Source organism: Rummeliibacillus sp. G93, assembly GCF_023515935.1.
GTDB lineage: Bacteria > Bacillota > Bacilli > Bacillales_A > Planococcaceae > Rummeliibacillus > Rummeliibacillus stabekisii.
This window is the reverse complement of record NZ_CP097314.1, coordinates 632,629-863,314: the sequence shown is the minus strand read 5'-3', so window position 1 is coordinate 863,314 and position 230,686 is coordinate 632,629. Positions and strand designations below refer to the sequence as shown.

248 protein-coding genes, 1 pseudogene, 1 riboswitch and 1 other annotated feature (2 of these 251 running past the window's edge) are annotated in these 230,686 nt (G+C 38.4%); of the genes and pseudogenes, 50 read left to right on the top strand and 199 right to left on the bottom strand.

Annotated elements, in window-relative coordinates; genetic code table 11:
- A protein-coding gene (gene aceA, locus M2M59_RS04270) for an isocitrate lyase (RefSeq protein WP_147194383.1) crosses the window boundary here: on the bottom strand, positions 1 to 750 show its 5' portion. The gene continues 540 nt to the left of window position 1, outside the view; the window shows 750 of its 1,290 coding nt (coding positions 1-750); it begins with the start codon at positions 748 to 750; its stop codon lies off the left edge, out of view.
- 166 nt (positions 751 to 916) lie between these two features.
- On the opposite strand from aceA, the gene M2M59_RS04265 reads away from it, so the two are divergent.
- Positions 917 to 1,588, top strand: a complete 672-nt coding sequence (locus M2M59_RS04265) for a LytR/AlgR family response regulator transcription factor (protein WP_249775621.1) — start codon at positions 917 to 919, stop codon at positions 1,586 to 1,588.
- A gap of 52 nt (positions 1,589 to 1,640) precedes the next feature.
- Here M2M59_RS04265 and M2M59_RS04260 read toward each other — a convergent pair whose 3' ends face one another.
- Positions 1,641 to 3,782 carry a M28 family peptidase gene (locus M2M59_RS04260; protein WP_249775620.1) on the bottom strand — a complete coding sequence of 714 codons (2,142 nt, stop codon included), beginning with the start codon at positions 3,780 to 3,782 and terminating at the stop codon, positions 1,641 to 1,643.
- Between the two features lie 473 nt (positions 3,783 to 4,255).
- Between M2M59_RS04260 and M2M59_RS04255 the strand changes: the two genes are divergently transcribed.
- The 6 genes from M2M59_RS04255 to M2M59_RS04230 all read left to right on the top strand — a co-directional run bounded on the left by M2M59_RS04255 (position 4,256) and on the right by M2M59_RS04230 (position 10,196).
- Complete coding sequence (locus M2M59_RS04255) at positions 4,256 to 4,798, top strand: helix-turn-helix domain-containing protein (protein WP_066784997.1); 543 nt, start codon at positions 4,256 to 4,258, stop codon at positions 4,796 to 4,798.
- A 16-nt stretch (positions 4,799 to 4,814) separates the two neighbouring features.
- Complete coding sequence (locus tag M2M59_RS04250; protein ID WP_249775619.1) at positions 4,815 to 5,918, top strand: ABC transporter ATP-binding protein; 1,104 nt, start codon at positions 4,815 to 4,817, stop codon at positions 5,916 to 5,918.
- Positions 5,911 to 6,732, top strand: coding sequence for an ABC transporter permease (locus M2M59_RS04245; RefSeq protein ID WP_147194394.1), 822 nt, complete (start codon positions 5,911 to 5,913; stop codon positions 6,730 to 6,732). The genes M2M59_RS04250 and M2M59_RS04245 overlap by 8 nt, the downstream gene beginning before the upstream one ends.
- Complete coding sequence (locus M2M59_RS04240) at positions 6,716 to 7,510, top strand: ABC transporter permease (RefSeq protein WP_066784988.1); 795 nt, start codon at positions 6,716 to 6,718, stop codon at positions 7,508 to 7,510. Before M2M59_RS04245 ends, M2M59_RS04240 begins: the two co-directional genes overlap by 17 nt.
- Positions 7,507 to 8,580 (top strand): ABC transporter substrate-binding protein, encoded by a 1,074-nt coding sequence (locus M2M59_RS04235; protein WP_147194398.1) that lies wholly within the window; start codon positions 7,507 to 7,509, stop codon positions 8,578 to 8,580. The genes M2M59_RS04240 and M2M59_RS04235 overlap by 4 nt, the downstream gene beginning before the upstream one ends.
- A 443-nt stretch (positions 8,581 to 9,023) precedes the next feature.
- Complete coding sequence (locus M2M59_RS04230; RefSeq protein WP_147194401.1) at positions 9,024 to 10,196, top strand: MFS transporter; 1,173 nt, start codon at positions 9,024 to 9,026, stop codon at positions 10,194 to 10,196.
- Between the two features lie 92 nt (positions 10,197 to 10,288).
- Here M2M59_RS04230 and M2M59_RS04225 read toward each other — a convergent pair whose 3' ends face one another.
- The 6 genes from M2M59_RS04225 to M2M59_RS04200 all read right to left on the bottom strand — a co-directional run bounded on the left by M2M59_RS04225 (position 10,289) and on the right by M2M59_RS04200 (position 16,077).
- Positions 10,289 to 11,416, bottom strand: coding sequence for an N-acetyldiaminopimelate deacetylase (locus M2M59_RS04225; RefSeq protein ID WP_147194403.1), 1,128 nt, complete (start codon positions 11,414 to 11,416; stop codon positions 10,289 to 10,291).
- Between the two features lie 14 nt (positions 11,417 to 11,430).
- A complete protein-coding gene (dapD, locus tag M2M59_RS04220; protein WP_147194407.1) occupies positions 11,431 to 12,144 on the bottom strand; it encodes a 2,3,4,5-tetrahydropyridine-2,6-dicarboxylate N-acetyltransferase in 714 nt (237 codons plus the stop codon).
- A gap of 51 nt (positions 12,145 to 12,195) precedes the next feature.
- Positions 12,196 to 13,089 carry a transcriptional regulator CcpC gene (locus M2M59_RS04215; RefSeq protein ID WP_066791831.1) on the bottom strand — a complete coding sequence of 298 codons (894 nt, stop codon included), beginning with the start codon at positions 13,087 to 13,089 and terminating at the stop codon, positions 12,196 to 12,198.
- Positions 13,090 to 13,175: 86 nt separating this feature from the next.
- A complete protein-coding gene (gene cbpB / locus M2M59_RS04210; protein ID WP_147194410.1) occupies positions 13,176 to 13,619 on the bottom strand; it encodes a cyclic-di-AMP-binding protein CbpB in 444 nt (147 codons plus the stop codon).
- A 133-nt stretch (positions 13,620 to 13,752) separates the two neighbouring features.
- Positions 13,753 to 14,022, bottom strand: a complete 270-nt coding sequence (locus M2M59_RS04205) for a hypothetical protein (RefSeq protein ID WP_066784968.1) — start codon at positions 14,020 to 14,022, stop codon at positions 13,753 to 13,755.
- A gap of 57 nt (positions 14,023 to 14,079) precedes the next feature.
- Complete coding sequence (locus M2M59_RS04200; RefSeq protein WP_147194415.1) at positions 14,080 to 16,077, bottom strand: sensor domain-containing protein; 1,998 nt, start codon at positions 16,075 to 16,077, stop codon at positions 14,080 to 14,082.
- Between the two features lie 492 nt (positions 16,078 to 16,569).
- Between M2M59_RS04200 and M2M59_RS04195 the strand changes: the two genes are divergently transcribed.
- Positions 16,570 to 17,043, top strand: a complete 474-nt coding sequence (locus tag M2M59_RS04195) for a YkyB family protein (RefSeq protein WP_147194418.1) — start codon at positions 16,570 to 16,572, stop codon at positions 17,041 to 17,043.
- Between the two features lie 26 nt (positions 17,044 to 17,069).
- Here the strand turns inward: M2M59_RS04195 and M2M59_RS04190 are convergent, their stop codons facing one another.
- The 4 genes from M2M59_RS04190 to M2M59_RS04175 all read right to left on the bottom strand — a co-directional run bounded on the left by M2M59_RS04190 (position 17,070) and on the right by M2M59_RS04175 (position 19,746).
- Entirely contained in the window at positions 17,070 to 17,975 is a 906-nt protein-coding gene (locus tag M2M59_RS04190) for a chemotaxis protein (protein WP_147194421.1), read from the bottom strand.
- A 134-nt stretch (positions 17,976 to 18,109) separates the two neighbouring features.
- Entirely contained in the window at positions 18,110 to 18,979 is an 870-nt protein-coding gene (locus tag M2M59_RS04185; RefSeq protein WP_249775618.1) for an NAD(P)-dependent oxidoreductase, read from the bottom strand.
- A gap of 311 nt (positions 18,980 to 19,290) precedes the next feature.
- Positions 19,291 to 19,482 carry an aspartyl-phosphate phosphatase Spo0E family protein gene (locus tag M2M59_RS04180; RefSeq protein ID WP_147194427.1) on the bottom strand — a complete coding sequence of 64 codons (192 nt, stop codon included), beginning with the start codon at positions 19,480 to 19,482 and terminating at the stop codon, positions 19,291 to 19,293.
- Between the two features lie 75 nt (positions 19,483 to 19,557).
- Positions 19,558 to 19,746: a hypothetical protein gene (locus tag M2M59_RS04175; protein WP_147194430.1), complete on the bottom strand. Its 189-nt coding sequence runs from the start codon at positions 19,744 to 19,746 to the stop codon at positions 19,558 to 19,560.
- Between the two features lie 116 nt (positions 19,747 to 19,862).
- Here M2M59_RS04175 and M2M59_RS04170 point away from each other — a divergent pair, with 116 nt between their 5' ends.
- Complete coding sequence (locus M2M59_RS04170) at positions 19,863 to 20,054, top strand: YkvS family protein (protein ID WP_066784945.1); 192 nt, start codon at positions 19,863 to 19,865, stop codon at positions 20,052 to 20,054.
- Positions 20,055 to 20,282: 228 nt separating this feature from the next.
- Here M2M59_RS04170 and M2M59_RS04165 read toward each other — a convergent pair whose 3' ends face one another.
- Positions 20,283 to 20,732 (bottom strand): MarR family winged helix-turn-helix transcriptional regulator, encoded by a 450-nt coding sequence (locus tag M2M59_RS04165; protein WP_147194433.1) that lies wholly within the window; start codon positions 20,730 to 20,732, stop codon positions 20,283 to 20,285.
- Between the two features lie 78 nt (positions 20,733 to 20,810).
- On the bottom strand, positions 20,811 to 22,286 hold the full coding sequence (locus M2M59_RS04160; protein ID WP_147194437.1) for a PAS domain-containing sensor histidine kinase: 1,476 nt from the start codon (positions 22,284 to 22,286) through the stop codon (positions 20,811 to 20,813).
- A 298-nt stretch (positions 22,287 to 22,584) separates the two neighbouring features.
- Between M2M59_RS04160 and M2M59_RS04155 the strand changes: the two genes are divergently transcribed.
- Both M2M59_RS04155 and M2M59_RS04150 read left to right on the top strand, forming a co-directional pair.
- Positions 22,585 to 24,345 carry a B12-binding domain-containing radical SAM protein gene (locus M2M59_RS04155; RefSeq protein ID WP_249775617.1) on the top strand — a complete coding sequence of 587 codons (1,761 nt, stop codon included), beginning with the start codon at positions 22,585 to 22,587 and terminating at the stop codon, positions 24,343 to 24,345.
- A 329-nt stretch (positions 24,346 to 24,674) separates the two neighbouring features.
- Positions 24,675 to 25,244, top strand: a complete 570-nt coding sequence (locus M2M59_RS04150; RefSeq protein WP_249775616.1) for a hypothetical protein — start codon at positions 24,675 to 24,677, stop codon at positions 25,242 to 25,244.
- 39 nt (positions 25,245 to 25,283) lie between these two features.
- On the opposite strand, the gene M2M59_RS04145 is transcribed toward M2M59_RS04150, so the two are convergent.
- The 5 genes from M2M59_RS04145 to M2M59_RS04125 form a co-directional block, all read right to left on the bottom strand.
- Entirely contained in the window at positions 25,284 to 25,559 is a 276-nt protein-coding gene (locus tag M2M59_RS04145; protein WP_249775615.1) for a YolD-like family protein, read from the bottom strand.
- Positions 25,560 to 25,574: 15 nt separating this feature from the next.
- A complete protein-coding gene (locus M2M59_RS04140; protein ID WP_249775614.1) occupies positions 25,575 to 25,958 on the bottom strand; it encodes a YhjD family protein in 384 nt (127 codons plus the stop codon).
- Entirely contained in the window at positions 25,955 to 26,176 is a 222-nt protein-coding gene (locus tag M2M59_RS04135; protein WP_249775613.1) for a transcriptional regulator, read from the bottom strand. Before M2M59_RS04135 ends, M2M59_RS04140 begins: the two co-directional genes overlap by 4 nt.
- A 105-nt stretch (positions 26,177 to 26,281) precedes the next feature.
- Complete coding sequence (locus tag M2M59_RS04130) at positions 26,282 to 27,250, bottom strand: hypothetical protein (protein ID WP_249775612.1); 969 nt, start codon at positions 27,248 to 27,250, stop codon at positions 26,282 to 26,284.
- A 16-nt stretch (positions 27,251 to 27,266) separates the two neighbouring features.
- Complete coding sequence (locus M2M59_RS04125) at positions 27,267 to 27,773, bottom strand: Panacea domain-containing protein (RefSeq protein ID WP_249775611.1); 507 nt, start codon at positions 27,771 to 27,773, stop codon at positions 27,267 to 27,269.
- 306 nt (positions 27,774 to 28,079) lie between these two features.
- Between M2M59_RS04125 and M2M59_RS04120 the strand changes: the two genes are divergently transcribed.
- Both M2M59_RS04120 and M2M59_RS04115 read left to right on the top strand, forming a co-directional pair.
- A complete protein-coding gene (locus M2M59_RS04120) occupies positions 28,080 to 28,223 on the top strand; it encodes a hypothetical protein (protein ID WP_249775610.1) in 144 nt (47 codons plus the stop codon).
- A gap of 237 nt (positions 28,224 to 28,460) precedes the next feature.
- On the top strand, positions 28,461 to 28,646 hold the full coding sequence (locus M2M59_RS04115; RefSeq protein WP_066790733.1) for a hypothetical protein: 186 nt from the start codon (positions 28,461 to 28,463) through the stop codon (positions 28,644 to 28,646).
- A gap of 69 nt (positions 28,647 to 28,715) precedes the next feature.
- Here M2M59_RS04115 and M2M59_RS04110 read toward each other — a convergent pair whose 3' ends face one another.
- The 37 genes from M2M59_RS04110 to M2M59_RS03930 all read right to left on the bottom strand — a co-directional run bounded on the left by M2M59_RS04110 (position 28,716) and on the right by M2M59_RS03930 (position 52,705).
- Positions 28,716 to 29,561 (bottom strand): GH25 family lysozyme, encoded by an 846-nt coding sequence (locus M2M59_RS04110; RefSeq protein ID WP_249775609.1) that lies wholly within the window; start codon positions 29,559 to 29,561, stop codon positions 28,716 to 28,718.
- A 2-nt stretch (positions 29,562 to 29,563) separates the two neighbouring features.
- Positions 29,564 to 29,959, bottom strand: coding sequence for a phage holin family protein (locus tag M2M59_RS04105; RefSeq protein ID WP_150283807.1), 396 nt, complete (start codon positions 29,957 to 29,959; stop codon positions 29,564 to 29,566).
- Positions 29,960 to 30,049: 90 nt separating this feature from the next.
- The gene (locus M2M59_RS04100) at positions 30,050 to 30,244 is read right to left on the bottom strand and encodes a hypothetical protein (protein WP_249775608.1); all 195 of its coding nucleotides are present in this window, start codon (positions 30,242 to 30,244) and stop codon (positions 30,050 to 30,052) included.
- A 137-nt stretch (positions 30,245 to 30,381) separates the two neighbouring features.
- Positions 30,382 to 30,657, bottom strand: a complete 276-nt coding sequence (locus tag M2M59_RS04095) for a hypothetical protein (RefSeq protein WP_249775607.1) — start codon at positions 30,655 to 30,657, stop codon at positions 30,382 to 30,384.
- 218 nt (positions 30,658 to 30,875) lie between these two features.
- Positions 30,876 to 31,166, bottom strand: coding sequence for a hypothetical protein (locus tag M2M59_RS04090; RefSeq protein ID WP_249775606.1), 291 nt, complete (start codon positions 31,164 to 31,166; stop codon positions 30,876 to 30,878).
- A 137-nt stretch (positions 31,167 to 31,303) separates the two neighbouring features.
- The gene (locus tag M2M59_RS04085; protein WP_249775605.1) at positions 31,304 to 31,441 is read right to left on the bottom strand and encodes an XkdX family protein; all 138 of its coding nucleotides are present in this window, start codon (positions 31,439 to 31,441) and stop codon (positions 31,304 to 31,306) included.
- Between the two features lies 1 nt (position 31,442).
- A complete protein-coding gene (locus M2M59_RS04080; protein WP_249775604.1) occupies positions 31,443 to 31,736 on the bottom strand; it encodes a hypothetical protein in 294 nt (97 codons plus the stop codon).
- Positions 31,737 to 31,751: 15 nt separating this feature from the next.
- Positions 31,752 to 32,870: a hypothetical protein gene (locus M2M59_RS04075; RefSeq protein WP_249775603.1), complete on the bottom strand. Its 1,119-nt coding sequence runs from the start codon at positions 32,868 to 32,870 to the stop codon at positions 31,752 to 31,754.
- A 2-nt stretch (positions 32,871 to 32,872) separates the two neighbouring features.
- Complete coding sequence (locus M2M59_RS04070; protein WP_249775602.1) at positions 32,873 to 33,625, bottom strand: hypothetical protein; 753 nt, start codon at positions 33,623 to 33,625, stop codon at positions 32,873 to 32,875.
- A 12-nt stretch (positions 33,626 to 33,637) separates the two neighbouring features.
- Positions 33,638 to 34,276, bottom strand: a complete 639-nt coding sequence (locus tag M2M59_RS04065) for a DUF2612 domain-containing protein (protein ID WP_249775601.1) — start codon at positions 34,274 to 34,276, stop codon at positions 33,638 to 33,640.
- The gene (locus tag M2M59_RS04060; RefSeq protein ID WP_249775600.1) at positions 34,276 to 35,448 is read right to left on the bottom strand and encodes a baseplate J/gp47 family protein; all 1,173 of its coding nucleotides are present in this window, start codon (positions 35,446 to 35,448) and stop codon (positions 34,276 to 34,278) included. The genes M2M59_RS04065 and M2M59_RS04060 overlap by 1 nt, the downstream gene beginning before the upstream one ends.
- On the bottom strand, positions 35,432 to 35,788 hold the full coding sequence (locus M2M59_RS04055) for a contractile injection system sheath initiator (RefSeq protein WP_249775599.1): 357 nt from the start codon (positions 35,786 to 35,788) through the stop codon (positions 35,432 to 35,434). The genes M2M59_RS04060 and M2M59_RS04055 overlap by 17 nt, the downstream gene beginning before the upstream one ends.
- Positions 35,785 to 36,165, bottom strand: coding sequence for a Gp138 family membrane-puncturing spike protein (locus tag M2M59_RS04050; protein WP_249775598.1), 381 nt, complete (start codon positions 36,163 to 36,165; stop codon positions 35,785 to 35,787). The genes M2M59_RS04055 and M2M59_RS04050 overlap by 4 nt, the downstream gene beginning before the upstream one ends.
- Positions 36,166 to 36,173: 8 nt before the next feature.
- On the bottom strand, positions 36,174 to 36,980 hold the full coding sequence (locus tag M2M59_RS04045) for a phage protein (RefSeq protein ID WP_249775597.1): 807 nt from the start codon (positions 36,978 to 36,980) through the stop codon (positions 36,174 to 36,176).
- Complete coding sequence (locus M2M59_RS04040; RefSeq protein WP_150283796.1) at positions 36,973 to 37,302, bottom strand: phage baseplate plug family protein; 330 nt, start codon at positions 37,300 to 37,302, stop codon at positions 36,973 to 36,975. The genes M2M59_RS04045 and M2M59_RS04040 overlap by 8 nt, the downstream gene beginning before the upstream one ends.
- Entirely contained in the window at positions 37,302 to 37,883 is a 582-nt protein-coding gene (locus tag M2M59_RS04035) for a LysM peptidoglycan-binding domain-containing protein (protein ID WP_249775596.1), read from the bottom strand. The genes M2M59_RS04040 and M2M59_RS04035 overlap by 1 nt, the downstream gene beginning before the upstream one ends.
- A 1-nt stretch (position 37,884) precedes the next feature.
- Positions 37,885 to 40,287, bottom strand: coding sequence for a hypothetical protein (locus M2M59_RS04030; protein WP_249775595.1), 2,403 nt, complete (start codon positions 40,285 to 40,287; stop codon positions 37,885 to 37,887).
- Positions 40,288 to 40,487: 200 nt separating this feature from the next.
- Entirely contained in the window at positions 40,488 to 40,778 is a 291-nt protein-coding gene (locus M2M59_RS04025) for a hypothetical protein (protein ID WP_150283793.1), read from the bottom strand.
- Positions 40,779 to 40,873: 95 nt separating this feature from the next.
- A complete protein-coding gene (locus tag M2M59_RS04020; RefSeq protein WP_150283792.1) occupies positions 40,874 to 41,272 on the bottom strand; it encodes a phage structural protein in 399 nt (132 codons plus the stop codon).
- Positions 41,273 to 41,325: 53 nt separating this feature from the next.
- Positions 41,326 to 42,336 carry a DUF3383 family protein gene (locus tag M2M59_RS04015; RefSeq protein WP_249775594.1) on the bottom strand — a complete coding sequence of 337 codons (1,011 nt, stop codon included), beginning with the start codon at positions 42,334 to 42,336 and terminating at the stop codon, positions 41,326 to 41,328.
- A gap of 10 nt (positions 42,337 to 42,346) precedes the next feature.
- A complete protein-coding gene (locus tag M2M59_RS04010; protein ID WP_249775593.1) occupies positions 42,347 to 42,817 on the bottom strand; it encodes a phage neck terminator protein in 471 nt (156 codons plus the stop codon).
- Positions 42,810 to 43,151 (bottom strand): hypothetical protein, encoded by a 342-nt coding sequence (locus tag M2M59_RS04005; protein ID WP_249775592.1) that lies wholly within the window; start codon positions 43,149 to 43,151, stop codon positions 42,810 to 42,812. The genes M2M59_RS04010 and M2M59_RS04005 overlap by 8 nt, the downstream gene beginning before the upstream one ends.
- Positions 43,148 to 43,675, bottom strand: a complete 528-nt coding sequence (locus M2M59_RS04000; protein ID WP_249775591.1) for a hypothetical protein — start codon at positions 43,673 to 43,675, stop codon at positions 43,148 to 43,150. The genes M2M59_RS04005 and M2M59_RS04000 overlap by 4 nt, the downstream gene beginning before the upstream one ends.
- Positions 43,668 to 43,991, bottom strand: a complete 324-nt coding sequence (locus M2M59_RS03995) for a phage head-tail connector protein (protein WP_249775590.1) — start codon at positions 43,989 to 43,991, stop codon at positions 43,668 to 43,670. The genes M2M59_RS04000 and M2M59_RS03995 overlap by 8 nt, the downstream gene beginning before the upstream one ends.
- Positions 43,975 to 44,202: a hypothetical protein gene (locus M2M59_RS03990; RefSeq protein WP_066790773.1), complete on the bottom strand. Its 228-nt coding sequence runs from the start codon at positions 44,200 to 44,202 to the stop codon at positions 43,975 to 43,977. Before M2M59_RS03990 ends, M2M59_RS03995 begins: the two co-directional genes overlap by 17 nt.
- 41 nt (positions 44,203 to 44,243) lie before the next feature.
- On the bottom strand, positions 44,244 to 45,218 hold the full coding sequence (locus tag M2M59_RS03985) for a major capsid protein (protein WP_249775589.1): 975 nt from the start codon (positions 45,216 to 45,218) through the stop codon (positions 44,244 to 44,246).
- A gap of 13 nt (positions 45,219 to 45,231) precedes the next feature.
- The gene (locus tag M2M59_RS03980) at positions 45,232 to 45,843 is read right to left on the bottom strand and encodes a phage scaffolding protein (RefSeq protein WP_249775588.1); all 612 of its coding nucleotides are present in this window, start codon (positions 45,841 to 45,843) and stop codon (positions 45,232 to 45,234) included.
- Between the two features lie 122 nt (positions 45,844 to 45,965).
- Positions 45,966 to 46,241, bottom strand: coding sequence for a hypothetical protein (locus M2M59_RS03975; protein WP_249775587.1), 276 nt, complete (start codon positions 46,239 to 46,241; stop codon positions 45,966 to 45,968).
- A 2-nt stretch (positions 46,242 to 46,243) separates the two neighbouring features.
- Entirely contained in the window at positions 46,244 to 46,390 is a 147-nt protein-coding gene (locus M2M59_RS03970; RefSeq protein ID WP_249775586.1) for a hypothetical protein, read from the bottom strand.
- Entirely contained in the window at positions 46,387 to 47,298 is a 912-nt protein-coding gene (locus M2M59_RS03965; protein WP_249775585.1) for a phage minor head protein, read from the bottom strand. Before M2M59_RS03965 ends, M2M59_RS03970 begins: the two co-directional genes overlap by 4 nt.
- On the bottom strand, positions 47,299 to 48,705 hold the full coding sequence (locus tag M2M59_RS03960; RefSeq protein WP_249775584.1) for a phage portal protein: 1,407 nt from the start codon (positions 48,703 to 48,705) through the stop codon (positions 47,299 to 47,301). It lies immediately after the preceding gene.
- 14 nt (positions 48,706 to 48,719) lie between these two features.
- Positions 48,720 to 50,045 carry a PBSX family phage terminase large subunit gene (locus M2M59_RS03955; RefSeq protein WP_249775975.1) on the bottom strand — a complete coding sequence of 442 codons (1,326 nt, stop codon included), beginning with the start codon at positions 50,043 to 50,045 and terminating at the stop codon, positions 48,720 to 48,722.
- Positions 49,993 to 50,805, bottom strand: a complete 813-nt coding sequence (locus tag M2M59_RS03950) for a terminase small subunit (protein ID WP_249775583.1) — start codon at positions 50,803 to 50,805, stop codon at positions 49,993 to 49,995. Before M2M59_RS03950 ends, M2M59_RS03955 begins: the two co-directional genes overlap by 53 nt.
- Complete coding sequence (locus tag M2M59_RS03945) at positions 50,789 to 51,256, bottom strand: DUF1064 domain-containing protein (protein WP_249775582.1); 468 nt, start codon at positions 51,254 to 51,256, stop codon at positions 50,789 to 50,791. The genes M2M59_RS03950 and M2M59_RS03945 overlap by 17 nt, the downstream gene beginning before the upstream one ends.
- 102 nt (positions 51,257 to 51,358) lie before the next feature.
- Positions 51,359 to 51,625: a hypothetical protein gene (locus tag M2M59_RS03940; protein WP_249775581.1), complete on the bottom strand. Its 267-nt coding sequence runs from the start codon at positions 51,623 to 51,625 to the stop codon at positions 51,359 to 51,361.
- Positions 51,626 to 52,079: 454 nt separating this feature from the next.
- Entirely contained in the window at positions 52,080 to 52,508 is a 429-nt protein-coding gene (locus tag M2M59_RS03935) for a hypothetical protein (protein ID WP_249775580.1), read from the bottom strand.
- 20 nt (positions 52,509 to 52,528) lie between these two features.
- Complete coding sequence (locus M2M59_RS03930) at positions 52,529 to 52,705, bottom strand: hypothetical protein (RefSeq protein WP_158512608.1); 177 nt, start codon at positions 52,703 to 52,705, stop codon at positions 52,529 to 52,531.
- 310 nt (positions 52,706 to 53,015) lie between these two features.
- On the opposite strand from M2M59_RS03930, the gene M2M59_RS03925 reads away from it, so the two are divergent.
- The gene (locus M2M59_RS03925) at positions 53,016 to 54,125 is read left to right on the top strand and encodes a Ger(x)C family spore germination protein (protein ID WP_371923812.1); all 1,110 of its coding nucleotides are present in this window, start codon (positions 53,016 to 53,018) and stop codon (positions 54,123 to 54,125) included.
- A 77-nt stretch (positions 54,126 to 54,202) separates the two neighbouring features.
- On the opposite strand, the gene M2M59_RS03920 is transcribed toward M2M59_RS03925, so the two are convergent.
- The 19 genes from M2M59_RS03920 to M2M59_RS03830 all read right to left on the bottom strand — a co-directional run bounded on the left by M2M59_RS03920 (position 54,203) and on the right by M2M59_RS03830 (position 63,724).
- On the bottom strand, positions 54,203 to 54,394 hold the full coding sequence (locus M2M59_RS03920; protein ID WP_249775578.1) for a DUF3954 domain-containing protein: 192 nt from the start codon (positions 54,392 to 54,394) through the stop codon (positions 54,203 to 54,205).
- Between the two features lie 145 nt (positions 54,395 to 54,539).
- On the bottom strand, positions 54,540 to 54,722 hold the full coding sequence (locus tag M2M59_RS03915) for a hypothetical protein (RefSeq protein WP_249775577.1): 183 nt from the start codon (positions 54,720 to 54,722) through the stop codon (positions 54,540 to 54,542).
- A 19-nt stretch (positions 54,723 to 54,741) separates the two neighbouring features.
- Positions 54,742 to 54,918: a DUF6877 family protein gene (locus tag M2M59_RS03910; protein ID WP_249775576.1), complete on the bottom strand. Its 177-nt coding sequence runs from the start codon at positions 54,916 to 54,918 to the stop codon at positions 54,742 to 54,744.
- The gene (locus M2M59_RS03905; protein ID WP_149032030.1) at positions 54,881 to 55,081 is read right to left on the bottom strand and encodes a DUF6011 domain-containing protein; all 201 of its coding nucleotides are present in this window, start codon (positions 55,079 to 55,081) and stop codon (positions 54,881 to 54,883) included. The genes M2M59_RS03910 and M2M59_RS03905 overlap by 38 nt, the downstream gene beginning before the upstream one ends.
- Before the next feature lie 156 nt (positions 55,082 to 55,237).
- On the bottom strand, positions 55,238 to 56,677 hold the full coding sequence (locus M2M59_RS03900; protein ID WP_249775575.1) for a DNA cytosine methyltransferase: 1,440 nt from the start codon (positions 56,675 to 56,677) through the stop codon (positions 55,238 to 55,240).
- On the bottom strand, positions 56,677 to 56,886 hold the full coding sequence (locus M2M59_RS03895) for a hypothetical protein (RefSeq protein WP_249775574.1): 210 nt from the start codon (positions 56,884 to 56,886) through the stop codon (positions 56,677 to 56,679). The genes M2M59_RS03900 and M2M59_RS03895 overlap by 1 nt, the downstream gene beginning before the upstream one ends.
- The gene (locus M2M59_RS03890) at positions 56,883 to 57,242 is read right to left on the bottom strand and encodes a YopX family protein (protein ID WP_249775573.1); all 360 of its coding nucleotides are present in this window, start codon (positions 57,240 to 57,242) and stop codon (positions 56,883 to 56,885) included. The genes M2M59_RS03895 and M2M59_RS03890 overlap by 4 nt, the downstream gene beginning before the upstream one ends.
- Positions 57,242 to 57,433, bottom strand: coding sequence for a hypothetical protein (locus tag M2M59_RS03885; RefSeq protein WP_371923805.1), 192 nt, complete (start codon positions 57,431 to 57,433; stop codon positions 57,242 to 57,244). Before M2M59_RS03885 ends, M2M59_RS03890 begins: the two co-directional genes overlap by 1 nt.
- Before the next feature lie 12 nt (positions 57,434 to 57,445).
- The gene (locus M2M59_RS03880; protein ID WP_249775571.1) at positions 57,446 to 58,312 is read right to left on the bottom strand and encodes a P-loop NTPase family protein; all 867 of its coding nucleotides are present in this window, start codon (positions 58,310 to 58,312) and stop codon (positions 57,446 to 57,448) included.
- Positions 58,254 to 59,057 (bottom strand): DnaD domain-containing protein, encoded by an 804-nt coding sequence (locus M2M59_RS03875; RefSeq protein ID WP_249775570.1) that lies wholly within the window; start codon positions 59,055 to 59,057, stop codon positions 58,254 to 58,256. Before M2M59_RS03875 ends, M2M59_RS03880 begins: the two co-directional genes overlap by 59 nt.
- Positions 59,058 to 59,076: 19 nt before the next feature.
- A complete protein-coding gene (locus M2M59_RS03870; protein ID WP_249775569.1) occupies positions 59,077 to 59,244 on the bottom strand; it encodes a hypothetical protein in 168 nt (55 codons plus the stop codon).
- A 3-nt stretch (positions 59,245 to 59,247) separates the two neighbouring features.
- A complete protein-coding gene (recT, locus tag M2M59_RS03865) occupies positions 59,248 to 60,054 on the bottom strand; it encodes a recombination protein RecT (RefSeq protein WP_249775568.1) in 807 nt (268 codons plus the stop codon).
- A 2-nt stretch (positions 60,055 to 60,056) separates the two neighbouring features.
- On the bottom strand, positions 60,057 to 60,992 hold the full coding sequence (locus M2M59_RS03860; protein ID WP_249775567.1) for a YqaJ viral recombinase family nuclease: 936 nt from the start codon (positions 60,990 to 60,992) through the stop codon (positions 60,057 to 60,059).
- Positions 60,993 to 61,067: 75 nt separating this feature from the next.
- Entirely contained in the window at positions 61,068 to 61,259 is a 192-nt protein-coding gene (locus M2M59_RS03855; protein ID WP_150283764.1) for a hypothetical protein, read from the bottom strand.
- Between the two features lie 299 nt (positions 61,260 to 61,558).
- Entirely contained in the window at positions 61,559 to 61,825 is a 267-nt protein-coding gene (locus tag M2M59_RS03850) for a hypothetical protein (protein WP_249775566.1), read from the bottom strand.
- Positions 61,822 to 62,346 (bottom strand): XRE family transcriptional regulator, encoded by a 525-nt coding sequence (locus M2M59_RS03845; RefSeq protein ID WP_249775565.1) that lies wholly within the window; start codon positions 62,344 to 62,346, stop codon positions 61,822 to 61,824. Before M2M59_RS03845 ends, M2M59_RS03850 begins: the two co-directional genes overlap by 4 nt.
- Before the next feature lie 74 nt (positions 62,347 to 62,420).
- Positions 62,421 to 62,690 carry a group-specific protein gene (locus M2M59_RS03840; RefSeq protein ID WP_150283761.1) on the bottom strand — a complete coding sequence of 90 codons (270 nt, stop codon included), beginning with the start codon at positions 62,688 to 62,690 and terminating at the stop codon, positions 62,421 to 62,423.
- On the bottom strand, positions 62,690 to 63,472 hold the full coding sequence (locus M2M59_RS03835; protein WP_249775564.1) for a phage antirepressor: 783 nt from the start codon (positions 63,470 to 63,472) through the stop codon (positions 62,690 to 62,692). Before M2M59_RS03835 ends, M2M59_RS03840 begins: the two co-directional genes overlap by 1 nt.
- A 12-nt stretch (positions 63,473 to 63,484) precedes the next feature.
- Positions 63,485 to 63,724, bottom strand: coding sequence for a helix-turn-helix transcriptional regulator (locus M2M59_RS03830; protein ID WP_249775563.1), 240 nt, complete (start codon positions 63,722 to 63,724; stop codon positions 63,485 to 63,487).
- A gap of 244 nt (positions 63,725 to 63,968) precedes the next feature.
- Between M2M59_RS03830 and M2M59_RS03825 the strand changes: the two genes are divergently transcribed.
- Genes M2M59_RS03825 through M2M59_RS03815 form a run of 3 tightly spaced genes read left to right on the top strand, consistent with a single transcriptional unit; the run spans position 63,969 to position 65,988 of the window.
- Entirely contained in the window at positions 63,969 to 64,391 is a 423-nt protein-coding gene (locus M2M59_RS03825) for a helix-turn-helix domain-containing protein (RefSeq protein ID WP_223823513.1), read from the top strand.
- Positions 64,392 to 64,408: 17 nt separating this feature from the next.
- A complete protein-coding gene (locus M2M59_RS03820) occupies positions 64,409 to 64,840 on the top strand; it encodes an ImmA/IrrE family metallo-endopeptidase (RefSeq protein WP_150283758.1) in 432 nt (143 codons plus the stop codon).
- Between the two features lie 44 nt (positions 64,841 to 64,884).
- Positions 64,885 to 65,988: a site-specific integrase gene (locus M2M59_RS03815; RefSeq protein WP_150283757.1), complete on the top strand. Its 1,104-nt coding sequence runs from the start codon at positions 64,885 to 64,887 to the stop codon at positions 65,986 to 65,988.
- Positions 65,989 to 66,062: 74 nt separating this feature from the next.
- On the opposite strand, the gene M2M59_RS03810 is transcribed toward M2M59_RS03815, so the two are convergent.
- From M2M59_RS03810 to M2M59_RS03790, 5 genes are all read right to left on the bottom strand, one after another.
- Positions 66,063 to 67,412: a TrkH family potassium uptake protein gene (locus M2M59_RS03810; RefSeq protein ID WP_147194443.1), complete on the bottom strand. Its 1,350-nt coding sequence runs from the start codon at positions 67,410 to 67,412 to the stop codon at positions 66,063 to 66,065.
- A gap of 164 nt (positions 67,413 to 67,576) precedes the next feature.
- Positions 67,577 to 68,350 carry a TerC family protein gene (locus tag M2M59_RS03805; RefSeq protein ID WP_147194445.1) on the bottom strand — a complete coding sequence of 258 codons (774 nt, stop codon included), beginning with the start codon at positions 68,348 to 68,350 and terminating at the stop codon, positions 67,577 to 67,579.
- A 258-nt stretch (positions 68,351 to 68,608) separates the two neighbouring features.
- Positions 68,609 to 70,183: a peptide chain release factor 3 gene (locus M2M59_RS03800; RefSeq protein ID WP_147194448.1), complete on the bottom strand. Its 1,575-nt coding sequence runs from the start codon at positions 70,181 to 70,183 to the stop codon at positions 68,609 to 68,611.
- Positions 70,184 to 70,451: 268 nt separating this feature from the next.
- Positions 70,452 to 71,933 (bottom strand): UDP-N-acetylmuramoyl-L-alanyl-D-glutamate--2,6-diaminopimelate ligase, encoded by a 1,482-nt coding sequence (locus M2M59_RS03795; RefSeq protein ID WP_147194451.1) that lies wholly within the window; start codon positions 71,931 to 71,933, stop codon positions 70,452 to 70,454.
- 16 nt (positions 71,934 to 71,949) lie between these two features.
- Positions 71,950 to 73,005: a M42 family metallopeptidase gene (locus tag M2M59_RS03790; RefSeq protein WP_249775562.1), complete on the bottom strand. Its 1,056-nt coding sequence runs from the start codon at positions 73,003 to 73,005 to the stop codon at positions 71,950 to 71,952.
- 111 nt (positions 73,006 to 73,116) lie between these two features.
- Here M2M59_RS03790 and M2M59_RS03785 point away from each other — a divergent pair, with 111 nt between their 5' ends.
- Positions 73,117 to 74,697 (top strand): two-component system sensor histidine kinase NtrB, encoded by a 1,581-nt coding sequence (locus M2M59_RS03785; protein ID WP_249775561.1) that lies wholly within the window; start codon positions 73,117 to 73,119, stop codon positions 74,695 to 74,697.
- A 267-nt stretch (positions 74,698 to 74,964) separates the two neighbouring features.
- On the opposite strand, the pseudogene M2M59_RS03780 reads toward M2M59_RS03785, so the two are convergent.
- From M2M59_RS03780 to M2M59_RS03770, 3 genes and pseudogenes are all read right to left on the bottom strand, one after another.
- Positions 74,965 to 75,422, bottom strand: a pseudogene (locus M2M59_RS03780) (NUDIX hydrolase).
- Between the two features lie 32 nt (positions 75,423 to 75,454).
- Positions 75,455 to 76,054 carry an NDxxF motif lipoprotein gene (locus M2M59_RS03775; RefSeq protein WP_147194462.1) on the bottom strand — a complete coding sequence of 200 codons (600 nt, stop codon included), beginning with the start codon at positions 76,052 to 76,054 and terminating at the stop codon, positions 75,455 to 75,457.
- Between the two features lie 47 nt (positions 76,055 to 76,101).
- On the bottom strand, positions 76,102 to 77,493 hold the full coding sequence (locus M2M59_RS03770; RefSeq protein WP_249775560.1) for an aldehyde dehydrogenase: 1,392 nt from the start codon (positions 77,491 to 77,493) through the stop codon (positions 76,102 to 76,104).
- Positions 77,494 to 77,641: 148 nt separating this feature from the next.
- On the opposite strand from M2M59_RS03770, the gene M2M59_RS03765 reads away from it, so the two are divergent.
- Both M2M59_RS03765 and M2M59_RS03760 read left to right on the top strand, forming a co-directional pair.
- Positions 77,642 to 77,794 carry a hypothetical protein gene (locus M2M59_RS03765; RefSeq protein ID WP_173668467.1) on the top strand — a complete coding sequence of 51 codons (153 nt, stop codon included), beginning with the start codon at positions 77,642 to 77,644 and terminating at the stop codon, positions 77,792 to 77,794.
- An 86-nt stretch (positions 77,795 to 77,880) separates the two neighbouring features.
- Positions 77,881 to 80,034 carry a YhgE/Pip domain-containing protein gene (locus tag M2M59_RS03760; RefSeq protein WP_249775559.1) on the top strand — a complete coding sequence of 718 codons (2,154 nt, stop codon included), beginning with the start codon at positions 77,881 to 77,883 and terminating at the stop codon, positions 80,032 to 80,034.
- 240 nt (positions 80,035 to 80,274) lie between these two features.
- On the opposite strand, the gene M2M59_RS03755 is transcribed toward M2M59_RS03760, so the two are convergent.
- The 14 genes from M2M59_RS03755 to purE form a co-directional block, all read right to left on the bottom strand.
- The gene (locus M2M59_RS03755; protein ID WP_249775558.1) at positions 80,275 to 80,463 is read right to left on the bottom strand and encodes a hypothetical protein; all 189 of its coding nucleotides are present in this window, start codon (positions 80,461 to 80,463) and stop codon (positions 80,275 to 80,277) included.
- A gap of 29 nt (positions 80,464 to 80,492) precedes the next feature.
- Positions 80,493 to 81,491 carry an inorganic phosphate transporter gene (locus M2M59_RS03750; protein WP_147194472.1) on the bottom strand — a complete coding sequence of 333 codons (999 nt, stop codon included), beginning with the start codon at positions 81,489 to 81,491 and terminating at the stop codon, positions 80,493 to 80,495.
- 14 nt (positions 81,492 to 81,505) lie between these two features.
- Entirely contained in the window at positions 81,506 to 82,126 is a 621-nt protein-coding gene (locus M2M59_RS03745; protein WP_066784901.1) for a DUF47 domain-containing protein, read from the bottom strand.
- 204 nt (positions 82,127 to 82,330) lie between these two features.
- Complete coding sequence (gene purD / locus M2M59_RS03740; protein ID WP_147194474.1) at positions 82,331 to 83,584, bottom strand: phosphoribosylamine--glycine ligase; 1,254 nt, start codon at positions 83,582 to 83,584, stop codon at positions 82,331 to 82,333.
- Positions 83,585 to 83,599: 15 nt separating this feature from the next.
- Entirely contained in the window at positions 83,600 to 85,135 is a 1,536-nt protein-coding gene (gene purH / locus M2M59_RS03735; RefSeq protein ID WP_249775557.1) for a bifunctional phosphoribosylaminoimidazolecarboxamide formyltransferase/IMP cyclohydrolase, read from the bottom strand.
- An 11-nt stretch (positions 85,136 to 85,146) separates the two neighbouring features.
- On the bottom strand, positions 85,147 to 85,731 hold the full coding sequence (purN, locus tag M2M59_RS03730; protein ID WP_249775556.1) for a phosphoribosylglycinamide formyltransferase: 585 nt from the start codon (positions 85,729 to 85,731) through the stop codon (positions 85,147 to 85,149).
- Positions 85,731 to 86,747: a phosphoribosylformylglycinamidine cyclo-ligase gene (purM, locus tag M2M59_RS03725; protein WP_249775555.1), complete on the bottom strand. Its 1,017-nt coding sequence runs from the start codon at positions 86,745 to 86,747 to the stop codon at positions 85,731 to 85,733. Before purM ends, purN begins: the two co-directional genes overlap by 1 nt.
- 54 nt (positions 86,748 to 86,801) lie before the next feature.
- The gene (gene purF, locus M2M59_RS03720; protein ID WP_249775554.1) at positions 86,802 to 88,238 is read right to left on the bottom strand and encodes an amidophosphoribosyltransferase; all 1,437 of its coding nucleotides are present in this window, start codon (positions 88,236 to 88,238) and stop codon (positions 86,802 to 86,804) included.
- Positions 88,223 to 90,445 carry a phosphoribosylformylglycinamidine synthase subunit PurL gene (purL, locus tag M2M59_RS03715; RefSeq protein ID WP_249775553.1) on the bottom strand — a complete coding sequence of 741 codons (2,223 nt, stop codon included), beginning with the start codon at positions 90,443 to 90,445 and terminating at the stop codon, positions 88,223 to 88,225. The genes purF and purL overlap by 16 nt, the downstream gene beginning before the upstream one ends.
- A complete protein-coding gene (gene purQ / locus M2M59_RS03710; RefSeq protein WP_249775552.1) occupies positions 90,429 to 91,115 on the bottom strand; it encodes a phosphoribosylformylglycinamidine synthase subunit PurQ in 687 nt (228 codons plus the stop codon). Before purQ ends, purL begins: the two co-directional genes overlap by 17 nt.
- Positions 91,112 to 91,366 carry a phosphoribosylformylglycinamidine synthase subunit PurS gene (gene purS, locus M2M59_RS03705; RefSeq protein WP_249775551.1) on the bottom strand — a complete coding sequence of 85 codons (255 nt, stop codon included), beginning with the start codon at positions 91,364 to 91,366 and terminating at the stop codon, positions 91,112 to 91,114. Before purS ends, purQ begins: the two co-directional genes overlap by 4 nt.
- On the bottom strand, positions 91,359 to 92,078 hold the full coding sequence (gene purC / locus M2M59_RS03700; protein ID WP_147194497.1) for a phosphoribosylaminoimidazolesuccinocarboxamide synthase: 720 nt from the start codon (positions 92,076 to 92,078) through the stop codon (positions 91,359 to 91,361). Before purC ends, purS begins: the two co-directional genes overlap by 8 nt.
- Before the next feature lie 94 nt (positions 92,079 to 92,172).
- Positions 92,173 to 93,321, bottom strand: a complete 1,149-nt coding sequence (purK, locus tag M2M59_RS03695; RefSeq protein ID WP_249775550.1) for a 5-(carboxyamino)imidazole ribonucleotide synthase — start codon at positions 93,319 to 93,321, stop codon at positions 92,173 to 92,175.
- Entirely contained in the window at positions 93,305 to 93,790 is a 486-nt protein-coding gene (gene purE / locus M2M59_RS03690; RefSeq protein WP_147194502.1) for a 5-(carboxyamino)imidazole ribonucleotide mutase, read from the bottom strand. The genes purK and purE overlap by 17 nt, the downstream gene beginning before the upstream one ends.
- A 149-nt stretch (positions 93,791 to 93,939) precedes the next feature.
- Positions 93,940 to 94,041, bottom strand: a riboswitch (purine riboswitch).
- Positions 94,042 to 94,399: 358 nt separating this feature from the next.
- On the opposite strand from purE, the gene M2M59_RS03685 reads away from it, so the two are divergent.
- Positions 94,400 to 94,624, top strand: a complete 225-nt coding sequence (locus M2M59_RS03685; protein WP_249775549.1) for a hypothetical protein — start codon at positions 94,400 to 94,402, stop codon at positions 94,622 to 94,624.
- Positions 94,625 to 94,728: 104 nt separating this feature from the next.
- Positions 94,729 to 95,028 carry a DUF3784 domain-containing protein gene (locus tag M2M59_RS03680; protein WP_249775548.1) on the top strand — a complete coding sequence of 100 codons (300 nt, stop codon included), beginning with the start codon at positions 94,729 to 94,731 and terminating at the stop codon, positions 95,026 to 95,028.
- Between the two features lie 122 nt (positions 95,029 to 95,150).
- Here M2M59_RS03680 and M2M59_RS03675 read toward each other — a convergent pair whose 3' ends face one another.
- From M2M59_RS03675 to M2M59_RS03665, 3 genes are all read right to left on the bottom strand, one after another.
- Complete coding sequence (locus tag M2M59_RS03675; protein ID WP_249775547.1) at positions 95,151 to 95,741, bottom strand: histidine phosphatase family protein; 591 nt, start codon at positions 95,739 to 95,741, stop codon at positions 95,151 to 95,153.
- A gap of 8 nt (positions 95,742 to 95,749) precedes the next feature.
- On the bottom strand, positions 95,750 to 96,511 hold the full coding sequence (locus M2M59_RS16490; RefSeq protein ID WP_305882100.1) for a thermonuclease family protein: 762 nt from the start codon (positions 96,509 to 96,511) through the stop codon (positions 95,750 to 95,752).
- Positions 96,512 to 96,585: 74 nt separating this feature from the next.
- Positions 96,586 to 97,131, bottom strand: coding sequence for a phosphatidylglycerophosphatase A family protein (locus M2M59_RS03665; RefSeq protein WP_249775546.1), 546 nt, complete (start codon positions 97,129 to 97,131; stop codon positions 96,586 to 96,588).
- A 94-nt stretch (positions 97,132 to 97,225) separates the two neighbouring features.
- Here M2M59_RS03665 and M2M59_RS03660 point away from each other — a divergent pair, with 94 nt between their 5' ends.
- From M2M59_RS03660 to M2M59_RS03650, 3 genes are all read left to right on the top strand, one after another.
- Complete coding sequence (locus M2M59_RS03660) at positions 97,226 to 97,951, top strand: alpha/beta hydrolase (protein WP_150283737.1); 726 nt, start codon at positions 97,226 to 97,228, stop codon at positions 97,949 to 97,951.
- 84 nt (positions 97,952 to 98,035) lie between these two features.
- On the top strand, positions 98,036 to 98,551 hold the full coding sequence (locus M2M59_RS03655) for a YjcG family protein (protein WP_249775545.1): 516 nt from the start codon (positions 98,036 to 98,038) through the stop codon (positions 98,549 to 98,551).
- Positions 98,552 to 98,554: 3 nt separating this feature from the next.
- Positions 98,555 to 98,983, top strand: coding sequence for a GNAT family N-acetyltransferase (locus M2M59_RS03650; RefSeq protein ID WP_147194521.1), 429 nt, complete (start codon positions 98,555 to 98,557; stop codon positions 98,981 to 98,983).
- 103 nt (positions 98,984 to 99,086) lie between these two features.
- Here the strand turns inward: M2M59_RS03650 and M2M59_RS03645 are convergent, their stop codons facing one another.
- From M2M59_RS03645 to M2M59_RS03615, 7 genes are all read right to left on the bottom strand, one after another.
- Positions 99,087 to 99,389 carry a hypothetical protein gene (locus M2M59_RS03645; RefSeq protein ID WP_249775544.1) on the bottom strand — a complete coding sequence of 101 codons (303 nt, stop codon included), beginning with the start codon at positions 99,387 to 99,389 and terminating at the stop codon, positions 99,087 to 99,089.
- A gap of 79 nt (positions 99,390 to 99,468) precedes the next feature.
- Complete coding sequence (locus M2M59_RS03640; RefSeq protein WP_147194527.1) at positions 99,469 to 99,714, bottom strand: stage VI sporulation protein F; 246 nt, start codon at positions 99,712 to 99,714, stop codon at positions 99,469 to 99,471.
- Between the two features lie 13 nt (positions 99,715 to 99,727).
- A complete protein-coding gene (locus M2M59_RS03635; protein ID WP_147194530.1) occupies positions 99,728 to 99,895 on the bottom strand; it encodes a YjcZ family sporulation protein in 168 nt (55 codons plus the stop codon).
- A 65-nt stretch (positions 99,896 to 99,960) separates the two neighbouring features.
- Positions 99,961 to 100,326: a stage V sporulation protein AE gene (spoVAE, locus tag M2M59_RS03630; RefSeq protein ID WP_147194533.1), complete on the bottom strand. Its 366-nt coding sequence runs from the start codon at positions 100,324 to 100,326 to the stop codon at positions 99,961 to 99,963.
- 10 nt (positions 100,327 to 100,336) lie between these two features.
- Positions 100,337 to 101,341, bottom strand: a complete 1,005-nt coding sequence (locus M2M59_RS03625; protein ID WP_249775543.1) for a stage V sporulation protein AD — start codon at positions 101,339 to 101,341, stop codon at positions 100,337 to 100,339.
- On the bottom strand, positions 101,341 to 101,796 hold the full coding sequence (spoVAC, locus tag M2M59_RS03620) for a stage V sporulation protein AC (RefSeq protein ID WP_066784830.1): 456 nt from the start codon (positions 101,794 to 101,796) through the stop codon (positions 101,341 to 101,343). The genes M2M59_RS03625 and spoVAC overlap by 1 nt, the downstream gene beginning before the upstream one ends.
- The gene (locus M2M59_RS03615) at positions 101,796 to 102,209 is read right to left on the bottom strand and encodes a YhcN/YlaJ family sporulation lipoprotein (RefSeq protein ID WP_150283734.1); all 414 of its coding nucleotides are present in this window, start codon (positions 102,207 to 102,209) and stop codon (positions 101,796 to 101,798) included. The genes spoVAC and M2M59_RS03615 overlap by 1 nt, the downstream gene beginning before the upstream one ends.
- Before the next feature lie 139 nt (positions 102,210 to 102,348).
- On the opposite strand from M2M59_RS03615, the gene M2M59_RS03610 reads away from it, so the two are divergent.
- Positions 102,349 to 102,936 (top strand): CotY/CotZ family spore coat protein, encoded by a 588-nt coding sequence (locus tag M2M59_RS03610; RefSeq protein ID WP_147194538.1) that lies wholly within the window; start codon positions 102,349 to 102,351, stop codon positions 102,934 to 102,936.
- A gap of 139 nt (positions 102,937 to 103,075) precedes the next feature.
- A complete protein-coding gene (locus M2M59_RS03605) occupies positions 103,076 to 103,627 on the top strand; it encodes a CotY/CotZ family spore coat protein (RefSeq protein ID WP_150283733.1) in 552 nt (183 codons plus the stop codon).
- Between the two features lie 161 nt (positions 103,628 to 103,788).
- Here the strand turns inward: M2M59_RS03605 and M2M59_RS03600 are convergent, their stop codons facing one another.
- The 6 genes from M2M59_RS03600 to M2M59_RS03575 form a co-directional block, all read right to left on the bottom strand.
- On the bottom strand, positions 103,789 to 104,229 hold the full coding sequence (locus M2M59_RS03600; RefSeq protein WP_249775542.1) for a hypothetical protein: 441 nt from the start codon (positions 104,227 to 104,229) through the stop codon (positions 103,789 to 103,791).
- 50 nt (positions 104,230 to 104,279) lie between these two features.
- Positions 104,280 to 105,656 (bottom strand): magnesium transporter, encoded by a 1,377-nt coding sequence (mgtE, locus tag M2M59_RS03595; protein WP_249775541.1) that lies wholly within the window; start codon positions 105,654 to 105,656, stop codon positions 104,280 to 104,282.
- Positions 105,657 to 106,209: 553 nt separating this feature from the next.
- Positions 106,210 to 107,133, bottom strand: a complete 924-nt coding sequence (locus M2M59_RS03590; RefSeq protein ID WP_147194550.1) for an RluA family pseudouridine synthase — start codon at positions 107,131 to 107,133, stop codon at positions 106,210 to 106,212.
- Positions 107,133 to 107,939 carry an NAD kinase gene (locus M2M59_RS03585; RefSeq protein ID WP_066784812.1) on the bottom strand — a complete coding sequence of 269 codons (807 nt, stop codon included), beginning with the start codon at positions 107,937 to 107,939 and terminating at the stop codon, positions 107,133 to 107,135. Before M2M59_RS03585 ends, M2M59_RS03590 begins: the two co-directional genes overlap by 1 nt.
- Positions 107,936 to 108,616 carry a GTP diphosphokinase gene (locus tag M2M59_RS03580; protein ID WP_066784810.1) on the bottom strand — a complete coding sequence of 227 codons (681 nt, stop codon included), beginning with the start codon at positions 108,614 to 108,616 and terminating at the stop codon, positions 107,936 to 107,938. Before M2M59_RS03580 ends, M2M59_RS03585 begins: the two co-directional genes overlap by 4 nt.
- A 20-nt stretch (positions 108,617 to 108,636) precedes the next feature.
- On the bottom strand, positions 108,637 to 109,023 hold the full coding sequence (locus M2M59_RS03575; RefSeq protein ID WP_147194553.1) for a UPF0738 family protein: 387 nt from the start codon (positions 109,021 to 109,023) through the stop codon (positions 108,637 to 108,639).
- A 213-nt stretch (positions 109,024 to 109,236) separates the two neighbouring features.
- Here M2M59_RS03575 and M2M59_RS03570 point away from each other — a divergent pair, with 213 nt between their 5' ends.
- The 4 genes from M2M59_RS03570 (at position 109,237) to M2M59_RS03555 (ending at position 112,086) form a co-directional block, all read left to right on the top strand.
- Positions 109,237 to 109,815 carry a CYTH domain-containing protein gene (locus M2M59_RS03570; protein WP_147194555.1) on the top strand — a complete coding sequence of 193 codons (579 nt, stop codon included), beginning with the start codon at positions 109,237 to 109,239 and terminating at the stop codon, positions 109,813 to 109,815.
- 74 nt (positions 109,816 to 109,889) lie between these two features.
- On the top strand, positions 109,890 to 110,684 hold the full coding sequence (locus M2M59_RS03565) for a lytic transglycosylase domain-containing protein (RefSeq protein WP_249775540.1): 795 nt from the start codon (positions 109,890 to 109,892) through the stop codon (positions 110,682 to 110,684).
- A 191-nt stretch (positions 110,685 to 110,875) separates the two neighbouring features.
- Positions 110,876 to 111,277, top strand: coding sequence for a globin domain-containing protein (locus M2M59_RS03560; protein ID WP_249775539.1), 402 nt, complete (start codon positions 110,876 to 110,878; stop codon positions 111,275 to 111,277).
- Positions 111,274 to 112,086 (top strand): DsbA family protein, encoded by an 813-nt coding sequence (locus M2M59_RS03555; RefSeq protein WP_147194558.1) that lies wholly within the window; start codon positions 111,274 to 111,276, stop codon positions 112,084 to 112,086. Before M2M59_RS03560 ends, M2M59_RS03555 begins: the two co-directional genes overlap by 4 nt.
- Positions 112,087 to 112,543: 457 nt before the next feature.
- On the opposite strand, the gene pepF is transcribed toward M2M59_RS03555, so the two are convergent.
- The 4 genes from pepF to spxA form a co-directional block, all read right to left on the bottom strand.
- Positions 112,544 to 114,358 (bottom strand): oligoendopeptidase F, encoded by a 1,815-nt coding sequence (gene pepF, locus M2M59_RS03550; protein WP_147194561.1) that lies wholly within the window; start codon positions 114,356 to 114,358, stop codon positions 112,544 to 112,546.
- Positions 114,359 to 114,418: 60 nt separating this feature from the next.
- The gene (locus tag M2M59_RS03545) at positions 114,419 to 115,534 is read right to left on the bottom strand and encodes a competence protein CoiA (RefSeq protein ID WP_249775538.1); all 1,116 of its coding nucleotides are present in this window, start codon (positions 115,532 to 115,534) and stop codon (positions 114,419 to 114,421) included.
- Between the two features lie 97 nt (positions 115,535 to 115,631).
- The gene (gene mecA / locus M2M59_RS03540) at positions 115,632 to 116,291 is read right to left on the bottom strand and encodes an adaptor protein MecA (protein ID WP_147194567.1); all 660 of its coding nucleotides are present in this window, start codon (positions 116,289 to 116,291) and stop codon (positions 115,632 to 115,634) included.
- Positions 116,292 to 116,705: 414 nt separating this feature from the next.
- Entirely contained in the window at positions 116,706 to 117,101 is a 396-nt protein-coding gene (gene spxA / locus M2M59_RS03535; protein ID WP_066791827.1) for a transcriptional regulator SpxA, read from the bottom strand.
- A 507-nt stretch (positions 117,102 to 117,608) separates the two neighbouring features.
- Positions 117,609 to 117,824: a binding site (T-box leader), on the top strand.
- 56 nt (positions 117,825 to 117,880) lie between these two features.
- Here spxA and trpS point away from each other — a divergent pair.
- A complete protein-coding gene (trpS, locus tag M2M59_RS03530; protein ID WP_147194570.1) occupies positions 117,881 to 118,870 on the top strand; it encodes a tryptophan--tRNA ligase in 990 nt (329 codons plus the stop codon).
- Positions 118,871 to 119,194: 324 nt separating this feature from the next.
- Here trpS and fabF read toward each other — a convergent pair whose 3' ends face one another.
- Positions 119,195 to 120,430: a beta-ketoacyl-ACP synthase II gene (fabF, locus tag M2M59_RS03525; protein WP_249775537.1), complete on the bottom strand. Its 1,236-nt coding sequence runs from the start codon at positions 120,428 to 120,430 to the stop codon at positions 119,195 to 119,197.
- Positions 120,431 to 120,458: 28 nt separating this feature from the next.
- On the bottom strand, positions 120,459 to 121,397 hold the full coding sequence (locus M2M59_RS03520; protein WP_066784782.1) for a beta-ketoacyl-ACP synthase III: 939 nt from the start codon (positions 121,395 to 121,397) through the stop codon (positions 120,459 to 120,461).
- A 326-nt stretch (positions 121,398 to 121,723) separates the two neighbouring features.
- On the opposite strand from M2M59_RS03520, the gene M2M59_RS03515 reads away from it, so the two are divergent.
- Positions 121,724 to 121,927, top strand: coding sequence for a YjzD family protein (locus tag M2M59_RS03515; RefSeq protein ID WP_066784779.1), 204 nt, complete (start codon positions 121,724 to 121,726; stop codon positions 121,925 to 121,927).
- A gap of 53 nt (positions 121,928 to 121,980) precedes the next feature.
- On the opposite strand, the gene M2M59_RS03510 is transcribed toward M2M59_RS03515, so the two are convergent.
- Positions 121,981 to 124,128, bottom strand: coding sequence for an ATP-dependent Clp protease ATP-binding subunit (locus tag M2M59_RS03510; protein WP_147194573.1), 2,148 nt, complete (start codon positions 124,126 to 124,128; stop codon positions 121,981 to 121,983).
- A gap of 198 nt (positions 124,129 to 124,326) precedes the next feature.
- On the opposite strand from M2M59_RS03510, the gene M2M59_RS03505 reads away from it, so the two are divergent.
- Positions 124,327 to 125,031, top strand: a complete 705-nt coding sequence (locus M2M59_RS03505; protein ID WP_244946639.1) for a Crp/Fnr family transcriptional regulator — start codon at positions 124,327 to 124,329, stop codon at positions 125,029 to 125,031.
- A 97-nt stretch (positions 125,032 to 125,128) separates the two neighbouring features.
- Here the strand turns inward: M2M59_RS03505 and M2M59_RS03500 are convergent, their stop codons facing one another.
- The 3 genes from M2M59_RS03500 to M2M59_RS03490 form a co-directional block, all read right to left on the bottom strand.
- Complete coding sequence (locus M2M59_RS03500; protein ID WP_066784777.1) at positions 125,129 to 125,437, bottom strand: metal-sulfur cluster assembly factor; 309 nt, start codon at positions 125,435 to 125,437, stop codon at positions 125,129 to 125,131.
- A gap of 52 nt (positions 125,438 to 125,489) precedes the next feature.
- Positions 125,490 to 126,260 carry a prolyl oligopeptidase family serine peptidase gene (locus M2M59_RS03495; protein ID WP_147194576.1) on the bottom strand — a complete coding sequence of 257 codons (771 nt, stop codon included), beginning with the start codon at positions 126,258 to 126,260 and terminating at the stop codon, positions 125,490 to 125,492.
- Between the two features lie 74 nt (positions 126,261 to 126,334).
- A complete protein-coding gene (locus M2M59_RS03490; protein WP_249775536.1) occupies positions 126,335 to 126,964 on the bottom strand; it encodes an HAD family hydrolase in 630 nt (209 codons plus the stop codon).
- A gap of 411 nt (positions 126,965 to 127,375) precedes the next feature.
- Between M2M59_RS03490 and M2M59_RS03485 the strand changes: the two genes are divergently transcribed.
- Both M2M59_RS03485 and M2M59_RS03480 read left to right on the top strand, forming a co-directional pair.
- A complete protein-coding gene (locus tag M2M59_RS03485; protein WP_147194582.1) occupies positions 127,376 to 128,185 on the top strand; it encodes a Cof-type HAD-IIB family hydrolase in 810 nt (269 codons plus the stop codon).
- A gap of 25 nt (positions 128,186 to 128,210) precedes the next feature.
- The gene (locus M2M59_RS03480; protein WP_147194585.1) at positions 128,211 to 129,068 is read left to right on the top strand and encodes a DegV family protein; all 858 of its coding nucleotides are present in this window, start codon (positions 128,211 to 128,213) and stop codon (positions 129,066 to 129,068) included.
- A 52-nt stretch (positions 129,069 to 129,120) separates the two neighbouring features.
- Here M2M59_RS03480 and M2M59_RS03475 read toward each other — a convergent pair whose 3' ends face one another.
- The 16 genes from M2M59_RS03475 to uvrB all read right to left on the bottom strand — a co-directional run bounded on the left by M2M59_RS03475 (position 129,121) and on the right by uvrB (position 154,562).
- The gene (locus M2M59_RS03475; RefSeq protein WP_184117513.1) at positions 129,121 to 130,587 is read right to left on the bottom strand and encodes an alpha-amylase family glycosyl hydrolase; all 1,467 of its coding nucleotides are present in this window, start codon (positions 130,585 to 130,587) and stop codon (positions 129,121 to 129,123) included.
- Between the two features lie 176 nt (positions 130,588 to 130,763).
- Entirely contained in the window at positions 130,764 to 131,120 is a 357-nt protein-coding gene (locus M2M59_RS03470) for a YisL family protein (protein WP_147194591.1), read from the bottom strand.
- A 165-nt stretch (positions 131,121 to 131,285) separates the two neighbouring features.
- Positions 131,286 to 132,188 carry a fumarylacetoacetate hydrolase family protein gene (locus tag M2M59_RS03465; RefSeq protein WP_147194594.1) on the bottom strand — a complete coding sequence of 301 codons (903 nt, stop codon included), beginning with the start codon at positions 132,186 to 132,188 and terminating at the stop codon, positions 131,286 to 131,288.
- A gap of 41 nt (positions 132,189 to 132,229) precedes the next feature.
- Entirely contained in the window at positions 132,230 to 133,414 is a 1,185-nt protein-coding gene (locus M2M59_RS03460) for a DUF418 domain-containing protein (RefSeq protein ID WP_249775535.1), read from the bottom strand.
- An 11-nt stretch (positions 133,415 to 133,425) separates the two neighbouring features.
- Positions 133,426 to 137,091, bottom strand: a complete 3,666-nt coding sequence (addA, locus tag M2M59_RS03455; RefSeq protein WP_249775534.1) for a helicase-exonuclease AddAB subunit AddA — start codon at positions 137,089 to 137,091, stop codon at positions 133,426 to 133,428.
- Positions 137,072 to 140,581 (bottom strand): helicase-exonuclease AddAB subunit AddB, encoded by a 3,510-nt coding sequence (gene addB / locus M2M59_RS03450; protein WP_249775533.1) that lies wholly within the window; start codon positions 140,579 to 140,581, stop codon positions 137,072 to 137,074. Before addB ends, addA begins: the two co-directional genes overlap by 20 nt.
- A gap of 52 nt (positions 140,582 to 140,633) precedes the next feature.
- Positions 140,634 to 141,260, bottom strand: coding sequence for a TVP38/TMEM64 family protein (locus M2M59_RS03445; RefSeq protein ID WP_371923803.1), 627 nt, complete (start codon positions 141,258 to 141,260; stop codon positions 140,634 to 140,636).
- A 329-nt stretch (positions 141,261 to 141,589) separates the two neighbouring features.
- Positions 141,590 to 142,759 (bottom strand): PDZ domain-containing protein, encoded by a 1,170-nt coding sequence (locus M2M59_RS03440; protein WP_249775531.1) that lies wholly within the window; start codon positions 142,757 to 142,759, stop codon positions 141,590 to 141,592.
- A 236-nt stretch (positions 142,760 to 142,995) separates the two neighbouring features.
- The gene (locus M2M59_RS03435; protein WP_249775530.1) at positions 142,996 to 144,426 is read right to left on the bottom strand and encodes a S41 family peptidase; all 1,431 of its coding nucleotides are present in this window, start codon (positions 144,424 to 144,426) and stop codon (positions 142,996 to 142,998) included.
- A gap of 81 nt (positions 144,427 to 144,507) precedes the next feature.
- Positions 144,508 to 145,083: a peroxiredoxin family protein gene (locus M2M59_RS03430; RefSeq protein WP_249775529.1), complete on the bottom strand. Its 576-nt coding sequence runs from the start codon at positions 145,081 to 145,083 to the stop codon at positions 144,508 to 144,510.
- Positions 145,084 to 145,244: 161 nt separating this feature from the next.
- Positions 145,245 to 146,522, bottom strand: a complete 1,278-nt coding sequence (locus M2M59_RS03425; RefSeq protein ID WP_249775974.1) for a murein hydrolase activator EnvC family protein — start codon at positions 146,520 to 146,522, stop codon at positions 145,245 to 145,247.
- Between the two features lie 61 nt (positions 146,523 to 146,583).
- A complete protein-coding gene (gene ftsX / locus M2M59_RS03420; RefSeq protein ID WP_066784732.1) occupies positions 146,584 to 147,468 on the bottom strand; it encodes a permease-like cell division protein FtsX in 885 nt (294 codons plus the stop codon).
- A complete protein-coding gene (gene ftsE / locus M2M59_RS03415) occupies positions 147,458 to 148,144 on the bottom strand; it encodes a cell division ATP-binding protein FtsE (RefSeq protein ID WP_066784729.1) in 687 nt (228 codons plus the stop codon). The genes ftsX and ftsE overlap by 11 nt, the downstream gene beginning before the upstream one ends.
- A 211-nt stretch (positions 148,145 to 148,355) precedes the next feature.
- Positions 148,356 to 149,552 (bottom strand): DUF4097 family beta strand repeat-containing protein, encoded by a 1,197-nt coding sequence (locus tag M2M59_RS03410; protein WP_249775528.1) that lies wholly within the window; start codon positions 149,550 to 149,552, stop codon positions 148,356 to 148,358.
- 157 nt (positions 149,553 to 149,709) lie between these two features.
- Complete coding sequence (uvrA, locus tag M2M59_RS03405) at positions 149,710 to 152,574, bottom strand: excinuclease ABC subunit UvrA (protein ID WP_249775527.1); 2,865 nt, start codon at positions 152,572 to 152,574, stop codon at positions 149,710 to 149,712.
- A 5-nt stretch (positions 152,575 to 152,579) separates the two neighbouring features.
- The gene (uvrB, locus tag M2M59_RS03400) at positions 152,580 to 154,562 is read right to left on the bottom strand and encodes an excinuclease ABC subunit UvrB (protein ID WP_147194624.1); all 1,983 of its coding nucleotides are present in this window, start codon (positions 154,560 to 154,562) and stop codon (positions 152,580 to 152,582) included.
- A 446-nt stretch (positions 154,563 to 155,008) separates the two neighbouring features.
- On the opposite strand from uvrB, the gene M2M59_RS03395 reads away from it, so the two are divergent.
- The gene (locus M2M59_RS03395; protein ID WP_249775526.1) at positions 155,009 to 155,569 is read left to right on the top strand and encodes a competence protein ComK; all 561 of its coding nucleotides are present in this window, start codon (positions 155,009 to 155,011) and stop codon (positions 155,567 to 155,569) included.
- Here the strand turns inward: M2M59_RS03395 and M2M59_RS03390 are convergent.
- From M2M59_RS03390 to M2M59_RS03340, 11 genes are all read right to left on the bottom strand, one after another.
- Complete coding sequence (locus tag M2M59_RS03390) at positions 155,559 to 155,912, bottom strand: YhjD family protein (protein ID WP_066784719.1); 354 nt, start codon at positions 155,910 to 155,912, stop codon at positions 155,559 to 155,561. The genes M2M59_RS03395 and M2M59_RS03390 overlap by 11 nt on opposite strands.
- Positions 155,913 to 156,131: 219 nt before the next feature.
- Positions 156,132 to 157,230, bottom strand: a protein-coding gene (gene prfB / locus M2M59_RS03385) for a peptide chain release factor 2 (protein ID WP_147195101.1) whose coding sequence is annotated in 2 segments (ribosomal slippage) — positions 156,132 to 157,157 and positions 157,159 to 157,230 — 1,098 coding nt in all. Because the reading frame shifts where the segments join, the coding sequence is not laid out codon by codon here.
- Between the two features lie 264 nt (positions 157,231 to 157,494).
- Positions 157,495 to 160,002 carry a preprotein translocase subunit SecA gene (gene secA / locus M2M59_RS03380; protein WP_249775525.1) on the bottom strand — a complete coding sequence of 836 codons (2,508 nt, stop codon included), beginning with the start codon at positions 160,000 to 160,002 and terminating at the stop codon, positions 157,495 to 157,497.
- 390 nt (positions 160,003 to 160,392) lie between these two features.
- On the bottom strand, positions 160,393 to 160,962 hold the full coding sequence (hpf, locus tag M2M59_RS03375) for a ribosome hibernation-promoting factor, HPF/YfiA family (protein WP_249775524.1): 570 nt from the start codon (positions 160,960 to 160,962) through the stop codon (positions 160,393 to 160,395).
- Positions 160,963 to 161,202: 240 nt separating this feature from the next.
- On the bottom strand, positions 161,203 to 165,780 hold the full coding sequence (locus M2M59_RS03370; RefSeq protein WP_249775523.1) for a hypothetical protein: 4,578 nt from the start codon (positions 165,778 to 165,780) through the stop codon (positions 161,203 to 161,205).
- Positions 165,781 to 165,923: 143 nt separating this feature from the next.
- Positions 165,924 to 166,310 (bottom strand): PilZ domain-containing protein, encoded by a 387-nt coding sequence (locus M2M59_RS03365; RefSeq protein WP_149031980.1) that lies wholly within the window; start codon positions 166,308 to 166,310, stop codon positions 165,924 to 165,926.
- Positions 166,311 to 166,428: 118 nt separating this feature from the next.
- Positions 166,429 to 166,788: a flagellar protein FliT gene (locus M2M59_RS03360; RefSeq protein ID WP_147194642.1), complete on the bottom strand. Its 360-nt coding sequence runs from the start codon at positions 166,786 to 166,788 to the stop codon at positions 166,429 to 166,431.
- Positions 166,788 to 167,186, bottom strand: coding sequence for a flagellar export chaperone FliS (fliS, locus tag M2M59_RS03355; protein ID WP_249775522.1), 399 nt, complete (start codon positions 167,184 to 167,186; stop codon positions 166,788 to 166,790). Before fliS ends, M2M59_RS03360 begins: the two co-directional genes overlap by 1 nt.
- Before the next feature lie 41 nt (positions 167,187 to 167,227).
- Positions 167,228 to 168,781: a flagellar filament capping protein FliD gene (fliD, locus tag M2M59_RS03350; RefSeq protein WP_249775521.1), complete on the bottom strand. Its 1,554-nt coding sequence runs from the start codon at positions 168,779 to 168,781 to the stop codon at positions 167,228 to 167,230.
- A gap of 12 nt (positions 168,782 to 168,793) precedes the next feature.
- Entirely contained in the window at positions 168,794 to 169,135 is a 342-nt protein-coding gene (locus M2M59_RS03345; RefSeq protein ID WP_066784695.1) for a flagellar protein FlaG, read from the bottom strand.
- A 138-nt stretch (positions 169,136 to 169,273) separates the two neighbouring features.
- Positions 169,274 to 171,370, bottom strand: coding sequence for a methyl-accepting chemotaxis protein (locus M2M59_RS03340; protein WP_249775520.1), 2,097 nt, complete (start codon positions 171,368 to 171,370; stop codon positions 169,274 to 169,276).
- 407 nt (positions 171,371 to 171,777) lie between these two features.
- On the opposite strand from M2M59_RS03340, the gene M2M59_RS03335 reads away from it, so the two are divergent.
- Positions 171,778 to 173,469: a methyl-accepting chemotaxis protein gene (locus M2M59_RS03335; RefSeq protein WP_249775519.1), complete on the top strand. Its 1,692-nt coding sequence runs from the start codon at positions 171,778 to 171,780 to the stop codon at positions 173,467 to 173,469.
- Between the two features lie 367 nt (positions 173,470 to 173,836).
- On the opposite strand, the gene M2M59_RS03330 is transcribed toward M2M59_RS03335, so the two are convergent.
- From M2M59_RS03330 to M2M59_RS03290, 9 genes are all read right to left on the bottom strand, one after another.
- Positions 173,837 to 175,402: a Vga family ABC-F type ribosomal protection protein gene (locus M2M59_RS03330; protein WP_249775518.1), complete on the bottom strand. Its 1,566-nt coding sequence runs from the start codon at positions 175,400 to 175,402 to the stop codon at positions 173,837 to 173,839.
- A 321-nt stretch (positions 175,403 to 175,723) separates the two neighbouring features.
- Positions 175,724 to 177,175 carry a dihydrolipoyl dehydrogenase gene (lpdA, locus tag M2M59_RS03325; RefSeq protein ID WP_249775517.1) on the bottom strand — a complete coding sequence of 484 codons (1,452 nt, stop codon included), beginning with the start codon at positions 177,173 to 177,175 and terminating at the stop codon, positions 175,724 to 175,726.
- Positions 177,176 to 178,396, bottom strand: a complete 1,221-nt coding sequence (locus tag M2M59_RS03320) for a dihydrolipoamide acetyltransferase family protein (RefSeq protein WP_249775516.1) — start codon at positions 178,394 to 178,396, stop codon at positions 177,176 to 177,178.
- Positions 178,397 to 178,486: 90 nt separating this feature from the next.
- Complete coding sequence (locus M2M59_RS03315) at positions 178,487 to 179,500, bottom strand: alpha-ketoacid dehydrogenase subunit beta (protein WP_249775973.1); 1,014 nt, start codon at positions 179,498 to 179,500, stop codon at positions 178,487 to 178,489.
- 12 nt (positions 179,501 to 179,512) lie between these two features.
- Positions 179,513 to 180,568, bottom strand: coding sequence for a pyruvate dehydrogenase (acetyl-transferring) E1 component subunit alpha (gene pdhA, locus M2M59_RS03310; protein ID WP_249775515.1), 1,056 nt, complete (start codon positions 180,566 to 180,568; stop codon positions 179,513 to 179,515).
- Between the two features lie 20 nt (positions 180,569 to 180,588).
- Positions 180,589 to 181,731 carry a Leu/Phe/Val dehydrogenase gene (locus tag M2M59_RS03305; RefSeq protein ID WP_249775514.1) on the bottom strand — a complete coding sequence of 381 codons (1,143 nt, stop codon included), beginning with the start codon at positions 181,729 to 181,731 and terminating at the stop codon, positions 180,589 to 180,591.
- A 280-nt stretch (positions 181,732 to 182,011) separates the two neighbouring features.
- Positions 182,012 to 182,467, bottom strand: a complete 456-nt coding sequence (locus tag M2M59_RS03300; protein WP_066784673.1) for an Lrp/AsnC family transcriptional regulator — start codon at positions 182,465 to 182,467, stop codon at positions 182,012 to 182,014.
- 49 nt (positions 182,468 to 182,516) lie between these two features.
- A complete protein-coding gene (locus M2M59_RS03295) occupies positions 182,517 to 183,872 on the bottom strand; it encodes a sodium-dependent transporter (RefSeq protein ID WP_147194671.1) in 1,356 nt (451 codons plus the stop codon).
- 204 nt (positions 183,873 to 184,076) lie between these two features.
- Positions 184,077 to 185,087, bottom strand: a complete 1,011-nt coding sequence (locus tag M2M59_RS03290; RefSeq protein ID WP_249775513.1) for an NAD(P)H-dependent flavin oxidoreductase — start codon at positions 185,085 to 185,087, stop codon at positions 184,077 to 184,079.
- An 80-nt stretch (positions 185,088 to 185,167) separates the two neighbouring features.
- On the opposite strand from M2M59_RS03290, the gene M2M59_RS03285 reads away from it, so the two are divergent.
- The gene (locus M2M59_RS03285; protein ID WP_147194676.1) at positions 185,168 to 185,686 is read left to right on the top strand and encodes a gamma carbonic anhydrase family protein; all 519 of its coding nucleotides are present in this window, start codon (positions 185,168 to 185,170) and stop codon (positions 185,684 to 185,686) included.
- Between the two features lie 135 nt (positions 185,687 to 185,821).
- On the opposite strand, the gene paaX is transcribed toward M2M59_RS03285, so the two are convergent.
- From paaX to M2M59_RS03210, 15 genes are all read right to left on the bottom strand, one after another.
- Entirely contained in the window at positions 185,822 to 186,712 is an 891-nt protein-coding gene (gene paaX / locus M2M59_RS03280; RefSeq protein WP_147194679.1) for a phenylacetic acid degradation operon negative regulatory protein PaaX, read from the bottom strand.
- A gap of 71 nt (positions 186,713 to 186,783) precedes the next feature.
- Positions 186,784 to 187,560 carry an enoyl-CoA hydratase-related protein gene (locus tag M2M59_RS03275; RefSeq protein ID WP_249775512.1) on the bottom strand — a complete coding sequence of 259 codons (777 nt, stop codon included), beginning with the start codon at positions 187,558 to 187,560 and terminating at the stop codon, positions 186,784 to 186,786.
- A gap of 349 nt (positions 187,561 to 187,909) precedes the next feature.
- On the bottom strand, positions 187,910 to 189,115 hold the full coding sequence (locus tag M2M59_RS03270) for a thiolase family protein (RefSeq protein ID WP_249775511.1): 1,206 nt from the start codon (positions 189,113 to 189,115) through the stop codon (positions 187,910 to 187,912).
- Positions 189,112 to 189,984, bottom strand: a complete 873-nt coding sequence (locus M2M59_RS03265) for a 3-hydroxyacyl-CoA dehydrogenase (RefSeq protein ID WP_249775510.1) — start codon at positions 189,982 to 189,984, stop codon at positions 189,112 to 189,114. The genes M2M59_RS03270 and M2M59_RS03265 overlap by 4 nt, the downstream gene beginning before the upstream one ends.
- 70 nt (positions 189,985 to 190,054) lie before the next feature.
- Positions 190,055 to 191,572 (bottom strand): aldehyde dehydrogenase family protein, encoded by a 1,518-nt coding sequence (locus tag M2M59_RS03260; RefSeq protein WP_249775509.1) that lies wholly within the window; start codon positions 191,570 to 191,572, stop codon positions 190,055 to 190,057.
- Between the two features lie 14 nt (positions 191,573 to 191,586).
- On the bottom strand, positions 191,587 to 192,360 hold the full coding sequence (locus tag M2M59_RS03255) for an enoyl-CoA hydratase-related protein (RefSeq protein WP_249775508.1): 774 nt from the start codon (positions 192,358 to 192,360) through the stop codon (positions 191,587 to 191,589).
- Positions 192,361 to 192,372: 12 nt separating this feature from the next.
- Positions 192,373 to 193,149 (bottom strand): enoyl-CoA hydratase/isomerase family protein, encoded by a 777-nt coding sequence (locus tag M2M59_RS03250; RefSeq protein WP_147194697.1) that lies wholly within the window; start codon positions 193,147 to 193,149, stop codon positions 192,373 to 192,375.
- Positions 193,146 to 193,454, bottom strand: a complete 309-nt coding sequence (locus M2M59_RS03245; RefSeq protein ID WP_249775507.1) for an EthD family reductase — start codon at positions 193,452 to 193,454, stop codon at positions 193,146 to 193,148. The genes M2M59_RS03250 and M2M59_RS03245 overlap by 4 nt, the downstream gene beginning before the upstream one ends.
- A gap of 19 nt (positions 193,455 to 193,473) precedes the next feature.
- Positions 193,474 to 193,974: a 1,2-phenylacetyl-CoA epoxidase subunit PaaD gene (paaD, locus tag M2M59_RS03240; protein ID WP_256467907.1), complete on the bottom strand. Its 501-nt coding sequence runs from the start codon at positions 193,972 to 193,974 to the stop codon at positions 193,474 to 193,476.
- A gap of 26 nt (positions 193,975 to 194,000) precedes the next feature.
- Positions 194,001 to 194,813, bottom strand: a complete 813-nt coding sequence (gene paaC / locus M2M59_RS03235) for a 1,2-phenylacetyl-CoA epoxidase subunit PaaC (RefSeq protein ID WP_147194703.1) — start codon at positions 194,811 to 194,813, stop codon at positions 194,001 to 194,003.
- The gene (gene paaB / locus M2M59_RS03230) at positions 194,810 to 195,154 is read right to left on the bottom strand and encodes a 1,2-phenylacetyl-CoA epoxidase subunit PaaB (RefSeq protein ID WP_147194705.1); all 345 of its coding nucleotides are present in this window, start codon (positions 195,152 to 195,154) and stop codon (positions 194,810 to 194,812) included. Before paaB ends, paaC begins: the two co-directional genes overlap by 4 nt.
- Positions 195,155 to 195,178: 24 nt before the next feature.
- Entirely contained in the window at positions 195,179 to 196,117 is a 939-nt protein-coding gene (paaA, locus tag M2M59_RS03225) for a 1,2-phenylacetyl-CoA epoxidase subunit PaaA (RefSeq protein WP_249775972.1), read from the bottom strand.
- A gap of 159 nt (positions 196,118 to 196,276) precedes the next feature.
- Positions 196,277 to 196,516, bottom strand: a complete 240-nt coding sequence (locus M2M59_RS03220; protein ID WP_147194708.1) for a ferredoxin — start codon at positions 196,514 to 196,516, stop codon at positions 196,277 to 196,279.
- A gap of 37 nt (positions 196,517 to 196,553) precedes the next feature.
- Positions 196,554 to 197,576 carry an NAD(P)/FAD-dependent oxidoreductase gene (locus M2M59_RS03215; RefSeq protein WP_249775506.1) on the bottom strand — a complete coding sequence of 341 codons (1,023 nt, stop codon included), beginning with the start codon at positions 197,574 to 197,576 and terminating at the stop codon, positions 196,554 to 196,556.
- A 25-nt stretch (positions 197,577 to 197,601) separates the two neighbouring features.
- Positions 197,602 to 198,930, bottom strand: coding sequence for a phenylacetate--CoA ligase family protein (locus M2M59_RS03210; protein WP_249775505.1), 1,329 nt, complete (start codon positions 198,928 to 198,930; stop codon positions 197,602 to 197,604).
- Positions 198,931 to 199,197: 267 nt separating this feature from the next.
- Between M2M59_RS03210 and M2M59_RS03205 the strand changes: the two genes are divergently transcribed.
- From M2M59_RS03205 to M2M59_RS03185, 5 genes are all read left to right on the top strand, one after another.
- Positions 199,198 to 199,875, top strand: coding sequence for a TrkA C-terminal domain-containing protein (locus M2M59_RS03205; protein ID WP_249775504.1), 678 nt, complete (start codon positions 199,198 to 199,200; stop codon positions 199,873 to 199,875).
- 89 nt (positions 199,876 to 199,964) lie between these two features.
- The gene (locus tag M2M59_RS03200; protein ID WP_066784624.1) at positions 199,965 to 200,168 is read left to right on the top strand and encodes a zinc ribbon domain-containing protein; all 204 of its coding nucleotides are present in this window, start codon (positions 199,965 to 199,967) and stop codon (positions 200,166 to 200,168) included.
- Between the two features lie 270 nt (positions 200,169 to 200,438).
- Positions 200,439 to 202,088: a peptide ABC transporter substrate-binding protein gene (locus tag M2M59_RS03195; RefSeq protein WP_249775503.1), complete on the top strand. Its 1,650-nt coding sequence runs from the start codon at positions 200,439 to 200,441 to the stop codon at positions 202,086 to 202,088.
- Between the two features lie 314 nt (positions 202,089 to 202,402).
- Positions 202,403 to 202,588 (top strand): hypothetical protein, encoded by a 186-nt coding sequence (locus tag M2M59_RS03190; RefSeq protein ID WP_249775502.1) that lies wholly within the window; start codon positions 202,403 to 202,405, stop codon positions 202,586 to 202,588.
- Positions 202,589 to 202,653: 65 nt separating this feature from the next.
- Positions 202,654 to 202,926 carry a hypothetical protein gene (locus M2M59_RS03185; RefSeq protein ID WP_249775501.1) on the top strand — a complete coding sequence of 91 codons (273 nt, stop codon included), beginning with the start codon at positions 202,654 to 202,656 and terminating at the stop codon, positions 202,924 to 202,926.
- 260 nt (positions 202,927 to 203,186) lie between these two features.
- Here M2M59_RS03185 and M2M59_RS03180 read toward each other — a convergent pair whose 3' ends face one another.
- Genes M2M59_RS03180 through M2M59_RS03145 form a run of 8 tightly spaced genes read right to left on the bottom strand, consistent with a single transcriptional unit; the run spans position 203,187 to position 210,434 of the window.
- Positions 203,187 to 203,897: a hypothetical protein gene (locus M2M59_RS03180; RefSeq protein ID WP_249775500.1), complete on the bottom strand. Its 711-nt coding sequence runs from the start codon at positions 203,895 to 203,897 to the stop codon at positions 203,187 to 203,189.
- Positions 203,898 to 203,933: 36 nt separating this feature from the next.
- Positions 203,934 to 207,578 (bottom strand): cupredoxin domain-containing protein, encoded by a 3,645-nt coding sequence (locus M2M59_RS03175; protein WP_249775499.1) that lies wholly within the window; start codon positions 207,576 to 207,578, stop codon positions 203,934 to 203,936.
- Between the two features lie 18 nt (positions 207,579 to 207,596).
- Positions 207,597 to 207,881, bottom strand: a complete 285-nt coding sequence (locus tag M2M59_RS03170; RefSeq protein ID WP_147194735.1) for a hypothetical protein — start codon at positions 207,879 to 207,881, stop codon at positions 207,597 to 207,599.
- 17 nt (positions 207,882 to 207,898) lie between these two features.
- Positions 207,899 to 208,189, bottom strand: a complete 291-nt coding sequence (locus M2M59_RS03165; RefSeq protein WP_249775498.1) for a hypothetical protein — start codon at positions 208,187 to 208,189, stop codon at positions 207,899 to 207,901.
- A gap of 18 nt (positions 208,190 to 208,207) precedes the next feature.
- Positions 208,208 to 208,909 carry a hypothetical protein gene (locus M2M59_RS03160; protein WP_249775497.1) on the bottom strand — a complete coding sequence of 234 codons (702 nt, stop codon included), beginning with the start codon at positions 208,907 to 208,909 and terminating at the stop codon, positions 208,208 to 208,210.
- A gap of 44 nt (positions 208,910 to 208,953) precedes the next feature.
- Positions 208,954 to 209,544 carry an SCO family protein gene (locus M2M59_RS03155; RefSeq protein ID WP_249775496.1) on the bottom strand — a complete coding sequence of 197 codons (591 nt, stop codon included), beginning with the start codon at positions 209,542 to 209,544 and terminating at the stop codon, positions 208,954 to 208,956.
- 13 nt (positions 209,545 to 209,557) lie between these two features.
- The gene (locus M2M59_RS03150; RefSeq protein WP_249775495.1) at positions 209,558 to 210,019 is read right to left on the bottom strand and encodes a hypothetical protein; all 462 of its coding nucleotides are present in this window, start codon (positions 210,017 to 210,019) and stop codon (positions 209,558 to 209,560) included.
- Positions 210,020 to 210,029: 10 nt separating this feature from the next.
- Positions 210,030 to 210,434 (bottom strand): hypothetical protein, encoded by a 405-nt coding sequence (locus tag M2M59_RS03145; protein WP_249775494.1) that lies wholly within the window; start codon positions 210,432 to 210,434, stop codon positions 210,030 to 210,032.
- Positions 210,435 to 210,713: 279 nt separating this feature from the next.
- On the opposite strand from M2M59_RS03145, the gene M2M59_RS03140 reads away from it, so the two are divergent.
- Together M2M59_RS03140 and M2M59_RS03135 are read left to right on the top strand one after the other, a co-directional pair.
- On the top strand, positions 210,714 to 212,162 hold the full coding sequence (locus M2M59_RS03140; RefSeq protein WP_249775493.1) for a MocR-like pyridoxine biosynthesis transcription factor PdxR: 1,449 nt from the start codon (positions 210,714 to 210,716) through the stop codon (positions 212,160 to 212,162).
- Positions 212,163 to 212,166: 4 nt separating this feature from the next.
- On the top strand, positions 212,167 to 213,078 hold the full coding sequence (locus tag M2M59_RS03135; protein ID WP_249775492.1) for a D-alanine--D-alanine ligase: 912 nt from the start codon (positions 212,167 to 212,169) through the stop codon (positions 213,076 to 213,078).
- 345 nt (positions 213,079 to 213,423) lie between these two features.
- Here M2M59_RS03135 and M2M59_RS03130 read toward each other — a convergent pair whose 3' ends face one another.
- Together M2M59_RS03130 and M2M59_RS03125 are read right to left on the bottom strand one after the other, a co-directional pair.
- Positions 213,424 to 213,702 carry a hypothetical protein gene (locus M2M59_RS03130; RefSeq protein WP_249775491.1) on the bottom strand — a complete coding sequence of 93 codons (279 nt, stop codon included), beginning with the start codon at positions 213,700 to 213,702 and terminating at the stop codon, positions 213,424 to 213,426.
- Between the two features lie 11 nt (positions 213,703 to 213,713).
- Complete coding sequence (locus M2M59_RS03125) at positions 213,714 to 215,336, bottom strand: pre-toxin TG domain-containing protein (RefSeq protein WP_249775490.1); 1,623 nt, start codon at positions 215,334 to 215,336, stop codon at positions 213,714 to 213,716.
- 682 nt (positions 215,337 to 216,018) lie between these two features.
- Here M2M59_RS03125 and M2M59_RS03120 point away from each other — a divergent pair.
- Genes M2M59_RS03120 through M2M59_RS03105 form a run of 4 tightly spaced genes read left to right on the top strand, consistent with a single transcriptional unit; the run spans position 216,019 to position 219,211 of the window.
- A complete protein-coding gene (locus M2M59_RS03120) occupies positions 216,019 to 216,663 on the top strand; it encodes a class I SAM-dependent DNA methyltransferase (RefSeq protein ID WP_249775489.1) in 645 nt (214 codons plus the stop codon).
- Positions 216,664 to 216,665: 2 nt separating this feature from the next.
- Positions 216,666 to 217,136, top strand: coding sequence for an S-ribosylhomocysteine lyase (locus M2M59_RS03115; protein ID WP_249775488.1), 471 nt, complete (start codon positions 216,666 to 216,668; stop codon positions 217,134 to 217,136).
- A gap of 15 nt (positions 217,137 to 217,151) precedes the next feature.
- Positions 217,152 to 218,075, top strand: a complete 924-nt coding sequence (locus M2M59_RS03110) for a PLP-dependent cysteine synthase family protein (protein WP_249775487.1) — start codon at positions 217,152 to 217,154, stop codon at positions 218,073 to 218,075.
- 2 nt (positions 218,076 to 218,077) lie between these two features.
- Positions 218,078 to 219,211 carry a bifunctional cystathionine gamma-lyase/homocysteine desulfhydrase gene (locus M2M59_RS03105; RefSeq protein ID WP_249775486.1) on the top strand — a complete coding sequence of 378 codons (1,134 nt, stop codon included), beginning with the start codon at positions 218,078 to 218,080 and terminating at the stop codon, positions 219,209 to 219,211.
- A 431-nt stretch (positions 219,212 to 219,642) separates the two neighbouring features.
- On the opposite strand, the gene fliB is transcribed toward M2M59_RS03105, so the two are convergent.
- From fliB to M2M59_RS03035, 15 genes are all read right to left on the bottom strand, one after another.
- Entirely contained in the window at positions 219,643 to 220,875 is a 1,233-nt protein-coding gene (gene fliB, locus M2M59_RS03100) for a flagellin lysine-N-methylase (protein ID WP_249775485.1), read from the bottom strand.
- 65 nt (positions 220,876 to 220,940) lie between these two features.
- Entirely contained in the window at positions 220,941 to 221,765 is an 825-nt protein-coding gene (gene hag, locus M2M59_RS03095) for a flagellin Hag (RefSeq protein ID WP_249775484.1), read from the bottom strand.
- 145 nt (positions 221,766 to 221,910) lie between these two features.
- The gene (csrA, locus tag M2M59_RS03090) at positions 221,911 to 222,123 is read right to left on the bottom strand and encodes a carbon storage regulator CsrA (protein ID WP_249775483.1); all 213 of its coding nucleotides are present in this window, start codon (positions 222,121 to 222,123) and stop codon (positions 221,911 to 221,913) included.
- A 4-nt stretch (positions 222,124 to 222,127) separates the two neighbouring features.
- Positions 222,128 to 222,565, bottom strand: coding sequence for a flagellar assembly protein FliW (fliW, locus tag M2M59_RS03085; protein ID WP_249775482.1), 438 nt, complete (start codon positions 222,563 to 222,565; stop codon positions 222,128 to 222,130).
- A 13-nt stretch (positions 222,566 to 222,578) separates the two neighbouring features.
- On the bottom strand, positions 222,579 to 223,133 hold the full coding sequence (locus M2M59_RS03080) for a DUF6470 family protein (RefSeq protein WP_249775481.1): 555 nt from the start codon (positions 223,131 to 223,133) through the stop codon (positions 222,579 to 222,581).
- A 54-nt stretch (positions 223,134 to 223,187) separates the two neighbouring features.
- Positions 223,188 to 224,057, bottom strand: a complete 870-nt coding sequence (gene flgL / locus M2M59_RS03075; protein ID WP_249775480.1) for a flagellar hook-associated protein FlgL — start codon at positions 224,055 to 224,057, stop codon at positions 223,188 to 223,190.
- A gap of 17 nt (positions 224,058 to 224,074) precedes the next feature.
- Entirely contained in the window at positions 224,075 to 225,670 is a 1,596-nt protein-coding gene (gene flgK / locus M2M59_RS03070; RefSeq protein WP_249775479.1) for a flagellar hook-associated protein FlgK, read from the bottom strand.
- 29 nt (positions 225,671 to 225,699) lie between these two features.
- A complete protein-coding gene (locus tag M2M59_RS03065; protein ID WP_249775478.1) occupies positions 225,700 to 226,194 on the bottom strand; it encodes a flagellar protein FlgN in 495 nt (164 codons plus the stop codon).
- A 12-nt stretch (positions 226,195 to 226,206) separates the two neighbouring features.
- The gene (gene flgM, locus M2M59_RS03060; protein WP_066784580.1) at positions 226,207 to 226,470 is read right to left on the bottom strand and encodes a flagellar biosynthesis anti-sigma factor FlgM; all 264 of its coding nucleotides are present in this window, start codon (positions 226,468 to 226,470) and stop codon (positions 226,207 to 226,209) included.
- A 169-nt stretch (positions 226,471 to 226,639) separates the two neighbouring features.
- On the bottom strand, positions 226,640 to 227,056 hold the full coding sequence (locus M2M59_RS03055; protein ID WP_066784569.1) for a TIGR03826 family flagellar region protein: 417 nt from the start codon (positions 227,054 to 227,056) through the stop codon (positions 226,640 to 226,642).
- A 128-nt stretch (positions 227,057 to 227,184) separates the two neighbouring features.
- Positions 227,185 to 227,685 (bottom strand): ComF family protein, encoded by a 501-nt coding sequence (locus M2M59_RS03050; protein WP_249775477.1) that lies wholly within the window; start codon positions 227,683 to 227,685, stop codon positions 227,185 to 227,187.
- Positions 227,686 to 227,780: 95 nt separating this feature from the next.
- On the bottom strand, positions 227,781 to 228,257 hold the full coding sequence (locus M2M59_RS16515; protein ID WP_371923802.1) for a helicase-related protein: 477 nt from the start codon (positions 228,255 to 228,257) through the stop codon (positions 227,781 to 227,783).
- Positions 228,233 to 229,222, bottom strand: a complete 990-nt coding sequence (locus M2M59_RS16510) for a DEAD/DEAH box helicase family protein (protein ID WP_371923801.1) — start codon at positions 229,220 to 229,222, stop codon at positions 228,233 to 228,235. The genes M2M59_RS16515 and M2M59_RS16510 overlap by 25 nt, the downstream gene beginning before the upstream one ends.
- Before the next feature lie 124 nt (positions 229,223 to 229,346).
- Positions 229,347 to 230,189, bottom strand: a complete 843-nt coding sequence (locus M2M59_RS03040) for a DegV family protein (RefSeq protein ID WP_249775476.1) — start codon at positions 230,187 to 230,189, stop codon at positions 229,347 to 229,349.
- 131 nt (positions 230,190 to 230,320) lie between these two features.
- Positions 230,321 to 230,686, bottom strand: partial view of a nuclear transport factor 2 family protein gene (locus M2M59_RS03035; RefSeq protein WP_249775475.1) — the 3' portion only. 264 nt of this gene lie beyond the right edge of the window; 366 of the gene's 630 nt are visible here — the last part of the coding sequence; the start codon falls outside the window, past its right edge — the gene reads right to left on this strand; the stop codon is at positions 230,321 to 230,323.

The following is a 230,686-nucleotide window of genomic DNA, read 5'->3' as shown; positions in this document are numbered from 1 at the left end:
CTCGCCTGTTAAAAATTTAGCATCTCGCGGATCAATATCACTCGTGACCATATCCGCAGCATCTGCATCTGTCCGGGCGATTAGGATAGTCGGTACTCCGCATACATCCGCAGCTAATCGTGCAGCGACTAAATTTCGTATAGCATTTTGTGTGGGAAGCAATACTTTACCGCCTAAATGGCCACATTTCTTTTCAGATGCTAATTGGTCCTCTAAATGCACACCTGCTGCCCCTGCTTCAATCATCCCTTTTATTAACTCAAAAACATTTAGTGGTCCTCCAAATCCTGCTTCTGCGTCGGCAATAATCGGAGCAAACCAATCAAAGCTGTCTTCTCGTCCTTCAACTCCATCAATTTGGTCTGCTCTTTGCAATGCTTGATTGATACGTTTGACCACTTGCGGCACTGAATTAGCGGGATACAAGGATTGATCAGGATACATTTGCCCAGATAAATTGGCATCTGCTGCTACTTGCCAACCACTAAGATAGATAGCTTGTAAACCAGCTTTTACTTGTTGTACTGCCTGATTGCCGGTCAATGCACCTAGCGCATTAATATAGTCTTCTTGCTGCAGTGTGTCCCACAAACGTTTTGCGCCTTTTTCAGCTAACGTATGCTGAATGTCTACTGAACCCCGAAGCTTGATTACCTCTTCCGCACTATACGGACGTTTAATGTCTTGCCATCTTTCATCGTTTGCCCAGCTCTTTTCAAGTTTCTCAATTTGTTTTTGCCTTGTTGTCATTTGAATCACACCTTCCGACTTTTTATTATTTTACTGTTGCACAACAGATTAAGTTGTTATAATGTAATATATAACAGTAATGCTTTTTTGTATTATTTTTTGGATAAAATGCAACTATTTAGCGATGAAACATTGTTTTTGCATGACAAACAAGGGGGCTTTGGATGTGAGAGATAATGACATCTCGTTTTTATCAAAAAATGTAGCGGAACAGTATTATAATCTGATGAGTGATTGGTTGCCTGAGGAATCTTCAGTAGCAATAGCAGTAGGCGATACGTACGTTTATTTTAATGGCTGCCAAAAACTTCAATTATTTAATGGCAAAAAAGTAGAGTCTGGAAGTATAGTAGAACGCGTCATGAAAGAAAAAAGAAAAATTGAGGAGTTAATGAACGAAGCTTTTTTAGAAAAACCTTTTTATGGGATTGGTTACCCAATTACTTTAATGGGTGAAGCTGCTGTGTTATTGGTAATATTATCTCCCCTTTATCAAGAGATAAAAAATGATCCAATCCGTTTTATAACAGGCAAACAACAAGATGAATGGGTGTTAGTTCCAATTGAAAAAATTACACATTTCGAGAGCTTAAATAAAAAGAATTGGTGTTACACAGATGGTAAGCAGTATACAGTAAGCACAACATTGAAGAACCTTCAGAAAAAGCTGCCGAAAGATTTTCTTCGTATCCACAGATCTTATATAATCAATATCCACGCGATCGATCGTATCACCCGTGATTTTTCCTCCAATTTAATAATCCATATGGAAGATGGAACTGGACTTCCAGTTAGTCAAACCTACTTAAATGAAGTAAAACGCTTACTGGATATATAACTCATAAAAACCCCGCAAAAATAGTTTCTGCTTTTGCGGGGTCTTGTGTTCATTATTTGATTTTTTCCAACTCAGCTTTCAATTGCTGTACATCATGATTTTCTTCTTTTACTGTCTTTTTCAGCAACGAAACTTCATTTTCTAATGCTTTTTGTAATTCTTTTGTTTCTGCATCTAAATTAGCTTTTGGCTTCTTGCTTTTTTCTTGAAGTGCTGAAATGACATCATATAAGTCTTCATGGCCCATCACTCTGCCCGCTCCCCACATTAAACGGTCTGCAGGCTGGTTCATTACATAATCTGTAAAGTAATGATATGTTTCTTTATCAAAGTCGTAGGCATACCAGTTATTATCAACGGCAAACAAGTAGTCATCAAGGGCTTTTTGAGCTTTCCCCTTCTCTATTGCTTTAATGGCAGCAGATAAGTTTTCAATATTATTTTGCGCATGTTCGTGAGGGAAAATAGGTTCATCCTCCCATGTTAAACGAACAAATTGATCTTGCGCCAATTTAAATGTGTGAAGTAACTTACTGTTTACATCACGACTTTCTTTATATAATTTCGCAGCTTTTTTATCTTCGCCTGCTTGTAGCGCTTTTGCATACGCACTATTTATTTCGTTTACCTTTTTATTTGCCTGTTTTGCAGTGCTAATGGCTTCATCAATCGTACTAATGAGTGTGTCGCTTGAAACATTCGAGTCTTTTAATACATCCTGCTTCAATGTCTTCTTCATTTCTTCTAAACGTGTTGTGAAATTTAACGGCGATACAGCTGTTTGATCATATTGCATAGTCAATAATCCATATAAATTCATATTAAATTGGAGTGCTTTAATATTATTTGTTTTTTCATTATCGAATTGTGAGTGGTAATGTGTATGCATAAACTCACTATCCTGAAAATCATTACGCAATGCTGGAACACCAGCTAACGAGAATGAAAAATCATCAGACCACGTACGGAGTGGCGCCACTACAGAAATCCCTTTTTTATAAACACCTTTGACTGTCGGTACAGTTTTAGCAAATTTCGTAAGGAAGTCTTTGTATTCATATACTGCTCGGATTTCATTTGTCTTGGTATGTTCATATGCAGGTAACTCAAAATTCAAATTGGCAATCGCCTTGCCTACCCATTCAGGATGAACACGGAAGATTTGATTGTAGGCACCTGTAGACCAGTCGTATCTTGTATTGCTTACTCCCCATTCTTCCGCAGCTAATGCATTAAAAATGATAGTTTTTTGGGGTTTATAGCCACTATCTACTAATCCTTTTGCAATCCCCATCAATAATCCTATGGACGCATTATCATCTTGGAATCCATCAAAATAGGAATCATAGTGTCCTGATAAAATTACATATGAATCCGGGTCTTTCCCTTCAATTTTCCCGTAGTAATTATATGTCTTCTGATCTTTTTTCACTGTGGATTTGGCATCAAAATCAACCTGTAATTTATTGTGTTGTTTTTTTAATGCTGCTTTTAATAATGCAGCGTCATTTTGCGACATAGAAAATGCAGGAGCATCATCAGGCCCACAAATATCCTGTGCATTTAAGGCATTTCCATCTACTTCTGCATATCCCTTGCTTTGTACTGCAATGACAGCAGCAGCTCCTTTTAAATGTGCTTGATATGTTGGATAATTAATCCACCAATCCTCGCGCTGATTAATATCTATAAGAACTAGCTTACCTTTAACATCAAGATTCTCTAAATCAGCCGCTGTCCCTCTGTTGGCATACACAACATCAAAAGTTTTAGGTCCTTTCGTATCAAAGTTCGTTTGATATCCGCCAAGAACAGCCAAATGTGTTTTTCCTTTGGCATCTGTAAACTTCAGATCTGCTTTTTTAAAGGTCCAGCTATCGACTGTAATCTCATCTTTCGAAACATCCGTAAGCCCGATTTTTTTCATTTCATTTGCTATTTTCTTACCTGTTTGCAATTCAGCAGTTGATCCAGCTGTTCGATAGCCTAGCTTCTCATTTGTTTTAAATTGCTCTAAACTTTTCGCAAATTCATACGAATAATTTGCGTCTGCTAGCTTTACATAGCTCTTCGAATCTGTTGTTTCCACTGCTTTCTTTTGTTTTTCCTCTGTACTATTTTTCTCCGGCGTACATGCCACCAATGTAGTTGCGATCAGCGAAATCGCCAATGCACCACCTAAAAATCTTTTCATCAACCACATTCCTTTCCACTAAATTTACTTTGTTCATAGGAATCTTTATTCCCTAATTGCGAGAAAATTCAATCACACTTTTGCTAATCTAGCGTAATCAATTTTTTTCACAAAAATTATTAAATGATAACTTTCAACAAATAGCAATTACTTTTTTTATCAAAAACTTTTATTCTTTCCTTTTATTTCTTATGTAAATGCAATAATTGATACAGTAAAAAAATGTTAGTGTTAAATGCTTGAGGGTAAAGGATTAGTGTCAGTCTATTAAATTATTTGATAAAGAATATTATTTTAGAAAAAAAGGTTGAAAAATATGTCCTATTTTGTATAATAGAATACGTTTCACTAAACTAAAAGTTTTGTCTTAGTAAACTTGTGTTACTTAAAGTTCACCATAAGTAAACTTCCAATAAATGAAAATATAACTCTTTACTAAAGAAAATACTGAAAATAGAGGAGGAATGCATTTGATGCAGATAGGCAAAAAAATCAAACGCCTGCGACTGAAAAAAGGTTTGACGCAAGAAGAACTAGGCGAAAGAACCGATTTGAGCAAGGGCTATATATCCCAGGTAGAAAGGGATTTAAACTCCCCCTCTATTGAAACGCTATTTGACTTACTAGAAGTATTGGGTTCTACCCCAAAAGAATTTTTTGATGATGAAATTGAAGACCAAAATGTTGTCTATACAGACGAAGAGCATACGACTTTTACAGATGACAAGAAGGGGTATTATTTAAAATGGTTAATCCCCACTTCAAATGAAAAAGAAATCGAGCCAGTGATGATTGTTTTTGAAGAGAATGGCGAATTCAAAAAGTTTGAGCCTTCCTTGTCTGAAACATTTATCTATGTACTATCTGGTCGGGTAAAACTGGTTTTAGGCAAACAAGAATTCGTTGCTTCACAAGGCAGCTCTATTTACTTCGATGCTTCTAACCACCATCAGTTGTTCAACGACTTTGCAGGTAAAACGGAAATTTTACTCGTTGCAACAGAATCTTATTTATAGCTTAGGGGGACCCCAGATGTCGGAAAATGCAATTATCCGCTTTGAAAATGTTTCAAAATCATTCAGTGATGGCACTGTAGTGCTAAAAGATATAAGCTTTGAAATGGAACGAGGCAAGTTCTATACACTCTTAGGGCCATCTGGCTGTGGGAAAACAACAATTCTCCGTCTCATCGCAGGTTTTATGGAACCTACCAATGGTGCAATCTATTTCAATGGTAAAACAATCAATAATGTGCCAGCCAATGAACGCCAAGTCAATACCGTTTTCCAAGACTACGCACTATTCCCTCACCTTAATGTGTTTGAAAATGTGGCGTTTGGTTTGCGTATTAAGAAAGTAAAAAATGAAGAAATCACCAGAAGAGTAGAAGAAGCATTAAGGTTTGTCAATTTAGCAGGTTATAGCCAACGTGAAATCTACGAAATGTCTGGTGGCCAAAGACAACGTGTTGCCATAGCACGCGCTATCGTAAATGATCCAGAAATCATTTTATTAGATGAGCCTTTATCTGCCCTAGATTTAAAACTGCGCACAGAAATGCAATATGAATTGCGCGAATTACAGCAGCGTTTAGGCAAGACCTTTGTATTTGTCACTCATGACCAAGAAGAAGCACTAGCCATGTCAGACGAAATCTTTGTCTTACATGAAGGCCAAATCGAGCAAAGTGGATCACCTGTGGATATCTACGATGAACCAATCAATCGTTTTGTCGCTGATTTCGTCGGCGAATCAAACATCGTGCCAGGTACAATGATTCGAGATTTTGAGGTTACGTTTGCAGGTAAGACTTTTGAATGTGTAGACCAAGGCTTGAACGCCAACGAAAATGTAGATATCGTCATTCGACCTGAAGATTTAGAGATCACAGATGTAGAGCGTGGAAAGCTTGTTGTAACAGTTGATACCCAATTATTCCGCGGCGTTCATTATGAGCTCTCTACCTATGACCAAGATGGGAATGAGTGGCTTGTACATTCATTGAAAAAAGCTGATGTTGGTGCAAAAATCGGCTTAGATTTCGACCCTGAAGCTATTCACGTTATGCGTTTAAATGAATCAGAAGAAGACTTCGATAAAAGACTTGAATCTTACGGAGAAGAAAATAATGCGTAGAAAAGGGAATTTATTATCACTAATCCCCTACTATATTTGGATTCTATTTTTCGTTATTGCACCGATCCTTTTAATTGTTTATTATTCGCTTCTTGATCTACATGGCCATTTCACAATCAACAACTATCGAAATTTCTTGACTAGCGTTTATTTGAAAATGACCTTGAGTTCGTTCTGGTATGCATTTCTCATCACGCTGTTCTCCTTAATTATTTCTTATCCAGCTGCTTATTTAATTACAAAGTTAAAATATAAGCAGTTATGGCTTATCCTGATTATTATTCCTTCTTGGATTAATCTTCTATTGAAAACCTATGCCTTTATTGGCATCTTTGGCAACAAAGGTCCAATCAACGCTTTCGTTAAAGCAATTGGACTTCCAAATCAGCAAATTCTTTTTACTGATTTTGCCTTTGTTTTTGTATCTGTGTATATTTTTATACCGTTCATGATTCTGCCGATCTTTAATGCATTAGATAAGTTAAATCCTGCATTAATTGACGCATCACGAGATTTAGGCGCTTCGAAAATCACTACTTTCAGAAGAGTTATCATTCCGTTGACCATGAACGGCGTTAAAGCAGGTGTACAGGCTGTCTTTATACCGGCACTTTCATTGTTCATGATTACAAGACTGATTGCAGGTAACCGTGTGATTACGCTTGGTACAGCAATCGAAGAGCAATTCTTAACAACACAAAACTGGGGTATGGGTTCAACCATCTCAGTATTCTTGATACTCTTTATGTTTATTATTATGTTGCTGACAGGTGAACGGAAGAAAGGAGTGGCGCGTAATGGAAAAGCTAAATAAACGATCGAAATTGTATTTGGCGCTTGTCTTTGTCATTCTATATGCGCCTATCCTTTTTCTTGTCTTCTATTCGTTCAATAGCGGCGATTCAATGACCAACTTTAAATCATTCACCTTTGCCCATTACAAAGAAGTTTTCCAAGATTCTAGGTTAATCGTTATTTTAATCAATACAGTAGTTATTGCTTTGTTATCTGCATTGATTGCTACGATCATTGGAACTCTCGGATCTATTGGCATTGTTTCTATTAAAAATAGAAAAATGCGCAATACCGTTCTTTCATTGAATAATATCCTGATTGTGAGCCCTGATGTTATTATTGGTGCTTCATTCTTGATCCTCTTTACAATGGCTGGGATTAAACTTGGCTTTATGTCCGTCTTATTATCACATGCAGCATTTAGTATCCCGATCGTTGTGCTAATGGTATTACCAAAATTGCATGAAATGAGTTCATCTTTAATTGATGCAGCGCTTGATTTAGGTGCAAGCCGACGCGATATTTTAACCCGTGTTATATTGCCTTATGTTAAGCCGGGTATCTTTGCTGGATTCTTTATGGCTTTAACCTATTCCTTAGATGATTTTGCTGTCACATTCTTTGTTACAGGAAATGGCTTCAGCACACTCTCTGTTGAGATTTATTCAATGGCTCGTGCAGGCGTTTCGTTAACTGTCAACGCACTCTCAGGTTTAGTATTCTTTGTCACATTGCTCCTTGTATTAGGTTATTACTTTATTACAAAACGCCAAACAAGATCGGGGGCTCATAAATGAAATCTTTGATACGAGCATCGATTGGCATTTTACTTGTATGCGGAATATTAATGTATACTTCACATGCAATGGATGCTACTTCCGGAAAATCCGGGAAAGATATTTTAACTATCTACAACTGGGGAGAATATATTGACCCTGCTTTAATTAAGAAATTTGAAAAGCAAACAGGCATCAATGTTATTTATGAAACGTTTGATTCAAATGAAGCCATGATGACGAAAATCGAACAAGGCGGAACGAATTATGATATTGCCGTTCCTTCTGAATATACGGTTGAACAAATGAGAGAACGCCACTTGCTTAAAAAAATTGATCACAAGCAAATCCCTAATTTAAAATATATTGAACCAGATTTTCTACATCTGGCTTTTGATAAAAAGAATCAATATTCGATTCCTTATTTTTGGGGTACTGTAGGGGTTGTTTATAATAAGAAACTTTTAAAAGACAAGAAATTTGATAGCTGGGATGACCTTTGGGATCCATCACTAAAAGGCAAGGTTATTTTAGTAGATAGCGCCAGAGAAGTAATTGGTGTTGGTCTAAATAGTATCGGTCAATCACTGAATACAACAGATTCTACTGTTTTGCAGAAAGCGACTAATAAACTAATTCGCATGGCGCCAAACGTGAAAGCGGTCATCGGTGATGAGGTAACTCAATTAATGATCAATGGGGACGCGGAAGTAGCCCTCACTTGGTCTGGTCAAGCGGCTGATATGATGTCTGAAAATGAAGATTTGACATACAGCGTGCCAAAAGAAGGCTCCAATCTATGGTTTGATAATATGGTCATTCCTAAAACATCGAAAAATATAGAGGGTGCCCATAAATTCATCAACTTTATGCTAGATCCAAAAGTAGCTGCTCAAAACTCTGAGTATGTAGGCTATACAACTCCTAATAAAGCCGCATTAAAATTGATGGATCCTGAAATCGTCAATGATACACGCTATTACGTATCAAAAGACGTTCGTGAAAAATTAGAAGTTTATAAAAACCTAGGAAAAGAAAAGATCGGCGAATATAATGAACTTTTCCTACGCTTCAAAATGTCTATACGTTAATGTATTGAAGAAAGAAGCTGAATCAAAAAAGTTTTAGCTAATGAAAAGACCGAACACCTGTGAAATTTAATTTCACGTGTGTTCGGTTCTTCTTTTGTGAAATTTCGTAATGTGTTCCTTGCTGCAGACTTAGCTTTAATCTCCTCATCACTACGATCTACTAAGATTCACAGGACTCGCCGTACGCTCTCTATAGCTCTTAATTTATGTTTCTGAAATTGATTGGCTTATAAGGAGTTATTAATTTTCCCCCTTCTTGTTTCTTAGATGGCATTGGTTAAGTCAGATAAAAAGTAGTCTCCCTAAAATTTTTCCTCCTTCTACTTTTTCTACAGATTACTCTGTTATAAAACAGCTTTCTTGAACACCCTATAGACAAAAGGTATAATTTTGATTAGTATTGTTTTATATTTAGCATCACGAAATAATTAAGGAGAAACTAGATGAATAAAAAAAATAGAATAGCTTTAATTCTTTTAATGGTTAATATGTTTGTCACTATGAGTGCAATTGGTTTAATTATACCTATAATGCCCAACTACTTGAAGGAGTTCGGCGCTAAAGGAGCAGTACTCGGCTTTTTGATTTCTACTATAGCTTTTGCGCAATTTATCTTCTCTCCCATTGCCGGCAGTTTATCAGACAGGCTTGGCAGGAAGAAGCTAATCATCTTCGGCCTATTATTAAATGGGACATGCCAGATTTTATTTGGCCTATCTAATCACTTATGGGAACTATTTGTTTTGCGTTTTCTAATCGGTGTTGGGTCCGCCTTTATCACACCGCCTATCATGGCTTATGCTGCGGATATTACTACACTAGAAGAACGCGGAAAGGCAATGGGGCTTATCGGGGCTGCTATTTCTTTCGGCTTTATGGTCGGACCAGGGATTGGCGGCGCTCTTTCAAATGTAAGCTTACACTTCCCATTCTTTATAGCTGGTATCGCAGCTCTTATCGCAGGAATACTTTCTATCATTTTATTACCCAAAACGACGCCTGCTGTTGAAGCACAACGAAGCGGAAATAATATTTTAAAAGAGATGGCAAATTCCTTTAAAAAGCCATACTTCATATTATTGCTTGTTGTATTTGTCTTCTCATTTGGTATTGCTAATTTCCAAGCTACATTATCAATGTTTTTGACATATAAATTTTCTTTCACTCCTAATGACATCGCCATCATTATGACTGTCGGTGGTTTTGTAGGTGTAATTGTTCAAGGCGTTCTGATCAACAAACTATTTAAACGCTTCGGTGAAATGAAGATCATATTAGTGAGCTTAATTGTAGCTGCTCTTGCTATGCTCGGAATGGTCTTTGTGAGTTTCTACTTCTCTATCTTGCTCGTAGCGACACTTTTCCAAACCGCAACAACCTTAATCAGACCTTCTGTTAATACAATGATTTCGAAGGTAGCGGGTAATGAACAAGGCTATGCGGCAGGTATGAACAATGCATATATGAGTCTTGGAAACATGATTGGTCCTGCACTTGCAGGTACTCTATTGGACATCCATTTGAATACGCCATTTATTTTAGGCGCAATTATTCTAAGTATTTGTTATATCATTACCTTCACATGGAACCGTAAAAAGTTCTCCACTATGATGTAAAAAACGGCACGCAGTTCACTCACTGCGTGCCGTTTTCTAATTTAAAGGCTGTAATTCTATTCTATGCATTTCGTTTACATCCTATAAAATATCTATCTCTTTTTAAAATCTCTTAAAAATTGTTCTACAAAACGGACATTGATGTCCAATAACATTTCATCCGGCTGCAATGATGCATGATGCAGACCATATGGTGAATTTGCGCCAGTCCAAAACATCGCACCAGGAATCTCCTTTAAAAAGAAGCCGAAATCCTCTCCAGTCATGGCAGGCGGACATTCATACGGTGTGGTGCCGGCAACCTTTTCTGCTGTCTCTAGCAATTGCTTTGCACAATAGTCCTCATTGTATACTTGATAGTATGACGACCCATAATCTATGCTTACTTCGCAATCATACGCTATTTCAATTGATTTACAGAGTGCTTCAATACGCTCTTTCATCAAAAGCATCGATTCGGCAGACATGGTACGAATTGTTCCTTCTAATCGAGCATCTTCTGCAATACTATTTTGGACATATCCTGAAACCATTTTACCGATGGTAATAACACCGCTATCTAATGGATTTAAATTTCGACTTACGATGGTTTGTAGCTGCATGATTAAATTAGCTGCTGCTACAGTCATATCCTTTGTATGCTGTGGAAAAGCTGCATGCCCTCCTACACCATGCAAATCAATAAACAGTTCTGATGTATTAGCAAATAACAAGCCTGCTCTTGTCGCAATTGTTCCTACAGGATATTCAGGTGCGATATGAAGCGCAAATAGATAGTCAGGTAATAAATCCTTACGCTCCCTTTCCATCCATTCAAGCATCGGTTTAGCGCCACCCGGTCCTTCCTCTGCAGGCTGGAAATAGATAATGGTCGTATTTATAGGCTGTTGCTCTGAAAAAGCTTTTATAAGCCCTATAGCAATGGCCATATGAAAATCATGACCGCATGCATGCATAAAACCCTGGTGTGTTGATTCATATGGCAAGCCTGTATTCTCTTCGATTGGCAAACCATCTATATCTGCTCGCCAACCTATTTTGAATGAAGGCCTCGTACCCTGGATTGTGAGAATAATACCTGTCTTCCATAGGTCTACTTGAAAATAACTCTTTTTTAACTCTTCTATAATAGCTAATAAGTATTTTTGCGTTTTGTCTTCTTGAAATCCAATTTCAGGAATTCTATGTAAATCCCTTCTTATCTCCACTAAAGACTTCATCGAAATGGCACCTCTTATATTTGTCGAAGATCCTGCATGATTTCAGATTTTGATTTCGTTTTTTCATCGATCTCTTTGATGACACGAGCCGGTGCACCAACTACTACTGTATACGGCGGCACGTCTTTTGTCACGATAGCACCTGCTGCTACTACAGCGCCTTCGCCGATTCGGCATCCCTCTAAAACAACAGCGTTCGCACCTATTAATACATTGTCTTCGACAACTACCGGATCTGCACTAGGTGGTTCAATAACCCCTGCAAGCACCGCTCCAGCTCCTATGTGGCAGTCCTTTCCAACAGTCGCACGACCGCCTAATACGGCATTCATATCAATCATCGTACGGTCGCCGATTTCAGCTCCAATATTAATGACACTGCCCATCATAATAACGACGTTTTGGCCAATTGTCACTTGATCTCTAATGATTGCTCCTGGTTCGATTCGTGCATGGATATCTAACAACTCTAGTGTTGGTACAGCTGAATTTCTTCGGTCATGCTCTACCACATAATCTTCTATCGTCTCTTTATTCTCTTCTAAGGCTTTTTTGATATCTTGCCATTCACCGAAGACAACCGCAGCATCTTTTTCACCAAAGACTTTGCTGTTTTCTCCGAAAGGAATGGAAGTGATATCTTTACCCTTCACATATACTTTTACAGGTGTAGCTTTTTTGGCATTGGCTAAATAAGAGATAATTTGTTCTGCATTCAACTTTTCCATTAGAAACCCCCCTATCAATTTCTACTATTGTACATGATAAAAAGGATAATTTCATTTATTTTTTGAATAATCATACAAACATTCCGCTTGTTTCTTCGCTACCTCCACAAAAGCGGCAACTTGGCGCAATTCGAAAGCAGAATCATATCCGATCAGCCAGGTATCCCTTGTAATATTGAATGCTTCTTCCTGATTTGTGAGAGGAATCCTGTTAACATCCTCTTGTCCCGTGAGTGTAATGGATGGAAGTATGGCATATCCGATACCGTTTAATGCCATTTGCTTGCATGTTTCGATCTGATCGACAATAATCTCATGCTTTGGATTAGATGAAAAATGCCGCTGCCACCATTGCTGTATTTCTTGATAATAATTCGAGTCACTTTTAAATTGTATGAATGGCCGAGTGGTTTTAAATACATCATCCAGCGTTTTTATTTCTGTATCGACTAAATAAAGAGTATCTCGAAATAGATGCTGCTTTTCTCCTTTCCAGTCTGTTTGTCCTCTGACAATGCCGACATGTGCCTCCCCATCATACAGCGCTTTGACAATCTCTGAGCTCCAACCAGTCATTAAGGAAATCTTGGCGTCAGGATATTCGGTCACAAAATCCTTTAATACTTTTGGGAGCCAGGTATGCCCAACGATGGAGGCACAAGCAATTTTTAATGTGCCGTGGACTTTAGAATTTAAGGCTTGTATGGATTCAAAAATTTCTTCTCTCTTTGTAATCATCTCTTCCGCATATTGAATAACTAGCTCGCCTGATGCAGTGGCTGTCAGTCCTTTTTGTGACCGAATAAAAAGCTGGGTACCCCAATCTTTCTCAATCGATTGCAGCCGTTGTGAAAGGGCTGGCTGTGATAAGAATAATCGCTCTGCGGCTTTGCGCATATTGCGCTCCTCTGCTAATACCTTAATAATTTGGGCATCATTGGTCATAGTCATAAATACCACTACTCCTTTTAAAATTCGTCATAATAGTTGTGGATAAAAAAAAGGCCCATGAAATGAGCCTTTCTATTACTCTAGCTATTCGGTTGATAGATATGTTTTTTTAATTGTTTTAAAATAACACGTCTTGTCATAATACCAACAAATGTTGAGTCATCATCTACAACACATAAAAAAGCATGGTTAATGACTAAATCTAATGCTTTTTGGAATTTATCATTAATATTTAACATGGCAACATCAGCATCCATGATGTCATTTACTTTTATTGTATCTAATTTTTCAAATTCAATGTGATCGAGACCTAAAATAGATTCAGTAATCATGCGCATACTAAGCAACCCCTGTAAACGATAATCCATATCCAGTACAGGGATAGAAGAATATCCTGTCTTTGTCAACACGAGTAAAGCATGCTCTGCGCTATTGCCTAATTGGACATGGGCAACTTTATCAGAAGGTATAATTAAATCTGCAATCGGCGCTTCAAGGAATTCTCTGCTACTTGTCGAAATCATAGTATTCTACTCCTTACTTGTTCATAAAGTGAACAATTAAAACTACAATTTCATCTTACCATATATTATTCAAAGATTTCCATTAATGACCGAAAAAGCGTATACATTTTTCAAAAGTTACCCTGCCCCTATTTTAACGATATGCCAAGATATTATAAAAGACAACAAAGGTAATAAATATCCCCGCGATCAAATAGCACCAAATAATGGGATTCAACATTGTCGGGTGATTTTCCACCGTCTCAGAATAATTTTGATCCTCTACAGTTGATTGAGCTGCTTGTTTTTTTGCAATGCCCATAGTCCAAAATAATGCTATACCTGCAATAAGAACGCAAACAATAATTAATGGCCATGTCAGTTCACCCGTGAAATTCAAGAAAAAACCTTCTTTCTTTTTCATGTAGTATGAAACATCTCCGATTAATTAATGCATGGAATATGACTTAAAAATTCCTTATCACTTTTTTAAAGGAATTTCCTTCATTAGCTCATAAATCGGCAACGGTTTGCTGAAGAGAAATCCTTGAGCCTTTTTACATTGCTGCTTTTTTAAGAAACCAACGTGTTCTTCTTTTTCTACACCTTCTGCTATGACATCTAAGCCTAGATTATGAGCGAGATGGATAATGGTTTGAGCAATAGCCTTGTCTTTTTCATCTGTATCCATATCACGGATAAAAGATTGATCAATTTTTATAATATCAATTGGGTACCTTTTAATATAGCTTAATGAGGAATAGCCTGTTCCAAAATCGTCAACTGAAATAATCAGCCCCATACTCTTTAGTTGTTTTAGAATCTTCATCGTATCTTCTGCATCCGTCATAGAGCTCTCTGTGATTTCGAGTTCTAACAGAGATGGTTCAATTTCATACTTTTCTAAAAAATAAAGAATCTTGGATGCTAACTGATCTTCGCGAAATTGTTTTGGCGAAATGTTGACTGCAATTCGGATATTAGAGATACCTTGTACTTTCCATTCATATAATTGCTTACATGCTTCCTCCAGTACCCAATTACCTATATCTACGATAAGCTCTGACTCTTCTGCGAGTGGTATAAAAACACCAGGTGAAACAAAACCAAATTTCGGATTTTGCCAGCGCAACAATGCCTCGAAACTTGTAATGGTTTCTGTTTCTAAATCTATTTGCGGTTGGTAATACACCATTAATTCATTTTTTTCAATGGCTCTGCGCAGATGAGCTTCCATGAGAGCTGTGTTTTCGAGTTGATTTTTCATTTTGCTTTGGTAAAAACGATATGAAGATCGTCCTTTTTCTTTAGCATATAATAAAGCTTGATTTGCTTTTTGCAAGAGCTCCTCAATAGAAGCCCCATCATCAGGAAAATAGGTTATACCAATAGAAGCTGTTGTAGCTAATTCAGAATCCTCGATAAGAAACGGTTTTTTCATACTGTAGATGATATCCGCAGCCACTTGCTGTACTTGCTCTTTTTGAACATTTTGCAGGACAGCAACAAAATTATCGCCATTCAACCGATAAATTGATCCTATACTCTTGGTTATCTGAGAAACACGTTCAATAGCTGCGTTGATTATCATATCGCCTGCAGCAGTCCCATACGTTTTATTGACCCTTTTAAAGCGGTCGAGATCAATGGACAATATGGCTGATTTTTGATTCGTTCTCATCGAGTCTTTTATAATTTCCTTAAAATGTACGCTTAGCGCCTTACGATTCCATGAACCTGTCAGTTGGTCATGATAGGTAAAATAACTCGTGTCGCTTTCACATTCACGAGAAGGCGTTATATCACGCAATATTAGAAGGATTTTAGAGACTTTTTGCTCTGTTAGCATTGGAATACTTTTTATAAAAACAATAACAGATTTTCCTTCTATTGTTTTAAGGCCTATATCCGCTAACTCAATACTCTTTTGAGAAGAGATTGTTTCATCTATAAGCTTTTGTATCTCTTCCCTTGCAAATAGACTCACATATTTGTCTATTTGCAGGTTTGCCCCAACAAATCCAAATTTGCCATTTGCCGCAGCATTGCTATGAAGAATATTGCCTTCTTTATCCACTACTAAAATAGGGTCGAAATTTTGTTCAAGTAATTCAAGAAACGCTGGATCTTGTGGATGCTTATGTATTGTACAGTAATAGAATTGATCTTCGGAAACCGTCTCTTCCGTAACAGTTAATAAGTGTTCTAGATTCTCAAAAGCTGCCGTCTCATTAGCGCACACTGTTAGAATCATTGTTTTCAAATGTTGCCAAATTACGCTTGGCAAATAACGGTGAGCTAACTCTGTTTTGGGAAAGTGGAGCACTCCAAATTCATTTTGTGCCATGTCATTAGCATACATTATAGAGTACTGTTCGTTAGATTTACGAATAAGGACAGAAAGACCACTCTGTTCTATACTGCTATATTGATTTACTATATATTGCAAAGACTTTTGGTCTAAAGTTGTTTTTTTCATTTAGCGCCTCCACAAAAAGGTGTACTTTAGACTATCATAATAGATTTCAAAAGAATTATATAGATTAAAAACAAAAATTTTTTGAATTTAATGAACCCTTTTTACCTATTTTCCATAAAAAGTCGCATTCAAAAAATAATTAATAATCCCTACTATGCGTTTAGTCCCATTTCGCTTCCTTCATTTATTATTTTCACTCTGTTTTTTGTTAAGAGGTTTATAGCATGCTTATTTGGGATAAAAGAGATAATTAGAAAGTATATTCTTCTGTATATACAGATATAATTGATTGGTATTATAATAGAAAAAGTAAGACCTCATCATGTTGTTTTAAGGTTTTGGAGGCAGTTATATTTCCGCTCGGGGCTATCTTGCACCCGTGTAATATGCGCCAAATCATTCTATTATCTTGTATGAGAAGTGTTTTTTCTTTTGTTTCCATACTATTCCTTTATATTGAAATTATTTTTTTAGCAGAAAGGTAGGAATACGATGAGCAATCGCCCCCACAATGGAGATATAGCTACAGCGATTTATATAGTTAATAAACATGCAAAAACTGCCCCTGATAATAAAACTCTTTATACATTAAAGCGATTAGCCCTCGATAAGATGATTAAGATGGGATGCGCAAAAAAAATAGGACTTCAATTCGTCAAAAGACCACGGTTTAGCCAACAGCAGTCCGCTGTGGTCATTCAATGTTCTGATTACTATTTCCACTCATTGCCGAAGAAAGAAGACTTCAAGGAATTGCCTCATTTAGGTCACTTAGATGAGAATTATCGAAACCCTAGACGTAGTATGAGTCTAAGCAAGGCAAAACAAATATTGACTAACTTCCTTGAGCCGGAAGCTTCTCCATCTTCTATCCCTAAACGAAAAAAAAGAACTCCTCGAAGCATTTACGAGGAGAACAGAAAAAAAGGACTTTACCAAATGAACAGCTATTTTTATGGCCATTAAAAAAACCGGAGAATTCTCTCCGGTTTTTATAATACATATTGATCGATTTTTAAAATTAAATCAGCTATTTCTGGCTTGCTGATTTGGTCTTCAGCTCCCACTTTTTCTCCTTTATGTCTCAAATCATCTGTTATAAGGCTTGAAAAAATGATGACAGGCAATTTGCTTAATACAGGATGAGATTTCACCTGTTTTGTTAAATGATGCCCATCCATTTGCGGCATTTCAATATCTGTTACCATCAATTGGACATATTCGCTAATATCATCTGTTTTTTCCGCAATGCTTAACAAATATTCTAATGCATCTTTTCCATTCTCAAAAAATTCGACATTCGCATAGCCAGCCTCTTCCATCGTATCGTGCAGGAGTTTACGTAAAAGTGGTGAATCTTCTGCAATCACGATTTTCTTTTCAGAGCGGCTTCGTTGTCCTAACTTTTTAATGGAAGACACATTAATACCGGAGTCAGGATTGATATCTACCATAATCTTTTCAAAATCAAGCAATAATAGCATTACATCATTTTGCTTGATGACACCGATGACTTGTGAATTTCCCCCTTGATACATATCTGACGGCTTTTCTATAAGATCCCATGAGATACGGTGGATTTGCGTTACATTATCTACATGAAAGACAACTCGTTGTCTATTAAACTCAGCTACAATATACTTATGCTGTTCGCTATAAGGCGTATTGGACAATCCCAAAACCTTTTTCATATCAACAACCGGCAAAACCTCACCGCGCAATTGGATAATGCCTTCTACATGTGGGTGTGCATGCGGAATAAAAGTAACAGGTATAGGTTGAATTATCTCTTTTACTTTAATAACATTAATACCGAATTTGTTTGTCCCCATTTGGAACTCAACTATTTCAAGCTCATTTGTACCGCTCTCAAGCAAAATACCTTTATTTTCATTCATCTGAGCTAATACCTCCTACAATTCTCCCATAATTACCCCAATTGTATCATATTACATCATTTGCATATAGAAGAATTATTGACAATAAGTAGTCAATTTTTGCATTAACATCAAACCACGTAGCTCAAAAGTAACTAACTTTTATAATAATCAACTAATGCTTGAGTACCTAAATCATCATATCCCTTTTGCGATAACTCCTCGTACATTCCTTTTGCAAGAGATAGACCCGGCAATTGGAGTCCCATCATTTCTGCTTCTTTTAAGGCAATGCCCATATCCTTGATGAAGTGTTTAATATAAAATCCTGGTTCTAGGTCTCCCTTAACAATACGTGGAGCTAAATTGCTTAAAGACCAAGATCCAGCTGCACCGGTTGATATGGATTGAAGTACTGTATTAATGTCGAGCCCTGCTTTTTTGCCATAAACGATTGCTTCACATACACCAATCATATTGCTCGCAATGGCAACTTGGTTGCACATTTTTGTATGCTGTCCCGCTCCAGCCTCTCCTTGATAAATAATATGTTCACCAAATAATTCAAATACAGGTAGTACTTCTTCAAATACATCCTTTTTGCCGCCTACCATGATGGAAAGTGTCCCATTTTTCGCGCCAATGTCTCCACCTGAAACAGGAGCATCCAATGCTTCCATCCCTATAGTCTCAGCATGTTTAGCAATTTTTTTAGCTAGGGTTGGCTGAGATGTAGTCATATCAACTAATCTTGTTCCCTCTTTGCTCATTTTAAAAATACCGTTTTCTCCAAAATAAACTTCTTCCACATCCTGCGGATAGCCTACCATCGTGAAAACAATTTCGGTATTTTCCGCTGCTTCGCCTGGACTTTCAAACCAGCTTGCCCCTAGTTCGATTAAAGCTTCCGCTTTTGCTTTTGTTCGCGTATAAATATGTACTGTATGTCCTGCTTTTAATAAATGCATGGCGATACTTGATCCCATTACACCAGTTCCAATAAAGCCAATGGTCCATTTTTTCATATTATGACTCCCCCTTATTATTGTTGTGTTCATTATATCAGAATTTTCATTCCTCTTTATTATACAAGAACTTTCTTAGTACAAAAAAAGAGCAGATACGTAAAGTACCTGCTAAAGAAAGGGGGAAATGAGATTGTTGCTGTGTTCTTTATTATTATTCCACGCTACAACAAATTCTAAACCACCTTGTGTAAATTTTTTTATATAGTGTAAGTAGATAGCCAAAAGTATTACCAAGGCTTATTGTGTCTTTCATTTGCTGGAAGTAAATAAATCTACAAAAAAAGATAACTCCTAATAGGAGTTATCCTTTAAAATTTCACTAAATCTTCATCCTTAGGATAATCTTGTTCATGCTCTTGTTCTTGCTGATAAGTGTTTAGTAAATGATCTAACTTTTTACTTAAGCGGATGGTTTCAATATTAGAAAATCCCTTCTCGATACCTGATTGAATCATTTTTTCACGTGTATTTTCTAATTTTTTTAAAATGGACTCAGACATCCACCATCCTCCTCTCAGTAAAGTATTGTTTTTCTTATCCTATTGCAGATGTAGCTTGTCTTATGAAATTCTATTTTAACTTCGTGGTTCTTTCAAGTAAACATAGATTATATCTCCACCTTGTTTGGCGATCCCTTGAAAATGCTTAAAGTCTTCTCTTTTAATTAATTCTTCTCTCAGTTGATAAAATTCATGTTTATCTACTTTTAATTCTTGAATGTTTCCATTTTTTAAATCGTCTAACTTTTGTATGTAATTGTTCATATTCGCAACTCCCTTTACGTATAATATCAAAAATCTACATAAAATGGTTTTCACTTTACGAAATAACTATTTTAAGGCAAACTGTAAAGTAACTAAAGTTAAAGGGGCTGGTACTTATGAAAATAGCTGAAATTGGTAATGTCATTGAATTCGGAAATGGACTACAGGGAATTGTCGAGAAAGTGAATGAGAATTCTGTGATCGTGAATCTAACGTATATGGAGAATTTCAATTCACTTGAGATTGAAGAAAAAACTGTTGTTAACCATAAACGCTATAAAATATTAGCAGCTGCTAATAACAATTAATATAACGCATTACATATTCTTCAACCATGTTGTCTCTACGAATACCAAACATTTTGTGCTGCTCTATAAGAGCGGCATTTTTTATTAAACAACCTATAAATACTTCTATTGTCTGTTTGTCTTTTTACGTTTAGCATTTTCCCTAGATCCTCTTTATACTGTAATGCCCTCTATTATTATGACAAAAAGAGCGATGTATGTGTCTTACATCACACCACTCTTTTGATCTTAATAAGACAAATCTTTAATTGAGAGCCCTAGTTTTTTTAATAAATCAATCGCTAGGTCTTTTTCTTCCCCAGTCAATACACTTGTAATTTCATGCAATTGTTGTTCATGCTTAGGAAACAGCTCGTCCATAAACTCAGTACCTAGGGGTGTAATTTCAGCATATGTTATGCGCCGATCAGATGGACATGATACGCGCGTTAAGTAACCTCTTTTTTCTAATTTATCAACAACATAAGTGATTGACCCACTAGCCAGTAAAATCTTATTTCCTATTTTTTGAAGGGGCTGTCTTCCTTTATGGTAAAGTAATTCCAACACAGCGAATTCTGTAGGATTTAATCCATTCTCCTGGAAGAATTGGTTTGTGCACTCATTTATAGCTTTTGTTGCCCTCGAAAGTACAATAAAGAGTTTCAATGACTGCTTTATTTCATCTTGTGTTGCCATTCTTGTTCATCCCTTATAATAAATCTTGATTTTAAGATATTATACCGCTGTGGTTAATACTTTGTCAAAAGGGTGATGTTATACAGAATAAAAGCAATCGCTCTGTTCTGTAAGATCAGCGAAGTCTATTTCCAAGCTTTTTTCTGCCACCATCTCTCTTTGTTTTTGGATTACAAGTGGAAAATCAATACTGAATATCGTGCCCTCTCCTACTTTGCTTGTGGCTGTGATTTTACCATTATGTTCTTCAACAGTTTTCGCCACAAAAGCAAGGCCTAATCCAGTACCTTCTGATTTAGTAGTGTAGAAGGGAGTAAAGATATTTTCCAAATCGTTTTCAGACATACCTGTACCACTATCTTCAATCGAGATGGTCACTTTATCGTAATACTTGATTTGTTGTCGAATGACAATCTTGCCACCTGAAGGCATAACCTCAAAAGCATTCTTTAATAAATTGATTAGCACCTGCTTCAGTTTGTGGCTATTCCCTAAAATTAAATCTTCTTGATAAAGGTTTTTCTCATATTCTATCTCTACATGCTGCATAATTGATTGGGGCTGCATCAGCTCAATCGTCTCTTCCATTAACTCGCTAAATGAGAAAATATTCATCTCATAGCCACCTGGCTTGGATAAATCTAAGAATTCATTTACAATATTTTCGATACGCTCGATTTCTCTGTCCAAAACAGATAAATAACGCTTATTTTCACCTGTGGCTGTCATTTTCATTAAATCTGTAAAACCCTTTAATGTTGTCATAGGGTTTTTAATTTCATGTGCGATACTTGCTGCCATCTCACCGACCATTTGAAGTGTTTGCTGGTGTTCCAGCCGATTCATCATCATAATTCTTTCCGTTTCATCGCGAATAATTGTTAAATGAATATCATCCTGGCTGTCATAATTGCTCAATAACTGTATATAGCGCGTGCCCTCTTTCATTGGCACTTGAACGGTTAATTCTCCCTTGCCCGTTTCTTTTAAAGAACAGAAGAATTTATGGATATTATACCCTTCATTAGGGAATAACTTCCACAAAATAGAGATATCTTGTCCAATGATACTATGCAGGGAAACATTTAATAATTTGGCGGCCATTTCATTCATCTCAACAATTCGCTTATCAGCATCAGTTAAGAGAAGACCACTCTCAGATTGGTCAAAAACACGTCGGAACTTTTTCTCAACGGCGAGATGCTTATCAACTTTACTAGTAACCTCCGAGTAGTGGAAGCATAGTAAAATCCAATCGTATACATCTGAATAGCAGCTCGTTACTTTCATATCCTCTATTTTAGAGTTTAAGGTGTTAATAGACATCTTCTCAGTTGTATACGAACGAGTTTTAGTATTTTCAACAATCTTCTTCCATACATCGTAGGAATCTTCGCTTAGCCAATTTTTTATATCAATATCTTCTTCTACTTGTAAGTGTTCTTTGGCCAATTCATTAGCAAATAAAATATGGAATCTGTGGTCAACAATTATAATTGGTTCTTCACATTCTTGAAATGTAAAATCAAAATTACTGAAAAATCGTTGCGGCATTAACTAATCACCAATCCCTTCTTTTTATCATTCTATGAATTTCGCCAATAAATTATGACATCAAATTAGCACTAAATAAGATGAAACTCTACTAAATAGGAGTTTTAATGTCCTAAATTACCTCCGTCCGAAATTAAATTATTAATATTCAGATTATTTCATATAAATCAAATTCTATAAATAGGACTTTTTACTTTAAATTTTTTTGTATAATTACGCTAGTATCTTTATCTTAAAACAACTCTGTTAAATATACAAGATATTTCCACTCGACAAATTAGCTAAAAGGAGATTCCCTATGAATATTGTTCTTGCAACACTAAATGCCAAATATATCCACACTAATCTCGCTATCAGATATTTAAAAGCTTATGCCCAGCCTGACTTCAACCCAGTTCTTGCAGAGTATACGATTAAAGACCCTACTTTTAATATCGTATCTGATCTCTATCGAAAATCTCCAGATATCCTCGGATTCAGTTGTTATATCTGGAATATTGAAGAAACAATCAAAGTAATACAAATGGTGAAGAAAGTCAGCCCTCATACGAAAATTGTCCTAGGAGGCCCAGAAGTAAGTTATGATGTCCATGTTTGGCTCAAGCGTTTAAAAGAGGATGTTGACTGCATTATTATGGGCGAAGGTGAGCATTCTTTTAAACAACTACTTCATTATTACCATGGACAAATTCCTCTTTCTGAAGTGCCAGGCATCGCTTTTTTAAAAGAGGATAAGGTTGAAATACATCAAGCGGCACAAAAAGTTGATTTGCGTGAAATGCCTAGCCCTTATCGTTTTGAAGAAGATCTTCCCCATCTATCAAAGCGTATTGCCTATATTGAGACTAGTCGTGGCTGTCCTTTTAACTGCCAATTTTGCCTTTCTTCTATAGAAGTTGGTGTTCGCTACTTTAACCGCGAAAAAATAAAAGAAGATATACGATATTTGATGAATAACGGCGTCCGGACGATAAAGTTTGTCGATCGTACTTTCAACATTAGCAGAAGCTATGCAATGGAAATGTTCCAGTTTTTAATAGATGAACATCAAGAAGGTGTCGTATTCCAATTTGAAATTACAGCAGATATCATGCGTCCAGAAGTTATTCAATTTTTGAATGACAATGCACCCAAGGGCTTATTCCGCTTTGAAATTGGCGTACAATCGACAAATGACTTAACCAATGACCTAGTGAAGCGAAGACAAAACTTCTCCAAATTAACTCGTACAGTGACAATGGTAAAAGAAGGAGGCAAAATTGATCAACATTTAGATTTAATAGCAGGCCTTCCAGAAGAAGATTATCACAGTTTCCGCCAAACATTTAATGACGTATTTGCTCTACGCCCAGAGGAATTACAGCTAGGTTTCTTAAAGTTATTGCGTGGCACAGGTCTGCGCCTACAAGCGAAACAATACGGCTACGATTATGTGGATGTAGCTCCATATGAAATTGTCGCAAATAATGTGCTAAGCTTTGATGATATGCTTCGGATTAAACAAACCGAGGATATATTAGAGAAATATTGGAATGATCACCGAATTGATTATACGATAGATTATTTGGTCAGTAGCGTCTTTGAAACACCATTTGATTTCTTCCAAGAATTCGGAACCTATTGGGACAACCAAGGCTGGTCACGTATAGGCCACCAGCTTGAAGATTTATTCTTACGCTTGATAGCATTTCTAGAACAGCGCGGAAACGTAAATATGAATATCATTGTAAGTTTGCTGCAGCTAGACTATTTAAAAGCACAGCGTTTCCAGCCTCGTAAACCTTGGTGGAAAAATCAGCTACCTGAAATTAAATCAAAAGATATACTGAAAGAAATACGCTTACACCCTGAAATGGCCGGCAGTGCATTTGCCCAATTCAATGTAGGAGAAAAAGAACTGTATAAGCATACACTGCTTCTGCCTTTCTATATCGATTTAGATTTACTGAATAATAATAATGAGGTCAAAGAGTGCAATGGTTATCTAATGACCTATTTCCGCAAAGATGGAGCTCCGTACTTTGCTTTTATCCGTGAAGAACAAATGGCTTACAGTTAATCATGTATGCAAAAAAAGGGCTCCTCTAAGGAGCCCTTTTTAAAATACTCAAGCTTAATTTATCCATTTACAAACTATCCAATAATAACCCGTATTATAGCTACTCATTTTTACCTGTTCATACATGTTTTTTCTACTTCATATATTAACACTTTTAAATTTTATCCTTCTATTAATATATATAAATTGAATTACTATAGGGGTCAAATAAGGGGTCTAGGTACTTATATAATAGGATTGGCATTTTCTATATTTATTGATTTTATAAAAATTGCTTTTTAGGGATGATATACTTAATTTTACATTAAAGAGATTGGAGGGATATACATATGAAAAAATTCTTGATAGCAACATTGAGCGTTTCATTATTGCTAAGTGCTTGTGGTGTGTCTGTAGAAAATAAAAAAGAAACTACAATAGACGTTAAAGATAATAACATTCTTTCTAAGTATGGCGATGTAAAGGAATATTATAACAAACAGGATTTAAGTTATAAAATTGTTACTGGCCCAATGAAATTAGAAATCACAGGCATTAATGTTGCTGATTTAGCTCCTAATAAAGAGAGTGAATTTATATTTGATAATCTAAAAAAGGCTCATGTTCTTATCTTAAACCTTAATACAAGAAACACTTCTAATAAAGAGGTTTGGTTTAGCGCTGATCACCCTACCCTGGTTACTAATACAGGAGAACAAGTAGATGTTCGAGCTCATGAGATTTCTAAAACTGTAGGTGAAGATTTTAAAGGCAAAGTTTCTAAAGAGGGGCGTGTCGTTTTCTTTTTAGAAAAAGATTTAAAAGATATAAAGAAACTTACTCTTTACTTTGATTCTCCAGTGGATAAAAATAAAGAACCAATCGGTGAAAAGACTAAGATTGTGATCTCTCTGAAATGAAGAAAAAGAGTTACCTTTTATGGTAGCTCTTTTTCAATACTATCCTTCATATGAGTTTACTTTTAAAATATCCAAGAAATGAGCCTTAAATATCTCTCCATACCTTTGAATAGTAATTAACTTTGTATTCGGATCCATCTTAGTAACCTTTCCAACAATCGGTTCATCTTTATTAAATACTGCAAAGCTATACGTTTTGTTTGTATTTAAAGCTTCGTTCAATGTCATTGCTAATTCTTCTAAATCGAATTCGTCACGGTCAGGATGTTTAGCGGATTTTTTAACTCTTTTTGGTTTCGGGAATCCTACAGACATGGTTATCTCTCCTTTTTATTTGTGATAAACCTTCCTATTAACTTCTGCTACTGTTTTATACTCCATATTTAGTAGGCGTTTTATTTCTTCGTTAGTCCAGTTTCTTAACGCCACGTTAAAATACCTATGGTACTCTGTTGCACCACGATATAACACTTCGTAAACGGTTATGAAATCATCTTCTCTTACTTCTTTTTCTATTCTTATTCCCAAAGCACCTAGTTGTCTTTTGACATTCAGTTTTTCTTGTTTTACTTCTTGTATCTTATTTTCAAACCACATATTAAAAGCTCCATGCGATTTAAAACTATCTAAAAACTTACGATCACGCTCTAGTGTCCGTATTGTTAAATCTAGAATGATTTGTTTATGCACTAGATCGCTGTGTTCCCTACTCATACGACTTCTCGTTCTTTTCTAAGGACTGGCATCACTGCAAGAACATTATCGGTAATAAAAGTACGTTTAGCATGCTTAGTGAAGCAAAACGCCTGAAATCTGTCACCAGCAATTTTTATTAGTTTTACTCGACGCTTCGTAATCTCTCCTGTTTGAGAAATGTACATTAAATCAACAAATTGATTATGCTGCATGGCTTTTATTAGCTGCTCTTTCATTTTGACTCCCCCTTAAATTAGAACGTTTGTTTGTTTAATTATAAGGAACGTTTGTTCTTTTTTCAAGCAAATAAAAAAAGACCCTAATGCTCTGGTTGTAATGGCCTAAGAATGCTTGGGTCTTTTTCTTGTGTCATGAAAATATACAAAACTACAAATAGCTATCAAAAAAGCAATTGAAATCACAATAATAAATGCTGTTACATCACCCATTTTACTGAATAACCTGTGATAATCAATAATATAATCAGAAGCGCCTAAAAATGCCACTATAATTAGGAATACAGATAAGAGATATAAGGTAGGATGTTTTCTAGCAATTCCACATTCACATATATCATCTGGACCACATCCGCAACTTTTAAGAGTAAGCGCAGATAATTTAGATATCCCATTTAATAATAAAAATATAATCATAAGAATGGCTAAAACTAAAAAAGCTCCGAAAAATAATAGTTTACCAGTAGAAACATGATTTATATTATTAAAAATACTAGTCAATGCTGACAGTCCACCGAATGCAGCCACTAAGATTGAAGCAAAAACACCTAATATAGCAATAAAGTCTTTTTGAATATTTTTTGCCACATTTGCTTGTTTTTCTGTTTTTTTCTTTAAAATTTTATACTTAGAATCCTGTTCTTCATTAATAAGCTCTAACGATCTTTGAAATATATCTACAGAACCTTCGGCTATCCGAACACTTTCATAAATTTTATATACTTGTACACGTACAAGTTCAATATGGTCGTCAATTTTAAATAAAAAACTCTCCCAGTCATCCTTTTGCTCTTCTGGGTGAAATTGAACAGTTCTTAACAACATAATATTCCTTTGGATAGTTGTCAGATTTTCATCGTGTTGATCTATTTCAAGAAAATTCGTATTAAATAACTCTTGACTTATAACTGAGTAAATTCTAGTTTTACTTAAGAAAACAGTCTTCCAAACTTCAAATATTTCCATTAAGTCCTCATTAATCTCATCGTTATAAATTATCATTTTACTTAATGACTCTTTGAAGTTATTTTTAATTAAACCATTTATCTCTTCCCCTTGTTCTAACGGCAGCATTAGTTATAACCTTCTTTTATAGTTCATTTAAGACTTCTTTGAAATCATCATAGGAATATTCCAATAAATTACCATTATTTTTATTTATGGTTCTTTCTTCTTTTAACCATGGGGTGTGAGAATGGGTTAAATCCACCAATTCAAATGAATTTCTTTTACCATACTCAAAAAGTACTTGATCGACCAAGTCTTTTTCCTTTTCATTAAATTTTGCCAGTTTAGCTTCTTCAAGTGTGATTTTCCCATTTTCCATGCGAAGGGTTGTTGCAGGTTTAGTTATACTTCCTGAACCATTCGAACGGTACTCTCCATATATAGCTCTAATTACTGGACCTAATTTCCATTTCTCGGTTGGTTGTACGTATGGGTATACGCCAAACTCACCGATCCACTTCACTGCAACAAAATACAATAATTTTTGTAGTTTCAGGTGATCTAAGGTTTCTCTCTTTTCGTTAAAAGAACTAATAATATAAGCTGCAACATTTGAAGCGCTATATTTACCATCTTTATTTTTCTTCACAAGAGGTACCCCCTTCTTAAATATGTATTTAAATCCTCAGTAATACAAAATTACATGTACTATTGTATTACTTCTACCCATTATACGAAAAAACATAAAAAAAAGAAATGAAAAGAAATAATATGAAATAATAAGAAACGGTATGAAAATATAAGAAATTATAGTAATACTAAAAAGTCCTTTTTCCATGTAGAAAAAAGGTTTTAATATTTTTAAATATGTTAGAAAATAAAATAATTTGAATTGAGGTATTGATTTATTATATACCATGGTATACAATAAAATTATAGAAAGGAGGTGAACAAAGTGGATTATGATAAGATTTTAGCTTACTTAGTAGCTATCGCAACAATCCTAAACTTGCTTACAAGTTCAGCGAAAAATATAAGCGATATGAAAAGTAAAAAAAAACAAAAGCGACGCCCCTCTCGCAAAGGAAAACGTCGCTAACAATCTACAGAAGGAGGTTAGCCCCTCCTTCTCCCTAATCTTATCATATCCCTTTCATTATGAAAAATATAGGATATGTCGTAGCTTTAGCGTTTGCTTATTACATCTTAACTGATATGGTTAACTGGAAAAATCCAAGTGCTTTTGATTACTCAATGATTATTATTTATTCAATATGTTTAATATTAGTGATTGTAAATATTGTTCTTTATTTCATGAAAAAGAGGTGATTAAATAATGTCTGAAAATAAAACATCGGAAGCACAAAAGCGTGCTACCCAAGCGTACCGTGAAAAGAATCGAGAAAAAACACGTAAACAATCCGCAAAGAGTGCTGCTAAAACATATATCAATAAGTATTGTAGTTTAGAGGATTTAAACGAAGTAAAAACGTGGATTGAAGCACGTGAAAAGGAATTGTAAGATGAATAAAAAAAGACCAGGTGTTCATAAATTAATCGAACCCTGGTCTTGTTTATAATAAATTTGGTATTACTTAACGGTATAGGCTTTTACATACTCACGGTTTGCAGTGACGTAGCCACCGCAAGTAATAAATCTAGGTGTACCATTCTTTGAATGAGCAATGTCGATAATATCTAGTTTAGTGCCTTTCTTATGACGTTTCAGCTCTTTCTTAAACTCTTTATCTTCATACACGCCGACGTCTGTTAGAGAAACTAATCTGTCATATTTCTTTTTGTAATAACCTTGGTTAACTGGCTTTGAAACTGCCTTCACATCTTCTTTGCCAAGAAACCAATCTAAAGATTTTGTGCCATTTAAACGGTTTAAATCAACATTACCAGTAATGCCTGCAATTTTTCCTTTATCCGTATATTGGTGTAAATCACAAGGATAATTAGGTTTAATTACAGAAACACCATCATTTGCATAGCGAGGAATCCATACAAAATCAGCTTTAGAATAGTCTAAGTTGAATGTATTATATAGATGATGAGCTACGTAAATACCCACCTTTTTGGCTCCAAGGCGGCGCAATTCTGCAATAAAAGCATTAGTTCCTGCTCTCATGTCGCCCATTGTTTTAACCTCAACATCAGCAACAAAAAACAACGGTTTTCGTCCGCCAACTGTAGCACGACTATAAAAGTCTCTTGCTTCTACCTTGGCATCTTCAACTGATGTAAAGCGTGTGAAGGCATACACACCGTATGGAACTTTATATTGTTCACATCCTGCGGTATGTGTTTGATATACCATATCTTTTATTGTTGATCCATCTTGCACTCGTAAGATAGCCAAGTCCGTCTCTGTCGCAAATGCTTTGTAATCTACTTTATCTTGCCATTTTGAAATGTCTACAATTTTACCCATAATTATTTATCCCCTTTCATAACTGCAAGTGCTTTTTGGATTGGTTCTGGTACATTGATACCTAACTTAATGCTATTTTCTCCTAGGCTTGTAATTTCGTTCAGAATGAATAGAATAACTACCCCATCTGGAATAACTTCGGACAGGTTAAATCCCTCTTGTCCTAAAACCATATATAAGAGGTTGGCTACCACAATCCAAACCCACATAACGCCCTTTTTTATAATTCCTTGATAACCACGTTTACTAGATAATTGTCCCCAATTGGCAGCCATTCCAGTAATATAGTCGAATACATTTAGTAACAATAAAGTTGTAAGTAACACGCTCCACCCTCCTAAAAAATAGGAAGTAACACCACCAACAATTGAAAGAACTGTTTTTAGAATTTGTTCCATTTCTTCTCCTCATTTCCCCAAAATAAAAGAACCGTAAAAAGGCTCAATTTTCGTATAATAAAAGCCCTCCACTATTGTGGAGGGCTTACTCTACTTCATATTCGCTTGAATATAAATCGAAAAGTCGTCACGTCTAATCAAAGTTCCTATGTTTGCTTCTCCCTCATCTTTCAGCTTTTCTGCTGATTGATAAGTTAAATCAGCTTTACTTTTGGTGCAAAATTGAATTAAAAGTGAGTTTCCTTTCACTTTCTTCAACCGTTTAGATAGTTCTAATTTATTCATAAAAAACGCCCCCTATTTACCTAAATTCGACAAATCGAAGAATTAACCTTTAATATTTTTTTGTTAATTTAGATAAAACCTACATATCCTCTATGCGGGTTGGAGGAAGTATAAAAAAAAATTCAACAGAATGTGTTTTAATTAATTAAAATAACCAAATTTTCAATAATTACCTCTACTTTTCTCACTTGTGAAATATAAAATTCATCACCTTTTGAAACCATTATACATATAAATTCTCTACTATTTCTATAAGCATCTATAAACCATTCTATTGCTGCATCCTTAAAATAAAAATCCAATTCAAGGTCAGTTAAATTGCTTTTTACTTTTTCTTCAACTATTCCTTTAGATTGAAATTCAAAAGAATTATTTTTTGTAAAGATTTTTATTTTATCAAATTCCCTTAACACGGCTCACTCCCTCTCTATACTGATAAAATTCAAAAGAAATGGATATTACCCTTTAACAATTATCCCCTCTTTCATCAAAAATAACGCTTGACTGCGTTTATGTCGTATCATCTTCCTCTAATGTCTTAAACATGGAATTAGCCCCTTCTGACATTTTATCTTTCGGCAATAAAAATACCCTCCACAATGATTGTGGAAGGTATTGAAACAGCAATCTCCTATTGAACTTGCTGTTTTATTAACATAACCTTTTTATCCGAGTCTGTAATAAAAATAGTTTTATAATTTTCCATGTCACTGGTTTCATCACCTTTTGATATTAGCAAACTTGTAATAATATAGTGATTCATATGCAATTTTATGAAATGTTTATATGCGTCATCTCGTTTACTAAAGTTAATTTCAATTGAATTTTCTCTAACGCCAAAATTTCCTTGAGTCTTAAATATACGTTTTTCACCTTGAGCAAGAATATCTATCTTATCAAATTCTTTTAACATATCATCCATATCATCCACTCCCATCTATCTACTTAATTCGACAAAAAAGGAGAAAGTACCTTTATTATATTTGTGGTTGTTTTTGGCAATAAAAATAACGCTAGTCGTTTAACAGCGTTTATGTCGTATCATCTTCCAATTGTTCATTAAGCTGCATATGTTTGATTAGTTATTTGTTGAAACTGTTCTGTTGTAATTTTCCCTTTAACAACAAATACTTTAACTTGATTATCAGTATAAAAACCTGATTTATAAAAGTCTGAAATTGTTTTGAACCAATCCATATTACATCAAACCTCCTTCAACTAGTGCTAATAGCATTTGAGCATTTTGTGCTTTGAGTGATTCAACTTCTTCATTTGTTGTGAGTGGTGCATCATGATACTCATAAAATACATTAGTACCATCAAATTTCATTATAAAATCTTGACCTGCTTGAGGTGTTGCATCTGGAATACTGTCTAACAAGAATCCGGTTTCTTCCAACTCCTCTTTTGTTTTACCAAGTCCGTTTTGTTTGTCGAAAGGTATATTATGAACAAATGTTACAACCCCATTATTAATTTCAATATAAACCATTATTTATTCCTCCAATTATTGTATTTGTACTCCTGTTATTAAGGTTTGTATTGCCCCCATAGTTGTTCCTAAATCTGGATTACCATACACTTTAGAATATGAATTAATCGGTTTAGCATTAGTCATATTAGGAGCATTAGTTGTGCTAACAACAGTATTAGTTTGGAAATTATAAACCGACATTTTATAAGTTCTTGTATAATCGGCATTCTGAATGTATGAATAAAGAATACATGTTGATGAATTTATTGGTTCTATTTTGTATATATACCCTATCCCTGGATCATTTGAGCTCGTTAAAGTTGCCCCATCGATTCTTATTAATTTTGTACCAGAAGGAGCGTATATAGAACCGTTTAAATTTGCAGCTAAATCCAATCTCGTATTACTAAAATCTTGTCTACTAGCGGTATCTTCATATAATCTATGAGATATTTTAGTTAATGTATCGCCTGCAGCATTTAGTTGCCAATATGATAAATAGTAAGATATCATTTGACCATCAGATTCGATAGCATATACCAACCCATTAGTGTCTGCGAAAGCCGTTTTTGGACCAAATTGAACGAACATATTACTCATTTGTTTAGTTACATTGGTCGATAAGTTTATAGTTGTAACATTTTGTAAAGCCGCACCAACTACAAAATTACCCCATTTAGTTAACTGTATGATACCCTGGTTATTATCCCATAGCATAGTACCATTAGCGACGGCATTTAAAGTATCTCGAGCACGTATATACCATTTACCACCTACAAAGAATAATATGTTACCATTTTGCAAATCCATAAGAGAACTATTAGAAAATGAATTTGAAGTGTCTGTATAACTACCTTGCATATCTGAGTCTTTAAGAATATTAGAATTAGCCGAAGCATTAGCCAATGTGTATGTTCTTAATAGGAAGTATGTCCCGCTAGTATATGTTTTCCAACACACAATTAATCTTTTAATAGATGGTATATATATAAAATCATATAACCAGTTATTTAAATGCCCAGGATTGTATGGAACTGTATAAATGTTATACGATGGGGGGTCCGCTATTCCTAATTCAGCTATTGGAATAACACTCCCTTTTCGGTATTTACCTGATCCATATGGACCTCCATGATCTCTAATATCAAACATAATTACACCTCACCTACTAAATCGCCATCTGTATCATAAGACAACGTTTTAGTAACCGTACTTTCAACAGTTGTTCCATCGATACCATAATAAGTTACTGTGCGAGTTGTATATTTTGGAGTTGTGCCACCGCTTAAAACAGATTTTACGGCTAATGTATTATTTGATTTACGTGTGTATTGAACTGTGGTAAAAATTCCATTTGAGTCCTTACCACTTTTATTAATTTTATATTCTGTCTGTTCTACCTTTTTGCGAACAGCATTTTGAGAAGGTACTAAAGATGTTGAATTACCATTAACATCATCAACTAACTGCACATGCCCCTTCTTTTCGTTAGTCGCATCTTCCGCCTGATGTTCACTAACTTTTTTGTCTAAAGCTTCAAAATCTGTTTGTTTAGCTGAACCATCGGCCTTACTTAAAGAAGTTTGAACACCACTAGCTAAGTCACTTTTAGGAATACCGGTTGTTGGTTTAGAATATTTGACCTTAAGCTCTTCTTTTGTTGCCAAGTATGTTGTATCTACACTTATCGTTATATTTCCTTTTTCATCTGGTGACTGGCCGTTAATTGTTTTTACTTCTCCGGCTTTTAATTGCAGCTCTTCTATTGCTCTAAAAGCTTTGTTTTGTAGCCAGTTGAAATAATCAGCAGGGGGCTTTACACCTGCTTTCCAACCACCTTCTTTTAAACTTTGAGGCGGCTCAACACCAAGCGCATGCCATTCTGGTAACTGTCTCGTAAATGCCACTTATACTCCTCCTTATATAGGTAGATCCTGTTGCTTCTCTGGATTGAATGTAGCGCCAAAATAACCCCCTATATCACTTTCAATATCTGCAAAGCCCTTTGAATTATCAATGGATAAAGATGTATCGCCAAATTCAAATGTTCCATTTAACTCGATGCTTTGAACTTTTACACCAGCTGCAACAGTCTTTTGAATAATACGCACGAAGTTTGCGGGATCTAGCCCAGCTCTATTAATTGCTTCTAAAGGCATCTCAATTAATTTAATTGATGCCTGTATAGGATTATCTTCATCTGTCCAACCTTCCACTATTTTGATGTTCTTTTTATCAGTTGAAAGGGCAATAGCAATTACTTTGATAATTGTATTGATTGTGCCATCAGATAGGTTTCTAGCAATCTTCGACTTTAATAGAATCCGATATACTTCATCAGTCGCTACACCACGACTTTGATTGATGTTTTCGCCAATTAAATCGAGTGCCTTTCCTTGGGCCTTGTCGATGTCTCGCCATTCTAATATCAATCTATTTGTTTCTTTGATTCTTCCTAACTCACCTGAAAACAAAGAAATAAGCTTATATAAATTGGAATCTTCATTTTTCTTAAAGTAATCGGTGAAAAGAGAAATGATTTCCTTTGTGCTATACATTAGATCACCTCAATGTTAGCAGCTGTTATTTGAGCGACTTGCTGCAGTTGGATTTCAACATTACTCGCATTGAATTGCGAACCATCAACTGATAATTGCACATCTACATCATCAATACCATTCACGCCATAAAGCTTTGCTATAAGCTTAGATAAGATAACATCTTCGCCCATATTCAAGCCAATATAGGTATTGCTTTCTGCATCTGTTCCGCCAATATATTGAACAATTGCTTTGATTACTTGGTTTTGACCGTCTGATTCAAAGCTATTATTTGTTTTAAGAGTGACCTTTGCATATATTTGAACCGTTTGAGCGCGCGTTAATCCCACTTGGTGAGGCTGTTCTGCGTCATCTAATATCGTTACAAAAGTCTGACCGAATGGCTTAATGCCGCCTGCCTTCTTTTTGAATACAGCTTGGGCCACATCTTCATCACTTCCCCCCAACACAAACGCTTGAATTGCCCTAGATGGCGTACCATATATATTCGCTTCATCATTATAGTTCTCATCAACATAAGCAGCGCGTACCCCTGAAACTTCCAGAAGCTCCGTCCTAATAGATGCCGTGGTACCGCTCCCCAATCCTTCAACTGTTGTGTCAGCACGTTCTCTTACTTCTTGATCTGTCTCTTGTTCTTTACCGTTTGTAAAGGCAATTGGGTTGGTAACCCCCTCTAGTCCATCAATAGGATTTATAATTTGATTGATTTGGCCGGCATCGGCATTACCAATAGCTCCGCTTACTTGGCATATAACATCTACTGAAACCATCCCATCTGGACCTATTACTGCATCTTCTAAAGTGTAATAAAGCGTTTCATTTTCCTTGCCAACCGTGAAACCCATCTCTATAGGTGTACCTGGCGCACCGCTGAAAACTACAGGTCCATCTGCATATGTAGCTGGGTTCCTCGTTATCCCTGCATATGGCAATAATGCATCGAGCTGCCTCCCCTCCGCTGTCTTTCGAAATCCAGAATAATAAACATTTTCATTGTCTTGCCATACAAGTGCTAATACAAATGCCATTATTCTTAATAAAATACCTAACGCTGATCGTGCACCTGTATTGGCATCTTGCCCGAATAACTCTTTTGCTTTTACATCTAAGCGTTCAAGAATATCTTCATATGATTCTCGTTTATAGCCCTTACTCGTCAGTGCCACCTAGACTCACATCCAATTCTAGTTCTTCATTTGTTTCTTTTAGTTGTACTTTAAATTGCACATAAGCAACTCGCTCTTTACGGTCTTGATTGACTAATACTTCACCAACAAGTTCAACACGTTCTTCATTGGCAATGACCCTACCTACTTCTGCAATAATTTCATCATCATCTGGTTTATCCTGTAGCACTGACATATCAAAGCCATAATCTTCATCAAGGAATAACTCTTCCAGTTGTGAACCCAATTCAATTACGATGGATTGAGAAACTTCCTCTGAACCTGTGACAAACCCTTTTTCAAAAGAGATATCCCCGTTTACGATTGCTATATCTCTCACCGTAGCACCCCCACGATTACAGCATCTTGTATGTCCAAAATACGTGATTTACCGGCATAGTATGGTTTACCTTCAAATGCATCATCTAAAGAACGTTGAGCACATACACAAAGGACAATCTTTCCAACTTTTAAAACCGGATCGTATGATTGAACAGGACCACCTTCCACACTAAATTCATGTTTTAAGGCGGGCACTCCCTCGATTACTGGAACCGTCTCTGGTTCTTCTCCAACTTCCTTCACTTTAAATAAAGGCTGTATTTTCGCTTCTAAAGACGATTCATCGAATGCTAATACCTTTGCCGGAAAAGCTGTATTAATGCTGAATAAAATCTGATTCCGAAAGTTTTTAAAGAAGTTCGTATCTGCTGCCATTACTTCACCTACTTACTTGAAATACAATCAAATTGCGTTTGAAAATCACTTTTATTTGCCACATGCTTACCGCTAATTACTCGAAATTTACCGACTACAGTCTGGCATTTTAGTGTGAGGATTGATGCAGTAGAGACTTTATGTTGCAGCAAGGCATCTACTCTAAATCCTTTTACCGTTTTTCCGTGATAACTTTTCTCGAATATGTCAGGCGAACCAATAAGACCAGTAGACGATGTTAGCGTGAATTTTGTGTTATCACCTTTTCGGATATCACGGATATATAAGTAACCTTTTGAAAAATAAAAAGAAGCGCCGCAATCGTCAGCTAGTCTCTCGATTGCGTCGAGAACGTTGCCAGTGACGTTGTAACCCTTCTTTTGAACTTTATCTCTTGGTAGGTCTAACACTTTTAGTTTAAGCCCAATTGCATGTGCTAGATCACGAATGATTGTAGATGTATTTGTCTTTTGTTTGTATGTTTTCTTGATTGTTTTTTTGCTAGTAATCCCATGAGTATCTAGTACCTTGATGATAGTTGCCCTATCCGGGCCGACTTTTTCACTTCTCACTCTAGTGATTTCACCATCCAATATAACGCCTACATCGCCTTCATAGCCTGCATTTAATACCAATCTATTACCTCTCTTAAACTTAGCGCGTGAGTCGTGTGAGAGGTTATATATTCGAATCGTACTTCGATTGGGTTCATGGTCATCATCAAAAGGTACTTCAAACTCAATGTGAAGCTTGTCATTTGTCCATGTGGTATTGTGTGTTCTAACTTTAATGACCCTTTTAAAGTATTCACTCATCTTCTTCACCTTGGTTATCTAGAATAAGAAAAACTGTTGTATTTAAGTTATCCCAAGAAACGCGCTTTTCCTTCCCACTTGGATCAAGAGGAATAATGGTAGGTGCAGGGAAATCGCTCGTCGTTATGTCTTCCCATAAGGGAACACCATAGACTAACTTTTCCCCTGCGCATATTAATTCTTCGTCTTTATATAAATCAATCGTAAAAAAATCATGATTTTCATTGTAACGAACATCAAAGGTGAATATTTCTTCTTCAAGCTCTATTTCGAATTCATAAGGGATAAGATCTTTCTCAATCTCAATATATTCCTTGTCCATTATCTCACCTTCAATTTAACGCCTATTGGTATTCGCTTTGGCGGATATTTGTTCCATTTGTAGAGTTGTTGCCAAGTTGTTCCGTATTTTCTTGCTAACACCCAATAAGTATCTCCGCTTCTGGTAGTATGATATTTTTTACTCTTACTATTATTCGTTTGCTTACGTCCACCGTTTGATTTGCCTTTAGCGGTTTTCTTTTTGGATTTTTTGTATTTCTTAGCAATCCGAACCTCTTGCAAAGATAAAGAAAAGCTATGACCATTTGCGATTGAAACTTCGCTGTCATAGCTAAACTTTCTAATTAAGAAGTTTGTACCTGTTCGTCTTCCCACATAAGTAAGCCGTATACCATTATTCTTGTACTTCTTAAGGCCTTTTATCTTTTCGGCGATTGTATGTTTATTATCCGAGTAAATGATTCCGGTAAGAGTAACCTCGTTTGGTCTATCTTCAATATGATCTGAAATATCAATTCCATATTCTACGGCATAGGTAGGGATATTAGCTTCGTCCAACCAAGATTCTTTTTCGATAAACAAGTACATTTTACCGAGCTTGCACTTTTTAGCTTTAGCCATACTATCCCTCCAATACAACCGTGAATATGTCTTGTAAATCCTCGAAGTATTCTTCTAATTGATCTTTGACGTTCTTCGCTGTGCTTTCTCCGTCTTTTCCACCTTCAACACGAATAGTCACAGGTGCTTCGATAACAACAGTTTTACTTGATGTAGTGCTAGTTGTCGTAGTGTTTGATGAAGTCGCTGCTAAAGGCTCATAATTGCTAACTGCGTTCATATCAAGCGTTGGGTATGCCCCATCACCTTGAAGCATTCCTGCAGAACGAAGTGTATCTGATTGTTGAGCAGTCAGTACAGCTTCGTTCTTGTGAAGTTCTGCTGTATATCCATCGAAAGGAACGCGGCCTAATCCATTAGCGTGAGAACCATCACGAGATCCTCCTATGAGAGATTTTATTCCGCCTACAAAGCTGCCCCAAGATAATTTAGGAATAAACGAAGCCCAAGTTAACCCTTTAACAAAACCTCCCCAAGTAAGACTCTTTATAAAACCAGACCAATTTAAATGTTTAATAAATGATCCCCAACCGAGATTTTTAATGAAACTAGCCCAACTAAGTATCTTGACAAAAGATGACCAAGATAGCCCCTTCACAAAGGTAGACCAAGTTAACGATTTTATAAAGTCCACCCAACTAAGATGTTTAACAAAACTAGACCAATCAATATTTTTCACAAACCCTAGCCAACTAAGCCCAGGAATAAAACTAGCCCAATTTATAGAACTAATATAGCTAGACCAATCAATATTTGAAATAGCGCCTGTGATATCAATATCGCCAAGCAGATTTTTTGTCATCTCTCCAATTGATCCATAAACTCCTTTTAAATCAAAAGTCATTAGACTTTTGACTAAGTCAGTGAAACCATTATCTTCTAACTTAAGGACGAAATCACTTAGATCTGATAAAAAGCCTAACTTATTGCCACCATCCTTAGATAGCGAGCCTACTAAATTACTTATAGACTCCGAAACATTACCGATAATATTAGCAATTTCCGGACCATTTCCTTTGATGTAATCCAAAAACTTTTGGAAGTCCTTATTCTCGTCTAATCCGCTAGCCCACTTCGAGAAATCTTTCATTTTATCGACCAGCCAATCAAGGCCATCCGCTGCAGTTGTATCAAAGGCAGCAAAAAACTTTGCTACACCTACTGATCCATCACCAAGAATTGAACCGAGTTTAGGTAAATTGTCTTTAATATAGTCAATAAACGTCTTCATACCTTCTGAACCTTTTAAGCCTGCTGTCCAATCTGAGAATTTAGACATCATACCTTCAAAGCCATCTGCCATCCATGACGTCAAAGGACCAAGAGCTACTATGGTATTTGCTACACCTTTCAAGGCATACCCTAACCCACCGCCAAGACTTTCTGTTAAAGGACCTATAGAACTGTCAACATACTTAAAGAAGCTTTTAACTTCGTTTGTTTTTAAAGATTTATCGAAACTACCTAATAACTTAGCAACTGAATCGCCTGCATGTTCTAAGATTGGAGTAGACATATCCAAAAGCTTATTTAAGGACTTAACCCCTCTAGATGCTACATCGAATACCTCATCACTTAACGATTCTTTTAAGTCTCCCCATGAGCCGACTAGCTTATCAGTCTCCTGTTTTAACTGCTTTTGTTCGGTTGTTAATTTGGCATCTTCTTCGTATAAGTCGCTAATAGAGGAGATCGCAAGGCTACTAAACGCAAGAAGTCCTCCACCTGCTATTACAGCTGCACTTGCTATGCCTAATAAGCCGCCTGCCAAAACCCCTATCGCTACCCCTAGCGTTCCTACAGCACCGATTAAGGTAGCAACAATAGGAAGTAAAACAGGTAGGGCTACGATAATACCGGCGGCTTTAGCCAATCCAACAAGATTAAAATTCGATAGTAAGTCCATCCCCATACTTGGCAGGGATATCGAATTTGTGGCTTTAAAAGCGTTTAGCTGTGCCCTTAAGATACCTAATTCTTTTAAGGCTCCATTAACGTCAACATTAATATCGATATCTTTGCCATCAATCATCTTCATTTGGGTATAGAGCTTTGTTAGTTCACTTGCAGCGTTTCTGATGTCGATATCCACATTGATATCTTCTCGGTCAAGTGCTTCAATTTGCATTTGTAGTCGTTTAATATCGGCCAAGGGATCTTCCATATCAACATCTACATTGATATCCGATAAGGTTTCAACTTGCCGATTTAATTGCCGAACATCTTGGGTAGCGTTGTCTACTTGACGCCCCATCCGTCTAAACTCACGTGTAAGATCAATGATATTATCATCGTCAATACCTTTCAACAACCGTAATGTCTCATCGATTTCCTCATTAAGATAGGTGAGTTCTCCATAATCGACATCAAGCTCAATATCAACGTCTATATCACGCAATGCCATTTATATCACCTCACTTTTTCTTGTTCTTAGCCGCTTGATTTTTTAACTCAATTTTATAATTGAGAGCTGCGTTAGCTTCCATGATTTCATCGAGGGACATTGTCATTGCGGTTTTATAATCTACAACATTCTCAACTATTATTCGCCAAAAAAGCCAACGTCTTTTCGCCAGCTTTTTATAAAACATATTTGATTTAGGCTTATTGAAATATGAACTTTGTTGCTTCCTTTACGACTTCTTTTAGCATTGTTGAACCAAAATCTTGTTCTTCAAACCAATCATAACTTACTTGTTCATTGTCCTCTGTGCGGATAACGTGTTCGAATAGCTCACTATGCATGGCAGTGATACTTGTATTGCCATTTGCATCCTTCGTCCGGTCGAGAATTTCGAATGATCCTTGTAAACCAACATGTTGAAGATTGAATTTAGTCTCTTTGCCTTTTTTATCTTTAAAAGTGATTACTTTCTTTTCTCCGTATTTAGCCATTTTAATAGCCTCCTGTTTTTTCATTTTTTGTTTGAGTAGTAAATGTCTTTTCACTGTTTTATGCATAAGAAAAGGGGCATATAGCCCCTCACCGCCTATTCTACTGTGTAGTCGGTCACTCGAATTTCGAATTGTCGTTCATCTACCTCAGCACCGAAAGATTTATCTGCAGGCTTTGTGACGAAAGCTTTAGTTCCGCCAACAACCTCTTTAATTTCGTTGTTTGACGTTACCCAAATAGGGAAAATTTTTCGGCTTTTCGCTAGCTTATCTAGGTAATTGACCGATGGAGATGTTTGCATTAAAGTGACTTTAATTGTTCCCATCGTTTTGTTATTGATTGTGATACCTACATTCCCTTTAGCGTCGTTCTTGGCGGACATTGTATCGTCATCTTGCGAACATTCAACCATTGTATCTTCACCGAAACCAGTTAGCGAAATTCCACCTACATCAACATTCACTTTTCTCGCATCATAAGTTTTAATATCCATTTAATGCCCTCTTTTCTCTCCAAAATAAAAATCATTCAAATGAATGTCTTTAACTAGATCATAATTTCGCCCGCAATATTTGCTTCGTGAATGGCTCCGGCTAATTCAAAGTTAAAGGATAAGCCATTATATACACGTGATTCACGATCACTGGATGGTGTATCAACGCGTGAAACCGTTGCGACACTATATAAAGGGCTGCCCTCTGAATCCTCAGCAATCATACCCATATCAAAGGCTGCCTTTAGAATTGATTTAACTGCATTTGCCAATAGCGTGATACCATCGTCTGTGTATGAAATCTTGCCGTTTTTCACAAAGACTTGCTGCACTGCTTCTTCAATATTGATTTTAATCCAGTCTTTCGAATGAATAACATCGATATATTCACCGCTCAACACTTTTCCCTCTGATGTTTGAGGGATGCCAGATTTCGTTACGTAGGCAAAACCATTTAATGCGTGTATATCTTTCAATTCATCCTCTGTCACTTGCTGTGGCGTTAATCCGTTGATTGATTTAAACTTCCACGTAATTGAGCCAACATCTCTGGAACCAACCGATCCAATCAAACCTTCTGCAGCATACTCATTGACTGTTGTATGCAACATAGCAAAGGTACGATCATAGTTATAACCTTTCAATGTTGTGAGTGCTTCAAGAGCTGTTACAGTTGTTCCATGTAACTTGACCCCTTTACCTTCCACTACATCAGCAATAGCCTTCACTTCTGTTTCTACCTGAGTATCAGAAACAACAAAGTACCAATCCTCATCATAGAATTTTCTAAGTGCATCGGCTGCAGTCATAGCGGGTTCGGCTGCAGGATTATAAGTGGCAATAGCAATCTTGGATGGCGCTGTGTTTCCTTGGTTGATTAGTGCTTTAGCTAACTTATGAACCACCGTATCAGCGCCGAAGTCCTTCGCAACATCTAATGGATCAGCATAATTTTTATAGGTTGAATCGCCAGTGAACTTCGCTAATATTAACGGCTTACCTAAGCCTGTTAACTTAGATGATTTTTGAATATTAATCGTGACGGTAACATCTTTTAAAGGCATGTTCTTCCTCCTAATTATTGATATTTATTGTATCGATGGAATCGAATTCTTTTATCGAGTGAGCCCTAGTTCTAATTCGAACATCAAACCCTGTTCTACGCTCATATTCGATGGAGATAAACGTATCTCTATTTGATATTTCTGTTGTCTTTACGACGGCAATATTAGCTTCTTGCAACGTTTGAATGCCATCTACTTCGAAAAATTGAAATGCTGCATAAGCATTATTGATTGATTCATCCATTTCCTCACTAAAAGAAGAAACAGACAAGACCATTTCGATATCTCTCTCAGTATGCTGTCCATCCTCTTTCATGTACTGTGTCGCTCTCCCCACCTGTTTTCCAAGTGTAGTGAACTTAATAGCAATGAACGGATAAGCCGGTTGTTCATTCGATTGTTCAGCAATGATTGTGAAGATTCCTGTAGTTACCGCTAGGTTTCTAACGATGGCCAAACGAATAGGCTCAATATCAAGCAAAGCTATCCACCGCCTTTAGCACATAATAAAAGAAGCCACCAAAGCGTTCATACGACTTTTCATCTTGTACAGTGTACATATGATTATCGTATGTTATCTTCGTGCCTTCCTTAAGCCGAGTTTTCATATAAAGCTTTGCATCCGACGTAGTGTATTTACCACCGCTGGCATAAACGGATTTCGCTGTCATTGGCATTACCGCGCCTGTATAAGGAACCTCTTTCGTTTCGCCTTTATGGTACTTACCACCATCATCATAATAGCCCTCTGTTGTAATCTTAGCCGTGAAAGTAGAACTATACTTTGCTATCAATCTATCAAAATTGAACATCATTTCACTTCAACCTCCATAGCCCCAATCATATTACCTGTAGCAACAAGAGGATTTGACGAGCCTTTATTTTCAACAGTCCAAGGATGATTGGCTGGATTCTGTAAATCAATAGCATGTTCACGGATTTCTGCTCTCATTTCTTCCCCAATCATTTCATAGAGCAACCCAACAGGTATGTTCCCAGTAATGGCATCCCTAATAAGTTCTTCTGTCTTTTGAACAACTGCAAACCTAGACTGATCCGCTCCGGTTCGTACAAAGCTTCGTTCTGGAATCGTGATATGGGTTGTAGAATCTTTCAAGTGCAGTCCTTTATGATGCAAGAAGGATCTCATTTTCGGTGTAACCTGAATCTGAACACCAAACTCATGAACTGCCGCTAAACCTTTCACAGTAAGCTCACCATTACCATCGTAAAAATCACCTGTAAAATAGCCGACCTTTACCTTTTTGCGATTGATTTTTTCAATCGTTTTAATGGCCTGTGGTATTTTGTTGTTGTCTTTGATTTTGATTCTAGCCACGATACCACGCAAACTTTCTTAAGCCAGTAGAACGTAGTTCAGCTTTTATGGCGTTTTCACGTTCACTTTTGCTTTCAAACGTCTGTGATAAACCGTCTATGCTTTCAGATTTTATTCCATCTGTGAGCGTCAATTCAGACTGTACATACTTTGCTACAATCCTTTTTACTTTCAAGGGCATTGGCTTTTCATCGTTGAATGTACGATGTAGATAACCACAGACAAAGTCAATTGCATCATCAAGCTTTGTTTGCAATACAAGATCATCAGCAGTGGCATTAATACGTATCTTCAATTCATCAAGAGTCATCGCCATCATTATCACTCACTTCGCTACCTGGTTGCTCTTCTGGAATCTCTACCAAATAAGATATTAACTCTTTTTTAGTGCCGTTAGATTTGTAATCAATCTGTTTTGAATCTAAGATTCCTTTAATTTGAGAAATCTTCATGGCATTCAATTGCTCATATGAATGGTTTTTAGCCGCTAACCGCTCACGAGCACGTCGAAATGTATAAGCTCCCATACAATCACCCTTTCATAACAAAAGAGCGCCTAAGCGCCCTCTTATTTAATTTTGAACTTGAAATCAACCATACGAACTGCTTTAGGTTCATAAACTAATTCCCAGTTGGAGCCAGTTGCTAATTCTGTGTTTGTTGGGAAATCGCCTGCAACTGCTGATTCAGTCCATTTCACCCCACGTGGATGGAGCATAAAGATATTACGATTGATTAAGAAATCTTCACCTGATGAAGCCATTGTGTCACGATCTGTTTCAGTCTCAATAATATTCGGGTGCTTACCATTACCCCAAGCCAATGCGCCTTGACCAAAGATATACGTTTCTGCCACGCCTGTTGCAGTATCATAAGGCATGCCATCATCCACAATGACACGTTTACCCATAAAGTAAGGGATTCTTACTGGTTGGCCTGCAGGTTGTACATACTCAATTAATTGAAGTTTAGCAAGATATGTTTCAACGGCTGAGTGCATTGTAATAGCTGCTAAAGAGTCTTTTGCATCCCCCATGATTTGTACTGCATCTAAGAAACTATTAGCGGTGAATAGTGCACCTGCATCCGTTTCACCAGAAATATCATGAATTTTCTTAGCCATTGATGAGGAAGAAAATACGCCTTTTAGTGTTGAAAGTAATACTTTTTGACGATCACGAGCCCAATAGTTTGTCACAAGATTTCCGATTGCTCCCATAGGATCAGCACCTGAAAGCAATGCTGATAGGCCGTTTGCTCCCCACGCTTTTGCACGCCCTTGTTTACGAGCAACATCTTTGCTTGTGCCGATTTTCCCTGGAGTTAAAGAACCGTCATCCGACATTACTTCTGAATCACCTGTAAGATCATTGAAGTAAGGCATGTTGACAAGTGTGTTTGGACCACTTGCTAATGCGTTGAATTCCGCGTCATTTGTTGCAATTCCGCTGTTTAATACATTTGATAATTCCATTGTTCGTTGAGTGACATAGTTTGTGAAAATCTCTGGTTGAATGATATCTCCAATACGTGTAATTGGCATAAATTAATTCCTCCTATTGCCCAGTTTGGGCTTTCAATTGATTGTATAAGTCGGGATTGTCACGTAGCAAAATCCCTTGTTCTGTTAAATTAAATGTATCTTTCGCAAACGGATTTGGTTTATTGTAGCCACCTGGTAAATGTTGACCGCCTGCTGGTGGTGTTTTGCCCTTCAAACTATCGGATTCAAATAAATAAGCATCTGATTCTTTCAAAGCCTTCAGTTGATCTTCAAGGCCTAAAAGCGTTTGTCCATCTTGCTTGATGCCTTCCACGTCTAATAGAGCTTTAACTGCTTTCGGGTTCTTAGCTTTTGCATTACGTAATGCTTCTGACAATGTAAAATCGAAGTCTTTTTGCTTTAACTTTTCTTCATAGTCAGCAACCGTCGTTTGGTTCTGCTCTTGTAATGTTTGAATTTGCTTCTGTAATTCTTCATTGCCAGCTGCTTTCTTGCTTAAATCGTCAAGCTGATTATCACGATCTGTAATTTGGCCTTGTAAGTCCTTAACCTCTTGAATTTTGTCATCAAGACGGCTTTTAGGAACCATTTGACCAAAACCTGTTACAACCTTATCTGCTTGCTCTTCTGTTAAACCTAATTCAAGTAATGCTTCTTTGTTCATTTCATTTTCCTCCTATACGTTTTTTACGCCCAACGCGGCGATAGGTTAGACTTTGTTCTTTAACGTCTACAAAGCTAAAAGACGATGAAGGCATAATAAAAAAGCCTGTTTAATGTCTGTGCTTAAAGACCGTTATTTTTCAAGAATACAATATTCATTTCCTCTTTGAGATCATTGATCATTTTACTTATATCTTTTATTCGTTCTGTGTCGATATTGACCCTAAAACTCATCATTGATTTCCCAAGTGGTACGCTTGATTTTGCTTTTTTAACTTGCGAAGCCATTTCTAAAGCAATCGAGTAAATTTGCTCAGCTGTAAGGTTTTTTAACTCCGGGTTAGTCGTTAACGAAAAAATGTAAGGCTCTAATTCTTTTTCTTCTACAGTAGTTATCACAGTTACTTCACCTTCACTTTCTTATGAATATCTTTAGTTACTTCTTTCAACTTCTTAATAACGATCAATTTTTCATATGCACTTAATATACCAGTCACCGTATAAGCAACAATACCAATGTAAATTAAAACTAAAAATGCAGTCATCATTTTATAGCCCTCCTATATTCTTCATATGTCCTCTTGGCAACATCCTTCTGATTCTGCTTTTCAATTCGTTCAATGCTGTACCCTGTTAAGCATCGACAATTAATATCGTGATGAGGATAGCCTGTCATACCTGGAGCTTGGCCCTTTTCCCCTCCACCTAAATCAAATAGCTCATTAACTGGAACACTTTGACCACCTAATGAGACATGGTTAGCCTTTGGAGTTCGTCGGACTCTTTCATCTTTCATGTTCATCCATCGTTTAACCATGATGATACCTTGGCTATTCGCTTCTTGTGCAGACTCTAAAGAAGCTTGCTCACGTACTCTATGTGTCTCTGTCCGAGCAACTCGAACCGATTTAACATAATCCCCTTCAAACGTCTTTGTAAGCCTGCTAGCGGTTTGCTTGTAGGTACTTCCTTGAACAAGTGATTGAGTAACTTCTCGTTTTACTTTGATGATGATGTCTCGTCGGTTTTTCTCCAAAGTTTCATCAAGCGTGAGTCCACTAATAGGATTCTGCATGGACTTCTCAACTTGATCTAGCTTTGTCCTCATGTTTTTCAAACGAATATCAGCTTCATTTTCGATAGCCCACGCCATCCAATCCCAACTATACTCATAGTGTTCATCTAACAAGTCTAGCAGGCTGTCTCGTTGCTTTTTGGACATGGTATTGATTAAGACATTCATTTGAGTATGAAAGCTGTCTAATCGCTTGTATTTCATCATTTCAGTATAGGTAAGCTTGCCGTCTTTCTCGTAGCTGTTAAATATGTTGCCTAGAAGAGCGAGAGCCGCTTTAATTAACTCGCTGTACATACTGTTTAACTCATTTTCATACTTCTTAGTGACTTTATCCGACCATTCAGCGAGTAATTTAGCGTACTTATCTAAATCAATCATCTATTCACCTTCTTTATAAGCAAGAGGTGCAATATCGTCTTTTTCCTTATCCAGACGTTCTTGCTCCAACTGAACATCTTTAACCCAAGGGTGATTTTCAAGAATAGTAGTTTGAGATATGATCCCCATACTTTGTTGAGCCATCCCGACTATCTCTGTTTCATTGGTCAAAATCATTTTATTGAAGGAGAAAGTAATATCACGATAATTAAATTCACCTTTTTTGCTCAACTTAGCGTACTCAGCAACAAACCACATGAATCTTCTTAAAGCTTTGGTGAATTTTCGTTCGAGCATAGAAGCTTTAATATCTAGTAATGAATAAAGGTTTTGCAATGCAACGCCACTTGGAGCATTTCCAATAATATCCGGTGATGGATTCACACCTTGACCGAAAGAATAAATATCAGTGGTATAAGTGTCTCGTTGTGTTTTGTAGGCTTCAACCGGAACCTCGGCGCTTAATGTATCAACGCCAGAACCTTCTTCAGCTTCCATGGTGATAGCTCGATAGCGTTTGAGCATCGTTTTAAATTCTTCTAAATTCTCACCCTCGTAGCCTTTCAACACATAGACCATTGCTTGAATATCCTCTAGCACGTCTTGGGTAGTACTTACTAATGAGTCGTAGCCATCAATTTGCCTTTTATAAAATGTAAGGTCTGATACACCAAACTCGTTATTCTTAAACTCAACGAAAGGTACATCACCCCAGCTCATGGCTTTATCACCTTGGTAGAAATGCGGTGCCGGGTTAACTTCTTCGGTCACATCGATAAAGATTTCGCTGTTAATCATTTCATAGTAGGTTACATCTTCTGGCGTCCATAACTCTAGCTTCACTTTATTATCTGCGACATTATAAAAACGAATGCCTGCTAGAAGCTTATCCTTTCGCTTTGTATCGTAGATAGGGATAAATTCTTCTGCCGGTATGATGATGTGTTGAAACTCGCCATCCTCATCGACATAAGGATGAAGCCACTCTTTGCCTTTGTTAGAAGCATTCAAAATTAACTCCGGCAGCGTATCTTCAAACTCTTCTCCGATTAATTCTTCAATGAGTTCAAGCGCCTTTTTATCATCGCTTTTTGAACCAAAAGAAAGAGGCTCCCCAGCAAGATAGCCGACTTTTTGGTCAACTAATATCTTGTGGTAGCCCGATGGTATCTTGGATGCTTCACTTGTTGCGTCCCCATCAACTAATTTGGCGCCATTTGCATCATAGATATATACTTTCTTATTCAGAATGTCGTTTTCGGTAAAGTAATACCTGACGCCTTCTAAAAATTTCGATGGATTGAATGTCGTGTACAGTTCCTTAACTGTATCGATCGCTTTCGGCTTGTTGTTTTCTATAATTTCTATGAACTCATCTGTTTGAGTCCTTCCAAGTAGCCAGTGCAACTGTTATCGCCCCCTTATTTCAAAATTGTGATACCACGTTTCTTCATGACAACTGTGTTCACAAAGTATCTGTCACCATCCATTTGGTGGTCATTCTGCTTTACTGGTTTATCTTCTCCACGATCTGCAGCTTTCTCATCCCAAATGTAAGATGAAAACTCACGGAAGGTTTCTTTGCAGCAATCATTGTACTGAATCAATTGCTTTTCTAGAGCAGTTGCTACGTTACGAATACCGTCTAGCACATCGTTTTTTGCTTTAATTACACGCAAACCGCGCTTCTTTAATACAGCAATGAAAGATGCTGCCGATGGATCCACGATAATACCTTTAAAGTGAGAAACATCACCAATGAATTGTTCTAAATCATTTGCATACTCCTCATCAGTCTTCTGTTTTGACTTCTTACGACCATCATAGTGATATTCCTTTATCTTGTACCAAACACCATTAAAAAGACCCCACAAGCCAAATGTTGTAGGGTTTTGAGTACCATAGTCGATACTGACATAGTATTTTTCATATTCACGTTCAACAGTTTCAACAACATGCTTTTCCTTATCGAACATGTCATAGATAACGCCCTCGGCAAGTACCCATAAACCAAGAATAAATCGTTTGAAGAACACGCCGCTATACATGCGCTTATAACGTTCTTTAACGCGTTCGGACAATGAAGGGTTATCATCCATCAAGAAATGAATCTGGAATAGATTCTTCTCTTCCATCTTGTCGATAAATTCTGTTTTGAACCAATGATAAGGGCCTGCTGGGTTGCAGTTGAACCAGAACTTTGCACCTTCAACAGAACAACGCGCCGTTGCTTGGTCAACGAATGACTTAGGCATAAGCGCTACCTCATCAAAGAACATCCCAGCGAGTGTAATCCCTTGGATAAGATCTTGTGAAGCTTCATCTTTACCACCAAAGTAGTAGAAATGATTTGTCTTACCATTCTTCGTGACGGTAAACATATTTTCTGTGCGATGCTCTTTGACTTGATACTTACGGCTACGTAACATCTTTTGTAAAGGCTTGAAAACGTTACGTCTAAATGAACCAATTGTTTTACCGGCCATGCCTAAGTTTTCATCGTCAAAGCTTTCCATTGCCCACATGATGTATGAGAGGGACATCACAACCGTTTTACCGGCTCGTACTGATCCGTCGCAAATGATACCATCTTTATCCTTGTATGGCGACTTACCATGAACCCACCAAGTGAGGACTTTCTTTTGCTTCATACTAAACGGCGCGAACTTGAAGAGAGCGGGCTTTTTCTTTCGTTTAATCATCCCAATCAACTTCTGTACCTGCGAGGGCTTCGATGAATCCATCATCTTCATATTCTTCCTCCTCCCCATTTTCTTTACGAACTGCAATACGCTCACGCTCAACTTTAAGCTGTTTCAGCTCTTTTTCACCGAGGAGATCAGTGTATTTAGTTAGGAAATCAAGGGCCTTCATCTTATCAGCTAGTTTGAGTTTTACACCGTCTTCCGTGTTACTAACCTCGGTTAACAATGAGGTATCTACTTCCGTTAAATCCTTGATAGTAACTGAATACTTTTCAAATGAAATGTAATCCCCGATATCCGCAAATGCAATATCAATGTACTTCTGTAGCACTACTCTAGCGTCAATCATTATGCCACTTGAAATGTTTGCTTTCATACGTTCAATTTCGGCTTTTATACCATGATTGACCATAAGCAAATATGCATTTTTGTTTGCTACCATATAGCTGCACTCGTATGCCTTTTGATAAGCCTTAGTCGCATTCCAATACTTTGTATAGTACATACAAAAAAGCCACTGTTTTTCGGTAAGCTCGCCATTTTCATTCATTGGCACTTCCTCGATTTCAGCAGCTTCTTTCTTTACTATCTTTTTAGTTTTATTTTTATTCGGAGTACTCCGCTCATCTGTTTGGAGTACTCCGTTCAATTTCTTATTCCATTTGTCCTTTGATTTCCAACCACCAATACTCTTTTCAGGACAATTCAACATCTCAGCAATTTTACGATTTGCAATATCGCCGCCATGCTCTTTAAATATCTCAAATGCTTTATCCCGGTTTGGATCACGTGCTCTTGGCATTAGTCATTTCACCACCTCGTTTCTTAGCAGGTTCTTTGTTCTTCTTCCTCAACCTACGAGCTTTCTTTAAAGCCTCATATTCAATCCAACCGCCATCTATTGAGGACCACATAACGACATCTAGCGGCATTTGATAGCGACATTCGAACATCTTCTTTCGCAATGGGAAATCTCTTGATATTGCCATTTCACTGCCTTTTACATCAATAACTCTTGTGGTGTCATCTGCATAGTGGACAATAAAATCTGGTGTGAACTTAATCGACTGTCGTTTCTTCCCTTCAATCGAATAGCCTTCAAGCAGTAAATACGTCTTTTGCATTTCAAACGATTTCACGACGCCTTGTTCCTGCAATTGTTTCAGATGCAAATAATATTGACTTTCTAAAGCAGAATCGAAAATAATTCCATCAACTTCAACTTGTTTGTTCTTGTATTTACTACGAGCCATTTCAACACCTCATTTCTGCAAAATAAAAAACACCCCGAGGGATGCTAATTATCGATCTATATATAACATTAAGTAGCTTGATTCACTTTGTGTGCTTCTACTTTAAATTAAAAACCCAAATCGATTAGCCCCTTTAATGACATTTATCCATTCAGTTAAACCAGATATCAATTGCTGATGTTCCTTATTAATTACATCTGATGGTTTAAAGTTTTTAATTAATTCTAATGTATGGTCAAAGCCCGCTATTGCCAATTGAAATTCTATACTTTGACTCTTAGTTTGATTGTTTACTAAATAATTAATTCTTTTAATAAACTCACCAATGAGTTTTAAATGGACAGTATATTCCATATACCTTCTCTTCATTCCCTCACCCCCCTACACTAACTATATAGGTTAATAACTAGGAAGTATATGAAAAAAGGCTACCGCAAGCAACGATAGCCTTTCTATAAGGAGTTTTCAATTCATGTTGAGATATACATATCATTTTGATTTTGCATCTCATATAAACGAACAATACAGCCGAGCCTATAATACCTAGTCCAGTAGCCTGCATTTAATTATTTGATGCTCCGTATTATTCGCTTATATCAGACGTATTCCATTTTAGCGGAATATAGCCAACGCCAATTGTCTTCTTGGGTTGGTTGGTTGATTTTTCAATCCTATTAATAACTCTTTTAAAAGAATAATCATATACCGAAGGTATTCGGACGACCGGGGAATCCGCCTCCCCGGTACCTGCCTTCCAGTGTACAATACAATTTTTCTTTTAAAAAACTTCATAAAAAGTATAAAAACTATAAAATATATAAAATTAACATTCTTCGAATATATATTCTGCAATTTTACATTGACGGTACTGAATTGCAGGTTGTGAGCACATTAGCAACTTAGCAATTTTGGTTTGTTTCATCCCATTAAGTGTATGTTGAAGAATCATTTTATTTTTTTCTTCCATCTTTTCAAACGCACTTGATGTAAGAAATTCCTGCATAAAAAATACTTTGTCTCCTGTTTCACCATAATCTGAAATACACCTTTCAATTCGTGTAATCTCATTCCATATGGGATCGCTTTTCCCGCCTTTAGCGTGTGGCATGCCATCGTATTTTGCAACAGGGGCATAAATAGCATTGAATTCTTCTCTCATATTGGCGATATAGTTAATCATCCAATTGTAACTAGTCATAATAGACAAAATTTCAGCCGCTGAATACTTCTTCTTAGTTAAAGTTTGTGTCATCTTCATTTCCCCTTTTGTCTCTATCTCTGTTTAAAAGCTCCTCCACTTTTTCTATAGCGTGGTCTACGAACACCCATCAATTCTTCTATATCTCTTTGCGTAAACTGCTCTTTTCTCTCTTTATGACTATTTGTGCCTTTTCTCTTTATCTCTTCTTCTGGAGCACGTGACACCCATTTTATTTGAACACCATTCATACCCACATCCCCTTTTTGGCTAATAAAAAAGGAGCACCAAATAAACGCAGTAATTGCGTAAATTCGATGCTCCCGGTTGTTCCAATAAGCAAGTTATTAAGCTAAAAATATTTTAGCATATTTGAAATTTTTATGTATAAAGCTTTCAACACATTTGTCCAACTTTTAAAATCCATTTCAAATAGTTAAAGACAAGGAAAAATTAATAATGGCTGTTCTTTGTCTGAAATTTAATAAACTGTTCCATACTGAAAAATAAGAAATGTAATGTACTTTCTAGATTCGATTAGTGTAATTGTGATTCGGAAAGATAAAGGAGGGACACAAAATTCGTAAAGCAATTATTTTCTTTCTTACAAGTTCTTTGTTCCTTAGCGGGTGTTCGGATCAACGACTATACAAAGAACTCTCCGTGATTTCCGTAGTTGGCATAGGTGGACACATTGGAGAACTTAAAGCCTACTACGCTTACCCTAGCTCAGGTACTGACCCTACTCAATATATAGTACTTGAGGGCGAGGGCAAAACAGCGAGAGAAGTAAGGATTGATGCCAATAAAAAAACAGAGCAAACTATGGACATAGCTGAATTGACGACAATTTTAGTTAGTGAAGAAACAGCTAAAGGTGATTTATATGCTTTGTTGGATGTTTATTATCGGTCGGCTCAAAGTCCCACGACAGCAAAGATTGTGGTTACAGAGGGCACATCAAGAAGGTTTTTAGAATTAAAAGAAACGATACCAAAGGAAATTGGCGAGTATTATTTAGATTTTGTACAGAGTTTTGAGGATGCAACTATAGTTCCTGAAATAAATTTGGAGACGGCAGCTGATCTCATGTTTAGCGAAGGAAGAGACCTTGCTTTACCATACTTAAAAACGAGTAGTGACAAGGCGCTTCCTCAATTAGAAGGATTAGCTTTATTTAATGGAAAAAAATATACGGGTGAATACCTTACACTTAGAGAATCCACATTTGCTACATTATTAGGCTATAGAAAAGCAAGAATTGTTGAATTAGCTTATTTGTGGGATAAGCAAGGGAAAAATATACCTGTTGCATTTGACGTCATCCGTTTTAAGAAAAAGAAAAAAGTAATACAGGAAGGAGATAACATAAAAATCCAGTATAATATTAATATGCCAATAACAGTGACAGAATACCCACCAGATCATTTAGATAGAAAGCAAGTAAGGAAACCATTAGAGGAATTTATTGAAGATAGCGTAGAAAAAGACATCGCTAGAATGTTTAAAAAAATCCAAGAGGCTTCTTCCGATATACTCGGGATTGGTGAATATATCCGGGCTTATTATCCGCAATTATGGAGAGAGGGAAAATGGAAGGATATATATAAAGACATCAAAATTGAAGCAAAAGTAAACGTGGATATCGTCCGTAGTGGAAGTATAAGATAATTTAAAGAAGGAGTTGCCATCATTCTGATGGAACTCCCTTCGTGTTTTAATATATAAACATCCTACCTAAAATCTTTTCAAAACTTCTGCGTATATTTAATCTCAGAATGTGTCGGCTCACCCTTATGCCAACTAATCTCCTGCTTGCCATAACCACTTGGCGGCGGGTCTACTGAAATAATCCTACCTCCGGCAACAACATATACAGCATTATCATGTAAATCAATTTCGGCAATCATATCGGAATCTTGTTGAATGTTTTTGACCATATTACGCCTCCGCTCTGATGATTTTTATAATAAACGAATCTTTATGGATTCTTATCCGTATAATTAATATCCGATTGATAATAATAAAGGTGGACGGTCTCCTAACCGTCTGCTCCTAATAGGCTCTTGCACGCTTGAACTTGTTTCAAGCGTGTTTTCTTTTGTTCAATTCCATTAGCACCGCATAAGCGCCACCGTTTTTATTTTCAGTTTGGATCTTGCTAATTTGCTTCCAACCGCGAGTTTCATAGTCATCAATCCTTTTTTGCAAGTCCATTGCTGTATAGCCACGAAGAATCTTTCTTCCAGCATCTCTTCCCCAAGCCATCTAATCACCTCATCCTTTTTTATTTTTGCTCTAATACACGTTCGACATTTCTCATGTATCTTAATTGCTGTTCAATGTACGGCCCTTCCGGTTTTCCACCACTTGCTAGATAATCTGCAATACGCTTGTCCACATCTTGCAGTACTTCAATTGGCATCTTAGGAGCAAGCTGCGCTATTTGTTCCGCTAATGACATCATTTTCACCGCCTAAAATATCGAAAATTGTTACTTGGTTCTTCAAAAAGTCTTCTTCTGCTTTTCGTACCCGACAAGTTGGACCAATACCAAACTTTATGGATCGCTTGGATTTTAAAGGCCGGTTACACCGTGCGCAAAGGCATATACTTTCATCATTCATTTTCTTTACGCCTCCATTGCCATCTTGATAGCAAGGCACATCCATGCAACCGTGACTGTTACAATTATTAATTCAAACACTGACAATGCTCTTACCTCACTTTCTGATTTCAAAATCTTGCGAACTTTTATAGCCTTTCTTCTTCATAAACACAATCTAATGTGCCATTGAATATCTTGTTTCTTGAACACAGTATTCTGGTAAATTTGCTCTTACTAAAGCTTCAGCAAATGGTGGAGGTACTGCATTACCGCAACGTGCCACTTGAGCTGTCTTAGGATAAGTTTTTCCTTCAAAATCTCTGTCAATTACATAATCTTTAGGAAACCCTTGAGCTGCAAATAGTTCGTGAGGTTGAAGCATTCTCATACCGATATCAACAATTTTGTAATCTTGTCCATGAATTGTTACTAATCCAAATCGATCTCTGGTAGTAATGGTATGCAACGGTTCATCTATCTGTTGACCAGTGTCGGACCCATAATATTTAGTTAAAAATGCATTCACTAAACCAAATCGATTTGCAGTTGGAATTGTCGCAATAGGCTCTTTTAATGTCTGTCCCCGTACACCGTTTTTAGTTGTTTCAGTATAGTAAGTGGCCAAAAATGGAGTTACTATCGCATGATGTCCTCCGGTAGTTATTGTCTTGATGGGTTCGTCTAATTTACTCCCAGTATGACCTGTTGTATTTACTAGAAGTGTAGGCGTTACTAAACAATGCTCTGCTTTTGTTGTAATAGTAGTTAATGGTTTATTAATTTGATATTGGAGTCTATCTCCACCAAAACCAGTTTGGCCAATACGAACTATAAATGGAGAAGGGTTATTGACTACAAATCTTTCTATACCTCTTGCAATTCTTCTCATAGTATTTTCTGCTAGTGGCCTTTTCCTATCAAAAATTGACGGCGTTCCAATCGACCAATCAATAATCTCGCTTGCAGTTCTCCATGGCTTTAATTTACCTGCCTGTACTTCTAAGCTAACTGGATCTCCATGGGTAGGCTTTGGCCACACTATTGGACATCCGTCGCAACGGGCAATCATAAAAAATCTTTTTCGAATTGTTGGCGCTCCATAATCGCATGCTCTTAATTCTTTAAACTCTACTTGGTATCCTAGTGATTCTAAAGCTTTAACAAATGATTCAAATGTCTTTCCTTTTTTATTTGCATCTGGATAACCATCTTTGGTTAAAGGTCCCCAAGTCTTAAACTCTTCTACATTCTCTAACATTATTACTCTAGGTTTTACTGCAATAGCCCACCTGACTGCAATCCACGCAAGCCCTCTTATTTTTTTCTCAACTGGCTTGCCACCTTTTGCCTTACTGAAATGTTTACAATCTGGTGAAAACCATGCGAGCCCTACTTTTCTGCCCTTGACGGCTTTTATTGGGTCTACATCCCAAACAGATTCACAATAATGCTCTGTGTCCGGGTGATTAACTTTATGCATTTTTATAGCTGCTGGATCATGATTAATTGCAATATCTACAGATAGACCTGTTGCCATCTCTATTCCGGTACTTGCACCCCCACCTCCAGCAAAATTATCGACTATGATTTCTCTAAATAAGTCGAGTTGTTTCATCACGCTACCCCCTTAACCTTGCTTTCACCAGCTAAAAAACTGACTGCATATTCTAAAGCACTATCACGATCTAGCCCTGTGATTTGCATTAACTGCGCTGTGTATTTTTCAAAGTTGTCACCGAATGTCTTATCACCAAACTTTTCATACTGGCAATAAGCGATAACAATCTGATCAATAATGTATTGGATGCTGTTTGTTGGTTTCATCCTACATTCACTCCTTCCAATAGCTCTGGATTTTGGTATACATTGCCGATGACTACGGAATTGTAAATTCTGTATTCGTCATATAAGAAGGTGTATTCATCACCGTTTTTTAACCAATAGACACAATCCGAATATACGACTTCACCTACGAACGCTTGGTTTTGGTTATATACATCTTTGTAATTTTGTTGAACAATATCCCCTTCAAAAATCTCACGTCCGTTACTGTCTTTAAGACCAGTGTATTGACTAAGAATGCACCTTTCCGCTTCACTATCCAGAATGCTATCCATTGTGAAATTGTAGATAAATTCTTTTCGTTCTTTTAACCAACTACGAAACTTAATTTCCCTCATCATTTAGCCTCCTCTTTCAATTCCAATAGAGCATGAAAGCAATTCTGCCCTGTATAACGTGCGATTTGTAATGCTTCATGTGGTGTAAAGCCTTCATCTTCTACCAAGTGTGCAAGCCCTGTCGCAATAAGCTGTACTCCGAAACTTGTATCAATTAGTTCTGCAGCTACTTTTGTTGTGATTTGTGACATCATTTAGCCTCCTTAAAATTCAACTTTCGATGGCCGTTTATCCACCGATTCTTTAAAAACAATTGATTCAATATTCACCATCGCTCGGCTAATCATCTTCTTGTCATACATGCCGGCATGATGTTTTCCTTCTTTATCTACATAGCCAGTTAATCGCTTACCTGAAAGGTTTGTAGTGACGATGGTAGATTTATCTTGCCTAGCATTAAAAATGCTTCTTAGTACATTACTGGTGTATTCTGATGCACGTTTATTTGAGTAAATATCGCCTGTTTCAGCTCCTAAATCGTCTAGGACTAACAGATCCACTTCTCCGCAAAGGGTAGTGAAATACTCTACTGTGTAAATACTTTCGTTATTATCGAAAGAATCTTTTATAAGTTCCATCATTCTAGCTACATCAATGAATAGGCATGATGTTTCTTGATTACCAAATTGATTGACCGTCTTAACAATGCTCATTGCTAAGTGGGATTTCCCAACCCCTGTTTCTGCTGATTGGATCCATGTGTTAAATACGTCACCCTCGCAATACCTTCTGGCTACATTCCTAGCGTGTTCCTTATTTCTTTTTTCTTCTGCATTCGTAGGCTGGAATTTATCAAATGTCGCAAACTTTATCGTGTTGTCCTGGATAATCGATTTTTTAACAAGCGTGTTATGCTTCTTTGCACGATCCGCATCTAAGATTTGGCGAGAAAATGATTCTGATAGCTTTTTGGTTTCCGCATCTCTCCAACAGATTGGGCAATAGCTTTCGCCAGTTTCTTGACCACCTGGCATGTACAAATAATTCATCTTGTGAATCTCACAATGTTTACTAGAATCCCACATCAACATTTCCGACTTTAGCAGTTCCGGTTGGTTGATTGTTTTCATTGTTGCCACCTCGTTTATTAGATTCATAGATTTCAGCTTGTTGACGAGTAGTTACTAAGTTCTTTTGCCAACCATTTAATATCGATGTGGCGTATCTCATTGGATTTGATACTTTCGGATTTAAAGCTGTGATTTCAAAAGCATATAAAACTAAATCCGTATCGAAATCATCAACCAACCCGCCAAGCATTTCTCCAATGATTGGACTTACTAGAGAAAAATTGCTTTCATAAAAGTCTTTTATCTTAACAAACTCTGAATCTATGGTTGGTTGAAGTTTAGTATTACTTAAAGGTTTAGTATTACTTAAAGGTTTAGTATTACTTAAAGATTTAGTATTACTATTGTCCGTTTTTCCTACGTAGGGTTTTCCTATGTTGGGATTCCCTACGTTGGAATTTCGGATGTAGGACTTTCCATCGTAGTTATCGTATAAGTAAGGTTCAACTGTATAGATATAACCTTTCAAATGGCCTTTATCATCCCGAGTGCGTTCTCCTCGAATTAAGTAACCTGAATCTAAGAGTTCTTTTATTATTGCTTTAACACTTGCTTTTCCGTTTGTTCCTCGGTTCACGATGTCAGCTTCGTAAAACTTCCAATCATCCGGTTTACTTAGCAAATACGCCATTAATCCTTTAGCTTGCCAAGAAAGATTTTCATTATTGATAATTTCATTGTCAATCTGTGTAAAGGCACGTTGCTTCCGACTTTTCCGTAATATATTTTCATTAAGTTGATCCATTTCGCACCTTCTTTTTTGTTTAAATTCTATTAGTCTCGCAAATTGCTAATCTTTTGCTAACTTTAATCACTCGATAACCGTCATAGCGCTTCATATATTCGAGTACAAGTCTTTTAATTTCATCTTTATCGCCTTGAGCCTGCTCGAAAATCCATGCAGGCAGGACGACTTTTGTTTGTGTATTCATCGTTTATGCTTCTGTTGCTTCGGCTTCTAAAATCTCATCAGGCGCCTGCACAAAAACATCTTCTTCTGGTGTTACATCTTTAATGCTTCGACCGACTCCTTCGTCATAAGCTACTTGCTCTTGCATTTCTACACTTATCGGAAGGTACTTCCACATATGACGGACCACTGTTTTCTTAGCCATTTCTTCATAATCTGTAGACCAAGGAGAATAATTTGAGTTTGCAGCCTTAGAACGACCTTTACGCTTTTCAATATCTGCCTTACTCATAAACTCAAATTGATGACCCCCATCTTTGAAATGTGCTACTGCATAGGCTCCTATGAAAGCCCCTTTATCTGTTGACATTGTTGGTGTATGTTTAAGCTTTGGTTCCAGACCTAGTTCATAATCAAATTCATCATTTTCATAGACTGCATGGGAATAGATGGATTGGATGTGTCCACTTCGTCTAGCAAGATCAATCATTCCTTTATAACCAATGATAAATTGAACTTCTGTGATTCCTTTTTTACTGTTTTTGAAGGGCAGTAAGTAGCATTGGCCAAGTAAGCCAGGTTCTAATCCTAGTTGGGCCGCTTGCATGACAGCCCCAAGTAAACTTGAAACATCGGCTTCACGTAGTGCAGGGGTTGTCCTAATTGTTGTCATGGCTAAACGTGTTAAACGGTCAACACTCATATGCTTTGGTAATGCTTCTGCCATAGCAGGAGCCATTTGTTTCATATAATCCTCAATAGTCTTTGGTTTTTTCGTTTGAGCTGGTGCCTGCTGCTTCATTTGTTCTTTCAATTCAGTTGTAGTTGCCATAATTAATTAGCCTCCTTAATTTTCAATACACGTGCATTTGATTCTTTTGTATATTTCTCGTAAACATCCGGCGCTTCTGCCTTCAATCGTTTGCTATCAATTGTTTTTCGTGTTTGTGATTTATAAGTAACTTTAAACCGTTCTGAGTAGCCTTCTGATGCACTTTCTAGTTGCATCTTAAGTTTGTTCTCGTACTCTTTTAATTGGCTTTCTAGGCTCTTCTTTTCTGATTTGAGTGACTCTATTGCTTCAATTAATGTGTTAGCTTGTTCATCCAATACAATTGCTGATCCATCGTCTTCTGGATAGAGCTTTTGCAATAACTCAGCTGCCGATGGACTACCGTCAATTTCTGGAGGGTTTTCTGGAAGTACGTGATTTTCCCAGAAATTCTTTTCGTGATTAATGAGCAAATCTATAAATTCGTCATCACGCTCAATCTCTTTCCAAACAAATTGATTTCCTCCGATTAATACAGCTATATAGGCTTTTTCATAGCCAGTGACAGCTAGATAGTGCTGTACTTGGCAAATATAAGCCGCAGGCACACTATCTCCATCCCAAACATCTTTGTTATAAGTCGAGGTTGTTTTACATTCGAGTAATGCTTTTTCACCGACCACAACACGATCTAGGTTTGCTTGAATAAATGGGTAATCTTTATGCTTAAGCATTTTGTTCATTCGGCGCACCTTTTTGCCAGTTCGCACTTCAAACTCTTTTGCTACAATGTCTTCTAAAACGTTCCCCCAATAAATAAATTCATTGTCGATTTCTTCAACATGCTCCCCTGTTTTTTCAAGATAAAGTTGGAATGGTGATTTCCATTTGTTAAATCCTAAAATGACGGAGCTATCACTACCGCCAATCCCTTTCTGGCGTTGTTTCAACCAATCATGTCGAGACATATCAACTGTTGAAATAAAATTTTGAACCATGCATTTTCTCTCCTTTCGTGATATAATCACGTAAATATTGTTTGTAATGGAGACCACTCTCGCGAAGTGGTCTTTTTATATTTCTTGCAAAGCCCCAACCTTCTTAAGATGACTTTCGAGACACGTTGTGCAGCAAAATAAATCATCCTCAAACAACACACCTTCAAACCCTTGAAATACAAGATCTCTACATTCAACACAACGCCCAACCGGGGTTGCATACGATTCTTCAAAACCTCGCCCGGTAACCATTGGGTTTTCTAACATAGTTTCTCCTCTCCTTTCGTTTTTTTGATGCCATTAACTCGCATCATGAAACACATGAGTTGATAAACAAATTGGAGGCTTTTTCACCTCTTTATATGGATTTTGTCTCATGTGCTTCATGACAGGAGCTATCCTGTCGTGTTATAATGAATTAACAAAAGATTTATCACGTGTAGCTGGTTAACTCCCTTAAGTTAGCCGGCTATTTTTCATTTTCATGCCTGTATGAGAAAATCATTGATGTAAGAACGACAGCAACCGCAACTGCTAAACTTACGATGATTAACATATCTAAGCGATCATACATATCTCGCCACCACCTTTAAGTTAATCCCTTGTTGAACCATCATCTTCGCTGTTTCCTCGAACCTGTCATACTCCCGTTTCTTGCGTCTCAATTTGCAAAGCTGCTTTATTAAAAGATTCATACGCTCCGTAGTTATTTCTGCTGCTCCATATTTTCCTTGTTGCAGTTGTATTAATAATTCGTTCTGTACTAAATCAATCTTTTCATGTAGTTTTTCTGCCATTCTCCAATCTTCCGGTTGAAAATTTAATCTGTTCATTGTAACCATCCTCTCGCCTTCCATCTTGGTGTCATTGCTTTCATACGTTTTTTAATCGAAATACCATAATCCTCTTGCAACTGGGTTAACCAATTTTCTAAGGACAATCGAGCATCCAATATTTCATCAAAGGCTTTTACCATGAGCTCTCTTTCGTGTTTCTCCATTGCTTGTGGTGGTTTGGTGAAATCCACCTCTTTCAAGGCTTCAAGTGCTTCTTCAAACTGCTTTTTCAACATAGCTAGCAAAGATAATCGATGCCAATCGACTGCTTTTCCATCCATCATCGGAACAGCGAAGCCATCACTAAACTTATGAAGAATTTCCATTGTGTAACGCGGGTTATCATACATAGCGACTGACTCCCGCGCAATGTCCTGCTGCATAACTCTTCTGTCGTTTTTCATATGACTGACCATTTGAGGACTTAGGTTTAAATCAAAAGCTAGTTGATCGTTTGTAAGTTCCTCGTCTTTCTCTAATACTCTGATTGCATTACCTACATTTGCTGATTTTTTCATCTCTATCTCCCCCTTATTTGTATTGCTTGAAGTTACATAGATACTAGTAAACTTGTTAAGATGCAGTTAGTTAATTAGTTAGTTGATTGTTTTTTTAGCCATTGAAGTAAAAATTCCGTTGCTTCTTTTGCTGGTATCAACCATTTAGTCCCGACTTTGTATTTTGGGAAATCCGGTAAGAAAAAGAATGTCTCTAAAATAAAACCTCTCGACATACACGTCTTTTCACAAAGTGTTTTCACGTCCCAGAAGACAAATTCGCTTTCAATTTTTCTTACTGCAAGTTGAATTTCTTCTCGAGCAATGTCTAGCACTTGTTGTTCATCAATTTGGACTTGTAGCATTATATAGCACGCTCCTTACTTGCTAATTTATTCAAGAAATAAAGTTGTCCCTTACCTGTTACTTTTGGAGTTTTACTAATAGTAGTAAGTCCATTCGAACGAGGAACTGGCGTTTCTTTTATTTCAAATAATCCGAGATCCATACTTCTCTGCGTTGGCATGTTGTAATCAGTACCGAGGCGTTTAATTAAGTAGCCTTTTTCACGAAGCCATGCGAATAGGCGTTTTTCTCCGAAATCAATGCCGTTTTGTTTAAGGAGTTTTGCTAATTCACGAACTAAAATTGATGTTTGGCTCGTTTCTATTAATTCAGCAAATAATACTTTTGGACGTTGCTGTTGAATAATTTCTTGAGCTTCTTGGTTTGCTAACTCTGCAGCACGACGTTTTTCTTGTTCTTCTTTTAATCCATTGAGTATGCCAATTAAGAAGTCAGGATCTTGCATTGTTTGTTCCAATGTCTCCGGCGTTAGGTATGCGCCATGCTTTCGAATAGTTGGTATTACTTCGTGTGTTATCCAACGTTTAAATTGTTTTGCTTCTGGCTTACGACTTGCTAGGACTAAAGAATATAAACCATATTCACTGACCACATTGGTAAATCCTTGGCGACCTAAGTTGAACTTAGTCCGTTCATCATCGTCTAATCGGGACAGCACAACGGTTGGATTTGTGAGATCCAGCACTTTGCAAATGTCTATCGCGACAAACCATGGTTCTCCATTTTGTTGGATAACTCTTACATTTTGATTTTCAAAATTAAACATTTGTAGTTCATTCATTCGATTCACTCCTTAAATAGCTTGTTTATTTTTGATACATTTTGTATCAATATCTATAAAAAAAATATCCGGAAATAAGTCTTTCATTGATTCGTTAAATAATTTTTCGTATTTAACCATTAATGTTACAGAAGGATTTCTATCTCCACTTTCAATTTTTCTAACGTGGATTTCCGAGATACCAAGTTTTTCTGCCAACTCCGCTTGGGTTAATGTTGAGCCCTTTCGAAGTTCAATTAACTTTGTACGCAATTTTATCACCTCTTTTTTGATACGTTTTGTATCTGTAATTAGAATATATCAGATACATTTCGTATCGTCAACTGTTTTTGATACATTTTGTATCTTTTTATATTTTCGATACTTTTTGTATCTGTAAGAATATATAATGGGTATATAAAAAGTGTATACATTTTGTATACATAAAGTGTACAAAGTTTATAAGAAATTTATAAATTCTTTTACACTTTTCTATATAAATTTGAGGTGGATAATAGTGCTATCTGAAAACTTAAAGAAATTTAGAGGCAAACGAACACAAGAGGAAATTGCTAAGAAGTTAGGAATTTCAAGAGCAAGATATTCTCACTATGAGAACGGGCTTAGAGAACCGGATACCAATTTGCTTGAAACGATGGCAGATTTATTTGGAGTGACGATTGATGATTTACTAGGAAGAAAAAACAATACAGCAACAACAAATACTAGACAAACACCTAACAAGGAAGAAAAAGATATCGCAAAACGACTGGAAGCTTTTAAAAATGAAATTGAAAATTCAGATGGCCTTGCATTTGATGGCGAACCAATCTCTGATGAAGCAAAAGAATCGTTAATCGAATCAATGGAACATATTTTCCGCCAAACACAAAGGATAAATAAGAAATACATACCTAATAAATTTAAAGACAACGATTAGGATTGTGGGGCGAGTTTATGTTAAAAAGCATTGTAATGGATTTAAAGAAAAAATACAAAACTGAAAATCCTTATGAGATAGCTGCTTGTAAAAAAATCAATGTGATTGGATGGAATCTTCATGATGATATTAGAGGATTTTATAAATACGATCGTCGTAATAAATACATTGTAATTAATGATAACCTATCTCAAGAAGCACAAAGAGTGGTTTGTGCGCATGAATTAGGCCATGCAATTTTGCATGCTAGGCATAATACACCATTAATGCGAAAAAACACGTTCCTATCAATTTCTAAAATTGAAATTGAAGCAAATACATTTGCTGCAGAACTATTAATTTCTGATGAATCAATAAGAGAATGTGAAAATTTATCTATTAAACAAATAGCCGCTTTACATAACGTGCCAGTGGAGCTTGTTGAACTAAAATGTAAACGGTTATTTTAATACTCATAAAAAGAACATACGTTTCAAAAATAGGTGGTGTTAACATGGCATATTTCAGAAAGCGAAGTAATTCATGGGAGTATCGAATAAAATATACGGAAAGTGGTAAACAAAAAACACTCTCTAAGAGTGGATTTAAAACCAAAATGGAAGCGAAGAAGGCTGCTACACTTATAGAAGAAAAATTATTCAAAGGTGGTATATCTGCTGTAAAGAGAGGCGATATCCTTTTCGAAGATTGGTTAGAAAAATATATTGAAATTAAAAATGTACATCGAAGAGAATCAAGCAATGTATCAGCGCGTAATGGTCAAGAAAAACTGTTACAGCAGTATAAAGGATATAAACTAAATCAAATTAAAAGAACGGACTATCAAATTTTTATAAACGATTTACTTTTTGTTAAAGGCTATTCTAAGAATACTGTCTCTCGCATTCATGGAGAAATGATGGGAATTTTAAATAGTGCTGTAGAAAATGATGAATTGGATAGAAACATTTTAAGTGGTGTAGAAATTAAAAAAGAAGAGAAAGAAAAAGTGGTATACCTACGGAAAGAAGAAGTAAAACAATTACTAGAAGCTATTCAGGAAGAAAAGATTTTTAAAAGAGTGATGGTTTCTATATTATTGCGTACCGGCTTACGAAGTGGGGAGTTATTAGGATTAACATGGTCGCATCTCGATTTGGATAAAGGTTTCTTAACAGTAGATCAGCAACGTTTACGAAATGGTTTGGGACCACCAAAAACAAAAAATGCTTATCGCACAATAGCAATTGATGAAACTTTGAGAAATGAACTGCGAGAGTATAAATGCTGGCAAGAAGAAAATCAGAAAGCTAACCCTCACTACATTGAAAGTGAATATGTAATGGTAGATGAGAGCGGTAAACCTTTTTATCATACAAAGCCTCAGGACCTCATGATTAACTTACTAAGAAAAGCAAAATTGAATGAACGAAAGTCCGCCCATCTATTACGACACACACATGCTGTTATGCTCCTTGAAGCTGGTGTTGATATAAAAACAGTAAGTGAGCGACTTGGACATTCTGATATTCAAATGACAGGTAATACTTATTTGCATATCTCTGAAAATCATGAGAGAAAATCTGTAGATTTATTCGATTCCTATCTAAAAAAATAACAAAAGGGGTCAAAAAGGGGTCAAAACCAATGACTACACCTTCTGAACCCTTTTGTATCAAGGCTTTTTATTGATTATCCAATAATAACCCGTTCCTTCGGATAATGATATTTCGTCTGTTTCGCTTTTCCGCCAAGAGAGTAAAGGAATGAAATCATTCCTACCCTGCCTATAAACATTAAGAAAATCATAACAACTTTCCCAATGCTAGAAAGGTGCTCAGTTAACCCTAATGACATACCACATGTACCGAACGCTGATGTGATTTCAAAGAGAATTTCAATCAACGATGCATGCGATTCAGTTAATGATAAGATCATTGTTGCTAATACTACTAAGCATGTAGACAAAATAATCACCACATAGGATCGAAAAACATCCAGGACATGGATTTCACGATGAAAAATTTGAATATCCTGCTTATTTCGTGCAAAGTTGATTAAAAATAAAATAGCAATCGCTAAAGTGGTTGTACGAATACCTCCACCAACAGAACTTGGAGACGCACCAATAAACATTAATAGGCTTAAAAAGATATCTGTCGCTTGATGGAACTGCGTTACATCAATAGTCGTTAATCCTGCTGAACGTGCAGAGACTGAATGAAACATAGCTGTAAAGAATGCTTGATGCCAGCTCATCCCTTTAAATGCATTGAATGCCTCAAGTAACAGGATAACTGCTGTCCCCACTATGAATAAAATAGCGTAGGTAGACGTGGTAATTTTTGTAAAAAGAGAAAATTTAAAGTTTGGCGTCTTATTTGACAAAAAGGCCTTCACTTCAATTAATACAGGAAAACCAATAGCACCAAGCGCGATCATAATCATATTGATAACTTGAACAAAATAATCATGTCGGAATAGATACATAGAATTGCCTGTAATATCAAATCCTCCATTAGTAGTCGCTGATATAGCTGCAAAGAAACCATTATAGAGCGCTTCTAAAAATGTATCAAAATACTGAGTGAAATATAGTGTTAAAATCGCAGTGCCTATTAATTCAATCATTAGAAGAAGCTTGATGATTTCTTTAATCAAATGGACAACACCTGATAAATTATATTGATTATGATCCACCATGATTAATTGCCTTTCACGCAGCCCAATCTTCTTTCCAAAAATAAGCCAAGTAAAGGTACCTAATGACATAATACCAATTGCGCCGAGCTGCATAATAACCGACAACATAATAACCCCAAAAACAGAGTATGTTTCAGAAATATTATTTACAGTCAGCCCAGTAACGCTAACAGCACTCACAGCAGTAAATAAACTGTCTAGCAAAGATACATGGACATTTTCCTTATGCACACCAGGTAAAATTAATAAGATGAATGAAATAGCGATCGCTATAAAATAGTAAGTCACGATTGCTTGGAACGGCGTTAACCGCTTTTTAAAACCTTTTGCTGAAGCCATTATTTCGGTCCTTTCATTGTTAACCAAGATACATACACACTATTGTATTGAATAATGAACGAAAAAGGAAGGGTATTAGGGAAAAGATTTACTCTTTGCTATCTTTCCCTTTTTAAGCAAAAAAAAATCCCATTCCCTACTACAGGGAATAGGATTTCCTATCTTTATTTTTCAGGTTCATTTAAGGATTTTGTTTTATGACTTACACTCAATATATAACCACCCGCAAGGATAAGAAGAAGAACAACCCAAAATATCACTTTCCAAGCAATTGAATGTGGGAAATCCTCGTCTAAAATACCAACCTGTGGATGTGCAAGAGTCATCACGCCTAGTTTTACACCAACCCAGCCTACAATCATAAATGCTGCTGTTTCAAATGAAGGATATTTCTGTAATAACGAAACAAACCATTGTGCAGCGAATCTCATAATAATCAAACCGATAATCCCGCCTAAGAACATGACCGCAAATTGTCCTGCATTAATGCCTCCGATAGAAAAATCTCCCATGTGAGGCAAGGTAACAGCAAGTGCAACAGCTGCCAACATTGAATCTATCGCAAACGCTAAATCTGCCATTTCTACTTTCACTACTGTTGCCCAAAATCCTGAAGCTTTCTTTTGTTTAACAGAATCTGAAGAACCTGTTTGATGCTTTTTCATATCATACAGATGCTTTCCTGAAACAAAGAGAAGATAGATTGCACCTATTGCTTGTATCCACCACCACTTTACTAAAAAAGTGATTAAAAAAAGTGCTGCAAAGCGCAATACAAACGCACCAATCAAACCATAAAAGAGCGCCTTTTTTTGTTGAAGTGGCGGTAGATGTTTCACCATTACAGCCATGACCACCGCATTATCTGCCGCAAGCAGACCTTCTAATACTATTAATATTAATAGTACCCATCCGTACTCTAGTAAAATTGTTTCCATAAAAGTTATTTCCTCCCTTAAATTTGAAAATAAAAAGACCTCTGCCTATAAAAGGCAAAGGTCTCGCTTAGCATTCGTCATTTTTGGATGCTTCTCATAACCGATGGCGTTGCTGCCATGTAATGACGATTATGAGGTAGGTTTCCCTATAGCTACTCCCCTTTGACATGTGTCAAAAGAAGTTATACAGTTTGTTAACTCAGTATAGCAAAAAGTATTCAAAATGTAAATGCATTTTTGTAGATGGAAACATTTGAATTACAATAAGCTATATAAGCGAATATCCGGATTTTTATCATTAAACCAACGCATAGCAAATTCATTTTCGAATAAGAATACGTAGTTGTTAAAACGGTCATGCACTAGCATGCTGCGCGGGCCGGACATTGATTCTTTGACATCTTCTTCGTTTTCAATCCAACGGGCAATTTTACTGCCAATTGGCTCCATATGAACATCTACATTGTATTCATTTTTCATACGGTTTTCGAAAACTTCAAATTGAAGCTGCCCAACAGCACCCAAGATCACATCTTCTGTGTGTAGAGTTTTATAGTATTGAATGGCCCCTTCTTGCACCAACTGCTCAATACCTTTATGGAAATGCTTAGACTTCATAACGTTTTTAGCTGTTACACGAACAAACAGTTCAGGTGTAAACTGCGGAAGCTTTTCGAATTGGAATGTTTTCTTTCCGCCGACAATCGTATCACCGATTTGATATGTTCCAGTATCATAGAGACCAATAATATCGCCTGCTACCGCTACATCAACAGTCTCGCGGTCATCAGCCAAAAATTGAGTAGATTGTGTCACTTTAAAGGATTTTTTCGTACGAGATAAAGTGATGTTCATACCGCGTTCAAACATACCTGATACAATCCGGACAAACGCAATACGGTCCCTATGCGCTGGGTTCATATTTGCTTGAATTTTAAAGATAAAACCTGAGAATTCTTGATCCAACGGCTCTACAATTGTTTCCTCTTCTGTTAAACGAGGCTGAGGCGTAGGTGCGAATTCTAAATATGTTTCTAAAAATGTTTGAACACCAAAATTTGTTAAAGCAGAACCAAAGAATACAGGTGTTAATTCCCCTCTTTTGATACGCTCTTTTGAAAAGCTATTTCCCGCTTCATTCAACAGCATAATATCATCCATTGCTTGCGTATAGTAGGATGTTTTTTTCATCTCATGGTCAACAGCAAGCTCGCCGTTTTCATCTAACGGTAAAAAGCGTTCATCTTCTTCTGTACGGAATTGTTCAATTCGGCTATTGTAACGGTCATAAATGCCAAGGAATTCTTTCCCCATACCGATTGGCCAGTTCATCGCATACGATTCAATGCCCAATACTTCTTCTAGTTCTTCCATTAATTCTAAAGGCTCTTTACCTTGACGGTCTAATTTATTGATGAATGTAAAGATCGGAATACCTCGCATACGGCAAACCTTAAATAACTTCAACGTTTGGGCTTCAATCCCTTTCGCTGCATCAATAATCATGACAGCACTGTCAACAGCCATTAACGTACGGTACGTATCTTCTGAGAAGTCTTGGTGTCCAGGTGTATCCAAAATGTTTACACGGCAATCATTATAGTCAAATTGCATAACAGAGGAAGTAACAGAAATCCCCCGTTGTTTTTCAATCTCCATCCAGTCAGATGTCGCAAATTTGCCAGATTTCTTTGCTTTGACAGTACCCGCATCACGAATAGCACCACCAAAGTATAATAATTTTTCGGTCATCGTTGTTTTACCAGCATCCGGGTGAGAGATAATGGCGAATGTACGACGGGCTAATATATCTTGTTCAAGCTTAGCACTCATATTGTAATCTCCTTTATTTCTTTAAATAGTGATTTTTATCTGGGATCTATAGTTAGTCTACATCGGATTCATCCTTTAATATTTTTCACTAAGTGAATTTTTATATTTTAATTTTAATGAAAGATTTGGAATACCTTCACAATCAGTTATCCCATTTTCTTGTAGAATTATAACTTCGCCGTTTTTTAATTAAAACTTAACCTTGCAATTATATCAAAAAAAGTGAGGGTATTCATACCCTCACTTTTCTTAAATGATGTAATTTTAATTATCGATTAGGTAAGTTGAATTTTTCCCTTGCAGCTGCTAGAGCAATCTCTGCATCGCTGTGCGGGTATTTTTCATTGCCAATGATTTGATAATCCTCATGACCTTTCCCTGCAAACAAAATAACATCGCCGGGTTCAGCCACTTCGATTGCATGGCGTACAGCTTCTGCACGATCACCGATACAACGATATTGATCATGCTGCATCCCTTTTTCTAAACCACTTAGAATGCTGCCATATTCTTCATAGCGCGGATCATCTGTCGTTAATATAACATAATCAGCTGCAGAGGCTTTTTTAGCCATATCCGGACGTTTTAATTGGTCACGGTTGCCGCCTGTGCCTATTAGAAAAATGAGCTTATTTTTCTTATATGGCATTGCAGCAGTAATAGCTTTTTCAATTGCATCAGGTGTATGAGCATAATCAACGAAGATTTGTATAGGGAAATTCTTTGGCGATACTTGTTCCATACGGCCTTTTACAGGTTTTAATTGTTCTAGCTGTTCAATAATTTCTTGTACTTTATATCCTTTGCAATATAATGCGGCTGTAGCAGCTAAAGCATTATAAATATTAAATTCGCCAAGCAATTGCAATTCAACGCTAAATGTTCCTTCTGGCGTTACCATGTCAAAATAGGTGTGATGGTCATGATACTCACAGTTAATGGCTCTAAACAATGCGTCTTCATTGTGCAGACCATAAGTCCATATTGGATATGGGGTAAGACCCGCATATTTTTCAGACCACTTATCATCTGCATTTAATACAGCATGTTTATCTTTCTCAAGATCTTGGCCAAGCTGAGAGAATAACAAACCTTTTGCATTTCCGTATTCCTCCATCGATCCATGGAAGTCAAGATGGTCATGTGTTAGGTTTGTAAAAATAGCAACATCAAAGTCTACGCCCGCAACACGGCCTAAAACAAGACCGTGAGAGGAAACTTCCATTACCATTGTTTCACAGCTCTCCGCTTTGGCGCGGAATATCATTTGTTGTGTAGATAATGCATCACTTGTTGTGTTGCCTGATTCGTATAAAATTCCGTTCAAATTAAAGCCAATAGTTCCTTTTAATGCAGAACGAACGCCAAGCCCCAATAAAATATTTTCGATCATTGTAGCGACACTTGTTTTGCCGTTTGTTCCCGTCACTCCGAACATTATCAAGTCTGTTGATGGATAGTCAAAAAACCGTGCTGACAAAAGGCCAAGCGCTCGATTTGTATCGCTAACGATGACTTGCGTTACATCTCCTGACAAATCAAGTTGCTTTTCAGTAACGATAATAGTAGCACCTTGGTCAACCGCATTCTGGGCAAAGTCGTGCCCATCGACTGTATAACCTTTAATGCATATAAATATACTTTTGGGTTCTACACCACGAGAATCAATCGCAATGTTTTTTATTTGATCTGGCAATGTTCCAATGACTTTTTTACTCGGTAAACATTGTAATAACTGTGTTGCTTGCATTCTTTATTTCCTCCTATTACTCGTCACACATGGTTGACGCCACATACGCAGATACAAGTTGAGCTGTATTCTTAATTGAATCAATATGTGTCCGTTCATACGCGTGAGATGACTCAATCCCTGCACCAAATAATGCATGCCGTATATCAAAACCAGCGCGAATGGCGGCAGAAGCATCTGAACCATAGTAAGGATAAATATCTAGTTTGTAATCTATGTTGCTTTCTTTTGCGAGCTTGACTAAATGCTGTGTCAGCTCATAGTGATAAGGACCGCTTGAATCCTTCACACAAATGGAAACAGTATATTCATCAGATGATTGGCCGTCACCAATCGCTCCCATATCTACAGCTATATATTCAACAACCTCAGAAGGTATGCTTGCATTGCCGCCATAGCCAATTTCCTCGTTGTTTGAAATATAAAAATGCGTTGTATACGGCAATTCAATCTTTTCAGCAACGATTGTTTTCACGAATTGAAGCAGTATAGCTGCACTTGCTTTATCATCCAGATGTCTAGATTTAATGAAACCTGTTTCAGTTGCTTCATAACGGGCATCAAAAGAAACAAAGTCGCCTACTTCTATACCGATTGATCGGCTGTCCTTTTCATTAAACACCTTTTCATCAACTCGAACTTCGATATGTTCCTCATTGCGGGGCAGCTCGCCTGCTTTCTTGTATACGTGAACAGATGTTTCGTGCATGAGAATGGTACCTCGGATTTTTTTGCCGGAAGCCGTATGGATGGTACAGGACTCACCCTCTACAGCATTCCATCTGAAACCGCCCACCATCGTCAGTGCCAGGCGACCGTTTGATTTGATTTCTTTTACCATAGCGCCCAATGTATCAACATGAGCTGTCAGCAAGCGATGGCGTTGCGTATTCTTGCCTTCAAGTGTAGCAATGACAGCGCCCTTATTTGTTTTGATGAATGGAACATTACTATCTTCTAAATATTCACTGATAAAATTCATAATTTTTGTTGTATAGCCTGATGGACTTGCAATATTCACTAATTTTTCTAGCAATTCAACTGTTTCTTCTTCGTTAAATCTATTTTTCAATGCAATTCCCCCTACTTGTTCTCTCATCATATCAAAATAGGACATTTTACGACAACGTAAAATCATGTATGATGGAAGTATGAAAATATTTAGTACTTCCGAGGTGTCTTAATGAAGCACTCTACCATATTAAGAAAAAAGAATCGCTTCGTACTGTTAATTTTAGTAGCGGCGACCATTTTTCATACATTGATTAATTTACTTGGATTAATAGATGATGGCCAACTCTTAACGCTTTCGTCTATTCTATTTTGTATCTGTATTGGTATATTAACCTATTTTAAAATTGATGAACGACTGATTTGTATTCTGTTGGCAATAGGACTCAATTCATTTGTTGTACTGATTAATCTATATTTTAATTATACACATCATTTGGTCCTCTTTATATTATTACTTTTTATCTTAGCTATCTATCATTCTTTTTGGCTGAATTTTGCTATGATGTCTATCTCATTGATTGAATTTTATTTTCTATTAAAATTTCATTATGAGCCCTTTTCTAAATTCTATAATTCAACAGATATGACGATATTCTTTTTAATTTTTATATTCTTAGCAGTAATTGGAATTATTCAAAGCAACTATTTGAATTATAGATGGAAAAAGGTTGAACAAGTAGCTGAAGAGAAACAGCAAGAATTATTGTCAAAAGAAGGCTACCTGCACCTATTTTTTGAAAATGCGAAAGATAGTATTGCCGTTTTTGATTTGGAAGGACGTGTGGTAGCAGTAAACCCTGCTTTTGAAAAATTGTATGGATGGCGTAAAGAAGAATGTATTGGAAACGAGATTCCGCTTGTTCCACCAGAAAATTTAGCGTATGCAAATGAGCGTTTACGCCATTTGTTAAATGGAGAAAGCTTCCACCTATTTGAGACAAAGGATATGAAAAAAGACGGTACTTACTTTGATGCACAAGTAACTCTTTCACCAATACTTGACGATGAAGGCAAGGTTATTGCCACATCTGTCATTACTAGAGATATATCCTATAAAAAAGAAGCAGAACAAATGCGAATCCAGTCAGAAAAGTTAAAAGTTGCAGGTGAAATTGCTGCTGGGGTGGCTCATGAAATTCGTAATCCTTTAACGGTGATTTCTGGTTTTGTTCAAATGATGAATAATGAGCAAAATTCGCCTTACACCTACTATACAAATCTAATTAACGCAGAGATTGACCGTATAAATTTAATCATTAGCGAGTTCTTAGTTCTGTCGAAACCTCATTCAAAACAAGTGAGAGATTTTGATGTTAAACATGTGGTATCTGATATCTTATTATTGTTCAAACCAGAGTTACAAATGAAAAATATTTGTCTACTAGAGGATATTCCGGATAACAATATTGTATTAAGAGGTGACTCTAATCAAATCAAACAGGTCTTAATTAATTTGATAAAAAACGCAATCGAAGCGATTGAAACTGATGGCACCATTACGATTTCGATTAAAGAAGCAGAAGAAGGTTATTGTGCGATTCGAGTGGCAGATAACGGGCAGGGAATGTCTGAGGAAGTCATTCAACATATTTTCGAGCCATTTTATACAACAAAAGATGCAGGGACAGGGCTTGGTATGATGATCTCTGAAAAAATTATTCAAGAGCATAAAGGTTGGATAGAAATCAACAGCAGCGTTGGAGAAGGAACTGAAATATCCATTTTCCTAGAAATGCTGTCTGAATCGTAAGAAGTTACAATAAAGCTATTTTGTATTTAGATAAAATTTTGATACGAGGACTGAAAAGTCTCCCTTTTAGACAACTGCGAGTATGGAATGTGAAATCGTTCTCATACTCGCTTTTTTTATAGAAGGCGTTGCCACTGTTCAAGACAGGCTGTACCATTGCTCAACAACATAGCTAATTTAAACATATGAAAAGAGGCAATTTCTATCCAAAAACAGAATAGCTATTGCCTCTTTTTATAATAATTACTTGATCTAAAAGGGTTGAGCCTATTCTTGCATTTGGCTCCGAATATATTCACGGATTATCGGCAAATCTGGTGGGCTTATGTTAGAAGGGATACTATTTATATGAAAGAATTTTAAGTCCGCAACCTCGTTTTCTTCTGCCTTATGATTCCTTTATAATCTTTACATATATAAGCTGCTACTACATTATATACCTCATCACCATGAGGATATTGATAGTAAAGATCTTGGCCAGAAAAAACCTCTAATAGCATTAAATTGTTTGCAGTTAATCCTGTTTCTTCAAATAACTCTCTTTTGGCAACTTGTTCTAATGTTTCCCCTATCTCCATAGAACCACCGGATAACCCCCAACAATGATTATCCTTGCGAAGTTGCAACAATAGCTCATTTTTGTTATTAATAAGAATTACACATGCACCTACCATGATTAAAGGTCGACTGCCCACTATATTTCTTAATTCCTTAATATATCCCATACCAACCTCCGATAGCCTAAAAACTAATCTCTCTATTTAGTACCTTCACGTCCAAATGCTATTGTTTGAATATTTTCCTTATCAAGGAATGCTTCTATTTTTTTCTGTTCTTTGCCATTGACTACCCCATTTTTCTCAATGAGTGAACCAATGTTTAATTTAGAAAAATCCCCATCACTAACCTTATCAATTATTGTGTTTAATTCATGAATATATTCGTTTGAAGCCGTTATATAACGACTGATTCTTTCAGATTCTTCTTGATACCCTTCCGGTAAGGTATTATTCGAGATATATTGTGAGAAGGATTCATCATTTTCTTTTATAAGCTTGTTAATCCTGTTCAGCTTTTTTGATTCACTTTTAGATAATTTCTCACCGTCATAAATATTGTCCTCAAATGGTTCACTAGCACGTTCTAATTTTTCATCACTATCTAGGTAGGTTTGTATGCTACGTTTCATTTCCTCTTTGTTAAGAGTTTGATTTTTTTTGGTTGAATTGAAAACAGTACGCGGAATTTTCACATCTGCAATAAGTGGTGTATCGTCTTCCGCATCATCGATATATTCTTTCTGAGAACAACCACTCAGTGCACATACAATTAAGAAGCCATAAACAATTTTCCTCATTTATTTATTCTTCTCCCCCTTAAGGCTAGAGATTTCTCATTTATCCTTTATCGCAAAACTGTGCGAATTAACTTTGCCTTTTGCTTATAAGGTGGATACAATAAATTATTCGCTAGTTTACTAGATCGTTTAAGAATAGATTTTGGATGTGTAAAGCATTCAAAACTAGCCTTACCGTGATAATTGCCGATACCTGACGGACCAACTCCCCCAAATGGCAGGTGGGTATTCCCGACATGTGCCATCGTATCATTAATGCACCCTCCGCCAAACGGCAATTCATCTAAAAAGTATTGAATGGCTTTTTCGGTCTCTGAAAAGAAATAAGCCGCAAGCGGTTTTGGCTTCTGCTTGATCCGATATATAGCCTCAGGCAAATCATCATACACTAGTAAAGGAAGGATCGGACCAAAAATCTCATCTTCCATCACAGGATTATCCCACCTGATATCTTGTAAAACAGTTGGTTCAATATACAAATCTTCTCTGTCTACATTCCCGCCAAACAAGAGATGTTCCTTTTCCTTTGTGAGCAGTTGATTCAGCCGATCGAACTGCTTGGTATTGATAATACGTCCAAAGTCCGGACTCTCTTGTGGATTGGAGCCATAAAACTTTTGCAGCGTTTTTTTTAAATGGCGGATGAATGTTACTTTCACTGATTCGTGGACAAGCACATAATCCGGTGCCACACATGTTTGGCCTGCATTTAAAAATTTCCCCCACACAATCCGTTTTACTGCTACTTCAATATTAGCTGTTTGATCTACAATGACCGGGCTTTTACCACCTAGCTCAAGCACGTGTGGTGTTAATCGTTCGGCACATGCTTTGGCTACGATTTTCCCTACTCCTACACTACCTGTGAAAAACACAAAATCAAAAGGTGCATGGATAAGTATGGATGTTTCCTCCACTTCGCCCTCTACCATACGTACATAACGTTCTTCAAATGTTTCTTCAACTATTTTTTGTATGACAGCTGCTGTGTGTGGAGCAGACTCTGATGGCTTCACAATTGCTGTATTCCCACCAATAATGGCGCCAATCAACGGCTCCATAACAAGCTGGAATGGATAATTAAATGGGCCAATGATTAATGAAACACCATATGGCTCTCGAACCACCATACTTTTGGCAGGTTGGAAATAGATCGGAGTAGGAACAGCTATAGGATGCATCCATTCTTCTAAATACTTCAGCATAAAACCGATGCTTTCTAATACAATACCGACTTCTGTCGAGTAAGCCTCAAACTCACTCTTATGTAAATCTTGATTTAAAGCGCTCATTATTTCTTTTTCGTTTCGTTGAATGGATCCCTTTAATTTCTTTAACTGTTCCCTACGGAATTCCAGTGTTTTTGTTGCACCCGACATATAATATTCTCGTTGCAAAGCGATCATGTTTTCAATATCTTGTACAGTAAAATTCGCCATAAAATCCCTCCTACAAAGTATAAAAAAAACCAACTTATCCATACTAATTTCAGCTAAATAGAATGTTGATTTTGCCAGTACGCACTGTCTTTTTTCAAATTGTACCATTTGTGAAAAATGAATACTAGTCGCGAAGGGAGTCATTAATATGATAAAAACAGACACTTGGTGGGAATCTTTATTTTCAGGGGATTTATCAATTGGACTATCACTGGAACGTCAACAGGAGCTAGAAGATGAAGGATTTTTGTATTTGCAAAATACAGAACGTTTTGAACGACAAGATGAGTTAACGATCTAACATATACCTTCATCTTACTTCAAGCATGTATACGCAACTATCCGTATACATGCTTTTTTCACTTTCAAAAAAAGGTGGAGACAGGAATGAACAAAAGCATCCAAATTTATAAAAGAGATATAAAAAATATTGTTATAAACGGTAGTTCAGCCATTATCATATTGGGGCTAATTATTCTACCCTCTCTTTATGCTTGGCTTAATATCGCTGCTTCTTGGGATCCTTACGGAAAAACCAATCAGATCCCCGTTGCCATTGTTAATGAAGATCAAGGAGCAACAGCTGGGAACCGCTCGTTTAATGCAGGGAAGGAATTAGTAGAGCAACTAAAAGGCAATCATGATATGGATTGGAAGTTTACAACAAGGACTAAGGCGTTGGATCGTTTGAATAATGGAGACTATTTCTCTGTCATCATCATTCCTAAAGGGTTTTCTAAGGAACTAGCGACTGTCACAAGCGGGCAGCCCCAACGCGCCAAGATGGATTACTTTGTAAACGAAAAGATTAATTCTATTGCTCCGAAAATCACCAGCAAAGGTGCTAGTGTTTTAGTCGAATCAATGAGCAGCAAATTTATTGGAACAGTGAATGGTATTATCTTTGATATTATGAACAGGCTTGGCGTAACGATGCAGGAGGAATTGCCTGATATCGAAAACTTTAAAAATTTGGTTTTCACTCTAGAAAGAGATTTACCGTCTATTTTCAACAAGCTTCAACGAGCGCAAAAGGACCTCAATAGCGCTGGTCAAATTCTTCAAAAAGCCAAAAAGGATTTGCCAGAAGCAAAGGCTTTAACACAAGATGGTCTTTCCATGATCAATCAGACATTAACTTTCATCAATAATGCAGAAACAAAAATAAATTCGCTCAAACCCCAAGTAAGAAATGATGTTGAAAAAATCCAGCATATTGCTACATCTGCCCAAGATCTCATTACAGCCTTAAACAACGATAACTTCACGCCTGCCACTTTGACTGATATGCATAATAAACTGAACCAGCAAGCGAGTACTGCACTTGAAAGATTGACCGCTATTCACACTGCCCTGACAACACTGCAACAAAACAGCAATAATCAACAAACAACGGAGGACCGTCAAGCTTTAGACAAAGCTTTACAGCAAACAGCCAATGCTCAACAAGCCATGGAAACCCTGCAGCAAAATATACAATCAAACACAGACCAAGTACAAGGGCTTTCTCAAAGGATTGGAAAGCTACGGGAGTTTTCAGATACCGCCCTCACTGGCCTAAAGAATTTCACGAATGAGTTCGACAATGTTATTCAACCTACAATCGATTCACATATCAATCATATAAAAGAGATGCTAACAGGAACGAAAGGTATATTGACAGATATCCAGTCTACTTTCCCTGAAATAACACGCTTATTAAATGTATCTGATAGTACATTAGCTAGCACCAACCAAGGATTGCAAAAAGCAATTGCTGATTATCCGCTTATTCATAGTCGTGTACAAAAGCTCGCCAATCAAATACGCAGTTTCGAGAAAGAAACAAATCTTAACAGTGTCATCCAATTGCTCATCAATAATCCGACCGCTGAAAAGACCTTTTTTGAAGAACCTATTAAGATGAAAGAACATCGCGTATTCCCTATCCCTAATTATGGCACTGGCATGGCTCCGTTTTATTCTGTCTTGGCCATTTGGGTTGGCGGACTACTGCTTGTTTCATTATTGGCGACAGACGTAGAGGATAAGCAATATACTGTTCGAGAAGTATACTTTGGTAAGCTGCTGACATTTTGGACGATTGGCCTTTTGCAAGCGCTAATTATTGTATTAGGCGACCTTTTCCTCTTAAAAGTCTCCGTACAAGCACCGCTTCCTTTTTTACTCTTTAGCTTATTTATCAGCATTGTATTCATGACCATTGTTTACACGCTCGTTTCAGTCTTCGGAAATATCGGAAAAGCCTTATCCATTGTCCTGCTTGTATTGCAGCTGGCAGGTTCAGGAGGGACATATCCTGTCGTTTTGCTACCCAAGTTTTTCCAGATCATTAATCCTTACCTTCCCTTTACCTACGCGATTTCCTTGGCTAGAGAATCTATTGGCGGAATCATTTGGCAGAAAGTCATTTTAGACTTATCCTTCCTAGGTGGCGTCTTGCTATTTATCCTGTTATTTGGAAGTATTTTTAAAAAGCAAATGCAAACCATGACTTTAAAAATGACCGAGAAATCCAGAAAATCTGGTTTATTCCACTAAATCTACGTATTTCACATCAAAACGATACAACGTATTGACATTTGTTGTTTTGAAAATTATGATAGATGGAGATTCTTACACAAGTAAGACTCAATAATCTCAAATAAGAGCCTTGCACAATTGCTGTGCAAGGCTTTTGTTTGCACTTTATCCTACAAATGATTCATTTCAGTAAAAATAGCTTGTCTTTTTTAAAAACCGTACTATAATATACAATTAGGTGCCAAACCTACGTGAGATTTATTCGTAAATCATCACAAAAAGGAACTCCATAACAGCACGGATTGCTGGGAGTTCTTTTCTATTAGCAGGCAGATGAGCGCCTGCTTTTTTATTTTGATTTAAAATTCCATACCATCTTTTTTCTTCTGAGAAAACCTCCAAAGTTACTCTACATACAAACAATGCATACACAATAAAAACTGCCAACCCCAAAAGAGGTTGACAGCCTAATTCTATTAAAATATTAAGTTCAGTATAAAATAACAAATGGCAGCTAAGGCAGCCGACGTTGGCATCGTAATAATCCATGTCATAACAATTTTGCGGGCTACTCCCCATTTAACGGCTTTTACTCGTTGTGCCGCGCCTACACCCATAATAGATGAAGAAATAACATGAGTTGTACTTACAGGCAAATGGATCAGCGTCGCACCGAAGATAATGGATGCGGATGCTAAGTCTGCAGCAGCACCATTAATTGGGCGAAGCTTCATAATTTTGCCGCCTACGGTTTTGATAATTTTATAGCCTCCGATAGACGTACCTAACCCCATCGCTGTGGCTGCTGCAATCCGCACCCATGTTTGAATTTCATCGCCTGTTTGCCAGCCTGCAGCAATTAACGCCATTGTCATAATACCCATAGCTTTTTGGGCATCATTGGTGCCGTGTGTAAATGATTGAATCGCTGCTGTACAAATTTGCAAGTAGCGGATCCCTTTATTGGTCTTATAAAGATGTGCCTTTTTAAAGATGACTTTGAAAAGAGACATCACAATGAATCCCATGGCAATCGCAATGAACGGCGAAAGAAGTAATGCTTCCAAAATTTTAAGGAAACCACCGTAATTCAAGATGCTAAAGCCTGCAGCTGCAATGGCTGCACCTGCAATCGATCCAATGATGGCATGCGAGGAACTAGATGGAATACCGAAATACCATGTCACTAAATTCCATATAATCGCTGCTATTAATGCTGCAAGAATTACCACTGACCCATTCTCTAAGGCGAAAGGATCGACAATATCCTTGGTAATGGCTTTCGCAACTCCTGTAAAAGTGATAGCTCCAATAAAGTTCATTACAGCAGCCATCATAACAGCTACTTTTGGCGATAATGCTCTTGTGGATACTGAAGTGGCAATCGCATTAGCTGTATCGTGGAACCCATTGATAAAATCAAATGCTAAAGCGAAAATAACAACGAGAACTGTTAATAGTATGATTGAATCCATGCTGCACTCACTTTCTATGCATTACGCATAATGATGGTTTCCATTGTATTTGCTACTTTTTGACATTCATCCGCAATATCTTCTAGTTGCTCGTAAATATCTTTAAATTGAATAATGCGGATTGGGTCTTTTTCATGTAAGAATAACTGTTTAATGGATACACGCAGTACTTCATCACATTTACTTTCGTAATCTTTTATTAAAATTGCATTTTCACGCATGCTTGTTAGATTTTTATTTTGCAATTTCTCCATTGCTTTCACAATTTCATCTGTACTCTTCACAATATATTCGATAAATGTATTCATAGATTCATCAATATCTGTTAACGCAAACATATCAAAATGTGCAATACATTCTTCCATGCCGTCCAGTACATCATCCATGCTGTTGGCTAGTGCCAAAATATCTTCACGTTCAATTGGAGTCATAAACGATTTATTCAACATCACAATTAACTCATGAATCAACGTGTCACCGTCAGTTTCATACTTTTTCATTTTTGTGCTAATTTCCTGTAGATCCTCAAAATTTTTAATTCGAAAATCATTGGCAAAATGCAAGGCTTCTTGTACATTCACTGATATTTTAACTAAGGCATCAAAAAATGGATCTACTTTCTTTCGACTAAACATAAAATCCCCCTGAAAAAGTTAGTATATACTATGTGCTGTTTGCAAAAATAGCATATCAGTAATTAAAATAAATTGCTTGTAAATTTACACTACTTAATAGAACATTTACAATCCTGTAACATTACTTACTAACTTTTTCAATAATTTCGATTTTATTCTCTTATAAACCTGAATATAAACTTCAACAACAAAAAAACCAGCCGCTTAGAGTGCGGGCTGGTTCAGTTTCAATGCTCGGTTGCCGATATCATTTCGCCAATGCAAGCCATCGTTCTTTATTTTTTTAATTTCTTCATACACTGTTTTATGTGCATCCTCCAAATCAGTTCCTTCAGCTGCAACAACTAGAATTCTTCCGCCATCTGAAATCCATTTACCGTCTTTAGATTGAGCTGTTCCAGCATGATAGATATGTACATCAGAAGATATTGTTTCCATTCCATCAAGTGAAATTCCTTTTGTATAATCTCTTGGATAGCCTTCAGCTGCAAGAACTACGCCTAGCACTGCCTCTTCTTTCCATTCTAGCTCCATGTCTCGTCCATCTAAAACAGCTTCGATGGCCTCTGCTAAATCAGAACCAAGACGTGGCAAGACCACTTGTGTTTCCGGATCACCAAACCGAGCATTAAATTCAATCACTTTAGGACCAGCATCGGTTAAAATTAGCCCGGCATACAGTACACCAGTAAATGGGCGTCCTTCTGTAGCCATCGCTTTTGCGGTCGGCATCAAAATATGATCAAGCGCTTCCTGCACGATCTCTTTTGAAATTTGTGGAACAGGCGAGTATGCCCCCATACCTCCCGTATTAGGGCCCGCATCTCCATCAAAAGCTCGTTTGTGGTCCTGTGCAATAGCCAATGGGTACACTTTTTCTCCATTTACAAAAGCCATGAAGGAAAACTCCTCTCCTTCTAAAAATTCTTCGATCACCAATTTTTCGCATGTTAATTCTGACAATGCCTGCAGCGCCTCTTCTTCTGTCATAGCCACTACTACACCTTTACCAGCAGCTAGGCCATCTGCTTTCAATACAATTGGTGCCCCTTTTTCCATAATGTAAGATTTAGCAAGAGCGAAGTCAGTAAAAGTTTTATAATGTGCTGTGGGGATGCTGTATTTTTTCATTAGATCCTTTGCATATGATTTGCTTCCTTCAATCTCTGCCGCTAGCTTTGAAGGTCCAAACGCACGCAGTCCAGCCGCCTCAAAATCGTCTACTAGACCCTCCATTAAAGGTATTTCAGGACCTACAATAGTGAAGGTAATTTGATTTTCTTTTGCAAATGCGATAAGTCCGATATGGTCATTTTCATGGACGTTACATAGTTCAGCAACATCGGCCATTCCTGGATTTCCTGGTGCTACAAAAACTCTATCAACATGCTCGCTCTCCGCAAGTTTTCTTGCAATAGCGTGTTCTCTGCCACCACGTCCTACTACAAGTACCTTCATCCAATCACCTCATTGTTAATGTTTAAAATGTCGAACACCTGTGAATACCATGGCAATTCCATATTCATCCGCTTTTTGTATAGAATCCATATCTCTAATAGAACCTCCAGGCTGAATAATGGCCGTAATGCCCGCTTTAGCAGCAGCTTCTACTGTGTCCTCCATTGGGAAAAAGGCATCTGAAGCCATAATACTGCCTGCTGCTTTTTCTCCTGCCTGTTCTAAGGCGATGCTAGCTGCTCCTATTCGGTTCATTTGACCTGCTCCCACACCAAGTGTCATTTGATCGTTGGAGACAACAATTGCATTGGATTTAACATGTTTCACAACCTTCCAGCCAAATTTCAACGCCTGCCACTCTGTTTCAGTCGGCTTCCGTTTTGTAGGCACTGTAGTTGTCGTTTCATCCAGCTTGGCATTATCACTATCTTGTACCAACAGCCCGCCTTCAATGGAAGAGATTCTTCTTTCTACATTTGAACTAGCCTCAAATGGGATGGTTAACAGACGAATATTCTTCTTCGCTTTTAAGAGATTGAGCGCTTCTGGTGTAAATGAAGGAGCGATAATAATTTCCAAGAAAATGCCGCTGAGTTTCTCAGCTGTTTTCACATCAACGGTTCGATTTAAAGCCACTATTCCTCCGAAAATAGAAGTTTCATCTGCTTCAAACGCCTTAGCAAAAGCTTCGGCTATTGTGTCACCTGTACCTACACCACAAGGATTACTATGCTTCACAGCAACCGCCGCGGGTTCTGCAAATTCCTTGGCAATTTGAATGGCCGCGTCTGCATCATTGATATTGTTGTAGGAAAGTGCTTTTCCATGAAGCTGTTTTGCTTTAGCGATTGAGAAAAGAGAGCCTAGTGGCTTTTCATAGAATGCAGCTTTCTGATGTGGATTCTCTCCGTAACGCAAGTTTTGTTTTAATTGGTAAGTCACTGTTAGACTTTCCGGATTTTCCTCCCCTGATAGCTCTGTCATATATTGGGCAATCATCGTGTCATAGGCTGCTGTATGGCGAAAAACCTTCGCAGCTAGCTTCCGATTTGTTTCAAATGAAACACTTCCTGTATCAGCTAATTCTAAAAGGATGCCTTCATAATCTGCTGGGTCAACAACCGCCGTAACATATTGATGGTTTTTAGCACTTGATCGAAGCATCGATGGTCCTCCGATGTCAATATTCTCGATGGCTTCTTCCCAAGTTACATCTGGTTTTTCAATGGTTTGTTGGAATGGATATAAATTGACGCAAACAAGCTGAATGGGTGCGATGCCATGCTCTTCTATCTGACGAAGATGGCTTTCTTCACCATGCTTTGCTAACAGTGCTCCATGAACCATTGGGTGGAGTGTCTTTACTCGTCCTTCCAAAATTTCAGGAAAACCGGTCACTTCACTGATGCCTGTCACTTCAATGCCCTCGTCCAATAGTGCCTTTTTTGTACCGCCTGTTGAAATAATTTCAAATCCAGCATTCTTTAAACCCTTCGCAAAATCAATAATCCCTTTTTTATCTGATACACTCAGCAATGCTCGTTTAGACATATGATTCCTCCTCAACCTATGTTTAAATGCTCTTGTTGAAATAGTTCTTTTAAAACAGATGGATAAAGACGATGTTCTACTATTTGAATACGTTTCTTCAACGACTCTTCCGTGTCATTCTCATAAATTCGCACGGACTCCTGTGCAATGACAGGTCCTGTATCCATGCCTTCGTCCACATAATGGACGGTGACGCCTGTCTCCTTTGCCTTTGCATCAAGTGCCTGCCCTATTGCATCTTTACCAGGAAAAGCTGGTAGTAGTGAAGGATGGATATTAATGATTCGTCCTTCGTATTCCCGTAGAATGGTCGGTCCAATAAGGCGCATATAGCCAGCTAAAATGAGATAGTCCACTCCTTCTACAAGTAGATGCTCTAGGATTACTTCCTCATATGCCTTTTTATCTTCGTATTCCTTTGGATTAAAGCAAAAAATAGGAAGTCCCAAGCCTTGTGCACGTTGTACAACATAAGCCTCGTGATGATCACAGACAAGAAGGGATGTTTTTATTTTTAGTTCTTTCTTTGCTTCAGCTTCCATGATGGATTGAAAGTTTGAGCCGTTACCTGATGCAAAAATAGCAATCTTTTTCATTAGGCAAACGACACTCCTTCCCCTGCAACTGTTTCGCCAATAATATAGGCTTCTTCACCTGATTTTTTAAATTGAGCTACAGCACGTTCGGCGTCTTCACCCTTCACGATCACAGCCAAACCAATGCCCATATTAAAGATTTGGTACATTTCATGCGTTGAGATTTGCCCTTTTTTCTGCAATAAAGAAAATATTGGGTGAACCTTCCAGGTGTCGAGTTTCACAGCTGCTCCTACTCCGGCAGGCAGCATGCGAGGGAGATTTTCTACAAAACCTCCACCTGTAATATGGGCCATTCCTTTGATTTCAAATTCTTGCATCGCAGCCTGAATAGCTCTTACGTAAATTCTCGTAGGTGTAAGCAGCACATCGCCTAGTACCCCATCAATCTCCTCAACATACTGATCCAAAGGCATATCTTCAACAACTTTTCGTACTAACGAAAACCCATTACTATGAATGCCGTTTGAAGCAAGTCCAATAATCACATCGCCAGGCTGGATGGATGCTCCTGTGATTAATTGAGATTTCTCACACGCCCCTACAGCGAAACCAGCCACATCATATTCATCCGCATCATACATGCCAGGCATTTCAGCTGTTTCGCCACCGATCAATGCACAGCCTGCTTGCTCACAGCCCTCAGCAATTCCTTTCACGATGTCTTCAATACGTTCCGGCACAGCTTTACCCAGCGCGATATAATCAAGAAAATAAAGCGGCTGTGCCCCCTGTACGGCAATATCGTTTACACACATTGCGACACAGTCAATGCCGATTGTGTTATGGCGTCCCATCTTCATCGCTAGAAGAAGCTTTGTCCCAACGCCATCTGTCCCAGATACTAAGACAGGCTCCTTTAAACCTAGTGTGGAAAGGTCAAATAGTCCGCCGAAGCCGCCAAGTCCACTCATCACTTCTGGCCTCATCGTTCTTGCCACATGTTTTTTCATGCGTTCTACGGATTCATAGCCGGCTTCAATATCTACACCAGCTTGTTTGTATGCATTTGCCATGGAATGACTCCTTTTCAGCATTTCTATTTTTTACCAAGATTAATTGTTTGAGCGTCAGTTAGCTCCCAATTTTACTTCTTCTACTGTTAGATTTTCTGATACAGATTCTGATGCCGGATAAATTTCCGTTGGGTATTGGCCTGTAAAACATGCTAAGCATTGCCCTCCATCTGCATAAGGCCTACCAATTCCCTTGACCATGCCCTCTACACTTAAGAAAGTAAGCGAGTCTGCTCCAATCAATTCACGAAGCTCCTCGACTGACAGTTTCGATGCGATCAGTTCGTCTTGCGTCGATGTATCGATACCATAAAAGCAAGGATTTTTAATAGGCGGTGAGCTGATACAAACATGCACTTCTTTCGCCCCCGCTTCTTTCAGCATGGCTACAATTCGTTTGCTTGTTGTTCCTCGTACTATCGAATCATCGACCATGACTACACGTTTACCTTCTACAACCCCTCTCACAGGTGACAGCTTCATTTTCACCCCTTGCTCCCGGAGAGACTGTGATGGCTGGATAAATGTTCGTCCGACATAACGGTTTTTTATGAGGCCCATCTCGTATGGAATACCAGATGCTTCCGCATAGCCAATCGCTACTGAAACGCCAGAATCGGGCACCCCTGTCACGACATCTGCATGGATCACAGATTCTAGCGCCAGCTGTTTTCCCAAATTTTTACGCGCTGTATGAACATTAATTCCATCTACATTGCTGTCAGGACGAGAGAAATAAACATATTCCATTGAACACATCGAGCGCTGTGTCGCATGTGCGAATCTCTCAGAATGAATGCCTTCCTCATTAATGATCACAAGCTCACCCGGTTCAATATCCCGTATAAATTGAGCGCCGACGATGTCTAAGGCGCATGTTTCAGAAGCTACAACAACCGCATCGCCAATCTTTCCTAAAGACAATGGCCTAAGACCATGTGGATCAAGAGCTACCATCATTTCCGTCTCGGTCATGATTAAAAAAGCATATGCTCCCTTTAACATCCCAAGCGCATTTTTAACACGCGTCTTCAAATCAGCAAAACCACCGCGTTTAATTAGATGAGCAAGAACTTCCGTGTCTGAAGTGGTCTGAAAAATGCTTCCCTGTGCTTCCAGCTGATCTTTTAACTGTGCCGCATTCACCAGATTTCCATTGTGTGCCAGTGCAAGCCCACCGCTTTGTGAGTTAAAGAGGAATGGCTGGACATTTTCATATCCGCCACCTCCTGCTGTTGCATAACGTACATGCCCAATCGCCGCATGCCCTGAAAGGCCTTGCATTTTTTCTGGTGTGAATATTTCTGTGACAAGCCCTTCGCCTTTTGCACCGGTTAGATTTTTTCCATCTGTTAAAACCATTCCGCAGCCTTCTTGCCCTCTGTGCTGGAGACTATGGAGTCCGTAATATGTAATATTTGCTGCATCCTGATGGCCCCATATCCCAAATACGCCGCATTCTTCATTTAAACCCTTTAATTCAGCAAGCATGGGATTGCTCCTTTCCACACATCCTGCAATTCTTGGACAGCCGCATCTATTAGTAGTTCTCCCTTTTCGTTATGAACGATAAGCGTTGGTGTGGACGTCACTTTACCGAGACATACAGCATCATCCATCACTGCTTCAAATGCAGCTTGATTCTCTTCCTTAATCGATAGAAGGAAACGAGATTGTGTTTCACCGAAGAGTGCTGCTGTTTCAATACCTTTTATAGATACTTTTGCTCCCAATTGATTTTGACCAAATAATGATTCAGCCAGTGCGATAGATAGTCCACCTTCAGAAATATCATGAGCTGATGCAACAAGTCCTGATCGAATCGTTTGAAGCAATTGGGATTGGCGCTTTTGTTCGATTTCTAAATCAATAGCTGGGGCACTCCCAAAGATCTTTCCTTCTACCATCTTTTGGAGTTCACTTCCACCAAACTCTTCCTTTGCCTCGCCGATGATATAAATCAAATCACCCGCATCTTTAAACGTTTGTGTTGTGATATGTGCTGTATCTTCAATAAGCCCTACCATGCCTACTACAGGGGTTGGGTATACTGCTTCACCATTTGTTTCATTGTAGAGCGAAACATTACCGCCAATTACCGGCGTTTTCAGCGTTCTGCAAGCTTCGCTCATTCCGTCAGCCGCTTGCTCAAGCTGCCAGAAAATCTCTGGCTTTTCCGGGTTGCCGAAATTCAAGCAATCTGTAATAGCAAGTGGCTCTCCGCCGGAACATACAATATTTCTAGCTGCTTCGGCTACAGCGATTTTCCCTCCGTTTTCAGGGTCTAAGTATAAGTAACGCGAATTGCAGTCTGTTGTCATTGCAAGAGCCTTTTTCGTTCCTCGAATGCGGACAACTGCGGCATCAGAGCCCGGCGCTACGACTGTATTTGTTCTCACCATATAATCATATTGGTTGTACACCCACTCTTTGCTGGCAATAGTAGGCTGTGCCAAAAGATTCAAAAGAGTCTCTTTATAATCTGTAACCACTGGAACTTTTACGTTCATTGCTTGGAAATCGCTGAAAAACTGCGGCTCTTTTGATGGTTTATGATAGACTGGTGCATCCTCGGCAAGTGCATCCACCGGCACCTGTGCTACTTTTTCGCCCTGATGGAATAGTGTCAATTGGTGATCATCTGTTACTCTTCCAATCGATACGGCTTCAAGGCCATATTTCGAAAACAATTCGACGATTTCGTTTTCACGACCCTTTTTAACAACAAGTAGCATGCGCTCCTGTGACTCGGAAAGCATCATTTCATAGGCGGTCATATTTGTTTCGCGTTGTGGAACATGATCGAGATGCATTTCAATGCCAGAACCAGCTTTGCTTGCCATTTCGGCAGAAGAACTGGTTAAACCTGCTGCACCCATATCTTGTATGCCAACAAGCGCATCTGATTGAACAAGCTCAAGACATGCCTCAAGCAATAGTTTTTCCATAAACGGATCACCGACTTGAACGGCAGGGCGTTTTTCTTCGGATGCTTGGGAAAGCTCCTCTGAAGCAAATGTAGCTCCATGAATTCCATCGCGTCCTGTTTTTGCACCTACATACATGACAGTATTCCCTATGCCATGCGCTTGGCCTTTTTTGATATCCTTATGTGCAATTAAACCGACGCACATCGCATTGACAAGAGGATTGCCTTCATAGGAAGAATCAAACTGGATTTCTCCTCCTACTGTTGGAATGCCAATGCAATTTCCATATCCTGCAATACCTGCAACTACTTCTTTGAACAGGTATTTCACACGAGGATTTTGCAGTTCTCCAAAACGAAGCGAATTTAATAAAGCAATAGGGCGTGCTCCCATCGAAAAGACATCACGGATAATACCCCCTACACCTGTGGCAGCTCCTTGATAGGGTTCGATAGCCGATGGATGATTGTGGCTTTCGATTTTAAATACAACGGCTAAATCGTCACCGATATCGACAATCCCTGCTCCTTCACCTGGTCCCTGTAATACTTTTTCGCCTGTTACAGGAAACTTCTTTAAAATGGGCTTTGAATTTTTATAGGAGCAATGTTCTGACCACATGACAGAAAAAAGACCTGTTTCCGTGTAGTTAGGCGTGCGTCCCAGAATTTTTTCAACCAATGCAAATTCTTCATCAGATAATCCCATTTCAGCATACAAACGATTTTCTTTAATGGATTCAACAGTAGGTTCAAGTAGTAACGACATGTGATTCCCTCCAGCTCTTAACGATTGATTGGAACAGCTTCAGCCCGTCCTCTGATCCTAAAAGCGCATCTACAGCTCGTTCAGGATGTGGCATCATACCCAGCACATTGCCTCTCGCATTCATAATGCCGGCAATATTCTCGAGGCTTCCATTCGGGTTTTCTTCATGATAGGTAAACAGGATTCTATTTTCTTTTTTTAATTCTTCTAGTGTTTGATCATCGCAATAGTAATTTCCTTCACCATGTGCAATCGGAATGGAAAGCACTTCACCAGTTGTATATAGATTCGTGAAAGGAGTCTGACTGTTTTCTACTTTTAGTTTCACATTTCGGCAAATAAATGAAAGCTGTTCATTTCTTCTCATCGCGCCAGGTAAAAGGCCTGCTTCCAATAAAATTTGAAATCCATTGCAGATGCCAAGCACAGGCTTCCCTTCCTCAGCTGCCTTAACTACCTGCTCCATGATAGTTGAAAAACGCGCAAGCGCCCCACTTCGAAGGTAGTCTCCATAAGAAAATCCTCCAGGAAGCAAAATGCCATCGTAGCGTTCTAGATTATCTTCAGTATGCCAAACATAATCCACCTCTTCACCAAGCTCATCCTTGATGGCATGGTACATATCAGCATCACAGTTCGAACCAGGAAATACAATGACAGCAAACTTCATAGCGCGGCAACCTCCTTGATATCGTAGCGATAGTCTTCAATCACCGTGTTTGCCAGGAGTTTCTGGCAAACTTCATTAACCAAACCATCTATATCTTGTTCTTTTTGATCAATGGTAAGTTCAAGATATTTACCAATTCGTAATTCTTCAACTCCTTTATAGCCAAGGCTATGCAAGGATTGTTTTACAGCCGAACCTTGAGGGTCTAATACACTTTCACGCAATGTAATATATACTTGTACCTTATACATGGATTTCTTCCTCCAATTTCATGAGAATCGTTTGGTAAGCTTCTGTTAAACTGCCTAAGTCCCGGCGAAAGACATCTTTATCTAGCTTTTTATTTGTAGCTGTTTCCCACAGTCGACAAGTATCCGGCGATATTTCATCCGCAAGTAAAATTTCACCATCAGCTGTTTTGCCGAACTCCAATTTAAAATCTATAAGCGTAATGCCAAGCTCTTGAAAGAACGCACTCAACACCGCATTCACCCGCTGTGCATATTGTTTTAACACAATCACATCAGTTGGATCAGCAATCGCCAGTTCTTCAATATGATCTTCATTGAGCAGTGGATCGCCCAATGCATCATCTTTATAGTAAAATTCAACAAGTGGTTTAGAGAATGGCGTTCCCTCTGCTATACCGAGCCTTTTGGACAGACTACCGGCAGCTTTGTTTCGCACTACTACTTCCAATGGAATAATGGATACTTTCTTTGCAAGGTGCTCTCGTTCGGAAAGTTTCTGGATGAAATGAGATTGAATGTTTTCGCTATGAAGTTTTGAAAACAGCAAACTTGTAATCGAATTATTTAAAACCCCTTTGCCTGCAATCTCTGCTTTTTTCTCCCCATTAAAAGCAGTGGCTTCATCCTTATATTGTATTAGGACTACATCTTCCTGATCTGTTGCGTATATCTTTTTTGCTTTCCCTTCATATAACATCTCTCTCTTTTCCATTCCTGCCCCTCCATTTTCCGAATAGTATGACTAAATAATTGATAAAATACGCCATAAAGATAGTCAAACACCCATTTCAATATATGTGCATGATTTATGTGTTTAAGGGTGTTTTCCATAATCCGCTTTTTTCAATTTGCACAAGAGCTTCTTCTGTATTCCGGTGAAGAATATTAATATGGCCCATTTTCCGATTAAACGCCGCTTCTTTTTTTCCATAAATGTGATACTTCCACCCATGACTATGTGATATGGTTGTAATCGCGTTCTCCATATGCTGTCCCAGCAAATTCATCATGACAACGGGCTTTAGCAATTCGGTACTTCCTAGTGGCCAATTACAGATTGCCCGAATATGCTGTTCAAATTGTGAGGTTTCGCAGGCATCCAGCGTGAAGTGTCCTGAATTGTGCGGTCGTGGTGCGAGTTCATTCATAATCACTTTATCTTCTTCTGTCAAAAACATCTCGACCGCAAGCGTGCCGACAACTTCTAGATTTTCTGCGAGCATCATTGCCTGTTTGGTAGCCTCTTCGACTGCTTTTTCACTGATGCGGGCAGGTACAATGGTCTGTGCTAAAATATTGTCTTGATGAATATTTTCAGCAATTGGGAAGCACGTGCATTCACCGTCTGCTTTTCTAGTCAAAATGACAGATATTTCTTTCACGTAGGGCACCCAAGCTTCTAATACACAGATACCGCTTTGTATAAGATCGCTTGCGCGAGATAAATCTATACGGCTCTTTATTACAAGCTGCCCTTTACCGTCATAACCGCCGCGAGCTGTTTTTAACACGCACGGAAATCCTATTTTTTCTACCCCGATTGCAAGTTCCTCCAAGGTTTGAATGACACAATATGGAGCGACCTCAACACCGCTGGACTTTAGAGCCGTTTTTTCAGCAATACGGTTTTGGCTGATTCTTAATAATGCAGAGCCTTGAGGCAAATACGCATAATCACTAAGCCAATTCAATGCTGGAGAGCTAATATTTTCGAATTCAAATGTAATGACATCACTTACACCTGCAAGTTCTTTTAATTTTTCTGTATCATCATAAGCGCCAATAATTTCAATATCTGCTACCTGTGCACATGGCCCATTTGGAGTTGAATCTAATACCGCAACACGAAACCCCATCGCTTTCGCAGCAATGGCCATCATTCTCCCAAGCTGTCCTCCGCCGATAATGCCAATCGTTTGCCCCGGTACAATCACAGGGCTATGTAAGTTGTTCACTGCTGTTTAGCACCTTCTCCCTTGTCTCATTGCGCATTCTTTCTAACTTTTCCGCTAACATTTCATCTGATGTCGCCAAAATTTGAGCAGCCAGCAGGCCAGCGTTTGTTGCACCTGCTTTCCCGATTGCTACTGTTGCGACTGGCACACCGCCAGGCATTTGCACAATCGATAAAAGAGAATCTAACCCATTGAGCGCCTTTGTTTGTACTGGAACGCCAATAACGGGAACCGTTGTCTTAGCAGCTGTCATACCTGGTAAGTGGGCCGCTCCTCCTGCACCAGCGATTATTACTTTTATGCCGTGTTCCTTTGCCCCTTCGGCATATTGGAATAATAATTCTGGCGTTCGGTGAGCTGATACTACTCGTTTTTCAAAGTCGATTTTCAGTTCCTCTAAAATGGCACATGTATGCTTCATTGTTTCCCAATCAGATGTGCTTCCCATAATTACCCCAACTTGTGGCATCTCTTTCCCTCCATCTAACATAAAGATTAAGTAAGACATCACTCTACTCTGCATTCTTTTGAAATAAAAAAACGGACAGATTACTTTCAAAGAGAAAGTAGTCTGTCCGGAAAGTGAAAATGGGTACACTGGTCCCATTCTATCCAGCAAACGGTTCTACTTTCTCTCATAGTCCAATAATTTACGGTTATTGGGTAGAAACTTTCGGGCCATATTCCCGGGGATATATGAGAGAATTGCTTATTACACCCTGATAATACTACAGGATTATCCAGCTGTCAAACCAATAATCGAACATTATATAATTTTATTTATATAATGTTCGCTTTTTAAATAACTAATTATAAACCGCACCGCTCCAGACGGCGCTTTCCGCTGGCTTGGCTTCAATCTCCTCATCACTTCGTTCTTGCGGGGCTTTCAGCTCAAGCTTTTCCCGCAGGATACGCCGTCTTCCGCTACGCTATAGGATAAAGATTGTTCTATCTTTTTGTGCATGATACGATGAATTAAGGGATTTACATTTTTAGGTTTTTTGTAGTTTAATACATAGTTTGATGAATTCCATTATAAAATTGAGGACTAATTAAATTGGAAGCAGGGGAAACGATGAAATATAGAAAATTAGCTTATATGTCACTAATATTAAATTTACTGTTTACTTCTACTGTGATTATGTTTGCTGTTTTAAGTATGTATGTTGATCAATTATCTGATGATTATTTTGAGCATTGGATTTATTATATTCCAGTGTATGTATATATTTTATTAGGAATTTCTGTACTTATTACAGTTTATCTATTCTTTAAAAGAGATAGTAAAGCAACACTATAAAAATATATTGACCCGAAAATTATTCTGGAAGAAAAACGATGAATTATATATCTTGTTGTTTTTATTGGACAGTTTATTAAATTGTGAAGGACGGAAGAGCGGATATGAATCTTAACGGGTTTATTTTAACTTTAATTGTGGGATTCATCTTAATCTTATTAGGTTATTTAATTTGGTATAAGAAGATGCTTTTTCTAATTGCGGGTTATAATGAAACAACTTTTGAAGGGGATAAAGAAAAGTTAGCAAAGGGCACGGGCATCGTTCTTATCTTATTAGGTATAGTTTTGATAGTTTTGCCTTATTTTCTATACTGGTTTGGAAAAACTCTAGTCTATTGTTTACTCGCTATTATAGGAATAGCTGGAATAATAGTAGTTATTATGATGAAGAGTAAACCATAGTTTAAATCGTCTATTTTTCATTCTTCTAATAGAATCACATAAAAAAGGATAAATAGAGCTGTTTCAATCGTCTCTATCTATCCTTTTTAAGCATTTAAAGTTGTAATGACAACGTACTGTTTCTACTTGCCCTCTGATTTTAAATCCGTCATATAGCTTGTATCATTATATGTTTCTAATAACCATTTCTCTTTTTCATATGATATTGTGCTAATTCCACCGTTTGATAAGCGAGGGACTTCTGGAAAAACTGTCATCCTTTCAACCATATCAAAGATTGTATGGATGACTGCACCATGTGTGACTAAGATAACCTCATCGTGGGGATAGCTTTGCTGAATCTTTTGCAAACCCTTTGCTAACCTTTGGCAGAGACTTTCCATAGATTCTTGGTTCGGATATTGCTTGCTTGGATATAATTTCAAACGTTCTTCTAGTGTTAGTCCTTCTGCCTTGCCAAAGTTTCGTTCTTTAAACTCGTCTATCAAAATTAATGGCAGGTGCAGCGTTTCATTCATTATAGTAGCAGTTTGCCGTGCTCTTTGAAGTGTGCTACTAAAAATAGCTTGGCAATTTTTATCTTGAAAGTAATTCCTACAACCAATCGCCTGCCGCTTCCCATTTTCATTCAGTACAGTATCTGTCCCACCTTGAATTTTCCCCGCTAAATTCCAATCTGTTTCCCCATGGCGAAGCATATAGATTTTTGTCATTGATACACCTACCTTGCCGCTTTTGTAAAACCTGCCTTTTTGGCTTCCTCTTCTGTACAAAATGTTTTTTCCGGTTTTACATTATTGTACTGAGCCATTCCTGGCATGTGGTATAGTTTATTTCCTTTGCTGTTGATATTGCCTTTAATCGTACAAGCACTTTTTTCGTTATCTTTTTGTCGGTAAGTCCCGTTTGAATTTTTCGTATGTTGTTGCTTTTCAACGACAGATTTGACAAATCCTCGATCCGTCACATATCCGTCATATCTCCATATCCCTATCTTCTTTTTCTTAGCTTGTTCTTGAATATCTTTAAATTCATTTACATACTTTGTATTCGGCTGATAGATATAGCCAACACGTGCTAGTCCCTCAGCCACTAATTGTTCTTGCACACTTTTTCCATCTGCATAGACATAAGCTAGCAGGCGGCCATACTTGTCCTCCTTATCGCCAACATCAAACTCTAAGGAAACGTTTTTAGCATGATTCAATATCTCTCTATTTTTAGACTGTGCCTCGCGCCCGTATGGCTGCTCCCCAAGTTGTTTATGATACATCTCGGGTGTATCAATCAATAAGTAGCGAACTTTTTTTAGTTCACCATTATATTTTACCTTAATTGTATCGCCATCCATCACGCTTATTACCTTTACAGATACCTTTTCTGATGTTTCAGTTTCTTGTTCATTGCTAGAAGAATTGTCCAATGTACAGCCGGCAAGTACTACAAGGACCAAGCTGCATAGTAGGATGATCCACCATTTCATACTATCACCATATTTTCTTTATAAATTTGCATAACGCGACGAAACAGCGCCAAGTATGACGCTGCCCAAAGACGCTATACTCTGTCTCTTCCTGCAATGGATTCACCTGTTTCTTCGACGTCGCGAATACGGTGTGCTAGTCGAGAAGAAGCAGATGCAGCAATGCTTGCAATCAAATCATCTAAAAAAGTGTGGACGCCTGTTCCGTCTCTAGTATCCAATTTCTTGATGATGCCGATTTTTTGCTTATCCAAATGTCCATACGTTGTCATTGCTATACTTCCATATGTGAGGACAGAGCCTATCGCAAGTGTTTCATCAATGCCAAAAAGGCTCTCATCTGACTCGATTAATTGCTGCAACGGCTGGGATAGCATTCCCTTTTCTGCTAGTTCATCTAATTCAACTCCGACGAGAATAGCATGCTGTACCTCTCTCTTATTGAGAACCCGTTCGACTGATTGAATGCAATGTGCTAGTGTCAAGCCGTTGCTATAGGGATATTGCATCTCAAATACAATTTCGGCGATATCGCTAATCAACACGCCACGTCGCGCAATTGCTTCTTTAGCTGCATTTCGGACGCTTTCGGAGGATATATTCACTTTTTCATTATACATAATAATGACCTCATTTCTCCCTATATTTCTTATTATACCTTTGCAAATTCATATGTTACAATTTCCCTACAGAATGTTGAAGGGTGTGTTTGGTATGGGACAAGGAACTATTAACGATATAGCATTTTTTAGCGAAGCACTACAAGAAGAATTACATTTGTTGATTTATCTACCAGAAAATTATTCACCGCTTTACAAATATACTATTTTAATCGCTTCTGACGGGCGCGACTATTTTCAGTTAGGACGCATTTCTAGAATTGCCGATGAATATTTGGCAAATGAAGAGATTGAAAATTTAATTATTGTGGGCGTTCCATATAAAAATGTGGAAGATCGTAGACGCAAGTACTTGCCAAATGGCGACTTACATACCGCTTATTTGCGTTTCTTAGCACATGAGCTTGTGCCCTATTTAGACAAAAATTATTCCACTTATCATATGGGCATGGCCCGGGCACTCATTGGTGATTCTCAAGCAGCCACAGTATCTTTGCTTGCCGCTGTTGCCTATCCTAATACTTTTGGAAAGGTACTTCTTCAATCCCCGCAAGTGAATGAAGAGGTGCTTCAGAAAGTCCAAGAAATGAAAGATCCTCATGCTTTTTCGGTATATCATGTTATCGGTTCTTTAGAAACGGAAGTTGTGACGATGGATAAAAAAGTAAAAGACTTTTTGACACCAAACCGAAAACTTCACCAACTGCTTAAGGAACTAGGTGTTGATACGTTTTACGATGAATTTGAGGGCAAACATACGTGGAAATTTTGGCAAGCTGACTTAAAAAGAGCTATCCGACAAAATTTCGGTCAAAAATAAATAGTTAGGTAATAACCTTTACAGTAATTTCTGCTATACTGAAAATTAAGTTAATTATTTTTCTATTAAGGAGGTTTTCATAATATGAAATATGGAATTGTTGCATTCCCATCAAAAGAAATCCAAGATTTTGCCAACTCTTATCGTAAAAGATATGATACCCATTACGCAAAAATTACTCCGCATATTACATTAAAAGGAGAAACAGAAATCCAATCTTCTGAAATTGAGGAAATCTCAGCATCTATTAAGAAGGTGTGCGAACAATTTAATCCGCTAACTATTTCTATTTCAAAGATTAGCTCTTTTGCACCTGTTAATAATGCCATTTATTTAAAAGTGGAGCCGACAGAACAACTTATGCACTTACACGAGGCATTAGAAAATGATGTTGCAGGCGGCGAAGCAAAATATAAATTTGTACCTCATATTACGATTGCCCAAGATATGAGCGCTGGAGAACATGATGATGTCTTTGGCCAATTGCGCATGACAAAGGTTGATTTCAACGAAACAATTAATCGTATTCATTTGCTTTATCAGTTAGAGGATGGTTCTTGGACAGTGTTTGAAACTTACCGACTTAGAGGAGAAAAGTAATTATTGGTTTTCGCTAAGATTGTTGAAACAGAAAAAGAATTGCAGGATGCTTTTTTTGTTCGAAGAGAAGTGTTTGTGAAAGAACAAGGAATTCCTCAACCTTTAGAAATAGATGAATATGATGAGAGTGCTACACACTTTGTCGCATACTTTGATAATCGACCGATTGCCGCTGGGCGTGTAAGATTTACAGATGAACTAGTAGCTGTTGTAGAACGCGTATGCGTTTTACCAGATTTCCGGCGAAAGCAGATTGGTATTCTCATGATGAATTGCCTAGAAGATTTTATTCATGGCTCAGAGATTCGTAAAGTAAAGTTGAATGCCCAAACGCATGCTATTCCTTTTTACGAGAAACAGAATTATATCATCACTTCTCCAGAATTTCTCGATGCCGGAATACCTTACCGCGCTATGGAAAAAATAATATAACAGCAAAAAAGCTACGATGTCTATGAATCTCAAGTACATCGTAGCTTTTTATATGGAAGAAGTATGGAAGGGTTTAGGTTGATCCATTGATGAAATGAGCATATTAGACATATAAGTTGCAAATCAATCCCTTATCCGTTTTATTCACAATTTCGTGATCATAAGAATCAGCTGTATGGCGTTTAGGCCTGTGTATGATTGGTTGGTGTACAGGTGTAGATCTTTTTTTCTCTACATAGAAAGATTGCTTCATCGTTTGCCTTTTTTGCTCTAACTCCTGCTGAAACTTTGATGAATTTTTCACTTTCTCAACACGTTCCACGTATGAATAGGATTCTCTTGTTTGTGCAGAGCGATTGATATATTGAGCAGCTTGATAGTCATTGATTGGTAAAATATAACTCATTATAAGCACCCCCGACAGTTTTTTATCCTTTATACCCTATATGTTTAAAAGATAAACATCATGCCAGGGGAAACTTATATTAAAGCATATCTTGGATTTTACTTATGTCCAAATTCTTGCCATTCTTCATAATAGAATTGACAATTTGCTCTTCTAGATCTTTTGAAACGGGCTTATTTGCAAGCTTCGCTACTTTTTTTACGATTTTACGTACTTGACGTTCATCTTGAAAGTCGGCGTTTTGAATGGCATTTGCTAGTGCGAAGACTTCTTCCATTGGAACCCCAGTCTTTTGTTCGATTTTACGAAAGAAAGGTGAATTCATTCAATATCCTCCTCTAGCAAATGAAACTTGCGCCAACAATAATCAACAAGATGAATAAAACAACGATTAAAATGAAAGTAGATCCACCGTAAGAAGATCCACCACCATCATAACCATAGCAGCCTCCGCCGAAGCCGCCTCCGTATCCGTAACCGCCTCCGCATCCGTATCCCCATGACATTTACATCCCCTCCTCTCTTTTCTCTATATCCTATGCCTTTTGGAAAAGAGAGACCGGGCGTATGTCTATGGATGCTGACCTTTTGAGTGGAAAATAAGCGCACCAATCATACCAAAAACAATTGCTGCACTGATACCCGAACTTGTCACTTCGAACATTCCTGTCAGAACGCCAATCCATCCATGCTTTTCTGCTTCCGCTAGAGCACCGTGTGTCAAGGAGTTACCAAAGGAGGTAATCGGAATAGTTGCACCAGCTCCAGCAAAGTCAATTAACGGTTCATACAAATTAAAGCCGTCTAAAACTGAACCAAGAACAACCAGAATACTTAAAGTATGTGCTGGGGTCAGTTTTCCTAAATCCATAATCAGTTGCCCTACAACGCAAATAAGGCCACCTACAATAAAAGCAATCAACAATGTTGCAAACATATTTATATCCTCATTTCATTGAAATTTCGATGGCGTGTGCCGTGCAAGGAATAGACTCATTTTGCTGAACAGTAAGCGGCGAAAGCAATGCTCCTGTTGCGACTGCTAAGACCCTTTCATACTTCTTCTCATTCAATCCCTTTAGAATAGTACTGAAAAAGACAGATGCAGAGCACCCCGCGCCACTTGCTCCGGCAAGAAAGGTTTGATCATCTCCATAGAATTCTGCTCCGGCATCACGGATTTTCATAACATCTTGCTGAGCCATTCCTTCCTTAATTAAACATTCCTGTAATATTGGAAGACCAACCTTCGCCAAATCTCCCGTAATGATTAAATCGTAGTCGCTTAATGATTGTCCTCTTCCTTTTAAATGCCTTGTAATTGTGTCGCAAGCTGCAGGTGCCATAGCTGCCCCCATATGGAAAGGATCAGTTTGCTGTAAGTCGATGGATTTTCCGACAGTTGCGGCCTCTATTACAGGACTATTCATCTGCCCTTTCGCAATTAATGCATAGCCTGCTGCTGTAACGGTCCATTGTGCTGTACCAGGTTTTTGACCGCCATATTCCACTGGATATCGAAATTGCCTTTCAATGGAGTTATGCTGGCTTGCAGCACCAGCCAACGCATATTTACTTGCCCCTAATTCTGTTAGTAATGCTGCCACAATAGCTCCGGATATGGAAGTAGCACAGGCAGAATAAAGTCCAAGATATGGAATACCTAACGTAGACGCTAGAAAGTTGGAGGGAGTCATTTGATTAACTAAATCTCCACTCATAAGGAAGTCAACATCACGTTCTTTAATGTTCGCTTTTTCTAATGCAATTTTGCATGCTTGAAGAGCCATCTGCTTATGGCCCTTTTCATTGGATTTCTCTTCTGCTCTTTCATCATCTAAAAGAAGGTCAAAATCAGCAGCAAATACACTTTTTTTCTCTAAAGGGCCACCTACTACTCCAGAAGCAATAATGGAAGGCTTTGACGGAAAATAAATTACTCCTTGATCCATTACCAATTCGTCACCCCCACTGTTACTAAAAGAAGTTTTACTAGTGCTACAACAAAGGCTGATACAACGCCGAATACAATAACAGATCCTGCTAATTTAAAAATATTGCCTCCAACACCCAATACATATCCTTCTGATTTATGTTCAATGGCTGATGAGATAACAGCATTACCGAACCCTGTAACCGGTACGGCGCTACCTGCTCCTGCAAACTGTGCAAGTTTCTTATAAAGCCCGAATCCAGTAAATAGCATAGCAAGGAAAATCATTGTAGCGACTGTCGGGTTTCCCGCTGTTCTTTCTGTAAAATTAAAATAAGCCATATAAAAGAACGTAATCAGCTGGCCAATTGTACAAATGATGCCGCCTACGAGAAAAGCCTTTAAACAATTTTTTATAATGGAAGGTTTTGGCGACAGAGATTGTTGTAAAGTATCATATTGTTTTGCATCCATTAAGTTTGCTCCTCCGCTAATTCTTTTAAATTTTTAATTTTTTCTTTTACCTTCTTCTCGCTCATTTTCTTTTCGTTTAAACGATCTGTTTCCATTATTATCTTTTGATCTGTACTAACTAGCACATCGCGATCAGGAAGCGCACGCTTAATTTCTTTTTTCCACTTCTTTTCATATTTCTTTTTATTCCATTTTGAAAACGGCTTTACCTCAACACCTACAATTGCCTCTTTTTTTGTAAATAAGACAGATACCTTTTGGACATGTTTGTCATGGCCTAAAACTTTTTCTACCGATTGCCGTTCTTCCTGATATTTGTGGTCATCATTGACTGAGATAGCTGCACTATTTGATTTTCCACATCCAGCAAGCACAGTTAATAGAGCAATAAACATCAACAGGCTTTTTTTCATATCTTCTTCCCCATCCTTTTTATTGATAGTATGCGAATTTTAAATTCAAATTATTCAAAAGCAATAATGATAATAGCCTGCGCCATCCCACTAAATAGCCATATAGTATAAAGAATTGGAAATAAGGAGGTGAATTTGAATGGGTTGTGGAAGAGAAAGTACAAGTGTGAGCCCAATTATGGGAGGAAATTGCGTATGTGACGTATTACAGACAATTTTAGACCTCCAAGTTCAACGTGAAAATAACGAATGCGGTACTTGTCCTACTAGCTGTTTCCTAGAACCTCTAGGCGGTTTAGTAAGTCCATCAAGATCCAATGCTGATACTCGTGTATTTATGCTAGTGACTAAAGATGGCACGCCGTTTAAAGCTTTCTTCAAAAACTCTCGTCACCATCATCGTAATTCTTTAGAGAGTACGTCACTAGGCGGAATGAACATGAACAATCATCATAATCAACAGCACCATAATCAACAACATCATAATCATAATCAATCTTGCTTCTCTGTATTTTTCCGTGTAGAAGATATTTTTGATGACTGCTGTGCAACATTACGGGTATTAAAACCGAATCGAAACATCCTAAAAGAATGCGGCTCCATCGACTTCAATAAAATTTGTGAAGTAACTGACTTCGAACTTACAGATAGTTGCATTACCGTAGATCTAAATTGCTTCTGCGGCGTACAATGTGTGCAAGATGTCTTCTTAGACGTTTGCCGATAAAAAGCTCGCTCAAGGTGAAACAGCGTCGTAATATGGCAAAGGGCCCTAATCTATGATTAGGGCCCTTTGTTCTTTTAGCCCAGTCTCTTTTTTTAATAAGGCATATGCTATAGAGAATCTGAATAAGGATGTGATATTAATGGGTTGTGGAAAAGAAAGCTCAAGCAGTTCAAGCTCAAGTTCGAGCTCAAGCGTTAGACCAATCACTTCAGCTAATTGTGTGTGTGATGTGGTGCAAGCAATCTTAGACATTCAGACACAGGACATCACTAATGATTGCCAGTGCCCTTCTAACTGTTTCTTAGAACCGCTGGGTGGCTTGGTAAGTCCATCTAGATCAAATGCAGACACACGTGTGTTTATGTTATTAACAAAAGACGGCACACCATTTAAAGCATTTTTCAAACCGCGTCATCACGGTTCGCATAATAACAGTACAACACATCATAACGGATGTTTTTCTGTATTTTTCCGTGTAGAAGATGTATTTGATGGCTGTTGTGCAACATTGCGTGTACTAAAACCAAACAAAAACATTCATAAAGATTGCGATTGCGGCTCAATCGATTTAAATGCAATTTGTGATGTAACTGATTTTGAACTTACAGATAGTTGCATTACTGTAGATTTAAATTGCTTCTGCGGCGTGCAATGCATCCAGGACGTCTTCTTAAATGTTTGTCCTGATTAACAAAAATACCTAAACCAGAAAACGAATAGACGCTAAAAAGCGGGATTCTCCTTTACTATGGTGAATCTCGCTTTTTTCATACAAATTTTTTATGGAAGTGGTATATTATTTTGCAATAAAAAAAGCCTAGAAAATATCTAGGCAAGTTTTAAAAATTGATTTTAAGATTCAGCATCGATTTTGTCTTTTTCAACATGTTGGACCTGTGGTTTAAAGAATGAGCTTCCTCTCCACACCAAATCAGAGATTTCCCAAACCTTATACGTTAACACTGTTTCAGAGGTACGAATAAAGACATCCTCTGTCTCACTATCAAATTTCTTTACTACTCCAGTGATCTCCTGCCCATCATGCAGTACAAATACAAGCGGCTGATATGCCCTTTGCTGAAATGGCTTTGACAGGAAATGAAGCCTCTCTTTTCTTTTTACTAATTCACTGTTATCTAAATTATGTGTACTTGGCTTTTGAGCACTCTCAAAATGCTCTGTTTGGTCCTCGATTACAATACTTTCAATTAGCTCCGCACCTGTTTCCACAGGGACTGTTTCTCTGAAAAAAGCAGGGGGCGTTTTGATAAAAAGGAGTGGGTCTTTTCCCACAATCACACATCCTTTTTATTTTTATCATATGCCTAATATGCCATATGGGTTCACATGAGATGATTAATGAAAGCTGTAGCAATTCCTAAGTAAATCAGAATACTGGTAATGTCATTTAATGTTGTGATAAAAGGACCTGAAGCAACTGCAGGGTCAATATTCATGCGGTGCATCACTAATGGAATCACTGCACCAGCCAACGTTGCCACGACGATTGAACAACAGATGGCCACACCTACCAACAATCCTAGAAGGAATGTATGTTGCCAGAAGTATACAATGCCGAGCGCGATAATACCGCAAACAACCCCCATGATTATGCCGGTGACCATCTCTCTAAGCATTAGTGCCCATTTGTTATCTTCTTCTGAATTCCCTGTCGCAATCCCCCGGACCGCAACCGCAAGCGCCTGTGTACCACTATTCCCTGAAGTCCCGCCAATTAACGGTATAAATGCTGCCAACAACGCTACTTTTTCAAGCGTATCAGTAAATAGATCAACTAAATTAGCCGTAATCATACCAAGGAACAACAGTATGACAAGCCAAGGTAATCTTTTTTTGGCAGCCAAAAAAGGATTCTTGTCAAATGTATCCATATCTGAAACACCTGCTAGCTTGGAATAGTCCTCAGATGCTTCTTCATCAATAACATCAATAATATCATCAACTGTGATAATACCGAGCATTTCATTTTTTGAATTAATAACGGGGACCGCTAGGAAGTTATAGTCCTTCATAATCTGAGCTACATCTTCCTGGTCATCCGCTACCTTCACGCTTACGACACGATCGTTCATAATTTCATGGATTAGCGTATCTTCATCCGCAATAATTAAATCACGCAATGAAATGACACCTGCCAAATGTTCTGCATCATCCACCACAAAGATATAATAGATGGTTTCAGCATTCGGCGCCTCATTCCGCAGTATCGTCATAGCAGACCTTACAGTGGAATTTTCAGGGATTGCCACATATTCCGTGGTCATAATAGAACCCGCAGTATATTCCTCATAATGAAGAAGCTCCCGAATTTCCTGGGCATCTTCATTGCTCATTAATTTTAAAAAATGGCTAATTTGGTCTTTGTCTAATTCATTTAATACATCGACCGCATCATCCGTGTACATTTCTGAAATCATTTGCGCCGCATAAATAGGCGTCATTTCTTCAAGAAACCGAGTATATCCATTATCGTCAAGTTCTAGAGCTTCGAAGATTTCCGCCAACTCTTTCGGGGACAAGTATTGATAGATCACCTGTCGTATATCTGGTTCCACCTTCTCATAAAACTGTGCCTGATCATATGGATGAAGCGATAAATACTCTTCTCTGAATGCAAGTGTATCGCCTTGGTGAATTAACGAGCATAAATGCTCTTCATCAAATTGTACTTCATCATTTTCTGTTGTGTTATCCATCATGCATGTCCCCTCCTCTCGATTTGGATCTTTTTTAATACCTTACTATAATAGTTCGAAGTTTCGACAAGGGTCAATTCTTTTTTAGTGTTTCTATCGAATCAATTTCATAAATCCGTTTTCATAAAAGAACGTTTTAACCTTTTATTTATTCATAATAGTTCTGGCTAGACACACTTTGCAGTGGGAGACTTAATCAATTCATTCTTGCAAGTATTCAGCTCAAGCTCTACCTGCAGTGATCACTATATCTACTGCACTATACCCCAAAAATATCATATAAAAAAAAGCCTGGGACATAACTAAAGTAGTCCGTTCCCTGTGCTCCAAAAGATCGCTTTCCGCGGGGCGCACCTTGAGCCTCCTCGTCGCTTACGCTCCTGCGGGGTCTCAAAATTGCACTAAATCCCGCAGGAGTCGACCTTTTTCCGCTCCGGTTCACTCCCAAAACTGAATAGGGGTTTGGGATATTTAAAGGCAGTCATATAGAAAAAATGCATGAAGGCGTATTGTCCTTCATGCATTTTTATTTTTGAAATTATGGCCCAGCCTCTTGTTAATTTACACCACTATTTGAATGGCTGAGCAAAATATGCTCCATATCTTCCGGAAGATTGCTATACCATATCATTTCCTCTTGGGAGAGAGGATGTTGAAGCTTTAGCGAAACACAGTGCAGCGCCTGCCGTCTAATCAATGTGCACTTTCCTCCATATAAGTCATCACCCAACAATGGATGTCCAAGCGAAGATAGGTGTACACGAATCTGATGTGTTCTGCCTGTATGCAAAGTCAAACGAACATGGCTTACTTCTTCTCCATTTACATTAAAACGGTTTAAGACAGTGACATCCGTATGGGCGTATTGTCCATCCTCTGTTACTTCACGTTCAATAATGCTTCCTGCTTTTCTGCCAATCGGTGCGATGATTTGCTGAAAGTCTTCTTTCACGTGGCCATGTACAAGAGCTTCATATGTTCGGTAAATGGTATGCGATTTTTGTGCTTCGCTGAGCAAATGATGTATATGGCGGTGCTTTGCTATACACATCAACCCTGATGTATCGCGGTCTAATCTTGTGACGATATGAACAGTGGATGCCACATCCTGCTCTTGCAAATGCCCCGCAATCTTATTCGCAATACTGCCTGTCGGATGGTCATGTGAGGGTATAGAACTTTGACCATCCGGCTTTTCGACAATCAATAACGCTTGATCTTCATAACAGATAGTTAAACGTCCTTTTTCAGGTATTAAGCCAGCACTCATCTCTTCTTTAGGAAAAATAACCTTAATTTCATCGCCTTCTGTTAAGGGATGACGCACATTCTGTTCTTCTCCATTGACCAACAGTGCGCCACCGCGAAATTTGATCGCTGTTAATGTTCTCTTCGAAATGCCAAATTGAGCTAGTGCATCTCTAAGTAATTGTCTATCTAGAGATGCATGAAACGTTAAATGGTATCGTAAATCTTTCATTAGTCCCTCAAATCGCTATCAATAAAGGAGTCATGTACACGTTGCCAGAAAGGAAATGCTCTAAAACGCGCAAATCTCACTTTATCTTTTGCCACACGATATTGAATGGTTTTCACGTTTTTATGCAAAAGCTGAATATGATCAATCGTTACCATAAAATCATCCACCTTCACTGGCTTTAATACACAGTTGTGATGTGCAGGTAACACGAGCGAAGAGCCAACTGTACGGAATACGCGATTATTAATAGAAGCCATTTCCGTTAGTTGAATTGTCTCTAATGATGGATGAATAATGGCTCCTCCTAGTGCCTTGTTATAGGCTGTGCTGCCGGAAGGAGTAGAGACACATAGACCGTCGCCGCGGAAACGTTCAAATAGCTTACCGTTTAACTCTATATCCATTACTAGTGTGACCTCTGGCGACTTCACAGTAGATTCGTTTAGCGCTAAATAGGTAAAACAATCCGTATTGTCTTGATAATTAATCGTCATTTCTAATAATGGGTACTCAATTACATCAAACTCATTTTTAGCAATTGAAATGACCAATTTTTCAATTTCAGCTGGCTTCCAATCTGCATAGAAACCGAGATGACCTGTGTGGATTCCTACAAAAGCCACTTCTGATAGCATATGTGTATATCTATGGAAAGCCTGTAATAGTGTACCGTCACCGCCGATAGATAAGACTATTTCCGGCTTTTCTTCGTCTAATTCCAACCCGAAATGTGTTAAATAGTTGATAGCTCGTTCCATCAGTTCATTAGACTGGGGATCATTCCGTGACTGAACTGCGAATCTCATCGTTTTCCTTCATCTCCTTTCCCTTGGCTTTGGCGCACTTCTGGATTGTTTGCTTCTTTATATTCTGTGAAATATGCCTGCGCTTCTCGAATTTCCTCGCGAATCTCAGACATCTCCTCATCAAGCATGAATGCCGCTTCGGCTGCGCTTTGAAGACGCTTTTTTATCTCGTCAGGAAATAACCCTTTATATTTATAGTTTAACGAATGTTCAATTGAAGCCCAGAAATTCATAGCGAGCGTTCGTATTTGGATTTCTGCCAATATCTTTTTTTCGCCCTGAATGGTTCCGACAGGATATTCGATTATCATATGATAAGAACGATATCCACTTTTTTTCACATTCGTAATATAATCTTTTTCTTCTATGATATGTAAATCATTTCTTTGCCGCAAAAGGTCAATCACAACTGGTATATCATCGACAAATTGGCACATAATTCGCACGCCTGCGATATCTTGCAATTCATGTGCAAGTGTATCGGAAGGTTCAAAGACCAAACCTTTTTCCAATGTCTTATCATATATACTTGCAAGCGGTTTTACTCTGCCTGTGACAAATTCAATCGGCGATGTCCTATTTGATTTCTCAAATTGAGCACGTATTCCTTTTAACTTTATTTTCAATTCATCAACGGCTTGCTTATATGGCTGCAAAAAGCGATCCCATTGTCCCATGATAAGTCCCCCTAACACATTTAGGCTTCACTCAAAAGTTGTGCAAACACTTCCTCAACCGCTGTTGTAAAAGCTTCGCCGTAATTAGAGTTGCCTTCAATATTATATATTAGCGATCTTAATTCATCCCATAGATGAACTAATTCCACTTTACCCGCATCCCATTTTAACACAGGTACTGCATTTATCTGCATAGCAGCAGCTAAATTCGGCCAAATAGCTTGCGGGAATTCCACATAGCTATATCCCTCTTCCTCGTCCATCATATATACAAAAGTCATGGCATCCGAGTCTGTAATAAGCTTGCCGGACGGCGTTCCCATTATATTCTCCTCTTGGTTTTCAAGTAGAAAATTAATATGTGTGTTTTCTAAAGTACTACTGCCAATCGTATATGTTTTTCTCACTATTCTTCTCCCCTTTTGTGAAGTGTTTCTCTTGTTTTGTATTATGGATTTCACGATCAAATTGTTCGCTCTTTACTTAGTTGTAGAACTCCATATTATTTTATCATAAAGACGTTCTTTTCTAACCATATTCTTCATTTTTACATCTGTACACCTTTGTTGTCATTTTAGCCTATATTCCGCTATAATTCAGGATAAGAAAGGGTGAAAAGAATGCCCCAAGAATTAGAAATTGAATTCAAAAATATGCTGACAAAAGATGAGTTTATCAAACTCGCCAACTATTTCAACCTAAAACAAGATGACTTTCGTGAACAAACCAATTATTACTTTGATACAAGGGACTTCTTACTGAAACAGCTGCGTGCAGGTCTCCGTATACGAAAAAAAGGCTCTTCCTTTGAATGTACATTAAAAGAACCGTTCACCGGTATAGGGCTCATGGAAACAACGGACAGGCTAACTGCAAGCGAAGCAGACTCTTTTCTAAAAGGAGAAGGCCCACTTGCTGCCTCAGAAGTAAACCAACGGCTTGAAGCATTAAAAATTAATATAAAAGACTTAAATAATATAGGTACACTTATCACCAAACGTGCCGAAATAAAGTACGAGGGTGGTCTTCTAGTTTTAGACCATTCAAATTATGGACGTACGGAAGACTATGAACTAGAATATGAAGTATCAAATGAGGAAAAAGGAAAAGCAACATTCCTTGAATTTCTTGCTAGCCATTCGATTCCCATCCGTCCTGCAGAGAAAAAAATTGCCCGCTTGATGAATGCGAAAAAATAAGATCTTTCTCTTATTACATCATGTGTAAGGGGTATTTTTTACAATCTCTGTTTGATAAAAAGTGAGGTCTATTCATGAACATTCAATCTATTCTTCCATATATACAATCACTTAATACGAGTACGGCAGATATAAATGGAAATAACACAACAAATTCTTTTGCTAACATGATGGGGCATTATGCTGGCTTATCAACAGAATCATCCGATACTTCGCAAATGCTTGGTATGTCTAATGCTTTGTCGAATACAGGAACACAATTATTGCAATTATTATCTTCTAGCGGTATGCAGAATAGTAATTTAGCCAACGCCTTCAATCCGACCCAACTGTTGGGCAGCTTAGGCTCCTTATCCAACAGTGCCAACTCGCTTTATTACAACGGGACATCTCCCGTTTACAGTCCAGCTACGATGAACTTTACAAATGGTTCCGCGTCTGTGTTAAATACAAAACAGCAGCCCGTGAGTGCCGCGACAGGGTCTGGGCCACAAACGGGTTTTGATGAGTTAATCACGAAGGCTTCCAATATGTATGGGATTCCGGAAAAAATGATAAAATCGGTAATTAAACAAGAATCTGGCTTCAATCCAAGTGCTACTAGCTCCGCTGGTGCAGGAGGTTTAATGCAATTAATGCCGAGTACCGCTAAATTCTTGGGTGTTTCCAATGTGTATGATGCCGAACAAAATATCATGGGCGGTACTAAATATTTAAAACAATTATTTGATAAATTTGGGGGCAATTACGATTTAATGCTCGCTGGATACAATGCAGGACCTGGAGCAGTTGCAAAATATGGCGGCGTTCCTCCTTATAAAGAAACGATGAACTATGTGCAATCTATTATGAATACATTTAATGCTTAAGTCTCTTATATTACTGGCCAATCTTAGCTAACTGTCATCTTTTTACGTTTAATTATGTATGATTTTAGCACGTAGATTGGCTTTTTACTTTGTACTCTATGAAATTTGAAATAGATAACGTATCATTTGTTTGAGAAAATAGAAAGAGGTTGATAAAATAGGATTACAGCTAAAGCAAAGGAGATACATCTATGATGCAAAAACCTATTATCCCATTTGAGGAAATTGGTGAGGAAAGACTCTATAAATTAATTGATATTTTCTATTCAAAAGTTGCCAACAATCCGAAGCTAAAGCCTATATTCCCTGATGATTTAACTGAGACCGCCCGCAAACAAAAGCAATTTCAAACACAATATTTAGGCGGTCCCAACATTTATACACAAGAGCACGGCCATCCCATGATGAAAGCTAGGCATATGCCATTTAAGATTACTCCTGAAAGAGCTCAAGCTTGGTTGGAGTGCATGTCCGAAGCTATGGATGAAGTCGGCTTAGACGGCAAATTTAGACACGTGTACTATCAACGTCTTGTCCAAACTGCACATCACATGATCAACACACCGGACGAAGACGAGGAGGTTTTAGAGTGAACAATATTCAGTATTTAAGCGAAAAACCTGCTGTCTCCCCATCTCTAAGCAAACCGATTGAACTTTATGTGTTCATTGATTTGCTTTCTCCGGGGAGCTTTGAACTTCAAGCGCTAATCCGACAATTACAAATAAACTATGGCCATTATTTTTCAATGCGCTTTGTCCTGAGCACAGAATTAAATTCTTTAAACAGTGCTTGTCAGCGTATTAATAGTTGCCAAACACAAGAAGAGCTAGTGGACCTATCACATCCTGTCCTGCCTTCCATCGCCGTAAAGGCTGCGGAACTGCAAGGAAAAAAAGCAGGTTATCGCTATTTAACTAAGCTCCAGGAATACACCTATTTAAACACAAAAAATGTATGCCAATGCAGTACATTACAAGAAATCGCTTATGAAACAAATCTAGATGTAGAAGAATTCCAAACAGACTTTTTATCCGTGGAAGCTTCCCGCTCTTTCCAAAATGATTTATGCATCGCACGAGAAATGGAAGTAGATGAAGTGCCAAGCTTTGTATTCTTCAATGAAAATATTGAGGATGAGGGATTAAAAGTTTCAGGCAGCTACTCCTATGAAGTCTATGAAAAAATATTAGAAGAATTACTCGGTGAAAAGCTAGTTTGCCAGCAACCGCCATCAGTAGAAGATTTATTCCATCGCTTTCATACATTTACAACAAAAGAATTAGCAGCAATTTATCAAATTTCCCCTTCTACTTGTGAACGTGAGCTAAAGAAAAAAATGTTGCAACAAAAAGTAGACCGAGTGAGTTATGAAAACTTATCGCTCTGGCGTTTAAAATAAATAACAAAAAAGCCCTAACTGTTGATAACAGTTAGGGCTTTTTATATTGAGATATAACATTCTAAAATTGGCAAAAAAATAAAGAAGCATCTCTACGGGAGATGCTTCTTTTCACAAAGGGGATGGGAGAAATGTTCACGTTCAAACAAAGGGGTGTATGTTTGTTTGTGATTTATTTCACATCTATTACTTTAGCACGGAAAATCGCATATATCAACGCTTTGAACATCTTTTCACAAAGTTGTCAAATAGAAAGCGTTATCATTGAATATTATCCATTTATTCACAGGGCTTTCTTATATATGCGTACTAATTTGATATGTGGATGAAGTGGGGATAGCTACACTTTCCTGGGGTCAGACTTCTCTAATACTTTCTATTAGCAATATCCCCCGTCTGTACCCAAAGCAAAAAAGATTGAACTCTTCAACTAGAGAGTCCAATCTTTTTCATTCGTTTATTGTTCTGACAAAAGCTTTTCTAATTCTTCTAAGTTTCGCTCGAACACTTTACATGCTTCTTCAATTGGGGATGCAGATTCCATATCAACACCAGCAGCTTTTAACACATTGATAGGATAATCTGAGCAGCCTGCTTTTAGGAACTCATTGATATAGCGCTCTACAGCTGGTTTGCCCTCTGATAAAATTTGAGAACTTAATGCAATTGCAGCACTTTTACCTGTTGCATATTGATACACATAATAGTTGTAGTAGAAGTGTGGAATGCGAGCCCATTCCAAGCCGATCTCTTCATCTACGACCATGTCGTCACCAAAATATTTCTTATTTAACTCATAGTATACTTCAGTCATACGATCAGCAGTTAGAGCTTCACCTTTTTGGTCCATTTGATGAATAATATGCTCAAATTCTGCGAACATTGTTTGACGAATAATGGTGCCACGGAAGCCTTCAAGCCAATGGTTTAAGATATAAATTCTTGTTTTCGGATCATCAATTGTTTTCAGCAGGTAGTCATTTAACAATTCTTCATTACATGTGGATGCTACCTCTGCCACAAAAATTGAATAATCACCGTACACGAACGGTTGATTGTTGCGTGTGAAATAACTGTGGACACTATGTCCAAATTCATGCACAAGTGTGAACAAGTTATCCAGATTGTTTTGCCAGTTCATCAGAATGTATGGATTTGTTCCGTAAGAACCTGATGAATAAGCCCCGCTGCGTTTGCCTTTGCTTTCTAAAACATCCACCCAGCGATCTTTTAAAGCTTGCTCAACGATACCTACATACTCATCACCCATCACACTTAAGGATTTGAGCATATGTTCCTTGGCTTCGTCATATGTCATATCAATTTTTGATTCAGCGACAAGTGGTGTATAGACATCCCACATATGCAATTCATCTACTTGAAGCATTTTTTTGCGCAATGCAATGTAGCGGTGCATCAACGGTAAATACTTGTGGATAGTTTCAAGCAATTGATCGTATACTTTTTCTGGAATATGATTTGCGCTCATAGCAGCTTGGCGGGCAGAATCATAATGGCGAATTTCAGCATTCACATTATGAGCTTTCACATTGCCTGATAACGTTGCGGCAAATGTATTTTTAAAATCTCCATACGTTTTGTACATCGCACGGAATGCAGCCTCACGGACTGAGCGATCTTTGCTTTCCAAGAAATGAACATAGTTGCCATGAGTTAATTGAACTTCATTACCTTCTTCATCACGTACAGTTGGGAATTCCAGGTCTGCATTGTTCAGCATGCTAAAGGTATTAGAAGAAGCACCCGTTACCTCAGACATTTGCGAAAGCAATGCCTCTTGCTCTGCAGGCAAAATATGAGGGCGTTCATTATTAATTTCTTCTAATTCATGTGTATATAATTGGAGATCCTTATTTTCTTTCAAATATTCTTTAATTACCGCTTCATCCAACGCTAAAATTTCCGGCGTCAAGAAAGACAGGCTTGTAGAAACCTTTGCATATAATGTTTTAGCGCGACTGTCCATAGCTTGGTATGTGGAATTCGTTGTATCTTGGTCATTGCGCATATGAGAATATGCATAAAGCTTTCCAAGCTTAGTATAAACTTCATCGCGGAAACGAAGGACTTTAAGCAATGCATCCGATCCTTCAGCAATAGTACCTTGATATTGCGAAGCCTGTTTCGCCAATTCTGCTAATTCTTGATAAGAAGTTTCCCAATCAGCATTTGACTGAAAAATATCTTCCAATTTCCATGTTAATTCCTCTGGTACTTCTTCTCTTGTAAGTACTTTCGTTTTTTCTGTCATTACTTAAACCTCCTACTTTCAACTCCAAAAATGGACTGCTCTATTATTTTCTCAATTTTCTTAAGTTTTTGCAAGAAATTGGCTATAAATATAGTGAAATATCTTTTCTTCCTCATAATGGCTAAATATATCTTCAATATCTAAATGATTTAATATTTCGCTATAAAAACGAATTGATTCTGTATCTACACATATGCCATGTGAGTCAGTGAAATCCTTTGCTAATTTTAGACTATAAGCCATACAATTTTGATGCTGTGTATATAAAAAATATAGCCATAACAGCTGCCATTCAACTGCTTCTATTGAATGCGGCTTTTTATTTATTGGAATGCCAACAAATAAGGGCAACTTCTCAGGGATGACTCGTAAATAATAGCAAGCACGTAAAAAGGGATCCTTTACTCCCCTCTTGCTTATATGTAGTCTTCCTCTAAGAACTCGTTCTCGTTCCCTTTTCCAAAGCTGCCAATATTTCAAGCATTCATTCTTTGTGAGTGCACTTGCACGCAAAAAAGGAAAGTGCTGTTGGTCAATGGCAAGTGTTTGTACCTTTGCAATGAAGCGATACCCGCCAATAGGAAGCAGATAATTAAAGTACACGAATAGTTTTAAAGTGGGGTTGTAGGTGATGAGATGGGCATGTTGATTACTATATGTGATGAACTGCTGTTTAAATGGGGATAAACGTATTTGTTGAATTCCATCTTTATGAGGATTTTTGGCCGTAGGGGTATGTAAAATCCATAGTGGAATCATTTTTTCCTTGTGATAGCCAGTTGTACGTTTTACCATTTGGGGTTTGGAAATCGTACTGTATTGAAATTCAATAGCATATTGCTGTTCTTCTACTTTGATAAGAAGATCGGGACGTTGCATTAAACTTTTTAGATAAGGCTCTAGCTTTGCCTCTATCTGCAGTCTTTGAAACATTTCATATAAATGCCGTTTTCCAAGCAGGTGTGTAGCTGTCTCGCCTTCTGAAAAATACTGGCAAGACCCTTTCTTTCTGTGTGCAAAATGCGGAATCATCACTTGTCCAATTTTTAAATGCACGGCTTTTTGGCATTGCGGACAAAAAAATTGTTCTTTTTCTCTCAAACGACTTAACCCATTTTTATCCTCATTTCCAGACAACAAAATGAGCTTGTTCGAGGAATCAAGTGCCGTCAACATTCAATCACCTCCACAAACCAAGTGTAAGAATATTCAACACTGAATGCAAACAAAAAACCCTCTCTACTTGGAAATAGAGAAGGTTTCAAAGAAACTGTTAGAAGTATTTTCGTACTGTTTCTAAACAGTTTTTATCCATAATTAATTTTCCGTATTCTTCTAAAAGGTGAATGGTTGTATCTGCTTCTTCTGCACATTCGGAGATAACGCTTAGATAGTCTTCTAAATCATCCATCGTCATTTCCTCGTCAAAGTCAGCATGCAAGAAATACTTGCCTTTCATCTCGAAAAGTGATGTTTCAAAGTTTGCACTTTGCGGCATTCTTTCTGCTATATCAATTATGTCGTCAAAGTCTTTTAGGATAAACGTATATCCATCTATATCATCCTCAACTTCGCCGAAAATTGTATCAAAGTTAGAGGAACCCGCCTTCGCATCAAGCCCACTAAACGCATTTTCAAAAAACTTTCTTTTTTCTTCAATACTGGAAGGGAGATCCATCAAACCATCAGGAGATAACTTTGTAGATGTTACCGTCAATTCGAGACCTTTGTCAGTTGCCACAACTTGGATCCATAACGGGCCATCCATTTCAAAATCTATATCATCATTAATTTCTTCCATCATAACCCAGAAGAGTTCTTCGCCTTTATCACGGTCATACCAAATTTCATCTTTGGTGAATCCTCGTTCTTCAATATCAACGTAAGAAATGAAGAGTTTTAGTGTATTCTCATTAATGCGTTCCATATCCATTTTACACAACCCCCTTCGGTCCATAATTATAATATTCTTCAACGATCATGTAGCCAGATTTTCAAGGTGTATTACTTTAACAGCGTCTATTACTATTGTATGACGAGATGGTGAAAAATGAAAAGGATAAATCTTAGGAAATATCAATAGTATATGAATTATAATAGTTTTAAGTTCCATTTGCCAATAAGAAGCAATAGATTATGGCAATGTGAATAGAATGTATTCACCGCAATTGTTTTAACATTATATTCTGATGCCTTGCCATTGTTGACACATCGCTGTTCTTTAATATCCTCATGTCTTTACCTTCTTCTTTACCCACAAATGGCTTTTAAAAAACGAAAAAAGCTAAAACCCATCAGACGATGGATTCTAGCTTAGCTTGTACACCTGTACTTGATCTATACAGAGTTAGTTCACCATTTTTTGCGCTTCTTGCAATTGGTAAGCACGAACTTTACGTGGTAGGAAACGACGAATTTCATCTTCGTTGTACCCCACTTGCAGACGCTTTTCGTCTAAAATGATTGGACGTCTTAATAAGCCAGGATTTTCTTGGATTAACTCATATAATCGTTGTAAAGGTAATGATTCAACGTCTACTTTTAATTTTTGGAAAATCTTTGAGCGTGTAGAGATAATCTCATCTGTGCCATCTTCCGTCATTCGTAGTATTTCTTTAATTTCGCTTATGCTTAACGGCTCCGCGAAGATATTTCTTTCTTTATATGAAATCTCATGTTCTTCTAACCATGCTTTTGCTTTTCTACATGAAGTACAACTCGGTGATGTAAAAAGAGTGACCATCATCTCAAAAACACATCCTTTCGAAAATGTGAGTTAATGTATATAGGAATTGCTGTATTGTTAAATTAGAATTACTCTAATAAAGAAGTCTAACATCATTATACACCATAAATTCTCATTTGAATATACACAAAATAGAAATTACATCAATTGATTGACGACTAAATATGACGAATTATTCTATTATGTTCAGTTTCACTATTATTCGTCATAGAGCAATTCTCAGTTATATCTGTATTATCCCCATTTTCAGGAACAACTAAACATAAAAATCCAGAATAATTTTCTCAATTAATACCTTTACACTGAAAATGAGTTGCTATACTATTATTTACGTTTAATTGCCAAAAAGGTTCCAAAACTTTTTGAAAAGATGAAAAATAAAGAAGATATTTTTTAGATATTCTCTAACTGACTTGCAGTAGACAAATAAAAGCTTTCTCTATAATTGGAAGTTATGCAACAGTTGCTTTTTCAAAAACGCTATATTATAATTTTCACCATATTGATAAAACGTTGAAGAAGAAGAGTACTTATAGTTCGTTTGTAAAGAGAGTCTGTGGCTGGTGGAAACAGATCATACGCTATAGGGAATGGGCTTCTGAGTAGCTTTATGAAAACATAGTAGTAAGGCTCGGGTTTGTCCTACGTTACAGGATTAGAGTGGCCGGATTCGGCAAACTTGGGTGGTACCGCGGATACATAACATTATTCGTCCCTTTTCAGAGGGATGAATAATGTTTTTTGTTTTTATAAGAAATTTTTAGGAGGAAAAAGAAATGAAAAGAATTTTTTCAGGTGTACAACCAACAGGTGTCATTACATTAGGAAACTATATTGGGGCCTTTCGTCAGTTCGTGGCTATGCAGGAGGATTATGATTGCATCTTTTGTATCGCTGATGAACATGCAATTACTGTACCGCAAGACAGCGATTCACTAAGAAACAGCATACGAGCTCTTGCCGCTACTTATATTGCAGCAGGCATTGACCCACATAAATCAACATTATTCATTCAATCTGAAGTTCCTGCACATGCACAAGCGGGCTGGATGTTAACTTGTACAGCTTATATCGGAGAATTGGAACGCATGACTCAATTTAAAGATAAGTCGAAAGGAAAAGATGCCGTTTCAGCAGGCCTTTTAACTTACCCTCCATTAATGGCAGCAGATATCTTGCTTTATAATACAGACATCGTTCCTGTTGGAGAGGATCAAAAACAACATCTTGAAATCACACGTGATCTAGCAGAGCGATTCAACAAACGCTATGGCGAAGTATTTACTATTCCAGAAATTCAACTCCCTAAGAACGGCGCTCGCATCAAATCACTTCAAGATCCATTGAAGAAGATGAGCAAATCAGATGAGAACAAAAAAGCAACAATCCGTTTGCTGGATACGCCAAAAGAAATCGAGAAAAAGATCAAATCAGCCGTTACTGATTCGGAAGGTATCGTGAAATTCGATATGGAAAATAAGCCAGGCGTTTCTAATCTTTTAACTATTGAAGCAGCGTTGAGCAATATGTCGATAGACGATTTAGTCTCAAAATATGATGGACTTGGCTATGGTGCTTTTAAAGCTGGCGTAGCGGAAAGTGTTATTCAACACCTAACACCAATTCAAGAAAGATACAATGAATTAATTGATTCACCTGAATTGGATGAAATTCTGAATGTTGGTGCTGAGAAAGCCAACAAGATTGCAAGTGAAACTGTTACGAAAATGGAGTCCGCGATGGGCTTGGGAAGAAAAAGACGGTAATCAGTCCAAGACATGCTCCTAAAAAGATTTTAAAATCCACTGTCTTCAAGATGAAAATAAATACATCAGACCATGGATAACCGAGAGCATGATAGTTTAAATACAAAATCATATGAGTGGCGGTCAATACAACTAGTCCATAACAAATTAAAAAAAATAAGAATCGCATATCATTATCCTTTTCTTGTTTTTTTATTTCAGTGATTGAAAGAGATTTGTTGTGTGAAATTTCGCTTTGTCGTTTAAAGAATCTATTATAAGCTATGAAAAAAAGCCTTTCTCTATTCATGAGAAAGGCTTTTCTACTAGTTTTAACTTTTTGTATTACATTTTTTTAAACAGTAGTGAAGCATTATGTCCACCAAAACCAAGCGAATTGCTCATCACGTATGAGATTTCTTGCTCTCTTGCTTTATTTGGCACATAATCCAAATCACATTCTTCATCTGGTGTTTCAAGATTCATTGTTGGTGGCAAAATATTTTCTTGCAACGCCAACACAGAGAAGATTGCCTCAATGCCACCTGCTGCACCAAGTAAATGGCCGGTCATTGATTTAGTTGAACTGATCGCTAATTTATAAGCGTGCTCTCCGAAAACTGTTTTGACCGCTTTCGTTTCGAATAAATCATTATAGACCGTACTTGTTCCGTGAGCATTAATGTAATCCACTTGCTCAGGAGATACTTCTGCATCATTAAGTGCCTGTTGCATAGCACGTGCTGCTCCTTCACCTTCTGGAGCAGGAGCCGTGATATGGTGTGCATCACCTGTTGAGCCGTAGCCAATAACTTCTGCGTAAATTTTTGCACCACGGTTAACCGCATGTTCATATTCTTCCAGGATCACAATACCAGCACCTTCGCCAATGACGAAACCATCACGATTTTTATCGAATGGACGTGAAGCTGTTTTTGGATCTGGATTTAATGTTAGTGCAGTATTTGAACAGAAACCAGCTACTGCCATGTTAGTAATCGGGGCTTCTGCTCCACCTGAAATCATGACGTCAGCATCACCACGTTCAATTACCTTGAAGGCGTCACCGATTGAGTTTGTACCTGATGCACAAGCTGTTACTGAACATGAATTAATCGCTTTTGCTCCGAAATGGATGGATACTTGACCCGCAGCCATATCGGGAATCATCATTGGTACGAAAAATGGACTCACACGACGTTGCCCTTTTTCAAGGAAATTATTATATTGCTGTTCAAATGTCTCCATTCCACCAATTCCTGAACCAATCCATACACCCGTGCGCAATCCGACCTCAGGCGTAATTTCTAGGTTTGAATCTTCAACAGCCATAATAGATGCAGCTAATGCATATTGAGTAAAACGGTCCATTTTTCTCGCATCTTTTTTAGAAATATATTTTTCAATATCAAAGTCTTTTACTTCAGCAGCAATTTTAGCCGGAAATTTTTCTGGATCCAATCTTGTTAATGGTCCAATTCCAACATGGCCTGCTTTAATATTTTCCCAAGTTGTTGAAATATCGTTTCCTAGCGGTGTTACTGCTCCAATACCAGTCACTACTACTCGACGTTTTGCCATGGTTATAATTCCTCACTTTTCCTTTGTGTTATTTTCCCCATCTCATTGCAACAGCGCCCCAAGTTAATCCAGCTCCGAAACCTACTAAAACAAGTAGATCATCATCTTTAATGCGGCCGTTCTCCAACTCTTCTACTAACGCATTACCAATTGAAGCAGCTGAAGTGTTACCGTATTTGTGGATAACTGACGACATTTTTTCAGGCGGTAATTCCAACCGTTGTCTAGAAGCTTCCATGATACGGATATTAGCTTGATGCGGAATCAAAAAGTCTACATCATTTTTTGTTAAGCCTGCTTTATCAATTACATTTAGTGCAGATTGTCCCATTTGACGAACTGCAAATTTAAATACTTCGCGGCCATTCATTGAAAGATAGTTTTCTTTCGTTTGATATAGATGATTTCCACCTGAACCGTCTGAACCCAATTCAAATGAAAGTATACCTCTTCCTTCAGAAACTTTACCTACCACTGCTGCAGCTGCACCGTCTCCAAAAAGAACGGCTGTATTACGATCAGACCAGTCAACAATTTTTGTTAGTTTTTCAACTCCAACAACCAAAACATAATCGTAAACACCTGACTCAATAAACTGCTTAGCTGTGACTAAACCATAAATATAGCCAGCACATGCTGCAGAAAGATCCATCGCTGCTGCATTAACTGCACCAAGCTGGTCTTGTATCATGCAGGCTACACTCGGAAACGGCTGATCCGGCGTAACAGTAGCTACTAGAATTAATCCAATTTGTTCTGGTTTTATGCCAGCGTCTTTGATCGCTTTATCTGCTGCTTCAAATGCCATATGGGATGTATCTTGGTCATCTGCAGCGATATGACGTTCTTGTATGCCAGTACGTGTGCGAATCCATTCATCTGACGTATCCATCATTTTTTCTAAATCAAAATTTGTTAATACCTTCTCTGGAACACATCTTCCTACTCCAACAATCCCAGCATTCATGAGGTAGCGCCTCTTTTCTTATTATCAATTATTAGTATCTGGTCTTAATTATAGCGAATAATTCTCTTTTTATCAATATGAATCAATTTTGTTCTTATCAGATTGCAAAAGTTTCTTCCAAAAAAATAAAACGTTATGGTATGATAGAGTTGATAAAAAGTGAAACGAACACTCAGATTTCATGAGGTTTAATCCTCAATTAGTGCGCGTTGAACCAATCGGGCATTTATGGTCAGTAACTCTTCTAACCATTCGTTATCACTCAAGTGTTGAGTTGAGGTCTTGCTGCCCCATAATGCGGATAAAAGTGAGCTAGAGGTGATTATATGAAATACATTATGTTAGTGATTTGGTCAGCATTATTGGTTTCCACATTAAACTATGTTGTGAGCTCAATCAATAATGTGCCATTAGATGGACCAGCATTCACAAAAGGATTATGGATATCACTTATCATTTCAGTATTAATCTTAATAATGGATGCAGTGATTCCAAAAGATTCACCAAAAGAAATCGGTCAACACGAATAATGACTAAAAAACCTGTCCCAAATAATGGACAGGTTTTTTATTTTGAAGAATGATTATTTACTTTCTTTATGAATGGTTACTTTACCATCCTCCAAGGCTACTACTAATCGGTCTCCGGCGCTTGCTTCGCCTTTTAATAATTCTTGCGCTACCAAAGTTTCAATATAGCGTTGAACAAAGCGGCGTAGTGGACGTGCGCCAAATGCAGGGTCAATGCCTTCTTTAACTACCCATTCTAGTACATCTTCATTTACGATTAGCTCAATATCTTGTTCTGCCACCCGTTTTTGAAGGAGTGCTACATATTTTTTAGCAATTTCGTAATATTGTTTTTCTGATAAGGAATGGAACATCACGATATCATCAAGTCGGTTAAGCAATTCAGGTTTAAAATGTTGTTTCAATTCTGCCATTACTAGATCTTCGATTGCATGATCGCTATCTTGCCCTTTTAACTCCAACAAATAGTGTGAGCCAATATTGGAAGTTAAGATAATGACTGTATTAGTAAAGTTGACTGTACGCCCTTGACTATCGGTTATGCGACCATCATCCAATATTTGTAACAAGATATTCGCTACATCAGGATGAGCTTTTTCAATTTCATCGAGCAACACAACAGAATAAGGATTTCTGCGAACGGCTTCTGTCAATTGACCGCCTTCTTCGTATCCAATATATCCTGGAGGTGCACCCACTAATCTTGAAACACTGTGTTTTTCCATGTATTCGGACATATCTATACGAATGAAATGATCTTCTGAATCAAATAGCTGAGCAGCCAATGCTTTAGCTAATTCTGTTTTGCCGACACCTGTTGGACCTAAAAATAGGAATGAACCAATAGGCTTGTTCGGATCTTGAATGCCAGCTCTTGCACGCCATACTGCTTCCGTCACCAAACGTACCGCATCGTCTTGCCCAACTACACGTTCATGCAATGTGTCTTTCAGGTGCAATAGCTTTTCGCGTTCACCTTCTACTAATTTAGTCACAGGAATACCCGTCCATCTTGAAACGATTGATGCAATCTCTTCCGCTGTTACATCTTCTCGTAACAAACGGCTCTCATCATCAGTTTGCAAAGATTTTTCAAGCGATTGCAGTTCTTTTTCTAATTCTGGAATTTTGCCATGGCGCAAAACGGCAGCTTTGTTAAGATCATATTGATTCTCTGCATCCTCTAATTCTCTACGATAGCGGTTTAATGTTTCCCGTTTTTCTTGGATAGCTTGCAGTGCATTTTTTTCTGATTCCCACTGCTCTTTCATATTTTTAGATGATGCTTTTAATTGATCTAACTCTTCGCGTAAAGCTATAAGCCGTTTTTTGCTTGCTTCGTCTTTTTCCTTTTGTAACGCTTGTTCTTCAATCTCCAGCTGCATTTGGCGACGTGTTACTTCATCTAGCTCTTGTGGCATTGAATCGATTTCAGTACGAATCATCGCACAAGCTTCATCGACTAAATCAATCGCTTTATCTGGTAAGAAGCGCTCTGTTAAATAACGATTAGACAATTCTGCTGCCGCTACAATCGCTCTATCATGAATTTTTACGGCATGATGCAATTCAAAGCTTTCCTTTAAACCACGTAAAATGGAAATAGTATCTTCTACTGATGGCTCTCGCACGAGTACTTGTTGGAAGCGACGTTCAAGCGCCGGATCTTTTTCAATATACATGCGATATTCATCAAGCGTTGTCGCGCCAATACAATGTAATTCACCGCGTGCAAGCATTGGTTTAAGCATATTGCCTGCATCCATTGCTCCGTCTGTTTTTCCTGCGCCAACAATAGTATGAATTTCATCAATGAATAAAATAATACGTCCTTCACTTTCTTTGACTTCTTTCAAGACACCCTTTAACCGTTCTTCAAATTGGCCACGGTAGCTCGCACCAGCCACTAATGCACTCATATCAAGCTCATATATGAGATGATCCTTTAATCCTTCAGGTACATCTTTTTTTACAATACGCTGTGCAAGGCCCTCAACAATAGCTGTTTTTCCTACCCCAGGTTCACCAATTAATACCGGGTTATTTTTCGTTTTACGGGACAATATTCTAATAACATTCCGAATTTCTTGGTCTCGACCAATGACAGGATCCATCTTTCCTTTTTTCACTTCTTCTACTAAATTCCGTCCAAATTGTTCTAATGGGCTTTTTTGCTCTTCGTTATTCATTTGCATTTGCATTCAAATCAGCTCCCTTTGACCATTACTGACCTTATGTTAATTTTATTATATTCTTCTCTATCTTTAATGTAAAGTAATATGTTTGACCTTATTTGACTATATAATAATTACCATTATTTACTGTATTCACATGACTATCATTCTAACTAGGCTGTGTTATAATGAGAAAAATAGATTACGTGAAGGATGGGATAGGTATTGGCAGATTTGGATCATTTTGAACCGCTTCCACAAAAGATACGAAAAATCTTTGAAGAACATGGTTCATTGATTAAATTTCCTAAGAGTAGCCATATTTGCATCGAGGGAGAGCCAGTTAAAGATCTTTTCTTTATCGTAGCTGGAAAAGTGGTTGTATCGAAAGAAACTGCAGGAGGCAAAGAATTGTCGCTCCGAATTTGTGGCAGTGATGATTGTATTGGTGAAGGAATTGTTTTTAGCACATCTGGTTTTTATCCACTGAGTGCGAAAACATTGGAAGCCTCTCAAATTCTTACATTAGATGCAGGCCTTTTCGAAATACTTTTAGCTCAAGAACCTGATTTGTTAATTGAGTATATTAAATGGCTGCAGCTTCAAAATTTAAAAACCCAAACGAAGCTGCGTGATTTGCTGCTATTTGGCAAGAAAGGTGCGCTATATTCCACTATCATTCGTTTATCCAATACGTACGGTGAAAAACTAGAAAATGGTGACATTCTAATTAACTATCCATTAACAAACACTACGCTAGCAAATTTGTGTGCTACAAGCCGTGAAGTAATCAATCGTACGCTGCATGAATTAAAGAATTTAGACGTCATTTCTTTTGATAAAGGATTGATTACCGTCCATCAATTAAACTATTTAAAAGATCAATGTGAATGTGATAACTGCCCTATTAGCGTCTGTCGTATTGACTAATGCTTCATCTTCTATGTATACCCTACTGTCATGAATATATTCGGAATGCTTATATAAAAAATCAGTGAAGAACTAGTTCTCCACTGATTTTTAATTTTTATCGAATACCTAATGCCATTTTTGCGTAGCGTGACATCTTATCTTTAGACCAAGGCGGATTCCAGACAACATTGACATCTACATCTTTTACTTCTGGAATTTCAAATAAAGCTGTACGGATTTGATCCACAATCACTGGTCCCAGTGGGCAACCCATAGAAGTAAGTGTCATTGTGATGACGCATAGTCCTTCTTCAGACATATCCACGTCATAGACTAAACCTAAATTGACGATATCTATACCCAGTTCTGGGTCAATAACATTTTCAAGTGCACCTAGAATATTTTCTTTTAAATCTGCATCCATGGTTTTATCCCCTTTCTTCATATTGTTCCCTAATCATATCATCCCTAAATCACTATGCCAAATGGTCAGCAAGGAAAGCAGTCCCTGCAAGCATCCCTGCACGAGATACTTTGTGGCCAGAAGACGAATCAACCATAAACGCCAAATCTTCTGGATGATCCTGATAATAATCTTTTTGAAGTAGTTTATAAAATTCATGCGTAGGCTTAAATGGTACCATTTGGTCCTTTTTGCCATGCCAAAAGAATACAGGGCGACCTAACAGACCTTCTGGTTCTTTACTTAAGTCAAAACGACTAAGCGTTTTATACATTCTCTCTAACTCTTCGTCATTCAACGGAATTTTAAACCCTTTTTCTTCAATGCCGGCAATTTGTTCCTTCGCTAATTCTACATAAGCTGGAGAGCCCATCATAACAGCCGCCGTTTTGATCCACGGATATACTTTCAATGCGCCAAGCGTCACAATGCCACCCATTGAGGTTCCAGAAAGGCCAATTTCACCTTCTTTTGCCAACCCTTTTTCTAGCAGCTGGTTGCGTAAAAATTGTACTTCTTCGATAGAAGTTAAAACAATTTCCCAAAAACGAAGACTCAACTGAACTTCATCCAGTTCTTCTTCGCGTTCCCCATGCAATAGCGCATCAGGCAATAATACACGTAGACCCTTATTTACTAACTGGTAAGCATAATGTAGATTATGTTCTTTTGCGCTTGTAAATCCGTGCAAAAAAATGACAGTGGGCGCTTCTTTTGTCGCCGACTGTTCATTGTATATATGAAGTAAAGGGATATTGCCCCAAATTTCATGGTCCACTTTCATTTCATTCACTCCCTCATTTCGTTATGTCAATGTTATCAAAAAAAAGAAAGTGAAGCCAATCTGATGTTATATACTTATGGTTTCAAGCCTACTAATACTGCTATATCCTGTGGTTTTTTTAACACGTATTCCGCTAAGTCATAGCCCTCTGTTGTTTTCGCTCCCCACAATGCCAGGGCAAAATGTACTCCTGCTTTATAGGCGCAATGCATATCATAGATGGAATCACCAATGTACAGCGCGCTGCTACTTGGTACACCTAATCCTTCTAGGCAAGCCAATAGTGGTTCTGGCTCTGGTTTGTGTTTGACTGTATCGTCAGCGCAAACTATATACTGAAAATAGGTATTCAATCCAAATGGTTCGAACTCTCTTTTCAATTCGTCTCTTGTTTTAGAAGTAACAATCCCCATTTGGATCTGCTTATCAGCCAATAACTCTATGATTTCTTCTATATCGCTAAACAATCCAACCTCATCAGCATATTCTAATACGGCTTGCGACCACTTCTTATCCATTTTATCTACATTCGTAACAGGGAGTTGCTTGAGTGCCTCTTTCCCCGGTATTCCTAAAGAAAACTTTAGATCATCTAATTCATAACTTAATCCTTCTTCTTTCAATACCTGCTGTAGAGATAATAAGATGGCTTTTTCTGTATCCAATAAAGTACCATCAATATCAAAAATAATCGATTTGTACATCTGAACTACTCCCCTTTGTTAGTTATTCTAAAATATATATAACCTTTAGAAATACATTAAACCCTTTATTGTGAATAAACTTTGACTAAAGCCTTATTGAAAGGATAAACTTTAATATATCTTACCAACTGAATCAACTTCATATATCCATTTAAATAGTGTATAAACGAACGTTTTTATTTTTAATCATTCAGAATTTCTGCCAATTAACGCTTCGCTTCAAACGGCACTTTTCACGGACTTACACTATAAAATAAAGAAAGCTCGTTCATTTCAACTATATGGTGAAAATGATTCAGCTATTGGCATTTAAACATATGTATTCCTATGATGAAAATTTCACTTAAATCACAGGACTAGCTAAATTTGGACTACACATCGACAAAACAAATAAGAAAAGGAGTTATCAGCATGGCACAACAACATTTAATTGTTTTAGATTTAGATGGAACCCTATTAACTGATGAAAAAGTGATTTCTGATAAAACAAAGGCCACATTGCAAAAAGCTAGAGAGGCCGGACATGAAGTCATGATTGCAACAGGAAGGCCCTATCGTGCAAGTAAATTGTTCTATCATGAACTAGGTTTGCACACACCCATCGTCAATTTCAATGGTGCATTTGTACATCATCCTCTAGACCAAAACTGGAAGACAGTACATAAGCCGATTGACTTAAAAGTTGTACAAGAAGTCGTAGAGTCATTAAACAGAGAGCAGTTTGAAAATTTAATTGCCGAAGTCATGGATGACGTGTATGTACAATACCATGATGAGAAGCTATTAAATATATTTAGTATGGGTGACCCGAAAGTAACGACGGGAGACTTGCATCAATATCTAAAAGACAACCCAACAAGTTTGTTAATTCAAGCGAAAGAAAGCAGCGTGCCGAGCATTCGTCAATACCTGGCAGACACGAAAGCCGAATTGATTGATCATAGGCGTTGGGGAGATCCTTTCCCGGTCATAGAAATCGTACGTCATGGCTTGAATAAAGCTGTCGGCCTCTCTCATGTAGCGAAAGACCTGGGCATTCCTCGCGACCGCATTATTGCTTTTGGCGATGAGGACAATGACCTTGAAATGATTGAATATGCAGGTGTAGGCGTAGCAATGGGCAATGGCATTAGCCAACTTAAAAATATTGCGAATGAAGTAACAACAACCAACAACGAAGACGGAATTGCTGAATTCCTTATTGATCGTCTTCATATATAGAGAATAGAATACAGGGGGTTTTAAAATGAGAATTTACGCAGATAGCGCATCTGATTTGCCAAAGTCTTTTTATGAACAAGAGGATGTTACACTCATCCCACTTCGCGTTCATCTAAAAGGAAAAGAATATGATGACATCATTGGCGTCGACATGGATGAGGTGTATCAAGCCATCCGGGATGGAGAATCATTAAAAACCTCGCAAGCTTCACCCGAACGTTTTTTGAAGGAATTTAACGCTTTAGGTCAATCCGGAGAAGAAGGAATCTACATTGCTTTCTCATCTGAACTTTCGGGAACCTACAATACTGCCGTCATGATGGCGCAGCAGGCAAAAGAAAATTACCCGGATTTAAAGCTAACTATTATTGATACAAAATGTGCCTCTCTTGGTTACGGACTAATCGTTAAAGAAGCTGCCCGCATGAAGAATGAAGGCAAATCTTACGATGAAGTGACGGAAAGAGCGCGATTTAACGCACTCCATATGGAGCATTTATTTACAGTAGATGATTTAGATTATCTTGCAAAGGGTGGCAGACTCTCCAAAGCGAGTGCTTTTATCGGTGGCCTTTTGAGCATTAAACCTGTTTTAGATGTAGAAGATGGAAAATTGGTGCCTATCGAAAAATATAGAGGGCGCAAAAAAGTATTTAAACGCCTGATAGAGTTAATGAAAGAACGAGGCGACTCACTTTCTGAACAAGTGATTGCCATTAGCCACAGCGATGACCTCGCTGCAGCAGAGGAAATGAAAGCTTTGATTGAGGAGAATTTCCATCCTAAAGCAGTAGAAATTCATTTAATCGGATCCGTCATTGCGGCACATACAGGGACAGGTACTATTTCTGTCTTCTTCTTAAATCAGCTGCCCGAAAAATAAAAGAATACAAAAAAAGCTCTTTCTTATCTTTTCGATAAGAAGAGCTTTTATTTTATGCTTTTTTCCCTCTACGTCCTCTACGAAGCAACAAAACAATGAAGGTAATAAAGATGACATACACAAGTCCTAGCGCTATCATATAAGGAATATTAATTCCCTTATGGTCAGTAACTTGGTAAAACTCAACAAGTTCACGGTCTAAAACAATGTTGTATTTTTCATCTTCTTTTTGTTGGCGCACAATATCTTTTTCAAAGATGCCGTGCAGTTCCTTATTATTACCAATCACAGATGGATCCAAAACATATCTCTTTGTTTTATCTGTATTATTGACAACTATAATCCATTTTTCTTTTCCAGAGTAGCGCTCATATACGATTAAACCATCTTTATTTTCTAACAGCTTAAATTTCCCTGTACGCAATGCCTCCGATTTGTTTCTAACTGATTGAAGATCTTCAATATAGGAAATAATATCATCTTTTGTACGGAAATCCATTGGCGCATGTGATTCATCTGTAGTCACACCATTTTGCGCGATTTCAGTACCATATGAAACAATCGGCACACCAGGCAATGTCATGATTGCTCCCAGTGCAACTTTAATCCGTGTAGGCGGGAACATGTTTTCTTCAGCAGATGCATGTGTAAAGCGAGCACTATATAAATCATCAAGCATTAGTGCAACAGGCTTTTGCGAGGTATCGTTAATACTATTACCTAATGGCTTCTCTAGCTGTGAAGAGTCTTGATCCACATTCTTAAAGATGGATTGGTATGTATCAATCGTATGTTTGTTTACTTTCAAATCAAAATCAGCATCGCTTGGCTCATTTGTAATCACATACAAATTTTTATTTTTTTGTTTAAGCGCTGTAATCATCTTATTGAGAAATGCAGTGTCTGCTTTGCCAAGCTCCGTTAATCGGATTCCATCCACTTTATACTTACCTACAAAATCTACTGCTGCCTGTATTAATGCGTCTTGTACAGCAGGATTGGATGTCTTCCAATTGATGCGGTCAGAATTTGCTAGCTCGTACCAGTCTTGATGGCCTTTTTCTAATACCCATGCATGATTTTTACTTACATTGTTAATCGGAAAATCTACCATCGTTTTAATATGGTTTTTATGCAAAGTTCCAATTAATGATGAAAATTCTTTGCCTGTACCGAAATGGCGCTCAATTTTATTGTAATCTACAACGGCTTGTCCATCATATGTTTCGGATGAAAAAACAGAACCTAATGAAAGCATGGTAAAACCTAAATCTTGAAAATATGAAAGCTTAGTAGCGATCCCATCAAAGTCTCCACCATGAAAAGCTTTTGGATCTTTTGCATTAATATTATAATCATTCTCTACATTTTTATCGAAAAATCGGTCTATTAATACATCATAAATACTTTCATTTTGAATTTGGGGTGTCTCTTCTTTCGCAGATACTGCCGGGGCTGTGCCAATTGCCGTGGCCAGCAATATGGATGCAACTGCAGTACTAATCCATTTTACATTCAACTCGAAGTCCTCCTCTATAGAACTGTCCAACATAATTTTAACAAACGAATAACAATCTCTCCATACGTACTTGCAAAAAAAATGTAATCCTTCTGTAATTTCAACAAAGTTGTGAATGTCCTTTGACAGAAAAAAACACACATTCTTACAGAATGTGTGCTTTAATCTACTGCCTTTTAGATATGAAGGAAACCTAATGGCAAATGTGCTCCCATATATACAGTGAATACAAGGAAGATAATAAAGAGCGCCCAAAGTACGCCTGTAGATTTTGATTTTTGTTTGCGAACTAGGACCATTTCCATCATGCCGATTACAAGTAATCCGCCCAATAGTTTTAATCCGTATTCCATTGCCATAGGGCCTGCCATTTGATCACTAAATACTATGCCACCAGAAATAATGATTAAAATGTAGAATACACGTAAAATCATATGTGTGATTTTTTGGCCTTTAGAGCCGTTTTGCATCATAACAGCTACGAAGAATAAAATGACTGCTATAATAACCGATGTAAAATGTAAGTGTATCATTTCGTATTTTCCCCCAAATAGTTATTGTCTTATTTATCCTACCAAATTTGTTATGTACTATACAAATTTTAGACCGATGGATAATAGATTCCATCGGTCTTATTCTTAATTCTGACATAATTATTTCAATAATGTAGATTAAAAGGGCTACACATGTCAGCTTCGTTATTCAAAACTGTTTACCAAAGTGCCGATTCCTTCGATTGATACTTTCACCACATCTCCCGCTTTCAGGTATTGCGGCGGATTCATACCCTTACCGACGCCTGCAGGAGTGCCAGTCAAAATAACATCTCCAGGTTCTAACGTTACTAATCTAGAAATCTCTACTATTAAATCTTCAACAGTGTGCATCATATCTAGGGTTGTACCATTTTGACGTACTTCGTCATTTACCTTTGTCACAACAGTTAAATTCTGCGGATTAGGTAATTCATCTTTCGTCACCAAATAAGGTCCCATTGGGCAAGAGCCATCTAAACTTTTGCCTAAGAAAAATTGCTTATGTTTTCCCTGTAAATCTCGTGCAGTAATGTCATTGGCAATCGTATAGCCAAACACATAATCAAAGGCTAGGTTTTTCGGTATGTCTTTTCCCTTTTTGCCAATCACAACAGCTAGTTCACCTTCATAATCCAATTGAGATGTTACATTTGCATGTATAGGCAAAGTTTGTTCGTCAGCAGCAATAGCTGTCGGCGCTTTTGTAAATACGACAATATCCTCAGGAGCTTCTGCTGCACCCATTTCTTTTGCATGCTCATTATAATTTTTGCCAACGCAAATAATATTTTTAGTAGTACGCGGTATAGGCGCCAACCACTCAATATCATTAAAGCTATATTTAAAGTGAGCTGGGTTCTCTGATTCTTCAGCAGCTCTTACTAGTTTGCGTGTTTGCTCCACAAATTCAAAGCCATTCGTCATGCCTTCTACTATTGTTTTAGCATACGAAGGCAGAACTTGTAGCTCTTCCTGAATCGCAAGTACATCCCAAACTGCTTCTTCTTTTTTCACCTTTGGACCAAAGCCCAATTGATCATTATAACGAAAAGAAAGAATTTTCATAAATGTAGCACTCCTTTTTTTACCCATCATACAACATTTACTTAAATATTTCCTCTTTTTTCGCTAATCTTTCCATACGTAATACGTTTCCATAGGCTTTCTAGTGGTCCTTGGCGAAAAATCAATAACCAGAACATAGAAAAAACTGCTAAAATCGCGTATATTCCAAGCGCTAACCAGGTGATTGTATCAAGACCTAATTTTCCATAAAGCCCTAATCCAAAATGATAAAAAATAAGTGTACAAATAAGGGATTCTAATAAGTAAACAGTTAATGACATTCTCCCTGCCATCGCAAAAGGCAATAAAATCTTCGTTGCATAAGGAATGCAACAAATAAGAATGATAGCACTAGCATATCCAACAGCTAAAAGCGGTCCACCGAATTGCATTTGAATGCTATCTAGAAAATAAGTGCGATCCATTGTATAAGGCAACATTTTTAAAATAATGCCAAGTGCAATGAGCACGACCGCTGCCACAATCCACTTAGATAGATGATTTTTAGCACTTTCTATTAACTTCCATTTAGCCGCCGCGGCTCCAATTAACATGAAAGGTAGTATGGTGAACAAGGCCATAATCCACATAGAAGGAGAAAATTGTACGCTCGCATCTGTTAAACGCTGCTGGAACGCATCCATCCAAGAACCGCTCCCATAAGCTTTAATCGCACTTTGAACAGCTTGTATATCCGCGTATTCAAATGTCTCGGATGAAGCTTTAACTAATGAGGCGATATATGCCAATAAAGCTACCAAACCATTTATTGCTCCGTAAAATAGCAAACCAATGGCTAATAAAAACTGGGGCTTCATACGAATCAAGCTAATGGCAATAAGGCCGCAGAAAGCATACATCATTAAAATATCTCCCCACCAAAGAAACAGTACATGAAGTACACCGATGATGAATAGCACCACCAAACGTTTTACGCTCAATTTATAAAAACTGTTTCCTAGCCTTTCCGCCTTTTCCTGTTGCATCGCAAGACCATAGCCGAACAACATAGCAAAAAGCGGATAAAAACTGCCCTGCACGAGAATATCCAACCATTTATGATATGAAATATCAAGCGGCGTTGAAAAATACGTCTTTAAATCTACATATGGTACTGGCGTACTGAATGCAAACATATTTACGAGAAGAATGCCAAGTAAACTGACCCCTCGCAGAATATCTATGGTAGCGACTCTCTCTTTGGTCGCCGTTGGGGTACTCCGCACGTCTATTCCTCCTATAATTGTATAGAGTGATTAGCATTAAATGCGTAAATCACTTTCTCTGCAATCTCAATCTTCAATATCTCTTCTATTGCTTTTTTATAGAGTGAAAGCTGCACTTCATATCGCTTAACCATTTCAGTACGCAAGCCCTCTATTGTTTGCATATGGGGCAAAAGCCGATCCGTCTTATAATCGAGCAAAATCCACTTCCCGGTTGCATCTTTTAACAGGCAGTCGATTACCCCCTGCACAACCTGCGTATCTCCCTCATTGTCTGCAAGACTTAGCGTGAAAGGCATTTCTCGATGAAGCTCTTGCGCATTCATAAAGCGGATGCCTGTTTCACTTTTAAAGAAGTCGATAATCTTGTTCGGTTTCACAGCTTTCGCTTCTTCTTCTGTTAACAGTTGGCGCTCCACTAAAGAATCCACAAACCTGCGTACTGTTTCTTCGCTATGAAGACCTTCTTTTGGGATATGCTGCATCACTGTATGGATAGCTGTCCCCGTTTCTGCTGCTGTCAGTGATTGCTGCTGTAAAAATGCAGGCCTTTGTGCTACTCTTTGCTGATTTGGCGTGCTGCTCGTAAATAGCTCTGGCTCTTCTTGTGATTGTAGCTGCTGCAGTCTCTTTAATTCACTGACAGATGTTTTGGAACGTTTAGCAATCGCTCGTTCATATGCGTAAGGTTCGTCAAAGCGTCTTTCGATCTCTGCCACCATTGCCGGATTTACTTCCGCTTCTGGTAAAGATTCTTTTTCTTCTTCTACTTTCTCTACCTCAGTTTCATATAAATCATTCACATGCAAAACATTTAATTTCCATTGAGATTGTTCTGTCCCTACCTCTTCTCCTTTGAAATGAGGATGTCTTGCAAATGCCGGTCCGATCCAATCTAAATAACTTTTTGCTTTTGCGCGAAGGTAGTCTGGAAGCATTTCTCCATCTGGCAGCTGTGCAGAATCCGTCCACTGTTTCTTCGCTTTCTCCCAATCTTTAATCGTTCCAAGTAAGAAAAGCTTCTCCTTCGCCCTTGTCATGGCTACATACAGAATACGCATCTCTTCTGATTTCATTTCTAGTGTTTTCTTTTCTACCATCGCAAGGAAAGGCAGAGATGTGTACTGGATTCTCTTTTCTGGATCAATCATCTTCACAGCTAAGCCAAATTCTTGGTCAAATAAGTAAGGCAAATGGAAATCCATTTTATTAAATTCACGGCCAAGCCCTGCTACAAAAACAAAAGGAAACTCTAGGCCTTTAGATGAATGGATGGTCATGAGACGAACAACATTTTCCTTCTCACTGATAGCTTTAGCAGTTCCTAAGTCATTTCCCCGCAACCGCATGCGCTCTACAAAACGTAAGAAGCGGAAAAGACCTCGGAATGACGTTTTTTCATAAGCTATAGCCCGATCATGTAACGCACGGAGATTCGCCTGCCTTTGCTTGCCATTTGACATAGCTCCTACCATCTCATAATAATTTGTATCCATATAAACGCGCCATATCAAATCAGCCAGAGATCCGCGTCTCGCCAAATCTCGCCAATCCTCTACTTGCAATAAGAAACGCTGTAACTTCGAGGCAGTAGTGGCGTTTAACCCGGCTCCTTCACTACGCACGAATTGTTTAAGCGCTTCGTAGAATGATGCCTTCGGTTGTGCAAGGCGAATTTTGGCCAATTCATTTTCAGTAAGACCCACAAAAGGTGCTCTTAAAACCGATACAAACGGAATATCTTGATAAGGATTATCGATTGTTTTTAAGGTGTTTAACATAATCATGACTTCAAGTGCTTCAAAATAACCTTTTGAAATCTCCGCATACAATGGGATCTCCGCTGCCTTAAACTCATCCACCAAATCTGCAGACCAAGTCATTGAACGCATTAGAATGACAAAATCCCTATACTCGATGGGTCTTTCTTTTTTGGTCCACGGATCCATTACTGTCATACCTGAATCCATCATGCGTCTAATTTCTTTAATCATAAATCTAGCTTCTTGCTGGGATTTCTTTAACTCTTCTTCCTCGGATGCTTGCGAACCGCTTTCATCCTCATTCTCTTCGGTATATAAAATAGCCAATTCAATTGGCATTTCTTTTTCGTCATAAGGTGCTTGTGGTTTTAAAGCGGCAGCTTCATCATAAACTACTTCTCCTACTTCCTCGCCCATGATTTGTTTAAAAACATAGTTCGTTCCATGCAACACTTGTGGACGACTACGGAAGTTAGCGTTCAAGTCTATACGGAGGCCTGAATTCTCCCCCTCATTGTAAGCTAGATACTTATGAAGAAATAGCGTTGGTTCTGCTAAGCGGAATCGATAGATGGCCTGCTTCACATCACCGACCATAAACATGTTGCCGTTTGATGCTTCACCTGTTTTGATGAGCTGTAGGATGGTCTCTTGAAGAAAATTGACATCTTGGTATTCATCAATTAACACTTCTTTAAAATGGGCCCGATAATCAAGTGCAACCGATGAAGGCACCATTTTGCCATCCACGTCTTCCGTTAAAATAGCTAATGCGTAGTGCTCTAAATCTGAAAAGTCTACTAATCCCTTTGAGCTTTTAGCTGCTCCATACATTTCGCTAAATTGTAAAGCCAGCTCTACCAACGTTGCAATCATCGGCTTCATAAAGCGAATCTCATCAAGCAGCCTTTCTGGAGAACGCTGAAAATACTTTTCAACTGGCTTTTCAAACATTTCTTTTACTTGCTTACGTTTCGCTTTTGCCATTTCTAGCAGTTCTTCATCACAGCTACCCTTCTTTTGGGCTTTCGCTCTGTCTAGTTTAGCCTTTTGGAAGAATGAATGAGCCTCCTGCCAGCTTCTCTCACTAACAAGAGCTCTTGCCTCTTGAAGCAGCACTAAATCTTTTTCTGCTGTTTCCCCGTATGCATAAGGCCCATCTGGCAACAGTGCAAGCTGACGGATTTCTTGGGCAATGTGGATGGCCCCATCAATATCATGCAAAATGGCCTTTTTCACATATGGAATGAAAGGCAAATCATCTACAACAGCATCATCTGCAATGGCATATTGCTCTGGCAAGGCCAAAAGCCATTTAGACGGCTCTGGATTGACGCGAGACATTTCATATAGCTTAGAAATGAGCACTTCAATCGCCTGGTCATCTCGATCGGATGTAAAACTATCCACTAACCGGTAGACACGCTCTGCATATTCACCGTCATAGGCCGCTTCTAGCACTTGCGCGAGAATATCATCCTTTAGCAATGCTGCTTCTGTTTCATCTGCAATGCGAAAACCTGGGTCTATGTTCAGTAAATATGCATATTGCCGCACGATATTTAAGCAAAACGAATGCAGTGTAGAAATCTGCGCTTTATTAATCAGACTTAATTGCCTGCGCAAATGCTTAGAAGTAGGGTTTTTCTTAATTTCCTTCTCAAGCGCATCGGCCATACGATGTCTCATTTCTGCCGCAGATGCATTTGTGAATGTAACGACAAGCAGCTGATCAACGTCAATGGGATGGTCAGATGAAATGACTTTCTCAATCATCCGATTAATCAATACTGCCGTTTTACCTGACCCTGCTGCTGCAGAGACTAGGATATCTTGTCCAGTTGCCCATATGGCTTTCCACTGTTCGTCCGTCCATGTCGCATCGTCCGGCTTTTTAGGTATGGCTGAGGTCATCGTGACCACTCTCCTTTCGTATCTTTTCAATTACTTGTTCAGGCTTATCCAGTGATAATTGGCGATAATGCTGCGCTGGGTCTGTTGTATCAAATTGACATACACTTTTAAATGAACAGAACTCGCATGCGGTACGCTGATTCATCTTGAATGGGCTTATATCCGTTTTGCCTTCCAGAATTTCCCGGCCTGCCTTTTTATGCTTACTCCGAATAAAGTGTGTAAGTGAACTCATATCATCTGGCGCTATGATGGATGACATACCGGGAGATGCACTGCCGTCTTTTTTGACATAAACAGGCACGACCTTGGAATATCCTCCACTCTCAGCAAGATTTTCGTCCATCGCAAGGATTGATTGAGAATCATTTAATAATAGGCCACGCATTTTAAATTCCTTTAAACGCTCAGTTTCGGCTTCTTCTATTGATAAGCTATTAGATGCGCTTAGCATTGGGTTGTGAACATGAATATAAAGAACGCCGCCAGCTTCGGCATGGACCGGAAGCCATTCCTCTGAATTCGTAATGGCCACATCTAGGTATGTCAGCATCTGTAAAGATAGTCCATAGTAAACTTCATTTAAATCCAGCTTGCGGGCAGATGATTTATAATCGACAACGCGTATATACGGTTTACCGTCAATGGTTGTTGCATCCACACGGTCAATTCGGCCGCGCATTTGCATTTTCTTATTGTTGTCCAACTGAATAACAAGTGGTGGCAAAGGCTCATTCGGCCCAAAAGCTGCTTCAATCGCAATGGGTTTAAAGCCCGACACTCTTGCATGCTGGCTTAGCGATTGCAGTGTACGTTGTACGATATAGGTCAACTTTCGAGCAATATAGCGGTAGCGTGCATTGCTTAATAAAATTTGATGATATAAAAGTGGCGATATTTCTTCAACAGCTTTTTTAGCTAAATGCGCACATTGCTCATTCGTTAATTGGCTCCATGAGAGGTGCAGACGATCCGTTTCTTCACTAATACATTTCAAAGCAGCATGAAAAAGATCGCCGATTGTAGGTGTTTCTAAGCGATACTCTGCTCTTTCCTCCAGATTTAATCCATACATTGAAAAATGGGAGAATGGACAGCGATAAAACTTCTCTATTCGCGATACACTGGAAGTTAATGTAGATCCATAAAGGGCCTCTGTCATTTCAGGTGTTAAAGGTTCAGCCTGCCCATGCGTTTTTAATGGACGCATTAAGCGTTCTAAAATGGTTCTCCAATAAGGATCCTTCTCATAATACTGTTGAAGCGCTAACCATTCAGGACTTAACTCTCCATGCTCCTGTTGCATCCGTAGTCCTTTCATTAAATACGCAAGCGACGTACGCGGATGCACAATATATGACATAATATCAAAAGCCTCAGTCGATTCGGTCGGATCAATAAGCGCCATTGTTTTACGTATGTTTTTCAGTTGATCTTCCAAGCGTTTGATATACAAAGACGGTAGCAGTGCCTTGCTTTCTTCATCAGCCATCGCATAAGAAACAAACAAACGATGGGATTGCATAGTAAATGCATGGTAGGTGATAAATTCTTCTTCTAACAAGCGAGTTTTAGAGGTTGGTGCGATTTCATGCCCAAGTCTTGAAAACCACTCACGTTCGCTGTCTGCCAATATCCCTTCATAATCGAGCCGTTTTGGATACACACCATCATTTACGCCAATCACAAAAACTGCCTTAACATGTGTTAAACGAGCTATATCAGCTGATGCTATTGTTATTTGGTCTATAGAAGGCGGAATTCTTGAGAACTCCAATGTATCAAAGCCTTCATCTAAAATCTCAAAGGCTTCTTCCAAATTCATAGGCTGATCGCCAAAAAGAAGAACAAACTGGTCTAGGATATCCACCCAATTTTTCCATGCTTGTTCATGCTCACTTGCTTCCAGTAAACGTCCTTTTTCAATTTCATAGTCCTTTAACGTTTGCAGCTTATCAAATACTTCTAGCGTCTCCATGAAACGATAAATGGCTGTGGCGATATCTCTCCCAGTAACGGCTTCTTGCAATTCCGTTTCCAACGATTTCAATGGGACACGTATTTTTTCACGTACCAATTCTATCTCCTGTTGATACGCTCGTTCTTCGTCTGTTTGATTGGCCGTATATAATTCCAGACCGCGATATTTTTTATAGAGCCAGCGATCATCTTCAAACCAGCGTTTTCCGTATATACCTTTTGCCAAAACAAAATTTTCAAGTAAGTCCGCTCTTTCTCGCCATATTTGCTTTTCTGCATTCATTGGGAAAAATAAATCTGTTTTGACGGCACGGAAAATAGGCTCATACTGCCAGCCAGATTGGATAGCTTCCAAAGCTGATCGGCTTAATTCAATCAGCGGATGATGAAGCATCGGCTTTTTTTGGCTAACAAAGTATGGCAGATCATATTGAGGAAAGATCGTGTGGATTAGGGGATCATAGACATCTTGTTGGCGATAAAGAATTGCCATATCACGATAACGCATGCCATCCTCATGGACAAGCCCATGAATTTTTCGGGCAACAGCATGAACTTCTGCCCGACGATTAGATGCTTCAATGATCTCCGCACTGCCATCGCTCTCTTGTTGAAGTGCTGGGAATGCATCAAACTGACTTTCTAAATGTCGTAAATCAGCCGTCTGAAATCTGTGTTGCTCTCTTTGATGGATAGTCGGTTCTAATTCAACGCCATTTTCCTGCGCTATTTCAATTAATTTAGCGCACGTTCTTGAAGATTGATAGAACAATGCATGCTCGTCTTCTGCATCTGCAATAGACTCCATTGGTAAAACAACCGTTACGCGGCGCGCTGTTTTTAGCAATTCCTCTACGACTTCTAACTCTCGTGTAGTAAATGCCGTAAAGCCATCTATATAAATGTCTGCCTGTTGGATAGCAAGTGATTTTCCCAGCTGTGACGCTAACAATGGATAGTAGCCCTCACTATCAACATACGTCGTGCCCAATGATTCTTCTATTGCCCCTACAAGCAAATGTAAGTCATGCATTTTATCCTGTAGCGTTTTAGGCGCATCTACATCTGCAAAACTAGCCATTAGATTTGTTAGCGCTGTACTATCCATACTATATCTGCTAAATTCCTTTAGCAATGACTCCATTTCAGCTGTAAATCCCCGTTTATCAGCAGCTTTCTTAAACAGAGCAAATTCTTCTTTGTGTTGGTCCAACAATTTCCGGATCAGCATTCGATAGCCAAAGCCATTGACTTCTTTGCGGCTAATCCCACCTGTTTCTTGTAGAACACGCCATGCCAGTCGTTTAAAGGTTGTGACTTGTGCACGAATAAGCCCTTTAATGCTATATTCGTGTGTCATATCTCTCTCGGCTGAAAATGACATCTGATCAGGCACAATTAAAAAAATCGGCGAACCAATTGGCTGCTCTTCCACTTTCGCCACAATTTCTTGTTGAATCAGGGCTGTTTTGCCCGATCCAGATCTGCCTGTAATGAATCGCAGTGACATACATAACCCCCACTTTCTTTTCCTTTATTATAGCACAATAAGAACTAGTGTTCTATTTATGTTCATATTTAGATGAATTTCTCATTTCTTCTTTCATTTTATTGTTCATTCGCGCTTCGACATGCTTTCCTCCCCACCATAAGAGAACCAGAACGCCCACAATCAAGCCTGTCCTAACAGGATTTGTAATGAGTGCTCGCAAATCTGAGCCTATCCAACTAATAATAAAGATCATCACTAGCTTTGCCAGCATCACCGTGACTAAATAATTCTTCTTTTTAAGCTTGGATAAGCCCGCCACCACATTGACAATAGCTGATGGGGTGAAAGGAAAACAAAGCAATATTAATAATGGGGTGAACCCTTGGTATTCAACCCAATGTATAAGCTTTTGAACAGCAGAACGATTTGAAATAAAGCGCAGGATTTTGCTTCTGCCAAACTTTCGGATAATAATAAATACAGAGTAAGCCCCTAACACTGCGCCTGCCCACGAAAATAAAAATCCCCACCATAATCCATAGGCGCTAGCATTCGCCACCACGAATGCAGCTAATGGCAAAAACGGCAAAAAAGCCTCTAAGAATGGCAAGGCTATAGCTAGTAGAGTCCCAATTAAACGATAATGTTGTGCAAGCAGCTGAAATTTCTCAATGGATAACCATTCAGGCACGGTCATTGCCCCTTTCGACAAATCTTACTTTTATAGTTAAGACTAATATAGCCATTTATAAGTTGCGTTACGATTCAGTTGAAACTTTTTTGCTATTTTCGACATACATTTACCCGTTGAACTTAATAGGGGGTAGTCCAATTATTATACAACACTTTGTACAGGGGTGAGAGACAAAAGGATTGCCTTAATTTCGACAAAATTTTATTCTCTATAACACAAAAAGACGGCCTGTCCTTTCAGACAGCAACCGTCATAATAGATATGTTTCTATTTATATATACTCAGTTTTAAAGATTTAACTCTAGCTCTATTTTCCGCTAGCAATGTGTCTTCTAGCGAACTACTAGCAAGCCAATTCGATAGTGGTCATGACGATAAATGACATGCTGCCTTAATCGAACTTCTCCGTCCTGGTCAACCACTTCTAGTCGGCAATGAGCCGCATTTATTTGGAGCGCTTCATATAATTCTTCTTCATTTGAGACCGGAATGCCATTGACTTTACGAATGCATTCACCCACTTGAATGCCCATAGCTGCAGCTGGGGAATCCGGCAAAACACCCGCAACCATTACACCATTATCTTTCGGCGTTACGGCATAGGTGCCATGGCGTTCACTTAATGAATATAGGATTGAAATAAAAATACGTCCAATTATACCGACAAATACTGCTGCGACTCCCATGATTGGAAAGAAGTATGCAATAATTCCTTCAATTAAGACAAGCAGGCCCAGTATCTCGATTGTTTTCCCTACTTGTGGATAAAAGTGTACCGGCAACAACTTTCTTGATCTCTGTTGGAAACCAATGACAAACGGTACAAGAATTAGTGAGAATGTATTGCTTCCTAGCGTAAACTGCGGCCAATATGGAACATATTCGTGAATCGCTCCACTCGGAATGACGAAGAAAATAGGCAGCATCCACAATCGTTTGGCAAGGTAGATAGCGGATGGTAAACCTCGTTCAGACTTTAATATTTTAGGTGAAGCCAGTTTTGCAGCGTTCTTTACGACAAGAGCACCTTCCGCGACCAGCACAAGCCCAATTAATATAGGAATCGTACTTAACATACCGACATGCATAGAATGACTTGTCACATCCCATTTCAAGAAGTGCCAAGAGCCATCTGTAATATATGTATACCATAAGATAACAAATGCGATGCCAAGTGGATAAACAGCAGAAGCTGCATGATAATAAAAAACAGCGATTAAAATAACGCCGACGACTGCACTGATTACAATAAATTGAATGGGAACTGTTAATCCTACGATTAAGCTTATGGCTGAGATGATAACTCCAGGCAACCAGCCTTCTTTCACCATAAGGATTGTCTCAGACCATCCCCAAAAAATTCGTGTCTTAAAGGATTTCCGTTCTGATTTTACACGCTGATAGCCAATTAAAATAGCGAATAAGATTCCTATATATAATAAAGGATTTAAAAAGAAACGGCCGATGCCTTTGATAATTTCCATGATTACATCTATGTACATACGTTTTGCATCACCTTTCATTCTCCGGCAGTTAATATAATGGTGCTTTCATTGTATCAAACAGCCGATTGAAAACGAAGTGTTTTAATGATTATGTACCATTTATCTTATATTAGGGAATGTAAAAACGGTGAAAAGCAATAGTTTACTTTTCTTCACTTTCTGGCTCAAGAATTGCAAGATTAGCCCTGTAGGAAGCGGTCGAGCATGACTGCTCACCTACAGGGCTTTCTCATCTATTTCAATTTTTGATTAATATAGCTAATCGCCATTTGGAGCTGCGTATCATTTTCTTCTTTCTCTCTATATTGAACCATCTCTTCACGCAAGGTTGTTAAGAATTCCTCATTCATCTCACTTTTGCCGGACAGATTGTGTTTATCACTATACTGTTGAACAGCTTTTGCTGTGGATTTGTCATAATACCCATCCAATCGGCTAATTTGGTAGCCCTGTGTTTTTAATACTTCTTGGATGGATTGGATATCATCTGCAAAATCTCCTTCTTTAAATTTCCCTGCGATTGGTGGCAATTTCATATGAAATTGCGGATTTTGTTCCACTTCAACTCCAGCTTGGATACCCTTGCCATGAATCCATTCTCTTTTTGGCGTCAGCCATTTATTCGTGGAAAGCTTCAATTCGCCCCCATTAGATAATGGCCAAGTTTCTTGTACAGTACCTTTCCCAAAACTTTTAACACCAATAATCATTGCTCGATCTAACTCTTTTAACGCTCCACTTAGCACTTCACTCGCAGAGGCACTTCCCTCATCTTGCAGCAGGACCATCGGCAGCTGTTTTAACTTTTCATCATAATCAAACGCAAGATCATCTTTTGCGACTTTTAAAGGCTCTTGATTGCCCATTGCATCTTCCATGTAGGCGAAAGTAGAATCCGGTTTAACGACACTTCCAATAACTTGTGCGACACTTTTGAGATATCCGCCAGGGTTGCTTCTTACATCAATGATTAAAGCTTGAATATTATTTTTCATTAGTTCACTTGTTTGCTGGTACCACTCTTCTGCCGTCTTTTCACCAAAAACAGAAATAGCAATATAACCAATATTTTTGTCTTTTACTCCAATGAGCTTGCTTTTGACAGATGTTTGCGCAATTGCTCCTCTTGTAATTTTGATATCTACATGTCGGTTTTCTGAAGGTCTAAATACTGTCATGGTAAGGGTTGTACCCTCATCGCCCCTTATAAGTGCAAGCAATTGAGTTAATGACTTTCCTTCTGCCCTTTGCTTATCTATTTGGACGATTTCGTCATAAGGTTTAAGCCCAGCTTTCTCAGCTGGTGACCCTTTCATTGGCGACACGACAATAAACCGGCCTTGGCTTTGGGTAATCTCTGCTCCTATCCCTACACGTTCATCAGATAATTGTTCCTTATGCATTTTTGCTTCTTCTTTTGTATAGTAGGTGCTGTAGGGATCCTTCAAAGCGCCCGCCATACCTGTAATCGCGCCTTCAACCAATTGTTTTTCCGTTGTACTATGAACCGACTCTTGGCGAATTAATTGATATGCTTCTCCAACAGGTTCTAAAGTCGTTGATTCAGCCTTCACTGCTTCTTTTGTTTTTTGGGACTTCATGAAATAGAAAATCCCTCCGCATACCAATACACTAATAAATAAATAAAGCCACCATTTTCGCATTAATCTCAGTCCCTCCCATATCTTTGCACTATATGAGAGAGAGTCCTGAAATAAAACTAAAATGGTGGACATGTTTTGAAATTATTTTAAAATCTTCATTGTATTTTCCATCATTCCCTTATCCATTGGGCCCACGGCTTTCTGCTTAATCTGCCCTGCTTCATTAATGAAAAAGGTAGTTGGAATTGTAACAATTTCGTACTGCTTTTGCAGTTCGCCTTCCTTATCCAATAAGATGGGGTACGTGATATCGTAGGATTCGGCAAACTCTTTAATATACTCTTTACTTTTGTCAGAGCTAGTCAAATTAACTGCCAAAATTTCTACATTATCTTTTTTATTTAAGCTTTTATAATATTTCTCCATGTGAGGGATCTCTTCTTTACATGGTGGACACCATGTTGCCCAGAAGTTTAGTATCACTTTTTTGCCGCGATAATCCGATAGCTTCACTTTTTTTCCTTCGAGAGTCTTAAGTGTAAAATCAGGAGCATATTGTCCGATTTCCAATCCACTCTTTTCTGTCTGTTTTGTTTCTACTTTTGTGTATGAGGTGTCGATTTTTTCTGCTTCAGTTATTTTCGACTTTAAAAAGTTCGTGAGTGCAAAAACAATTAATGCCGCGACTAGCAGCAAACCGAAAACTTTCTTTTTCACTTTTTCGCCTCCAGCTTTGCATATCTATAAGAATTTATGCTTGTTTCCATACTAAAAATGCTATCACAATCTAATTTGAAAAGCTATGAATGCTGTGTGAATAGATACATTGGAAATAAAAAAAGTTGCCGGCTAATTAGCCAGCAACCAATTCATTATGTTTAAAATGAGATATACCGCAAAGGATTGACCGCTCCTACTTTTTGCCCTTCCCATGGTGTTGTATGGATTTCAAAATGGAGGTGGCTGCCGTATGCGCGGCCTGTATGCCCCATATAGCCAATCACCTGGCCTTTATGAACCCTTTCGCCAACAGATACCTTATATTGGCTTAAATGTGCATAAACTGTCGTAAAGATATGTCTTTCAATGGAATGTGTCATCATGATCACATTGCCGTAGGTAGACAAGGGACTAGCACGAAACACTACTCCATCGGAGGCTGCTACTACAGGGGTGCCCTCTTTATTCGCAAGATCAATACCATAGTGAAATTCTGCACCTTCACCTAAATCCCGCCAACCGTGATTGGATGTCAGTCGCCCTACAGCCGGCTTTGTCCATGTTCCAAACGTGACCTCGGGCAGTTCGCCCGTCTCCATTTGAAAAGCAGCCGAAGAAGCTGCATTTGACGTACAGGACATTTGTGCTGCTAGGTTTGCTAGTCTTTGCTGTTCTTCTTCAATCTCTCTTTTCACATTTTCACTCATCGTGACAGCTTCTGAGTATTCCTTTTCAAGGAGTCTCTTCCCTGTTTGCAGCTTTTTTTGTTCTGCTTCCAGTTTGTCGATTATACGATTTTTATCTATTATTTGTTCATCATACGATTTACGAAGCAATTCTAATTGTTCACGGTAGATTTTTTTCTTCTCTACTTTCCCATCAAGCTCTGCCTGTTTCTCTTCCAAACGCTCCTTTTTGTCGCGTTGTTCTCGTAAAATTTGGCGATCTGCTTGTAATAATGTATTCACAGCACCTACACGGTCAATAAAATCACCTAAATTTTGTGATTGTAAGACAAGGGTCACATAGCTTAAACTCCCACTGTTTTCTTGAAGAGCCCTTGCACGATTATCAAGCAATTTAGAACGTTGATTGATTGTTTGCTGCATGCTTTCAACCAAAACACTTAATTGGTTGATTGCTTTAGACATCTTGTGTTCTTTCGCAAGCACGGAACCAATTTTCAAATCAGTTTTAGTAAGTTTACGATCAAGGCTAGCGATTTGGTCCATATAAGTCTCAATTGTTGCTTGATGTTGATTAATCTCAGAAGTTTTTGCATCTAGTTTTGAATGGATTTCACTTTTTTCTTTGTCCATTCTTTGCTGTTTACTATTTAAGTCCTTGATAGATGTTGCATGCACCTTTATCGTTGGCCATACTAGAGCAAATGCGATTGTGGTACATAGTAAAGCTTTTAAGGCCCTTGATTTCATGTTCAACCACGAATCCCCCTGATATTCTTTCTCTCTCAACATTGCACATTTATGGCTTAACTTACACTTTTAAGAATTTACGTACAGACATAAAACTTCCCCACATACCGATGATTACGCCCATTACTAATATCAATGCATCTATTTCAATGATAAATGGAGAAACGCTTAGCAATTCGAACACTTCTCCCTTTAATCTTGGCGCTAGCGCACTATGGATATTTGCATACGCAAGCGTTACAACTACAATCGGAATAATCGATCCTAAAATACCTAGCCAAATCCCTTCTAGTAAGAAAGGAATGCGTACAAACCAGTTCGTAGCACCTACAAGTTTCATGATTTCAATCTCTTTACTTCGAGCAAAAATAGTAATTTTGATAGTATTCGAAATTAGGAACATTGCAGTCAGCAATAAGGCAATGATGAGTACAATCCCCACATTTCTACCTGTGTTTAACACATTGAAGAGCTTCTCGATTTTCCCTTTTCCGTATAGCGCTTCATATGTACCATCCATCTTATCAATTTGTTTAGCGATTTTCGCTGTCTGTTGAGGGTTGGATGCTTTGACATAAAGAACATTTCGCAATGGATTGCTTTGTTTAAATAAACTTAAATCATTACCAAAGTCTTTCACTAAACCGCTTAATTCACTCTCTTTTGATGAATAGCGTATTGATTCTACCCCTGGCAGGTTCTTAATTTGATCTTGCAGATTGCTTTCATCTTTTTCATTTGCTTGTAAATCAATGAGTACTTTGATCTCCACATCGTTTTCCAGATCATCGGCAACTTTGTTTAAGTTCATCATAATCACCATAAATACTCCTACAAGCAATAGGGTTACGGTGACGGCACTGACAGAAGCAAATGTCATCCATCCATTTCTGGCAATTGATTTAAAGCTTTCTCGTAAATGACGCGACAAGGTGTTAAATTTCATAGCCGTAATCACCTCCTCGTTCATCACGAACAATTAGTCCGCCTTCAATGGCAACAACACGACGTCTCATATTATTAACGATTTCTCGATTGTGCGTCGCCATTATAATGGTTGTCCCTCTTGCATTAATCTCTTCAAATAAACTCATAATCTCCCAAGATGTATCAGGGTCTAGGTTTCCGGTCGGTTCATCGGCAATTACTACTTTTGGTAAATTGACAATGGATCTCGCAATCGACACGCGTTGTTGCTCGCCACCCGATAATTCATCCGGAAACATTCTCGCTTTCTTTTTTAAGCCCACTAAATCCAACACATCCATCACACGTTTCCGTATTTTTTCCGGATGTTCTTCAATTACCTCAAGAGCAAATGCGACGTTCTCAAAGACAGTAAGCTTTGGCAGCAGCTTAAAATCTTGAAAGACTACGCCGATTTGCCTTCTTAAGTAAGGAACTTCTTTATTCTTCAAATTAGACAGGTTCATGCCATTCACAACAATTTCACCTGATGACGCTTTTTCTTCCCGATACATCATCTTAATAAAAGTCGATTTCCCAGCACCGCTCGGACCGACAATATAAACAAACTCCCCTTGGTTAATTCTTATATTGAGCCCATTCAGCGCTACAATACCATTGGGGTACTTTTTATAGACATTTTTCATTTCTATCATATTTAGACCACCTATGTTTTAGTAAAACTTGACTATTTTCCACTCTATTATATCACGGCACTATTTGTCTACCATTACAAGTGTATTTCAAATAGGTGAATTATTACTTGGGTGTTTCTTTTTATTTACTTGTTATTTAATGTGCAAAAAAAGACTGCATCAAAAGAAAGCGTTAAAGCTTTCTTTTAAAGCAGTCTTCTTACCATAACTTTTAAAGGTTATATCGAACTATAACTGAACCAGTTTTTGTTTCCCCTTCAACTAGCAGAGTTTGTGTATCTTCAATTACTTTTGAGAATTGTACACTCTTTTGCAAGAACTGATTTTGTTCATTTTGTCGTTGGATATCCGGTAGACGCACATCTACTTTCCCTAAGTTTGAAGTGACTTCACCCTGTAGGGAGGTATTATTCGGTATATAAATTTCCACTGCACCAGCAATTGTTTGTGCACGGATATTCTTTGCTTTTTCAGTACGAGTCGTCACTACGACATGGCCATTAGCTGATTTCGCATCTAATTCTTCTATTTTGCCATCGACATAAATGCGGCCATTGACCGTTTCTACTTCTGCTTTTTTCCCTTTCACATCACGTAGGTCAATTGCGCCATTGGCAGTTTCTGCTTCCAATTGGTAGAAACCAACATTTTTGAAATCAATACCACCATTCATTGTTTTGACTTTTATTTGTTCGATGTCAATGTTAGCTGTTTTAAATCCTCCATTGAATTGGCGGATTGTGACGAAATCATATTTTTTTGCCGGAATGTAAATAGTAGCATCTAGGCGCAGTTTTTTTGTTGCAGAGACAATTCGTAATGTATCATCATCTGCCTTGCTGACTACACCTTGATTGAATTCTTTTAATATGTCATCCGACATTTTTCCAATGGTTGGTCGAATTCGATATACAATTTTCGCGCTCTCTTCGTTCGTTGGAATCAACTCGATATTACCATTGGGTATATCAATGCTAATATTAGAAAACGTAGCGTTTTGTAACTCTTCTATTTTTTCTTCTGAGGCTGAAGAACTCATAAATCCTTTGTCAAAATCGAATTCTTTCACTTTCGAGAAAGTAGTATTCATTAAATTCACCAATTTCGTTCCAAATTGTGTGAAGTCTTTTCGTATTTCTTCAAAGAATTCATCTTCATTGCCCGATTGGCGTTGTTCAGTTGTCTGCTCCCCATACTGGTCACTTGCCATCTTCTCTTTTTCCGACTCATTTTCGAAATATTCTTTCTGTGGAGCAGTCTTGCTGCTATCAGTTGTTGCTTTATTTTCGTTTGGCTGTTGATTCATGTTTGATGGCTGCTCAAGTTTTTCAAATAGTACGATTGCTTCTTGGGCGGTGATTGTGCCTTTTTCGACTAAATCCAAAATTCGTTTACGTTCATCTTGCATAATAACACCCTCCATTATTCGTCTTACTACATGTACGAATTCACTGGCAAAAAGTTTCATAATAGCGGAAGGAGATATACCTGCCAAAGCTTACTTAGCTCCCAAGGGCAGATAAATCTCCATTTCCAGTCATGCTATCTTAATCATTTTACGGTTACTATTTCTGCGCTTTTTCGAGCGATGCTTCCATACGGGCTCGATCACGTTCTAATACACGATTCAAATAAAAACCAGTATATGAACCTTCTGTGTCAGCTACTTGCTCAGGCGTTCCCTTAGCAACAACAGTACCACCTTTATCTCCGCCTTCTGGTCCCATATCTATAATGTAGTCAACTGTTTTTATTACATCAAGATTATGTTCGATAACCAGCACTGTGTCGCCATTCTCTACAAGTCGATGTAACACTTTCAATAGACGCGAAATATCATCTGCATGAAGTCCTGTTGTCGGTTCATCCAATATATAAATGGATTTTCCATTAGACCGTTTATGCAATTCAGATGCCAGCTTAACGCGTTGCGCTTCCCCACCGGATAACGTAGTCGCTGGTTGGCCAAGTTTGATATAACCTAATCCCACATCAACTAATGTTTGCAGCTTTCTAGCAATACGTGGGATGTTTTTGAAGAATTCCAAGCCATTTTCAACTGTCATTTCGAGCACATCTGAAATATTTTGGTCTTTATATTTTACCTCAAGTGTTTCCCTGTTATAACGTTTGCCATGACATACTTCACATGGTACGTAAACATCAGGCAAGAAATGCATCTCAATTTTGATGATTCCATCTCCACGACACGCTTCACAGCGTCCGCCTTTGACATTAAAGCTAAAGCGTCCTTTTTTATAACCGCGTACTTTCGCTTCATTTGTAGAAGCGAACACATCTCGAATATCATCAAATACCCCTGTATATGTTGCTGGGTTAGAACGTGGCGTTCTACCGATCGGTGACTGGTCAATATCTATCACTTTTTCTAACTGCTCGATCCCTTCTATTTCTTTCACTTCGCCAGGCTTAATCTTGGCGCGGTTCAATTTATGAGCGAGCGTTTTATATAGAATTTCATTGACTAACGTACTCTTCCCAGATCCAGAAACACCAGTTACTGCCACAAATACGCCTAATGGAATATCTACTTTTACATTTTTTAAATTGTTTTCTCTTGCCCCTTTAATCTTGATATAGCGGCCATCAGGGGTTCTCCGTTCAATTGGCAATGGGATAAATTTCTCGCCACTTAAATATTTCCCTGTCAATGAATGCGGATTATGCATAACCTCCTGTGGTGTACCGGCAGCAACAATTTCACCGCCATGTGCTCCTGCGCCAGGTCCTACATCGATTAAATAATCAGCGGCCATCATTGTATCCTCATCATGCTCGACAACAATCAATGTGTTGCCCAGATCTCTCATGCTTTGCAATGTAGCGATCAGACGGTCATTATCGCGCTGATGTAGTCCGATTGACGGCTCATCAAGGATATATAACACACCAGTTAACCGAGAGCCAATTTGAGTGGCTAGACGAATTCGCTGTGCCTCCCCGCCCGATAATGTACCTGCTGCACGGTTTAATGTTAGATAATCCAAACCAACATTGATTAAAAAGCTTAATCGCTCTTGGATCTCTCTTAAAATCAACCGGGCAATCTGCATATCTTTTTCCGATAGCTCTAGTTCTTTAAATAGTTGGAATGCTTCTTTTACAGATAGCTCTGTTACTTCACCAATATGCATACCATTGATCTTTACAGCTAATGATTCGGGTTTTAAACGATGACCGTGACATGATGGACATGGTTGCTGTACCATGTATTTTTCCATTTGCTCACGTACATAATCCGAGCTAGTTTCTTTGTAGCGTCGTTCTACATTTCTTAACACACCTTCAAAGAAAATATTTTGGTCTCGCACGCTTCCGAATTCATTTTCATAGTGGAAGTGAATGCTATCATTTCCCGATCCATTCAATATCTTATCCATTTGTTCACTTGATAGCTCTTTTACCGGCACATCCATTGGGATGCCGTAATGGTAGCAAACAGCTTTCAATAATTGTGGATAGAATTGTGAGCTTGTTGGAATCCATGGAGCAATGGCTCCTTCATCCAATGTCAAATCCCAGTCTGGTATGACTAATTCTTTATCTACTACTAGTTTAGAGCCAAGACCATCACATCTTGCACATGCACCAAACGGGCTGTTGAAGGAGAACATTTTCGGTTCTAATTCGCCGATTGAAAAGCCACAAATAGGACAAGCGTGATGTTCGCTGAATAACAATTCTTCATGTTCCATCACATCGACTACTACACGGCCTTCTGCAAGCCTTAACGCTGTTTCTAATGAATCGCTTATACGTGCCTCGACGCCTTCTTTTAAAACGATACGGTCTATGACCACTTCAATCGTATGTTTTTTATTCTTGTCTAATTCAATATTATCGTCTAAATCGCGGAGTTCACCATCTATTCGTGCACGGACAAACCCCTGTTTTTTTAGATCCTCTAAAAGTTTTACATGTGTGCCCTTTCTCCCTTGGATCATGGGTGCAAGCAGTTGAAGCTTGGTACGCTCAGGATACTGCTTAATGCGATCCACCATTTGTTCAATGGTTTGAGAAGTAATTTCAATACCATGCTTTGGACAGATTGGTTTTCCGACACGAGCAAAAAGCAATCGCAGGTAATCATAAATCTCCGTTACCGTTCCGACTGTTGAACGTGGATTTCGGCTTGTTGTTTTTTGATCGATTGATATGGCAGGCGATAAGCCTTCTATCGCATCTACATCCGGCTTGTCCATCTGACCTAAAAATTGCCGTGCATAAGATGACAGCGACTCAACATAACGCCTTTGACCTTCCGCATAAATCGTGTCAAAAGCGAGAGAGGATTTCCCTGAACCCGACAAACCAGTAATCACGACTAATTGGTCTCTTGGAATGGTCACATCTATATTTTTTAAATTATTTGCTCTGGCACCTTGTACTACAATCTCTTGATTTTTCAAATTGGTCATCCTTCCGACTTCAATTCCAAAATAGTGTCTCTTAATTCTGCTGCCCGCTCAAAATCAAGCGCTTTTGCAGCATCCTTCATTTCTGTCTCTAATGATTCAAGCAATGTGATTTTTTCCGCCTTTGTAAGCTTTTTGCCTTTGGTTGCCTTTGTCAGATATGATTCAGGCTCCTCGGCAGCTTGTGTTGCGCGAATCACATCACGAATTTCTTTTTGTATAGTTTTAGGTGTAATATTATGTTTTTCATTATATTCCATTTGAATTGTACGACGGCGTTCCGTTTCCTCGAGTGCTTTTGCCATTGAATCTGTAATGCGATCAGCATACATAATGACATGCCCATTGGCATTTCGGGCAGCACGTCCTATTGTTTGGATTAAAGAACGTTCTGAACGAAGGAAACCTTCTTTATCCGCATCTAAAATAGCGACAAGCGAAACTTCCGGAATGTCTAGTCCTTCACGAAGCAAGTTAATACCGACTAGTACATCATAAGTTCCTACACGCAGCTCGCGAATAATCTCAATACGCTCTAACGTTTTTATTTCAGAGTGCAAATACTGTACCTTGATGCCCATCTCTTTTAAATAATCGGTTAAATCCTCCGACATTTTTTTCGTAAGCGTCGTAATGAGTACACGTTCATTCCGTTGAATTCTATTTTGAATTTCATCCATTAGGTCATCGATTTGGCCTTCGATTGGGCGTACATCGATTTCTGGATCAAGCAAGCCAGTCGGGCGGATAATTTGTTCAGCCATCTCAGGTGTATGTTCCAATTCATAAGGACCAGGCGTTGCCGAAACATAAATTGCGTTATGAATATGTTTCTCAAATTCTTCAAATTTCAGCGGCCTGTTATCAAGCGCCGACGGCAAGCGGAATCCGTGTTCTACTAGTACGTTTTTGCGTGCTTGGTCTCCATTATACATACCACGGATTTGCGGCAATGTAACATGGCTTTCATCAATGACAAGCAGAAAGTCTTCCGGGAAGTAATCAAGCAATGTATAAGGTGTAACACCAGCCGGGCGCAATGTAAGATGCCTTGAATAGTTTTCTATGCCAGAGCAGAAGCCCATTTCGCGCATCATTTCCAAGTCGTAATTCGTTCGTTGCTCTAATCGCTGTGCTTCAAGCAGCTTGTCTTCTTCTCGCATATGTTTTAATTGATCTTTCAGTTCTACTTCAATATTATCTATTGCTTTTAATAATTTCTCCTCACGCGTAACGAAGTGGGATGCTGGGAAAATAGCAATATGTTCTCTATCTCCAAGTACTTCGCCTGTCAACGCATCTACTTCTCTAATGCGGTCAACTTCATCCCCGAAAAATTCAATACGGATACAGTGTTCATCTCGAGATGCAGGGAAAATTTCGACTACATCTCCGCGCACTCTAAAGGTACCACGCGTGAAATTTATATCATTTCGTTCATACTGGATATCTACCAGTTTGCGGAGCAGCTGGTTGCGTTCAATTTCCATCCCTGTACGAATGGACACAACCATTTCACGGTATTCTTCCGGGTTCCCCAAGCCATAGATACAAGAAACGGATGCAATAATAATTACATCATCTCGTTCAAACAATGAGGAAGTGGCAGAGTGCCGCAGTTTATCGATTTCATCATTGATGCTGGCGTCCTTTTCAATGTAGGTATCGGTTTGTGGCACATACGCTTCCGGTTGGTAATAATCATAATAGCTGACGAAATACTCGACAGCATTATTTGGAAAAAACTCCTTAAACTCGCTGTAAAGTTGACCTGCGAGCGTTTTATTATGCGCAATGATCAACGTCGGCTTTTTCACTTCTTTGATAACGTTTGAAATCGTGAATGTTTTCCCTGTTCCTGTTGCTCCAAGGAGTGTTTGATGCTGTTTATTTTGTCTAACGCCTTCAACCAGTTCTTTAATCGCTGCAGGCTGGTCACCACTCGGTTGATATGCGGAATGTAATTCGAAATCTTTACTCATTTGGTTCCTCCCCGTTCCTTAAAACTCATAGACATATTTTAACATAGCTACGCACAAGTATCCAGAAATAAGCGAACGTACGTTTTATTGTTTAAATAAAAAAACCGCTCCATCTGAACGGTTTTTAATTTTTAAATTGAATGATAACAGTCACAGTTTTCGACTTTGGGGGCTTTTACTGAGAAAGTAAAACAAAAATAGTTTAATTTTACCCTCATATGGCCCAAGCAAAGTATTCATTCTACCAACAAAAAGAGAAGAACGACCAATGATATGGCACTTTTCTCTGTTTTATTTCCTGAAATGCTTTTTGTTAGTATAGGAAAAACAACATGAATATGCAATCTTTTTTACTTTCTCATTATCTATAGAAATAGTGTAGTTGAGAACATTATATACCCGTAAATTTAGTCTTTGAATCCACCAACATACTAGGAGGAATAAAAATGGAAATTATAAAAATTCATGAATTTTATCTCACACCGGATATTTGCATGCTTAAGCCTATTTTGGTAGACAAACGTAATTATTCACTTGTTATTGAGCTGAATCGTCAATACATCGTCTCATGTACCGTGACCCGGTTGATTAATTATATTTGTACTTCACTCGGCACTTCTTTGGACGTATCACTGGAATATTCAAATTACGTATTTAGCAAAGTAAACGAACATGCTAAATCAGACACGATAATTAAACTACCTATCATCTTAACGGCTCTTTTACAGCCGTATATTTTCTTTCCGACTGCATCACCTAAGAAAAAGCATAACGCGTGGATTTTGTGGCAAAATTTTAGAGGACATACTATGATGAATAAACAAGAAATGGGCTTATATTTCAAGCAAGGAGTTTATATAGAGGAACATTTAAGCTTTACAACCCTTTCAAGGCAGCAATATTATGCTTCCATCCTTTATTTCCGTCATATGGACGAGGTGATCAATAGGCATCAAAAAATGGACAATCGTTCAATTATAGAGCGCGGCTTGTTTCTTATGACTTAGATAAATAGTGAGTTAACAGTTCCTCCACATGATTGCGCAGCCGAATATTCGAGTATCGCCGGCAATCTTGGGCTCTTTTATTGATAAAAATGTATTCGGAGAATAGATCATCTCGCTCCCCGCGGAATACTTGCAGCTGATGCATAGCCAAATAACGTTTCGTCTCAGCCAGTTCTTTGTGGACTCGCTTGGTTGTCTGTTCAAGCAGCCTTATATAGGGTTGTTTTAATTTAAAATGCCCTTGCTCAAATTCCTTGCTATCACGTTTTAGAATTTGCAGCACCATTGGCAAGTAAATGGCCTGCTCTAACCTATGAATTGCTTCATTCGATAAATTCAACATCGCCAACAACCTCCATAGAAAACAAACGTTCTTATTTTATTTTATATTCGAGTTGCTCATTTAGCAAGTAAATTTAAGAACAAACGTTTGGTATGTTTTGTCTCAATACCCAAAATAGAAAGAGACAACACCGCTACTAGCAAAAAATACGCCCGTTCAGATGAGACCTTGCAAAAGTCTATCCACTCGGGCGTATTATTTATTCATAACTTACAGTTTTTATAATTGTGAGCGCAAATATGCATTAATAAACTGGTCAATATCGCCATCCATCACCGCTTGGACATTACCGGTTTCTGTGTTGGTGCGATGGTCTTTCACCATTGAATACGGATGGAATACATATGAACGGATTTGGCTACTCCAGCCGATTTCCTTCTGTTCACCGCGGATATCATCTAGCTGAGCTTGCTGCTCTTCTACTTTTAGCTGATACAATTTCGCCTGCAGCATATTCATCGCTTTCTCACGGTTTTTAATTTGTGAGCGTTCAGCCTGGCATGCTACCACAACACCTGTTGGCAAGTGAGTAATACGGACAGCGGATTCTGTTTTATTAATATGCTGTCCTCCTGCGCCTGATGCACGATACGTATCTACTTTTAAATCTTCTGAACGAATTTCAACAGCAATCTCATCAGTAAACTCCGGCATAACATCTGCAGACACAAAGGAAGTATGTCGACGTCCCGCGGAATCGAATGGTGAAATACGTACAAGGCGATGAACGCCTTTTTCGGCTTTCAGGTAACCGTATGCATTATGTCCACGAATTGCGAGTGTAACAGACTTCAACCCTGCTTCATCGCCTGGCAAGTAGTCTAATGTTTCTACTTTGAAATCATGTTTTTCTGCCCAGCGCGTATACATACGCAAAAGCATAGACCCCCAATCTTGGGACTCGGTACCGCCTGCACCTGGGTGAAGTTCCACAATGGCATTGTTTTGATCGTAAGGATCGCTTAAAAGCAATTGCAGTTCGAAATCCTCGGTGCGTTTTTTAAACTCATCCATCTCGTTAAAAAGTTCTTGCTGCAATTCTTCATCTGGTTCCTCTTTCAATAAATCCAGTGTCATTTCAAGGTTTTCTTGCGTTTCAACTAATTCGTGAAATTCGTTGACGATTTCTTTTAAACCTCTGGATTCACTGATAATTTTTTGCGCATTGTTTTGATCATCCCAGAAAGATGGCTCAAGCATCATTTCATCCAATTCTTGAATCCGCGCCTCTTTGTTTTCTAAGTCAAAGAGACCCCCTAAAGTCTTCTAATTTTGTGGACGTCCCATCAAGGTCGTTCCGAACATCTGATAATTCCATCATAATTTGTTCCTCCAATTACATTAAATATTCAATAATTTATCACGCATCTTGGCCAATTTTCAACAACTAAGGCTGGATGTTATTCACTGTAAGTATACTTATAGAAGGGAGAATTTTCTACAACTATACCTATGAAAAGACATAAAGGAGTTGTTCAAATTTTGAACAGCTCCTTTTGCCAATTACATCATTCATTTTAACCCACATTACGGGCAGTAAGAGCTCATCAGCGGGAGAAAAGGATCCCACTATTTTTACTCTTTATACAGCACCGTGGCAGTTTTTATATTTCTTACCGCTACCGCATGGGCATAAATCATTACGACCTACTTCTTGCTGTTTACGGACTGGCTTGCGTTTAGAAGTCTTTTCATCGGTTTTCGGATTTACCGCTTCACCCTTCGCTACTTCTTCACGTTCAAGATTACTGCGGATTTCTGCTTTCATTGCATATTGAGCAACGTCAGAACGGATTGCTTCTACCATTGCTTCGAACATCGCAAAACCTTCTGATTGATATTCACGAAGCGGATCTGTTTGAGCGTAAGCACGTAGATGAATACCTTGGCGCAATTGATCCATTGCATCGATGTGGTCAATCCATTTAGAGTCAATTGCACGAAGCAAAATAACTTTCTCAAATTCGCGCATGCGGTCAGGCGTAAGTTCTTCTTCTTTGCGATCATATTCTTTTTGCACTTCAGTGCGAAGGAATTCAATGATTTCCTCTTGGGTTTTACCTTTGAATGAATCGACAGTAGCAACGCCTTCTGGTAGCAAATTAGCACCTACAAAACTTGCTAGTCCTGTTAGATTCCATTCAGTTGGATTTTCTTCAGTTGTATATGAATGAACTGCGCTAACTAGTACTTCGTCTACCATTGATTCAACTAAGCCACGCATATTCTCTGTTTCCAATACCTCATAACGCTCTTTATAGATGATTTCACGTTGTTGACGCAAGACATCATCATATTGCAATAAGCGTTTACGCGCATCGAAGTTATTGCCTTCTACACGTTTTTGAGCAGATTCAACGGCTTTGGATACCATTTTCGATTGGATTGGCTGTGTATCGTCCATCCCTAATCTTGTCATCATATTTTTCATGCTTTCTGAGCCGAAACGTTTCATCAATTCATCTTCCAAAGAAAGATAGAATTGTGTGATACCAGGGTCACCTTGACGTCCAGCACGGCCTCGCAGCTGATTATCGATACGGCGTGATTCATGACGTTCTGTACCAATAACGGCTAATCCGCCTAAATCAAGTACGCCTTCACCAAGTTTAATATCTGTACCACGACCAGCCATGTTTGTTGCAATAGTTACAGCGCCTTTTTGACCTGCTTCTGCAACAATCTCTGCTTCGCGCTCATGGTTTTTCGCATTCAAGACATTGTGCGGAATGCTGCGTTTTGCTAATAAGTGCGAGATTAATTCTGATGTTTCGATAGCAACTGTACCAACAAGTACTGGCTGCCCTTTTTTATGACGGTCTGCAATTTCATTTGCCACCGCTTCAAATTTACCTTGCATAGATGCATAAATTAAATCCGGACGGTCATCACGTGCAATTGGTTTGTTAGTCGGAATCACAACAACATTCATATTATAAATATTGCGGAATTCCTCTTCTTCCGTTTTAGCTGTACCTGTCATACCAGATAACTTTTCATACATACGGAAATAGTTTTGGAACGTAATAGTCGCCATGGTCATAGACTCGTTTTGAATTTCCACGCCTTCTTTTGCTTCGATGGCTTGGTGTAATCCTTCTGAATAACGGCGGCCTTGCATAATACGTCCTGTAAATGAGTCAACGATTAATATTTCACCGTCTTGTACCACATAATCAACATCCAAGTGCATACTAACATGCGCTTTTAACGATTGGTTAATGGCATGGTTTAGACCAACATGCGTTAAATCAAACAAGTTATCAATATTGAAAGCTCTCTCTGCTTTTTCAATCCCTTGTTCTGTCATTGTAACGCCTTTAGTTTCTACATCATAATTGTAGTCTTCATCTTTTTTCAATGTGCGTACAAACGCGTTTGATTGTTTGTATAAGGCAGCTGATTTATTCGCTTGACCAGAAATGATTAAAGGTGTACGGGCTTCATCGACTAAGATGGAGTCCACTTCATCGATTACTGCATAATGCAGCGGGCGTTGAACACGTTCTTCTTTATAAAGCACCATGTTGTCGCGCAAGTAGTCGAAGCCAAGTTCGTTGTTTGTGCTATATGTGATATCACAAGCATAAGCTTCTCTTTTTTCATCTTTTGACATGTTATTCAAGTTCAATCCAACTGTTAAACCTAAAAATTCATATAATGGACGCATTGTTTCAGCATCACGGCTTGCTAAGTACTCGTTGACTGTAACAACATGCACGCCTTTATGAGTAAGGGCATTTAAGTAAACAGGTAAAGTGGAAGTCAACGTTTTACCTTCCCCTGTCTTCATCTCAGCAATATTCCCTTCATGAAGCGTTGCGCCCCCCATTAATTGAACTGGGTAAGGGTACATGCCTAAAACGCGTTTAGATGCCTCACGAACAACTGCAAAAGCTTCAGGGCGAATTTTATCTAAATCTTCGCCGTTAGAAAAACGTTCGTAGAATTCATTCGTTTTTGCTTTTAATTCTTCATCTGTTAATTTAGCCATATCTTCAGCAAATGCATCGACTGCACTTGCAACTTTTTCTAAGTGTTTTAATTCTTTTTTATTTGGATCAAAAATTTTATTTAATATGCTAGGCATTGATTTTCACATCCTATATAGTCTCAACCTTCATTTTAACACTGTCTGAACGTTTAAAGCAAATGAACAATTAGTAAAAATCTATTATTCCTAAACAAATAATACAAGGAAAAAAGATATACAGAATTGAAATTTACAAATCTATTCAGTGTGATGAATCAAATCATCTACTGTGAGCGTTCACTTAACATATAACAGTAATGATAACTTAACAGTAAAGTAAATAAATTGAAAAATCAATCTTTAATTTCTTTTAAAAGAAATACATAGAAGGAAAGATTTGATTTCAAAAATTGATAATGAAGGATATCACACAAAAGCCCAGCTGAGCAAACATTAGGTTGCTCCTGCTAGGCTTATCTAAAAAGCAAATACTATGAATTTATTATCTTAACTAGTTTCAATCAGTCCGTATTTACCATCTCTGCGTTTGTAGACAATATTTGTGCCGTCTGACTCTGCATCTGTGTAAATAAAGAAATCATGACCGAGTAAGTTCATTTGTAGAATGGCTTCCTCTTCGTCCATAGGTTTCAAGGAAAGTTGTTTTGTACGGACAACTGATAGTTCTTCCTCTGAATCATTCGGATCAGTCACTGCTCCAGGGGAATTTTCAGTCTGAACATTTGCAAAGTAAATGCCTACTCCTTCACGATCGCGGAATTTACGATTAACTTTTGTTTTATGCTTGCGAATTTGACGTTCCAACTTGCCAATAATCAAGTCAACTGCAGCATACATATCATCATTAGCCTCTTCTGCACGTAAAGTTAAACTTTTCATAGGAATTGTTACTTCTACTTTCGTACTCTTGTCATTGTAAACCTTTAAATTTACATGAGCAATTGCATTAAGATCTTCATTGAAATAGCGTTCTAATTTTTGAAGCTTTGTTTCAACGTACTCTCGAATTGCTGGAGTTACCTCAATGTTTTCACCACGAATGTTAAATGTTAGCATGTAAACTCCTCCTTTAATCAACCATACTAATATTATTCTACAATGCCCGTTAAAACCCTTCTTAAAACACATAATTAATTAATTTTTTTTGATGTTGTTATTGTGTTCTGCCACTATTTTGTCTTATTTCCACTAAAGTATATTGCTTGGGACTTAGATATAGAACAAAATGATATATTTTTGATATTTTAGATTTCAAAAAAAGACCCGAACGCCATAACGGCTCGGGCCTTCATTATATTAAAGATTATCCAATTGGTTTTTAATATCATAAACCGCATAGAAATATTGATAGCGTTGAAGTACTTTGCGATCAATAAGTGTACTTAATTTGATTTCTTCCCCCTTGATTAGCTTTGGTATATTTAGATCTTGGTAAAGCCGTTCAAGAATAACCATTTTGTCGACAATGTCTTTACTACATGTCCCAGTTTCACAATTATTATTTGTTTCATCAGCAGCAAGTTCTTCTACCTTGGCTACGCCTTTTTCAAAGTCTGCAAGCTTTTTAATAGAAGGTTCGATATTTTTATCTGTCCTATATTCTCTTAATTTGCTTTTATTCTTCACATAATTTTGGGCATTGACCGACATAGCGTCATAAGTTTTGCCTGCTTCAATGACTGCTTTTGTGTAACCAGATTTTCCAGGTGTAATAGCCACAATCTTTTTATCTAGCTCTTGAGCGGCTTTAATATTGTCACCTTCATTTAGCAAGGCCTTTTGAGGTACAGTTAACGCTTCTTCTGCTATTGCCTTTTGGTCCTTACCCAACTTATTGTACAGTGTTATGGCCTGTGCAATATTATCAATATACTGATTATCATACGGAGTGCAGGGATCTGTTAGTATTGTCACAATTGAAACGATGGGAGCATATTTATTGTAAATAGCCAGCACTTTGCTATCTACATAAGTTAATGCTTTTTTGTCAAGTCCATTATACAATTTCACTGCTTCTAATATATCAGCATATGGACTTTTTGGACTCAAGCGATTGACTGCCTTCTCAAAAGCATCTGCCTTTTCTTTTGGCGTTTTGTATTCAGCACCTGATTGGATGCTATTAAAATCCGTCACTACATATTTCTTAGCCGTAGTTGACAGTTTGCTGTAGTCTTGTATTAGTTTTTTCAAATCAGTACCATACTTTTTACTGTTTGGATCAAGTGATTGATAGCTCTTATCGAGTTTTTGCGCTTGTTTGATTGCCGCTTCGTCTGCTAAAAATGGTTTGTTCAAATCTAGTTTATTATTTACATTTGCCACTATGGTCTTCGGATCTTTTGCTAGCTTTTTATAAATAGCAATTGTAGAAAGCATTGCTTGGATTTCATTATTATTATACTTAAAATCCTGGTTAGTAATTTTAGCTATATTTTTCCCCATTTCGACTAACGGGGAATAGCTATTATATTTTGCTAGCGTTGGCTTATCTAGAAGCGAAAGCTGTACTTCATTTAATGCATTGTATTGTTTCACAACAGAATTGACCTCCTCGTACAAACTGCTCTTAGACAACTTATTCAATGCTTGGATAAATGCATCAATTTCGGCTTTAATAGTTGCTGCATTAAAACGATTAGCAAAATCCTCAATCTCTTTCGAGTAGATTACATAAGCCTGAACGTTTGGACCCGCATTCATGTATCTATAATATAGAGCAATTGCACCATCTCTATAGCTAGAGCTAGATGGCTTTAACGCTTCATACGCTGCATTGATTTTTTGTGCTTCTAGGAAATTCTGAATCGCCACATCATTCAACGGGATAGACGGACGAATAATTTCATTTTCTTCAAAAACTCGATTTGGATCATACGGAATGTTGTGTGATTCTTCATACGAGTGGTCGTTAGCATACCTTGGCGCCTTGCTGACAATAGCTCTTTGCGGTGAATCTAATTGATTATAAAGAGTAATAACCTTCACAATACTATTTACGTCATTTTTATTTTTTAGTTTATCACCAGAAGCATACCCTTTTCCTTCTACAAACCGTCCATATTGCACATACATGCTTTTGGCAATATCCTGGATTATCAGAATATCTTCGAATTTATGATATTGTTCCATAATTGTTGGATCTATAATCGTTTCTAAAGGAACATTATACTGCGCATTAATCTTGTTGTATTTTACGTTATTCACATAGTAATCTTTCACTTTTTTTACATCTTGCACACCCGGTGTATAGCCTTTATTGCTAACTTCCCACAGGTCTTTCACCATTTGTTCGAATTCCCTAGCTGTCGCAAGCTGTGGAATATATCGCGTTCCTACTTCTTCCAAGGCCTTCTTGTTTACTACATATTTTTTCACCTGTGACGGTGCACGGTCATAAAGAGTGTAATAGACTTTCAAAACGTCTACTTCATACTTGCTGTCAGTAGGTTTAATTTTTTCGAATGCTTTATCAATTGTTGCAGCTTGAGCTATCTCATCTCCATCTTGCAAAAATTTATATTTAGAGCGATCTGCATCATCTATTACTTTTTTCGGATCAGCTGCCAGCTTCTTATACGTTTTGATGGCTTGTTGAATATATTCAATATTAGTTGGTGAAATATCGTTTTCATTCGTAATCTTTATCAAATCAAACATTTGCATGATATCCGCAATTGGCTCATATTGCTTATATTTTTTTATGATTTTGCTATCAACAAGATTGCTTATTTTTGAATAAGGTTCTACCTTTGCTAAATAGTAACGGACAACTGGCAGTACATCTTGCGTTGCATTACTTTTGCGATTCAATTGGTTAACCATTTCCTCAAAGGTTGAGGCAAGCTGTTGTTGGCTTTTATAGGCTTGATCCAACCCTTCCATTTTTAGGCCATTTACCAAATATTTAAGCGTATCAGGTGATGCATCTAGATAATCGATGTGTACTTTTTTCGCTTCTTTTGGATAGTTTTTGCTCGATTTTTTCAGTTTAGCATAAGCTTTATCGAGTCCTTGCGCCTCTTTAATATTGGCTTCTTCACCTGCCAGCATCTCAATTGTTGGTTTGTGTGTTGTTGTCGAATTGTCTACAATTGCTTTTTGAGGAGTGCCTAGCTTTTTATACGTTTTAATATTGGATAAAAGGTCAGTAATATTCTTTGTAGAATAGCCATAATAACCATTACTTAATGTTTTATCTGGAATTTTATTAAACGCTGTTACCACTTGTGGAATGCCTGCGTATTGGTTGTATGTCTTAAGAACTGTTTTATCTACTAATGCTGTTTGGTTTGGTTTTGCGTTAGACATAGCATTATATTTTGCAACAACTGATTTTACGTCTTGTAGAGTGCTATTTGCCGATAATTTATTAACGTCTATAGCAAAGTCATCAGCTGCTTTCTTTGCTTCTTTGTAAACTGGAGACGTAGGAATTGCGGCAATGGTAAGCGCATTCTTTATAAATCGTCTAACATCAATGATGGCATTATCATATGCATCAAAAACCTTCTGCAGGTCTGCTAAGTAAGTTGGACTCGTTTTTTTCTTTTGCACTGAATCATAACTTTTATCTATATTCTGTGCACTAGCCACATTTTTTTCTTCTAAAAGATATGGCTTTTTTTCCTTTGCGTTTGCTTGAACTATCTCTTTCTGATCTGCTCCAAGCTTTTTATATTTTGCAAGCTGGTCGATTAAATTATCAATTTGGGCTGAAGTTAATGAGCCTGGCACAATTTTAATAAAATCAGGTAAAATTAATATTCCTTCAACAATACTTGGTATGGTTTCGTACTTTTTATATGTAGCTATTATCTTTTTATCCACAACATCAATTGGCGCCAGTTTAGGATAAACGTTAGGAGTAGAGCTCGCTGTCGGTTTGCTTATATTTTTATAAGAAGTTATCGCATCCTGTATTTTTTTTAGTAACTCTTCTTTTGATGCACTACCTTCATCAATGGAATCCACAAGGTTCGCAAAAGACGCTGCAGCCACTATTTGCTTTTCGTAGATTTTTTGTAGTTCCACAATTTTAGAGCTGTTCGGCATAAACCCTGCAACTTCGCTATCTGCTACGGTTGCATTTGTGTATTCCCAGTACAAAGCAACAGCATCTTTACCATACGTATTGCTGGATGTCTTTAAACTTGCGTATTTTTTCTCCAATGTGGCAGCTGTTTTAATTGTGTCAGCTTGAGTTAGATAACCATTTAATTTACTTTTCTCGTCTGAACTCATTAAATGGTCTAACAGATTTTTTTGAGCGCCCGAAAGCTTATTATAAGAGGTTAAAAAGTTATATATTTTGGGGCCATTTTTTTCTTGTATTCCGCTATTTGCATTTCCTACAGCTAGCGTCATTAAACGATATGAACCTGTGACATTGCTATAATGATTTAATTTTTTTACTGTAGAAGCAGGAACAGCCGCTTTGGTTATTGCATTCATGCTATCATAGGTCTTTTTCAGCGGAGCAGCTTTTGTTCTGTAGTTTTTATCAGTTAATTTAGTGACATCAGCTTGGAGCTTTTTTACTTTCTTAAGAGCTGGCTGTATTTTTGCCCAATGTTTTTTTAAAGTTGAATAATTCGCAACTAACTTTTTGTCTTTTTTCGATAGTTTATCGTATGCGCTTTTGGCAGTTTTTGTTTTTTGGATGTAGTCAGCTTTTTGAGATTTAATCGCTTTAATCTTATTAATAACTGCTTTAGCTTTTTTACTTGTTTTTTTGGATACCATCGTAATATCAGCATGGGTTGAGATATCAGGACCAGCTTGTGCTTCTGTACTTTCCTTGCTAGCAGCAGACAAAAACGCTGGCGCCATTAATACAGCTGCAAGTCCCATAGCGACAAATGATTTACGCATATGAATCCCCCTTTATGTAATGTTATTTATATAGTCTCTCTTCTATTATATCGGAAGAAGAATTGGTAATGTTAGAATAACTGGTTTATTAAGAAATGAAAAAACCCCGTAAAGATTTGTTTCTCTACGGGAATAGTCTAGATTTATACTTGTTGTTTTTTATCAATAATTTCTTGTTTACGACGTAATTTCAATTCTGAAATTATCAGCGTTTCAATCAGCTCATCGGTTTCTAAATCAATACCATAATAATAATGGCCAAAAGCAGGACGCTTCCATTTCACTTCACCATGTACAGCAATAGGTTTGGTATGTAAGACAAAGAGAAGCTCAATAACGCAAACTTTGCCTTCAATTGGTAAATTATCGTTTAAAGCAATCCTCGCACCGCTGGGGCTTAAATCGACTAACTGGCAAAATTCTGAGGTTGAAGAAAAATCCTGTACAATTCCGTCCATTATTACTTTATACTTTGAAGTTATCCTGTTCTCAAATATATGCCGAAATGACTCGGTACGTTTAAACTTCATAACGCTTTCCAACACCTTTACTACTAAATTGTTTCTATTATAACGAGAGTGACAATATGAAGAATATAACAAAAAAAGACTCTAGCAAAAACAGCAGCCTTCGCTAGAGTAATTACTTTTACTTCTTACCATCAAAGTAGCTGCCATCCATCACACGGACACTCGCATAAGGATCAACATAACTTCGTTCAGATTTCTTAGATAAATGGAGATTCTTTATATCTGTTGAGAGTTCATCTTTTTGGGCTTTCAAACGTTTTCGGATTCTTTCATCCAGCTCCCGCAACTGCTTTTCAAATGGATGACCCGGCAGTGGATTTACTTCCAACTGTTGTAGTTCCTCAATAATAGATCCCCGTTCATCTAGTAAACGTTCTGTGATTTGTAAATAATCATCCCGCTCTTTATCCGGCGGCAGCTCGGACAAATGTTTAAAAAGTTGCGCGGATACTTGCAATAGTTGTTGAAGCAAATCCATTATAATTGATTCCCAACAAACTGTTTTTGTCGGTTAAACTTTATGACTTCTTTCCATGTATCACGGAACTCTACTAGTAGTCCCTCCACTTCATCAATTATTAACGGGTCAACTTTAATATTTGCCTCAACTAATCGCCTATTCATATATTCATATAGAACCATCATTTCATTAGAAACTGCCAAATCCATATTTAAAGTTGACATTAATTCCTTTATTATATTTTGAGCTTTGAGAAGATTGGTATTCTTAACATCCATTTGTTTTTCTAATATCCCTTTTTTCGCTTGGTGCAAAAATTTGAGACAGCCATTGTATAGCATCAGTGTTAACTCCCCAGGTGAGGCAGTTGTGACACTATTTTGTTTGTATGCATTATACGCATTTTGTGCTTGCAAGTTGGACAACTCCTTTTAATTTACATGGTCTATTCAAAAATCTATTGAGCAAAGTAAGAGGCTTGGCTATTCGCACGTGCAATGGCATCTTCCATGGCAGAAAATTGTTTCCAGTAACGATTTTCAATGATTTTTAAGCGATCTTTCCAATCAGTAATTTTGTCCGTTAGACTTTCAAGTTGTTTACCGAGGGTATAAGTATTATCCACAGAAGATGCCTTACCTGCACGTTCTTCAATTTCTTTCACTGTATTTTGAGAGATTTTACGCATTTGTGCCACAATACCTGTGTCAGGTTGTGTGAAAATTTTCATAACGCTTTCCGGGTCTTTTGTTAATGCCTCTCGTAACTTCGTTTCATTAATCTCTAATTTGCCACCATCATTGTAATCCTTGGTAGTAGTAATTCCTATCTCAAATAAAGCCTTACCTTTACCATCACCAAAATCTACTGATTTATATAGAGTTCCCCGCAAATTGTTTAGTGCGTTACTTATTATTGAATCATTTCGGAGCAATCCAGACTTCGCTTTTTCTTCCCATTTTTTAATTTGATCTTCGGTCATTTGTGAACGTTGAGCGTCAGTAAGTGGGGCATAATCCTTGTACTTAGCTTCACCGATTTTATCATTTAATGAAGTCATAAGATCATTGTACAATGTTATAAAGTCTTTCATTTTATCTACCATTGCATCTGTATCAGTTGTAGATGTAACAGTAACTGCATTTGCATTATTAGGATCTTCGGCAAAAGTTTGCTTCAATGTAATACTATATCCATTGATAGAAACTTGATTAGATTGACTTTCCATTTCAATTCCATTTATTTTGTAGATCGCATTCTGACCATTTTCTACAAGTGGATTTATTGTATCAAAACCTAGTAATTCCATGATACCTTTACTTTGAGAGTTTGTGGATTCTACTCCATTCTCCATTGTATTATCACTAACAAACCGAACAGAACCAGCTTTACCATCTTGAGGCTCTCCTGTTACATTGGCTTTAAGCGACATTTGACCATTTGCAAAAAGTGCAGTTAAACCTACTTTATTTAGTTTGCCTGTAAAATCAGTAATAGTATCAGTACCTTTATATGCAACTTTAACTTCTTTCATTGATCCATCGTTTTGAAGAACACTTAGCGTGAGCATTCCATCCTGACCCGGGAAACTAGGCAACTCCGATAATTTGGTATTTTTCTCAACACCTTGGGGTAATGTTACTGTTGTTGCCTTACCTGCAGTCGCAAGCTGTTTAACACTCTCTATTGAAAGTGATCCATTTGCTGTTCCAGAGGCTGTCACAGAAACTTTTGTACTATCCGATATATTTACTGTTTTTGAAGGATATTTGTTTTGAAGCCCAAATTCATCAAAGAATGTCTTTTCAAATGTGGATAGTTTTGTATTCACTTCTCGGTATGAGTCGCGTTGCCATTCATATTTTTGCTTTTGTTGTTGAAGCTTTTCCATTTGGGCACTTTGCGCTTGCATAAGCTTTTCCACCATAGATTCAGTATCAATACCCGAGGCTAAGCCTGTGATACGATTGCTGCTTGATTGCAAATAAGAATAACTAGATATGTTCGCCATTTCATTCACTCCTTAAATCTTTTCGTCTACTATATTTCCGATAATCTTTTGCATTTCATAGTAAGCATCTAATACTTGTTTAGATGGGATTTCACGAATAACTTCATCTGTTTTCGAGTCGACCACTTTGACATAATACTCTTTCAATCCATCATGATAGACAAACTTCAAGTTATTATTATGTACCTCCATGAACTCATTCAACTTGTCTATTGCCTTCTGGAAAGTGGCTTTCGGTATGTCATTTTCTTTGTTTTGATTTAAACTTTCTTCCGTTGATTCATTCGCATTTTTTGTTAAAGGTGTATTTGCTATAGCCGGATCGACCGGCGGCATCTGTGAAGCAATTCGCATAGACAGATTCCTCCCTACAATTAGCATGCATAATTAGTTACCTTTAATATCGGATAAGTCTTTTGCTTTTCAATAGTTCATTAGAAAGAAATCAAAAAACCGCCCCTCCAAATAGGAATAGGCGGTTTGTCTGTTCAATTATTTAAAACGTTCAATAACATCTTCTAATTCACCGGCAATTTGTTTCATATGCTCAGTAGAAGTAGACACATGCTCCATTTCTTGTTGTTGTTGGACAGCAGATGCACTCACTTCTTCCGCTGATGCAGCCGTTTCATCCGAAATTGCTGCTACATTGCGGATTGCTTCCATCGCTCTTTCTTTATATGTCAGCATTTCTTCTAGCTTCTTGGACAATTGCTCAATGGAGCCGCCCATTTCTTTTGTTACTGACGCATTTTCCATAAATGTTGACTCGGTATCAGAGACAGATTGATTGGTGGTTTCCATCAATTCTATATTATGTTGAATCAGCGAAACTGTTTGAGCTGTTTCATTCAAAATTTCTTTCACTGTATGCTGGATACTTTCTGTTTCTGTACGTGATTGCTCAGCCAACTTTCTTACTTCTTCTGCCACAACCGCGAATCCTTTGCCATGCTCCCCTGCTCTTGCAGCTTCGATGCTCGCATTCAGTGCCAATAAATTAGTTTGTGCTGTAATGCCTTGGATGGATTCAATAACCGCATTAATTTCTGTCATCTTATGGGATAGAACTGAAATTTGAGCTTCCACTTTACTGTTCATATCGTTAGTGGTTTCATGATGATTACGAAGCAATTCTACTTGCTTAATTCCTTGTTTAGTAGAATGAGCTGATTTCAGTGACAACTGATCCATATTTGCAGAAAGTGCTGCTAACGCATCAATCTGTGAAGAAAGATCCACCATTTGCTGATTTGTATTTTCTGCATCAATTGATTGTTGTTGTGCACCTTGCGCAATCTGTTCTACTGCTGCTGCCACTTCTTCGCTCGCCGCTGAAACCTCTTCAAATGCACGATGCACGTTCGTAGATGTTTGATTCAAGCGCGAAGTAGATTCTTTGACCGTGCCAATGACTTCATTTGTTTGGTCTAACATATCATTGAATGCTATAGCTACAAGCCCAATTTCATCTGGACGTATTTGCGATTCATCTATTTTCTCAGTTAGATCACCTGAAGCTGCTTTTTCAATGGATTTTCTTAAGCTGGCAAGAGGTTTCAATTGATGATGAATGAACCAGAACGATACTGCCGCCATCAGGATGATGATAATAACACCTGCAATGATTGTTAGAGTTAAAATAGATTTAAACGTAGCCAGAATACTTGATTTAGGAACTACCGACTGCACGCTCCATACCTCATCTGCTCCCTCGACTTTTATTGGTGCAAATGCGTTAAACGCTTGTTCTTTTAATTGCTTCGAATCTACATACAGACTTGGTATATCACCTTTTGTCAATTGACTTTTTACCGGTTTCCAATTAATCGCATTCGCCATGTTGGTTCCAGTGATTTTGGGGTTTATACTATTCGCTACCACAGTCCCATTGTCTGTGATAATGCTCGCATAACCTCCATCAGGCTTCATGTCTTTAACCAATTCATTTAAGAAATCCATTGAAATTCCAGCTGTTATTACACCTGCAAATTGATGATCTTCTGTATAAATAGGCGTAGCTATAGAAGCCACATAAATAGATTCATTTCCTACTTTAAACTCCTGTGGTTCCGTTAATACAGTACGATCTTCATTTTTGGGAATAGCGTACCATTTACTTATCTCTTCATTATCATATCCGACTGCTGGTACTACGTTAACTTGATCATTATTTTTTAACATGTATGGAATGTATCGCCCATTCTCATCCAACAATTTCGAATCTACTAAATTCTTTTTAGGTGCAATATTTTTTTCTAAAATTATAGATATGCCGGTAAGCTGCGAAGTATTATCTAAGTTTTGCTTCATAATACTTAAAACTGATTGTGCTGTAAGTTTATGATCGTTTGCAAGTGCTTCTAACGCATGTTTTGTCGCCTTTATTGTTTCTTCTGTGGCCTCAAATCGTTCAGAAACTTCAGCGGCATATAGCTTCGAATGCTCTTTTGCATATTTTTCTGAGTCCTGGATACTTTTTTGATATAAATTGATACTTACTAATACCGAATATATCAGGAACAATATTAGAAACAGCCCTATAATTACCCCTGACAATCTCCAACCTATACTTTTGGTCTTCTTCATGTGTTTTTTCTCCCCTAGTTGTCTGCTATGTATAGCAATTTGGACCAATATACCCAAAAGGCGACTGGTACGTTAAACTATTCTACCATGCCTGCTAAATAGTAAAAAGTAATAAGTATTTTTCCAGAAATATTCCAAAGAATAAAAATTTTAGGTTTCAATTTAAAAATATTGTAAATTTAATAACATGTTATTATAATAGAAAAGTTGCTGGGCAATTTGACTTAATAACTATATAAAGATGCTTTTCTCATTGAAAAAGGTGTATTTACAGATTATAAATACCTTTGTACATAGCAAAATAAAGCATAATATAGGTCAAAAGATTTGATGTTTTAAAGAAACAACAAATTCCCAATAGAATTAAAATTATATGCTATAAAGCATAGTAGAAAAGGATGATGAAAATGAAATGGACCATTAACCGAAAACTTCTCGGTGGTTTCGGAGTAGTAATTGCACTTTTAATTACTATGGTCGCAATAAGCTTTTCCCAACTTCGTTCAGTGAATGATAGTTATAGCTTTCTATTGCAAGACAAAGCGCAGAAAGCTGTAGATATTAAAGATTTACAGGTAGCGTTGAAGCAAGAAATGTTTAGTTTAAGAGGATTCTTACTTTTAGGTGGCGATCAAGCTTTACAAGAATACACGCAATCACGCGAGGATTTTAAAAACCAGTATGACAATCTACAAAGTAGATTTAAGATCCCCGAAGCAAAGAAAATGTTAAGTGATTTAAATAGTATTGAAGATGAATATAATCAACTCTCCGAGCAAATCATTGCGCTCCAAAAACAAAAGAAAACAGAAGAAGCAAATCTTTTGATGACTTCAAAAGGTAAAGATATTGTAAGTCGTATTAATGAACAATCAAAAAAACTGTCTGATTATCAAAATGATATTCTAGACAAAGGAAATAAAGAAACAACAGATACAGTAATGCATACAATAAATATTTTAATTCTAATTGGCATTATAGCAGTCATAGTTTCGATTGCCATCGCATGGTTCATCGGCCGTCTTATATCTAAGCCGCTCATCGCCATTGCACAATCAACCTCGCGCGTTTCAGACGGTGATTTAACTGTTGAGCCTATTCAAGTGAAAAATAAAGATGAAATTGGCGATTTAGCTCAATCATTCAATTTGATGACCGATAACCTTCGTAGTTTAATTCATAAAGTAAACAATAATGCAGTCCAAGTTGCTTCTTCAGCAGAAGAATTAACTGCTAGCGCTGAACAAACTTCACTGGCGACAAACCAAATTGCAACGAGCATCCATGAAATTTCAAGCGGTGCAGAACTGCAAGGCCAAGGTGCAATGGAAAGCTCTAGTGCAATGAATGAAATGACAGTAGGTATTCAACAAGTAGCCGAATCTTCAGCACAAGTTTCTGAACTATCAAGCGATACATTAAAAGAAGCTAATAATGGCCATGACTCGTTGAAAAAAGTGATTTCCCAAATGAATACCATTACAGATGTAGTAGATGATTCTGCTAGAGTCGTCAAAAACTTGGGCAGCCATTCTGAAGAAATCGGCCATATTATTGAGGTGATAACTTCAATCGCCGATCAAACAAATTTGTTGGCATTAAACGCTGCGATTGAATCAGCTCGAGCTGGCGAACATGGTAAAGGCTTCGCAGTAGTTGCTGCCGAAGTACGAAAATTAGCTGAACAATCCAAGCAATCCGCTGACCAAATCGCTCAATTGATCAGCAAAATTCAAAATGATACGGCACGTGCAGTAGATGTTATGACACAAGGAACACATGAAGTGCAAGTCGGCATGACTGTCGTACATGAAGCTGAAACTGGCTTTAAAGAGATTGTGAAATTAATAGAACAAGTTTCTTCCAAAATAGAAGAGTCTACAGCTATCTCTGAAGAAATGTCAGCAGGCGCTGAACAGATCAACGCCACTATGGAAGATATTGCTCAAATAGCACAAACTTCCGCGACAAATACTCAACACGTGGCTGCTGCTTCTGAAGAGCAACTGGCATCAATGGAGGAAATTTCTTCTTCTGCTTTGGCGCTTTCTAAGATGGCGGAAGAGTTGCAAGAACATGTGAACCAGTTCAAAATCTAATTTATCATTGATTTATAACTTTTAAATATCACCACACACGAAAAAGACGCTACTCGATTGAGTAGCGCCTTTTTCATCCCACTAGTTGCGGGAGTCAAGGGAAATTACTAGAAAAAAATTCTAGCGCTAAATATAACGGTTCAGGACGAGTGTTCCTTTCGCCCGGAAACTAAATTCCCCGTACAAGGTGTTTTCCAATACATCTTCTGCAGTCGCTGTTAAACACTTCATGTCTATCAGTCCCCTTCGTTGTAGTATTGTTTTTCCCTTGTATTCTATATATACCCGCTGTCGCAGGCTTAAAACATATTTTATAAAATTTGTTAGGATTGATAGTAGCTTTTTTGTCGAACTACCTATTACGGAGCTAGTTTAATTCCCTTTTTTCTTTCAGCAGCCTTTGAAATTCCTTCTCTAATTCACTAGAAGGTTCAATACTTAGACGGCTGAGCACTTCTGTTATTTTTGTCTCTAATAAGAGAAGCTGGTCTGACTTAGGATTATCTTTTTTAGGCTTTTGTTGCTGTACATATTGCGGATAACTACCTTCGAAAATATGGATCTTCTGCTTCTTAATCTCCAATATTCGAGTTGCAATCTTTTCAATAAATTGACGGTCATGCGATACAAAAATAATTGTGCCTTCATAATCTTGCAGGAGTGATTCTAAAGCTTCTACTGCTTCGGTATCTAAGAAATTGGTCGGCTCATCTAGCACTAATGTATTTAGGTCACTGACAAATAATTTGGCGAACGCTACTTTTACTCGTTCACCCCCGCTTAATACACCAACAGGTTTATACACGTCATCATGATAGAAATGCAAGCGAGCAAGAACTGTACGGATTAAGTCTTCCCCTCTTTTAGAAGTAGATTGCACGTTTTCTAAGATTGTTTTTTCAGTGTCTAATATATCGAGTTTCTGACTGAAATAGCCCATTTGAATAGAGGGAGATATCGAAATGCCTGCATCTCTTGCCATTATTTTTTTAAGGAGCGTTGTTTTCCCTGTTCCATTTGCTCCGATTATTGCTAATTTATCGCCGCCTCGTATGAAGAAGCTTGCCTTTTTCCATAGCTTTCTTTCCCCGAAAGACCCTTCCACATTTTCTATTCGAAAGACAATACGTCCATTCACTAAATCTGCATGAGGTAAATCCATTTTTATAGGGGCACGCTCTTTGCTCTTTTCCACTTTTTCAAGATTTTCTATTCTCGTTTCAATGGCTTTAGCAGATTGATATAACTTTTTTTGTTTTTTTGCAAAGTATGGCTTTGTTCCAGTAATTCTAGCTTCCGAGGAGCTCAGCTTTTTCGGTTTTTTTGTGGCTCTTTTTGCTTTTTCTTCTTTTAATATTAAAGCTTCTTCAAGCTGTTTCTTTTCTTTTACGTACTTTTCGTATGCCGCTTGCTCTTGATTCTTTTCCACTTCTTTTTGTTTTACATATTCACTATAATTGCCTTTATATTTTGTCAGCTGGCCATCTCTTATTTCCCATATACTCGTGCAGAGAGCATCCAAAAATGTCCGGTCATGTGATACTAAAATAAATGCTCCTTGCCAGCTTTTCATACTTTTTTCCAACCAGCTGATATGAGAAAGGTCCAAATGAGTAGTCGGTTCATCTAATAGCAGTAAGCCTGAATTTCGATTGAGGCTTTTTTGAATATATTCTTGTGTGACTTCTCCACCACTTTTGGTTGTGACATCAACCTTTATTTGCGGAATATACTCACACTCTACATATTGATGCACAAACCCATTATCAGGCGTTATTTTCTGAGCTAAAATCTGTAATAGTGTCGTCTTTCCGCTTCCATTCGGTCCAGCCAGCCCAATCCGTTCATGCTGTTGCACCTCGAGTTCTGTAATATCCAACAACAAACGATCTTTTACATAATGTTTTATTTGTCCCGCTTTTAATACCTGCATAAATTCATCTCCTTTTGGAGACAGAAAATGCCTCCTATTTTATGCAGAATAGGAGGCATTCATAAATAGAGGATCATTAAATAAGCCTATAAAGAGACCATTCAATCCAACTATAGAAATACAATCCTATTCTGAAAATGACAATTGAAGGCATCAAAAAGAAGCGGTGTCCGCCTACTTAAAACCTTCATTTGTGTGTTTTCAATCATAGGATTAGTAAATCATTTAGTTGGGTCACCCTCTCGTCCGTTTGAATTACAATTATCTTAAACCAAAGAGCAAAATTCTGTCAAATGAAATTTACCCTCTGTGGAAAATCTTTTACCTAATAAAGCTCAAGGAACTTTCCTTTTGCCTTTTTCCCTTTGGTACAGTATGGATTGCCTGGCCAATAAGCCCTTCCACACTTTCTAACAGGGCTTCATTCATACTAGGGTGGGCAAAGGCCGGAAATTTTGCATCCTCTTCTTTCGCTGCCATTTCCAATAGTTGAACAAATGTGCTTGATAGCTCAACCGCTCCTTCTCCTATCATATGAATGCCTAAAATAAAGTCATTTGAAGCATCTGTCACTACTTTAATAAAGCCATCTTTATTGCCAGTAATCATGGCATAGCCATTACTCCCCAATGCAAATTGATTTACACGAAGATCGATTCCAAGATTTTGGGCTTGCTGTTCAGTCAAACCAACTGAAGCAATTGGCGGAATGGAATGAACAATGGTTGGTAGGAATGCTAAATCTACCTCCGGATTGTCACCAGCAATCGATTCTACTGCGGCTTTGCCTTGCTTAATTGCCTTTACTGCGAGAAGTGGACCTTCCGTCACATCCCCGATCGCGTAAATAGAGGGAACTGTTGTCCTCATATTTCGATCGATCTTTATAAACCCATTTATATTTTGCTCGATACCAAATCGTTGTAGCCCTAGATCCTCTACATTCGGCTTCCTGTTCCCTGCTGCGAACAAATGTGTACCTGAAACATCCTCTTCTTTTCCTTGCGTTCTGAACCTTACATCTATACCTGCTTCTGTTTCCTCGGCTGACAAAATCTTCGCTTCTTTGTAGACCTTTATCTTCTTTTTCTTCAGTAACCTGTTCAATTCCTTAGTGATAGAACTATCAAATATAAAATCATCTGTGTCTTCCAATAGAATTGTCACTTGAGCCCCTAATGCATGAAAGCTTGAAGCCACTTCTAGCGATATATAATCATGGCCATAAACGATTAAATGCTCGGGCAACTCCTGCAAATCAAATATTTCCTGAGAAAGCAGCATACGCTTATTGGTTTTGGGACATCCCTCTGGCAACACAGGGCTACTACCTGTAGCGATAATTGCTTGCTTGAACGTATAAATATCAAATTGGTGGCCATTTTCAACACCAATCCGATCTTCTCCAATCAATCCTGCCTTCCCTTTAATTATCTCTACTTTATTGGCTTTGCAAAGTGTTTCTACACCACTTCTGAGTTGCTCAGTCACTTTCAATTTATAAGAAAGCAGCTTGTTTAGGTTAAATGATGTTTCCCCAACGAAAAGACCTAGCTCTTTCATATGCCCAGTTTCTGACTGTTTTTTCGCAGCATATGTAAACACTTTAGACGGAATGCAGCCCCTATTCAAACAAACGCCGCCAAGTTTTTCTTGTTCAATCAACGTTACGGATAAACCAAGCTGCGCAGCACGAATGGCCGCACTATATCCGCCGGGACCGCCACCGATAATGACCAAATCTCTTTCTTGACTGATATCTCCAACGACCATCTATATCATCTCCAGCATCAGTTTGTTTGGCTGTTCAATTAAACTAGCAAAACGATTTGTAAATGCAACCGCAGTAGCACCATCTGCAACACGGTGATCAAAAGACATGGACAATGTCATCACATGGCCAATAATAATCTCATCGTTCTCCGTCACGATTGGCACTTTTTTTGTTTTATGGAAAGCGATTAGTGCTGTTTCCGGATAGTTGATGATTGGTGTTGCTCCTGTACTTCCAAGTGGCCCCACATTGCTGACAGTAAATGTGCTGTTTTGAATATCAGCAGCCGTAAGCTTACCGTCTTTCGCCTTTTCATTTAAGCATTTCATCTCATCATGAATCTGTTGTATTGATTTTTTATCAGCATGATGAATAACTGGCACAATTAAGCCCTCTTTTGTATCTACTGCCATGCCAAGATGATACTCTTTTTTCAGCAGGATTCTATCGTTTTCTTCATCAAGCTCCGCATTAAATACAGGGAAATCTTTCAAAGCAAATACCAGGGCTTTCATGAAGAAAGCAGGCACCGATACATGAACGCCTTCCTTCTTTAATTCCTCCCGCAGCTTCAGAAGATTTGTCATATTGACTTCGTCAAAATGGGTCACATGTGGAATCGTAAAGAGGGATTTTGTCATTTTCTTCGCGATTTGTTTGCGTATACCCCGGAACGGAATTTCATCAGGCGATATTGGCTTTGCCAGGATTTCTGGCTCTACAATAGTCGATACAGCTTCCTTCTCTGCTAACTGTTCTCCCTTCATAAACCGGTATACATCTTCTTCTGTTACCCTTCCAGAGGGATCCGATGGTGTAACATCTTCAATATTGATATGGTGATCGCGTGCAATTTTGCGTGTATAGGGAGTAGCTAATACGCGATTAAACGAAGAAACAAACTCATTTTTCTCCTTTAATAGCAACGGAACTTCTTCTTTAGGAGTTTCAGATGCCTTCCCTTCACTAACAGGTTCTAAGCTTCCTTCTCCTTCAATGTAAAGCAGCGTCGTACCTACAGCTACTGTTGTGCCTGTACTAATAATAATTTCTTTTATTGTACCGGCTCCAGGTGAGGGCAATTCAGCCACCATCTTATCCGTCTGCACTTCTACAAGCGGCTGGTCAGCTATCACCCGATCTCCTGGTTTAACAAGGTAATGAATAATTTCACCTTCTGTCATTCCTTCTCCGATATCATGAAGTTTTACCTCTAGCATAGACGTTCCCCCATTTCAAAAATCAGAATGCATTTATTCTCTTTATAGAAAAATAGAAGACGCCAGGAATTGGCGCCTTCAGCCACACGATTAGAAATGAACAGCCTTTTCAATACTTTCTAATACACGTGCTGGCGTTGGAAGAAAGTCTTCCTCTAATGCAAAGAAAGGCACTGGCACATCAAAGCCTGTAACACGCTCAATAGGCGCCCGCAAATATAAGAAAGATGTATCGTTAATAATAGAGATAATATCATTGCCAAGACCGCCAGTTAAATGAGCTTCATGAACAATAACAGCTCTCCCTGTTTTTTGTACAGATTCCGCAATGATTTCTCGATCGATTGGATAGAGTGTTCTCAAATCAATAATGTCACAGCTGATTCCTTTTTTCTCGGCTTGCTGCGCCGCCTTTTCTACAATGGTCATCATAGCTCCCCAGGCAATCAGAGTGACATCTGTACCTTCTCTCACCCTTTTTCCTTTGCCAATCTCAACTGTATATTTTCCAACCGGCACTTCTTCTCTTTTCGCACGATAGCTCTTCATAGGCTCAAGCATTAATACCGGGTCTGGGTCTTCCATTGCAGCAATCAGCAGCCCTTTTGCGTCATAGGGAGTAGATGGGCAAACAACCTTTATTCCCGGCATATGTGTGAACAGGGATTCTGTGCTATCAGAATGAATTTCAGGTGAACGTATTCCTGCGCCGTATGGGGCTCGAATAACCATCGGCACAGTATAATGCCCCATAGTTCTCATCCGAAGCCGTGAGACATGTGTCATAATTTGTTCGTAAGCTGGATAAATGAAGCCTAAAAATTGAATTTCCGCAATAGGTTTAAATCCATTGACTGCAAGGCCGATAGATGTACCTATAATTCCAGCTTCTGAAAGGGGTGTATCAACAACACGATCAGTACCAAATTTCTCTTGAAGCCCTTCCGTCGCACGAAAAACTCCGCCATTCTTTCCAATATCCTCGCCAAGAATCATGACACTTTCATCGCTTTCAAGCAGCGTTTTCATCGCATCATTGACAGCTCCTACTATCGTCAAAAGCTGTGTGGCCGTATTTTCTCGTTGTATCTCCTTAACTTCCATTTCCAAAGCCCATTACCCCCTCTTCAAATGTGCAAGATAGGATTCTTTTTGCTCAGCCAGTTGTGTCGGCATTTCAGCGAAAACATGGTCGAACAAATCTTCCACGTTTGCTTTTGGATAGCTTTCCATCTCTTCAACAGCTGTCTCTACTTCTGCTTTGATTAATGCTTCTATCTCAACAATCCAAGCCTCATCCCAGCAGCTGTTTTTCTTCATAAAGCTCTCTAGTCGCACTAATGGATCTACTATCTCTTTCCCTTGGTCTTCCGGACGATATTTTGACGGATCATCTGCAGTTGTATGGGCACCTGTACGCCAAGTCACCGCTTCAATAAGCGTTGGCCCTCTACCGTTTCTAGCATCTGCTAAGGCCTTTTTAGCCTCAAAGTAAACAGAGAAACAGTCATTGCCGTCAATACGTACTCCTGGCATGCCATATGCGACAGCTTTTTGAGCAATCGTTTCAGAATTCATTTGCTTTTCAATCGGAACCGATATGGCATACCGGTTATTCTGATTAAAAAATAAGACAGGTGCTTTTAATACACTGGCGAAATTTAATCCTTCATGGAAATCTCCTTCTGATGTTGCTCCATCTCCAAAATAGGCAATGGCTGCATTCCGCGTCCCTTTACGCATTTCTGCCCAAGCTGCTCCTGCTGCATGCGGCAATTGTGTAGCAATCGGCACAGCAGGCGGAAAAATATTCTTTCCTACAGGCGGAACACACCCCTCTGCTCTTCCATTCCAGTAAAGATAGGTCTCAACCATAGGGGCGCCAAATGTAAGCTTTGCACCGTGATCGCGGTATGTTGGAAACATCCAATCATCCTGCCCCAGTGCTAGTGCACTGCCCACCTGTGAAGCTTCCTGCCCCTCCATTGGTGCATATGTGCCAAGGCGTCCTTGCCGCTGCAAGCTGATCGCTTTTCTATCAAAGGCCCGAATCCGCTTCATATGGTAATACAACTCTTTTGCTAGCTCTTCATGCAATTGTTCACGATAGGAAGCGTCCACTACGTTTCCTTCATCATCTATGATTCTTTTGATCGGAAATTGAGTCTCCATAGTACCCTCCTCGCACACAATTATTTACGAATCGCCCATTTTGGCTTGATAGAAGAAGTGAAGAAGCTGTTTCGCTTTCCTCTGGATGCCATGCGTTGCTCACACATTCGGTTTGCTGCTTCCATCGTAGTGATGCTGTCCAGTCTTGCTTGCTGGTATACTTCAAGAATGGCATCATAAATATGTTTTGTTTTTGCAAGTACACGTTCTTTATTCACACCGTATAATTCATCCGCTACCTGAATGAGACCACCCGAGTTGATAATGTAATCCGGTGCATATAGAATGCCTTTTTCAGTAAGCTGTCTTCCATGCTCTTCAGTAAGAAGTTGATTATTGGCTGAACCAGCGATTGCTTTTACTTTCAACTGTGCAATGGTTTCATCGTTAATAACTCCACCAAAGGCACAAGGAACAAAAACATCTGCTTCTTGTGTATATATTTCATGGCTAGCCACAATAGAAACTGAACCTGGCGTAGTTTTTGCTTTTTCTTGTATCGCCTGTAAGCTTTGTTCGTTGATATCTGTCACAATCAAATGAGCGCCTTCTTCCAGTAAGCCTTCTGCTACTTTAAAGCCAACTTTTCCTAGGCCTTGAACGGCATATGTATGGCCGCCAAGACTGTCTCTACCAAAGAGCGTTCTATTTGTTGCTTTGATGCCATAAAGAACACCCATTGCAGTCGGAACAGAAGAATCTCCTCCGCCTCCATAGGCTTCCGGTACACCAACGATACAATTGGTCTCTTTCATGGCATGAATGAAATCTTCCATATTTGTGCCCATATCTGTCCCCGTATAAAAACGGCCACCCAGCGATTCAACAAACTGACCAAAAGCTCTGAACAATTCAGGTGATTTATCTTTTAACGGATCCCCGATGATAACAGCTTTTCCTCCACCAAAATCAACGTCTGAGGCAGCACATTTATAACTCATGCCTTTCGAGAGGCGCAGGGCATCTTCAAGTGCTTCTTCCACACTGTTATATGGCTGCATACGGCACCCGCCAAGCGCAGGTCCAAGCGTTGTATTATGAATGGCAATAATTGCCTTCAAGCCCGATGCCGGATCGTTGCAAAAGACCACTTGTTCATGTTTAGACATTTTTTCAAAAAGCGTAAATTCTTCTGTTATTGATTTCTTTTCTACCAGATTCATTTTTATCCCCGCTTTCATTGAATGGTTGACGTCTCTTCTCCACTGTAAGCCCTTTCAAAATAGTGCTAATGAAGATAAATAAATGTAACTTTAATTATAAAAGGTTAGAGTGTACAAATATATATCAAACTGATCTAATTTTCTGAAATATTTTAACATTATGAATATATTTATTGATCAATTACTCCGATTTGTAAATTCCTTTTACTGCAGTAAAAAACCCCTTTCCAAAGTGAAAGAGGTCGCGAATGAAAGTCTATTATTCTTTTATTTTAAAGGCTCACGGCCATTCTTGCTCAATAGCTGATGGCAAAACTATTTTTTCCGAAACAGGTGATTTTAGCACGATCGATGTATGGATAATACCGTAGTGAATTAGATAATCAATAAGCTTATTTAAATGATCCACATCATTGACTGCTGCCTTCAATAAATAGTTCACAGTGCCAGTTAAACGGTGACATTCAATGATATCGGGATGGTTTCGAGTCATTTCTTCAAAATCATCATAAAGAACCTTTACTTCACTCACCTGAATGAATAAAAGCAGGTTTCGACCTACTGCATTAGGCAATACTCTTGCTCCAATTTTGTCGATCGTTCCTTTTTCAGTTAACCTTGTAAAACGTTCGGCTACACTTGGCCTGCTGAGGGAGAGTTTTTTTGATAAATCGCTTAGTGTAATTCGTCCATCTTCCTGAAGAATTTTCAAAAGTTGAATATCTGTCACGTCCATGTTATCACCCTCAAACGTTTTATTTTACGCATAGCTTTCTTCTATTCTATTAAAAAAAATAGTCGAAGACGCCAAGAACATCCAAGTAAACAATCACAATCACAACAGGCACAAGGTATTTAATCAATAGGAACCATGTAGCAAAAATTTTCTTTCCAATAGATGAGCCAGAAGAAATCTCTTCTACTAATCTTTCTTTTGAAATTTTCATCGGAACAAAAATGGCGATCAACAAAGCCCCAAGCGGTAGAAGCAAATTACTTACAAGATAATCAGCCGCATCAAAAATAGACTTTTTGAAAATCAATACGTCGCTCCACACACCGTATGACAGTGCAGAAGGTACGCCTACAACAAAAATAAGTAGACCGATGATCCATGAATATTTCATCCGTTTGCTGTCATCGCCTTTTGCTAGTACAGCCACAATAATCTCAAGCATAGAAAAAGCAGAAGTTAATGCGGCAAATAAAAATAGAATTAAAAAGGCAAGTAAAAAGACGATGCCAAACGGAATTTGGTTAAAGACTGTTGGCAGCACATTAAATAGCAATACTGGCCCTGCATCTGGTTTCAGACCAAATGAGAAAACAGCAGGGAAAATAGCCAATCCAGCTAACACTGCTACAAGCAGGTTCATGACCACGATGGAAATAGCGGATTGTGGGATACTTTCCTTCTTAGATAAATAGGAGCTGTATGTGACCATGACGGATACCCCAACACTCAAGGTAAAGAATGACTGCCCCATGGCAAATAAGATTGTATCCGAAGTAATCTTTGATAAATCAGGATTAAGAAAGAATTCAAGTCCTTTCATTGATCCTTCTAGTGTTAAAGAACGAATAATAATAAGCAGGAATAAAATAAACAATGCCGGCATCATAAATTGGCTTGCCTTTTCAATACCAGCTGTTACACCCCGTGAAACCACATAAATCGTGATTGCCATAAACAAAAATTGACCGAAAATAGAAAGGAATGGACTGGATATCGTTTCGCCAAATAAAGTCCCATATTGGACTTCTGTTAGACCATTTAAAGCCCCGGTAAAACCTTTATAAATGTAAATTAAGATCCATCCGCCTACTACACTATAAAATGATAGCAAGATAAAGCATGTAAAAATGCCAAGCCTTCCAATAAAATGCCATGAAGAGTTTGGCGCTAGTTCCTTATATGATTCTATTGCATCTTTTTGCGTACTTCTTCCGATAATGAACTCTCCAATTAAAAGCGGCAAACCGACAAGCAATGTAAAGAGAATAAAAATGAGTAGAAAAATTCCTCCCCCGCTTGTACCCGCTACATAAGGAAACTTCCAGATAGCGCCGAGCCCAATTGCAGAACCAGCAGCTGCCAGAATGAACCCCAGCTTCGATGACCATTGTTCTTTCTGTTCCAATACTCCACCCCTTCATATTTATTAAACAGGAAAACGCTTACACTTCTCTCTTTTAATCCCCTCTATTGGTATAACGTTTTTCCAACTACATTTTATCAACCCGTTATATGAAAATCAACATTATTTTCTGAAAACTCTATCACCTATATTCAACAAAATCCGCTCCTTACAAGGGGATATTTTCCTTGTAAGGATTAATCAGTACTATATATCCTTTTCTCCAAGGATAACAGTCGCACCTTGCTTCGCCGCACGAAATCTGATTTCTTTTACTTCTTGTGCTGCAAAATTAAGCTGCTCATCTGCCGATTCCATCATTCTTTCGAACAATTCCTTAACAGTCGGTACATCATCAATTAGTCCTGCAATTTGGCCACTGTTAATAAAGCCATTTTCCATATCGCCTTTCAACGCGCCTTGTATATGTTTATCTTCCGAAGTCCATTCTGTATACTGATCTAACGTCATTCCCTCTTGTTCCTGCTCGTGTAAGCGCCTTGCATAAGGATTTTTTAAAATCCGTCTGACCCTGCCAACACTGCGACCCAAAATCATCGTTTCTGTATCCTCTGCTTGGACAAGATGATTCTTGTACACTTCATGGAATGGCGCCTCTTTTGTTGCAATCAGCCTTGTCCCTATTTGTACGCCGCTTGCGCCAAGCATAAGAGCTGCTGCCAGACCTCTACCATCCCCAATCCCACCAGCAGCTAGTACCGGTACATTTACATGCTCCACAATCTGTGGGACCAGTGTAAATGTAGTTAATTCAAAAGAAGAGTTAATACCTGCTGCTTCGAATCCTTCCGCTACAAGGATATCCGCACCAGCTGCCTCTGCTTTTTGTGCATGTTTAACAGATGCTACAAGTACAATTACCTTGATTCCATGTTCATGGAGTAGTGGAATGAGTGGTGCTGGATTACCTGCTGATAGTGAAACAAACGGAATTTTATGCTTGATAACCAAATCAATAAGATCTTTTGTATGAGGTGATACGCTTATTGCTATATTTACCGCAAAGCTTTTAGCTGTAAGCTGTTTAGTTTCTAGAATAATCTTTTCTACCTCACCAGGATCCATAGTACCGCACCCAATCGTGCCAAGCCCTCCCGCTTCAGAAACGGCAGCGGTTAATTGGGCATTGCTTATATTGCCCATCCCCCCTTGGATAATAGGATAGTTTATTTGAAGCAATTCACAAACATCTATCATTTTTTCTCCTCCCTTTGAAATTATGTTATAATAAATAGAATAGAAAAACAATTTAGAAAATTACTAACGGAGGGTATGCTATGATTATTGCTTTTAACGGGAAAAATCCGCAGCTCGAAGAAAATGTATTTATTGCACCTGGCTCTCAACTGATAGGAGATGTCCATGTCGGCTCAGAATCGACCATTTGGTTTAATGCTGTGCTTCGCGGCGACGAAGGCTCCATTACAATAGGTAAACGATGCAGCATCCAAGATAACTCAACCATACATTTGTATGAAGGTTCTCCGGTTGTCGTGGAAGATGAAGTAACGGTTGGCCATAATGTTATTTTGCATGGCTGTAAGGTGGGGAAACGTTCAATTATTGGCATGGGGTCCACCATACTAGACAATACAGAAATCGGTGAAGAGTGCATTATTGGCGCCAACACTTTAATTCCGAGCGGCAAGAAAATTCCTCCTCGTTCACTTGTGGTTGGCTCACCTGGTAAAGTGGTCCGCGAACTAAATGACAAAGACCTTGAACTCATTCAGTTGTCTATTGATACGTATGTGCAAAAAGGATATGACTTTAGAAAAGCTTTAGAGCAAGATTAAACTATGTTAGCACCCAACAGACATCTAACTATCAGCTAGTAGTAAATAGTATGAACCAATGGGTTAAAAGATGCCTTGGATATATTTTATATACTAGTAGATTGAAAACCCAGAAAGCTTTTCGTTTTCTGGGTTTTACTTTGGATTCTCATTGACTAGATATGGATGATGCGCTGCATTATACGTTTTGTCTTTACGACGCATATCATTATCCTCACTGAATACTTCTTCAAAAAATCGGCTGGCTGGCTCTGCCAGTAATTTGTAGTATTGGCTGAATAGAAGTGAGGCATGGTCACCATTCCACAAAGGAGGTAACAACTCTTTTGGCAATCCCGGGTCGGTAAATAGAAATTTACGGTATTCATGCACTAGGTTCGCCCGCGCAACAAAACATTCCGCATCTGTCATTTGCCCAGTTGCCATAGCACTTTGGTGGATAATATATCTTTTGCTATATGTTGCAATAAACTCTTCATACTTTCCTTCAATCTCTTGTAGCGGCCAACTTTTTTCGACAAGTGCACGGTCTTCATTTGGCCCTTTGTAATCTGAAACAAAGAAATCAACATACTCGCTTATTTCATATTTTTCAACTAGCATCTTCACTTCTTTTTCAAGATCGTTTGGTGAAATCCAACAGCCACTTGAAAAGCTCCCGAAACCACTCCATAGTAGCTCTTTGCGTAATTCATCACGGATTAACCTTTTTTCTTCTGGAATGGTATACATCAGCATGCGCCATTTGCCATCCCATGAATGTGCCTTTAACTTGAAAATCCGGTGTGCTGCTTCTTCCATACGCGCTTCTCCCCGTGGTGTAAGGTAATAATAGCTTTTGTTCCCCTTTTTTTCGGATACAATCCAGCCCTGCTTCACCATTCGAGAGACAGCAACTCGAACGGATTGCTCATTATGTCCAAACTCTTTCAATACACGAATTAAACTGCCGATCCATATTTTATTTCCGTAATGACGAATATAGTCGCCATAGATGGTGAAAATCATTGATTGTGTATTCGCCATTTCATTCCTCTCTTTCTTCTTTTTTCGACATTTCTTTATTTTCTTATTATAACGTTAATTTGATAGAATGCCTACTTGCCGATATACTCTGGTTCCCTTTTTTCACTAAAAGCCTGAAGTGCTTCTAAGCGATCTCTTGTTGGTATCGTCAGTTCATAAGCTTTAGCTTCAATAGCCAGACCTGTTTGTAAGTCTGTATTCATTCCTTGTGTGATAGCATATTTGGCTTGTTTTAAAGCAACAGGACCATTTTTCATCATATCTACCGCCAATTGTTCACAGGTACTCATTAATTCCTCTTTCTTCACTACTTGCAATACAACCCCCATGGACAATCCTTCTTGTGCTGAAAATTTCTTGGCGGTAAAAATGAGTTCCTTCGCTTTCATTTCCCCTACTAATCTAGGCAGGCGCTGTGTTCCACCTGCTCCTGGTATGATGGCCCAGCTTGTTTCAGTCAAACCCATTTGCGTATCTTCTACTGCGATGGGGAAGTCACAAGCAATCATCAATTCAAATCCACCGCCCAGTGCATAGCCATTGACTGCTGCAATGGTTGGCTGTGGGAGGCTCGCAATGCCATTGAATACATCGCGAATTGCTTTTACATTTCGTCGGACTTCTGCTTCGGTTAAATGTTTGCGCTCTTTTAAATCAGCACCTGCGCTAAATGCTTTATTGCCGGCACCAGTAAATATGACTACTTTAACCTCTGGGTCAATCGAAATTTCATCTGTAACTTCTTGTAAGCATTTAAGAGTCTCATAATTAAAACAATTAAGAGATTCTTCCCGATTAATAGTTACATAAGCAATATTATTTTTCTTCGTATATAATACGGTCGACATACTACCATTCCTTTCTATTAAAAAGACTGTCCGTCTTCATCCGAGGACACCGAAAGTCTCAACTCCACAGTTCTTATTGTACTAATTTGATAAGAAAACGAAGTGTGAACAGCTGCGCGTTCCTGGGAGCGAGCGGTGAGTCTCCTCGTTCGATTCTCTCCCTGTGGGGACTCACCTGACTCGCTAATTCCCGAGGAGTCTCCGCTGCTCACACTTCAATTAAATTTTACTTATCAAATCTATACTAATAAAATTGCGCTTTTACTCTTTCAGTGCATCTCTTCTTCCATTGCCCTTTTATTTCACAAAAAGAACAATAGCATCTGAAGGGACAGCTTATTTGTAATGTTTATTCATTATAATTTTCTACAATAGCTGCAATGCCTTGACCGACACCAATACACATTGTGGCCAATCCGAATTTTTCGTTTCTCCTTTTCATCTCATAAAGAAGCGTTGTCAAAATACGCGCCCCACTAGCACCTAATGGATGGCCAAAAGCGATGGCTCCTCCGTTGACATTCACTTTATTCGAATCTAATTCTAGCTGGCGAATGCATTCAATTGACTGGGAAGCAAAAGCTTCGTTCAACTCGATAAGCCCGATATCATTTACAGTCAGGTCTGCTCGTCTAAGTGCTTTTTGGGTTGCGTAAATTGGGCCAAGACCCATAACGGCCGGTTCTAGCCCCGCTGTAGCTCCTGTTATATATTTGGCGAGCGGCTTTACATTTAGCTCTTTCGCTTTTTCCGCGCTCATAAGCAGCAATGCAGCTGCCCCATCGTTTACCCCAGATGCATTTCCCGCTGTCACAGTACCACCTTCAAAAAGTGGCTTTAACCTTCCAAGCTTTTCAAGTGTTGTCTCTGGACGCGGATGTTCATCACGGTCAACAACCATTTCACTTCCTTTGCGGTCCTTATATACAACCGGAACAATCTCTTCCGTAAAACGATTTTCTTCCAATGCTTTTTTGGCCCGTTGCTGACTTTCATGGGCAAATGCGTCTTGATCCTCACGAGAAATGGCATAGCGCTGCGCAACATTTTCTGCCGTTTGCGGCATAGAGTCTGTTCCATACATTTCATGTAGCACAGGATTAGTAAAACGCCAGCCGATTGTTGTATCTTGCAGTTCCATATTTCCCCGTGGGAACTCCTGATTTGGCTTTGCCATGACTAATGGCGCTCGTGTCATGCTTTCTGTCCCGCCTGCAATAAAGATATCTCCTTCGCCTACTGCAATTGCTCGTGCAGCATACATCACAGCATCTAAGCCTGAGCCGCACAGGCGATTAACCGTGGTGCCGCCGACCTCTACTGGAAGACCTGCAAGTAGGGCTGCCATTCTTGCCACATTGCGGTTGTCTTCTCCAGCTTGGTTCGCGTTGCCTAATACAACTTCTTCAATCTGTTCTGGAGGGATTGTCGGGTTTCGCTCAAGCAATGCTTTAATGACAACTGCTCCAAGATCATCCGGCCTGACATCCTTTAATGAACCTTTATATCTGCCAATTGGCGTACGGACTGCATCTACAATAACGACTTCTCTCATTTTTTTATCAGTTCTTTTTGATCAGTATAGTCATACACGCCTCTTCCACTTTTGCGGCCAAGCCTTCCCGCTTTCACATACTGTTCAAGAAGTGGTGCAGGACGATATTTTTCACCTAGCTTTTCATGCAAATACTTTAAGTTGTTCAAACGGACATCAAGGCCCACAAGATCAACTAATTCAAAGGGACCCATTGGATAATTCAATCCAAGTTTTATCGCTTTATCAATCTCTTCAGGCGTGCCGAGCCCTTCTTGTAACATATAGAAGGCCTCATTACCGACCAATGCACTGATCCGACTTGTCACAAACCCAGGGAATTCATTAATGACAACGGTCTCCTTCTCCATTTTTTCAGCGACTTCTCTAATCACAGCTGCTGTTTCATCGCTTGTTTCTAGCCCGCGGATAATTTCAACGAGAGGCATTTTATGTACAGGGTTGAAAAAATGCATCGCAATCGTTTTATCCGGACGCTTCGCATAGGAAGCAATCTCTGTCGGACTCATAGTAGAAGTATTTGTTGCGAAGTAGCAATGCTCTTGGGCATGCTCCTCCATCATTTCAAATACTTGTTTCTTAATAGCTGCTACTTCTGGTACAGCTTCAATCAGTAAATCAGCCCCTGTCGCGACGAATGCTAAGTCTGTTTCAAAATGTAAATTTCCACGAGCCTGTTCTGCTACCTCTACAGTGATATGTCCGCGGGAGATGCTTTTTTCAAAAATGGTCTCAATCTCTTTTTTTGCATTATGCAATGCCTCTTCGCTTACATCTGCAACTGTGACAGAGTATCCGCCAAGTGCTCCAACATAGGCAATTCCTCTACCCATGACACCTGAACCAATGACGCCAATGCGGTTGATCATATTTTTCTCCTCCTTTATGCAGGAAAACGGACAAGAGATCATGGTCACCTGTCCGTCTTCAATAAATAGCTTAAACGCCTAATGGATTAAGGGGACGGCTGCCATAGTAAGATAGGATACTCTTTGTTTCTGTATAGAGATCCAGTGACTCAATACTTAACTCGCGGCCAAAGCCTGACTGTTTGTATCCGCCAAATGGCGTTCCCGGAAATGCAGAAAATGGACAGTTGACCATGACAATACCTGCTTGAATCCCATTGGCTACACGTGTTGCTTTGGCGCCGTCTTTTGTCCAAACCGCAGAACCGAGACCAAATTCCGTATCGTTCGCCAGCTTAATCGCTTCTTTTTCATCTTTAAACTTCATGACAACAACAACAGGTCCAAAGATTTCCTCTTTTACTGCTTTCATATCATGATTCACATTAGCAATCACAGTTGGTTCATACCAGAAGCCATTTTCAAAGCCTTCAGGTTTTGCCACGTTCCCACCAGCAAGAATTTCTGCGCCATCTTCCACCGCAGATTTTACATAGCTGTCAATTGTGTCAAGCTGACGTTGGTCGATGATTGCCCCCATATGTGTACCTTTATCAAATGGATCGCCCAGTTTAATAGCTTTTGCCTTTTGGACGAACTTGCTCATGAATTCCTCATATATGTCTTCTTGCACATACAAGCGTGAACGTGCTTCGCAAGATTGTCCGCTATTATAGAAAATACCAAACAATGATCCATCAACTGCCGCATCAATGTCTGCGTCATTAAAGACAAGATTAGGTGATTTGCCTCCAAGCTCAAGTGTCACGCGCTTTAATGATTGCGATGCTTTGGCCATAATGTCTTTACCGATTGGCGTAGAACCTGTGAATGCAACTTTATCCACTTGTGGATGACCCACTAGATAATCGCCCACTTCTGCACCTGAACCAGGAATAATATTTACAACGCCTGCAGGAACACCTGCTTCTAGGCAAATTTCACCTAGAATAATCGTTGTAAGCGGCGTAAGAGAAGCAGGTTTAACAATAACGGAACAGCCAACAGCAATCGCCGGTGCCACTTTCCATGCAGCCATCATCATTGGATAATTCCATGGCGTGATTTGGGCACAAACACCGACAGGTTCTTTTTCTGTATAGTTATGGAATTGCCCAGGCACATTATTAACCGTCCCGCGGTGGCCGATAATCGCGCCTGCGTAGAATTCAAAATCTTCAATGGCTTGCATAACCTGTCCCTGTGCAGCATGGATAGACTTACCTGTATCAAGAATTTCTAGTTCCACTAGTTCGTTGAAACGGGCACGCATAGTAGAAGCAATCTTATTCAATACTTGTGCACGGCGGCCGACAGGGTATTTCTTCCATTTACCGTTATCAAATGCTTCGCGTGCAGCAGATACCGCTCGATCTGCATCCTCTTTTGAAGCTTTTGCTACTTCAGCCACCAATTCGCCGGTTGCAGGATTGTATACTTTTATCGTTTCGTCACTGCTGCTTTTTACCTTCTCTCCGTTAATGATTAAATGGTAAAAATCTCGTTTCATTGCTGCTTGTTCCACTTTAATTTCTTGAGTTGTTGACATCTATTCCACTCCTTTTATTTTCCTTGGAAAACTGGTTTTCTCTTCTGCATAAACGCATCAACACCCTCACGATGATCAGCTGTCAAACCAGCGATACGTTGTCCTTGGGCTTCACGTTCAAGATATTCGTCAAATGAAAGTGTGCTTGCCTCTTTCAGTGACCGTTTGATTAAGCCCATTGCCTTTGTCGGCATAGTTGCGAGGCGGGCTGCAAATGTGTGTACTTCATCTGTAAATGTTTCTGCTGTATAAACTCTATTAGCGAGACCAATCTCAACAGCTCTCTCTGCCGGTACTTTCTCACCCAGCATAGCTAGCTCAGCTGCTTTTCCTTCCCCTACAAGCTTCGTTAGGAAATATAGATTGCCTGAATCCGGTATGAGCCCAACATGTATAAAAGCATTAACGAAACTAGCATTCTCAGAAACTAAGCGAAAATCACAAGCAAGCGCTAGAGAAAATCCAGCACCAGCGGCAACTCCGTTCACGGCCGCTACTATTGGCTTTTCGCATCGTCTCATCTCTTTTACCATTGGTCCGTAATGCGATCTTAAAATATCTCCGTGATCCATCGTTTCATCTACGTCAGACAAATCTTGGCCGGAACAAAACGCTCGACCTGCTCCTGTGATCACTATTGTTCGGACTTCTTCATCTCGTGAAGCTGTCTTAACAGCATCTTTGATTTCACTGTTCATCCTTGCTGTAAACGCGTTAAGTTTGTCGGGTCTGTTCAACGTGAGCCAGGCAACTCCATCTCTTACGTCATAATGAATGGTTTCAAACATAGATGCAGCTCCTTATCTACCTTTATATTCTGGTTTTCTTTTTTCTACAAAAGCATTCATGCCTTCTTTCTGATCCTGTGAAGCAAAAAGCAGATAAAAATTTTTCCGTTCATATTGCATGCCCTCGTATAGTGGATAATCGACAGCCTTATTGACTGAATCCTTAATCAGACGTAAAGAAAGTGGGGGCTGTTTTGCAATCTTGGCCGCAAATTTTAATGTTTCTTCCATTAATAATTCCGGGGAAACAATTTGATTAATCACACCATGTGTTAAAGCATCTTCTGCTGGAATCCTCTCTCCTGTCCAGAGCCACTGAAGCGCTTTTGTACGTCCTGCCAGCTTTGTCAGCCTTTGAGTCCCACCAGCTCCAGGCATAACACCGAGTGATACTTCCGGGAAACTAAATTCAGTGCCAGAAGCCGCGATTAAAAGATCGCAGCATAATGCAAGCTCAAATCCGCCGCCAAATACAAACCCTTTCACCGCTCCGATAATGGGCTTTTTTATGAGTGAGAGCCGGTCCCAATCGGCAAACTGGTTTAACAATTCCAGCCGAATCGGATCATCCTCCGCCATTTCATCAATATCAGCGCCAGCTGAGAAAGAGTGACCCTTTCCGGTTAAGACAATCACCTGCACCTCTTCATTTCGGTCAAATGACTCCATTGCTTCCACGACTTCACTGACCATTTTTCGATTAAGAGCATTTAACTGGCGGGGGCGGTTTAACTCTATGACCGCCGTTCCGCCTGTTATAAATGTGTCGATACAGTCAAAAGCACTCATTCTACTTCCTCGCCGATCATCAATGTTACAAGATCACCTGCAAATCCCATTAAATCTTTTCCGGAAGCTTTCCCTTCATCCGACTTCATGCCGCTTTTCAAATCTTCCATGCTGTCATAAATCATTTCGCACATGAGATAAAGATCTGGTTTGCCGCCTGTCATCACATTTTTAGTAAATCTCGTTACTTTCATTTCACGAAGGCCTGGAATTTTTGCTGTAACAGGGCCGTGAACATTAAAATAATGCTCATCAAATTTCTCTTTGTCTTTCGGTTGTTTGTATAATGCCACTACTTTTGCCATTCTAAATCCCTCCACTTTTTTACATGATTGTTGATACTGGTTTCATTGCTTCAAACGGGTTCTTACAACTTTTGCAGTACAAAATACTTCTGCAGGCAGTGGGCCCAAAGATATTTTCCATAGTTACATAAGTAGACCCACAATAAGGGCAATCCACATGCCATGAACCATCTACTTCAAAGTGCTGCGGAGGTGGCGCAATGCCAAACGCGCGGAGCCCTTTGTGTCCTTCTTCTGTAATACGTTCAGATGTCCAAGGTGGATGGAATACAAATTCGACCTCTACCTCACCCACCGATGGTAGTCTTTTCACTGCATTCACTGTATTTTTCTTAATAATTTCCAATGCAGGGCATCCCAGAAAAGTGGGAAGGAGCACTATGTTCACGTTGTTTCCTTCCACATTCACTTTCTCTACCATGCCTAAATCAATGATGCTGACTGTATCGATTTCTGGATCTTTCACGCCCATTAACGCATCGTATACTTCTTGTCGAATTTCTTCTTCAAGTGATACCACCTGTGATCACCTCTTTTGATGTTCATTTACCAAGCTGCTGCAGGATCTAATCTGTACACTTCTGACAGAGTCGTTAATGCAGATGCCAATTCTTCCGTATGATCGCCATTGCGGCCATTCTTTGCCGAAGCTTCTGGAATGTCTGGCACTTTCATCGCAACACATTCAAATGGTAGCGCCATGTTCGATTTCCATCCCTCTTTTAATTGATCTTCGCCGGCAATTAGACCGCTCTGTTCAATCGCTGTTTTTTCATCTCCGTACGAGAAAACATCGCCAAAGTCCTTCATCACAAGCTCTATTGCTTCATTCATTCGGCGTTTTGCTTCATCTGTTGAATTGAGAAGCTGAATAAACCATGTTTTCCAGTGCAGAAGATGATAGTACAACTCCATGTTTACTTTTACAGCCGTTTCAGCAAGCGGCTTATAGTTGCTTTGCCGTAATGAATCCATCTTGACTTTTTTCGCTTGGGTGTAGAAGAAATTTCTAACAACGGCATAAGCCCAATCATATTTCGGTGTTTCCATGTAATAGCCTTCACCGTTCACTCGTTCAGCGAGCACACTATTTCTTCTATCCTGAGCTTCCCGCAGGTGTGCAAGGTCATCTGCTTTTCCAGCACCAAGATCCTCAAGCAGTGTATAGAACATAGCCGCATGCCCCATTGTGTCTTGACTGATGGAGGAAGACGCCACATCCTCTTCTATATGTGGGGCAAGGCCGAGCCATTCAGAGCCGCGGAAAGAGATGAGAAAATCATCGTCCGCTAATTGAAACAATAGATTTTCTAATGCTTTTTTATATTCAGGGCTTAAAACGTTTTCTCCGCTGCTCATTTGCTGTTCCCTCCCCACGATAGGATTTCTTTTTCATCTAGCATTTGCTGCTCGTAATGGCGCCACTTCTTTTTCAAATAGCCATAGCCTTTAGTTGTGCGGTATTGCTTATTATCCAAACGGCCCAGTGTCAGTTTCTCATCAGCATTCATAGAACGGATATGTTCTCTATCTATAATCCAAATATCTGCAACAGGCTCACGGCGCATAAAGTTTTCTTGTGCCATGATAAACGCCATATCTTTGTTTGGCGCAAGCAGGCTAAATTGGTGTTGAAAAGCAGAACTCGGCGTTCGTTTGCTAAACACTTCAAATTCTCGGTAAAATGTTTTTTCTGCCATTTATATGACCTCCCATCGGTACAATTAATTGGTTGTAGCTGCTAATGCATCACGAACCCATGCGTTATTTTCATATGAGGTTCTACGAAGATTGAGGCGAGCTTGTGAACGTGGTCCTTGGTTTTTAATAATTTTCTTAAACTCAGACCAATCCGGCTGCTGGTAGATCCACATTTGTTTTTCTTCATCGTAATGCATGGTTGGATCCGGCAGTTTAAGCCCGAGCGAAAGAATCCGTGGAATATATTTTGTAAAGAAGTCTTGCCTTAGCTGTTCATTTGTTTTTGTACGGATTTTATATTTAATCGTAATGTCCTGTTTAGAGGAGCCAGTTGTTTCCTTACTTGCCGGGCCAAAGAACATCAACAAAGATTCCCACCAATGATTTATTGCATTTTGTACCATTATTCTCTGTTCTTCTGTTCCTTCTGCAAGCGCCATAATGATTGCTTCCCCGTGCTGTGCATGGAAGACTTCTTCTGCACAGATGCGCTGAAGTGCTCTTGCATACGGGCCATAAGAGGAGCCAAGCATGTTTGTTTGAGTAATAATGGCCGCGCCATCGACGAGCCAGCCAATCAACCCTGCATCTCCCCAAGATTTTGTGTCCATATGGAAGACGTTATGGAACTTTAAATCCCCATTAAATAAATCCTGCATGATGTCGCTGCGGGTTTTACCATATGGCTTCAATAAATCTTCTGCTACGCGAAGCAGTAATTGCCCATGCCCCATTTCATCTTGCACTTTCGCCATGATGGCAAGCTTTCTATGAAGCGTCGGGGCTTTTGGTACCCACTCTTTTTCCGGAAGCGCTCCCATAATTTCGCTGATACCATGCATGGAAATTAACTTAATGAGCGCGATTCGATATTCTTCAGGCATCCAGTCATCGGCCTCAATTTTATCTCCCGCTTCAATCCGCTCGATAAATTGTTCAAGCATTTCTTCTTCGCTTTTCATTGCCAGATTAGACACTTGCTCTCCTCCTAAAAAATTAATTTATTTGTAGTTTTCTATAACAGATTTACACGCCGTTACGATTATATGTTATGTGTCAAAGAAATATTTCCACCATTATCAGGTTTTGTTGCGCTTCCCCACTTTTAATAAAAGGACTATTTAGGATTTCACAGCGAAAAATGGCTCACTTTCCACTTTTATTGAATCTGTCGGACAACCTTCTACCGCATCCTCTAAGTCTTCAAGAAGATATTCAGGAACTTCAACGCGTCCTTCGTTATCATCTAAAATGACATGAGAGATGCCTTCTTCGTCATAATCGAAAATATCTGGTGCACTGGCTTCGCAAGCACCGCATGCAATACAAGTTTCTTTGTCCACCATGGTGTACTTCGGCATGATAAAAGTTCCTCCTTTGGTCTTTGTAAGGGGTAGTTTACACAGATTTTGCTATGTTTTTTTCGCTTTCTCCCATCACAGAGGTGCTGTGCAATGGCTGCACTTTTGCTTTTGGGTCAATATAGACTTTGGCATTGCTAACTGCAGTTGGCGCTTCGCCGAAACCACTGGCAATAAGCTTTACCTTTCCTTCGTATGTGCAAATATCTCCAGCAGCGTAAATCCCTTCAATATTCGTTTCCATCCTTGAGTTAACAACAATGCTATTCTTCTCAATCTCGAGACCCCAATTCTTCATAGGTCCAAGCGATGACACAAAGCCGTATGTGACGACAACATCATCCACCTCAATCGTCTCTTTTCGGTCGCCTTTTACCTGCTCCAGCACAACCTTTTCAATCCGATCTTTACCGATTAATTCTGTTGGAACAAACGGCGTCATGATCGTAACTGAAGAATTCTTCATATTTTCCACGCTATGCTCATGGGCTCGGAACTTATCTCGTCGGTGGGCAATGGTAACCTGTTCAGCTATTGGTTCAAGCATTAATGCCCAATCTACCGCTGAATCTCCTCCTCCAAACACTTGCACTTTTTTACCGGCAAATTTGTTAAGGTCTTGGATGAAATAATGGAGGTTTTGACCTTCATACTTCTCTGCTTCTTTCAACTCCAGCTTCCGAGGCTGAAAAGCCCCATTTCCTGCTGTAATAACAATGGCCCTGGTATAATGAATGCCATTGTTTGTTGTTAACTCAAAAATGCCATCTTCTCGTTTTTCAAGAATTTCAACTGATTCCCCTAAGCAAATAGTCGGTTGAAATTGGTCCATCTGTTCTTTCAAATTATCAACCAGCTCCTGCGCCTTGATTTTTGGGAAACCCGCCACATCATAGATATATTTTTCTGGGTAAAGTGCCGATAGCTGACCGCCAAGCTGCGGCAGGCTCTCAATCACTTTGCAGGACATTTTCCGCAAACCTGCATAAAAAGCAGTAAACATGCCAACTGGCCCACCACCAATTATCGTAATATCAAAAATATTCTGATTTTCATTCATTCAATTCCGTCCTTCCATGTTTCTATTACACTACTACTGCCTTAGAATCTCTTAAATCAACAATTCGGGCAGCTTTGCCTTCTGACCTTGGTATTGCTTTAGGAATATTAAAGACAGTGTTTATGGTCACTAAGCATGTAGATTTCATTACACGCTGGATTTCTTTCTTTATTTTCGAAACACGTTCATGTGACAAGTCTTGGCCTATTTCCTCATATAGCTTGCTTTCTATCTCGACATGTAACACTGCTTCGTCCATTGCTCCATTGCGGATAAGGTGGATTTGGAAATGCGGCACAAGTCCATCGATTTGAAGTAGCACCCGCTCTATTTCAGATGGGAAGACATTTACACCTCGGATAATAATCATGTCATCCGTACGTCCCTTTACTCTAGACATTCTGACTGTTGTCCGTCCACAGCTACATTTTTCTCTTGATAAAGAGGCAAGGTCGCCTGTACGATAACGTAAAACTGGAAACGCTTCCTTTGTTAAGCTTGTAAAAACAAGCTCGCCAATTTCTCCATCTGAGACTGGTTCCAACGTCATCGGATCAATTACTTCTACAAAGAAATGATCTTCTTGTACATGTAGGCCATCTTGCGCTTCTGCACACTCAATTGAGACACCTGGCCCCATAATTTCGCTCAATCCATAAATATCAACTGCTTTCAAATTAAACATCTCTTCAAGCTTAGTCCGCATCTCTTCAGACCAGGGCTCAGCACCAAAAATGCCATATTCGACCGATGTTTCTCTCGGATCTTTTCCCATCTCCAGCATCTTCTCACCTATGTTTAAAATGTAAGATGGGGTTCCACAAATTCCACGCGGTTTGAAATCTTCAATAACCGTGATTTGCCGTTCTGTATTACCTCCTGATATGGGAATGACTGCCGCTCCAAGTATTTCAGCACCGTAGTGTAAGCCAAGCCCACCTGTAAACAATCCATAGCCGTATGCATTGTGGAATATATCCGTTTTCTTCCCTCCCGCAGCCACTATGGACCGGGCGACAATTTCGCTCCAAACTTTTAAATCATTCTCTGTATAACCAACAACAGTCGGCTTCCCACTTGTTCCTGATGAAGCATGGATTCTCACAAGCCTCTCTTGTGGAACAGCAAATAAACCATATGGATAATGATCCCGCAAATCTTGTTTTTTTGTAAATGGGAGCCTTAGTATGTCATCCAAGCATTTAATATCATCTGGTGTAATCCCTATTTCACTAAATTTATCTCTATAGAATTCTACATTTTCATAGACTAACCTTACTGTGTTTTGAAGGCGCTCAACCTGTAAGCTCTCCATTTCAGAACGCGCCATTGTTTCAATTTGCGGATTGTACATGTGGTGTAACCCCCTAATTGTAGAATATGGAACATTAAAATCTGAAACTATATAACACTTTTTAAACGATTAATTATTTAGTTGTAATACAATTAAATTCTAATTTTCATTTTACCAGTTGTCAACAGTAAATTCTGAAAATTCTTTTATATTCGAGCATTACCTTCTATATCTTAAAAGCATTTGAGATTTAGATAACAAAAGTAGCATGTTTCTCAAGAAGCAAGAATCGGGTAATTAAAGGAGGGATAAGGAGCGTGAGCGAAGATGGGGTACGTATTTATTATGTTATATTTCGTGATTATTGGATTCGTAATTGAGATTTCTGTCATGTTATTTCACTTTACCGGCCTCAAAACAAAAATATCGAGGTTTCAGGTCATCTCAATGCTAACAGCCACTGGCTTCACGACAGATGAATCCAAGATTATCATTGATCATCCGATACGAAGAAAAATTGCATCATTTCTTATATTATTCGGTGCCTTTTCACTTGCGGTCATCATTTCCTCCATCAGTAATATTCTATCGGACGATTTAAGATTAAAAGAGCTATCCATCATTTGCGGTGTACTCTTTGCAATTCTGGCGATTTTAAAATTGCCTTTGACTCGAAAAAAATTAACACGATCTTTTAAACGAGAGTTAGAGAATGAATTTCAAATATATGAGCGTCCTGTAAAAGATGTTTTATATCTAGACAGTGAGGATTTTGTAACAGAAATGAATATTACTGAACACTCTAAATTAGTGGGCAAAAGGATATCTGACGTATTAGATGATGAAGAAGACATACGTATATTATTCATTAAAAGAGGAGAAGTCTGGATAAGAAAGGATTTATTCTCCTGTACCTTAAATCAAGGTGACCAAGTACTGCTCTATGGAAATAAAAAAGAGATTGAAGAAAAATTTGCTCGGGAACTAAATCAAAAGATGATCTAACGTATTCAAATAAAATAAAAATCGTAACGAATCTTTTGGTTCAATTATTCGTAGATGAATCATAGACAAAATGAAAAGGAGGAATTGAATTGGAAGGTAAAGGCTGTATTAAGTGTGGTTGTACGGATGCTGTTACGAAGGAAGTTGCTATGACGGGCACAGGTTTGTCCAAGATGTTTGATATTCAGCACAATCAATTTATTGTGGTGTATTGCAAAAATTGTGGGTATGCAGAGTTTTATAACAAAAAGTCATCTGCTTCCTCTAATATTTTAGATTTATTCTTTGGTTAGATGATATGTAGTTCGCTAATTGCATAAGATGAAACATAAAAAAGAGAAGTGAGAAGCCACTTCTCTTTTTTATTATCTAGTTATCTCCTCTTAAATATATTTCATATCCCATAGAATGATATATTTCGATATGCGAAATGATAGTACTGAAAATTCATTAAATTTTAATAAATTTAATAATTCTGTTTTATTCTACTTTATCCTTTGATATAGTATTAATAGTTACTCTTCTCAAGTAGCTAAATTTTTCATTAGATAAGGGGGATTTTTATGAAGAAAAGGTTTTTATCGCTTGTGCTATTATCAGCTTTAATGCTAGTACTTGCTGCATGTAACTTCGGCGGAACGAAAGAAAAAGATACCTCTTCCGGCGGCCAATCTTCTGGCACTACCAAAAACGAAGATAAAACGTTAAATCTTTCAATTACTTCTGAACCACCAAGCTTGAATCCACAGTTGGCAACGGACAGTACTTCTGGTGCTATCATTCGTGCAGCGTTTGAGGGTCTTACTCGTGTAGATAAAGACGGTAATGTTCAAAACGCAATGGCGGAGGATGTAAAAGTAAGCGATGATAAATTAACGTACACATTCAAGTTGCGTGATGCAAAATGGTCAAATGGCGATCCTGTAGTAGCTGGCGACTTCGCTTACGCTTGGAAATGGGCGCTAGATCCAAAGAACGCTTCTGAATATGCATCTATTCTTTACCCTATCAAAGGTGCAGAAAAGTTTAACGGTGGAAAAGGTTCTGCTGATGATTTAGGCATCAAAGTAGTTGATGAGAAAACATTAGAAGTAACACTTGAAAACCCAACACCTTACTTCTTAGAATTAACAGCATTCTATACTTATATGCCTGTTAACGAAAAAGTAGTTAAAGATAATAAAAAATGGTTCGCTGAAGCTGGCGATACTTATGTAACAAACGGACCTTTCACATTAAGCGACTGGAAACACAATGACTCAATCACTCTTAAAAAGTATGCTGATTACTGGGATAAAGACAACGTAGCTTTATCTACTGTTAACGTTAAAATGGTTGAATCTGAAACAACTGCTAACCGTATGTTCAAAAGCGGAGATCTAGATTACTTAGGCTCTCCATACCAAACTGTTCCACTTGATGCAATGGATGGTTATAAAAAAGACAAAACTTTAAAATCTATGCCATATGCTGCTATCTATGAGTACAAATTCAATACAAAAGGTAAATTCACTAAAAATGCAAACATCCGTAAAGCATTATCTTACGCAATCGACCGTCAAGGCTTAGCTGATAATGTATTAAAAGGCGGACAAAAACCAGCATTGAGCAATGTACCAGTTGCAATCGAAGGATTTGAAGATGAAAACAACAAATTCAAAGACAACGATATCGAAGCAGCGAAAAAAGCACTTGAAGAAGGTATGAAAGAATTAGGTATCAAAAAAGCTAGCGATATCAAAATTGGCATTTCTATCAACACAAGTGAAGCACACGCTGCTATCGCACAATATATTCAAGAAGGCTGGCACAAAAACCTAGGTATCGAAGTGAAAATGGATAACTCAGAATGGCAAGTATTCCTTGATAAAGTAACTGCCCTAGATTATGATGTAGCGCGTATGGGCTGGATCGCTGACTTTAACGATGCTTACACATTCCTAGAACGTTATGATACTGCTAAAAATGGTAACAATGATACTGCTTGGGAAGATCCAAAGTACAAATCTTTACTAGTTTCTTCAACAAAAGAAACAGATGAAAACAAACGTCTTGAATTATTAAAACAAGCGAACACATTACTAGCTGAACAAATGCCAATCGCACCAATCTACTTCTATGTAAACAACTATGTAGAAAAAGATTATGTGAAAAACATGGCACCAAACAAGCTAGGTGAAATTGACCTTAAAGCTGTAGATATCCAAAAATAATTTTAAAAACTGCTTCCAACGTTTATTCGTTGAAAGCAGTTTTTTTATGTTTCCTATGGTTACTTACACTTAAATATATTCTGTAACTCAGAACATGTTCATAAAGTGTTTTGAGATTTATAAATTCGGCTTGCCTCATACAAAGTCTAGAGCACTTTTCCAACCATATGCATTTTTTCGCGTGTATATTTTACCCTATCCCGTAAAGTTGTTGTATTTGTCCATGCCTCATTCAAATCTTTTCATATGATATTAATAACCAAGGACTTAACATTCTTGGCCTTAATTAACGTGAAAGGAGGGAAATAAGATGAATGACGCTTGCCCAACATGTGGTAGCCATAAATCATACCATGCCATCACTCATCATTGTGATGGCATGTCGTCTCATGACCATAAGTGCAACTGCAACCATTCTTACTCCTGTTGCGACTGCTACCATTCCCATCATTACCACTGCAGAAGATCTATTTGTGATGAGGATTTCAGCATTCGGCTAGGTGGCTTGCAAAATGGACTAAACTTTCGGTTGAGGCAATTAATAGGTTGTAAAGTTGAATTCTTAATGGATAACGGCAACACCTTATATGGTGAAATCCGCCATGTAGGATCTAACTTTGTAGAGATTATGGAAGAAGACTACAAACCACCAAAAATAGTTAAAGATAAAGTCATCGAAGAAGTATCTTCTAATGAAGAAATAATCGAGAAGCCTCCTTCTGATATTAAAAAGAAGAAGAATAAAAGAAAAAAGAAAAATAATAGAAAAAAGAAGCATATGACCATTTTTTCTATAGATAAAATTATGGATATAAAATATCGTTGTAGCTGCCATTAACCGCTTTAACTTCTCTTTGATGACTCTTATTGAAGAGAGTACTAAAGTAACTTTTAACCTATACTTGCACACCAAAATAATTCAACATTTCTTAGTTTTATATTTGCTTAATAATCATCTATTGAGGCATTAGTTTCAGAGATGAAGGATAATCAGGCAGTCAAAAACAACGTCCATTGGCCGCACTAAAATATTTGCATTAAGGAAGAATTTAAAAAACTCAGCCGCTAAGGAGTCCTCCTTTTGCGACTGAGTTTTTTTCAAGAAATCGACTCTTTCTTTCTTTTTATTAAGGTGAGTTTTGCTAGAGGAATTATTCTGAGCTCTTTTTCTATTCTTAGCACAATAGAATCTTTGTTAACATCTGTTACAAACCCTTTTAATTCTATACCATCGAAGGTAAGTTCAATTCTTTTTGCTTCCAAAGATAATAAATATATGGGTAATCGCATACCGAAAAACAGGTGAAGCAGCTCTGGCGAGGAAGAGACGACTTCTCCAAAATGATAAGCCACTTCTCTCCTAAAACAAGGGTCCACGTCTCTTAATGACGCTTCGTGTATAGGTACAGCATATCTGCCACATGGTTTCACTTCATCAATCACGCTGTACGGAATAATCACCTCTTGCTTTTCATTTAGAAGTACGACAAAATCAAAGCCGGCAATTTGGACATGCCCTTCTACTTTATTATCTGTATTTAGAGTAACTTCCACATACAGTCCTTCCAAACCCCTAAACGCATTGCGGTAAATTTCTTGGGGGGATCTTTCATTAAGGGCCAAATCAAGAAGCAGTTCATTTGCTGCAGCAATTTCATCCTCTACATCTTTTAATTTTTCAATAGGAAGGCAGCTCGTTGGCGAAGGATAGGTTGGCGAGAGCATGTTGGGCGGGCAGCATGGATTCTGAGAGCAAAAGTCTTCTATTGGAGACAGTTCGACAAGCGGTAGTTCATATTTACTTCCCATCTGTGTCACCTCCTTTCTTTAACAGCAAAGGATTCTTTATTCATTAATTGGCGGCAAGTATTTTTGTATTTCTTTGTGCACACGTATGATCCCCCACATGCCTTGTTCTAAATCCCATCTTATATTGCCAGCTCGATACATAAAGTCGCCGGAATAACCCCCAATAGCACCTGCTCCTCCTAAGAGCTGCAAATTTCTAAGCCCGCCTGCCACATTATGACCTACAAATGATTCAACACGAGAATCCATATCTTTTACATCAAAGAGCCATCTGTGGCCATGGAGGTGGAATGTGTGAGACCTTCTTCTTTCTGCCGGCGTAATAAGGCGGATTGTAACTGGATCGCCTGTATATGCTTCCAATACAGGTGTCGCTGGATCGCCAAATACGATAGATGAAAATAATTTATGAAGAACAGGGTTCTTGTTATAACGGTTAATCAAGCGTTCACTACGATAATTAAAGCCTCGTGAGCCTTGATTATAAGTGTCTACTAAATCCTCTTTATCCAAATCTGGAGGAGGCAATAAAATTCCATCAATAGGATCGATAATTAGCTCATCATTTTGATCAAGAAGCCTAACACCATCATGAATGAGTAAAACATACTCCCTTACATCCGGAAGAAGAGGGTTCCTTAATATCACATTCGCGCCTGAACGGACCGGCTTTAATGTATAAGGATCCACATATTCTGTCCCTCTCGGCTCGGCAATAAAGGCTCCAAAGGCCCCTTGCGATTTATGATTGCGAATATCTGCCATATCCCATAATCCACAGGCACCTAATTGAGAATCTACATACCAGCGATATGTTCTTTTTTCTCCCGGTCCTACTGTTTGATCTCCATTAAATCCAACCGTTTCGCCAGCGGAAGTTTGAACATCATAATCTACTAGTTGTGGGTGCAGTGAAATCCTTAATGATGGTGGATAAAATGCCTGCTCTTTCACCTCTGGATATGGATAGATACCATCCTTGAATGGGAATAGATCAAATTTCAGCTTACTCGTCAATGTTACATCCACTGTATCCCCCACATTGGCTCGGATTACAAGTGGCTCTGGCTTCTTTTTACCTTGCAAAATATCTTCCATATCTTCTTGAAGTGCAAAAATAATGCCGTACGGGTCATGGTCGCCAAAATCGTTATAGGTTATTGGGACTTGAAAAGCGACAATATCGAAAGTCCGTATAGGACCTTTCGCTGGGCGGAGTGTTGCTTTCTTTGCAGGCGGTGGTTTCTTTCCAGTACACTCCGGCAAAGGCCTTGATTGCTTCATAGGCATCGGTCGATCTGACAAAGGAATCAAATCGGGCACTTTTTCTTTATATGCTCGGATTAACCCCCAAAGGCCATTCCATAGATCCTCTTCAGTTTCAAAAGCCCACAGATAATCTCCTGGTCTTGGAATAAATGTTTCAAAGGTGAAAGACTCAGAAATCCCGATGTGTTGTTGACAGTCTAACCGTGAAGAGAGATTTCCACGTTCGTTTAGCCATCTTAAACCATGGACATTAAAACTATGCGACTCTTCTTGTGCGCCTTGCAAAAGCCTTATCCTTATGGGATCGCCTGCATATGCACGCAGTATTGGCGTGACTGGATCACCGTGCGTAAATGAACTAAAACTATAAGCGGGATCACACTCTTTCCCTAATCGGAATCGCAACGGTTCGTTTTTATAATTTACACCGAATAATCCAGGGTCATCTTGAGAGCCCGGGAAGTTTGGAGGATTGAGTGGCTTGCCATCTTTGTCAAACAGTAAAGTAAAGTCTTGTGCAAAAAGTGCAAAGTCTCGGTAATTTGGTATGAGCGGATGATTGACAGTTACCTGCGTACCACGGTCAACCGCTTCTCCTGTGGCTGGATTAAGAAATTCAGAAAATCTTGGATGTACTACACCTGAACCAAAGACGCCATGTTGCTGATGGCTCAATGGGAAGAGATGGTCATGGAAGAACCATGCCTTCAATTCAACGTCCGCATAGTAAGAATAGCGGATTGTTTCACCCGGCAATACAGAAGAATCATAATTCCACCCCACATTCGCACCATCACATACCAGTACATCAAACTTTACAAAGTGAATATGAAAACCGGTCTCATATGTTCTGGTAACTAATTGGAAAGCATCACCATCAAGAATATGAGGCAACCTGTTAGTAAAATTAATCTTAATGCAGGTGTGAGCAGAAGCATGAATAACAAGTGGCTCTGGCTCTTTCTTTCCAGAACAGACATCTTCCACATCTTCATCTAACACATAAATACGCCCTTTTGGATCATGCCAGCCTTCTCTATTGTAAATAATCGGCAGTTCAATTATAGAAACATTGAATTCTTTGACGGGTGTTTCTTCAGGGCACGGGTCTGTAAATACGGCACCTGGGCGCGGTTTTTCAATCGCTGCATGACGTTCCAGCTCTGTCATGTCCCTTCCGCCAACAATACCTAAAGGTGGTCTTGGCGCTTTATTCCCTACTTTGCCAGGAATAAAATTCGGGAAGCCAGGTCTTTGCTTCGTTGGCTTGGGTGGCGGCGCCCGATCAGGCAAGGGCTGCAATGCTTTGATTGGTACACCATTCGGATAGCATTGACTCCCGTCTTGCAGGGTATCAAAGATTCGATTCATCCCCCACATCCCCGCTGCGAAATGCGGATATAAATGACAGTGGATGATGATATCTCCAAATGAGCCTTGAAGGCTTCCTAATCCATATAGTGGATCTATTGTATAGTGGGATTGTGGGCTGATGGCTTGGGCATCAACAATGGTTGATGCTAAGTCTTGCGGATCTTCAAACCATTGATGGACGTGGTAATGAAAGACGTGTGTTTCCTTTTGACCACCGTGGAATAGGCGTATTCTGGCGGGATCTCCTACGTACCCCCGTAATATAGGAGCAGATGGATCGCCAAATACCCATGAATCATGATGCACCTCTTCTCCGACACAGTTAGGGCACACCACGCCTTCAGAAATTAACTGAGCACGTCTATTTTCCGGCTCATATCTGTAATTGGCGCCATGAAATGATTCTTCCTCTTGATTGGTGATATGGTTGATAGGACGGTTTCCTGTGACATCATTGATCTCCATCTCATCATGGAACATCCACACATACTCTCTGTGAGAAGGCAGCAATGGATGATGAACATCGGCATACATTCCGCTGTTCATTGGCTTGCCCGATACTGGATCTGTCCACCAGGAAAATCGATTTTCAACACATAGTCCTCCAAAAAGTCCATTCGAATTGGATCCATTTTCGCTGCTTGAGGGGTTACCTAGATCTGCAAAGAAATAGTTTCCTTCTTCCAATGCATGTATCCGGTATATTATCGAATCACCCGGGGCTACTGTACTATCCTTGTTATAGCCGACACTTGCTCCATCTGCATTACAAACATCGTACTCTGCTTCATAAAAATGCATGCCTGTATGGAATGGCAGTTTATTTTCAAATTGAATCTCTACAATATCGCCGGCGTTCGCCCGAATAACCAATGGCTCTACTAAATCCACCGGTGTAAAAGGATTTTTCTTGACCAAGTCTTTTACTTTTTGCTCATTCTCTTTTAACACATACATCATGCCATTCGGATTATGGTCGCCAAATGTGTTGACCACAATCCGAATTGGAATAGCGATGACATGATATTTTCTCTTCATTTAACCTCCTCCGTCTCTTTAACCTTTCAACTCAGGGATACTTGGGCCAATATTGGTTTCAATGTAAAAAACACTGATGGAATCAATGTGTACGCTCCATTCTTTCCCCTCTAGCTCAGCAACGCTTGTTGTTTCAACATCTAGCACAACAATATCTTCAATGACTTCTTTTATCTTTCCAATAAACATAAAGGGGAATGCTTGCGTTAAGATAAATACCCTTCGATTCACGTTCTTTTTAAAATGTTTTGTCACTGCTTCATGTCTTCGCTCATTGATCATTTTCAATCGTTCTTTTTGCATTTGTTCATCCTCCTGCACTAGGTTAGTGGAAAGGCCATATCACTTGGAATTTCTGTTGAAAAAGCAACAATTTGTTCAAGTGGAATACTTAAAGGAAGTGGAAATTCATAGAAAGGGGCGTTCACCATTTTAATAATGACGGGTGACAAGGTAAGATGTCCCAATTGGATATCAGAAACTTTTCCTGCAAATATGGGCCTAAATACTTGACCCAGAAGGTTTAGCTGCACTGCTCTTGTTATAACCAGCACATCCTCCCCTTTCAACTTTTGCATATAATCTACTAGCATTTCATCAGCTTGCTTCACGCTATCTCCTCCTCGTGATTAGAAAATCGCTTTTATCATTTCCCTCCAAAAGGTAAAAAGCCTTACGGTCGCAACAGAATGTATATCATTAAGAGGAATTACACTCTCCGCCTTCAAAAGTTTAAGATATAAATGGCTTTTATCAGTTCGATTAATCTTTCCATAATACATTTTGTCATCTGTTCGAACTTCTACAGAGCACCCTTTCCAGGTATCCAGATTTGTTCTGAGTGACTCCTCAAAAAATTGTTGAACCAGCGCATCTCGTTTTGTGACTGTTTCACCAAACTTCAGAATAAGTTTTTCTCTTAATCCGTTATCATAAATATAGTTTTGATGTGCATTCGAATAAGTAGGATGACCAAAAGGAATCGTTGCAGACACAATTGAACTATAAGGAAGCCAAATACGTTTTTTCAAATTTGTAATCATTACAAAATCTCTGCCTATGGTTGCGACTTTGCCCTCCACCACTGGCTCTTCCTCTGATATAGTAATAACTACTTCTTGATTTCGCTTCATTTTGAAAAACTTCTTTAACGTTAAAGTCTTACGGATAGGTTCATGGATATTAGTAATTTGAAACATATTTTGCTGACTGATATATTCTGCTAGAATTCTAGTCTCTTCTGCTGATACCGGACTTGTCGGTGAGGAAAATGACGGAGCACTACCTGTTCCTTTTTGATTTACCAGGGGGCTATTAACCTTTTCGTTCATTTTTTTCACCCCTTATTGTTGAAGTATACAGAGTACGCAAGCTATTAATTTTCTTTTATCAGTAGATAAATATTTTCTGCAAGCTGTTCTATGTTGACAGCCTTTTGCCCCGTATTCATAGTATGGTATGCACGGATTTGATTGGCAGTGTCTGCTAAATACATAGTCGTGCTATGGGCGATTGTACCTTCTTCATCTTTTTTGTAGGCAAAATTAAAGTCGTTGATGGTTTTTCGGGTATTTTCTAAAGTTCCCCTTATAAAAATCCAATTAGCAGGAATTGGCTCAAAATGGGATGCGTACTGTTTAATCCTTCTAGAAGTATCCACTTCAGGATCCATCGTAATTAAAACTACATCATATTCAGTTTCTTTCACATCTTTTTCCTTTAATACACCCTGGAGCTCTTTTAAATCTAGCATGGTCATCGGGCAAACATCCGGGCAATTTGTGTAATAAAAAGTGATTAATTTCGGTTTACTATTGGAAAAGGAGAACTCTTTTCCATCAATGGTTTGTAGCTCAGGGTTTTCTATCTTGTGCAATTTTGGCAACTCAGCTGCTTTCGGCCAAAAGATGTACACTAATATGGCCCCGAATAAAAGCCCGCACATGATGATGACTCGTTTTTTCAAACCTTCCTCCCCCTCATACTCTTAACGAATATAAAATAAGCATGAAAACGAATAGTAGTAGAAGCGATGAAAATCCACACATTTGATATATCATAACGAATTGTTGCTGAGCAGAAGCAAGAGGAATACTGCATAATTGGGGGTTCTTCAACACTTCGCCTATCATCACTCCCATAATGCTACCTAACACGCCTTGGTAAAAACCAAGCAAAATGGAATGGAATTTGACAAGCGCTCCAAATAAAATACCCACTACCCCACCATACATAATGCTGCATAGCACGATAAAAGAAGGTTGCATTGTGAAGGCGCTAGATATATGGATGCCTACTACCAATGCTGAGACTGAGACAGCTGCTTTAGTGATAGATGCTGCATACCGATCCCCGAATAATGCTCTTTTCCTTCGTAGGATAAAGTAACAAACAAATGTTGTCAGCACATTAAAAATGCCAAGAACAATAACTATAAACATGGCGCACCTCCTATGAACGCCTAAGTGATATAACCAATAGGACAATCATGAAACAAATTAACCCCTCCATCATGACAATAAATAGAAACGGATTAATCAAGATTGCTCCTAACATCGGTGCCATAATCCCTACCATTAAACCATTGCTCAACCCTGTGAGCATTGTCTGATAATCAAATAGCGCACCGAAAATACCTCCTGCCACCATTCCAAGAATCGTTGACAAGCAGGTAATCGCAATAAAATGAAAAGGATACTGCACCATCAGTAAAACACCTACCGAAAGGCTAAGCATACCGCCGGTAACCATGGCTATATTCATGCCTAAGTGAAAACCAACTACTTTTCGGTAACGGGACATAAACACATACAGCATGATAAAAACCAACATATTCACATATGTCAATAACTGCAAAGAAATCTCCTCCATGTCACCACCTCTTCACAAGGTATGTATATTTAACTTATAGGGTGACATCACAAGTGTTACGCTACCTTAATGGTTGATGAGAGGCCCCATCCGTAAATGTATTTCTCATCCCTACTATAATTTTCTCGATTTTTCATTTTCCCAAAGACTTTACATGGTATCTTATAGTTCCACGCCCTACCACAAGATAGTAAAAATACATATTGTGTGGACCTTTTGAAATTTGATAGAAAATGTAAAAATGTTATTAAGGGGATGAATTCATTGTTTAACGATTTTAAGCTAACGGAAGACCGTCCTATATATATTCAACTGAAGGATTATCTTAAAAGGATGATTACCAACGGGCATTTACTTGAGCACCAAAAGCTTCCATCTACCCGCGAATTCAGTTCATTATTATCCATCAGTCGAAACACCGTTCTAACGGCTTATACAGATTTGGAGCAAGAAGGACTTATCTATGCATTGAAAGGAAAAGGACATTTTGTAAGCCATGTTGAAACATTCAAATCCCAATCCATCCAGTTGAATTGGACAGAAAAGATCAATGAGCAAACCTTTCTTGCAGAAAAGATGGACCTCATGAAGCATGGAGTGGGCTGGAAAAAAGGAATGATCTCATTTACTAGCATCGCCCCCGATGAAAAGCTTTTTGATGTAGAGAATTTCAAAAGAGCTTTTTTAAATCGGATGTCCTTAGAGGGAGATATTGTTCTCAACTACGGCTATGCAAAGGGCTATAAACCACTTATCGAATACCTGCTTCATTACATGGAGATTAAAGGGATCGATACGAGAAACAAAGATATTTTAATTACAAATGGATTTACGGAAGGCCTTGATTTACTTTTATCCTCTTTATATAAAAAGAATGGCCGTCTTATTTGCGAAAATCCAACCCATCATTCTGCCCTTAAGCTTTTTCAATTACACGGCTTTGAAATCGATGGAATTGAAATGGAAAACGACGGTGTTAATGTAAAGAAGTTAGAAAAATCCCTATCCGAAAAGGAATATGATTTTGCTTACTTGATTCCCTCTTACCATAATCCAACGGGCATCGTAACTTCCTCAGAAAAAAGGAAGAAAATGATGGATCTGTTTTCAGCCTATCAACTGCCGATTATTGAAGATGGATTTAATGAAGAATTACGTTACTCAGGATCACATCTAGCACCGTTAGCTGCTTTTGGTGGACTTGGCAATAACGTCATATATATTAGTAGCTTCTCTAAGATTCTTTTTCCTGGCTTACGGGTTGGCTGGATTTTAGCAGACAAAGAGTTGATTTATTACTTGGAAAGTATGAAAAGAGCTCGTACCATTCATACATCAACGTTAGATCAAGCAGTGTTATACCAATATTTAAATGATGGCTATTTTGAAAAATATATAAAAAAAGCAAAAGCAGTCTATAAGAAAAAATATGAGCTTGCTGTCCATTATTGTAAGCAATATATCCCCTGTAAACGGATAACTGGTGACGGTGGACTACACCTTTTTATAGAACTAAATAATAATATAGATGCACAAAAGCTACTGGAAGCATGTTACCCAAAAGGCGTTGTTTTTTCGTTAGGCCATGTTTTTTACACGGACAATAATGGAAAACATACGCTGCGTTTAGGCTTTTCTAGGCTACAAGAAAACGAGATTGTTGAAGGAATTAAAATTATAGGAGACACATTAAAAACTAATTTTGGAGGTTAAACAAATGAGAGTTGGCGTCATTATGGGAGGGATTTCCTCCGAGAAGCAAGTTTCAATCATGACAGGTGAAGAAATGATGGTACATTTAGATAAAGATAAATATGAGGTCGTACCTATTCGTATTGAGAAAAAAGAAGACCTAATGGAAAAAGCACGGAATCTTGACGTTGCACTATTGGCGCTACATGGTAAATATGGTGAGGATGGGACTATTCAAGGTACTCTAGATACCTTAGGCGTTCCCTATACAGGAAGCAATGTCTTGTCCAGCAGCTTATGTATGGATAAGAATATATCGAAAAAAGTCATCAGATATGAAGGCGTACAAACACCCGATTGGATTCACCTTTCAAACACTGATGAACTTAACCTGGACGAATTAGATAAATTGGGTTTCCCTGTAGTGGTGAAACCTAATTCAGGCGGTTCGAGTGTAGGCGTAAAAATAGTGTATGACAAGGAAACAGTTAAATCAGCGATAGCAGACGTATTCAAATGGGATTCAGAAGTGATTATTGAAAAGGTTATATCTGGTGAGGAAATCACTTGTCCCATATTGAATGGAAAGCTTTTACCGACGATTTCAATCCGGCATCAGGGTGAATTCTTTGATTACGCCTCGAAATATGATGATGCAGCCACCATTGAAGAAGTGGTTCAACTCCCTATTGAAACACATAATCGTGTTGCTGATGCAGCCATCTCTTGCTATAAGGCATTGAAATGTAGCGTCTATGCCCGAGTAGACATGATGATTTACAACGGTGTTCCCTATGTGTTAGAAGTTAATACACTACCTGGATTAACAAAAAATAGTCTAATGCCGAAAAGTGCAGAAGCAGCAGGTATACCTTACTCTCAACTGCTTGATTCTATTATTGAAAGTTCACTTCAAGCTAGGAAAAACGAAGCCTAGTTGTGGGGATTGTGATCCTTCTGAGAATGAGATTGAAATGTTTTAGTGAAAAAAACCGAACGAAGGTGAAAGTTAACTTCACTTTGTTCGGTCATTTTTTTATTTTTCTAGGTTGAATTCTGTGAGAGTATGCATCAATATGATTTAATTTTATCTTGAATTTCATTAAGCACTAGATATATTTAATCGATATTCAAGTGCTCGTTATATGTCTATTATGGGAACTTTACGATAACTTTAATTGTCTGAGAAATACTGTTGTTAGCAGTTTTGATAACTCTAAATACCTTAAAAAATGCTAGTGTGTACAAGTACCTTTATATGCATACACTTTTCAAAAAAGAATTATTCCATAAATAATTCCTTTATCATTTTTTCAGCTTTATGCATTTCTGCTAATAACTGATTTTGATAGTCATTGTAACTATCCATATAAGCACGTACACCGCCCAATATGTTAATCTCCTCAATATCCTGGTGATTTTCTAATGTGGCTAGTGCTTTTATATATCTTGTATATATTAATTGTAATATACCACCACTTTTGATTTCATCTGCATAACCTTCCTCGAAATTATTTATTACAACTTTTATCTGATCAATTATCTGCTTTTTCTTGTCCATTATATCTTCCCCTATCTGCTTGGTACTTTTCTAATTTCTTTTATCCATTCAGATGGCCAATCTTGCGGTAACAATATTTGGTCTCCATTTCCTTCTAATAATGCACCACTTTTTGTATATTGCTTCTCAACTTTACCTATATTCAAAACTTGTCCTTTCGGTACTTCTATTACTGCTTCAAATTCTCGGGTGTTTTTCCAATCAGGAACTAATGCTGTACTTGTTTTTGCATTTATTCTATTTCCAGCAGGGCTAGTAGTCACAAATGAACCTGTTGCTCTTGCCCCACCACCATATGTTCTATAAAAGATGATTTTTTCTTTCGTGATTACTGTCCTATAATTACAATCAGTAAATGACTCACTTATCCATTCTGCCAAATCTACCTTTTCTATTACTTCTACTTTATCATCAATAGCCGTTGAGTAATTACCATATGATTTACTTGTACCCTTATCAGCCAAAACCCCATCCTTCTCCGCCTGCTTGATCGCTAAATACTCATCTGCTTTCGCTGGAAGTTTGCCTGATGGAAGACCTCGTTCTACACCGGTGACCACATTCCCAACGGTTGTTTGTACGGCACGGACTTCGATTGGACGGAGGGCATTGTCGATAAATTTGGCGGATTGGCGGACTGTTTGTTGGCCTGTCTTTGATGTGACTGCAGCGAGAACGGGATGCTTCAGGGTAAATTTCAACTGATTGCCATGGGCTTTCCCTAGATTCCTCGCATGTTCTTGTGTCGACTTTAATGCAGATCCCCCTGCATTCTCAACAGTTTTATAGGCGGATTTCATCACATTCGCAAGAGCTGGCATATTTTTTAATAAGGCTTTTCCCGCAGCTGCGCCGGCACCCGGCACAATCGCAAATGCCCCTCTTACTAGGCGTTCGTTATCCGAGAGTTTTCTGCCGGATATAAGATCTTCTCCCGTGATGGCTCCTCCGACATCTATAGCCGTATAGGCAGCCCCTGCCACGAGTCCAGCGGGTGGACAGACAATCGTTAAGCCTACCACAACCCCTGTAGCAATTAAATTAAACCAAAATTCCTTCTTCTCCTGACCCGCACGAATTCCTTCATATTCAAAGGCCCCACTATTTAAAGCGGCTGTTTCGTAATCCTCTTGAGAAGATTTCACATCTGGATTTTGCAGCTTCCAAGCCTCATATTCAGCTTTTAGGTTTTCAGAATACTCCGTGTCCGCTTCATATAGATCCGTTAACTTGATTTCTTTTTTATCGTGTCTATTAAAAAAGGGACCAGTCTGAACGTTAATCGTATTCGCTGTTGTGTACGCAGAAACATTCATATCCGCCATCTTTTGCATATATTCATCGATGCTTTTATAGAACGGTTCGTCTACTTTTTCATCTATAATTTTACCAATTCCCTTGGCATAATTATATAATTTTTTGTACTTCTCGCGGATGGGGTTCGCTTCTGGTTGGTATGTCTGGGGGCTAAAAGAAATGGCTCCATCGATATCTTTGTCTGCTATTTCGCTCTTGGAATCCTTAAATAGGTCATCTGCATGCTCATACTTATTGTCATACTTGTGCGCTTCATTCACTTTTTCAAGTGCTGAAGCTATACTCTTCCACTTTGCCTCTTCATAGTGAATCTTCACCTGCTACACCACCTTATAAAACAACTTAAGATTAATTCCTCAATTGTAAAAAATTTATAATTTCATTTTAAAAAAGGATAGTATTGGCGTCAATGAGCATTCTAGGTCAGAAGAAATTCTTCTAAAGGATTTTATTTATTAAAAGAAACTCATTAAATTATTGAAAACGAAGAAAAGAATAGATTAGTTAGATTTTTCCGAGCAAAATTACCTATCATTATTAGATATACATATACCTATTCATCTATACTTAAATACCCTGTGCACTCTTCTTATAGCCTAATTCAATAATGCCTGTTTATAGAAAAAGGGACTCTTCAGTATCGGAGAAGAATTCTACCTGAAACAGAGCTTTGTCTATACAAGGTTAATTAGGCTAATACTGTGTGTCACTCTAAGTAAGAGAAAACTTATATTATCCAATCACTCAATGACTTTAGGGATTTAAAAAGAACAGTCAAAATCCTTGATCTCAACATATATTAAATCAATCGGTATAGTCATTATAAAGCTAACATGGTTTACTAAATGATTGATCAGAGATAATCACTTTTGTTGTAATGATATTTCACTATTTTTGATGGCATGAAAAATCAGGTTTCTGACAACCTTGATTTTTCTGAAAACATCTGGTAGTCTAATTTTAATTCCTAGTAAAGTAATCTGAAAAGAGGGGATGAGTATGGGAAGAGAATTCAACGACTTGTTTGATCAATGGGCCCAGACATATGATGGAACGATTTCGGGGCATGATCTTGAATATACAGAAGTGTTTACAAGGTATGATGAAATTTTAGAGGAAGTGGCAGACCGAGCATCCGGTTTTGTTATTGAATTTGGTGTGGGAACCGGCAACCTGACGAGCAAGCTTGTCAGCAAAGGAAATAAGGTCTATGCTGTTGAACCATCCCAAGGGATGAGAGAAAAAGCAAAGGAGAAGCTCCCTGATCTCACGCTGATTGACGGTGATTTTCTTCAGTTTCCCGATCCTCTCGTAAAAGCCGATGCAATTGTCAGCACCTATGCCTTTCATCATTTGACAGATGAAGAGAAAGATAGAGCGATTGGCCGTTTTCATGAAGTGCTCAATGAGAATGGGAGAATCGTTTTTGCTGACACTGTTTTCTTGGACGATAACGCCTATAAAGCAAAAATCAAAGAGTCCGAGGAAAAAGGATTCTTCCGGCTTGCCGAAGATTTAAAGAGTGAGTACTACACGACCATCCCGGTCCTGACCAAATTATTCGAGAAGAATGGTTTTTTAGTAAAATTTGAACAGCAAAATGAGTTTGTCTGGCTAATAGACTCAATAAAAAAGGAGAGATAACTATGGCAGCACAACAAAAGATGAATGTAGAAAGCTTTAATCTCGACCATACAAAAGTAGCAGCACCCTATGTCCGACTTGCAGGTGTCAAAGAAGGGATCAACGGAGATGTCATCCGCAAATATGATATTCGCTTTTGCCAGCCGAACAAAGAGCATTTAGAAATGCCTGCTTTGCACTCGCTTGAGCATATGATGGCAGAATTCAGCCGCAACCATTCCGATAAAATCGTCGACATTGGACCAATGGGCTGCCAAACAGGCTATTATATGGCGTTAATCAATCATGATGATTATGATGATGTACTCGTTATTCTTGAAAAAACATTGAATGATGTTCTGGTAGCGACCGAAGTACCTGCCTGCAACGAGGTTCAATGCGGCTGGGCAGCGAGCCACAGCCTAGAAGGTGCAAAAGATGCAGCAAAAAAAATGCTGGCAAAAAGAGACGAATGGACAGAAGTATTTGCCTAAAAATGAGGGAGCAGCATGAAGTACGCAAAAAATATTCAACAATTGATTGGCCATACTCCTTTGCTTGAATTGACTGCCTTTCCTTTGCCTGAAGGAGTCAGACTGTTTGCCAAATTAGAATTTTTCAATCCTGGTGGCAGTGTAAAAGACCGGCTCGGCCAGTATTTGCTTGAACAGGCTTTTCGTTCAGGAGAACTTCAGAAAGGCGGCACGGTGATTGAACCAACCGCTGGTAATACTGGCATCGGTTTGGCGCTTGCAGCCATCCATTACGGGGTGAAAGCTGTGTTCGTCACACCAAAGAAATTTAGCCAAGAAAAGCAAATTTTAATGAAGGCGCTTGGAGCAAAAGTGGTGAATACGCCGACAGAGCTCGGGATGGAAGGTGCCATAAAGAAAGCAGAAGAGCTTCTTCAAACAATCCCTAATTCCTATTATCCAGGACAATTTCGGAATGAATGGAACCCTGCCACTTATTATGAAACACTCGGTCCTGAACTTGTGGAAGCAATGGACGGACAGATTGATATATTCGTAGCGGGAGTTGGATCAGGCGGGACATTTACCGGAACCGCCCGCTATTTGAAGGATCACGTTCCCGGTGTCCGCTGTGTCGTGGTAGAACCTGAAGGATCCATATTGAACGGCGGAAAGCCAGGAAGCCATGAGACAGAAGGAATTGGCATGGAATTCCTTCCCCCATTTATTGATACAGCATTGTTCGATGGAATTCATACGATTTCTGATCAGGACGCATTCCATTATCTAAGGGAAGCCGCAAGATTAGAAGGCCTTTTGGTCGGGAGCTCTTCCGGCGCTGCCCTGGCTGCAGCGTTGAAGGAAGCGGAACAAGCGGCTCCAGGAAGCCATATTGTCACCATTTTTCCTGATAGCAGCGAACGATATATAAGTAACAGAATATATGACGAGGTGAAATAAAGATGAAAAAGAAAACACAATTAATACATGGTGGAATCAGCAGTGACCCATATACTGGTGCAGTTTCAATACCGATCTACCAGTCGAGTACATTCAAGCAGGACGGCGTCGGCAATTTCACATACGAATATTCAAGAACAGGCAACCCGACGAGAGAAGCGTTGGAAAAGCTTATTGCTGATATTGAAGGCGGTGCTCGGGGGTTTGCATTCGGATCTGGTATGGCTGCCATTACAGCAGTAGTCCATTTGTTCTCATCTGGCGACCATCTGATCTTAACCGATGACGTGTACGGTGGTTCCTTCCGTGTCATGACGAAGGTATTCAACCGTTTTGGCATTGAAGTTTCGTTTGTAGATACAACAGATCTAAATGCAATTAAAGCGGAGATTCGTCCTGAGACAAAGGCAATCTTTGTGGAGACGCCTACGAATCCTCTATTGAAAGTGACGGATATTAAGGCGGTCAGCGCAATTGCCAAAGAGTATCATTTACTGTTCATCGTTGACAACACATTTAGCACGCCTTACTGGCAGAACCCGATTGCACTAGGCGCGGATATTGTCCTGCACAGTGCGACGAAGTATCTTGGTGGTCATAGTGATGTCGTAGCTGGTCTCGCCGTAACGGCAACAGAAGAGCTTGGAGAAGACCTCCATTTCATCCAAAACTCTACCGGCGGGATACTAGGACCACAAGACAGTTGGATTTTGATGAGAGGCATAAAAACGCTCGGTATCCGTATGGAGGAAATCGAATCGAATACAAAAGCGATTGTAGAAATGCTTCAAGAAGAGGAAGCAGTAGGCAAAATCTTCTATCCAGGTCTTGCAGATCATCCGGGACATGAGGTCCACCAATCCCAAGCTGGCGGATTTGGAGGCATGGTCTCCTTTACCGTGGAAAACGAAGAAAAAGCGCGAGAAGTTGTGAAAAATGTTCGCTACTTCACATTGGCAGAAAGCCTCGGTGCTGTCGAAAGTCTAATCTCCGTTCCCCCTCTTATGACTCATGCTTCAATTCCACGAGAACGGAGATTAGAACTGGGCATTGAGGATGGACTTGTACGGATTTCGGTCGGACTGGAAGATGCCGAAGACCTTGTGGAAGATTTGCGCTCTGCTTTGCGGAAATAAGGAATACTAAAAAGCTGCGGAATTTTATTCTGCAGCTTTTTTGTGTCTACGATACTCAATTTAACTGTTACAACCATGAGCTACGAAAATCAGTAAACCATTAATATAATTTATCGTTACTTTACTTAAAATTAAATGTAATAGCTCTATGGACTAAGAATTCAGTAAAGCTTAGTCCTATGAGTCCAAAGTTAAAATTTTATAATACAATAATAAAACACCTGTGCCTAATAAAACAAACAAGTGCTTTTTGCTAAATGCAAAACTTCATTCTTAACAATTCTATTCTCTTATAATATAAACAAGTATATCCCCATATTAATTGGAAAATATTTTTCTAGCCTTTCAATATAAAAAAGGAGCTCTTAAGAAGAATTACTTTCTAATTTTATATAAATGATATATTTAAAAAGTTAGAGGAGTAGTTTTTATCAAGTTTCGCTTCTTAATAATATTGTATAAGAACCTAAATTATCTAAAGAATTCTCTTCGAGGAAATTATACACGCTTTGTAAATACCCTTTATTATGCCCTACATTTCTAGCAAATGATTGGATAAATGACACGATTATATCTTCATTAAAATCTTCATCTATATTTGCTCTGATACCAATAAGATGCAATCTGATTAACGTATAATGTAATACGAGAATACCATATTCTCTCATATAGTTTCCTTTATTGTTTAATGGAAACATTGTCTGAAATACATAATTAACTAAATAATTCTCTAATATATATTCGATTTCTTTTTCACTATTTAGATATTGATCTAAGGCTGTTTTGTAATCGTGTAGGTTCTCAGATTTGGTACGAGAAGAAGAATAATTAATTCCTTTCATAAAACTGTCATAGTATTTTTGAAATCTAGGATGATTAATTCCTTGAAGTTGTCTAGCCTCGGCAATTAGTTTTAAAATCTCGAATTGTGTATCCATATTTACAGGAATTTCACTAAAAAGATCTGATACATTATTATTTAAATTATTTTGGAATGTTGTCAGTAAACCATCAAATTCATTTTTCGTACTATAACTTTTGGATTGTATTTGTTGTATAAATAATCCGATATATAATAAACGTTCCCATAAACTTATACTACGCTCTTGTAGCACCTCAATTATGAAAAAACGGACATTCCAATAATTATGTTCTATACTGCTTGGTATAAAATCGTTTGTTTGAAGTTCAGCATTATATATATTAGTAGGTATATCTGTTTCAATAAATTCAAAATCGATACCATTTTTATTTAATAATGCTAATCTAGCTATTTCCGGGCAAGATATTGTGCCCGACTTTTCGAAACTATCCCCTAATTTATTGATCATACGGGGGTATATAGAACATGTATGACAAAGATGACTTTCACCGAATTGCTGTTGTATTCCACACAGCTTATCTTCCGTTAAAAAACTACATTGATTATTATCATTAAGCTTCATTTTAGCATAGAGATTTACATGTTGATCAGAAGTGTCTTTAATTCTAGTAACACCGTTTTTAAACTTCTTTTGGAAACTTGGTTCTGATATTTTTTTATATTTCTTGTATGTTTTTTTATCTATTGAAATTGTCCAGTTTGCACAGCATGTATCTTCACATTGTGTACCTATGCATTTAAAATCTTTCATATAAACTGGTTGCAGTTCTTTTACTTTCATTTTTAGCTCCTCATTTAAAAAAGAAGGAGCTAAAAATAAGCTCCTTCTTTTGAATAATATAACAATTAACGAAGTAATTGAAGTACACCTTGTGGTTGTTGGTTAGCTTGTGCCAACATAGCTTGTGCAGCTTGAGAAAGAATAGAGTTCTTAGTTTGGTTCATCATTTCTTTCGCCATATCTACATCACGAATACGAGATTCCGCAGCTGTTAAGTTTTCAGAAGATGTGTTCAAGTTGTTAATTGTATGCTCTAGGCGGTTTTGTTTTGCACCTAATTGCGCACGTTCATCAGAAACTTTAGCAATCGCTTTATCAAGAGTGTCAATAGCACCAGAAGCTGTTGCAGCATCAGTTGCAACAGTTACTGCATCGATTCCTAGAGAAGCAGAATCCATTTTAGCAAATGTTACTTCTAGCTTTTGGTCTTTGTTTGCACCAATTTGGAAAGTAAACTTGCCAGTTGTACCACCAGTTTGATCTAATAAGTTTTGAGTATTGAATTGTGTAGTAGTAGCAATACGATCAACTTCTGCAATTAGATCAGTTACTTCTTTTTGAAGTTGTCCTCTATCTTCGGTTGTATTTGTATCGTTACCTGCTTGAACTGCTAATTCTCGCATACGTTGAAGAATTGAGTGAGTTTCATTTAATGCACCCTCACCAGTTTGAATCATTGAGATTGCATCTTGAGAGTTTTTAGATGCCATATCTAAACCGCGGATTTGACCACGCATTTTTTCAGAGATTGCAAGACCAGCAGCGTCATCACCAGCACGGTTAATACGAAGACCTGAAGATAATTTCTCCATTGATTTTGATTGTGCTTCTGAAGCACTGTTCAATTGACGGTGTGTGTTAAGAGCTGCAATATTATGGTTAATTCTCATTATAATTTCCTCCTTGGAATGTACAATCCACATCCTTGTGGATCACAGTGTTTTGACAGGGAATTAAGCCGGCCGGTCTCTTTTCCCTGTTACATACTTACTATCGGAGCATTACGTAATTGTTTAATAGTTTTAGATAAATTTTTTACTTTTTCTTTTTAAATATGTCTAAATTTTGGAGCACCGCTTCCGTATTAGATTGTGACACTTCTGTTCGGAGTTCTCCCCGTACTATTCCAATATTTTTAGGAGCTTTAATGCCAAGTTTAATTTGGTCCCCTTTAATGTCAGTGATGACAATTTCCACGTCGTCCCCTACCCAAATAGTTTCGCCGACTTTACGTGATAGTACTAGCATCTCTTCACCCCTCTACGCTTTCTGTTGAGATAAGGTGTCGTATTGCATAATCTTCGTTATTTAATATAACTTGTTTTGCCTTGTTATTCGTTGTATTCCAAACGATTGGCGCTTTTAAATTAATCGTAGATTGCTCAATTGATTCTTTTAATGAAACAATTGATAGCACTGCAACATCCCTAGGATCATTTATTTGCAGGGAGTGCGTGATGATTTCGTCGATTTCAAAGCTGTAGTTAGTTGTAATGTCAAATGGATTAGTCACAATAAAAGCAAGTTCTGCTGTTTTAATCGATTGCAGGACATGGAATGCCGTATTATCTTCAATCGGGAGTAGTACAAACCCTTTTTCATCCTCAAAACCTGGTATGCCATGTTCGAAATGAAGAATTTGAGATGATTCAATCTCTACTTCCCCTAAATAGGCTGTTAGAATATTCATGTTTAATCTCCCCTTACACTTGCCAATCTATTTTTAATGAAGGGTATTGAAGCATTTCTGTTGTCACTTTACCCGGTGCATATTCATGGATTGGCTTATTGATTTTCGTGTTGTTAATTACTTTTTGCGGTTGGGCTTCTATATTTACCTTTCCCGGTTGGTATGAAATTTTAACGCCGCCTGGTGAAGGGATAAACTTAATACCTAAGCTAGAATAAGGCTGTCTGCCAGACTGTTTGGCATGCTCAGCAATCGGATTACCCCCATTCTCAATATGCATCAAGTCGTCACCTTCACCCGCTCTTCTTGAAATCCCCTCTAAGAGTTGCCCTCTGCTATAACTAGCAACTTCGGCAGTACGCCGTATACTGCTCATCAAATCCAAATCTGCCCGTGCTTCTATTGTATCGATGGAAAGCTCCGGCTTTATTGTATTGATTTCAAGAATCGCAGCTGGTTGTTCTAACTCTAGCTCTGCCTGAGGCTGTTGAATTTCTTGGATTGGCTGCTGAATGTTTAAACCAAGTTTGCCTTGCGTTGATTCAATGTGCAACTTTGGCATGTACATAAAGTATCACCTCTCAAAAGAAGCGTTTGGAAAAGTTCCAAACGCTTCTTCATCTTATCGTAAAAAGTCTGTCAGTGATGGTTGTATAATACGAGCTCCTACAGACAATGCAGCTCGGTGGATAGATTCTTGTGTGATCATGTTGGTAATTGCCTTTTCATACTCAACATCTTCATTATCAGACATTTGCTTTGTCGTAGTAATTTCTTGTGATGATAGACGGTCTTCCATTAGTTCTACACGATTTTGACGTGCACCAATGTCTGCTCGGATTGTCAACAAGTCATTGCTATTGGTATTCAAGTCCGTTATAGAGTTGCTGAAATCCTCAGCTGTTGTGGCACTTTCCAGCTTTGTAAACATTTCATCAATCTTCTGGAAAGTTTTAATTGGCGTTGTATTAGATTGCAATGAAATACCATCAAAAATCTCTATATTTATTGATTTTTCAAAAGCAGCATCATTTACATAATTTCCTGTTACTTTATCAAAAGGCGGAGTATTTGTTTTTGTACCACTAAAGATGTATTTGTCACCAATTTTTGTATTCGACAAGTCTTGTACATGCTGTCTTAGCTGAACTAATTCAGCTTTTATTTTTTCACGATCTTCGTCTGTAGTTGTGTCCGTCGAAGCCTGAATCAACAGGTCATTGGTTCGTTGCAATGCTGCTCCTACCTTATCCATTGTATTATCAGATGTATCAAGCCAATTATTGACTTCACCAATATTGCGCTCATACTGCTCTATTTTGCCAAGTGCTGTACGGTAGTTAATCCCTTTCATAACAACAACAGGATCATCTGAAGGGCGGTTTACTTTTTTCCCTGTTTCCACTTGGCGCTGCAGATCCCCCATTTTACCGTAGCTACTTGATAGATTGCGTAGCATATTGTTTGAGAGCATCGATTGTGTTACACGCATCTCACTTTACCTCCTACTTACAGACCTACTCGGCCCATACCGTTAATGATCTTATCTAATATTTCATCGATTGCCGTAATCATACGAGCTGATGCGCTGTATGCTTTTTGAAATGTAATCATATTTGTCATTTCTTCATCCAAGGATACAGAACTTACGGATGCTCTGCGTTCTGTGACAGATTGCAGCAATGTTTCTGAATTATATTGCAAGCGGTTTGCTTGTTGGCCGTCGACTCCTAGCTGACCTATTAGTCCTTCAAAGTAGGATTGCGTGCTAACGCCACCTAAATCTGTCAGTGCTGAAAATTTCATATTTGCTAGTTTTTGAGCAAGTTTTCCATTACCAGGTTCCGCATCTGTAGAATCAGATGCAGCAATTAGCTTTGGATCTTTAACAATCGTCTCATTCACGACAATATTACTAGCAGACATGCCACTTGATGCGTCTTTTACTACAAAGAAATCCTGTCCTTGAACACCATTCAAATCTGTACCAGTTTTGTGAATCTTATTAAACTCTTCTGCAAAAGCCTTAGCCATTTTATCTAAGTTAGCTAGCATTTCTGGCAATTTTCCCGTAACGGTTCCAGTTGATGTACCGTCTACACGATAGCCGTAGGAATTAACTAATGATTTTAACTTGCCTGTTTCCGTAAACTTGTTTGCTAAATGAACCTCTTCCCCTTCTGCTGACCAATCGTTGTTAACTGGTTTATCAATTGCCTTTTTATCGGCATCCAGTTCTTTTTTCACAAGGTAAAAGCCTGTAACAGGTTCTGTCGGTGTTACGCCGTCTGTTGAACCTTTTGTCCGCAATTCAGCGTGATCTGCCCCATCTACCAATTTCAACTTCGTACCATCAGCAAGTTTAATAGAAACAGTAAGAGAACCTTCCGAAATAGCTAATGCGTTCCCCCCAGACTTTTGATATTCCAAATCAATCGGGAAATAGCTGGAAAGCTCATCAACCAGATTATCTCTAGCATCATACAAATCATTTGGTAAGTAACCGTTTGGTTCCACATCTTTGATTTGTCTATTGATATTGGCAATTTGTTCAGCAAGTGAATTAATATCCTTTAATGAGATACCAATTTCTTTTCCCGTGTTATCTTGCACTTGTTTAAGCGATGTTGCCATATAGTTAAATGAATCTGCTACCGCCACGCCACGTTGAACAACAACGGCACGTGCTCCTCCGTCTTCCGGATGTACGCTTAAGTCCTGCAATGAATTCCATAATTCATTCATTGTTTGGGCAAGTCCATAATTGGATGGTTCGTTTAAGATATCTTCCATTTGTGTAATGACTTGCGATGTGGATTGCCAATAACCAAGTTTATTGGTCTCTTGTCTATATTGGTTGTCGACAAATTTGTCGCGGATTCTTTCTATTGAGCCTGCTTCAACGCCCGTACCTAAAAACCCAGGCATTTGGGGCGAATTCGTTCCTGTACCTGGGAACCCTTGTGTCGGCTGCATGTTGACGCGTTGACGTGAATAGCCGATCGTATTGGCATTAGAGATATTATGGCCAACTGTGTAAAGTGCTTGTTGTTGGGTTGTAAGGCCGCGTCTGCTTGTTTCTAAACCCATAAAAGTGGAGCCCATTCTTTTTCCCCCTATAGCAATTCGTGCATTTATGCTTGCGAATCAAAATTAGTTTTCGGCAAATGGCTGCCTCTGGCTTCGTTTTTCGAATAATTCACTTGATTTTGCTCTGGGCGCATCAAGTCGAGCGTCATATTGACATATTGTAATGATTGGTAAATCATTTTTTGATTTAAATCATTTTGCTGCTTCAGTGAATCTATGAGACTAACTAAGCGATTGCTAGTCTCTTTCAATGCATCTTTTTCAACGTGTGTGCTAGCTGCTTCTATAACCTGCGCAACAGTATTACTGCCAGAGGAAGCAAATCCCTTTGCTTTGAAGTAATCCGTTACTGCCTTCTGGCGCTGTTGTTCAAGCTGCGATATGGCTAGTACATGTGCTTGCTCGTCTTTCAAAATTTGGTCGAGAGCTTCCATATCGCCGACTTTGATTAGATCTGTTTTGCGATAAGCTAGTTTGAGCAGGCTTTTATGCATTTTTTCAAGTTTATTCATGCTGGTTAACAGCGGCTCTATGGACATGTTCTCTCTCCTTTATTTGCGGTAATAACGCAATAAGTCTGATGCTAATTTATTTGCGTCGACTTTGTAATTGCCTGCTTCCACTTGTTCTTTAATTTGACCAATGCGTTCTGCGCGGTCAGTGCTGTAGCTTTTGATTCCTTGAAGGTCTTTCGCTGCAGATGAGATTTCAATTTGGTCCGTCATATTGACCGTACTCTTTTTTAGTTTCTCTGTTTTTAATGATTGGTTTTGGTATGGATTTACTTTGTTTACACCGTAATTTTGAATTTTCAACGTAATGACCTCCTCTTTTAATGATCATATACTTTTTATTTCGGTACAATTTGGTGAATGTTAAGCCAATACGCGATAAAACGAAAGAGTTCCTATTGTTTGTTATTTAATATAGTACTTTTTTCTAATTAAAAACCTTCATTCGCTAAAAGGAATGAAGGTTTGTGTTTTATTTATTATTTCTGTCAGATAAATAAGTTGCCTTATCTTGATTCTCTCTTGCTTGCCTGAATTCACGTGCTGCATTAAATTTATTTAAATCTTTTTTCAATCCATCTGCACATTCGTTACAAAGCTTCCCTGAAGTTGTTATGCGTCCGCATTGATCGCACGGATAGCCTAAATTCGGGAATAAGGCCGGTTGCAGCCTATTTTTTCTAACCCATTTATATAAAAGCTCTTCTTCCACGCCTGTGACTTCAACAATCCGTTCAACTGTCGCCGCGCGGTTTTCTCGTTTACGCAAAAAACGGTAGACAACTTCATACATATTTTCTTCATCCTGAGTGCACTTCGGGCAAACTTCCCTTACACCGGTATAATTAAAGAAGCCGCCGCACTTCGGACAATTTCGCAATTCTCCCATTGTCATTCCTCCAACTTATAGCCACTAAGACTTTTGGCATTCTATGGACATCATAGCAAAACAAAAAGCATATGCCTATAGAAAATTAAGTGAAAAGTCAATAAGAGTTTATATTACTACAAGTAAAATTATCCTTGAATCAGTGCAAATGACGTTACTTTCCTCGCACCTGTGTCCATAAGTAACGTAGCAGCATGTTTCAAGGTTGTTCCTGTTGTCACAATATCATCGACCAACAAATAATCGATATGTTCTATTTGACAATCTTCCGTTAAACTGAAAAATTGCTCTGATAGCTCCCGCTCTATTTTTGATTTAGTCGCTTGGTTTTGCGTAGTCTTTTTCTCTAGTAAATGTGTATAAGTGATGCTGGCAACCCTCAATAGTTCGTCCACCTGCGCAAATGTCCGGTCTTTTTTCTTTAAAGGATGCATAGGAATTGGCACAATCGTCGCAGAACTGTTTTTCAAATAAGTAGCAATGTCTGACCGAAAAACTTCTGCCAAAACAACATCCTGCCCAAATTTGAATTGGTGAAGATAATCATGCATCGCTTCATTATAGTGATATAGCGCAAAGACATCTTCATATTTTTGCTCGCTGTCTTGTACCCGCTCAAATTTCCTCAAGCACTTCTCACAGACAATAGGCTCGGGCATTGAAGTAAACAGCAGCTTCCAAGTAAGTTGGTGACGCAATGGTGCGGAGCATAAATAGCAGTGCATCATTGAATCACTTCCATTTCGTTCAGCTTTACGATTTCCCTTCGTGCCTCATCCATTTCCAACGTAATGCCATGATGGAAGAATACTAAATCTCCTGAAGGATGGTCCGCTGAGCGGCCGACACGTCCACCAATTTGGATGAGCGCACTTTTGTTGAAAATGGCGCTTTCCGAACCAATCACCGCTACTTGCACTCGTGGAATGGTGATACCACGTTCTAAAATAGTTGTGGTCAAAAGCCCTGGTATTTTACTCTGTTTTAATGAAAGCACCTTTTCTTTTCGGTCTGAGTCCTCTGCGTGAACAGCTTGTATAGCTGGATGCAATTGCTGAAATAAGTCAACCGACTTTTCCATTAGCTCAATTGTAGGAAAAAATACTAAAAAAGGTTCTTCTTTCTCCAGCCGATCACAAATCCATTGCTTTAGCTTTTGAGGGATTTTGCCTTTTGTTAGTTTCTTTTGATAACTGAACAATGAATCAAAACGCGGCACTGGCAAAGGGTGTGTATGATATCTTCTAGGAATAAAAGAATATCCGCCCTTGCTTTTATTAATCCTATTTTTAATTCATCAGATGGTGTTGCGGTTACATAAAGAATGGGTGCTTCCGGTTTCTTTGCTTTCTGCACAGCTTCTTGTAATGTTTGATCAAATGTATATGGAAAGGCATCCGCTTCATCAACTATGACTACATCAAATGCCTCTTCAAAACGGTAAAGCTGATGTGTCGTTGCAATAATGAGTTGGGAATAGCGTTTATCTACCTCCGCTCCCCCATAAAGTGCTTGTACAAATGTTTGTGGAAACACTTTTTGTATCCGCGGAGCAAGCTCGAGCACCACATCTGTTCGAGGCGTCGCCACACATACTCGTTTATGGCACTTTAGGCATTCAGCAATTGCTGGGAATAATATCTCAGTTTTCCCCGCGCCACATACTGCATGAGTAAGATGATCTTTACTTAGGCGTACACTTTCTATCAGTTCGACAGAAGCTTTTTCTTGCTGAGGTGTAAAGGTACCTTCCCATATAAACGTATTTCCCTTGGTCACTATTTTCTTTGGAGGACCGATCCATTTTATTAATTGTGTACAGGAACTGACTCTGCCCATGTTAATGCAATGCCTGCAATACACACATGTTTGTTCACACTTTGCACAATGAAAACATGCGAAAAAGTGTTGGTTTATATTGCGGCAACGATTACATTGCCATTTTTCTTTGGAAAATAAATGATTGGTTGTTGAGATTAATTGAATACCAGGGATGACTTCTACATAGCCAAGCTTAATTTGCTGATCGATTGTTTCACTTCTTAAAAATGATTGATTGCGTAGCCATAGCCTGCCAGTTAAAAAGTCTCGAAGCTGATGATGCAAAAGATGTAAAGGAGAAGATTGGGTAAGATTAAGCTGTGTTTTGTTTAACTGAAATCGCAATGATTCCCTCCAATTCTGGGGTTGGATTGAATTAAGTTTAGCGATATTCTAGAGTCCTAACAAGGGTTATTTCATAAAAGAAAAAATCCCGATAGACAAACTTGCATCAACGGGATTTTAACAATTATTTTCGATACCATCCAAGCCCAAGTGAACCTTCGCCAAGGTGCGTACCAATGACAGGACCGAAATAGCTTAATGTGAATTCAACGGATGGATATTTTTCTTGAAGGACACGCATCCATTCTTTCCCTTCCTCTTCACAATTACCATGGATGACGGAAGCTTTGATATTTGGATGGACTGCTACATCTTCGCCAAGTAAATCTTCTATACGCTTAAGCGCTTTTTTACGTGTACGAATTTTTTCAAATGGGACAATCACTTTATCTTGGAAATGCAAGATAGGTTTAACCTGCAGCAACCCACCGATTAAGGCTGATGCTGCTGACAGGCGGCCACCACGTTGCAAGTGCGCCAAATCGTTCACCATAAAGTAAGCACGTACTGTTTTTTTCATTTCTTCAAGTCTCGCTATGATTTCTTTTGCAGAAGCACCTTGTTTGGCCATTTTACCTGCCTCAATGACATAGAAGCCTTGGACATAACAGGCAATTTCACTATCAAAACCATGTACATCTAAATTTTTGACCATCTCACCAGCTTGTACAGCGCCTTGATATGTTCCACTAATACCACTTGATAAATGGATTGTTACGACTTCATCATAGTCTTTCGCAAGTTTTTCAAACAAGGAGACAAATTTGCCGATTGGCGGCTGCGATGTTTTAGGAAGGTCTTTTTCTTCCCGAACTTTTTTATAGAACGTCCCTACGTCCAAATCGACGCCTTCCTCATAAGACTCTCCCTCAAAAATAACGCTTAGTGGGACTACATGTATATTTAAATCTTTTATTTCATCCTCTGACAGATAGGCTGTGCTATCTGTAACGATGGCGGTTGTCATTAATTGTTCACTCCCCTACCTACATAAATACAATTCTATAATAGATCACTTGTTATGTTCAATGGGAAATAGCTAAACCCGGCAAAACAAAAATGAACGCAAAGATTTCTCCGCGTCCATTAGCAGTACTTCTATTTTTTTGTGCCCATGACATAGACGGCAGAAATGCCCCATTTGCCATTGTCCTTCGTCATTACTGTCACTTGGTTGAGTGGTTGTGTGAAGGAGTTGCTATCTTGTTTCACAACAGTTTTGATATTCGCAAAGATTTCTGCGTAATTGTCCTTGTATTTCTTCAAGATAATATTTTTAGCGGTGCGCTTTACATCATAGTCTTTAAACGCTTGTTTAGTGTAGTCAATTTCTTCTTTATAATCGAAGCCTTGTGGTTTATCAGCAATGGTATTGGCATATCGATCAATATCTTTATCATTAAAAGCAGCAATATATTCATCGAAGACGGCTAATATAGCTTTTTTCTCTTCAGCTGGCGCTGT

Excerpts from the sequence above, each read along its gene's own strand:
- M2M59_RS04260 (WP_249775620.1), bottom strand. The coding sequence starts at position 3,782 with ATGAAAAGATTTTTAGGTGGTGCATTGGCGATTTCGCTGATCGCAACT.
- M2M59_RS04255 (WP_066784997.1), top strand. The coding sequence starts at position 4,256 with ATGCAGATAGGCAAAAAAATCAAACGCCTGCGACTGAAAAAAGGTTTG.
- M2M59_RS04250 (WP_249775619.1), top strand. The coding sequence starts at position 4,815 with ATGTCGGAAAATGCAATTATCCGCTTTGAAAATGTTTCAAAATCATTC.
- M2M59_RS04245 (WP_147194394.1), top strand. The coding sequence starts at position 5,911 with ATGCGTAGAAAAGGGAATTTATTATCACTAATCCCCTACTATATTTGG.
- M2M59_RS04240 (WP_066784988.1), top strand. The coding sequence starts at position 6,716 with ATGGAAAAGCTAAATAAACGATCGAAATTGTATTTGGCGCTTGTCTTT.
- M2M59_RS04235 (WP_147194398.1), top strand. The coding sequence starts at position 7,507 with ATGAAATCTTTGATACGAGCATCGATTGGCATTTTACTTGTATGCGGA.
- M2M59_RS04230 (WP_147194401.1), top strand. The coding sequence starts at position 9,024 with ATGAATAAAAAAAATAGAATAGCTTTAATTCTTTTAATGGTTAATATG.
- M2M59_RS04225 (WP_147194403.1), bottom strand. The coding sequence starts at position 11,416 with ATGAAGTCTTTAGTGGAGATAAGAAGGGATTTACATAGAATTCCTGAA.
- dapD (WP_147194407.1), bottom strand. The coding sequence starts at position 12,144 with ATGGAAAAGTTGAATGCAGAACAAATTATCTCTTATTTAGCCAATGCC.
- M2M59_RS04215 (WP_066791831.1), bottom strand. The coding sequence starts at position 13,089 with ATGACCAATGATGCCCAAATTATTAAGGTATTAGCAGAGGAGCGCAAT.
- cbpB (WP_147194410.1), bottom strand. The coding sequence starts at position 13,619 with ATGATTTCGACAAGTAGCAGAGAATTCCTTGAAGCGCCGATTGCAGAT.
- M2M59_RS04205 (WP_066784968.1), bottom strand. The coding sequence starts at position 14,022 with ATGAAAAAGAAAGAAGGTTTTTTCTTGAATTTCACGGGTGAACTGACA.
- M2M59_RS04200 (WP_147194415.1), bottom strand. The coding sequence starts at position 16,077 with ATGAAAAAAACAACTTTAGACCAAAAGTCTTTGCAATATATAGTAAAT.
- M2M59_RS04195 (WP_147194418.1), top strand. The coding sequence starts at position 16,570 with ATGAGCAATCGCCCCCACAATGGAGATATAGCTACAGCGATTTATATA.
- M2M59_RS04190 (WP_147194421.1), bottom strand. The coding sequence starts at position 17,975 with ATGAATGAAAATAAAGGTATTTTGCTTGAGAGCGGTACAAATGAGCTT.
- M2M59_RS04185 (WP_249775618.1), bottom strand. The coding sequence starts at position 18,979 with ATGAAAAAATGGACCATTGGCTTTATTGGAACTGGTGTAATGGGATCA.
- M2M59_RS04180 (WP_147194427.1), bottom strand. The coding sequence starts at position 19,482 with ATGTCTGAGTCCATTTTAAAAAAATTAGAAAATACACGTGAAAAAATG.
- M2M59_RS04175 (WP_147194430.1), bottom strand. The coding sequence starts at position 19,746 with ATGAACAATTACATACAAAAGTTAGACGATTTAAAAAATGGAAACATT.
- M2M59_RS04170 (WP_066784945.1), top strand. The coding sequence starts at position 19,863 with ATGAAAATAGCTGAAATTGGTAATGTCATTGAATTCGGAAATGGACTA.
- M2M59_RS04165 (WP_147194433.1), bottom strand. The coding sequence starts at position 20,732 with ATGGCAACACAAGATGAAATAAAGCAGTCATTGAAACTCTTTATTGTA.
- M2M59_RS04160 (WP_147194437.1), bottom strand. The coding sequence starts at position 22,286 with ATGCCGCAACGATTTTTCAGTAATTTTGATTTTACATTTCAAGAATGT.
- M2M59_RS04155 (WP_249775617.1), top strand. The coding sequence starts at position 22,585 with ATGAATATTGTTCTTGCAACACTAAATGCCAAATATATCCACACTAAT.
- M2M59_RS04150 (WP_249775616.1), top strand. The coding sequence starts at position 24,675 with ATGAAAAAATTCTTGATAGCAACATTGAGCGTTTCATTATTGCTAAGT.
- M2M59_RS04145 (WP_249775615.1), bottom strand. The coding sequence starts at position 25,559 with ATGTCTGTAGGATTCCCGAAACCAAAAAGAGTTAAAAAATCCGCTAAA.
- M2M59_RS04140 (WP_249775614.1), bottom strand. The coding sequence starts at position 25,958 with ATGAGTAGGGAACACAGCGATCTAGTGCATAAACAAATCATTCTAGAT.
- M2M59_RS04135 (WP_249775613.1), bottom strand. The coding sequence starts at position 26,176 with ATGAAAGAGCAGCTAATAAAAGCCATGCAGCATAATCAATTTGTTGAT.
- M2M59_RS04130 (WP_249775612.1), bottom strand. The coding sequence starts at position 27,250 with ATGCTGCCGTTAGAACAAGGGGAAGAGATAAATGGTTTAATTAAAAAT.
- M2M59_RS04115 (WP_066790733.1), top strand. The coding sequence starts at position 28,461 with ATGTCTGAAAATAAAACATCGGAAGCACAAAAGCGTGCTACCCAAGCG.
- M2M59_RS04110 (WP_249775609.1), bottom strand. The coding sequence starts at position 29,561 with ATGGGTAAAATTGTAGACATTTCAAAATGGCAAGATAAAGTAGATTAC.
- M2M59_RS04105 (WP_150283807.1), bottom strand. The coding sequence starts at position 29,959 with ATGGAACAAATTCTAAAAACAGTTCTTTCAATTGTTGGTGGTGTTACT.
- M2M59_RS04100 (WP_249775608.1), bottom strand. The coding sequence starts at position 30,244 with ATGAATAAATTAGAACTATCTAAACGGTTGAAGAAAGTGAAAGGAAAC.
- M2M59_RS04090 (WP_249775606.1), bottom strand. The coding sequence starts at position 31,166 with ATGGATGATATGTTAAAAGAATTTGATAAGATAGATATTCTTGCTCAA.
- M2M59_RS04085 (WP_249775605.1), bottom strand. The coding sequence starts at position 31,441 with ATGGATTGGTTCAAAACAATTTCAGACTTTTATAAATCAGGTTTTTAT.
- M2M59_RS04080 (WP_249775604.1), bottom strand. The coding sequence starts at position 31,736 with ATGGTTTATATTGAAATTAATAATGGGGTTGTAACATTTGTTCATAAT.
- M2M59_RS04075 (WP_249775603.1), bottom strand. The coding sequence starts at position 32,870 with ATGTTTGATATTAGAGATCATGGAGGTCCATATGGATCAGGTAAATAC.
- M2M59_RS04065 (WP_249775601.1), bottom strand. The coding sequence starts at position 34,276 with ATGTATAGCACAAAGGAAATCATTTCTCTTTTCACCGATTACTTTAAG.
- M2M59_RS04050 (WP_249775598.1), bottom strand. The coding sequence starts at position 36,165 with ATGGCAGCAGATACGAACTTCTTTAAAAACTTTCGGAATCAGATTTTA.
- M2M59_RS04045 (WP_249775597.1), bottom strand. The coding sequence starts at position 36,980 with ATGAGTGAATACTTTAAAAGGGTCATTAAAGTTAGAACACACAATACC.
- M2M59_RS04040 (WP_150283796.1), bottom strand. The coding sequence starts at position 37,302 with ATGGACAAGGAATATATTGAGATTGAGAAAGATCTTATCCCTTATGAA.
- M2M59_RS04035 (WP_249775596.1), bottom strand. The coding sequence starts at position 37,883 with ATGGCTAAAGCTAAAAAGTGCAAGCTCGGTAAAATGTACTTGTTTATC.
- M2M59_RS04030 (WP_249775595.1), bottom strand. The coding sequence starts at position 40,287 with ATGGCATTGCGTGATATAGACGTTGATATTGAGCTTGATGTCGATTAT.
- M2M59_RS04025 (WP_150283793.1), bottom strand. The coding sequence starts at position 40,778 with ATGGCTAAATACGGAGAAAAGAAAGTAATCACTTTTAAAGATAAAAAA.
- M2M59_RS04020 (WP_150283792.1), bottom strand. The coding sequence starts at position 41,272 with ATGGATATTAAAACTTATGATGCGAGAAAAGTGAATGTTGATGTAGGT.
- M2M59_RS04015 (WP_249775594.1), bottom strand. The coding sequence starts at position 42,336 with ATGCCTTTAAAAGATGTTACCGTCACGATTAATATTCAAAAATCATCT.
- M2M59_RS04005 (WP_249775592.1), bottom strand. The coding sequence starts at position 43,151 with ATGATGTTCAATTTTGATAGATTGATAGCAAAGTATAGTTCTACTTTC.
- M2M59_RS03995 (WP_249775590.1), bottom strand. The coding sequence starts at position 43,991 with ATGGCGATGACTCTTGATGAATTGAAGATACGTATTAATGCCACTGCT.
- M2M59_RS03990 (WP_066790773.1), bottom strand. The coding sequence starts at position 44,202 with ATGGGAGCTTATACATTTCGACGTGCTCGTGAGCGGTTAGCGGCTAAA.
- M2M59_RS03985 (WP_249775589.1), bottom strand. The coding sequence starts at position 45,218 with ATGCCAATTACACGTATTGGAGATATCATTCAACCAGAGATTTTCACA.
- M2M59_RS03980 (WP_249775588.1), bottom strand. The coding sequence starts at position 45,843 with ATGAACAAAGAAGCATTACTTGAATTAGGTTTAACAGAAGAGCAAGCA.
- M2M59_RS03970 (WP_249775586.1), bottom strand. The coding sequence starts at position 46,390 with ATGATGACTGCATTTTTAGTTTTAATTTACATTGGTATTGTTGCTTAT.
- M2M59_RS03965 (WP_249775585.1), bottom strand. The coding sequence starts at position 47,298 with ATGATTGATTTAGATAAGTACGCTAAATTACTCGCTGAATGGTCGGAT.
- M2M59_RS03955 (WP_249775975.1), bottom strand. The coding sequence starts at position 50,045 with ATGATGGATTCATCGAAGCCCTCGCAGGTACAGAAGTTGATTGGGATG.
- M2M59_RS03950 (WP_249775583.1), bottom strand. The coding sequence starts at position 50,805 with ATGCCAAGAGCACGTGATCCAAACCGGGATAAAGCATTTGAGATATTT.
- M2M59_RS03945 (WP_249775582.1), bottom strand. The coding sequence starts at position 51,256 with ATGGCTCGTAGTAAATACAAGAACAAACAAGTTGAAGTTGATGGAATT.
- M2M59_RS03940 (WP_249775581.1), bottom strand. The coding sequence starts at position 51,625 with ATGAAGAGAAGGTATATGGAATATACTGTCCATTTAAAACTCATTGGT.
- M2M59_RS03935 (WP_249775580.1), bottom strand. The coding sequence starts at position 52,508 with ATGACACAAACTTTAACTAAGAAGAAGTATTCAGCGGCTGAAATTTTG.
- M2M59_RS03930 (WP_158512608.1), bottom strand. The coding sequence starts at position 52,705 with ATGAATGGTGTTCAAATAAAATGGGTGTCACGTGCTCCAGAAGAAGAG.
- M2M59_RS03920 (WP_249775578.1), bottom strand. The coding sequence starts at position 54,394 with ATGGTCAAAAACATTCAACAAGATTCCGATATGATTGCCGAAATTGAT.
- M2M59_RS03915 (WP_249775577.1), bottom strand. The coding sequence starts at position 54,722 with ATGGCTTGGGGAAGAGATGCTGGAAGAAAGATTCTTCGTGGCTATACA.
- M2M59_RS03910 (WP_249775576.1), bottom strand. The coding sequence starts at position 54,918 with ATGTCATTAGCGGAACAAATAGCGCAGCTTGCTCCTAAGATGCCAATT.
- M2M59_RS03905 (WP_149032030.1), bottom strand. The coding sequence starts at position 55,081 with ATGAATGATGAAAGTATATGCCTTTGCGCACGGTGTAACCGGCCTTTA.
- M2M59_RS03900 (WP_249775575.1), bottom strand. The coding sequence starts at position 56,677 with ATGAAACAACTCGACTTATTTAGAGAAATCATAGTCGATAATTTTGCT.
- M2M59_RS03895 (WP_249775574.1), bottom strand. The coding sequence starts at position 56,886 with ATGAAACCAACAAACAGCATCCAATACATTATTGATCAGATTGTTATC.
- M2M59_RS03890 (WP_249775573.1), bottom strand. The coding sequence starts at position 57,242 with ATGAGGGAAATTAAGTTTCGTAGTTGGTTAAAAGAACGAAAAGAATTT.
- M2M59_RS03885 (WP_371923805.1), bottom strand. The coding sequence starts at position 57,433 with ATGTCACAAATCACAACAAAAGTAGCTGCAGAACTAATTGATACAAGT.
- M2M59_RS03880 (WP_249775571.1), bottom strand. The coding sequence starts at position 58,312 with ATGAAAACAATCAACCAACCGGAACTGCTAAAGTCGGAAATGTTGATG.
- M2M59_RS03875 (WP_249775570.1), bottom strand. The coding sequence starts at position 59,057 with ATGGATCAACTTAATGAAAATATATTACGGAAAAGTCGGAAGCAACGT.
- M2M59_RS03870 (WP_249775569.1), bottom strand. The coding sequence starts at position 59,244 with ATGAATACACAAACAAAAGTCGTCCTGCCTGCATGGATTTTCGAGCAG.
- recT (WP_249775568.1), bottom strand. The coding sequence starts at position 60,054 with ATGGCAACTACAACTGAATTGAAAGAACAAATGAAGCAGCAGGCACCA.
- M2M59_RS03860 (WP_249775567.1), bottom strand. The coding sequence starts at position 60,992 with ATGGTTCAAAATTTTATTTCAACAGTTGATATGTCTCGACATGATTGG.
- M2M59_RS03855 (WP_150283764.1), bottom strand. The coding sequence starts at position 61,259 with ATGTTAGAAAACCCAATGGTTACCGGGCGAGGTTTTGAAGAATCGTAT.
- M2M59_RS03850 (WP_249775566.1), bottom strand. The coding sequence starts at position 61,825 with ATGAACAGATTAAATTTTCAACCGGAAGATTGGAGAATGGCAGAAAAA.
- M2M59_RS03845 (WP_249775565.1), bottom strand. The coding sequence starts at position 62,346 with ATGAAAAAATCAGCAAATGTAGGTAATGCAATCAGAGTATTAGAGAAA.
- M2M59_RS03840 (WP_150283761.1), bottom strand. The coding sequence starts at position 62,690 with ATGCTACAAGTCCAAATTGATGAACAACAAGTGCTAGACATTGCTCGA.
- M2M59_RS03835 (WP_249775564.1), bottom strand. The coding sequence starts at position 63,472 with ATGAATGAACTACAAATGTTTAATTTTGAAAATCAAAATGTAAGAGTT.
- M2M59_RS03820 (WP_150283758.1), top strand. The coding sequence starts at position 64,409 with ATGTTAAAAAGCATTGTAATGGATTTAAAGAAAAAATACAAAACTGAA.
- M2M59_RS03815 (WP_150283757.1), top strand. The coding sequence starts at position 64,885 with ATGGCATATTTCAGAAAGCGAAGTAATTCATGGGAGTATCGAATAAAA.
- M2M59_RS03810 (WP_147194443.1), bottom strand. The coding sequence starts at position 67,412 with ATGGCTTCAGCAAAAGGTTTTAAAAAGCGGTTAACGCCGTTCCAAGCA.
- M2M59_RS03805 (WP_147194445.1), bottom strand. The coding sequence starts at position 68,350 with ATGGAAACAATTTTACTAGAGTACGGATGGGTACTATTAATATTAATA.
- M2M59_RS03800 (WP_147194448.1), bottom strand. The coding sequence starts at position 70,183 with ATGAGTGCTAAGCTTGAACAAGATATATTAGCCCGTCGTACATTCGCC.
- M2M59_RS03795 (WP_147194451.1), bottom strand. The coding sequence starts at position 71,933 with ATGCAAGCAACACAGTTATTACAATGTTTACCGAGTAAAAAAGTCATT.
- M2M59_RS03785 (WP_249775561.1), top strand. The coding sequence starts at position 73,117 with ATGAAGCACTCTACCATATTAAGAAAAAAGAATCGCTTCGTACTGTTA.
- M2M59_RS03775 (WP_147194462.1), bottom strand. The coding sequence starts at position 76,054 with ATGAGGAAAATTGTTTATGGCTTCTTAATTGTATGTGCACTGAGTGGT.
- M2M59_RS03770 (WP_249775560.1), bottom strand. The coding sequence starts at position 77,493 with ATGGCGAATTTTACTGTACAAGATATTGAAAACATGATCGCTTTGCAA.
- M2M59_RS03765 (WP_173668467.1), top strand. The coding sequence starts at position 77,642 with ATGATAAAAACAGACACTTGGTGGGAATCTTTATTTTCAGGGGATTTA.
- M2M59_RS03760 (WP_249775559.1), top strand. The coding sequence starts at position 77,881 with ATGAACAAAAGCATCCAAATTTATAAAAGAGATATAAAAAATATTGTT.
- M2M59_RS03750 (WP_147194472.1), bottom strand. The coding sequence starts at position 81,491 with ATGGATTCAATCATACTATTAACAGTTCTCGTTGTTATTTTCGCTTTA.
- M2M59_RS03745 (WP_066784901.1), bottom strand. The coding sequence starts at position 82,126 with ATGTTTAGTCGAAAGAAAGTAGATCCATTTTTTGATGCCTTAGTTAAA.
- purD (WP_147194474.1), bottom strand. The coding sequence starts at position 83,584 with ATGAAGGTACTTGTAGTAGGACGTGGTGGCAGAGAACACGCTATTGCA.
- purH (WP_249775557.1), bottom strand. The coding sequence starts at position 85,135 with ATGTCTAAACGAGCATTGCTGAGTGTATCAGATAAAAAAGGGATTATT.
- purN (WP_249775556.1), bottom strand. The coding sequence starts at position 85,731 with ATGAAAAAGATTGCTATTTTTGCATCAGGTAACGGCTCAAACTTTCAA.
- purM (WP_249775555.1), bottom strand. The coding sequence starts at position 86,747 with ATGGCAAATGCATACAAACAAGCTGGTGTAGATATTGAAGCCGGCTAT.
- purF (WP_249775554.1), bottom strand. The coding sequence starts at position 88,238 with ATGCTTGCTGAATTAAAGGGTTTAAATGAAGAATGCGGCGTATTTGGG.
- purL (WP_249775553.1), bottom strand. The coding sequence starts at position 90,445 with ATGTCGTTACTACTTGAACCTACTGTTGAATCCATTAAAGAAAATCGT.
- purQ (WP_249775552.1), bottom strand. The coding sequence starts at position 91,115 with ATGAAGTTTGCTGTCATTGTATTTCCTGGTTCGAACTGTGATGCTGAT.
- purS (WP_249775551.1), bottom strand. The coding sequence starts at position 91,366 with ATGTATAAGGTACAAGTATATATTACATTGCGTGAAAGTGTATTAGAC.
- purC (WP_147194497.1), bottom strand. The coding sequence starts at position 92,078 with ATGGAAAAGAGAGAGATGTTATATGAAGGGAAAGCAAAAAAGATATAC.
- purE (WP_147194502.1), bottom strand. The coding sequence starts at position 93,790 with ATGCCACAAGTTGGGGTAATTATGGGAAGCACATCTGATTGGGAAACA.
- M2M59_RS03685 (WP_249775549.1), top strand. The coding sequence starts at position 94,400 with ATGAAATATAGAAAATTAGCTTATATGTCACTAATATTAAATTTACTG.
- M2M59_RS03680 (WP_249775548.1), top strand. The coding sequence starts at position 94,729 with ATGAATCTTAACGGGTTTATTTTAACTTTAATTGTGGGATTCATCTTA.
- M2M59_RS03675 (WP_249775547.1), bottom strand. The coding sequence starts at position 95,741 with ATGACAAAAATCTATATGCTTCGCCATGGGGAAACAGATTGGAATTTA.
- M2M59_RS16490 (WP_305882100.1), bottom strand. The coding sequence starts at position 96,511 with ATGAAATGGTGGATCATCCTACTATGCAGCTTGGTCCTTGTAGTACTT.
- M2M59_RS03665 (WP_249775546.1), bottom strand. The coding sequence starts at position 97,131 with ATGTATAATGAAAAAGTGAATATATCCTCCGAAAGCGTCCGAAATGCA.
- M2M59_RS03660 (WP_150283737.1), top strand. The coding sequence starts at position 97,226 with ATGGGACAAGGAACTATTAACGATATAGCATTTTTTAGCGAAGCACTA.
- M2M59_RS03655 (WP_249775545.1), top strand. The coding sequence starts at position 98,036 with ATGAAATATGGAATTGTTGCATTCCCATCAAAAGAAATCCAAGATTTT.
- M2M59_RS03645 (WP_249775544.1), bottom strand. The coding sequence starts at position 99,389 with ATGAGTTATATTTTACCAATCAATGACTATCAAGCTGCTCAATATATC.
- M2M59_RS03640 (WP_147194527.1), bottom strand. The coding sequence starts at position 99,714 with ATGAATTCACCTTTCTTTCGTAAAATCGAACAAAAGACTGGGGTTCCA.
- M2M59_RS03635 (WP_147194530.1), bottom strand. The coding sequence starts at position 99,895 with ATGTCATGGGGATACGGATGCGGAGGCGGTTACGGATACGGAGGCGGC.
- spoVAE (WP_147194533.1), bottom strand. The coding sequence starts at position 100,326 with ATGTTTGCAACATTGTTGATTGCTTTTATTGTAGGTGGCCTTATTTGC.
- M2M59_RS03625 (WP_249775543.1), bottom strand. The coding sequence starts at position 101,341 with ATGGATCAAGGAGTAATTTATTTTCCGTCAAAGCCTTCCATTATTGCT.
- spoVAC (WP_066784830.1), bottom strand. The coding sequence starts at position 101,796 with ATGGATGCAAAACAATATGATACTTTACAACAATCTCTGTCGCCAAAA.
- M2M59_RS03615 (WP_150283734.1), bottom strand. The coding sequence starts at position 102,209 with ATGAAAAAAAGCCTGTTGATGTTTATTGCTCTATTAACTGTGCTTGCT.
- M2M59_RS03610 (WP_147194538.1), top strand. The coding sequence starts at position 102,349 with ATGGGTTGTGGAAGAGAAAGTACAAGTGTGAGCCCAATTATGGGAGGA.
- M2M59_RS03605 (WP_150283733.1), top strand. The coding sequence starts at position 103,076 with ATGGGTTGTGGAAAAGAAAGCTCAAGCAGTTCAAGCTCAAGTTCGAGC.
- mgtE (WP_249775541.1), bottom strand. The coding sequence starts at position 105,656 with ATGATGGATAACACAACAGAAAATGATGAAGTACAATTTGATGAAGAG.
- M2M59_RS03590 (WP_147194550.1), bottom strand. The coding sequence starts at position 107,133 with ATGAAAGATTTACGATACCATTTAACGTTTCATGCATCTCTAGATAGA.
- M2M59_RS03585 (WP_066784812.1), bottom strand. The coding sequence starts at position 107,939 with ATGAGATTCGCAGTTCAGTCACGGAATGATCCCCAGTCTAATGAACTG.
- M2M59_RS03580 (WP_066784810.1), bottom strand. The coding sequence starts at position 108,616 with ATGGGACAATGGGATCGCTTTTTGCAGCCATATAAGCAAGCCGTTGAT.
- M2M59_RS03570 (WP_147194555.1), top strand. The coding sequence starts at position 109,237 with ATGCCCCAAGAATTAGAAATTGAATTCAAAAATATGCTGACAAAAGAT.
- M2M59_RS03565 (WP_249775540.1), top strand. The coding sequence starts at position 109,890 with ATGAACATTCAATCTATTCTTCCATATATACAATCACTTAATACGAGT.
- M2M59_RS03560 (WP_249775539.1), top strand. The coding sequence starts at position 110,876 with ATGATGCAAAAACCTATTATCCCATTTGAGGAAATTGGTGAGGAAAGA.
- pepF (WP_147194561.1), bottom strand. The coding sequence starts at position 114,358 with ATGACAGAAAAAACGAAAGTACTTACAAGAGAAGAAGTACCAGAGGAA.
- M2M59_RS03545 (WP_249775538.1), bottom strand. The coding sequence starts at position 115,534 with ATGTTGACGGCACTTGATTCCTCGAACAAGCTCATTTTGTTGTCTGGA.
- mecA (WP_147194567.1), bottom strand. The coding sequence starts at position 116,291 with ATGGATATGGAACGCATTAATGAGAATACACTAAAACTCTTCATTTCT.
- spxA (WP_066791827.1), bottom strand. The coding sequence starts at position 117,101 with ATGGTCACTCTTTTTACATCACCGAGTTGTACTTCATGTAGAAAAGCA.
- trpS (WP_147194570.1), top strand. The coding sequence starts at position 117,881 with ATGAAAAGAATTTTTTCAGGTGTACAACCAACAGGTGTCATTACATTA.
- fabF (WP_249775537.1), bottom strand. The coding sequence starts at position 120,430 with ATGGCAAAACGTCGAGTAGTAGTGACTGGTATTGGAGCAGTAACACCG.
- M2M59_RS03520 (WP_066784782.1), bottom strand. The coding sequence starts at position 121,397 with ATGAATGCTGGGATTGTTGGAGTAGGAAGATGTGTTCCAGAGAAGGTA.
- M2M59_RS03515 (WP_066784779.1), top strand. The coding sequence starts at position 121,724 with ATGAAATACATTATGTTAGTGATTTGGTCAGCATTATTGGTTTCCACA.
- M2M59_RS03510 (WP_147194573.1), bottom strand. The coding sequence starts at position 124,128 with ATGCAAATGCAAATGAATAACGAAGAGCAAAAAAGCCCATTAGAACAA.
- M2M59_RS03500 (WP_066784777.1), bottom strand. The coding sequence starts at position 125,437 with ATGGATGCAGATTTAAAAGAAAATATTCTAGGTGCACTTGAAAATGTT.
- M2M59_RS03495 (WP_147194576.1), bottom strand. The coding sequence starts at position 126,260 with ATGAAAGTGGACCATGAAATTTGGGGCAATATCCCTTTACTTCATATA.
- M2M59_RS03490 (WP_249775536.1), bottom strand. The coding sequence starts at position 126,964 with ATGTACAAATCGATTATTTTTGATATTGATGGTACTTTATTGGATACA.
- M2M59_RS03485 (WP_147194582.1), top strand. The coding sequence starts at position 127,376 with ATGGCACAACAACATTTAATTGTTTTAGATTTAGATGGAACCCTATTA.
- M2M59_RS03480 (WP_147194585.1), top strand. The coding sequence starts at position 128,211 with ATGAGAATTTACGCAGATAGCGCATCTGATTTGCCAAAGTCTTTTTAT.
- M2M59_RS03470 (WP_147194591.1), bottom strand. The coding sequence starts at position 131,120 with ATGATACACTTACATTTTACATCGGTTATTATAGCAGTCATTTTATTC.
- M2M59_RS03465 (WP_147194594.1), bottom strand. The coding sequence starts at position 132,188 with ATGAAAATTCTTTCTTTTCGTTATAATGATCAATTGGGCTTTGGTCCA.
- addA (WP_249775534.1), bottom strand. The coding sequence starts at position 137,091 with ATGACCTCAGCCATACCTAAAAAGCCGGACGATGCGACATGGACGGAC.
- addB (WP_249775533.1), bottom strand. The coding sequence starts at position 140,581 with ATGTCACTGCGATTCATTACAGGCAGATCTGGATCGGGCAAAACAGCC.
- M2M59_RS03445 (WP_371923803.1), bottom strand. The coding sequence starts at position 141,260 with ATGACCGTGCCTGAATGGTTATCCATTGAGAAATTTCAGCTGCTTGCA.
- M2M59_RS03440 (WP_249775531.1), bottom strand. The coding sequence starts at position 142,759 with ATGTACATAGATGTAATCATGGAAATTATCAAAGGCATCGGCCGTTTC.
- M2M59_RS03435 (WP_249775530.1), bottom strand. The coding sequence starts at position 144,426 with ATGCGAAAATGGTGGCTTTATTTATTTATTAGTGTATTGGTATGCGGA.
- M2M59_RS03425 (WP_249775974.1), bottom strand. The coding sequence starts at position 146,522 with ATGAAATCAAGGGCCTTAAAAGCTTTACTATGTACCACAATCGCATTT.
- ftsX (WP_066784732.1), bottom strand. The coding sequence starts at position 147,468 with ATGAAATTTAACACCTTGTCGCGTCATTTACGAGAAAGCTTTAAATCA.
- ftsE (WP_066784729.1), bottom strand. The coding sequence starts at position 148,144 with ATGATAGAAATGAAAAATGTCTATAAAAAGTACCCCAATGGTATTGTA.
- M2M59_RS03410 (WP_249775528.1), bottom strand. The coding sequence starts at position 149,552 with ATGCAAGATGAACGTAAACGAATTTTGGATTTAGTCGAAAAAGGCACA.
- uvrB (WP_147194624.1), bottom strand. The coding sequence starts at position 154,562 with ATGAGTAAAGATTTCGAATTACATTCCGCATATCAACCGAGTGGTGAC.
- M2M59_RS03395 (WP_249775526.1), top strand. The coding sequence starts at position 155,009 with ATGGAAATTATAAAAATTCATGAATTTTATCTCACACCGGATATTTGC.
- M2M59_RS03390 (WP_066784719.1), bottom strand. The coding sequence starts at position 155,912 with ATGTTGAATTTATCGAATGAAGCAATTCATAGGTTAGAGCAGGCCATT.
- secA (WP_249775525.1), bottom strand. The coding sequence starts at position 160,002 with ATGCCTAGCATATTAAATAAAATTTTTGATCCAAATAAAAAAGAATTA.
- hpf (WP_249775524.1), bottom strand. The coding sequence starts at position 160,962 with ATGCTAACATTTAACATTCGTGGTGAAAACATTGAGGTAACTCCAGCA.
- M2M59_RS03370 (WP_249775523.1), bottom strand. The coding sequence starts at position 165,780 with ATGCGTAAATCATTTGTCGCTATGGGACTTGCAGCTGTATTAATGGCG.
- M2M59_RS03365 (WP_149031980.1), bottom strand. The coding sequence starts at position 166,310 with ATGAAGTTTAAACGTACCGAGTCATTTCGGCATATATTTGAGAACAGG.
- M2M59_RS03360 (WP_147194642.1), bottom strand. The coding sequence starts at position 166,788 with ATGGATTTGCTTCAACAACTATTGCAAGTATCCGCGCAACTTTTTAAA.
- fliD (WP_249775521.1), bottom strand. The coding sequence starts at position 168,781 with ATGGCGAACATATCTAGTTATTCTTATTTGCAATCAAGCAGCAATCGT.
- M2M59_RS03345 (WP_066784695.1), bottom strand. The coding sequence starts at position 169,135 with ATGCGAATTGCTTCACAGATGCCGCCGGTCGATCCGGCTATAGCAAAT.
- M2M59_RS03340 (WP_249775520.1), bottom strand. The coding sequence starts at position 171,370 with ATGAAGAAGACCAAAAGTATAGGTTGGAGATTGTCAGGGGTAATTATA.
- M2M59_RS03335 (WP_249775519.1), top strand. The coding sequence starts at position 171,778 with ATGAAATGGACCATTAACCGAAAACTTCTCGGTGGTTTCGGAGTAGTA.
- M2M59_RS03330 (WP_249775518.1), bottom strand. The coding sequence starts at position 175,402 with ATGCAGGTATTAAAAGCGGGACAAATAAAACATTATGTAAAAGATCGT.
- lpdA (WP_249775517.1), bottom strand. The coding sequence starts at position 177,175 with ATGGTCGTTGGAGATATCAGTCAAGAAAGAGATTTGGTCATTATCGGT.
- M2M59_RS03320 (WP_249775516.1), bottom strand. The coding sequence starts at position 178,396 with ATGCTAGAGGTAAAACTTCATGATATCGGAGAAGGAATGACAGAAGGT.
- M2M59_RS03315 (WP_249775973.1), bottom strand. The coding sequence starts at position 179,500 with ATGGAAGTTAAGGAGATACAACGAGAAAATACGGCCACACAGCTTTTG.
- pdhA (WP_249775515.1), bottom strand. The coding sequence starts at position 180,568 with ATGGAGACTCAATTTCCGATCAAAAGAATCATAGATGATGAAGGAAAC.
- M2M59_RS03305 (WP_249775514.1), bottom strand. The coding sequence starts at position 181,731 with ATGAATCTGGTAGAAAAGAAATCAATAACAGAAGAATTTACGCTTTTT.
- M2M59_RS03300 (WP_066784673.1), bottom strand. The coding sequence starts at position 182,467 with ATGGACGTGACAGATATTCAACTTTTGAAAATTCTTCAGGAAGATGGA.
- M2M59_RS03290 (WP_249775513.1), bottom strand. The coding sequence starts at position 185,087 with ATGATAGATGTTTGTGAATTGCTTCAAATAAACTATCCTATTATCCAA.
- M2M59_RS03285 (WP_147194676.1), top strand. The coding sequence starts at position 185,168 with ATGATTATTGCTTTTAACGGGAAAAATCCGCAGCTCGAAGAAAATGTA.
- paaX (WP_147194679.1), bottom strand. The coding sequence starts at position 186,712 with ATGGCGAATACACAATCAATGATTTTCACCATCTATGGCGACTATATT.
- M2M59_RS03275 (WP_249775512.1), bottom strand. The coding sequence starts at position 187,560 with ATGTCGACCGTATTATATACGAAGAAAAATAATATTGCTTATGTAACT.
- M2M59_RS03270 (WP_249775511.1), bottom strand. The coding sequence starts at position 189,115 with ATGAGAGAAGTCGTTATTGTAGATGCAGTCCGTACGCCAATTGGCAGA.
- M2M59_RS03265 (WP_249775510.1), bottom strand. The coding sequence starts at position 189,984 with ATGATCAACCGCATTGGCGTCATTGGTTCAGGTGTCATGGGTAGAGGA.
- M2M59_RS03260 (WP_249775509.1), bottom strand. The coding sequence starts at position 191,572 with ATGTCAACAACTCAAGAAATTAAAGTGGAACAAGCAGCAATGAAACGA.
- M2M59_RS03255 (WP_249775508.1), bottom strand. The coding sequence starts at position 192,360 with ATGTTTGAAACCATTCATTATGACGTAAGAGATGGAGTTGCCTGGCTC.
- M2M59_RS03250 (WP_147194697.1), bottom strand. The coding sequence starts at position 193,149 with ATGAGTGCTTTTGACTGTATCGACACATTTATAACAGGCGGAACGGCG.
- M2M59_RS03245 (WP_249775507.1), bottom strand. The coding sequence starts at position 193,454 with ATGGCAAAAGTAGTGGCATTATACAAACAACCGAAAGACAAAGAGAAA.
- paaC (WP_147194703.1), bottom strand. The coding sequence starts at position 194,813 with ATGAGCAGCGGAGAAAACGTTTTAAGCCCTGAATATAAAAAAGCATTA.
- paaB (WP_147194705.1), bottom strand. The coding sequence starts at position 195,154 with ATGGCAGAAAAAACATTTTACCGAGAATTTGAAGTGTTTAGCAAACGA.
- paaA (WP_249775972.1), bottom strand. The coding sequence starts at position 196,117 with ATGAAAAGCGAAGAAGAAATGCTTGAACAATTTATCGAGCGGATTGAA.
- M2M59_RS03220 (WP_147194708.1), bottom strand. The coding sequence starts at position 196,516 with ATGCCGAAGTACACCATGGTGGACAAAGAAACTTGTATTGCATGCGGT.
- M2M59_RS03215 (WP_249775506.1), bottom strand. The coding sequence starts at position 197,576 with ATGAATGAAAATCAGAATATTTTTGATATTACGATAATTGGTGGTGGG.
- M2M59_RS03210 (WP_249775505.1), bottom strand. The coding sequence starts at position 198,930 with ATGTACAATCCGCAAATTGAAACAATGGCGCGTTCTGAAATGGAGAGC.
- M2M59_RS03205 (WP_249775504.1), top strand. The coding sequence starts at position 199,198 with ATGGGGTACGTATTTATTATGTTATATTTCGTGATTATTGGATTCGTA.
- M2M59_RS03195 (WP_249775503.1), top strand. The coding sequence starts at position 200,439 with ATGAAGAAAAGGTTTTTATCGCTTGTGCTATTATCAGCTTTAATGCTA.
- M2M59_RS03190 (WP_249775502.1), top strand. The coding sequence starts at position 202,403 with ATGACGCTTGCCCAACATGTGGTAGCCATAAATCATACCATGCCATCA.
- M2M59_RS03185 (WP_249775501.1), top strand. The coding sequence starts at position 202,654 with ATGGATAACGGCAACACCTTATATGGTGAAATCCGCCATGTAGGATCT.
- M2M59_RS03180 (WP_249775500.1), bottom strand. The coding sequence starts at position 203,897 with ATGGGAAGTAAATATGAACTACCGCTTGTCGAACTGTCTCCAATAGAA.
- M2M59_RS03175 (WP_249775499.1), bottom strand. The coding sequence starts at position 207,578 with ATGAAGAGAAAATATCATGTCATCGCTATTCCAATTCGGATTGTGGTC.
- M2M59_RS03170 (WP_147194735.1), bottom strand. The coding sequence starts at position 207,881 with ATGCAAAAAGAACGATTGAAAATGATCAATGAGCGAAGACATGAAGCA.
- M2M59_RS03160 (WP_249775497.1), bottom strand. The coding sequence starts at position 208,909 with ATGAACGAAAAGGTTAATAGCCCCCTGGTAAATCAAAAAGGAACAGGT.
- M2M59_RS03150 (WP_249775495.1), bottom strand. The coding sequence starts at position 210,019 with ATGTTTATAGTTATTGTTCTTGGCATTTTTAATGTGCTGACAACATTT.
- M2M59_RS03135 (WP_249775492.1), top strand. The coding sequence starts at position 212,167 with ATGAGAGTTGGCGTCATTATGGGAGGGATTTCCTCCGAGAAGCAAGTT.
- M2M59_RS03130 (WP_249775491.1), bottom strand. The coding sequence starts at position 213,702 with ATGGACAAGAAAAAGCAGATAATTGATCAGATAAAAGTTGTAATAAAT.
- M2M59_RS03120 (WP_249775489.1), top strand. The coding sequence starts at position 216,019 with ATGGGAAGAGAATTCAACGACTTGTTTGATCAATGGGCCCAGACATAT.
- M2M59_RS03115 (WP_249775488.1), top strand. The coding sequence starts at position 216,666 with ATGGCAGCACAACAAAAGATGAATGTAGAAAGCTTTAATCTCGACCAT.
- M2M59_RS03110 (WP_249775487.1), top strand. The coding sequence starts at position 217,152 with ATGAAGTACGCAAAAAATATTCAACAATTGATTGGCCATACTCCTTTG.
- M2M59_RS03105 (WP_249775486.1), top strand. The coding sequence starts at position 218,078 with ATGAAAAAGAAAACACAATTAATACATGGTGGAATCAGCAGTGACCCA.
- fliB (WP_249775485.1), bottom strand. The coding sequence starts at position 220,875 with ATGAAAGTAAAAGAACTGCAACCAGTTTATATGAAAGATTTTAAATGC.
- hag (WP_249775484.1), bottom strand. The coding sequence starts at position 221,765 with ATGAGAATTAACCATAATATTGCAGCTCTTAACACACACCGTCAATTG.
- csrA (WP_249775483.1), bottom strand. The coding sequence starts at position 222,123 with ATGCTAGTACTATCACGTAAAGTCGGCGAAACTATTTGGGTAGGGGAC.
- fliW (WP_249775482.1), bottom strand. The coding sequence starts at position 222,565 with ATGAATATTCTAACAGCCTATTTAGGGGAAGTAGAGATTGAATCATCT.
- M2M59_RS03080 (WP_249775481.1), bottom strand. The coding sequence starts at position 223,133 with ATGTACATGCCAAAGTTGCACATTGAATCAACGCAAGGCAAACTTGGT.
- flgL (WP_249775480.1), bottom strand. The coding sequence starts at position 224,057 with ATGCGTGTAACACAATCGATGCTCTCAAACAATATGCTACGCAATCTA.
- flgK (WP_249775479.1), bottom strand. The coding sequence starts at position 225,670 with ATGGGCTCCACTTTTATGGGTTTAGAAACAAGCAGACGCGGCCTTACA.
- M2M59_RS03065 (WP_249775478.1), bottom strand. The coding sequence starts at position 226,194 with ATGTCCATAGAGCCGCTGTTAACCAGCATGAATAAACTTGAAAAAATG.
- M2M59_RS03055 (WP_066784569.1), bottom strand. The coding sequence starts at position 227,056 with ATGGGAGAATTGCGAAATTGTCCGAAGTGCGGCGGCTTCTTTAATTAT.
- M2M59_RS03040 (WP_249775476.1), bottom strand. The coding sequence starts at position 230,189 with ATGACAACCGCCATCGTTACAGATAGCACAGCCTATCTGTCAGAGGAT.